Consider the following 230,686-nt stretch of genomic DNA (forward strand, 5'->3'; position numbering starts at 1 on the left):
ATATGGTGTTAATTTAATCTTAACATAGTCTAGAATCTTTTTTGTATTTATTAGTTGAACTTGTGCTGTTTATATTGCAAATGCTCAGTAAGTAGAAAAAGGTTGGAGAGACAAAGGGAACATTGCAACTTCTTCAAGTACTTTTGCTTTAAAATACCATATGCAAATGTGCTTAATATCTACCATGAAATAAGATTGAAGAGGTTTTTAGATGTGTGGTATAGAAGATGTATATTTCTGAATGCTAGAATAATTTAAAATTGCCTATTGTTATAGAGATTTTTGTTATTTTGGAAAAATAATATAAGAAGTTAATAGATTAAAGATGCAGAGGTTGGTTATTTTACTTTAATGAAACTTTACGATCTACTTAATAATACAGCCGCCGTTGAGGAGCAATATTGGCTGTTAAAAAAGACGCTTCAAGAGCATTTGGCAGTGGAACCAAGTGAGGAGATTGAGGATTGGTATAGAAGCTGGAAACAGATTAATACCATGTCTCAAGTAGATGCTTTTAATTAGTTAAAATTTTAAGGACTCTGCATGACGCAGAGTCCTTCTTTTAGTGTAATAAACCATCACGTTTAGCAGAGTTGTAATAGCTCAATGCGCTGTTCAAATTATTATAAGCACTTACGACTTCAAGCTGAGTTGCGTAATAATTGTTTACAATAGATTTCGCTTGTTCAATATAGTTATTTATATAGATCCAGTCATTTTGTGAAGTCCATTTTGAGTAATAAGGTACATCACTGCCATCTCCGTTGTACGATATTGACACAAGGTCATTATAGGCTGAAGTGATAAGGGACTCTAAATAAGATTTTTCGACATTATAACCACCATTTGTGCCATACTTATAAGCATTTTTATAAGTGCGAATAGCATTGTTTAAATTATTGATCGCGTTGGCAATATCAGTTTGAGTCGCATAATAATTATTGACAATTAACTGTGCAGACGAAACAGCAGCTTCGATGGCGTTTCTTTCCGTCTGAGTAGTCCAAGGCGAATTATAAGGGACATTTGAACCGTCCCATGAAACCGTAACATATTGAACAGAATTAATTAAAGATTGAAGGGAAGCTTTATCACCATAACCATATTTTGTACCACTCTTCTGAGCAGCTTGGTAGACTGCTAGTGCATTTTTATACTGATTGATGGCATTTTTCACCTGTTCTTGTGAGGCATTTGAATTATTTGCTATAGCTTTCGCACTTGCTACAGCAGAATCAAACACTGTACGGTCTGCTTGTGTTGTCCATTTGTCCGTATTTAAAACATCATAGCCGTTCACAGATACTTGTACATATGGTGGGGATGCGATAAGTGTATTAAGTTCCTTTTTATCAATGACAGGAAGCGTCACGGAGACACGACTATCGTCCACCTGTACATTGTTTACCAGATGTCCTGAATCTAAAGCTACTTTAGTACCGCCTTTTACAACAATTTGCTCAATTTTACCCTCACCATAAAGGTTAAAATCTTTCGCTACATCAATTGTAAGCTTTTCTATATTAGTCATTGCTTCAAAAGATTCCACTTTACCTACTACATCTACTTTGGCAAGAGTTTGGTCAGAAGATATATTGACTTTAGTACGTCCCAAATTGATGTTTGATGATTTCATATCGATTAGGTTGACGTATAGCCAACTTACCTTTTTCGTGACAATTGGTTTTAGTGTAATTGTTTCATCTACTACTACTTCATCGAGTGTAACGGCTTTTTTTACTCTGTTTGTAATGATAAGCTGTCCATCTACGCTAACATCTTGAACCTTTACATAGTCAGCGTTTACAGTAAGATCTCCCGAGATTAGTGCGTCACCTCCATCAAAATAGACAGTTTTTTTGCTAGTACCTGCTTTGTTTAATATTAATGAGGTAACGTCCGTAATTTGACCATTTTTCACTACAATGGTAGCTCGGGCATTGGTTAATGCAGCTTTATTTGAAGTATCAAATAGGGGCTTTAATGCCGATTGAATTCTAAATGTACCATTAGATGTTATCACAGTATCTTTTGTTATATTTTTGATCGTTACGGATTCACCTATTACTTTTTTGGCTGCTGCTACATGTGTCTCATATGAATTTGATTGTATTTGAGATGATGCGGCATTCGCAGTAGACATTGGTAATACTAGTGTCGCTGTAATAGCCGTGGCCATTAATGTTGATAGCGCTTTATTTTTCATGTAAGTCACTCCAATCATACTATTTAATAGTTAATATATCATATTTTTCTATAATTTAGAATTCAAAGAGGATGTTTTACTATGAATCTCAATTCAAATAAGTCATTAGTCATTCATATTGAAAAATAATTGATTAGCAAAGTATCGGTATTTTTCTCTATAATTCTGTAAATTTTCTACTTTATTCGCTAAATAATTTATTGTGATACAATCATCCATCTATTATTATTAGTATAAAAGTGGGGGTGTTAGTTATGAAAAAATCAAGAGGAATTGCCTTAAAACTTTCTTCCCTTATAATAGGATTATTTCTCATTTTATTTTTATCCTATACTGTCATAACGGGAATTATTATAAAAAAGCAAAGTGTTGAAGACGCAGAGCATGGAACATTGCAAACTGCTGAATCCTCTGCAGCTATTATGAGTGAAAGATTTAAGAAAGCCAATACGACATTACAAACAACAAAGCGTATCATAGAAAGCATGGAGAAGAATAATACGTTGTCTACCAAAGGTGTCATAGACATAATGGAAAAAAATTTAGCTAGCAATAATGACATTCTTGGAGTAGGAGCAATCTTTGAGCAAGAATCTATTATTTTAGAACCAACTGAGGCTTCTTTAGTAGATAGTAAAAATCGCTTTATCCCTTATTTAAGTAAGAACGGAAATGATATCTCGACTGCTCTAATCGAAGGTATTGATGATAAGAGTATTTCTGAATGGTATTGGGTACCAAAAGAAGAGAGACGTGCAGTTTTGACAGAGCCCTATGATTATAATGTCAACGGACAATCTGTATTAATGACAACGATTTCGGTGCCATTGATCAATGCTTCCGGATCATTTTTCGGTGTATTGACAGCCGATGTATCAATAGATTTTTTAAATGATTTAACAAAATCGAATGCCCCAGAGGGCGGTTATGCGGCAATTATTACGAATAAAGGTGTGCTAACAGCTAACAGTTTTGGTGATGAGCTAGTTGGGCGCAATATGCAAGAGGATCCTACTTGGACAAGTATTAGTAAGACAATGGAAAATGGTGAACTAACAAGTATGTACGTTGACTCTAATCAACTGAAGGAAAAGGCCTATAATGTTTTTGCTCCAATGATTTTAGAGGGTATTGACGAAACATGGACTGTTCAAGTCGTGTTAGCTGAATCAAAGATTCTAGAAACATATAATCATGTATTTGTATTTACGATTATTGCTTCCATTATTATGGTGGTTTTGATGACAGCTGCAAGTGTGTTATTCATCTATAAACAACTAAAACCACTTAAATTTTTACGTGCATCGATTGAAACTGCAGCCGAAGGGGATTTAACACAAAAGGTAGAAGAGCGATATATTAAGCCTGATGAAATTGGTGCAGTGGCTGTGGCTTATAATAATATGTTAGATAAAACCAATAGTGCGATTCAAACTGTACTAAATTCCACGAGGTTATTGAACCAATCTTCTAATCAGGTAAATGAGGCATTTAATGAGGTAGTTGCTTCTAGTCAAGAGGTTTCTGTAGCTATCAACGAGATTGCACAAGGAGCCTCGAAGCAATCAGAGGATACAGAAGAAACAAATTATCGAATGATGGATTTATCAGATCAGATTGATGCGATTACGGCTCTATCTAATGAAATGGATGAGCTATCTCATAAAACAGGTGTAACAACAGAAAAAGGATTGCATGAGGTTGAAAGTTTAAGAGAGCGTAATATGGAGACAAATGAAATGAATGGGCGTATTCAGCAGCAAATGGAATCATTAGCTTTCAATATTGCCAATATTAATCAGATTATTGCTTCGATCCAAAGTATTACCGAGCAGACTAATCTGCTAGCTTTAAATGCAAGTATCGAGGCTGCACGTGCTGGTGAACATGGTAAAGGATTTGCTGTAGTTGCAGAGGAAGTTAGAAAGCTAGCAGAACAATCTAAGAATGAAACAGAAATTATTAAGAGTACAGTAGAAAGCATTCTTGAAAATTCTCAGCAGACGGTTGCTGTGATTGCATCTAATGCAGATTTAATGCAATCTCAAAATGAGTCCGTACAAAGCACGCAACTAGCATTTAAAGATAGCAGTGACTTGTCAGGTTCAATTGCAAATTCTATTAGTGAATTAATGAATAAACTATCTAGCATGTTAGAGCATAAAAATCAAGCAATCATGGCTATCCAAAGTATTTCGGCTATTTCAGAGCAAACAGCAGCCTCTGCGGAACAAGTAAGTGCTTCTGCAATGGATCAACAAGTAGAATTACAAAAAGTAGCTGAGTCTATTCAAAATATGAACGATATTTCAAACGAGCTACAAGAAGTTGTAAACCGATTTAAGCTTGCTTAAAAAGAAAGGCTGCCTTCAATATAGAGGCAGTCTTCTTTATGGTGAAAGCCAGAGAAATTGACCTAGAAGGAATTCAACACTACTATTCACACTGGAAGGGGGACATTGAAATGATGTATCTCGGAATGATTTTCTTTCAAATTGTTGTACCTATTTTAGTGTTACTTGTAATAGGCGCTATACTACAAAAGAAATTTCGCTTTAATTTAAAAGCATTGTCTCAGCTTATTACATATTGCTTTATGCCAGCAGCTGTTTTTATAAATTTATATGAAACACATGTGGAGTTATCTGTACTGGCAGAGGTCGGATTATTTATTGTACTTTTTATCGGTAGTCAAATGTTGCTCAGTCATTTTATGGCAAAAGGGTTAGGTTTACCTAGAACAGAGGCAGCTGTCTTTAAAAATAGTGTGGTGCTTATTAACTCGGGCAATTACGGTATTCCAGTGGCTCAAATGATATTTGCCACGCAACCTATTGGGGTAGCCATTCAGGTCATGCTCGTAATCTTTCAAAATATGACTACGTATACATATGGTTTATACAATTTAATTTCTTCTACAAAGTCAGGTATGATAATCATTAAGGATTTTTTAAAAATGCCTATTATTCATGCGCTGATTATAGGTGCAGCTATGAATTATTTTGATATTGGTATTCCACAGTTTATCAAAATACCAGTAGAACATGTGGCAGATGGATTTATTGCTGTGGCCTTAATTACATTAGGCGCGCAATTATCACAACTAGAGATGAAATCAATGTTTAATAAAACCGTCTTTATCAGCTGTTTTACGCGATTAATTATTGGACCTTCTGTTGCATTAGCCATTATTTATATATTGGGATTAGATGGAGTCGTCGCACAATCACTGTTTATAGCTAGTGCCTTTCCAACATCTCGTAATAGTTCTAGTCTAGCATTGGAATATGATGTAGAATCAGCAACAGCCGCGCAAGCTGTTTTATTTTCAACCATTGTAAGCTGTATAACTGTAACCATTGTGATCTATTTTGCGGAAATATTATTTACCTAGTAAGATAAAAAATAACTTCCATCTCTTAGTATTATCTGCTACACTAGCATCAAACTAAATAGTATTAACTAGGGGAGTCTGATGAGTCAGGCTGAGAGGGAAACGCTACGAAGTTTCTTGACCCTTTGGACCTGATCTGGCTCATACCAGCGTGGGAAAGTTAAGAAGCTATTGCAGAGTATGCAATCAATAGACCTTTACATTCGTGGCCGGATCCAAATAATTATTTTGGATTCGGCCTTTATTTTTTGGATTGTTGGGTGAGCTAGATTCGGTCCTTGTATCAAAATATATTTAAGGGAGAGAAGTAGCTCATGTCAGCAATAAGTGAAAAGAATATTACCATTATGTCTAGCTTTGAAGGAAGCAAAAAAGTATATGTGGAAGGATCACGCCCAGATATTCTAGTACCTATGCGAGAAATTGCATTAAGTCCGACAACAGGCAGCTTTGGAAATGAAGAAAATGCTCCTATTCGAGTATATGATACAAGTGGGCCCTATACAGATCCAGCCTACCAAGTAGATATTACGAAAGGTTTACCTGCCTTACGAAATGCATGGATTCAAGAGCGAGGGGATGTAGAAGCATATGAGGGACGCTCCATTAAACCTGAGGATAATGGCTTTCGTCATGTTGATGACCCGCGTATTCAAGAAAATGTCTTTCCTGAGTTGGCGAGAAAGCCTTTGCGTGCTAAAAAAGGTAAAAATGTGACACAGCTTCACTATGCACGAAAGGGAATTATAACCCATGAAATGGAGTTTGTAGCGATTCGTGAAAATATGGATCCTGAATTTGTACGTTCAGAAATTGCAGCTGGGCGTGCTATAATGCCTTCTAATATTAATCACCCTGAGGCAGAGCCAATGATTATTGGGCGTAATTTTCATGTAAAGATCAATGCGAATATCGGGAATTCTGCTGTATCTTCTTCCATTGCAGAAGAAGTTGAGAAAATGACCTGGGCAACTCGATGGGGCGCAGATAATATTATGGATTTATCGACTGGTAAACATATTCATACAACGAGAGAATGGATTATTCGAAATGCTGCAGTACCAGTGGGAACAGTGCCAATTTATCAGGCTTTAGAAAAGGTAAATGGTGTAGCAGAGGATTTAACGTGGGAGGTTTATCGTGATACCCTCATCGAGCAAGCTGAGCAGGGTGTGGATTATTTCACTATTCATGCAGGTGTCCTTTTACGCTATGTACCGCTTACAGCAAATCGTGTAACAGGCATTGTATCACGAGGGGGCTCTATCATGGCTCAGTGGTGTTTATATCATCATCAAGAGAACTTCCTGTATACACACTTTGAGGAAATCTGTGAAATTATGAAAGCCTATGATGTTGCTTTTTCCTTAGGTGATGGTTTACGCCCAGGCTCAATTGCAGATGCCAATGATGAGGCACAATTTGCAGAGCTTGAAACACTAGGTGAGCTAACACAAATTGCTTGGCAGCATGATGTTCAGGTGATGGTTGAAGGACCAGGTCATGTACCAATGCATCTGATTAAAGAAAATATGGACAAGCAATTAGAGGCTTGTAAGGAAGCGCCCTTCTATACATTAGGACCACTCACAACAGATATTGCTCCAGGTTATGACCACATTACATCAGCCATTGGGGCAGCCATGATTGGCTGGTTTGGTACAGCGATGCTTTGTTATGTGACACCGAAAGAGCATCTTGGTTTACCGAATCGCGAGGACGTTCGTGTGGGCGTTATCACTTATAAAATTGCTGCACATGCTGCTGATTTAGCAAAAGGTCATCCAGGTGCACAACAACGAGACGATGCGCTGTCTAAAGCGCGCTTTGAGTTCCGTTGGCGTGATCAATTCAATCTGTCACTAGATCCCGAGCGTGCAGTGGAATATCATGATGAGACACTGCCAGCAGAGGGAGCAAAAACAGCACACTTTTGTTCTATGTGCGGGCCTAAATTCTGTAGCATGAGAATTTCACAGGATATTCGTAATTATGCGAAAGATAAGGATTTGAATACGACTGAAGCGATCCATCAAGGTATGAAAGAAAAGGCTGAGGAGTTTAAAAAAGCAGGCAGTCAAATTTATCAATAATGAAAGAAAAGGCTTATGTCAGAAAAATAGACATAGGCCTTTTCTTAATCAAAAAACTCCATGTGAATAGTGGATTCACATGGAGTAAAAGTTGGATTTGGATATCAATAATAACGTGGAATATTAAACGTTTGTTGGTTGTTTTACATATGGATTTGTAAGGTCCATACCTTCTAAGGAAAGACCCATCGCTTTAGCGACACCTTCACCATATGCTGGGTCAGCTAGATAGCAGTGAAGGATGTGACGGCGTTTGATGAATTCTTCAACAGAAGCCATATCGTTCGCGGTATTTTCAAATAAGCGTTGCTGCTCTTCCGAAGTCAATAGACGGAATAGTTTACCTGGTTGTTCAAAGTAATTATTATCGTCTTCACGGAAATCATGAATACCTGCATGACCATCAATACGTAATTCAGGCTCTTTATGGTCTAAATTATGCTCCCACTCACCATAGCTATTTGGTTCATAGCTTAATGTCGAACCAAGATTGCCATCAAAGCGCATTGCTCCATCGCGGTGGAAAGTACGGAATGGACATTTTGGTGCGTTGACAGGAAGCATATAGTGGTTTACACCAAGACGATAGCGTTGGGCATCCGCATATGCAAAGATACGACCTTGTAACATTTTATCTGGTGAGAAGCTGATGCCAGGAACAATGTTAGATGGTGCGAATGCAGCTTGTTCAACTTCTGCAAAGTAGTTGTCTGGATTTTTGTTTAACTCGAATTCACCTACAGGAATTAATGGGAAGTCTTTTTTATACCATACCTTTGTTAAATCAAATGGGTTGTATGGTAGCTCACGAGCTTGCTCCTCTGTCATTACCTGAATGTACATTTTCCATTTAGGGAAATCGCCTTTTTCAATTGCTTCATATAAATCACGTTGTGAAGATTCGCGGTCTTGACCAATAATCTCATTAGCCTCGGCACCAGTTAAATTCTTAATGCCTTGCTCTGTACGGAAGTGGAATTTAACCCAAACACGTTCATTATTAGCATTGATAAAGCTATACGTATGAGAACCAAATCCGTGCATATTACGGTAACCAGCTGGAATACCACGGTCAGACATAACAATTGTCACTTGGTGAAGTGCTTCAGGTAATGAAGTCCAGAAATCCCAGTTAGAGTTGGCATTTTTCATATTTGTACGTGGGTCACGTTTTACCACATGGTTTAAATCTGTAAAGTGTAAAGGATCGCGGAAGAAGAATACTGGTGTATTGTTCCCTACTAAATCCCAGTTTCCATCTTCTGTATAAAATTTAAGGGCGAAGCCACGAATATCTCGCTCTGCATCTGCTGCACCGCGCTCACCCGCTACTGTAGAGAAACGTGCGAACATTTCAGTTTTCTTGCCGATCTCTGAGAAGATTTTCGCTTTAGTATATTGTGAAATATCATGCGTTACAGTAAAAGTACCAAATGCACCTGAGCCCTTTGCGTGCATACGACGTTCCGGAATTACTTCACGATTGAAATTTGCTAGTTTTTCAACTAACCATACATCCTGAAGTAAAAGAGGGCCACGTGGACCTGCTGACATAGAGTCATGGTTACTTACTACTGGAGCGCCACCTGCTGTTGTAAAACGACGGCTACGATCATTTGCGTTTGTCATATTAGTTTACCTCCTGAAAAAAATGTGAGTCAAACTCTTCGTCTATAACTATAACAAATATAAAATAGAATTGCTAGTACATTATAATAATTATCGTTAAAGAATTTTTATATTTAAGTATAAACTATAAATATATGCGCTAGACATACGGAATATACATAGTTTTTAACTTTAATTTATTTTATCTAATCTCAATTTTATAGATAATTCTCACGTTAAGATTAGGATAATGACATCATGATAAGAGTCTTTATTGAAAATAAAATCAACTAATTGAAAACTATTTTAATCAATCTTTTATTTTTTTCTATATCGGTTAGGTGTAATACCAATTTGTTGCTTAAATAATTTTATAAAATAATTTGGATCATCAAAACCGTTTAAATGAGCAATTTCACTAATAGCAAAATCTGTTTCTAGCAGCATTTTTGTGGCATGATGAATTCTTACTTGCTGTAAATAGCGCTTAAATGGCAAGCCTTGTTTTCTTGAGAAAATCGTACTTAAATAATTGGGGCTTATTCCAAGCTTATGAGCAACAAAGGGAAGAGACAGTGCACTATCTTTAAATTGTTGATCAATTATTTCTATAGCTAGTTCAACATAATCAGCTCGTTTCTCTATTCGGGCTACCCTTGCTAACTCAATTAATGTCTGCGTGAAAGAAATAATCTCATTGAGTATCGTGTAAAATATAGGATGCTCAATGATTAAGTGAAATAGCTGACGGTAGTTTTGTTCGATAACCGCTTTTTCATGTAATTTATATTTCAGCATAAAGCGTCTAATTTGTGCTAAGACACTCGTCAGATGAATGCGTAAATCATCTTGCTCATAATATATGCCTTCATTAGAAAGCCGATATAAAAATGTTTTAACGGCCTCTAGGTTTCCATCTTCCAAACTACTTATTAGTAATTGTTGCTCTTCAGGTGTCAGTAAGGGATCAAAGGGCTGAGTTTCATATTGTTTGCTCGCATAAAAAATATGGCCAAAGCCCTCATAAAAACTTTGATGTAGTGCACGCTTTGTTAATGTATACATATTTTTAATGGTTGTAGGTGTTCCATCATATATGCCGATATTTAAAGAACTATTACTAATCAAACGCCATTCCTTCATAAGTGTACGTACATCTTTTTCCACAATCCTTATATCATTTGTTTGAAAAAGACATACGATTCTATTAGATAGAGGGTAGGTTTTCATATGAAAGTGAATCGGTGTTTGTTGAAGCCAATTGTAAAGCTTATTGAAGGTTTCAGTATGCTCGGGTTCAATCATTGTGAAATGTATCGTGGTCTCAATTGAACTAGATTTATTATCTAAAAATAATTGATTATAAAAGGAATCGTTTGTAGCCTCTTGAGCATCTTCTGTAATCTGGGGTGTGCGAAGAGAAATGGTTGTGAGTTTTTTCTTTAATAGCTCTAAATCAATAGGCTTCACAAAAAGATGAGCCACTTGTAAATCAATTGCCTTCAAAGCATTTTTAAATAATGGCTCTGTTGTCATTGCTAAAATGGCACCAGAAAGCTTCTGTAAATCGCGATAAAGACCTGCTAAGCGATTATTAGGAAATAAATCGATATTTAACAGTATGGCGTCTGGTTCAAATTGTCGAATAATTTGAGGCACTTCTGAAATACTTGTACACATTTCAATAACAACATCTCCAGGGAAGTATGTATGTAAAAACCACTTTATTCCTGCTAGGTCAGTAGGATCGCGATCAATTAATAACAGCTTCATACCATCAACCTTTCTTAAAAAAATACAGTTTCATATAAAAGTACGATTATATTAATAAAAATAACATAGGAATCTGAAAAAAGTCTTGTTTTCTCTATTAAAATTCTCTATATTCTGAAAAAGGTAGTTAGTACAATGTAAATAGAGTAATTGATCATCAGCAACAATCAACTTTGGATATAAAAACGCTTAGAAAGTTTGATACTGATGTTTTCGTATTACGAAAATATGAATGAAGATAATTTATTTACATAGCCATATAGGGAATAGGGGGATGTCATGTGAAGTCAATCATCGAGCTTGATGGCAATACATTAACAAGACAACAAATAGAGGAAATCGTGAAGGGGCAAGCAACAGTTGCACTTGCTACGGAGAGCTTAGAACGTATTCGTTTAAGTAGAGAGCGTATCGAAAAGCGTTTAGCTGAAGGCCAAACAATTTATGGTGTGAATACAGGGTTTGGTAAGCTCAGCCATATAAAAATTGAAGAAGAAGACATTGAGCTATTGCAGCTAAATTTATTACGATCAGATGCAACCGGTGTTGGTGAACCATTCCCAACAGATGTTGTACGTGCAATGATGGTGTTACGTGCCAATGCTTTGGCCAGAGGATTTTCTGGCATTCGTGAGGAAACTGTCCAACTATTGTTGGATTTTATTAATAAAGGTGTTCATCCAATTGTTCCGTCACAAGGTTCAGTAGGAGCAAGTGGTGATTTAGCGCCTTTATCACATTTGGCATTAGTGTTAGTGGGAGAAGGAAAGGCTGAGTTTAACGGAGAGATCATGAGTGGTAGTGACGCGCTAAAGCAAGCAGGATTAACCCCTGTTAGACTTCAAGCTAAAGAGGGGCTAGCGTTAGTTAACGGTACACAAGCTATGACGGGGATAGGTGTATTAACGGTCAATGAAGCTGAACGAATTGGTCTTGCAGCAGATATGGCTGCTAGCTTAACACTGGAAGCTTTAAAGGGCATTACCTCTGCATTTGATCCAGCACTTTTAGCAGTAAGACCACATCCTGAGTTAGAACTAGTGGGCGGGCGTATTCGTAAGTGGCTTGATGGTAGTAAACGTGTGACAAAGCAGGGTGAAATTCGCATGCAGGATGCTTATTCACTACGTTGTATACCACAAGTACATGGTGCTTCTTGGCAGTCATTTTTCTACGCGCAGGATCGTGTTCAAACTGAAATGAATGCAACAACTGATAATCCAATCGTTTTAGAAAGCGGGGAGGTTTTATCGGGTGGGCATTTCCATGGACAGCCAATAGCCTTGGCAATGGACTTTTTGAAAATAGGTGTATGTGAGTGGGCCAATATTTCAGAACGCCGTACAGAACGTATGGTAAATCCTCAGCTTAATGAAGGGCTTCCGCCGTTTCTAGCAACAAATCCTGGGATTGAATGTGGACTTATGATTGCTCAATATACAGCAGCCTCTATTGTCTCAGAAAATAAAGTTTTAGCACATCCTTCGAGTGTGGATTCTATTCCTACATCAGGTAACCAAGAGGATCATGTAAGTATGGGAACAACTTCGGCACGACAAGTACGTCAGATTGTTCACAACGCTGCTCGCGTTATAGCTATCGAATTGATTTGTGCATCACAGGCTATTCATTTAGACAAGGCAGAAGAGCAATTATCTCCTACTACAAGTAAATTCTTAAAGAAAGTGCGAGAATTTTGTCCACCATTACTAGCCGATCAACCAATTGGCGATGAAATTGAAGCATTGGCGAAATATTTACTATCAAGTAATGAATTAGTAAATGAATATGTGTAAATTAGATTAATTTAATATGAAAGAGCAAAGGCGTGGCTCGGTTATACACCGAGTAGCCTCTGCTTTGAAGATATTTATATGCAATTAAGTCTGAATATTCAGTTATTTTAGAGTTTTAGACAGCGTTATTTTTAATAGGAAAAGGAGCGTGTTTTTAATGGTATTTAAGACAGATATTCGTGCACCACGTGGAAATGAACTCACATGTAAGGGATGGACACAGGAAGCTGCAATGCGTATGTTAATGAATAATCTTGACCCAGAGGTGGCAGAGAATCCAGATGAACTGATTGTTTATGGGGGTATTGGTAAGGCTGCTCGTAACTGGGAAAGCTATGAGCAAATCATTGCCTCTTTGAAAGAATTAGAGAATGATGAGACTCTATTAATCCAATCTGGAAAGCCAGTAGCTGTATTCCGTACACATGAGCATTCCCCTCGAGTGTTGATTGCTAATTCAAACCTTGTACCAGCATGGGCAAATTGGGATCACTTTTATGAATTAGAAGAAAGAGATTTAATGATGTATGGTCAAATGACTGCTGGGAGCTGGATTTATATTGGTGCTCAAGGAATTTTACAAGGCACTTATCTGTCCTTTATAGAAGCAGGAAAAAAGGTATTTGGTACTGCTGATTTACGGGGTAAATTCATCCTTACAGGTGGTATGGGCGGTATGAGTGGTGCACAGCCATTAGCAGGGAAAATGGCTGGTGCTGTAATCTTAGTTGTTGAAGTTGAACGTGCTCGCATTGAACGTAAAATCAAAGAAGGCTACTGTGATTATATTGTAGAAACTGTAGATGAAGCAATTGCATTAGTTAATAAATTACGTGACCAAAATGAGCCAGCATCCATTGGCCTTGTTGGTAACTGTGCTGATGTTAATCGTGAGTTGTTGAATCGTGGAATTATTCCAGATTTTGTGACAGACCAAACATCTGCACATGATCCGATTAATGGTTATGTACCTAATGGCATGACCTTTGAAGAAGCGCTAAAACTTCGCAAAGAGGATGTAAAAACATATGAGCGTAAAGCAAAAGAAACAATGGCAGAGCATGTTCGTACAATGCTAGAGTTCCAAGAGGCAGGCGCAGAAGTATTTGATTATGGGAATAACATTCGTGCCTATGCCAAAGAAATGGGTGTGACAAATGCCTTTGATTTCCCAGGCTTTGTACCAGCGTATATTCGTCCGTTATTCTGTGAAGGAAAGGGCCCATTCCGTTGGGCGGCGCTTTCAGGAGACCCTGAGGATATATATAAAACAGATGCACTGGCAAAAGAGATGTTCGCTGAAGATGAGGGGCTAGTCAATTGGATTGATATGGCACAAAAAATGGTGAAATGGCAAGGGCTACCTGCACGCATTTGCTGGTTAGGCTATGGTGATCGTCATCGTTTTGCATTAAAGGTCAATGAAATGGTTGCAAATGGTGAATTATCAGCACCAATTGTCTTTGGTCGCGATCACTTAGATTCAGGTTCTGTAGCATCACCAAATCGTGAAACAGAAGGGATGCTAGATGGTTCGGATGCGGTATCGGATTGGCCAATTTTAAATGCTCTAGTTAATACTGCAAGTGGTGCAAGCTGGGTAAGCGTACACCATGGTGGTGGTGTAGGAATGGGTTATTCACAGCATGCAGGTCAAGTCTTAGTAGCAGATGGATCAGAGCTTGCCGCTGAAAAAATTGCACGTGTATTAGTTTCAGACCCTGGAATGGGCGTTGCTCGTCATGCTGATGCAGGCTACGATATTGCTATCGATACAGCAAAAAACAAAGGTGTCCATATACCAATGTTAAAGGGTGATGTGAAGTGACTATTCTAATAAAAAATGCAAATGAAGTAATTACCTTGAAAAGTAATGTACAAGGACCACGTACAAAAGAACAAATGCAGGAAATTGCAGTAATAGAATATGGCAGTGTTCTAATTGAAGAAGAGCGTATTGTAGCAGTAGGAGCGTATGAGCAACTAGAAGCTGACTTTCCAGAATTAATAAAGAAGGCAGAAACGATTGATGCTACTGGTAAGATTGTTATGCCTGGCTTAGTGGATTGTCATACACATTTAGTGCATGGTGGAACACGCGAGCAAGAGTTTAATATGAGATTAAATGGTTCTACCTATATGGAAATCATGAATGCAGGCGGTGGCATTCATGCTACAACAAAGCGTACACGAGAAACAAGCTTTGATGAATTATATGAAAAAACGATGCAGCATTTAGATGTATTTTTAAAGCATGGCGTAACAACAGTTGAAGCAAAATCAGGGTATGGCTTGGATTGGGAAACGGAAAAGAAACAGCTAGAGGTCGCAAAAGAATTACACGCTGCACATCATATTGATGTCATTAGCACGTTTATGGGAGCTCATGCAGTTCCTCGTGATTATAAGGGGCGTGAGGATGAATTTGTGGATGTGGTGGTCAATGAGATGCTGCCAAAAGTAGCAGAACTAGAGTTGGCTGAATTTAATGATGTATTTTGTGAAAAAGGCGTCTTTACACCCGAACAATCCCGACGCATTTTAGAGGCTGGAAAAGCACTAGGCTTAACCCCAAAAATACATGCGGATGAAATTGAACCTTATCAAGGCGCAGAGCTGGCTGCGGAAGTAGAGGCCATTTCTGCGGAGCATTTGTTAGTTGCTTCTGATAAGGGAATTAAAAAAATGGCTGAAGCGGGTACAATTGCTGTATTGCTGCCAGGTACTGCATTCTTTTTACGTGCACCCTTTGCAAGAGGGCGTCTAATGATTGACGAGGGAGTGCCTGTGGCGATATCAACAGACTTTAACCCTGGGTCATCCCCAACAATGAGCCTACCCTTCATTATGAATTTAGCTTGCATGCATATGGGTATGACATTGGAGGAAGTATTAACGGCAACAACAATTAATGCAGCATATGCCCTAAATCGAGGCGAGCAAATTGGTTCCCTTGAAGCACATAAAAAAGCTGACGTACTTATCCTTGATGTTGCGAATTACAAGCAACTGCAATATTTCTACGGCATGAATCATACACATACAGTAATCAAAAATGGGCAAGTTGTTGTAAAAAACGGAATTCTGCTGAAAGATCAATAATAATAATGGGCATAAATAAGGCGGAGTAGCTTTATTTATGCTTTTTTTTATAAATTAGTTGCAAATGCTTTGCTGAAAGATTATAATTCTAATAAATAGTAATTATAGAATTACAAATTACTTAAAGCTTGTAATTATAGAAGGGGTTATACAATGACAAAATTTCGTACTGAAGAAGAAGTGCTTGCACATTATGATTCCTCAAAATATCTAACACCTGATGGATATACCGCAGATATTGCTATTTTTACAATTGTCTCAGAAAAAAAAGAAGAAAAAGCACCGCCGAACATGACGCTAAAGATTATGCTCATTAAACGTGCTACTAAGGATGCTGAAGGAAATCCCAATATTGAAGGAGGAAAATGGGCACTTCCAGGGGGCTTTGTAGATGCAAATCAAAAAGAAACTGCCTTTATCGCAGCAAAGAGAGAATTAAAAGAAGAAACAAATGTAGAAGGTTTACATGTTCAACATTTTGGTGTTTATGATGAGATCGATCGAGATCCACGCGGTTGGATGATTTCAAATGCATTTTATGCCATTGTTCCTGAGACATATATTGAGCAACGACAAGCGAATGATGATGCAGATGATGTAGAACTGTTCGATATAGAAAGTGTATTTACGCTTCCATTAGCTTTCGATCATCGAAAAATCATTTCCGATGCGTTGCATTTTATTAAAAGGGATATGATACAAACAACTGTTGCCAAAAACTTTTTACCACAAGAGTTTACATTGTCCGAATTGCAACGAGTACTACTAACAGTTGGAGAAGATCCACGAATCTCTAACGATTCCGTATTCTTTACAAAAGCACCTAAATTACCATTTATCGAAAAAGCATTGGATGAAGAAGGAAAACCGAAGAAAACAAAAAGAAATTCGTTCCGGCCTTCCCAGCTCTATACATTTAATGATTTTGAAATGGTAGAGTCTATCTATCATTAGGAAAGATCCGTCTTTCCTGTTTATTTTAATAAATGTAATTTGTAATTTTAGTATTACTAATTAATTAAATGGAGTGATGAAATGATGAAAAAGCGTGCATTAATTAATATTGATTATACAGTGGATTTCGTTGCGACGGATGGGGCTCTTACTTGCGGAGAGCCTGGGCAATTGCTCGAACGTGCAAATGTTGATTTAACAAAGGAGTTTATTAAGAGGGGGGATTTTACAGTATTTGCGATAGATGTTCATGAAAAGGGAGATGTTTATCATCCAGAAACAAAGCTATTCCCACCTCATAATATTCGTCATACAGAAGGTAGAGAGTTATATGGTGCATTAAACGCATTATATGAAGAAAATAAAGATCAAGATTTCGTCTATTACATTGATAAAACGCGTTATTCTGCTTTTGCAGGGACAGATCTAGAATTGAAATTGCGTGAAAGAGGAATTACTGAGCTGCATTTAATCGGCGTTTGTACAGATATCTGTGTTCTTCATACAGCAGTAGATGCTTATAATAAAGGGTTCGATATCGTCATTCATAAAAATGCTGTCGCCTCCTTTAATCAAGCTGGACATGAGTGGGCGTTAAATCATTTCGAGCATACTCTAGGTGCAACTATTATTTGACATGAATGGAGGGGAAAATATGAAATATGTAGATGATAGTTTCATGTTACACACGGACCTATACCAAATTAATATGGTTCAAACTTATTGGCAAGATGGTGTTCATCAACGTAAAGCTGTTTTCGAACTATATTTTAGAAAGCTTCCATTTGGCAATGGCTATGGAGTTTTCGCTGGATTGAAAAAAGTGATTGAGTTTATTAATAACTTTGGTTTCTCTCAAAGCGATATTCAATATTTACGAGAAGAGGGGAAGTATCCCGAGGAATTTCTTGAATACCTAAAAGAACTTAAATTTACAGGGACAATTAAGGGGATGAGAGAGGGAGAATTGGTCTTTGCAAACGAGCCTATCCTGCGAATTGAAGCACCATTAGCAGAGGCTCAATTAATTGAAACGCCGTTGTTAAATATCGTTAATTACCAAACCCTGATTGCGACAAAAGCTTCACGTATCAAACAAGTGACGGGTGAGGATGTTGTAATGGAATTTGGAACCCGCCGCGCACATGAATTTGATGCTGCTATTTGGGGAACTCGTGCTGCTTATATAGGTGGATTCTCTGCAACAAGCAATGTAAGAGCAGGAAAATTATTCGGTATTCCTGTGTCAGGAACACATGCCCATGCGATGATTCAAACCTATCGAGATGAATATACTGCGTTTAAAAAATACGCAGCAGCCCATAAAGACTGTGTTTTCCTAGTAGATACTTATGACACACTACGTTCTGGTGTTCCTAATGCTATCCGCGTAGCGAAGGAGCTAGGGAATCAAATTAATTTTATTGGTATCCGTTTAGACAGTGGAGATTTAGCCTATCTCTCAAAACAGGCAAGGAAAATGCTAGATGATGCAGGATTTACAACAACTAAAATTATGGCTTCGAATGATTTGGATGAATATACAATTATGCATTTAAAGTCACAAGGGGCGCAAATTGATGCTTGGGGAATCGGAACTAAGTTGATTACAGCCTATGATCAAGCAGCTCTTGGTGGAGTATACAAATTAGTTTCGATAGAAGACGAAAGTGGAGAACTAGTTGATACCATTAAAATTTCAGCAAATCCTGAGAAAGTGACTACACCTGGACGTAAACGTGTTTACCGTATTATTAATGCAGAGAATGGTCATGCTGAAGGAGATTATATTGTGTTAGATAATGAAAACATACAGCAAGAAGAAAGATTGAAAATGTTCCACCCTATTCATACGTATATTAGTAAATTTGTTACAAATTTTACCGCGAAAGAGTTACATGAAAGTATTGTAGAAAATGGAAATGTTGTTTATGAGGAGCCAACTATTCAAGAAATACAAAAATATGTACAGGAAAACTTACATTTATTGTGGTGTGAGTATAAGCGAACAATGAATCCTGAAGAATATCCAGTCGATTTAAGTCAAGCTTGTTGGGACAATAAAATGGCAAGCATACAGGCAATAAAAGAAAAGGTTTCACAACGTATTTAAAAGTAACTGCTAGGAGGTAGAGACGATGGCGAGAATAGGTATTTATGGTTCATCATTTGATCCTATTACCAATGTCCATCTTTGGACAGCAAGCACTGTAGCACATCGATGTAAGTTAGATAAGGTTATTTTTTTGCCTTGCTCAAATAAACGCAAAGATAAAACCATCAAAACAGCTGATACACATCGTTGGAATATGCTTCAGTTAGCTATTGCTAAAGACGATCGTTTTATAGCAGATTCCTATGAGATGGATCAAGAAGGCTGGAATATCTACACATATGACACTATGAAATACTTTAGAGAGAAGAACCCAGAGGATGAGGTGCATTTTATTATGGGTGCTGATTTATTAGTGGATATTGGTGCGGGTTTATGGAAAAAGGGCGACGCATTAGTAGCGGAGAATAAATTTATTGTAATGGCACGACATGGCATTGATATGCTCTCAACCATTAGTCGTTCTCCGATTTTAAGAAATAATGATGATGGAAGATTTCATCTTATCGATAAAGGGCTAGCGATGGAAATTAGCTCTACCTATATTCGAGAAGAATTCGCAATGGGAGGAGAACCGAGATATCTCTTGCCTACTGCTTGTTACAACTATATTAAAGAACATCATCTTTACCAAAAATAAAATAGTGAAGCTATCATTAATAAGTGTGGATGACTACCACACTTATTTTAATTTTGAAAAGATGGTGAATTTTATCATATAGAGCTCAGGGTAAGCTATAATAAAAATAGTAATGAAGTACAATTTTTTGCTGTCAATTTTTTGTAATGATTAATGTTAGAAAGGAATTCATGAATGTGCAGCTTACATTAACATTTCTTATTTTAGGAGCAACGATTTTCGCATTTGTGACCAATAAAATACGAGCAGATCTTGTAGCAATTGTGTCACTATTAGCGTTTGTTATTATGGATATTTTGACGCCCGCGGAGGCATTAGCTGGTTTTTCAAACTCTGTAGTTTTAATGATTGCAGGGTTATTTGTCGTGGGTGCAGGGATTTTACGTACGGGCCTGGCAGGCATGGCGGGGCAACTCTTACTAAAATGGTCAGGCAATAGTGAGCTGAAGTTATTTGTGCTACTGCTTATTATTGTAGGGTCGGTTGGTGCATTTATGAGTAATACGGGTACTGTCGCCTTAATGATGCCAATCGTTGTAAGTATAGCAATAAGTATGAAAGTCAGCCCTTCTAAATTTCTACTACCACTCTCCTATGTAGCAAGTCTTTCTGGTCTGATGACACTGATTGCGTCCCCAACCAATTTAATTGTCAGTCAGTTATTGGTTGATCGAGGCTATAACAAACTTGGCTTTTTTGAAGTAACTCCTATTGGTATCGTGGGGATGATTGCTGGCATTTCCTATTTAGTACTTGTAAGAAATATTTTATTACCAAAGGATCAAAACCGTACACAGACTAATGAAGGCTATAAACTTTCGCCGAAAAAAATTATTAAGCAATATGATTTAAATAATCGTCTATTTAAAATCTCCGTTCCTGAGGAGTCACCTATTATTGAAACATCGTTAGCGGAATTAAAACTACCAGCTAAGTATATGCTTTGTATGATGAAAATTCATCGGAAATCACAGGAGGGCATTAATTTACTACCGATGACTTATCAAGAAATGGCAGGACCAACTAGTGTCATTCATGCCAAGGATGAGTTATATGTTCAAGGAGAAATAGAGGATATTCGGCGTTTTGTTGAGGATTATCATCTTGAGATGCAAGGATTAGTTGAAGGAGAAGCCGATGAATTGGTATCGAAGCATCTGGGTATTGCAGAGGTATTGCTTACCCCAAATTCGAGCTTTATCAATGAAACGGTTAGTTCCCTTGGGTTCCGGGAAAAATACAATCTAAATATCATTGGTATTAATCGTAAGGGTGGTTACAAGCTTCAGGATATGGTGTCTCACAAATTAAAATTTGGAGACGCAATATTAGTACAGGGAGCATGGGATGAAATTCTTTTGTTAGCAAGAGAAACGCAAGATGTCGTGGTTGTAGGACAGCCGAAAGAACACGCAAGTGTGGCAGCAGCTACAGGCAAAGCTGGAATTGCGGGGATTATTATGTTATTCATGATTATTTTGATGGCATTTGAAGTTTTCCCTGCTGTCATTTCTGTGATGATTGGTGCTGTACTTATGATTTTAACAGGCTGCTTGAGAAACATGGAAGATGCCTATAGCAATATGAATTTTGAAAGTATTGTGTTAGTGGCTGCGATGTTACCAATGGCGACAGCGTTAGAAAAAACAGGGGGCATGACCATTTTATCTGATGGTATTATTAATGCTTTAGGTGGTTTCGGACCATACGGTGTACTCATAGGAGTTTATATTTTGACAGCTATTTTCGGTCAATTTATTAGTAATACGGCAACTGCTGTATTGTTTGCACCCATTGCCATGAGTGCAGCCATTGCAATGGAGGTTAGTCCCACAACATTTATGATTGCAGTCGCAGTTGCAGCAAGTATGGCATTTGCGACGCCAATTGCTTCCCCTACGAATGCACTGGTAATGACGGCGGGGGGCTATAAATTTATGGATTTCGTAAGAATAGGGGTTCCGTTACAGCTTGTTATGTTTATTGTGATGATGATAGCCATCCCGTTCTTTTTCCCATTTTAAAAACTCGGTTTCTTTACCGAGTTTTTTGTTTTTTTAAAGATCTATTATTTTTTTGTAGGAAATTATGATAAAATTATTTTCTAGTTCATGGTCTAATATTGAACTAGCTTGTGAATAGATTTTATAGTTATTAATATAGGAAGTTTTACTTTGGTAATAAAAATAATAAAGTTTTTTATTAAAAAGTGTTGACCTTTTAAAAATAAGGGTGTAGTATTATACAAGTCGCCAGGGTGACACGCTAAAATAAAGCAAAACATGAACCTTGAAAACTGAACAAGCAAAACGTAATCAATAAAGTTTTAAGTAACTAGCTTCGGTTAGTGAACAAAACAAAAATTTTGGACATCAAACATGATGCCAGCAAAACAATTTGAGCTAATCAAATTTCTTTTATGGAGAGTTTGATCCTGGCTCAGGACGAACGCTGGCGGCGTGCCTAATACATGCAAGTCGAGCGAACAGAAAAGGAGCTTGCTCCTTTGACGTTAGCGGCGGACGGGTGAGTAACACGTGGGCAACCTACCCTATAGTTTGGGATAACTCCGGGAAACCGGGGCTAATACCGAATAATCTCTTTTACTTCATGGTGAAAGACTGAAAGACGGTTTCGGCTGTCGCTATAGGATGGGCCCGCGGCGCATTAGCTAGTTGGTGAGGTAACGGCTCACCAAGGCGACGATGCGTAGCCGACCTGAGAGGGTGATCGGCCACACTGGGACTGAGACACGGCCCAGACTCCTACGGGAGGCAGCAGTAGGGAATCTTCCACAATGGGCGAAAGCCTGATGGAGCAACGCCGCGTGAGTGAAGAAGGTTTTCGGATCGTAAAACTCTGTTGTAAGGGAAGAACAAGTACAGTAGTAACTGGCTGTACCTTGACGGTACCTTATTAGAAAGCCACGGCTAACTACGTGCCAGCAGCCGCGGTAATACGTAGGTGGCAAGCGTTGTCCGGAATTATTGGGCGTAAAGCGCGCGCAGGCGGTCCTTTAAGTCTGATGTGAAAGCCCACGGCTCAACCGTGGAGGGTCATTGGAAACTGGGGGACTTGAGTGCAGAAGAGGAAAGTGGAATTCCAAGTGTAGCGGTGAAATGCGTAGAGATTTGGAGGAACACCAGTGGCGAAGGCGACTTTCTGGTCTGTAACTGACGCTGAGGCGCGAAAGCGTGGGGAGCAAACAGGATTAGATACCCTGGTAGTCCACGCCGTAAACGATGAGTGCTAAGTGTTAGGGGGTTTCCGCCCCTTAGTGCTGCAGCTAACGCATTAAGCACTCCGCCTGGGGAGTACGGTCGCAAGACTGAAACTCAAAGGAATTGACGGGGGCCCGCACAAGCGGTGGAGCATGTGGTTTAATTCGAAGCAACGCGAAGAACCTTACCAGGTCTTGACATCCCGTTGACCACTGTAGAGATATAGTTTCCCCTTCGGGGGCAACGGTGACAGGTGGTGCATGGTTGTCGTCAGCTCGTGTCGTGAGATGTTGGGTTAAGTCCCGCAACGAGCGCAACCCTTGATCTTAGTTGCCATCATTTAGTTGGGCACTCTAAGGTGACTGCCGGTGACAAACCGGAGGAAGGTGGGGATGACGTCAAATCATCATGCCCCTTATGACCTGGGCTACACACGTGCTACAATGGACGATACAAACGGTTGCCAACTCGCGAGAGGGAGCTAATCCGATAAAGTCGTTCTCAGTTCGGATTGTAGGCTGCAACTCGCCTACATGAAGCCGGAATCGCTAGTAATCGCGGATCAGCATGCCGCGGTGAATACGTTCCCGGGCCTTGTACACACCGCCCGTCACACCACGAGAGTTTGTAACACCCGAAGTCGGTGAGGTAACCTTTTGGAGCCAGCCGCCGAAGGTGGGATAGATGATTGGGGTGAAGTCGTAACAAGGTAGCCGTATCGGAAGGTGCGGCTGGATCACCTCCTTTCTAAGGATTATTTCGGAATACAAACTTTTGGTTTGTAAGATTACGTTTTGCGTTCAGTTTTGAAGGTTCATTCTTCTGAATGAAACACTTCAAAACTTGTTCTTTGAAAACTGGATAAAACGACATTGAAATTGTAACAAACACATTTATTTTTTAAGTTTTTTATAGGCTTAATAACTTGGTTAAGTTATTAAGGGCGCACGGCGAATGCCTTGGCACTAGGAGCCGAAGAAGGACGGCACTAACACCGATATGCTTCGGGGAGCTGTAAGTGAGCTTTGATCCGGAGATTTCCGAATGGGGGAACCCACTACGTTTAATCGCGTAGTATCTTGACGTGAATACATAGCGTCTTGAAGGCAGACCCAGGGAACTGAAACATCTAAGTACCTGGAGGAAGAGAAAGAAAAATCGATTCCCTGAGTAGCGGCGAGCGAAACGGGAAGAGCCCAAACCAAGAGGCTTGCCTCTTGGGGTTGTAGGACACTCTATACGGAGTTACAAAAGAGCGAGTTAGATGAAGCGACTTGGAAAGGTCCGCCAGAGCAGGTAAAAGCCCTGTAGTCGAAAGTTCGTTCTCTCCTGAGTGGATCCTGAGTACGGCGGAACACGTGAAATTCCGTCGGAATCCGGGAGGACCATCTCCCAAGGCTAAATACTACCTAGTGACCGATAGTGAACCAGTACCGTGAGGGAAAGGTGAAAAGCACCCCGGAAGGGGAGTGAAAGAGATCCTGAAACCGTGTGCCTACAAGTAGTTAGAGCCCGTTAATGGGTGATAGCGTGCCTTTTGTAGAATGAACCGGCGAGTTACGATTACGTGCAAGGTTAAGCTTTAGAAGGCGGAGCCGCAGCGAAAGCGAGTCTGAATAGGGCGAAGTAGTACGTGGTCGTAGACCCGAAACCAGGTGATCTACCCATGTCCAGGGTGAAGGTGAGGTAACACTTACTGGAGGCCCGAACCCACGCACGTTGAAAAGTGCGGGGATGAGGTGTGGGTAGCGGAGAAATTCCAATCGAACTTGGAGATAGCTGGTTCTCTCCGAAATAGCTTTAGGGCTAGCCTCGTGATGAGAATACTGGAGGTAGAGCACTGTTTGGACTAGGGGGCCATCCCGGTTTACCGAATTCAGACAAACTCCGAATGCCAGATATTTATACACGGGAGTCAGACTGCGAGTGATAAGATCCGTAGTCAAAAGGGAAACAGCCCAGACCACCAGCTAAGGTCCCAAAGTAATCGTTAAGTGGAAAAGGATGTGGCGTTGCACAGACAACCAGGATGTTGGCTTAGAAGCAGCCATCATTTAAAGAGTGCGTAATAGCTCACTGGTCGAGTGACGCTGCGCCGAAAATGTATCGGGGCTAAACGATTCACCGAAGCTGTGGATTGACATCTACGATGTCAGTGGTAGGAGAGCGTTCTAAGTGCGTTGAAGTCAGATCGGAAGGACTGGTGGAGCGCTTAGAAGTGAGAATGCCGGTATGAGTAGCGAAAGACGGGTGAGAATCCCGTCCACCGTATGACTAAGGTTTCCTGAGGAAGGCTCGTCCGCTCAGGGTTAGTCGGGACCTAAGCCGAGGCCGATAGGCGTAGGCGATGGACAACAGGTTGATATTCCTGTACCACCTCCTCACCGTTTGAGAAATGGGGGGACGCAGTAGGATAGGGTAAGCGCGCCGTTGGTTGTGCGCGTCCAAGCAGTAAGGCGTGTGTGTAGGCAAATCCGCACACTGTAACGTTGAGCTGTGATGGCGAGTCCGTATGGACGAAGTTCCTGATTTCACACTGCCAAGAAAAGCCTCTATCGAGGTGAGAGGTGCCCGTACCGCAAACCGACACAGGTAGTCGAGGAGAGAATCCTAAGGTGTGCGAGAGAACTCTCGTTAAGGAACTCGGCAAAATGACCCCGTAACTTCGGGAGAAGGGGTGCTCTTGAGCGTGCAAGCGCATGAGAGCCGCAGTGAATAGGCCCAGGCGACTGTTTAGCAAAAACACAGGTCTCTGCAAAACCGTAAGGTGACGTATAGGGGCTGACGCCTGCCCGGTGCTGGAAGGTTAAGAGGAGTGGTTAGCGCAAGCGAAGCTGCGAATTGAAGCCCCAGTAAACGGCGGCCGTAACTATAACGGTCCTAAGGTAGCGAAATTCCTTGTCGGGTAAGTTCCGACCCGCACGAAAGGCGTAACGATCTGGGCACTGTCTCAACGAGAGACTCGGTGAAATTATAGTACCTGTGAAGATGCAGGTTACCCGCGACAGGACGGAAAGACCCCGTGGAGCTTTACTGTAGCCTGATATTGAATTTTGGTACAACTTGTACAGGATAGGTAGGAGCCAGAGATCTCGGAGCGCCAGCTTCGAAGGAGGCGTCGGTGGGATACTACCCTGGTTGTATTGAAATTCTAACCCATGCCCCTTAGCGGGGCAGGAGACAGTGTCAGGCGGACAGTTTGACTGGGGCGGTCGCCTCCTAAAAGGTAACGGAGGCGCCCAAAGGTTCCCTCAGAATGGTTGGAAATCATTCGTAGAGTGTAAAGGCACAAGGGAGCTTGACTGCGAGACCTACAAGTCGAGCAGGGTCGAAAGACGGGCTTAGTGATCCGGTGGTTCCGCATGGAAGGGCCATCGCTCAACGGATAAAAGCTACCCCGGGGATAACAGGCTTATCTCCCCCAAGAGTCCACATCGACGGGGAGGTTTGGCACCTCGATGTCGGCTCATCGCATCCTGGGGCTGTAGTCGGTCCCAAGGGTTGGGCTGTTCGCCCATTAAAGCGGTACGCGAGCTGGGTTCAGAACGTCGTGAGACAGTTCGGTCCCTATCCGTCGTGGGCGTAGGAAATTTGAGAGGAGCTGTCCTTAGTACGAGAGGACCGGGATGGACACACCGCTGGTGTACCAGTTGTCTTGCCAAAGGCATCGCTGGGTAGCTATGTGTGGACGGGATAAGTGCTGAAAGCATCTAAGCATGAAGCCCCCCTCAAGATGAGATTTCCCATTACGCAAGTAAGTAAGATCCCTCAAAGACGATGAGGTAGATAGGTTCGAGGTGGAAGTATGGTGACACATGGAGCTGACGAATACTAATCGATCGAGGACTTAACCAAAAACGTTTGAAGCATTCAATGTATCGTTTATCTAGTTTTGAAAGAACAAGTCTTTCAGCTGAATAAGTGAAGTGATGATGGCAAAGAGGTCACACCCGTTCCCATACCGAACACGGAAGTTAAGCTCTTTAGCGCCGATGGTAGTTGGGGGCTTCCCCCTGTGAGAGTAGGACGTCGCTTCGCTTATTTTTTGTGGAGGATTAGCTCAGCTGGGAGAGCACCTGCCTTACAAGCAGGGGGTCGGCGGTTCGAGCCCGTCATCCTCCACCATTTTGGTCCCGTGGTGTAGCGGTTAACATGCCTGCCTGTCACGCAGGAGATCGCCGGTTCGATCCCGGTCGGGACCGCCATTATTATTGCCGGTGTAGCTCAGTTGGTAGAGCAACTGACTTGTAATCAGTAGGTCGTGGGTTCGACTCCTATCGCCGGCACCATTCCCTTGGAGGGGTAGCGAAGTGGCTAAACGCGGCGGACTGTAAATCCGCTCCTTAGGGTTCGGCGGTTCGAATCCGTCCCCCTCCACCATTTTAGGGGCATAGTTCAACGGTAGAATAGAGGTCTCCAAAACCTTTGGTGTGGGTTCGATTCCTACTGCCCCTGCCAGGTATTGAGGTACTCGTTCATAATACAGCTAATATAATCTATATAGTGGCGATTGTGGCGAAGTGGTTAACGCATCGGATTGTGGTTCCGACATTCGTGGGTTCGATTCCCATCAGTCGCCCCATTTTAAAATTGGGGTATAGCCAAGCGGTAAGGCAACGGATTTTGATTCCGTCATGCCTAGGTTCGAATCCTAGTACCCCAGCCATTTTTAATTTCACGAGCCATTAGCTCAGTTGGTAGAGCATCTGACTTTTAATCAGAGGGTCGAAGGTTCGAGTCCTTCATGGCTCATCATTTTTTAATTAACATGCGCCCGTAGCTCAATTGGATAGAGCGTCTGACTACGGATCAGAAGGTTATGGGTTCGACTCCTGTCGGGCGCGCCAATAAAATCATGTTTACGGAATGTAGCTCAGCTTGGTAGAGCACTTGGTTTGGGACCAAGGGGTCGTAGGTTCGAATCCTGTCATTCCGACCATCTTTCATGTTAAATGGGGCCTTAGCTCAGCTGGGAGAGCGCCTGCCTTGCACGCAGGAGGTCAGCGGTTCGATCCCGCTAGGCTCCACCATTGTAATATTTTTGGAGGTATACCCAAGTCTGGCTGAAGGGATCGGTCTTGAAAACCGACAGGCGGGTAACACCGCGCGGGGGTTCGAATCCCTCTACCTCCTCCATTTTTCGGGTCAGTAGCTCAGTTGGTAGAGCATTAGATTGAAGCTCTAAGTGTCGGCGGTTCGATTCCGTCCTGACCCACCATTATTGCGGGTGTAGTTTAATGGTAAAACCTCAGCCTTCCAAGCTGATGTCGTGAGTTCGATTCTCATCACCCGCTCCAAAATGGGCCTATAGCTCAGCTGGTTAGAGCGCACGCCTGATAAGCGTGAGGTCGATGGTTCGAGTCCATTTAGGCCCATCATTATTCCGAAGTAGCTCAGTTGGTAGTAGCACCTGACTGTTAATCAGGTTGTCGCAGGTTCGAGTCCTGCCTTCGGAGCCACGGCCCGTTGGTCAAGTGGTTAAGACACCGCCCTTTCACGGCGGTAACACGGGTTCGAATCCCGTACGGGTCATCAAGCATGTAGCACAGATGTGTGTTACATGCTTTTTTCTATTCTCCTTTTTGTTAATCGATAAAAGATAATGCAATAGCAGAAAAAGACCTATTGGCAAGGTGAAGGACTAAATTTCATTCCCCTAGCATCTTTCTATGGGCTTCCAATAAACCGCTTTACTTACCACGTACACTTCATGGTCAACATTTTTGTGAAGGCGCTTGACTTCTCTAGTATAGCGATACAGGCGCAATCCTGCCCAGAGAATTAGTGAAACTGGTTCTGCTCTATGCGAAAGCGAAGTACTAGCAGCAAGTAAGTAGCTCAGAGCGATTAGTCTTTCCATCATTTATAAAAATTCTATTGATTTCTTTGTTCTGCAATCCCCTGAAAAAGGCTACATGACTACTGTAGCCTTTTTATAATAATTAAAATCTTTCTCCCTTACATTCTCTTACGAAAAAGAGTCTATAGAGTAAATTTGAACAAACTATTTCATATATAAAATATGTATGTTTTTTCGATTACTATTTTCATGGTGCTTGTTGTTTTGTTCCTCTAATATGAGGATAAGTGGAGGAATCGATATGAATATACAGGAGATACAGCAATTTTTAAATCTATATCAGACAGAACAAAATGAATCAGAACTTTGGTTAAAGAATAGATTACAGGCAGTTAAGGATGCAGGTGAATATCATCCAACAACAGAGGAGCTAGTTTTTGGTGCACGGGTGGCATGGCGAAATAGCAATAAGTGTATTGGACGTCTGTTTTGGCAGTCACTGCATGTGGTAGATGCACGTGATGTTTTAGATGAAAAGGCTATTTTTCAAAAATTACTAGAACATATTGATTATGCGACAAATCATGGGAAAATTCGTCCAACTATAACAGTGTTTGCTTCAGATAGAGTACGGATTTGGAATCATCAACTAATTCGTTATGCAGGCTATGAAACAGATGCAGGCATTATTGGAGATTCACAGTCCATTAAATTTACAAAAGTGTGTGAGTCGTTAGGATGGAGAGGTAAAGGAACTGATTTTGATGTACTACCACTCGTTATACAGGTGGATAATCGTGCTCCTCAAATGTTTGTAATTCCTGAAGAAAATATAGTAGAGGTCTCAATCCGCCATCCAGAGTCAATCGATGTGGAGAAATTAGGAATGAAGTGGTATGCTGTACCCATTATTTCGAGTATGCGTTTTCAAATGGCTGGAATTGATTTTCAAGCAGCTCCATTTAACGGCTGGTATATGGGAACAGAGATTGGTGCACGAAATTTAGCAGATCATGATCGTTATAATATGTTACCTGCCATTGCAGACATTTTTAATCTTGATACAACCAAACATGCGTCTCTTTGGCGTGATCGTGCTTTAGTAGAACTTAATATTGCTGTTCTTCACTCATTTAAAGAAGATGGTGTGAGCATTGTTGATCATCATACAGCAGCTCAGCAGTTTAAATTGTTTGAGGAGGCAGAAAAATCAACAGGAAGAGAAGTGACAGGCAACTGGACATGGTTAATCCCACCACTTTCCCCTGCCACAACGCATATATTCCATAAACCCTATGTAAATATTTATCATACACCAAATTATTTTTATCAAAAACCATGCTATTAGTGTAAAGGAATTGTTTACTTTCAATACTTTTGATGAGAGAGGGCGCTTACTATGTTAAATCAGCAAATTCCCAATATCCCATGGAGACAATTGACGACACCTTATGGTAGAGGTACAGCCATTCCTAAGCTGATAGAACAGGAGCAATACACACAACTAGCTGAATTAATTGAACATCAAGGTACACTGTGGCAGGTGACACCATGGGTTTTGCTTGTCCTGCTAAAAAAGCTTACTAGTAAAAAATTAGAGGTTGTCTCATTACAAGAGGTACAGTTATATTTAGCTGTGGCACATGCTATTACCAAGGATTATCTCGAGCCAGTCAATACTGTTAAAAATATGCAGGAGCTATTAGACGTCAACTATTTGTGGATAGAAAATGAGGATAATGATGAACAGGAGTGGGAGAAAGAAACGCCAAAGGGCTATGAGGAGCAAGCTTTTGTAGGCTATTACTATTATAGTTATAGGCTTTTACAAGAGGCTGTTCCTATTTTTTCTACTATAACAGCTCGTAATAATGAAGCATCAGAATGCCTTGCTGAATTGCTAACATTACTCCAGCAACCCGACAATTAAGTAATGTGTAAACACTATATAGAAATAGAGCAGATGGAGGAATCTAATCCACCTGCTTTATTTAATTTTAATGCACATATTCATCCTTAGAGGCTCTCATTGAGCAAAAGAAGAGTAACATTGCTACAACGACAAAGAGCCATCCCGCAATATTCCAGCCGCCAAATAAATCATGCAAGTAGCCAAAAAGAATAGGACCAATTGCGGCAAATAAATAACCCAAAGATTGTGCAAAGCCTGATAAATCTGCTGCTTCAAATGCAGTACGAGTACGGAGAGTGAAGAACATCATTGCTAGGGCAAATGAAGAACCACCTGCTAACCCTAGAAGAACCATCCACAGTACCCCAAGACTTGTCCATTCCATGACAACCCCAACAAAGCCTACTAAATAGAAGGATGTAAACATCAATACAAGTGGGCGTTGAGAAGTCATTTTACCGGCAATAATAGGCACTGCTAAGGCCATTGGTACTTGTGAGAATTGCATGATTGAAAACATCCAGCCAGCTTTATCAGGGGCTAAACCTTGAGCAATATAGATCTCAGGTATCCAAGCTGCTGTTGTGTAGAATAATAAAGATTGTAAACCCATTGCCCCTGTGACAGCCCAAGTAACAGGTGATTTCCATAAAGGTGTACTGGTCTTTTTAGATGTAGTAACTGGTTCCGGTTTATTTGACTTTAGTTGAGGTATCCAAATTAAGATTGTAATGAGAACGAGTATGAGTGCAATGGAAAGTGCACCTTGCCAGCCTAACCATGAATTAGCTATCGGATAGCTAATACCAGCACCAAGGCCTGCAGTAAAATTCATGGACATGGTGAAAAAGGCCATTAATAAACCCACATGATAGGGAAATTTCAATTTCAATAATCCTGGAATTAGTACATTTCCAAAAGAAATGGCTACGCCAATTAACACAGTACCCAATAGAAGTAATTCTGTAGTACCAAGTGAACGTAGGACAATTCCTAAGGCCAAGAGAAAAGTTGATAAAAATAATGTTAGCTCAAGCCCTAGTTTGCGTGCTACAACTGGTGCAAATGGAGATATAACAGCAAAAGCCAGCAATGGTATCGTTGTTAGAAAGCCTGCCAATACATTAGATATTCCAAGATCTTCACGGATAAAGGATATAATTGGGCCAACAACAGTTAGTGGCATTCGTAATGTAGAGGCTATAAAGATAACTCCAAAGACTAAAAGTAAGGTTGTTCCTTTCCAGCTAATTTTTTTACTTGGAAAACTAGTGGAATGATCATTTGTAGTCAAAATAAAATCCCCCCTAATAATAATCATTCTAATTGAACTACTATAACACTTTATCACACTATTAAAAATAGTAGAAGATTCATAAAATACAGAACATTTATGGTTGTATTGAAATGTCTATGGTCTTATGTTAGTATAATAAACATCATAAATTTAATAATTATATGCCTCATGTTTGTATTGAGGTAGAGGTCGCGATATTTATAAGTATGCTAATTGAAATGACAAGCATTGATGAAATTAGTTGAAAGGAAATATTGCCGAAGTGTGAGGGGACTTGAAAACCTCATGCTGGGGCTGTCTCCGAAAGGAACAGAACTGTCACGTTTGCACAACGTGTTGAGCTATCATGTAGGAAAAACTGAGGATTAATGTAGCCATCACAGTGTATATGTGATGGCATTTTTTTGCCTCATAAATAGGAAGGAAGCTATATCGTGAGTGAAATAAAAGTAAATCAGCTCGGACATAAAGCACCGAAGCTGAAAAAAGAATTAAAAAGCCGTCATATTACAATGATTTCTTTAGGCGGTACAATTGGTACGGGGCTATTTTTAGCCAGTGGAGGAGCAATTGCTCAGGCAGGACCTGGAGGAGCATTGCTTGCCTATGCTTTAATTGGTATTATGGTGTATTTTTTAATGACAAGTTTAGGGGAAATGGCTGCCTATATGCCATCATCAGGTTCATTTAGTACGTATGCAACGAAATTTGTAGATCCTGCTTTGGGCTTTGCATTAGGCTGGAACTATTGGTATAACTGGGCAATCACCATTGCTGCCGAAATTGCTGCTGTGTCATTAATTATGAAATATTGGTTCCCAGATAGTTCATCAGCACTTTGGACAGTATTATTTATTGCTGTTGTACTGACGTTTAATTTACTATCCGTAAAAAGTTATGGTGAAAGTGAATATTGGTTTGCCATGATTAAAGTAGCAACGGTTATTGTTTTTATTATCATTAGCTTACTAATGATTTTTGGTATTTTAGGTGGGCAGGCTCCTGTAGGTTTCACTAATTTCTTTGTTAGTGATGGGCCATTCCATGGTGGCTTCCTTGCTACATTTGGTATTTTCCTAGCTGCAGGATTTTCATTCCAAGGGACAGAATTACTAGGAATTACAGCTGGTGAAACAGATGATCCTGGTAAAAATATTCCGAAGGCTGTTAAATCTGTATTTTGGCGTATTCTTTTGTTTTATATTTTAGCGATTGGTGCAATTGGGATGTTAATTCCATTTACAGACGAACGTTTATTATCAGAAGATATCGCAGTATCACCGTTTACACTAGTGTTTGACCGCCTAGGTATCGCCTTTGCTGCTTCATTAATGAATGCCATTATTTTAACGGCTATGCTTTCAGCAGGAAATTCAGGACTATATGCATCTTCTCGTATGTTATGGCAATTAGCTATGGATGGACATGCACCTAAATTTTTTGCAAAGCTAAGTCGTAGAGGTATTCCGATTTATGCACTTATGGCAACATTAGCTGTAGGCTGTTTAGCATTTTTGGCATCCTTCTTTGGCGATGGAGTGGTTTATATCTGGTTATTAAATGCTTCTGGAATGTCTGGGTTTATTGCATGGCTAGGTATTGCGTTTAGTCATTATCGTTTCCGCCGAGCGTTTGATGCACAGGGCTTAGATCCAAAGTTATTACCTTATAAAGCCAAATTATTTCCGTTTGGACCATTATTTGCTTTTACAGTTTGTATGATTGTAGTCATTGGACAAAATTACACAGCCTTTACAGGCGATAAGATTGATTGGTACGGTATCCTTGTTTCGTATATTGGGATTCCATTATTTTTAGCATTATGGTTTGGCTATAAAATAAAGCACAAAACAAAAATGCTTCCACTTAAAGATTGTGATTTAAAAGTTGAAGATTAGATAATAGAGCTGTTCTATAAACCAAAGAGTGATGGTTTATGGAGCAGCTCTTTTTTCAACACTCATAAACAAATCACTAATCAAACATCATAAATATGGTAATGTAATATACATATGGAAATTGGGTTTTGATAGGAGAGGTGCATCATAGTGCAAAAGCATATTTTACTTGTAGAAGACGATGAAGCCATTCGTGAAATGGTTTCTAATTACTTAACGATGGAAGGTTTCCATGTCACAACAGTGACTAATGGCGAAGAGGCATTACAAAATTGTTTGCAAAAAACCTTTGACTTAGTCATCTTAGATATTATGATTCCTAAATTAAATGGATTGGAAGTATTAAAGATTATTAGAGAGCAGGCAGCACTTCCTATCATTATTATGTCTGCAAAAGACAGTGATGTTGATAAAGCATTGGGCTTAGGATTAGGGGCAGATGATTATATTGCTAAACCCTTTTCTATGCTGGAATTTTCAGCACGTGTAAAGGCTGTTATCAGAAGAGCTACGAAATACTCTAGTCAAGCTGAACAAAAGCAAGAAGTCCTAGAAATTGATAATTTAAAGATAGATATCGTTAATTTTTCAATAACAAAGAGCGGACAAGAGATAAAGCTGACATCAAAGGAATTTTCCATTTTAAAATTGTTTGTGACAAATCGCCACAGAGTTTTTACCAAAGAGCAAATTTATCAGACGATATGGAAAGATGCCTATTACGGAGATGAAAATATTATAAATGTACATATCAGAAGACTACGTGAAAAAATAGAAGATGATCCGTCACATCCTCAATATATTAAAACCCTATGGGGAATCGGCTATAAATTTGAAGGGTAAAACTATATGATATTTCTATTATTATTAATCATTGTATTGCTAATCGGCATTCTTATTTTTCAATGGAAAATCAAGAAGGAACAAGAACGTGCTATCCAATATATTCATCGAAAACTACACGTAATTGTGAATGAACAGACGTATGAAAAGATTCTAGTAACAACTACAAATTCAGAAATTCAACAGTTACTTATTACACTGAATACTTTGCTAGATCAACATCAAAAAATTCAGGCTACGCATCGTAAAATGGAAAATTCCATGAAAAAGATGTTGGCCTATATTTCACATGATCTTAAAACGCCTTTAACCGTTGTACTTGGCTATATTGAAATGCTTCAACTTCAAAATGGGATTAGTGACGAGGAACAGCAACGTTTACTTAAGGGTGTACATGCTAAAACATTAGAAGTATTAAAAATTATTCATACATTTTTTGACTTGGCAAAATTAGAGGCTGGGGACACAGATTATCCAATCACTAAAATCAATGTCAGTGAAATATGCCGAAAAAATGTTTTGTCTTTTTACGATTTGGTTACTTCACTGGGATTAGATATTAAAATTGATATCCCAGAAAGCTCCATATATGCACTTGGTAATGAAGAAGCATTAAATAGAGTGTTAAACAATCTACTGTCTAATGCTATTGCATATGGAGCAGATGGCAATGTAATTGGAATTACCATAAGAAATGACGAAGTCAATATTGATATTGATGTGTGGGATTGTGGCAGGGGCATTGATGAATATCATATCGATCGCGTTTTTGAAAGAATGTATACGCTTGAGGATTCTCGAAATAAATCTTTCCAAGGTAGCGGTTTGGGACTAACGATTACAAAGAGACTAGTAGAAATAATGAATGGCTCCATCCGTTTATCGAGTATTCCCTATGAAAGAACTATTTTTACGATTTCGTTAAAGCGAATGATGTATTAAATCGATTATGCTTGTAGAGCTTTAATGCTTTGCAGGCTTTTTTACTTAAGAAATATGTAAGAATGCAGTAATAAAATAGAGAGTTTCATTTTTTATAATGAAGCTAGTCACAATTGAGGGAGAGAATTACATGACATACATTGTAAAAACAAATCAGCTTACGAAAGTGTACGATGGAAAGGAAGTTGTTTCTGCTGTCAATATGAACGTTAAGAAGGGAGAAATTTATGGATTTTTAGGTCCAAATGGTGCGGGTAAAACGACTGTTATGAAGATGCTAACTAATCTTACGAAGCCTACAAGTGGGGATGTAGAAATTTTGGGGACGAAATTGACGGATAAATCCTATGAAATACTAAAAAGAATGGGGACAATTATTGAATATCCTATTTTTTATGAAAAATTAACGGCTAGTGAGACCCTGGAATTACATTGTGAATACATGGGTTATTATGATAAGAAAGAAATTGCACATGTTCTTAATTTAGTAAAGTTATCGAATACAGAGAATAAGCAGGTTAAAGATTTTTCTCTGGGAATGAAGCAGAGATTAGGTATCGCAAGGGCCATTATTACAAAGCCAGAGTTACTTATATTAGACGAACCAATTAATGGATTAGACCCAGTAGGGATAAAGGAGTTAAGAGAGCTTTTCAAGATGCTTTGTAAAGAGTACGGTATAACCATTATTATCTCTAGTCATATTCTGGCTGAAATAGAACAATTGGTCGATACAATAGGTGTTATTAAGAATGGAAGGCTCATCACGGAGGTAGCAATGGATACTATTAATCGTGATCAGGTCAATTATACCGAAGTGATTGTAAGTGATGGGAAAAAGGCAGCGTTTATTATTGAAAGCGAATTGAACATTACTAATTTTAAGCTAATGGATGATAAAACGATACGTATATACGACTCAACTGTATCCCAAAAAAGCCTATCTAGAGCATTAATTGAACATAACGTTGAGATTGAAGAGATTAGTAAAAAAACAAGTTCATTAGAGGATTATTTCTTAAAGCTAATCAATGGAGGTGTTGTCCATGCTTAATTTAATGCGTTTAGAAATGAAAAAATTTCATTTAGGTTCATATGTTAAAGGAGCCATTATCGCTAATTTTGTTATTCTTGGTTTCTTGTTTATGATTTTATTTATTTCTAAAGTTGAAGGAGACCCAGGGCTTGAAAATTATGAGGTTGCATTCAGTGTTATTGATTCATTTGTAAGAGCAGTTTTTATGATTTTTGCTTCTACGTTAATAGCTAAGTTAATCATCGGAGAATATAAATTTAAAACCATTACATTAGCCTTTATGTATCCTATAAGTAGAAAGAAATTAATGGTCGCAAAGCTTGCTATTGTCATGCTATTTACTTTCAGTATGATCATTATCTCCAATGCTCTTATTACAACCATTTTTTGTATCATAAGCGATCGATATGAATTAATTCCTGATGTACTATCAAGTTCTTTAATTATCCAGCAAATACCTTCTGTATTGATGAATGCGATTGCTGCCTCAGGTATAGCTTTAATCCCATTGTATTTCGGGATGAGAAAATACTCTATACCGACAACTATCATTTCATCTATTATAATTGTGTCTGTAACTTCATCAAATTCAGGTAACTTTACTTTAAACGATATTATTATTATTCCAATTACTTTAGCAATCGTGGGTCTTGGTATTGCTTATTTAGCCATTAGAAATATCGAAAAGGTGGACGTTTAATCAAAAAGATACCAGGTGCTCATTACTATAGAGTACCTGGCTTTTTGTTATCCAAAAATTGTTTCCCACAGTAAGTAAATATTTAACGTAACAACAATGACTACGACAAACCAACCTAAAACAGTTGTAATACGGTGATTAACTAAGCTTCCCATGATGTCTCGTTTACTTGTAAACATAACCAGAGGGACAAGTGCAAAGGCAATACCAAATGATAAAACAACCTGACTAAGAACGAGAGCATAGGTAGCATTCACACCAGAGGCAATGATTGCAAGTGGTGGCACCATGGTAATCGCTCTACGTAAATAAAGAGGTATTTTTCTTTGAATGAAGCCCTGCATGACAACATCACCTGCTAAAGTCCCTACAGAGGAGCTAGCAAGCCCTGCAATAAGTAAACCAAGACCAAAGGAAATGGCAGCCATTGGGCCGAGCGCCTCTTTTAAGCCATTGTAGGCAACATCTAAATCTTCAACTACAACGCCTTGGGTATGGAATACTGCTGCGGCAATTATGAGCATGCTCATATTGATGGCACCAGCAATAATCATAGCGATGATAATATCGATAAATTCAAATCGAAAAATGCGTCTTTTTTCTTCTTCATTACGACCAATAATACGGCTTTGTGTTAAAGAGGAATGTAAGTAAATAGCATGAGGCATAACGGTTGCACCTAAAATACCTGTTGCTAATAATAGTGAATCTACACCTTCAAAGTGTGGCGTGAACATGCCAATCGCTACATCACCCCATGCTGGCTGCGCTAAAAATGTTTGGAAGGCAAACGCCAATACAACAATTAAAACCATGCCAGAAATACCTGCTTCAAAGGCTCTAAATCCTCTTCTTTGCAACTCTAAAATAGCGAATGAACCCACTGCTGTAATCAATGCGGCGGGAAGCATTGGGATATTAAAAAGTAAATAAAGCCCTAGTGCTGCTCCGATAAATTCCGCGAGGTCTGTGGCAATGATGACCAATTCCGCCTGTATCCATAAAAAGATAGATGTTTTTTTAGAAAAATGCTCGCGTGCGACTTCAGGTAAATTTTTTCCTGTGGCAATCCCAAGTTTGGCAGACAGGGACTGAATTAACACGGCCATTAAATTAGAAAAGGCTATAACCCAAAGTAGCAGGTAGCCGTATTGAGAGCCTGCTGTAATATTTGTAGCAAAATTGCCAGGATCAATATAGGCGACTGCTGCAATGAAAGCAGGTCCTAAAAATGGCAAAAATCTTCGCCAACCTTTTATATCTCCATCTAAAACCGCCTCTGCAGACGATTTTGTGACTCGTTTGTAAACCATATTGTTCCCTCGTTTCAAAAAGTATCATTAGTGAAATAAAGTTTCCTATAGGAAAATAAGATATTAGTATTCTAACGCTAGGAATAAAAAAAGTGAAGTAGTTTGCTTTATCCTTCTAAAATAAGTATGCTCTTTTGGATGAAGTGAATGAGTAGAAAAATTAAATTGCAGGAAAAATTCGAAATTTATAGAACTAATGAAATGAAGAAGGGAGACAGGGTGATGGATATGGTATGGGTAAAATCAAAAGTAACAATTCCACGTACAGTGCCAAATGTATTAGAGAGGAAGAAATTATTTTCTATTTTATCTAACAATCGAATGAAGAAACTAACCATTATACGGTCAGCCGCAGGATACGGAAAGACGACTCTTTTAAGTCTGTGGTTGAAGCATATTGATGAATCGGTAGCATGGTTTACTATCGATCAGAATGACAATGATCCTGTGAAATTTTTAAAGTACTTAATACATACATTATCTTTTAGCATATTGAATGTAGAACAAAAGTTAAACAATATATTAGATGAAACACCACCTTTTGAAATAATTATAGATACAGTGTTAAACGATTTGAATACATATAAAGAAAATATTCATATTGTTTTTGATAATTTTCAAGAAATCCACAACCCTCAAATTCATCAAATTATCAATCGACTTATTGAATATTTACCAGCCAATGCACGGATCTATATAACCACACGAACTAATTTAGAACTTTCACTAGCAAAATGGCGTGTAAAAGGTTGGATACTAGAAATCGGGACGGGTCAATTATGTTTTGATTTAGAAGAGCTACAATCTTTCTTTAATTCTGTTACTAATGATGAACAGAAGGATGCGCTGAAGCCTTTATTAAAGACTACAGGGGGCTGGATAGCAGGTATCCAACTGATAAAGCTATCAACAGGTGGAATGATAGGTAATCTTAGTAGTGAAGAAATTTTAGGCAAAGCTAGTTCATATATACATGAGTACTTCATGCAAGAAATTCTTTTAATATTACCTCAAGAATTGCAAGATTTTCTACTAAGAACTTCCATTTTAAACTACTTAGATCCGAGTGTTTGTGCATCCATCACGAACGGATTAGATAGTTTAACTACATTCTCAGAGCTGGAGAAAAATTGTTTGTTTATCGAACAAGTACAAGCTCATCCACCCGTTTATCGTTACCAAACTTTATTTAGGCATGCCCTACAGGTAGAATTTCAAAGGCAATATTCCTATGAAATGATTACCTCTATTTATTACGAAGCAGCCACTAATTTATGCCAAGGAGAAGACTATGTAGCGGCAATTGAGCTTGCTTTAAATGGCGAATTATACAAGCTTGCACATGAATGGATTCAAAAATATTTAGTCGAAATATTTGCCGAGGGACATACTCTATTATTCGGGCAGTGGATACAGAAATTAAGGAATGCGCAGTTTCCAGTAGATATTAATATGCTTGTCTTATATATTACTACTCTGTTTTCAACCCATGAAATTGATCAGGCGAATAAAATCATAGAGGAACTACTTTTAAAACAAAATAAATTGAAATGGATGGATGGTTTTCAATTTATTGCTGTCTCAAAAATCTTTGAAATTTTGAATGCTTATATTGGTTATATGGAAGATGGGGATATTGAAAGGGCAAAAGTAGGCTTACAAACACGTGTAAATGTAAGAAAGAATAAGTCATCTTTATATGATATTTCATTAAAATATAATCAATTTGAACCTAGAATTTTACGTACTTTTATAGGTGCAAAAGGAAAATTCTTACCAGTAGAAAAAATGGATGAACTGATTAGCGTGTTGAATGAAAGTGAAATAAGGGAGCGAAATATTACAGGCGTTACCTATGGATTACTAGCTGAAATTTTGTATGAAATAAATGATTTAGATAGGGCAAGTAAAGAGTTAGAAATCGGTTTACAATATGGTTTGCATTTTCAAGATCCAGGATTATTTATACCAATGTACTTATTAAAGGCACGTATTTATATGACTAAAAAACAATTCGAAGAAGCACATCTGTTATTGATTGAAGCTATGAAGGAAACCGATAAACCTTATTGGATCGGAATGCTCTATATTATGAAAGCACAATCTTATTTATTGGAAGGAAATATTTCATATGCGCAACAGGAATTTTTTAGAGTGACGGATTTTATCAATTATAGAATTGCATCAAAAAATCCCTTTTATTTATTAGTTGAGGGTAAAATTCTGTATGCTAAAAACCAACTGGAGGAAGCATTGCAAATTGCTATTCGTTTAAAAGAAGGAGCAATTCAGGAAAAGCAAATCGTTACGCTTATTGAAGCGGGTCTGCTAGAAGCCATTTGTCATTTTTCACTTGGTAAAGAGGATTGGGCTTTAATAGTATTACACGATGCTCTTGAACATGGACTGTCATATGGGTATTACCGTACATTTATAGAAGAGGATTCTATCTGGCCATTACTTAATAAATACTGGCGTCTACGTCAGCATAGTAAGGGAGATACATTTATGTCAGTGCCGTTAGCCTATGTAAATAAACTATTACAGAATGACAGCAAAGAAGATGAGTTTTTCGCTAACTTTACTGCAAGAGAAAAAGATGTTCTACAATTACTTGCAGAAGGTGCTTCTAATAAGGAGATTGCACAACAATTGCAGTTGACAGAGGGAACTATTCGTATATATTTAACAGGAATTTACAGTAAACTAGGTGTGAAATCTCGCACGAAGGCCATATTATGGGCAAAAGAATGGCTAGGCTTTTAAAGTTGTTAAAGAGAAAGGAGGTTTACATGATGCCAAATATTTTAGTAGCCTCAAAAACAACAGTCCCTCAAACGGGCAAGCAAATTATAGAAAGAGAACGATTAAATGCTATTCTACATCAGTCAACAGCAAAACTTATAGTAGTACAAGCACCAGCAGGGTATGGTAAAACCACTTTTCTAAGTAGTTGGTTTCAGCAACTTGAGACGGCAGTTGCATGGTATACGGTGGACCAAACAGACAATGATCTAAACCGCTATTGGAAGTATTTAATTCATGCTATTGGTCACTCCTTACAGCCAGAAGCTGCCTCTCGGATTAATTCTATACTCCATGCTCAACCACAGTTACCATTAGAATTTTTAGTGGACTCTCTTTTAAATGAATTATCGCTATCTACTAAAAAGATTCATATAATGATTGATGATTATCATCATATTCATAATGTTACTATCCATCAAGCGATGATTCGACTAATTGATTTCTTACCTGAACATTGCTTTATTTATTTGACTAGTAGATCATCTATTTCATTACCGATTGCAAGGTGGAGATTAAACCATTGCTTGCTTGAAATTGGTTTAGAGCATCTACTTTTTACGTATGAAGAGACAAAAGAATTTTATAAAAATTTAAATAAAAAGCTGGATGTAAAGGTACTTCAAAAGGTTTTTGAGATAACAGAGGGCTGGCCAACAGGGTTGCAATTGACTAATTTAGCAGGTTTCCACAATGTAGACAAAGAGTTTAGAGAAAGTAATTTATATGTGTTCCAATATTTAATGAGTGAGGTTTTTTCCAAACTAGCACCACCCCTACAAATCTTTCTTCTTTATACTTCACTTTTAGAACAATTAACCGCTGATACGTGTAATGTCCTAACAAACCGTACCGATGCTCACCTAGTCTTATTAGAGCTTGATCAACAAGGTTTATTTATTAGCAGAGTAGAAGCAAAAGAACAGGTTTTTCGATATCACAATTTATTTAGAGAAGCATTGCGCCAAGAGTTGAGCAATCGTTTTACTCAGCAGGATATTATTTTTTTATATGAAAAGGCAGCTGTAGCTTTATATAATAATGGGAATTTTTTATCTGCTATAGAGCTTGCTTTAAGCGGCAACGTATTTATGTATGCTGAACAATGGATTCAGGAGCATCTTGTAACATTCCTTTCCTGTGGTCATTCCACATCCTATGTAAAATGGATTGATACATTTTTGTCTAATGGCTATGAGGTACACCCAGAGTTGATGGTAATGTATGCTTATACACTTGCAGCATTACACAATTTAGAAGATGCTTATCAGACGATACTAGAACTAGAACAAAAGCATAGGTCCAATCAATGGATGAATAAAAGTGAGTATGCATCCGCTGTCGATGATTTTCTAGGTGTGAAAGCCTATGTTTTTGTGATGAAAAATGGAGACCTTTCTCAAGCTGGGGAATACATTCGACAAAGACTGGAGAGAAATCCAGTCGGGTCCAAATGGGACGCAATATTTATCCAATATAATCAAACAGAGCCAATGTTGTTTAGAACAAATATTGGATCTCGAGGAAAGTTGCTTTCAGATGAACAGGCTATGTCTTTTTTTGCTAAGTTTAGAACAGGGAAATTTAAAAACTTAAGTATGACGGGCTATAGCTATGGCGTGCGTGCAGAAAAATTATATGAGTGGAACCAATTTGCTGAGCTATCAATAGAATTAGAGGAAGCTATACGTTCTGGACATCAATTTCAAGATGCAGGATTGTTAGTACCGATGTATATTCTTAAAAGTAAAATGGCTGTGTTAGAAGAGCAATATATAGTTGCTCAAGGCGTTTTGGATCATGCAATTGAAGCTGTCAATGAACGCCATTGGATTAATAGTATAAGAGTGATGAAGGCACTTTTATTTTTACGTGAAGACAATATTGTCCAAGCAGAACAGGAGTTAGCTAAGGTCAAAGAAAAAGTAGATAAGGATACGCCATTTTATTTGCTAGTAGAAGCACGTTATTTACTCATGAAAGGACATCCACTAGCAGCACAGCAATTGATTAGACAGGTACAATCGCAGGCACAACAACAAGAACAGCTATCCACTCGTATAGAAGCCACAATATTATTAGCCATATGTTTGGGTGAGCAAGGACAAGCAGATGAGGCGTTAGAAACGTTACACCAAGCATTGAAATTAGCTGAACCTTATAACTATATAAGAACTTTTTTAGATGAGAATAAAATTATTCCCCTTATGAGGGACTATATTGATGTTTGCCAGAAGCATGCTAAAGAAGACTGGGATGAAGTAATCATTAGCTATGTCTATCGATTACTGAATTATGTTCAAGAACTAATACCTGTATTAGAAGTTCTTTCTACTCGTGAACAAGAAATATTTTCACTACTTTCAGAAGGTGCTTCAAATAAGGAAATAGCAGAGCAACTATTTTTATCTGAAGGGACCATACGCGTGTATCTTTCAGGAATTTACAATAAGCTAGGAGTAAAAAATAGAGCCCAAGCATTGTTATTAAAACAATCCAAATAAAACAAACCGCTATCAATTTATTGATAGCGGTTTGTTTTTAATTAGTGAAAAATTAACATTCCTCAATAGTAGAAGTAAATTGATTTTTTTAAGATAAAGAAGAGTGTTTTTCTTTATAAGGATAAATGTATGGAAACAAAGGAAAGGGGCTATTTGAAGCTGAAAATTTACAGAAGGAGAGAGGATGAATGAAGAAAAACATTACCATTATGCTTATTGTATTACTGCTCTTTTTCCAATGGGGACAATCCCTGACCTATGCGAATGAACAAAATGACATAGAAGAAAAAGCTAAAGAAGCAGGGGGAAATGAAGTAGATAATAAGAGTGAGGTTGATGTTCATGAGCAAATAGATAACGATCGTGATTTAACCAATTCCAATACAAGCGAATTTGAGATACAACCAAATAGCGCAGGTGTAACGATTGTAAAATATTTAGGTGCGGGGGGATCAGTGGTTGTTCCTGAAACCATTGAAGGGAAACCCGTAACAATAATAGGAAATCTCGCGTTTTATGAATCTAACCTAACAGAAATAGTGATTCCTGAAAGCGTAATAACGATAGGCGATTGGGCTTTTGCCAAAACTCAACTAAGCACGATTGTGATTCCCGATAGTGTGGAGGATATAGGACGTTGGACATTCCAAAATAGTAAATTAACAAGCGTAACCATTTCAAAAAACCTCACCACCATAGGAGCTCAAGCATTTTATGGTAATCAGTTAGTACATGTGGACATCCCTGATGGTGTTACGGCTATAGATTATCAGGCTTTCTTTGGAAATCGATTAACAACTGTAAATATTCCTGATAGTGTAACAATAATAGGAGCCCAAGCTTTTACAAACAATCGGATAACAAATATAAAGATTCCAAATAGTGTAACAAGCATAGGAGATGAGGCTTTTGGCTATAATCAGTTAATTAATGTCGAACTTCCAAACAGTATAACAAGTATAGGAAATTATGTATTTGATAGTAATAGGTTAACAACTGTAAATATTCCCAATAGTGTTACTAGTATAGGGATAGGAGCATTCCAAGCTAATTACTTAACGAATGTAGAACTTTCAACTAGTCTTCTTAGTATAGGGAATCTCGCGTTTTTTGGTAATAAGTTAAAAACTATAGTCGTTCCTAATAATGTTATAAGTATAGGTGATTGGGGATTTGGTCAAAATCAACTAACATCTATACAACTTCCTAATAGTCTTCTTAGTATAGGAAATCTGGCATTTTATGATAATCAATTATCGACTGTATCGTTCCCAAACAGTTTAACGAGCATTGGGGATAGGGCATTTGAATATAATCGGTTACAATGGGTTCAATTTAATAGCCCATTAATGTTGGGAGTAAATGCATTTAACAGCCAAGGTAGTACTTTTGACGGTTGGTACCAAGATTTATCATGGGTAACAAAATGGGATGTAAATGTAACACAACCCTTGAGAATTTATGCCAAGGGGAATGTCCAACAGTACACAGTTACATTTGAAACAAATAGTGATGGTACTACCATAGAAGAACAGAAAGTATTGTCTGGGGAAAAGGTGGTAGAACCCGATGTTCCAGTGAAAGCAGGTTTTACATTTGATGGTTGGTATAAGGATGAAGAATTGAATAAACCCTGGAATTTTAATACAGATGTGATAACAGAAAATAAAATCTTGTATGCAAAATGGTTAAAGAATTCGCATACTGTCACATTTCACTCTGATACAGACATTACAACTGTCGAAGTACCAGAAGGAGCGCTACTCAGCAAACCGAGTATTCCAATAAAAGAAGGACATAAATTTATTGGCTGGTTTAATGAAGAACGTACTACAGAATGGAACTTCGACACATTTAGGGTAACGTTTGATATAGATTTATATGCTGTGTGGTTGAAAAATGTATATGGTGTCAGATTTGAAGCAGGAAATAGTACTACCCCTATAATAATTGTCGCAGAATATGGAGATAAGTTGGAAGAGCCAGAACCGCCAATCTTAGCAGGACAAATATTTGCGGGCTGGTATAAAAACCCTGCTTTAACTAAACTATGGGACTTCGCAACAGATGTGGTCACAGAGCACACAACTTTATATGCAAAATGGGATATAGTGCAACAACAGTATGTGGTTCAATTTGAGTCAAATGGTGGAAGTCCGTTACCTAGCCAAACTATAAATTCTTATATGACGGCTACTAAACCAGAAAATCCCGTAAAAGTTGGATATACATTTGCAGGCTGGTATAAGGATAAAAAATTCACAACCCTATGGGAATTTGAAATAGATAAAGTGACAGAAAATATAACCTTATATGCGAAATGGGATTTAGTACAGCAATATGAGCTTAAATTTGAGTCAAATGGTGGAAGTTCAGTTCCAAGTCAAACTTTTACTTCTCCTATGAAGGCTACTAAACCAATTAATCCAACAAAAACGGGGCATCTATTTGTAGATTGGTATAAAGACGCAGAACTCCATAGTCTATGGAATTTTGAGATAGATAGGGTGACGGAGGATACAACTTTATATGCAAAATGGGAAAAGGTCATCACACAATATACGGTGGATTTCGAAACAAATGGAGGTAGCACAGTAGTATCACAGAAGGTAACTGAAGACACCTTAGCAATAAAGCCAGCAGACCCAACAAAAGCTGGATATGAGTTTGCAGGTTGGTATACAGATGCTGTATTCAGTACACCATGGAATTTTACAACGGATAAGGTAACCGAAAATACAACTTTATATGCAAAATGGGAAAAGGTCATCACACAATATACGGTGGATTTCGAAACAAATGGAGGTAGCACAGTAGTATCACAGAAGGTAACTGAAGACACCTTAGCAATAAAGCCAGCAGACCCAACAAAAGCTGGATATGAGTTTGCAGGTTGGTATACAGATGCTGTATTCAGTACACCATGGAATTTTACAACGGATAAGGTAACCGAAAATACAACCTTATATGCTAAATGGAAAAAGGTAGTCGTACAGTATACGGTGAATTTTGAAACGAACGGCGGAAGTGCGATTCCGTCTCAAAAAGTTACTGACAAAGCTAAAGTGACTAAGCCAGCAGATACTACAAAGGCAGGTCATATATTGATAGGGTGGTATAAAGATAAAACGTTGAGTATCCCATGGGAATTTGATATAGACGTGGTAACCGAAAATACAACTTTATATGCAAAATGGGAAAAGGTCATCACACAATATACGGTGGTTTTCGAAACAAATGGAGGTAGCACAGTAGTATCACAGAAGGTAACTGAAGACACCTTAGCAATAAAGCCAGCAGACCCAACAAAAGCTGGATATGAGTTTGCAGGTTGGTATACAGATGCTGTATTCAGTACACCATGGAATTTTACAACGGATAAGGTAACCGAAAATACAACTTTATATGCAAAATGGGAAAAGGTCATCCCACAATATACGGTGGATTTCGAAACAAATGGAGGAAGTGCAGTAACATCACAGAAGGTGATTAAAGATACCTTAGCAACAAAGCCAGTAGATCCAACAAAGGCAGGTTATTTATTTACAGGCTGGTATAAGGATATTGAACTGACGATACCATGGAATTTTTCTAAAGATGTAGTGAAGTCCAATATCACATTATATGCTCATTGGGTAACAGACGGTTCATCGGGTGGTGGAGGAAGTATATCTCCGAATCCAACCCCGATACCAGAGCCAGCCATACCTGAAAAACAAGAACCTAGACCTGAAGAACCAATTGATCCACAACCAACAGAGACAACACCCCAACCAGAGCCAGATATCATCTTCTCAGATATTTCTAAAGGACATTGGGGCTGGGCGATGATTCAGGAGATGGCAAAGCAGGGCATTATTACAGGCTATCAAGATGGCACCTTCAAGCCAAATGCACCAATTCAGCGCCAGCATGCTGCCCTGATATTAACAAGAGCGTTAGCGCTAGAACCGAAAAAAGACGCACGAGAATTTGACGATATACCTAAAAACCATCTCTATTTTGGGGTAATCGATCAGGTGCAACAAGCAGGTCTGTTTGAAGGCATAGATGGGGATTTCCAGCCAACTACTAATATGACACGTGCCCAGATGGCAAAAGTATTAGTCCTTGCCTTTAATTTAACTTCATCGAATAAAGATACTTTCAAGGATGTGCCAAAAACACACTGGGCACATAACTTTATAGCTATACTCGCAGGAAATGGGATCACAATTGGAAATAATGGCAACTTTAGACCAAATGATCCTGTAACACGTGCGGAGTTTGTAGCATTTTTGTATAGAGCTTTGCATCAATAATTAAAAACCTCACCAATCGCTATCCATAAAGCTTTTGGTGAGATTTTTTTGTTCAAATTATTAACATTACTCAATAGTGCGTAAGGATGTAAATTATTATGCTAATAGAAAAGGAAGTGTTTCTATTGAAAATTGCTCGTCTTATCTTCTTCATATTATTCTTAAGTTTAGCTTTTGTATCGATTAAACTTTCAATCAAAACAGATGAAAGGAATTATGATTGGCGTAATAACTCTGATGGTACAGTGACCATTATTCATTACAATGGTCCACATATGGAATTTCCCTTTCCAAGCCGTTTAAATGGCAAAAAAGTTGCTAAAGTAAGCTCAGGGATTTTTCAGAAAAGGGATATATACAGCTTTTTACCAAATGTTTATTAGTTAAAGACATACTCTGTGTCAAAAAAAGAAATGTATTGTATTTCTCATCATTTTCTAATTAGACTTTCACCACTTGTATCGTATACGATGAAAAGAAAAGGCGAAGGACGGATTCGACATGACACATCGAATTTTAATTATAGAAGATGAAGAAAATATTGCGAGAGTGCTACAACTGGAGCTTCAATTTGAAGGATATGAGGCAGCGATGGCCCATACAGGAGCAGAAGGCTTACTACAATACCGTGAGCAGCAATGGGATTTAATTTTACTTGATATCATGCTACCTGAGATGAGTGGTATTGATGTGCTAAAGCGTATTCGTGCAACAGAATCCCAAACACCTGTTATCATGCTAACTGCCAAAAGTGAAGTAGAGGATAAGGTAAAGGGCTTGGATTTAGGAGCCAATGATTACGTGACAAAGCCTTTTGAAATTGAGGAGCTACTGGCACGAATTCGCAATGCATTACGGTTTTCGCAGAAGGTGAGTCCAAAGCAAGTTGCACTTACATTTGGCCATTTATCGATAAACGAGCAAACAAGGGAAGTTGTATATTTTGATAAGGAAATTCAGCTGACACCTCGTGAGTATGATTTGTTGTTCTATTTACTAAAGCATCCTAAACAAGTACTGACAAGGGAGCAAATATTAGAGGCTGTGTGGGGCTATGATTATTATGGGGATACAAATGTTGTGGATGTTTATATACGTTATGTCCGACAAAAGCTTGAGGCTGCTAATCCAACACCTCTTATTCAGACAATTCGAGGTGTTGGATATGTGCTAAAGGAACATCGTTATGAGACTTAAAACAAAAATTCATCTACTAACAACATTGCTTATGCTAGTTATTGTAGTGGCAACAAATAGTGGAATTTATTTGTTGTATGAGAAATTTGCCTATGATACGGAATATAATCAGCTCCAGTCACGGGCAAATGATTTAAGCTCTACACTGAGTCAGTTAAATGCACAAACCAACCTACAGCAAGTATTAAGAGCTTATATGCCCACAGAGGGTGCTGTTTATATTTATGATGGTGAACGCTTGAAAACAAAGGTTCAAGCTACCCTTGAAATGCAAGAAGTCCCTGCCATTACCTACACTATGCCTGCTATTTGGATCGACGGAACGGTAGTGGATATAACATTACAGCAATCTATGGAAGAAGTAGAACGGACATTAGATTTGTTAAAGGTCATCTTAGTTGTTGTATCTGTCGTGGCAACGATTCCAATTTTCCTAGCGAGCTTGGTACTTGGGCGACTTATTTTATTACCGCTAGAACGTTTAAATGAGACCATGCGCAAAAGTGCATCTACTGGGAAATATGAAAAAATAGATACTACAGAAAAAGGTGGCGACGAGTTAACAAACATTAACCGTACTTTTAATATGATGATGGAGAAGCTTGAACAACATTATCAAAAGCAACAAGAATTCGTATCAAATGCCTCCCATGAGTTAAAAACCCCTATAACTGTCATTGAAAGTTATGCAAAACTCCTCCTAAGAAGGGGTTTTGATAATCGGGAGGTTGCTCAGGAATCCTTACAAGCCATTGCCAATGAATCATCTCGTATGCATGAAATGGTGTTGCAATTGCTAGAACTAGCTAAAAACAAAGAGCAATTGGACGTTCATTTCGAACAACTAGAGCTTGCCCCTTTCTTAAATAAAGTAGCTTCACAAATGGAACAGGCTTATCATCGAACATTTAGAATTGATGCGCAGATTCCAAAATTTATTTATAGTGATGAAAAAATATTGAAGCAACTACTTTTTATTTTGCTGGATAATGCTAGGAAATATAGTAAGGATGAAGTACGTATTCAAGTCACCGAAACAACCAATCAAGTACGTATTACCATCCAAGATTTTGGTATGGGTATTCCAGTCGAGCATATTCCTCATTTGTTTGAGCGTTTTTATCGTGTAACAGAGGATCGTAATCGTAAAACAGGAGGTTCAGGGCTAGGGCTAGCAATAGCGCATGAACTGGCACAACAATTAGGTATAACGATAGATGTGAAAAGTAAGCTTGGGGAAGGCTCAAGCTTTACTTTATGTATACCAAAGGAGGAACAGCAATGAAAAAGTGGATGTTAGTAATTGTTGTTATTATCCTTTTTTGTAGTGGAGTAATTTGGTTTGTTCAACATCGTTATTTTTACGTTCAACCTCTTAGTGAAGCGCAGGCTATTCGGCATATTGAGACTATCTACAATGGTCATGTTACACAGGTTGAAAAACAAGGAAATACCTTTGAAATGCTTTTTACGCGTGACGATGTCAAGTATGCAGCTATACTCGATGTTACGACACAACAGGTGACTGATCTTATCCTGAAAGAAGGACATAGTAAATTACTATTAACAGAAAAGCAGATCAGACAAATGGTTAAAAAGGAGTATGGAGATGTAGAAAGCGTTATGCTTACAGACTCCATTTACACTGTACGTGTTGAAAATGAGGAAATTCAAAAGGATTTAACGTTTGATGGTTATACTGGCGAACTACTGGCTGAGAAAAAGGTTGAGCCACAAGAACAACCTATCGAAGAGCCTATTATAACTGAGCAACAGGCCATTCAAATAGCTCTTAAGCAATTAAAGGGTGAAGTGGATTCAGTTGATTTTGAAGAAACCTCAGAGGGTGGTTATTATTTAGTTGAGATTGAAACGCAGGAGGACGAAGCTACATTTCAAATTCATGCTGTTTCAGGAAAAGTACTGTCTGTAACATGGGATGACGATCATTAAATCATTCTCATGAAATTCTAATGTTCCTCTTATAGTTCTATCATCTTCACTTGGTAAGCTAAGTTTAGATAAAACAAAGGAGAGATGAACATGAAAAAAATGATCATGATTCCCGCACTAGTAATGACACTTGGAGTGGGTGCAGCGATTGGCTCGACGACTTTATTATCAGGAAATGCCCAAGAAAAAAAGGTCTTATCCATGCAGGAAATTGAGAAGAAAGCTCTAGCGGTAGTGGATGGTACAGTTGCCAATATCGAATTTGACCAAAATCAGTTTAGCTCTATTTATGAAGTAGAGGTGTATAAAGATACAGTAGAATATGATTTAAAATTTGATGCGTATAGTGGAAAATTACTCAAGCAGAAAAAGGAACGTCTAGATGACGATGAATGGGATGATATTCCTGCTACGACTGCTACAACAAAAATAATTACAAAAGAGCAGGCTATCAAGACAGCCCAAACAAAAGCAAAGGGTAAAGTGACAAAAGTTAAGCTTGATGATGGTGTATATGAAATTGAACTGAAAGACGGTCAATATGAATACGAAGTAGATGTGGATGCGGTCTCTGGGAACATTATCGACTTTGAACAAGGCTTTGATGACTAATTTAATGAGCTGTCTTAAAGGTAAAATATACCTTTAAGGCAGTTTTATTGTTTATATTGTGGGTATTGACTAGGTATTCAGGAAATTTTCTTTAAGAAGCGGTTATTTATATGTTCAAAAAAGCCTATGCTTTTACTCAAAAAAGAGAAAAATTTTCTTCTTTACTTTTTTAATTAGCAGGCGTAATATGACATCATTATAAAAGTTTCAAATTTCTAAATCGCTGAAGCAACTAAACGCGGGGGAACCAATTTTGATGGATGGCATAGCCATTCTTGGGGTGAATCTCTTCCTTGTGGAGGAGTAGGGCTACTCAGGCCCGAATCCGACAGCTAACCTCGTAAGCGTTAAGAGCAGAAAAGTGGAGCTTGGCAGACGGATGAGCGTCTACAAGTCTTATTTAGTGATGACTTGTAGGCGTTTTTTGATGTAATTTAGAAAGGCGAAACACATTCTATGAAACTAGAAGGTGTTTATCAATGAAGTCCTCATTCAAACGTTATGTAATCGGCAAACCATTAAGATCCGATGCGTTAGGGGAACAAAAGCTCAGTAAAACAAAGGCACTGGCCATATTATCGTCAGATGCATTGTCATCAGTAGCCTATGGACCAGAACAAATTTTAATTGTCCTAATGACGGTAGGTACAATGGCATTTTGGTATTCTTTACCTATTGCCGCTGGAGTGGTTATTCTACTCGTGGCACTGATTTTATCCTATCGTCAAGTTATCTTCGCCTATCCACATGGGGGAGGCGCCTATGTCGTATCACGAGAAAATTTAGGCGTGAATGCAGGTCTTGTTGCAGGGGGTTCTTTGCTTGTTGATTATATTTTAACGGTAGCAGTAAGTGTGTCGGCCGGGACAGATGCCATTACATCTGCATTTCCAAGTCTTCATGCTTATAATGTACCCATTGCTATTATATTTGTGATTTTCTTAACGATTTTAAACTTGCGAGGTGTAACAGAGTCAGCTTCTATCTTGGCGTACCCAGTTTATCTATTTGTAGGCGTTATGCTGTTGCTAATCGGGATTGGGCTCTATAATGTGGCAACTGGACAGGTGCCTGCAGAGCTACATCCAAAGATTGGCACACCAGTGGCAGGGATTAGCCTATTTATTTTATTAAAGGCATTTGCTTCAGGAAGCTCAGCGTTAACTGGAGTAGAGGCTATTTCTAACGCCATACCTAATTTTAGAAATCCTGCTCCAAATAATGCTGCTAAAACGCTTTTAGCAATGGGTGCCATTTTAGCCGTTTTATTCATCGGGATTGTTAGTCTAGCTTATTTTTATGGCGTTGCACCAACAGCAGAAGCAACAGTCGTTTCCCAACTAGCAGAAGCTAGTGTTGGTCGGAATTTCCTTTATTATATTGTACAGGGGACTACGGCAATGATTTTAGTACTTGCCGCAAACACAGGATACTCAGCTTTTCCCTTGCTTGCTGTGAATTTATCGAAGGATGGTTTTATCCCACGAATTTTCCAAATTCGTGGGGACCGTCTTGGCTATTCAAATGGTATTTTAATGCTAGGTATTGCAGCCATTTTTTTAATTATCCTTTTTGACGGGGCCACAGAGCATTTAATTCCGCTCTATGCAGTAGGCGTATTTATTCCCTTTACATTAGCGCAAACGGGAATGATGAGAAAATGGTGGCACGAAAAACCTAAAGGCTGGGTAGCAAGATTTACAATCAATACAATTGGGGCTGCTATCTCTTTCATCGTGGCAATGATGTTTTTTGTGACAAAAATGCCTCAAGTATGGCCAGTGTTTATCTTTTTACCAATTATTATTTTTGTATTCCATCGCATTAAGCAACATTATCAAGCTGTTGGAGAACAGTTAAGATTAAATCATGAGGAACTGGCTACTATTGAGGGGAATGTTTTCATTGTGCCAGTAGCTGGTATAACAAAGGTGGTTGAAAACTCCCTACATTATGCCAAATCACTTAAGGTTGATAAAGTGATAGCCTTTTACGTAGCTTTCGATCAAGCAGATGCAAAAGCTTTTGAAGAGAAGTGGAACGCCTGGCAACCTGATGTACGATTAGTTACCTACTATTCACCATATCGCAGCATTACACAGCCATTAATTAAATTTATTGATAAAGTAGAACATCAATGTACGAAGACAGGTCATAAAGTTACAGTTGTTATCCCTCAATTCTTACCGAAAAAAGGGTGGCATCATATGCTACACAACCAATCGAGTCTTCTCATTCGTACATCACTGTTATTTCACAGAAATGTCGTCATTATGACAGTACCGTTCCATTTATCAAAATAATGCTAGCAAGCTAGAAAATAGTCTGTTATAATCAGTACGTTGATTGAAAACACGAACGTTTACAATTAAAAAGTTCCAGAATGCCATTAAATTCCGAAAAATCAAACTTTTTTTGGTGAGAGATAGTAGCCCTTACCGAATAAAGTGATAAATTGGTTATTCTGATAGTTTCATACAAATCCACTCATATAATAGCGAGAATAGGGCTCGCAAGTTTCTACCGATTTACCGTAAATGAATCGACTATGGGTAGCAATGCTTTTAGAGAACTTCAATTTAATGATGTTTTCTATTCATTTCGACGTTTTTGCGCTGAATGCTTTGCTCCACTCGTAGCAGAATGGAATCAAAGTATTCAGCGTTTTTTTATAATTTTTTACGAAAGAAGGATATGAAAGAAATGAAGTTATTACAAGACAAAATTATGCAAGAGGGTAAAGTATTATCTTCATCCGTATTAAAGGTTGATTCATTTTTAAACCATCAAATTGATCCGATGCTAATGAAGGAAATTGGTCATGAATTTGCAAATCGTTTCTCTGATCAAGTGATTACAAAGATTTTAACAATAGAATCTTCAGGTATTGCCCCATCCGTGATGTTAGGCTTAGAAATTGGCGCGCCTGTCGTGTTTGCTCGTAAACGTAAATCATTAACTCTTTCAGATAACCTTTATTCTTCAAAGGTACATTCATTCACAAAAAATGAAACAAATGAGATCTCTGTCTCACGTAATTTCTTAAGCGAAGATGACAATATTTTAATCGTAGATGATTTCTTAGCTAATGGTGAGGCTGTCAAAGGCTTACTTGATATTGCTGCACAAGCGGGTGCGAATGTTGTAGGAGTTGGAATTGTTATTGAAAAGGGCTTCCAAGATGGCGGAAAACTATTGCGTGAGCAAGGTGTTCGCGTTGAGTCATTAGCAATAGTAGATTCTCTTGAAGATGGCAAAGTAACATTTGCTACGGAGGCTCGCGCGTAATGAATACCTTTAAATCGACTGCGCTAGCGATTCAACATTTACTTGCAATGTATGCTGGAGCCATCTTAGTGCCACTGATTATCGGTGGGGCAATTGGCTTCGATTCAACACAAATGACGTATTTAGTAGCGATTGATATTATGATGTGCGGGATCGCTACACTTTTACAGGTTTATTCAGGTAAATTCATTGGTATTGGCTTACCTGTAGTACTTGGCTGTACATTCACAGCGGTAAGTCCAATTATTGCGATTGGTACAAACCCAGAGCAGGGTATTACGGACATTTATGGTTCTATTATTGCCTCTGGTGTAATTGTAATGATAATTGCGGGCTTCTTCGGCAAGCTTGTGAAATTCTTCCCACCAGTCGTAACAGGGTCAGTTGTTTCAATTATCGGTATTTCCTTATTACCAGTAGCATTAAACAATATGGCAGGTGGACAAGGTGCTGAGGATTTTGCCTCTGCTTCTAATGTAGCCTTAGCCTTTATTACATTGGTTATCATTTTAGTCGTTTATCGCTTTTCTACAGGCTTTGTTCGCGCTATTTCTATTCTGATCGGATTAGTAGTAGGTACTGTTTTAGGTGCCTTCATGGACAAGGTGGATTTCACCCCAGTTGCAGATGCTAATGTATTTCACATGGTACAACCTTTCTACTTTGGCATGCCAACATTTGATGTAACGGCGATTATTACCATGACACTTGTAGCAATGGTATCTTTAGTAGAATCATCTGGTGTCTATTTTGCGCTAAGTGATATTTGTAATAAAAAATTAGATTCAAAAGATTTGGCTCGTGGCTACCGTTCAGAAGGTCTAGCTTCAGTAATCGGTGGTATTTTCAATGCCTTCCCATACACAACATTCTCACAAAACGTGGGACTAACTCGTATGTCAGGCGTTAAGGACCGTAAAGTCATTTACATCACAGGTGGTCTACTTGTAGCATTAGGCTTCCTACCAAAAATCGCAGCATTAACAACGATTATTCCAACATCTGTACTAGGTGCGGCAATGCTTGCGATGTTCGGTATGGTGATTACACAAGGTATGGGCATGCTTGTACCTGTTATGAATGAATCAGCAGAAAACGCAATGATTGCAGCGATTGCAGTAAGTTTAGGTGTCGGTGTATCCGTTGTTCCTGGCATTTTTGATGCACTGCCAACAAGCGTTTCAATCTTAACGTCAAATGGTATTGTTTGTGGTTCAGTCACAGCGATTATCCTAAATATTTTATTCAACATGATTGGGCCGAAGCATAAAAAAGACCCGATGCATGGGGAAGTTTAAAAAGATAATTAAATAACATTCATCTAAATATTTTACATATTTTGATGAAAAGAATAGTGTCATCTACTTTTATCTATTGATATAGATTTAAGGAGGTGGCATTTTTTTGTCGTAATAGATTAAACTATTGATTATGATTTTAGATTAAAATTTGTTCCGTTAAAATAACTTTAGACAGTCATCTTGAATGTTTAACATTAGACTAAAAGGGAATGTAAAATAGAGTTGTTGAAATCACATGTAACTCTCTCTTTCAACATATACTTATATAAAAACTACTCTCAGAAAGGTCTAGCATAAATGCAAAGTATTGTTTTAATTTTAATTCTACAATTAGTATATGTACCTTTTTTAACATTACGAACTATATTTTTAGTAAAGAATATCACGTTCCTTGCTGCGATATTTGGGATGCTGGAGATGTTGGTGTATGTATTTGGCCTTTCACTCGTTTTTAGTGGGAAGCAAAGTATGTTATCTATGGTTGTCTATGCAGTTGGGTTTGGATTAGGTATATTTTTAGGAGCAAAAATAGAACGAAAGCTAGCGATAGGCTATGTTTATACAACCATTAATACGCAAAATAAAAATGAAGAGCTTGTGAAATTTCTTCGCCACGAAGGGTTTGCAGTCACGATTTATATAGGAGAAGGGCGAGATAGTAACCGCTATAAATATGAGATCTTAACGAAGAGGAATCGTGAAGGAGAGCTCTTTCAAATAGTAGAGCAATTTGAGCCGAATGCGTTTATTATCTCGTATGAGCCTAAATCATTTAAGGGCGGCTTTTTACTTGCTCGTATGAAGGCCAAGCAAAAATAATAGTCAATATGAGAGGACCTTCGCTAAAAGCGAAGGTCCCTTTTTACATTTTTGTTTCAACCCAGTTTTTGAATAAGTCATAATCTGTATAGACGGTTTCTTTGTAACTCATTGCTTGTAAAATTGTATGTTCTATAAATACATTTCGTTCTTTACCGATCGCTTTTAAAATCTCCTCCTCGCTGTGATAGGTAAAAACATAAGAATAATCGATGTCAGCTCGTGCATGTATTTTAGCGGCGATTTTCCCCATAAGTGATGTTGTTGTAAAGTAATCCTCTACATCCTTATAGTTTTTAGGCTTAATCTTCTTTTTATAAGGAGAACGTTCTCGAATATAAAATTCCTGACCATTCATTGTAATAAAGGCTAAATGTGGATCCTCTAAGTGGTGCATGGCTTTTTGAGTTCCAACTACTCGTGCTCCTTGGTGCTCATAATGAGCCCAAAACAGATCCTGATAGGGAAGAAAGTAGGCAGGAATGGCTGTGCGTACTTCTTTCATTTCTAACACTAAATTTTCAACCCCTGATGCACCCTTTTCATCTTCCACTAAAATATAGTAACGTTTTAAACCGATAGAAGCTGTCCCAGAGCCATACTTATAAGCTATGTCCCTAATTTTATAAGTAGAAAGTGCGTTTGAAATGGCACTGTATTCCTCAACAGTGACTGGTTGAATTTCTTCACTCCATAAGAAAGCACGTTCGCCATCTTCATTGAGATACGTAATATCTTGTAAAAAGTAAGATCTTTGGCGTTTTTCAAGCTTTTTCAATAACCTCTTTGCGGGTCCCTTTGTATTATCTTTTGTGAAAATGAGTGTTAGAGGATCATCCTGTTTACGCTCAAATCGTTTTAGTTGATTGATATAACTATTAAGAAAATGTTGAATAGCCTTTTCTTGAGTTGTTTTATGTAAGTCTTGTTCTTCTAAATAAAGTGCAATACTAATACTCATACGAATAATATCGTATAAATAAGAACCGACATAGCCCTCATCGAAATCATTGACATCAAAAACAATGGAGCCTGCTTCATTTTGAAAAGCACCGAAGTTATCCATATGCATGTCACCTTGAATCCAAGTCGGTTTTCTATCAGGAGTATGGAAGATTGAAGCGGATTTTGTCATATCAAAATAAAAGAGATAGGCACTCCCACGGAAAAAGCGAAAAGGACTTTCAAGCATTTTACGGTATTTCTCCAAGCGCTGTACCTCTGTTAAGCGCATTCGTTGACCATCAAACTCTTCAAAGATTGTTTCCAATTGTTCTTGTCTTAAAAAAGTTCTAGTATGTTTAACTTGTTCCAATAATGCATGCTCCATATCATAATCCCCTTTGTTAATTTAAAATTTATCTGTATATACGGAAATAAATTGAATAAGTTTCGAAGAAATTTAGCAAATACACTCGATAAAAATGGCTAATCATCTAAGGTTATTTCATAACATGTTCAATAACCTATTTTCATACTATAAGACATGCATAGACACGGAGGGGGGTTGTATGTATTTCTTTACAAAAAGTCTAGTTATTATAATAGGAAGTATTTCATTGTCGTTAGGAATAAACTTATTTTTAACGCCCTATGAAATTTTAGATGGGGGAGTAGTAGGGTTAGCGCTAATATTACATTATTTATATAAGCTCCAAATTGGTTTAATGATTATTATCATTAGTATTCCAATTTTTATTATTGCGTGGTTTAAATATAAAACCTATTTTTACAATAGTATACATGGCTTACTAACGTCTTCCTTCATTATCGATTTTTTAAAGCCTGTCCGCAATCTTGTGCAAATTGATGCGCTCTATAGTGCCATTCTTGGAGGAATACTTGTAGGCTTTGGTATTGGTCTAATGCTGCGATTTCAGACAAGCACAGGGGGGACTGACTTGATAGCACAATTTATCTGTGATAAAACGGGTATCAATGTTGGGATATTAATATTTTTTATTGATTCCATCGTGATTGTTATAGGTGGCTTTCTCCTATCCACCTCGACCTTGCTATTATCTATAATTACAGTGCTAGTTGTGGGGATTACGACAAGCATTATTACTAGTCGAGTTTAATAAACATAAAAAAAGTTCCAGTATAAACTGAAACTATTTTGGGGTCTGATTATCGAGTGCTTTCATTAGCTTCTTTTTTGGATGTGCGGGTTTCACTTCGGCAATTAGTATAGCTAGTAAAATAAGGACAGCACCAACGACCATACGGTTTGTTAGCATTTCATGCAAGAAGATAACGGATAAAACCATGCCGAAAAAAGATTCCGTTGATAGTATAATCGCAGCCTTTGTGGCAGTTGTATATTGATTGGCCACATTTTGGAAAAGATAAGCTATTGTTGTAGAAAAAATCCCTAAATAAACAAGCGAGTAAATTGCCTCTTTTTCAAGTGACGTAGGAATTTCACCCTGACTAATGACAACGAGAACACCTATGAAGGATGCTGTGAGAAACTGAATAATAGTTAGAGCAATGGCATCTTCTTTTTGAACAAAAAGGTTTGTACAAAAGATATCAAAGGCAAAAGCAACAGCACAAGCTAATGATAGGGCATCACCTATATTCATTGTCAATGAGCCTTGTAATGATAAAAAGCCAATGCCCACAATTGCCATTATCGAACCAATGATTTCGTAGCCATCGATACGCCGTTTATAAACGGCATATGCTATTAAAGGAACAATAATGACATTAACTGCGGTTAAAAAGGCATTTTTAGATGGTGTTGTATATTGCAGTCCGACTGTTTGAAGGGCAAACGCTATATACAAAATCGTACCTAATAAAGCTCCCTTCCAAATTACTGATCTCGAAGCCTTTTTTAAGCGGGCGCCAAATAAAACGCTTAATATGATTGAAGCTAATAAAAATCTGCCAGCCATTACTTGATATGCTGTTAAATATTCTAGAGCAATGGCCGTTACAACAAATCCACTACCCCACACGATTGCAGTAACTAATAACATGCCATCAGCTATGTAAGTTTTCATGTGTTCTTCCTCCTAACTTCAATAGAATAGCATAAGAGAGAAGAAAAGAATTTGATTTTATTTCTAAATATTCAGGCGTTTTTTTGTACTTATTCCAAAGCGATTAGTCACTGGTCATTTTGCTATGTAATAAGTACAATTTAACGGCTGCAGCTAGGCGTTCATAAAAAACATAATCATTATCTATGGGGGCTACTAGCTGACGTATTTTAGCCATACGATAGCGAATTGTATTTGGATGACAGAATTGTGCTACAGCAACTTCCTTAATATTTCCTTTTTTAATGATATAAGTTATGGCAGTCTCCATTAAATCTGGATCAGCCTTATCATCAAATAGAGGGGCTAAAAAGGAGGTAACATAGTCCATAGCGAATGCTGCATCTTTACGGTATAACTCGATTAATAAACAATCAGACGCGAGATTCTTATAATGACAGCTAGGGAGCATATCGATTTCAGCGAAAATACTGGCAAAAAAGGCTTCGCGTAATGCCAATGGGAATCCTGTCTGGGCATCATTACAACTGCTATAGCCGAAAGTGATTGTATCAGTGGGTATGGCGTATAATGTTAGCCATTCATGTAAAACCCTTTCAAATTGGAATTGCTGAGATGGATGTGTCATGATGATAAATAGACTTTTTTTATAAGAACAAATCATACCCGATTTTAATAGTGGCTCCAACGAGTAAAAGGGCTGCATCCAGTTCGGATGGATTGTGTCACCAGCTCGTAGATTTGCTATAAATACATATTTTTCAAAGGGCTTATTGAGCTGTTGTAAAATGGATTTGATTTGCTCCTGTGTTACATCTTCCTCCACTAACCTTCGTAAAATCGTTTCTATAAAATAGGAATAATCCTGTGTCTTAGCATAAGCCATCGTTTCTAAAATGATTTTTTCAAAAAACTCATCCCCACCAAAGCGCAATATAGGGAAATTATGCTGCTCTGCATACGACAAAACTTCTTCAGGTAATTCCTTAAAAATAACAGGCTTATAAGCTAAAGCACTAGCCCCAAGCTCAATTAGATTTTTAACAGCATTGAATAAATACTCAGGCTTTTGCTTAGCAAATAATAAACTACTTAACACAACACTGTTGGGTGTAAAGATAGTATCTCTGACATGGTGGATGTCAGGTGAAAATTCAAAGTCTAATATTTCTACATTTTGAACAGCTTTATTTAAGCCGTTGTGACCCGCTATAACAGTGAAGTCTTTGGTAATAGGTAATTGTAAAAATTTCTCTACATTCATGAGTGGATCATTGCCTTTCCTGTAGTAAGCTTCTAGCTTCTATTATAAAATTACTTGTTCATAAAAAACCATTAGTATGAATGCTAACAGGTTTCCCCCATAAAAAAATCTGCTCATTCAGTGGTATACCGTGAAGTGAGCAGATTTCTAGTGCTTATCGTTTAGATATTAGCAAAAATATTTGGTTTTCTATTTCTCTGTGGATTTGCTTGCTCAACAGCATAGCCTACATTTAAAATGCGTCCTTCTTTAAAGGCTGGGCCAATAATTTGTAGACCTATTGGTAAGTTTCCTTTAAAGCCACAAGGAACCGAGAGGGCAGGTAAGCCTGTTAAGTTACTAGGGCCTGTAAAGCGGATAATATTATCAATTAAATCTACTTTTTGACCGTTTAACTCTGCAAAATCATCCCCAATTGTACTGGCTACAACAGGTAGGGTAGGGGAAATGAGCACATCTACCTTATTAAAAATCTCTGTAAACTCCTGCTTGATTTGACGACGTACCTGTTGAGCCTGCAAGTAATCGACTGCAGAAGGTAACTCACCAAGCTCAAATAGCAGACGAATATCGTCACCAAAATCTTGTGGTCTCTTTTGTAAATCTGAATGGTGTATAGCTGCTGCCTCTGAAAGAGACGTCACAAGCTCTGCCCATTCTGCATAATGTAGGGAAGGAATACGCACCACTTCTACTTTAGCGCCTGAATCCACTAAGCTTTGAATACTTGCTCTAACAGCCTTCTCTACATCAGCATCAACATTATTAAAGAAATATTCTTCATTGATACCAATCACTAGATCTTTGATATTGCCAGTAAGCTGCTTCTCATAGTTGTCTACTGGAACATTCACGCAAGTAGGGTCTCGATGATCAAAACCAGCAATGACTTCGAGCAAGCCCGCTGCATCCTTAACTGTCTTTGTCATCGGACCAATATGGTCTAAGCTCCATGCTAGCGGGTAGCAGCCGTATTTACTTACACGACCGTGTGTAGGTTTTAAACCTACAATGCCGCAAGCAGAAGATGGAATTCGAATAGAGCCTGCTGTATCTGTCCCTAGTGAAGCAACACTTGCTCCAGCTGCAACAGCCGCACCAGAGCCTCCACTTGAACCACCAGGAATTTTATCTAAGTCCCATGGGTTACGAACAGGGCCGTAATGAGGGTTGTTATTGGTAATTCCCCATGCATATTCATGCATACTTAATTTCCCAGTGAAAATAACACCAGCATCACGTAGCTTTTCAACCACTGTCGCATCATAATCAGAAACGAAGTCCTTATGAATTTTTGAGGACATCGTTGTTATTTTATCTTTAAAATACAAGTTGTCCTTTAAGGCCATAGGTATCCCATGATACATACCCTTATAATGACCTTGGAGAATCTCCTGTTCAACTTCTTTTGCCCTTGCTAAGGCTTCTTCCCGATAAAAAGCCATATAGGAATTAATTTTAGGCTGACTTTCCTCAGCAAAATCTAAAATAGCTTTCGTTAATTCCACGGGAGATAGCGACTTTGATGCAAGTAAAGGTGCCAACTCTTCAACAGATTTTAAATGTAAATCAGTTGTCAATGTGATCACCTCCAGGAATACTACGTACAGCGATGTCTGCATCATCAATCGCAATACCTTCTAAATTGCTGCGAAGTGACTGCATACCTTCCCAGCGTGTTTTTAATAGTTCAAGGTGTTCAGGTTTCGGTGTAATTCCTTTGTTCTCCAATAATTGTTGAATAGACAAGCTCATTAACAGGATCCTCCCTTGAATAATTTTTATCTAAATAGGTTTCCCTATTAAGACCAATACAGTAAAAACACAAAAAAATATAATAGGTAATATAAACCTATTATTACAATCATACACTAATATCATTTTATATCAAATAAATTATTTGTAATAGTTTTAATATTGTGAAATATTAACTAGAAAAGAGTTTTGTTAAAACCTATTGCTGGAGCTTGCTCTTTTTACATTCGATTCACAGTCTGTTTACAATCAAAGCGTACAATGAACCATAATAACCAATTGAAGAGGTGCAGGGATGGAGTCTGTAGTGGGACAAAGTATAAAAACAAGTAATATAGTTTCTTTTTTTAAATATTTATATGGTCAGCATCAAAGTAGTTCGTTATATATGAAACGTTTAAAGGCATTGAAACAAATTATTCAACATAACGATTTACATACATACTTTCAGCCTATTGTAGATTTACAGTCACAGCAAACAATAGGATTTGAAGCCTTAAATCGACCATTGCCCTCCACATTATTTAACAGTGTGGATCAGTTTTATGAGTTTGTAGGGCAAACAGATTGTGTTTTTTTATTTGAATGTTTTTGTAGAAATCTTTCCTTGCAACGTTTTAAGGAACGTTTACACAAAGACTTGGTGAATAAAAACTTTTTAGTGTTCCTTAATATACATCCCAATGTTTTATTAGATAAAAAATATCACAGTGGTGAAACGCTACAATTATTGAAGGAGCTTGGAATTAAACCTCAGCAAGTGGTTTTTGAATTAACTGAGCGGAGTGCAGTAATAGATTTTGTGGAGTTTGAACGTGTATTATCACATTATCGATCACAGGGCTATCGTATTGCCGTAGATGATGTAGGATCAGGCTATAATAGTTTAAAAACGCTCATCTATTTAAAGCCAGAATTTATTAAGCTAGACCGTTCGTTAATTCAATTCATAGACCAAAATAGTGAACAACAGCAACTCGTCACATTGTTAATGAAATATGCTGAACAAGCCAATACTAAAATCATCGCTGAAGGGATTGAACGACAAGAGGAGCTTGATTATCTCCATCGTATTGGCATTCATTATGCACAGGGCTATGCGATAGGAAAGCCTGCAAAGGAAATATATATGGGGAAAATAAGGGTGGGTGACCATGAAGATAGGGGAAGTCATTGAGAAAGTTCCATGTATTGATGAATTTGTGAAAAATAAAGAAGTAGATGTACTTTTTACAAGTAATCCATCGTTGCGTAGCGTTGTTGTTGTGCGTGATGAAAAACCAATTGGACATATTACACGCACACATTTCTATCAAAAAATCGGTACTCGGTATGGCTATCATTTATTAATGGAACGTCAAAATCAGCTGATGATAAAGAAAAACCCTTTAATCGTTGATCGTAATACACCGATCACAGAGGTTAGTACATTAGCCATGGCTAGACCTCCTGAGGATTTATATGATGATGTCATCGTCACGAAAAACAATCTTTATTATGGCATGGTTAGTATTCGAGAGTTATTGTTAAAGCTTGTTGATACACAAGTAGCCATTGCAAGCTTCCTGAATCCATTAAGTAGTCTTCCAGGCAATAAATTAATCGATGAAAAGTTAGAGGAAGCACTTCAGCTATCGCAATATAGTTTAATCTATTTTGATTTAGATCACTTTAAAACCTACAATGACACTTATGGCTTTAATAAAGGCGATAAAATTTTACGGTATTTAACAGAAATACTAAAAAGACATATCTGCGGCGTAGAGGATTTTTTAGGACATATTGGTGGAGATGATTTTGTAGCCATTCTACCTTATTACGAGGTAGAAAAGATGTGTCAAAAAATTATTGATGACTTTGATGCCAACATACTTAGTTTTTACGAGTTAGAGGATCTAGCATATGTTCAGGTGGCTAATAGATCTGGAGAACTGGAGCCTTTAACATGTACATCCTTATCCATTGCCATAATTACGAATGAATATCAGTATTTTGACTCTGTCGAACAATTATCCAATGCGGTAACACATGTAAAAAAGCAGTGTAAAAAAATAGCGGGTAGTTGTTACCTCATTAATAAACAACAAAAATATTTTGTTCATTAGCAAACTATGCTAGAATTATGGAACCGATATGTAAAATATATGAAAATTTAAATAAAATTGATAGATATTTTGGTTACAGGAGGTTTAGATGGATTCAAGAAGACTGCACATTTGGCAACCCGTCACTTGCTTAGAAAGAGCCCAAATCATTAATGCCACATTGAATTATACAGATCGAGGGCTCTGCTTAACATTAATAGATCGAAACAATACAGAAGTTGATATTATTTATGATAAGATGTCTCCTATTCAAGATTATGTTTGGTCTTTTCGCTATACTGGAGAAATCCCACGATCTGATTTAGTAGACATGGTCACTGAAGCCATGACCCAAGAACAATCTAAAAATTCTTCAGCAGAATGGTTTTATAAAATGAGCAATTCAGATTATATAGAATGGTTTGATCAACTTCCGTGGATTGGAAGCAAAGAAATTCCTACCGTAGAACATCATATCTATTGCTATAATGACGGTGTGTTTGACATCATTAGTGACTACGAACCAAGATTTGTAATTAGAAATAATGCTTAAAAGGCTGCCCCTGCACTGTTAAAAACTAACAGTATAGGGGCAGTTACTCATTTGTCACCAAATGTAGTGGCATTGATTAAACTAGCTATACATTTACAAACATTCTTTATGACTTTTCCATGATTAATCCTTTGCCAGAGGATGATTGTTACGCCATTTTTCGGGGTATAATTCTTAGCAAGAAAGCTTTTTGTTATAGGAATTTATTAATCTTAATAAAACATACTTGAATTATAGGGATTATGGGTATATAATTCGATTACATTATTATAAAACATCTTAGGAGGCATTCCATTGTCGAATTTACAAATCATTCTTAACGTAGCAGTGTTACTTGTGTTCGTTGGAATTTTATATGTTATGAATAAAAAGCACGTTAAGTTTTCTAATCGTGTTTTTGCCGGTTTAGGCTTAGGGATTGTACTTGGTCTTGGACTTCATTTTATTTATGGTCTCGATTCTGAAGTATTAGCCAAAACAACATCTTGGTACAATATTATCGGTACTGGGTATGTGAAACTGCTCCAAATGGTAGCAATGCCATTAGTGTTTATCTCCATTTTAATTGCATTTACTAAAATGAAGATTGGTAAAAATTTCGGAAAAATGGCAGCACTTATTTTAGCCATTTTAATCGGTACAACAGCCGTTTCGGCAGCTGTAGGTATTCTTTCTGCAACAGTCTTTGATTTAGATGCAACACAAATTTTACAAGGTGACGCAGAAACTGCACGTGGTCAATACCTTGAAGAAAAAACAACGGGCTTAGCAGCTCCTGATTTACCAACACAAATTATTGAGTTATTCCCAGCAAATCCGTTCCTTGATTTAACGGGTGCTCGTTCTACTTCAACGATTGCGGTTGTAATTTTCTCAGCATTCCTTGGTTTTGCTTATTTACGTGTGGCACGTAAGGATGAGGGAACAGCAGCTACAATTAAAAAAGGATTGGATGCCATCTATGCCCTTGTTATGGGTGTTGTAACAATTGTATTACGCTTAACGCCATATGGAATTCTAGCGATTATGGCTCGTACGGTAGCAACATCTGATTTTGGAGCTATCTATAATTTAGGTAAGTTTGTTATTGCTTCTTATGCAGCTCTATTTATTGTTCTAATCGTACACTTATTAATCATTACATTAAGTGGTTTAAATCCATTTACGTATTTGAAAAAATCGGCAGAAACATTATTATTCGCCTTTACATCTCGTTCTAGTGCTGGTACTTTACCGATGAATATTAAAACGCAAACAGGTCGTCTTGGGGTATCTGAGGGGATTGCAAACTTCTCAGGCTCATTTGGATTATCAATCGGTCAAAATGGTTGTGCAGGTGTATATCCTGCGATGTTAGCCATTATGATTGCACCGACAGTCGGCATTAATCCACTTGACCCTGTGTTCATTATTACAGTTATTGCAGTAGTAGCAGTTAGCTCATTTGGTGTAGCAGGTGTTGGTGGTGGTGCAACATTTGCAGCTATCCTTGTATTATCAGCACTTGATTTACCAATTGCTTTAGCAGGTGTATTAATCTCTGTTGAGCCTTTAATTGATATGGGTCGTACAGCGTTAAATGTAAGTGGTTCAATGACTGCTGGTGTTACAACAGCGCGTATTACTAAAGAATTAGATACAGAAATGTATAATAATAAAGAATTAGGTGCTCAAGTAGCAGACCTATAAGGTCAAAGAAGCCCCGTTAAAGGTAAAACTTTAACGGGGCTTCAGCTTTATACGATTTTTACATAAAAATCTTTACCGTTGATTAATTCAGATATCTCAATCTTATAATTTTGTTTATAGTAATCATAAATATTGTAGGCTAAACCGGAGTGTCCATTCAAATAGGTTCCCTTTTTAATCTCTTTACGTGGATTATGGAAATCAAAATATAAGCGTGAATCATGATTCATTGTATTTAAAATAGCAAGAAATTCTTGTTCTTCAATATGAATTCCCCGTGTATACCGACATTCTCTACGATACGTATCATGTGACACATTTACGGGAGAAGCTTCAAGAATCATTTCAATATGTTTATTCAAATGATGACAGCTCCTTTCAAATTATAGGTAAAAACCATAAGAACAATCAGCTTTTATTACTTCTAGTATATAATTGTCAGAAAATTATATCAATATTTTTCTACCAGTTTTGCTGTTGAATTTCTTCAGCTATTAATTGTAAGTCATAGGCAGTTACTGATAAAAGATTATAATCATGGGACTCCATATATTTTTCTGCAAGCCTTTTGATATATTTGGGTGAACCCTCATTTTCTTCATCATAAATTAATAAAAGTCCATCTGTATTTTGGATAATAAATTTGTCCTTCTCAATAAATTGCCAAGGAGCTTCATATGGTTTTTTGGTCACGCTTGTGACAAAATCAGCTTGGGCAATTAAAGCTTGATACTTTTCTTTTTTATGATCTTGCCAATTTTTCTCTTGCTCTAAAAAAGGTGTGATCACAGCGTATTTTAAAAATGGAAATTCTTTTTTTAACATTAAAACAACTTCAGCACTCCAAGTTTCTACGCCCTGCTGGCCGCTGATAATCACCCATTCGAGACCTTCATCAAGCAGTGTACGTAGTTGAGCTTCCAATGCTTTTTTTATGATGACAATACCGGGATGTTTATCATTAAAGATACCAAGCTCATGTGGTTTATAGCCAGTAATCATAATCCGATGTAACAACGAAATACCCCCTAGGCTGTATAGTTGTAATCCTAGTATACAGCAAGGAGGCAAATGAAATCGATATTGTCTATGAAAAGGCAAATAGTGTTAAAATTACTGCTACAGCTGCACAAATACCTAAAAACCACCATGAGTCTGTAAAGTCTTCTTTTGTGTCACTATTCATAAAAAATATTCCTTTCTAATTTGCTTGTTTGAGGGGTTTACTTTACTTGACCAGTCCAAGACCAATTTGTCCATATTCGTAAGATTGTTTCAAACGGACCACGTTTAAATTTCTTTAAATAGGCAAGGCTGAAAACACATTGCAGGCTATAAACAACGATTCCGAAAAGGATTCCGCCAAAGACCCCTAATTTGCCATATAAGCCAAGGCCATAGCCATAAAAAACAGTTGTACAAATGATGGTTTGTAGTAAATAATTGGTTAGTGATAGTTTGCCAACGCTCTCAAATGCAGGAGCTAGTAGTTGAACTGGACGGGTGTTATAAATGTATGCTGCGAGGCAAACATAGCCAATCGCTAATAACTGGGAGCCACCCATTAATAAGATAGAAGAAAATGCACTTTTACTTTCTATAAAACTTACACTTTTACATACGAGCCCTATGGGTACAAGGAGAGCACCTAGCTTATACCATTTCATTTCCTTGTTCATCTCCACGAAGGCCTGCTTCTTAGCAAGTGCCATCCCAAACAGGAATAGTGGTGCGTAGAACATAGGTGCAAAAATTAATATAATGAAAATAAATGAAGAATCCTCCATTCCTGGTACTTCGGCATTAGCTCTAAAATCAAAAATTTCTAAGTAGCTGCCGTTAGCGTAAACATCATCCGCTTGCTCGATGTATGTGTCTATTTCTTTTTGTTCTTTTTTAGACGTTTCCATAGAGCCGTATGTTAACGCTGTAGTTAGTACAAATAGGATACCAGCCCAAATAAATAAAGTTTTTGGTTTACGATTAATAAATGGGATTAAAAATAACATCATACAGCCATAAGAAAATAGAATATCGCCTTCCCACAATAAAATAGAATGTAATAAGCCAAGGGCAATTAATCCTGTTGCACGACGTAAAATAGACCAACGGCTTTTATTCTTTTTTCTGCGGATGGATTCAATTAATTTAATAAGTGAGAAGCCGAATAAAATAGTGAAGATGGGCATAAACGAGCCTTCAATCACAACTTTTACAAAATATAAAGCCCCGTTATCTAAGGTAGAAAGATTTTTTAATTCATCTTTGCCGTACATCCCGAATTGGAAGATTAGCAAATTTGCCATTAAGATGCCAAATAAACTAAATCCACGCATTGTATCAATGAAAGTAACACGATTAGTTGTCATTGCGTTTTATCTCCTTAATTGGTTATCTTATACATATAATAAATAGGGAAGCTTATGGTGAAATAATGACTACCTTAAAGTAATCTTAAAAGTAGGTGAGGAAATGCAGGAAGCATCAATTTTAGTGTTAGAGGATGAACGTGCCATTGCTGAAATGATTGAAATCATTTTAAGAAAAGAAGGAATTAACAATATTACCTTATGTAATACAATTGAAGAAGCGAAAGATGAAATGAATACTAAAACATTTGACTTTTATCTATTAGATATCATGTTACCAGATGGAAGTGGGCTGGATATTGCGAATAGTATTCGAGAAAAAACGGACGCTCCTATTTTTTATTTAACCGCAAAAAGTAGTGATGCAGATAAGCTTCGTGGTTTTATGAATGGTGCAGATGATTATATTACAAAACCATTTAACCCCTTAGAGCTTGTAGCACGAGTAAAGGTGCAGCTAGTCCGTTATATGAAGAAAAAAGGCGTATCAGAAAATCACATATTTACTTGCAGCCGTTTTACATTTGACATTGATGCAGCAGAAATTGAGGTAGACGGTGTAAAGGAAATAATCAGTGGTCGCTTGTTTCATTTATTAAAATATTTATGTGACAATGCAGGGCAAGTGTTATCAAAAGAGCAAATATACGAACGTGTATGGGGTGATTGTTTATTTGATGATAATACAGTGATGGTACATATTAGAAAGCTACGAGAAAAAATAGAAAAAAATCCTGGAAAACCGACATGCATTATCACTGTCAGAGGCATTGGCTATAAGCTTGTTGGGGACATTTCTTCATGAAGCCTGCTGGAAAATTAACACTCCGCTTTGTTTCGTATTTCATCATATTCTATCTATTGATCATTTCAGGTTTTATTATGAGTTTGGTGTTTTTTGCTATTTTTATCAATGACCGTGTTGGTGACAACATTCATGTGATGAGCTCCTTTGAAATCGAAGATGATGCAGTTGTAGAGCAAGGGAAGACAGTTAAAATTGCTGATTATTTAGTGAAGAGAGCTGAAGAAAATGTTGGACAGCTTTATTTATTTGATCCAACCATGACGATTGTTGATTATACAGGAGATACATGTGGTCTATGTGGAAAGTCAGATAGTGAAATATTGGCATTGCAGCAACCAGGCATGCATACATGGGAATTGCCGAATTACTACTTATTATTTCTTCCAACTACTCCTGTGCAACCACTTTTTGAGGATGCGCTTGAAAACTGGACAGCGACAGGGGACATTTCAGCTTTAACACAGCAACGTCTAAAAGAAAATAAAGCTAGTGTTGAAATTTATGACGAGCAATGGAATCGAATTGAGGTCATAGGCGAACGTTATGAGAAGCTAAATAAGCCACAATTACTAGAGGAAAAATACGATATTTTCGAGCATGCGGAGCTGAAGCAAAGTACAGCCTTAGCCAACGATAAGACATTTGTTGTAAGAATGCCTAATCCATCGTATAAGCCATTTGAAGAGCCTTTTAATAAGGCAATGGTACTGTTTGTTTCTATCTTCTTTGGGGGACATATTATTTTGCTGTTGGGGGTTATTTTCTTATCTATTAGTATTTCACGTCAATTCGTGCGACCACTTGTCTATGTGATATCGCGCATTGAGCGACTTACCCAATTCGATTACAGTGAGATTAGTGACAAAAAAATTCATCATAAAAAGACAGGGAAGTTGAAAAGAAAATTTAAACTGTTCCAACCTGTAGAAGAGTCACTCAATCACTTATCGGAGCGACTTGATTCAAATGAAAGGCAAATCAAGCATGCAGAGCAATTACGGGAGGAGTGGATAACCGGTTTATCGCATGATTTAAAGACCCCGTTAAGCTCAATTTACGGTTATTCAACGATGCTGGCATCGGAGGATTATGAGTGGACAAAGGAAGAGATGCGTATTTTTGCACAGACCATGCAGGAAAAGGCAACCTATATGGATGCACTTATTCAGGATTTGACGTATACGTATCAATTAAAAAATAAAGCCATACAGCTAGATAAAGTGGTACTGCCGCTAGCAACATGGCTACCACAATTTGCAGACGAACAGGTGTGTGTGAAGGTGGATGGTGATGTGTTGTTACAAGCGGATGAGCTTTTACTCAAGCGAATAATGGATAATTTAATTACCAATGCGAAAAAATATACCCCTGAAGGCACGAAGGTAATTGTGGAAGCACAACATACTGGTAAAGAAGTAATGCTTACCATTGCTGATCAAGGACCTGGTATTCCACAGGAGGAGCTCGATAATCTATTCGAACGCTATTATCGAGGTACGAATACAACAGACGATATAACAGGAACAGGGCTAGGACTAGCCATAACGAAGCAGCTCATTGATTTACACAATGGCACAATTAGTGTCCGTTCAGGTCAGGATGGGACAATCTTTGTGCTAAAATTTCAATGTCATTAAGGTGAATCTCTGAGCTTTCTTAAGACTGTACAAAGGTCTGTCATAGAACTTAATTTCATTCAACAGAGTAAAGAGGTATCAAAGTGTTCATTTGATACCTCTTTTTTTATTTATTTTTCGTACATCGTTCAGCGGGCTGTTCAATTTTTACGTAACGCCATAAGTTATTGGCGATGTCACGGGCTTCTGCGATATGTTCTGTGCCGACGAAGGCCTTACGGAAAGGTGTAAGAAGTGATTCGATGATAAAAAGCTTCGGTTTTTCTTTCTGCAATTCTTCTAATAAGAATTGTGCATACTCCGAACCTTCCATTGTTTCATTATTCGATAATCCCTTTGTAAATCCTTCTAGTTGTTCAATAACCATTTCTTTTGTAACGGTTTTATAGTTCACGACATTTTGAATGGTATTGATCATTTCAACACTTACGATAATCTCTTTCGACTCAAGCATAGTGGGTATAATTACGCTAATATTGCGCAATGCTACACGTACAATAGCTTCTCGATTGATATATTTATAATCGGCAATAAAGACAGCGCGTAGAGTGAGGTTAATCATTCCGAGTGTTTGAACAGCACATTCATAGCTAATAGGGCTAATCTCTTCTCCAAAGACTTGTACTAGACGATTGGCGAGCCATTCTAATTCTTGTAAATGGTAATTAATAATAATTTTTTTTAGTTCTTTATCTCTTGATTGGAAGATGGATTCGAATATCTGTACTAAATTATGTTCACGATTGACATACATGAGAACAGCGACTTGCTGCGTCAATACCTCTAAATCTGTAGGGTCCTTGCCATAAATGAGTTCATGGCGACGATTACTAGCTTCTTCGCGACCTTCATCTAAGATGGCGATTAAGCATTCATTTTTCGAAGTAAAATGATTATAAAATGTACCTTTAGAGATTTTAGCCGCATTGATGATGTCATTAATCGATGTATCTAGAAAGCCTTTTTCAATAAAAAGTTCGCGTGCTGCTGTTATAATTTGTCTTTTTCTTTTGTTCATAACCTCACCTTTTTTATAATATTATACTCTTATTCTACACTTGAAACGCTTTTATATCAACGTTTATAAAAAATATAAACTTATATGTTGAAAAAAGTAGACTACGAGTATAAAATAAGTTTTATCGTAAAACACAAGAAAGAATTGAGGGATATAAATGAATAGTGAGCAAACAATGAAAAAGCCCCCTTATGGCATGATAGCTATTCTATTTGTGGGTGCTTTTGTTGCTTTTCTAAATAACACATTGTTGAATGTGGCATTACCAACAATCATGAAAGATTTTGGGATCACCTATTCAAAAGTACAATGGTTAGCAACAGGGTATATGCTTGTGAGCGGTATTTTAGTGCCTGCTTCAGCATTCTTTGTGACACGCTTTAAAAACAGACATTTATTTATTACAGCGATGTCTATCTTTACAATTGGTACAATTATGGCAGGTTTCGCTCCTAATTTTGGCATGCTACTAGCAGGTCGAATGGTGCAAGCAGCCGGAGCTTCTAGTATGTCACCACTTTTAATGAACGTTATGCTAACAAGCTTCCCGAAAGAAAAGCGTGGGGCAGCAATGGGGATCTTTGGTTTAGTTATGATTATGGCGCCAGCAATTGGTCCTACATTATCAGGGTATATTGTGGAACATCATGATTGGCGTATGCTTTTCCAAATGATTATTCCATTTGCTTTAATTAGTTTATTATTTGGTGTTTGGAAACTAAGAAACGTGATGGAGACACGTGAAGTTCACTTAGATTTCCCTTCAGTACTTTTATCAACAGTTGCATTTGGTGGTATTTTATACGGCTTTAGTACAGCAGGAGATAAAGGTTGGTCAAGTCCATGGGTATATGGCACAATTACGATTGGCTTCATTGCTTTAATTATTTTCGTTGTTAAACAGCTGAAAATGGATGAGCCATTACTGGAATTACGTATTTATAAATATCCAATGTTTGCTTTAGGGTCTGTAATCTCAGTTATTATCTCTATGGCAATGTTCTCAGGGATGATTTTAACACCAGCATATGTACAGTCTATCCGCGGTATCGAACCATTTGAAGCTGGCTTGATGATGCTTCCAGGAGCTCTTGTCATGGGGATTATGTCACCAATCACTGGTAAGCTTTTCGATAAATTTGGTCCACGTGTGTTGGCTATTGTTGGATTAACGATTACAACAATCGCAACTTTCGGTTTAACAAAGTTAGAAATTGATTCAAGCTACACATATATCGTATCGATGTATACAATTCGTATGTTCGGTATGTCGATGGTCATGATGCCTATTATGACAAACGGTTTAAATCAACTACCACAAATGATGAATCCACATGGTACAGCCATTAATAATACATTACAGCAGGTATCAGGAGCAATCGGTAGTGCGATCCTTGTAACATTTATGAATAATCGTACAAAAGTTAAAGCGGAAGAATTAATTGCAGAAGCGAAAGCAAATGCTGCACAATCAGGAGCAGCGCCTACAGCAGAGCAAATGCAACAAATGCAAGATCAAATTATGCAAACTGCCTTATTAGATGGTATTACGCATTCCTTCTTAATTGCAGCTGGTATAACAGTGATTGCAGTGGTACTTGCCTTCTTCTTGAAACGCGTAAAAGTTGAAAGCGCAGCAGCGTCAATGGATTTAAAAAAACCAACTAAATAATCAAGAGTATCCCTAGCCAGTAAATAGTTACTAGCTAGGGATTTTTTATTGAGGACATATGAAAAAAAATTTTAGGATTGGTGTTATTTTTCATCATTTTATTTTATATGATAATACTAATTTACAGAAAATTTAGACATTTAATAGTGGGGTGCTTGCTTGGTAGATGCATATATGACTGGCTTAGTGAAAGAACGAAAAATTCCAGGTGCTGTATTAATTGTTCAACAGCAAGAAAGAAGGCTATTTTCAGGCAATTATGGAGCCTATACAGCTGAGGATGGCAGCGAGCAAGTTATTTTAAGTAATACGTTGTTTGATTTAGCCTCCTTAACAAAAGTTGTCGCAACACTCCCAGCTATTTTACTCCTGATGAGTCGAAATCAAGTTTATATAACAGATCCAGTTCAAACCTATTTGCCTGATTTTAAATATCCTCTTATTACAATCCAGCATTTATTGCAGCATTGCTCAGGATTGCCAGCAGATTTAACACCTGTAGTCAAGAGACAGCAGCATAAGCGTGACATCCTGCAGGAGGTACTGACAAGTGATGTAGTTTGGCAGCCAAATGAACAAGTGCAATATAGTGATTTAGGTATGATTATTCTAGGAAAGGTGATTGAGAAAGTTACTGGCATTTCATTAAAAAGTTTTGTAGAGCAAGAGATTTTTAAGCCATGGGGCATGCATCATACATGTTTTCAACTGCCTGTGCATAGAAGGATGCTTGCAGCATCTACAGAAATGGTGGCAGGTCAATTTGTGCAGGGAATAGTCCATGATGAGAAAGCTTTTTTACTAGATGGTATTGCTGGTAGCGCAGGTTTATTTTCATGTGTAGAGGATTTAGCAAAGTATGCGGAAATTTGGTTGGGGATCAAGCAACAAAGTGTAATTCCATATGAATGGTTAGAGCTTGCCTATACGAAAACTTTTAAAACGAGGGGACTTGGCTTTGAAGTATGGGGAGGAGATGAAGCATCATTTTGTTTTGGTAGGAGGTGGAGCAAGGGCTCATTTGGTCATACAGGATTTACAGGCACGAGTATTTGGATGGACCCTGTAAAAAAGGCATTTGTCATTTTACTAACGAATGCTGTGCATTATGGGAGAAATACAAACATGGGAAGGATTAGAGAGAAGCTTCATACGATGATTTATGAAAAATTACTGATATGAAGGGTGGATCTGCTGGTATGAGACAAAAGAGTAAATGGTTATTGCTGCTTCTTTTATTACTCATTGTGGGTTTAGTAGGCTGTAACAAGAATGAGAAAATAACGACCTCAACAACACCTGATAATGAAGAGAAACCGAAAACGGAAGAGGTCTCCCTAACAATAGGGAGTTGGCGCACAGAAGATGTTGCCAAGTATGAAAAAGTGATTGCTTTATTCAATGAACAACATCCTGAGATACATGTTTCATTTAATCCAACTAAAAATACTGAATATAATACAGTCCTCAATACGTCATTACAGGCTGGAGAGGGTCCAGATATTTTCCACTTACGTCCCTATGCAGCTGGATTGAAGCTTGCGGAGGCAGGTTATGTTGAGAAAATAAACGACTTAAATGGATTGAATGTATTTCCTGAAGAAGCATTAAAGGCTTCTCGCGATGACCAAGGGAATCAGTACGGTGTACCAATTAACTTAAGCTCTACACAATTTTTTTATAATAAGAAGATTTTTAAAGATAATAATCTTGAAATTCCTACTACATGGGATGAATTCATGGCATTAAATGACCAATTATTAGAAAAGGGTATTACACCAATTGCAATGGGTACAAAAGAAGGCTGGCTATTATCGTTGCTACATGGTATTGTCGGTCCTGCTGTTTATGAGGGCAATGACTTTTACACAGCAGTGCTCGCAGGAGAAAAGGATTTTACAGATCCGAAGTTTATTGAATCAATTCAAGTAATGAATGACTTGAAAAAGTATTTTCCTGTCAATTCAGAAGGCTTAGGAATGGATGATATCCGTACTTTGTTTGCACTAGAAGACGCGGCTATGTTCCCGTTAGGTAGCTGGGAAATTCCTGTTGTATTAGAAATGAACCCAGATTTAGATTTAGGTTATTTCCCTATTCCATCTAAAGAGGGTAATACAACGGTGACGACTTGGGTAGACGGCTCATTTGCGATCAATGCTAATTCGAAAAATAAAGAAGCGGCTAAAGTATTTTTAGAATTTTTAACAACTAAGGAGTTTGGTGAGTTGTTTGTAAAAGAGTTTTCGATGATCAGTGCTATTCCAGGTATTACCTCTGATGATGCATTGTTAAATGCTATTAGTCATTCGACTGCCAATGAAGCAACGCCATATATGTGGGTAACTAATTTTACTGGTGGGGACCCAACAACAAAGAGCTTGCTTGAAAGTGAGCTACAAGGCATGTATTTAGGTCAAGTTACGCCTGAAGAGGTTGCCAAAAAAATACAGGAAAACGCTAAAACTTGGTTTACGCCATTTCAAAAATAATGAAAGCATCAAGTCAGCAGACCCCTGAAGTGCTATAAGGAGTTTAGGGGTCTCGTTGTTTCATGATTAGTAAAAGGAGGCTACTCATGATAAGAGAATATACAGCTCCATCAGTAAGAAGGAGGAAATCGAGAGTAAGGTGGACTATCCATCTTTTCCCTATTCCAGCACTGATAATCTATGGGTTGTTTGTGCTTTATCCGATATTAGCGGCATTATCCTATAGTTTTTTTGAATGGAAAGGGATGGCTCGTGGTGATTTTATCGGTTTCCAAAATTTTGTGACGCTTTTTACGACAGAACCCTATGGCTCCATGTTTTGGAATGCCTTTAAACATAATGTCCTCTATTTTGTTGTGCAAATGATTGTGATGAATGGATTTGCCTTCTTTATTGCCTTTATTATTTATCAAAAAATTAAAGGTGCAGAGTTTTTTAAGGCTGCTTTCTTTCTACCGCGATTATTATCAGTGATTGTTGTAGGTTTCTTATGGAAGCTCATTCTAAATCCAAATTTCGGTACTTTAAATGTCATTTTGGAGAAATTAGGTCTTGAAACCTTGCAAAAGGCTTGGCTGGGTGATCCCAAAACGGCGTTAATCGCCATTATTTTAGTCAATTGTTGGTTTGGATTAGGTTTTGGTGTCTTAATTTTTCTTGCTGGCTTTCAAGGGATCCCAAGCGAGTTAGTCGAAGCTGCAAAGTTAGATGGCGCTAAGGGCTTTACTTTATTGCGTACGATTTACTTGCCTTTAATGGTGCCATCAATTATGATCATGGGCATTTTAACATTTATCCAATCGTTTGAAGCATTTGAATTAGTATATGCAATGCAGGGCTCCATGGGAGAGCCGTACTATTCTACAGATACGTTAGCCGTGTTTTTCTATCGCTTAGCATTTGGTAGCTCTACGGCTTCTGGCACAACAGCTATTGGGTTGGGTTCGGCGTTGGCTACAGTACTATTCTTATTTATATTAGTTTGTACGACGCTATTTTTACGCTTTGCCAATAAAAAGAATGTTCAAATGTAAGGGGTGAGTATAGTGAAGCAAGGCGCTATTTGGGTTCGACCATTTTATTATCTCGTGGTGTTTACAGTAGCGACCATTAGTTTATATCCAATTTTGTTAATGATTTTATCTTCATTTAAACAGAGCGTGGATATCTATAAAAATCCATTGGGTTTACCGACTAGCTTTAGCTTAGATACGTACCGTACATTATTAGCAAAAATTCCATTTACCACATACTTTCTAAACAGTCTATTTGTCAGTATTGTATCTGTGATACTAATAGTGGTTGTTTGTTCACTGGCTGCATTTTATATTGCTCGCTTTAAATTTTCTTGGAATCATGCATTGTTCTTTATTTTTTTATTAGGCATGATGATTCCTATAAAATTGGGGATTGTCCCGCTCTTTATATTAATGCGTGATTTAGGACTGATCAATTCCTTATGGTCTTTAATTTTGATGAACATGGCGACAGGTATTCCATTATCCATGCTGATCTTAACTGGCTTTTTTAAAACAATGCCTTATGAATTAGAGGAAGCAGCCCGTATAGATGGGGCGGGGAACTTAAGAGTTCTTTGGCATGTAATGTTACCGTTAATGAGACCTGCCCTTGGAACAGTGGTGATTATAAATTTTATTGCTTCATGGAATGATTTCTTTTTCCCACTTATTTTTATTACAGAAAAAATGAAACGGACGATACCTGTTGGAATGATGTCACTTTTTGGGGAGCATTCGGCAGATTGGGGCTCTCTTTTTGCAGGTTTAACATTAGCTTCATTACCAATGATCCTATTATTCTTTATTGCCTCAAAGCAATTTATGGAGGGGCTGACGGCTGGTGCCATTAAATAGGGAATACATTATTGGGGTCGATGGTGGTGGGACGAGAACTCGTGCAGTGATTGGGACAAGAAAAGGGGAAGTGCTGGCTTTTGTTGAAGGAGCTGGAACGAATATAAAATCAACGCCACCTGACGAGGTAAGGCTACATATTATCAAGCTCCTTGCCACGTTACTACAAAAGATAGATGCAACAAATAATGATATTGCTGCGGTGTTCTTATGTGTGGCAGGGGGCGATCGCCTGTTAGATAAAGAACGCTGGGAGCAATGGATTAGCTTCCTTTTCCCTGCTAGCTCCTGTAAGATAACCATCACCAATGATGCGGTAGCGGCACTTACTAGCGGCACATTTACACAGCAAGGGATCGTTGTGATAGCAGGGACGGGTTCCATCGTATATGCAGTTGGAAAAAATCATCAAGTTAGTCGTGTTGGAGGATGGGGTTATTTATTAGGAGATGAGGGCAGTGGCTACTATATAGGGCAAGAGGCATTGCGATTGATTACGCGACATTACGATGTTATTGGCGTGAATGAGGATCTGTTTACAGCGACTATTATGGAGCAGCTAGCATTAAAGAATCCTACTGAAATTATTACGCATGTTTATGAGCATCCACAGCCACGTGTACTCATAGCCTCCGTAGCTCGTGTGGTGTTGCGTTTAGCAGAGCAAAATAATGATAGGGCACAAAAAATTATTGAACACGCTGCTCATCATTTAACTCATTTCATCCAAATAATGTTGAAAAAAGAGCCTCAGCTAAAAGGTGACTCTATTGTCCTATGTGGAGGTTTATTCGAAAATTTTTATTTTGTTCAATGCTTTCGAGAAAAATTACAGCTTGCTAAAATACCTAATCAACTAATACAACCAGAGGTGCCACCTGTTATAGGAGCTTTCGTTAATGGACTTCTCAGTGAAGGAATTCCAATCACAGAGGCTTTACAACAAAAGGTAAAAGGAACTTGGATGAGTATCCATGAAAACTAGTGTGGAGGGATTTGATTTCAATGGAACGAATGACAAAACTGACGACTGAAGGCTATCATCCAGATACGACAAATCTAGATTTAATGTCCACTATTGAAATTATAAAGCTGATGAATGAAGAGGATAAAAAAGTACCATTAGCCATAGCAAAGGTTTTACCTGAAATCGAGCAGGCTGTCACAGCTGTTGTGGATGCACTAAAGAATGGCGGTAGATTATTTTATGTTGGTGCAGGAACAAGTGGGCGAATTGGTTTGCTAGATGCCGTAGAGTGTCCACCTACATTTAGTACATCACCAAAGCTTGTGCAGGCAATATTGGCTGGAGGAGCAGATGCAGTAATGATTGCCATAGAAGGTGCAGAAGATGATCTTTCATTAGGAGAGCTTGAACTACAGAAACAACAGCTAACAAACCGAGATGTAGTGATAGGGATTGCAGCAAGCGGTCGAACGCCTTTTGTCAAAGGAGCATTAAACTATGCTCAACAACTAGGGGCAAAAACAATCAGCTTAGTGAGCAACGCTCATTCTATTATTAGTAAGCATGCAGATATTGCAATAGAGGTGATTACAGGACCAGAAATTTTAACAGGTTCTACAAGACTAAAGGCTGCAACAGCTCATAAACAAATATTAAATATGATTACAACGACAACCATGATTAAACTTGGAAAGGTCTATAAAAATTTAATGGTGGACGTTCATGCTAGTAATTTTAAATTGCGAGAGAGAGCCAAACAAATCGTCTGTGAGGTAACGGGAGTTTCTTATAGTCAGGCTGAAAGTGTTCTGGAGCAAAACAATTATCAAGTAAAGCTCGCGATTGTGGTGCTACTGACGAATACAACGATTGAAGAGGCGACGGAATTACTTGCTCAATCAGAAGGGCATGTGCGGAGAGCGGTGGCACTAAAGAAATATTGATGAAGGAGGTACATGGATAACTTCCTTTTATCTAGAGATGGAGCTGGAAAAATGGAAAAAATAAATGCGGGTTTAATTATGCTTGCTGAAATGTGCGAAAAGCTTCCACTCTCCGAAAAAAAGGTGGCAAGCTATATATTAGCACACCCAACACAGGCTATAAAAATGACAGCGGTTGAACTAGGAGAGGCAAGTCAAACAAGTAGTGCCGCAGTTATTCGTCTATGTAAATCGTTAAATATTAGTGGTGTTCAAGAGCTGAAATTGCGCATTGCTGGTGATTTACAACATGCTAAAATTGAAGATCGAGATATTGAGGCGAATGAAGTGTTGCCATCGATTGTAGAGAAGGTAACGACGCAAAGTAGTGAAATTTTGACACAAACAGCTAATTTAATAAATATTGCTGAATTAGAGCGTGCCATAACGGCCTTATCACAAGCTGATAAAATTATATTTTTTGGAGTGGGTGCATCAGGTATAGCAGCAATGGATGCAGACCAAAAATTTTTACGAATCAATAAAAATAGTAGGGCATTTGTGGATTTGCATTTAGGCGCTACAGCCGTTGTTAATACACAGAAGGGGGATGTAGTAGTAGGTATCTCCTTCTCCGGAGAAACGCACGAAGTGGCTAAAATCCTTGAAATAGCTAGCCAAACACCAGCCACTACAATCAGTTTAACGCGCTACGGTAGTTCACTAGTGTCTAGCCTAGCAGACATTTGTTTATATGTCTCTCCAAATGTTGAAGCAACTTTTAGAAGTGGTGCCACTTCCTCACGTCTAGCGCAGTTACTTGTCGTTGATATTTTATTTATGGGGGTAGTGACGAGTGCCTATGAGCAAACAGTGGATCATTTAGATGAAACACGTTCAGTTATTCAGAGGTTGCATAAAAAAGTGGCTAAAAGAAAAAATAAAATAAAAACATATTAAAGTTTGTATGTTTAGACTGTAGACAAAAGCTATCGAGAAGTTTTCTCTCGATAGCTTTTGATATTTTTCTTTCCCGGAAATAAAACGAATTCTGGTTTGGAGGTAGATAGCTAGATGTAATGCCATTACCCACTTTTCTTAAATCTTTCTTATAAGCAAAAACATTGTAATGATATTGGATTAAATGGTAGGTGAGTTAGTCTGTTTGGGAAAAAATACATTTTTTAACCTAATTTTAACCTTGTTATTGTAATGTGCTAGGTAAAGCAATATTTTGTAAGGAGGTTTTAAGGATGGAACAATATGTCGGAGAAATTCGATTATTTGCTGGTGATTATGCCCCAGATGGCTGGGCTCTTTGTAATGGTCAACTATTATCTATTTCCGAAAATGAAATACTTTTTTCTTTGATTGGCACAACCTACGGGGGAAATGGTCAATCAACCTTTGCATTACCAAATTTTCAAGGCAGGGTTATAGTACATCAAGGACAGAATCCAACTACTGGTACTACCTTTGTCAATGGTCAAATGGGAGGGGCGGAAACCGTCACTTTAATCTCTTCACAGCTTCCCGCACATACACATCAGGTAAAAGCTTCTTCTCTTGATGGCACAACACCTAGTCCAGAAAATGCAGTTTGGGCAAAAAATATACAATATTCGACACAACCACCAAATGGCACAATGAATGCCGCCATTGTTTCAAGTGTGGGAGGAAACGCTCCTCATAACAATGTAATGCCGTTTTTAACAATTAGTTACATTATTGCCCTTTACGGTATGTATCCAACAGAATAGGAGGTATGAAGGATGAGTGAACAATATGTAGGTGAAATACGATTATTTAGCTTTGGGACAGTTCCAAGCGGATGGGCAAGATGCGATGGGCAAATATTGCAAATTAATACAAACCAAGCGCTGTATTCAATTTTAGGAGCAACTTATGGTGGAAATGGCTCTACGACATTTGCATTACCTGATTTAAGGGGAAGAGTCCCAGTTCATGTAAGCAGTAGCATCACACGTGGACAAAAAGCAGGAGAAGAAGCACATGTATTAACAACTAATGAGATGCCGACTCATACACATATTGTTAATGGTAGTTCAGAAAGTGCTACGTTGAAAGTGGCTGCTGGAAATGTATGGGGTACATCTGCTAATAATATTTATTCTGTCAATCAACCAAATACTATTATGAACATGCAAGCATTGTCAACATCAGGAAATTCGCAGTCACATCAAAATATGCAGCCATACAGTGTCGCTAATTACTGCATAGCTTTAGTAGGAATTTATCCATCAAGAAATTAGAAAAAAGGAGGTGGGCAAAGTGTCAGAAGCATATATTGGAGAAATTAGAATATTTGGCGGTAATTTTGCACCAAAAGACTGGGCTTTGTGTGATGGTCAGATAATAAACATTGCCTCGAATAGTGCATTATATGCTATTTTGGGTAACAGATATGGAGGAGATGGTAAAACAACCTTTGCATTACCAAATTTAAATGGTAGAGCAGCTATTCATCAAGGAACAGGTGTAGGTTTAACGCCTAGAATTATAGGGAGTAGTGGTGGTGCACCCTCTGTAACGCTGTTGGAAAATGAGATGCCTAGTCATAATCATCTAGCAAATTGTAACAATCTTCAAACCACTAATAATGATCCAACGGGTGCAATATGGACAGATCAGCAAGGGAAAGGAACTGTCCCAGTTTATACGTCACAAGTAAATAAACAAATGAATCTAATGACGGTTAATGCTGTTGGAGGAAGTCAACCACATAACAATATGCAGCCATATTTAGGACTGAACTTTATTATTTGTTTATATGGGGAATGGCCTCCTAAGAGTTAACGATTCATTAAATGAAGGGTGTGAAACCAAGAAGGAGAATATAGAATGGGAAAAAAGATATTAACCATAACCCTGTGTTTGGTGTTGGTCGCTTATAGTCAATTGATGGGATTAGGGTTCGTTTCACCTTTAAAAGTGGAGGCGGCTGCTTGCGATTCGCCAGATTTTCCAAGTTGTATACAGGATTTAACTCAAGCTTCGTGGAAAGATGACACAAATAATGGCTTTGTAGTAAGCGGTATTCCTGGTGATAATGGTATTAATTTATTCACATATAGCAATGGATCACAATTTCCAGCTGGTTATTATTTTGATGCAGATGAATATTCACCACCAAAATCAATTAGAATTTCTGCTGGGGAAAGCTTTGCAGGTGGGATCTTCGATTTAAAATCATTAAAAATTAATACGATTAATAAACATCTTGAAAACGATGCATTGTCCATAACAATTCAAGGGTATGATGGGGCAGGAAACCCAAAAGGAAATCCTGTAATTTTTAAGACAGTTGCAAATCATGAGCCTATTTATGATATTCCTATTAATATAGAAGGAATCAACTCATTTGTCATTACTGCGAGTGTAAATTTTATACCTACTGTACAGGCGGGACTATGGGATTTAACGTTTACCCAATTTACGATTGATATCCCAAATAATAGTCCACCAACAATTACAAATGGTGCTATAACTCCTTCAAATATTACTACCTCAGGCGTACAGTTGGACTGGGCTAAAGCATCTGATGATATAACAGCTCAAGAGGATTTAGAATATCAAGTCTATCAATCTAGTAGTAACAATATTGATACGGTTAGTACCATAGAATTGAATGGGACACCGTTAGGCGGTTATACCAAAGATAGTAACTCCTTTAATGTTACAGGTCTTGTAGCTAATACAACCTATTATTTTAATGTCATTGTCAAAGATATTGATGGCAATAAGAGTGCCTATATGATGCAGGAGGTAACAATCACTGCATTAAATAAACCACCGACATCCAGTAATGGAACCGAAAATGTAAACGAGGGTCAAGTGTATACATTTACTAGTACTTCTTTTGCTTTTTCTGATGAAGATGCTGGAGATACTTTGCAACAGATTCAAATCTCTACTATCCCAAATAGCGGACAGCTCTTTCTTGATAACAACAATAATCAGCAATTTGATGGTGGGGAAGCTATTACAAATGGTATGACAATTAGTAAGGCTAATTTAGATGCAGGTAATTTAAGATATATTACGGAAAATGGCACATCTTCATCTTTTACATTTAAGGTAAGTGATGGTATCGATTTTAGTACTGACTATACAATGGAGCTAGTCGTCAATGCACGTCCAGCAGTGATAATTATACCAAATGATTCTAGTCCAACAAATAGCAATTCAATTCTTATAACTTTGGTATTCAGTGAGTCAGTGACAGGCTTTATGATTGGGGATATCGAAGTTACAAATGGAAATGTGGCAATTCTGTCAGGGAGTGGTACCACATATACAGCTCTTATATCACCTATTGCTGATGGAGCTGTGAAAATCAAAATTCCTGAAAAGATAGTTGCAAATAGTGGAGGTGCATTGAATAAAGCATCAAATGAATTACAAATAATTTATGATGGTACACCACCTACCGAAATAGGTCTTAGTAATACTACTGTACAAGAAATGAAGCCTATTGGTACAACTGTTGGGACATTGACAGCAACAGATTCAGGAAGCTCGCAAACATTCACGTATTCATTACAGTCTGGGGATACAAGCTTCTTTACGATTGATGGAAATGTATTAAAGACAAATATGTCGTTTGAATATGATACGAAAAATAGTTATAAGATTACGATAAGAGTAACAGATGAGGCTGGCAATACGTTTGACAAGAAGTTTACAATCCAGATTACTAAAAATAATGCACCAACAGGCTCTATTATGATTAATAATGGGGAAGCATATACAAATTCTACTAATGTTAACTTAACAATGACGGCAACTGATTTAGAAGGAGAAGCGATAGAAATGCGCTTTTCGAATGATGGTACTACTTGGTCCAGTTGGGAGTCAAAAATATCTACGAAAAGTTGGACTTTATCCTATGGAGAAGGTAGTAAAACAGTTTATATGCAACTAAGGGATACTGCTGGCAATATATCAAATACATTTTCAGATACAATTGTTCTAGATACAACACCACCAGTCATAATAGGGGTTACAAATAACGGTGTTTATAACACGGATGTAACGATTAGTTTTAGTGAAGGAACTGCTACCCTGAATGGAGCAACCTTTTCAAGTGGAGCCACTGTAAGTACATCTGGAAATTATAATTTGGTAGTAACAGATAGTGCAAGGAATACCACAACCATTTCATTTGTGATTGATAAAGCTCTGCCAAAAGCTGTAGAGGTAAAGATCAAATCGAATAATCTGGATCCTACAAAGGCTAAAGTAGGAGATACGATCACCTTAACAATGAAAACAAATAAAGATATACAAGCACCTATAATTACCATTTTGGGGAAAGCTGCTATTGTAACAGGAGCATCCACAAACTGGCAGGCAACATATGTTATAGTCAATGGTGATTTAGAGGGAACAGCACCTATTACAATTAACTTTAAAGATCTGTTAGGTAATTCGGCAATAGAGGTAACGGACGTAACTGATGGAAGCTATGTCATTGTCGATAGCGTAAAGCCAACAGTAAAAAAGGTGACAATGGCTTCAAATAATGCTAATCCAACAGTTGCTAAGGTAGACGATGTAATCACAATCGACTTTGAGACAAGTGAGGACATTCAATCACCGAATGTATCAATCCTAGGACAAACAGCAAATGTAAATGATAAAGGTGATGGGGATGCTAAAACATGGCAAGCAAGCTATACGTTAAAGTCCATAGACTTAGAGGGACCTATCAGTTTTACAATTGATTTTCAAGATATTGCAGGGAATGAGGGCTTACAGGTAACCGAGATTTCATCAGGGACAATTGTGATATTTGATAAAATTTCTCCTGAAATAACAACCTATTTCCCAGCGCATCAGGCAATTGCTGTACAGCCTGCAGATAATCTTGTATTAACATTTGATGAAAGGGTCTTACCTGTAACTAGTAAAAATATTGTCATAAGAAATGCTACAGACAACCAAATTGTCGAAACAATTGCTGTTACACAAGCAAATGTTTCTGTTACTAATGAAACTGTGACAGTAAATCCTACATTGGATTTATCCCATAACACCACTTACAGCATTCAAATTGACGCAGGTGCATTTACGGATGTAGCAGGTAATGCGTATAAAGGTATTACTAATAATACTTCCTGGAATTTTACGACTAGTGCACTGCAAATATATACGGTTACGTATGACAGTAACGGGGCTGATGGGGGGATAGTACCAATAGATTCAAAGCAGTATAAACATCAGGACCCTATCACAATACTGGGTAATACAGGTAATTTAATAAAAGCAGGCTATACATTTGTCGGATGGAATACGAAGGCTGATGGAAAAGGTGCTACTTATAAAATTGGGCAAACGATTCAAATGGGGAAAGGGAATTTGATCTTGTATGCTTTGTGGTCTAAAAACAATGTACCAGGAGATGGAGGATCATCAACACCTGATCCTGTTGCAACGGTTACGTATGACAGTAACGGGGCTGATGGGGGGATAGTACCAACAGATTCAAAGGAGTATAAACATCAGGACCCTATCATAATACTGGGTAATACAGGTAATTTAATAAAAGCAGGCTATACATTTGTCGGATGGAATACGAAGGCTGATGGAAAAGGTGTTACTTATAAAATTGGGCAAACGATCCAAATGGGAAAAGGGAATTTGATCTTGTATGCTTTGTGGTCTAAAAACAATGTACCAGGAGATGGAGAATCATCAACACCTGATCCTGTTGCAACGGTTACGTATGACAGTAACGGGGCTGATGGGGGGATAGTACCAACAGATTCAAAGGAGTATAAACATCAGGACCCTATCATAATACTGGGTAATACAGGTAATTTAATAAAAGCAGGCTATACATTTGTCGGATGGAATACGAAGGCTGATGGAAAAGGTGTTACTTATAAAATTGGGCAAACGATTCAAATGGGGAAAGGGAATTTGATCTTGTATGCTTTGTGGTCTAAAAACAATGTACCAGGAGATGGAGGATCATCAACGCCTAGTCCTACACCAACACCTGATCCTGTTGCACCAAGTAATCAGTTAAAAATAAATGTTGTAGATCAAAGTATGCCAGATGATGTGCTCCTCCAAACCGTGTTAACACGTGTATTGAGTAACGGTAGCTTTCAAGATACAGTAAACTTTACAGTTGCAAATGCAAACGAATTTCTTCGGATCATAGGGAATAAGGAAGATAAAAGATCTCGACTTGTGATCCCTAATATGGAACCACCAGCAAGTGAAACAAAGGTGATACTTGATAGAGATGCTGCTAAACGACTAATAGAGGGCAAATCACATTTTAGTATAGCTATGGGAATGGTCAAAATAGATGTTCCTTTTACTTCAATGAATGATTTCAATGAAGATATTTTCTTCCGAATTGTACCGATTAGGGATGCATTGCGGCAAAAAGCTATCGAGGATCGGGCTAAACAAGCTGAACTAGTTTTACAACAGGGTAATGGCGCTAATGTAAAACTCGTTGGTCAGCCAATATCTATCGACACAAATCTACAAAACCGTCAAGTAACATTGCTACTACCATTACCAGCGAATCTCACATCAGCTCAACGAGAAAATATGATGGTCTATGTAGAACATAGTAATGGAACAGCTGAAATAATACGTGGGCGTTTTGCAGAATTTACGAGAGGGCAAACAGGTATAGTCTTTGATGTAGAGCACTTTTCTACATTTTCTCTCCTTTATGTAGAACAACCGCAGGAAGAAGTGCAACCAGAGAAAGAATCAATAGAGGTAGACAGCACATTTGCTTCCTATATTCATGGCTATACAGATGGCACTTTCCGTCCGAATACAAATGTCACTCGTGCCCAAATGGCAGCAATGTTGGCAAGAAACCTAAGTGGCAATCATGTACCTGAAGCGTCTAACCTATTTTATGCAGATACAGCTACTTCATGGGCAAAAAACGATATTGAATATATTCGTACAGAAGGAATTATGCAAGGACGTCATGATCGTTCATTCGGGCCGAATGAAATGATTACTAGAGCCGAAATGGCGGTTATTGCTGTGAGATGGATTGATAAGCAATGTGTAGAAGGGTCTACAGATACCCCGTATTGTGAAATAACCGCAAGTGGAGAAACATATCGTGATGTGGCGTTCTCGCATTGGGCAGCAAAAGAAATCAGTCGCATAAGTGCGATAGGTATAATGGTTGGCTCAGGCAATGGTGAATTTAGACCTGAAGAGAAACTAACACGTGCACAGGCAGTAAAGGTACTGAATCGAATCTTTAATCGTCCAATACCAACTGAGGACACAGAACAAATCTTCAAGGATATACCTAAAGAGCATTGGGCTTACTTTGAGATTCAAGCCGCAGCAAAATAAGATTAATAGAATAAGCACGCTAGGTGATAATGCCTAGCGTGCTTTTAATTCGTTTGAAGAAATCAATTAATTTTTTATTTAAATGTACCAGGTGTAAGTTTGAATATAAATTTGATTGCTATCAATGAGATATACAGCTGGCTTTCTCTTCTCGAACTCGTGGATTCGAAGCATGCATGCTTCAAAGACGTTCCTCTGTTTGAGGATCAAAGAAATGGATCTTTTCTTCCTTCATAAATAGGAAAACCTTGTCGGATGGATAAAAATTGTTATCAGCCTGTACTCGAGCTATAAAATTCTGATTTACTAAAGAACAATAGAGATAAGTTTCTGCTCCTAGTAATTCTGCAACATCAATTGTTGCAGTGAAAGTGTAAGGGGAAATAACATCAGTCATTTGTAAATCCTCAGGTCGTATACCCATAATAATCTCTTTCCCTAAATAATTTTTTTCCTTTAACAATGGTAAATGCATGGATGGGATAGGGAAGCTTTGCTCGCCTAAAAGAATCTCGGTATCTGTTAGACGACAGTGGAAAAGGTTCATGGATGGTGAGCCAATAAAGCCTGCTACAAACATGTTAAGTGGTGTATTATATACTTCTTTAGGTGTCCCAATTTGTTGTATAAGGCCATCCTTCATCACGACCAGACGGGTAGCCATCGTCATAGCCTCTGTTTGGTCATGTGTAACATAGATCGTTGTCGTTTGAATTCGTTGATGGAGCTTCTGGATTTCTGCTCGCATTTGTACACGTAATTTGGCATCCAAATTAGAAAGAGGCTCATCCATTAAAAATACCTTAGCATCTCTGACAATTGCTCTTCCCAGTGCTACACGCTGACGTTGTCCACCAGATAGAGCCTTTGGTTTTCTTTTTAAATAATCCTCTAATCCTAAAATCTTAGCAGCTTCTTTAACACGACGATCTATTTCCTTTTTATCGACCTTTCGTAGCTTTAAGCTAAATGCCATATTATCATAGACTGTCATATGTGGATATAAAGCATAGCTTTGAAATACCATTGCAATGCTACGATCTTTTGATTCCACATCATTCATGAAAACATCGTCAATGTATAGTTCTCCCTTTGATATATCCTCTAAGCCAGCAATCATACGTAAAGTTGTGGTCTTACCACAGCCAGAAGGGCCTACAAACACAATGAATTCTTTATCATGGATATGCAAATTAAAATCAGTTACGGCCTGGATATTTTTATCGTAAATCTTATAGATATGCTCTAACCGTAATTCCGCCATACATACTGCACCCCTTTACAAGTCATATTTTCATTGTAAATGACTTTAGAATAGAGTGATATGGAAAGCTTGCACAGTGTTGAAGGCATAATTTGTGCAGTTGGTCTTAAAGTGATTCTAAGAAAATAATTGCGAGATAAACTTCTAGTCGATGGGAAAATTGCCGAATATCCTTTTGCGTCATTTGTTGAAATTTTTCTAAGCGATTTTGTAAGGTATTACGGTGCATATACATCTTTTTAGATGCTAATGTAATGTTTCCATCGCATTCAATCAATTTCTTGATTGTATGGAGTAATTCTGGCTGAGAAGTGGCTCTTTTTAGGATAGAGGAGATAAAAATCTCTTTCTCTTGATAGGCTAGATGCTGCGTTACATATGGTACTAAAAGCTCTTGCTGTGTGAGTACATGCTTTGGTGTATAAGTCCAAATGGATGGTAGAAGGTGAACATACCAGCTAAATCGTTCCTTGGTCGTGGTGATGTTGTGTATAATATCAGAAACAAAAATCTTAAAATGAGTCTCTAAGTCTGCCATTAGGGGATTAACATAATGAGCCAAATCTAAAAGCTCATTGCAGTCGATACATTCGATTATGACAAATAATTGTGGTTGAAGCGATAGCAGTATAATATCCTTCCCAAGTAAAGCTTCAAAGACTGAACGCAATAATGTAGATGTGGTAAAGTCTTTATCAAAATGAAGAAATAACAAACGATGCATAGGAAGATTAGTTGGAGCAATATCTGTTTTATCTGTAAAATAATCAAGCCAAATCATATCATAGTTATCGTATAAGACAGTGGGGCCTGAGAATATTCGCAATAGCTCATATTCATTTTGTGTCATTGTGTGTATGGGAATTTCGTATAGCTGATTGTCGAAATTAAATACATAATTTTTATCAGTTTTACCTGAGAAGGGGCTTAATAATGGGAAACGTTGCTGTAATTTTTGTAGATCCATGCATGCCACTCCTTATTTAAATAGAATGTCATAAGGTTAATTTACTATAATTATATGATGAAATGCTTATAGTATTAATAGAAAAAACACGGACATGAGCATGTATGACAATCACACCTAGCTAATGTCCGTGTTATCTATTTAGGCATCTTTTTTAAATAACTTACCTGGCCAAAAAGCATATTTACCTAGTACTGTTGTGATGGCTGGTACAAGTAATGGTCTTACAATAAATGTATCGAGCAATACACCAATGGCTGTCACAACACCAAATTGAACAAGCACTTGAATCGGTAATGTTGCCAGCACCGCAAATGTACCTGCTAGGATGAGTCCAGCAGATGTAATAACGCTTCCTGTTCGGACAACACCTTCTTCTACAGCTGTTAAATGGTCAGTGGTTTTACGCTTTTTCCAAATTTCTGAGATCATAAAGATATTATAATCCTCTCCGAGAGCTACTAAGAACACGAAAGCATACAATGGAATTGCTCCAGAAATTGCTTCGGCCCCCATGATATGATGTAAGATTAACCATCCAGCACCTAATGCCCCAAAATAGGAAATAATAACAGTCGCTAATAGATAAACCGTTGCTGTAATAGAACGTAAATAGACAAATAATAATAACGCGATTAAGGCAATCATGGTTGGCATGATTACTGTTTCATCTCGCTTGGTTATTTGTTGTGTATCATATTGACTAGCTGTTTCTCCACCAAGCCAAACATGCTTCTCAGCGTTGTTGAGACCTTGTGCCTCTAGTATTTTAATAACCTCTTTTTGTAGTTCAGGAATATGAGCTAATGACTCCTGTGCATATGGGTTGGCATTGAAATTGAGTTCATACAAGTGTATGTTCTTATTTTTTTCGCCAATTTGTACATCTGCCACACTATCAATATAAGAGATAGCTTCAAGTTGTTGCTGGATATTAATATCAGTACCTTCTGTATCTATTACTAATTGAACAGGTGCTAACTCTCCAGGCGAAAAATTCTCTTCTATTAATGTAAATCCTTCTCTAGACGGCATATCTTTTGGGAAGGATGAAAGCAAATCAAATGTATATTGAATTCGTGGAACAAATGCGGCTAACCCTCCAAGTAAGATTACAGTTACAGCGATAACGACCCAAGGTTTATGGGTAACAAAATGACCAATTTTATGACTGATCTTATGTGAAGGCTTATGCTGTTTCTTGCCCTTTTTATTGGCCATTTCCTCCGTTCGAGGAGTGAAGGGGAAGAACGCTACTCGCCCAATTAGGACAAGAATTGCAGGTAGGACAACAAGTGCTGCGATCCCCATGACAAGCACACCAAAACTAAATGGTACGGCAAAGCGTTGAAATGCGCCATAATGGGCAAGACTAAGGGTCGCTAAACCTATAACCACTGTTAGGGCACTCATTAAAATAGCACCACCCGATTCTTTAACAGCTAGCTTCATTGCGACCGTCTTATCCTCAACATCAAAGAGTATTTCTCTATATTTTGAAATTAAAAATAAACAATAGTCAGTACCTGCACCAAAAAGTAAAACAGTCATAATGGAAACTGCCTGTGAATCTTTATCTATCCATCCCTGTTCAGCAAAAAAACCAAGTGTCGGGCTAATTACACCATAGGCAAGCCCTACAACAATTAAAGGAATAATAGCTAGCAATGGAGAACGATAAATAATAATAAGTAATACTAAAACGAGTAATACAGTTGCGATCAATAGCTTCACATCTGCTTGTGAAAATAAACTGACAGCATCAGTGGCAATACCCACTGGTCCAGAATAGCGCACATGGAGTGCATCGCTTGATAATTTATCATCTAATTGGACTTGATAGCCTTCCATAATTTTTGTCAGCTTATCTAAACTATCCTGTAGCATATCTGTTGCGACACCTTTTTCAAAAAACACAGGTGTAACAATTGTTGTACCATTTTCGGAAGCGGAAGCCATTAAAGCCTGAGGCGGCATTTGATTAAATGGTGGAACCATTGTTTGATGGGCTAAGGGCTTTGCTTGCAGCTCGTTGTATACACCTTGTATAGCCGAAAAATCATCAGGTGTTAAGCCATTTTCGCGATGCCACACCAACAATAGAGGTGTGCCAGCATCATTAGGAAATTGCTCTGCAATGATGGACGCAGCTTGCTCAGACATTTCCGTATCAGGTAAATTTTTGCCTGACTCACTTTCTATACTATTGATTTGTGGCCAAGCAAATGACAATACAACTACTAGTAGCACCCAAAAAGCTAGTGCTAATAATCTTCCCTTTTTACTTGCAACCATTGAGCCCCATTGCTCAAGTGGATGTTTTTTCATCAAAAGACCCCCATTTCATGTAAGTGATTTAATTATATATACTAGAAGGTTAATTAATCAATCCATAAATATTAATATGTTATAATATGCGTAAAAAGAATGCTTAATTAAGGAGGCGAACTTGTTGAAACAATCACCGCGTGTTCTCGGGAGACCTCGCCATGATGAAAATGCGAAACCTACAAAAGATATTGTCCTTGAAACAGCCACAGGACTTTTTATTAAAGAGGGCTACAAAAATATTTCAATGGAGGATGTAGCAAAGGCTTGTAACGTAACAAAGGCGACTGTCTATTACTACTACCCAACTAAAGGGGATTTATATACATCTGCTTTAATCGCTATGATGGATCGTATCAAACTATCTATTCTACAAATTTTAGAGCAGCCTAAACCATTTAAAGAACGACTTGAACAGCTCGTTGAGGTTCATTTATCAGCCACTATCGATATTGATATGAAAAATTTTATGAAAGAGGCTACCATCAATCTATCCGAATCGCAGCTGAGACAAGTTCAAGCATCCGAAAATGGTATGTATCAAACAATAGAGCATGCTATGCAGGAAGAGATGGAAAAGGGCACAATTCGAAAAGGAAATGCAAAGTTTTTCGCTCATAACTTTATGGCATTAATGACTGTAGGGTATTTTAAAGATGGCGATGGTAAAACTTTGCTAGGCTCAGTAGATGTGACGGCAAAGGAAGTAACAAATTTCTTCTGGCTTTCTGTTGAAAAACGTTAACACAAAATAGGTTTATAAAAGGAGTTATCTCATTCATTTGGGATACTTCTTTTTTAGTGATGCAAGTCACAGACAATCAGAGCGATTCTTCATTATAGTGGGGGTGTGGCCTAGAAAGTAGTGGAACATCGTAAATCAAAAAGAAACCTAAAACTATGGACAACAGTGTAATGGAGGAATGACAATGACAATTATACCAATCCAAGCAATGCTAGAAGAAAAGACAAAACATATTGGTAAATTAGGGAGTATCGCTGGTGCAGATATTTTAAACATTCAACTGCGTGCAGGTGAAAAAATTCCTGAGCATCATGCGGACAATGAAGTGCTAATTATTGTTCAATTTGGTGAAGTTCGCTTTCTTGTTGAAGGGGTGGAGGAAATTTTAACACAAGATACAATTTTAACTTTAAAACCATCTGAAAAGCACAGCTTAGAAGCAATTACAGACGTTCGTGTTATTATCATTAAATTAAAATAAAGAAAAGCTCCTGTATTCTAAAATCTGCTTTGTTAGCCAAGAGTGACACATTTTTATTGACACTAACAAAAAAGATTTAGCGTCCCTATTGAATACTACTAGAGAAATCGAAAGCCGTCGTTTATCTGCTTTCCAAAGAGAAAGGGATATAGAGATGATAGGAAAAAGAATGATCATTAAAAATTATGATGCGTTGGAAAATTTATTATGGCAAGACAGTTAATAGTTGATGAAATCAATGAATTTTGAAAAGATTGTCGAAATTGTGATATAGCTCATTGAAATAATGTACAAACAGTCTTATAATGAAGGTTGTAATGTCACCAAGACAAGATAAGGATGGTATTATGATGCGCTTTTTGCGATTTAAAGTAAACATTGTAATAACAAGTCATACGAATCGCTATCCAGCCCTTGTGACTGGTGATTGTGTAAGATATACGCTGTAACGACTGTTAAGTTTTACCTTAATGGTCTTTTTTACATGTAAGTAATAAAAAATAGTACTAGTGATGGCAAAGGAGAGTTCAAAATGTCAGAAACGAATAACCAAACACAGGCTGAACAAGTAACTGTGAGTAAAGAGCAATTAGATGTACTAGATCAATTATTAAAGCCTGAAGTTCAAGAATCACTTACAACTTTAGTTGAGCAATTACCGAAGTTAACTGAAATGATGACATTATTAACGAAATCATATGAGTTTGCTCAAGCTGTTGCAACAGACGAAGTGCTTAAAAACGATACTGTTGGAGCAGTAACAGAAATCGCTGGTCCTGTAGTTGGCTCTGCGAAAAACCTTGCAGCAACTGCAATTGAAGCGAAAGACCGTGCATCTGAAAGCCATGAAGTAATTGGTTTATTCGGTCTTGTGAAAATGTTAAAAGACCCTCAAGTTCAAAATGTTTTCCGTTTTGTTAATGCTTTCTTACAAGTAAGCTCAGAACGCAAAGCCAAATAAGACTCAAGGTAAATTCAATTCGTAAGGACGGAGGATTAATTAATCATGTCAAAAGAAATCGTCATCTTAGGTGCAGGTTACGCTGGCGTTTTAACTGCATTAACAGCACGTAAGTATCTATCAGCTGATGAAGCTAAAATTACTGTAGTAAACCAATTCCCAACACACCAAATTATCACTGAGCTTCACCGTTTAGCTGGTGGTACAATTGCAGAAGGTGCTGTTGCATTACCACTTAAAAAAATCTTTAAAGGTTTAGATATTGACCTGCACATTGCGAAAGTATCCAAATTCAATGTAGATACTAAAAAAGTTGATCTAGATAATGGTTATACATTAACGTACGACACACTTGTAGTATCTTTAGGTAGCCAAACTGGATTCTTTGGTATCCCAGGATTAGAAGAAAACTCTATGGTTCTTAAATCGGTAAATGATGCCAATAAAATCAACAAACATATTGAAGATCGCATTAAAGCATATGCACAATCTAAAAATGAAGCAGATGCAACAATCGTTATTGGTGGTGGCGGTTTAACAGGTGTTGAGCTTGTTGGTGAAATCGTGGACAACTTCCCGAAAATTGCTGCAAAACATGGTGTTAATTTTGCTGATCTTAAAATTAAACTTGTTGAAGCTGGTCCAAAAATCTTGCCAGTTCTTCCAGATACACTTATCCAACGCGCTACTGAAAGCTTAACTAAACGTGGCGTAGAATTTATTACAGGTACACCAGTAACAGGTGTTGACGGCAACGTTATTTCTTTAAAAGACCGTGAACCAATTGTTGCAAATACACTTGTTTGGACGGGTGGGGTAGCTCCACTTCCAATCGTAGGCGAATCAGGTCTAGCTGCTGATCGTGGAAAAGCAACGATTAATGAATTCTTACAATCTACATCTCACGAAGATGTTTTTGTTATTGGTGATGCATCTGTTGCACTACCAGCTGATGGAGGTCGTCCACTATACGCTCCAACAGCACAAGTTGCATGGCAAATGGGTGAATGTGCTGGTTATAATGTATTTGCACAATACAAAAACCAAGATATGAAAGCATTCTCAGCTGTAAACTCTGGCACACTTGCAAGCTTAGGTCGTAAAGATGCTGTTGCTACAATTGGTGCGAGCAACACAGAGCTTAAAGGCCTTCCTGCAACATTAATGAAAGAAGCTTCTAATATTCGTTACTTAACACATATTAAAGCTTTATTTGGTTTAGCCTATTAAAAAAACAAAACACTCCCTACTATCACGCTATGTCGTTGTTAGTAGGGAGTGTTTGTTTTTTTCTAAAGATGTATATTAATTACTTTAAATCCAGTAAAATAAATACATATTTAATATTCTATTTTCTGAGGTGATGGCTGTGTTAACAATGTTTCAATCAAAAAAAGTAGATTTAGAGCAATTTAAGGCTAAAATTGATGAACTGAATGCAAAGCTGGATAAGAAAGATCATGAATTTCAAATTTTTTTAAATGAGTTACATAAGGAAATCATTGAAACTATTGAACAACATAACAAGGTAAATGACCAGCATACTATTTTAGGAGAAATGGTCGCTGATATTGTAGGAGAGTTTAATAAAGTTGAGGATAGCACAATTCAATCCAATAAAATTTCTGAAAATGCCCTAGATAAAGGCAATTTATTAATCTCTTCCTCGGATCAAATGATGACATTATCGGTTGAAAGTAAGCAGGCTGTTCAGGAAGTAGAGCATTTAATTGATGCGTTGGGGGAGCAGTCTCAAAAAACGTCTTTAAGCATGAGTAATTTAAGTGAGCGCTCAAAGCAAATAGCAGAAATTGTAAATGTTATTGGTGAAATATCAAATCAAACCAATTTACTAGCTTTGAATGCGTCTATTGAGGCAGCAAGAGCAGGAGAGCATGGTAAAGGATTTTCGGTTGTTGCCGAGGAAGTTCGCAAATTAGCTGAAAATACGAAAACAAGCACAGAAGATATTGCTAATTTAACCAAGAAAATAGAAGAACAAATTGGACTTGCTTATGAGGATAATAAAAATAACATGCAGCTAGTAACGGAAGGCATTGATAAAAGTGCTAAAACATCAGTAAAAATTGATCAATTGCTGCACATTATGACAAATGTTCAAACAGGAATAAATGAGCTATTAGCATCAATTAAAGATCAAAAACTATCAAACGAAGATGTTATGCATAAATTTAATAGAACGACAGCCTTATTTGATGAAACAAATCGCGTTCTAACAAGCCATATTGATGAATCAGAAATTGTAACAAGAAAATTATTAGAGGCAGTTGATCAAGTAAAGCATTTCCCAACTGAAAGGTAGATAATCTACCTTAAATTCTATGGAAATTTAAAAAGCAAGAACCCTGCATAGCAGCAACTTTTCAACTTCTTAGTGACTACTACAGGGTTCATTTAATTATTTCAAGTCGCCAACCTTTTCTTTTAATGCGGCTAATTGATCTGGATAGTTTTTTTCAGTTATTTCATTCCACAATTCAGCATCTTTAATTCCACATCTTTCGGGAATAAAGACTGGGTCAAGCCCCAACTTCTTTTGCTCTTCATAATCTCTTAATGTAGCTATACCTGGCTTTGTTAATAAGATAATAGCAATTAGGTTTAACCATGCAAGTGTACCTACACCGATATCAGCAAGATTCCAAGCAGTTGATGAGGAACGAATCGTTCCAAAAAAGATAGAAATCACTAGTAGTACTTTTACGATAATAGCAATAGTAGCAAAGTTTTTATTGTTTCTAAATAAGTAAGCAACATTACTTTCCGTGTATACCCCAAAAGCAAGCATAGTAGTTATTGCAAAGAAAAATACTGCGATAGCAACAAAAGGACTTCCTAAACCAGGAATGAATGAGTTAATTGCTTCTTGTGCGAATGCAGTACCTGCTTCAACTCCTGGTAGATTCTCAACCAAAAATCCCCCATTAGGATGGGCAATATTGTAACTGCCTGTGGAGATGATCATAATGGCTGTAGCTGTACAAACAAGTAGTGTATCTACATATACCGAGAATGCTTGGACAAGCCCTTGTTTAGCAGGATGAGATACTTCTGCGGTACCAGCTGCCTGTGCTCCGGTACCTTGACCTGCTTCATTTGAATAAGCCCCTCTTTTTACTCCCCACATAATTGCATTTCCAAAAACAGCACCGAATGCAGCATTTAAATTAAAGGCAGAGCTGAAAATTAAAGCAAATATTGCAGGTACTTCTTTTATATTGATCAATAAAATAATGAATGCAAGAAGTATGTAAGCAGTTGCCATAAATGGTACTGCATATTCTGCAACTTTTCCAACCCTTTTAATACCGCCAAAAATAGCAAATCCAAATATTGCTGAAACAATAATACCTGTAATTATTGGTGAAATCCCGAAGGCATTTTTTGTAGAATCAGCAATATTAAAGGCTTGAACACCTGAGCCAGTGAAACCAGTTGCTATAATTGTAGCGATAGCAAATAATATAGCAAAAGGCTTATTTTTTAACCCTTTCTCAATATAGTATGCTGGCCCTCCACGATACTCTCCTGCGATTTCTTGTTTCCAAACCTGGGCTAACGAGGACTCAATATAGGCAGCACCAGCTCCTAAAAAGGCAATGACCCACATCCAAAAGATAGCACCTGGTCCTCCAAAATAAATTGCAGTAGCTACACCAGCGATATTCCCAATACCGACACGTCCACCCAATGCCATTGCAAAGCTTTGAAAAGATGAAACGCCATTTGCCGAAGTTTTTCTATTAAATAATTGTTTAATCATATCTTTGAAGAGACGCAACTGTGGAAACTTCATAATAAGCGAAAAGTAAACGCCAGCTCCTAAGCAAAGATAAACTAATGCATTACTCCAGATAATCCCTGCTATTTTACCTGTTAAAGCGGCAAAATCCATATAACAACCTCTTTCTATTTTGTACTGTGTCATCTTAGATTATTAGGTAACAATTCAAATGAAAGGATATGAAAGCTTCTTTGAATGAAGTTTCTTTTTACTTAAAATAAACTTTTAATCAATGTATCAATCATAATAGGCATCTCTTTAAACGCACTATCCACATGCAAACGTTCTGTTTTTTGATGGGCATCCTTACCAAATGGCCCGACATTTAAGACAGGACCTTGTAATGCTGCCATCTCTTTGAATGGAATATGGTACGTATCGCCCCATACAGGTGTGTTCCGTTCAAATGCTAGCCACTCATTGGATGCATCTGAATAGTTGACATAGCTTAAATCACAAATTCCGTTAAAGTAGTGGATCTGCTCCACCTCAATATCAAATGTTTGAGCTGTTTGCTTCATTAATTCAATCGACTGTTTCACTAACGGATGGTTGGATGAATTAATGGCTGGATAGTAAGGGGGTGCATATAACAGAACTGTGGCAGGTGCTAATTCCTGACAGCGAATCATGAGCTGATCCACAATGCGAATGGATTTCTCACGATCATCCCATGCACGATGCTGCTGAACCTGCTGCTTAATTGCTTGTACTTCCTCAGCTCCTAGCTTATGGATCGCATGCTCCAATAATGCCTCGTAGCGTAAGACCTTTACCTTGCCCACACCCTGAACATTTTCTCGTGTACAAATGTCCTGATAGTGCGCATTGCATGCAGCCATTGCCTGTAACGCAACTTCCTCAAAAATAGCCATCACCTCAGCCGCTGTACGTTTTAACAAAAAGACATTGTAAAGTGCCGCCGCACGGTATGGTGTTTGTGTAGAATACTCCATTTTTAAATCTTTTAATTGTAGAGAGACGGGTAGTGGTGTGCTTTCGCCTAAATCTGTTTCACGGAAAAGGGGATTCCACTCCATATGCTGTGTCATATAGGAAGCGATAAAGGGAGCCGTCATCCCTTTTAATGGCTCGCCGACATGTGTCTCTTTTCCATAGAACAAAGCAGCAGGCATGATTTTACCAATTGTACCTGAATAAATATATTCATTCGTATCCGATGGCCCTTGTGAAAACGATGGCTCACTATTTAAAAATAATTTATAGGTTAAGCCATGCTGTTCCCGCAGTCTCACCAGCTCCACAACAGCCGCTCTCATACCAGCAGAGTTGACTTCCTCATCAGGGACCGTTGTTAAAATCAAATTAATCGGCCATTGCTCAAAGCTTGCCTTTTCGATCAACTGCATGTGTAAGGCAAGACCCATTTTCATATCCATTGTGCCGCGTCCAAATAAATAATTTCCAGACGCCAAATCAATGCGAGCTGCCTCTGGTAAATCTTTTAGGTATTTAGGTTCCATTAGCTTTTTCGTTAGTTCTTCTGGAGAAAAGGCTAACGGCTCTAGTTCACCATATTCCTCCGTATGCACGGTATCAAAGTGACTGATTAACACAACAGTTTCAGTTGCCGTTGGATGCTTATAGAAGGCTGTCACTGCATTCCTGCCAAGTCCAGCATCATGTAATTCAATCAAGTCTGGGTGCTTTTCAAAATATGGAAGCGTTAACAATTTATCTTTTAAGCGAAAGGCAAATTTATTTTCGCCCTCCGTTAATGTTCGGCTTTCCCAGCTCACAAGCTCACATAATAGGGCACGTAGTTTTTCGGGTGTATCCCACATAAAAGTATTCATAATTTTTGCTCCTTTTTTATAGTAAAGTATTTTATTTTCAAGATGATACAAATAGATAATTAGAATAGAAATGCATTTTTACTATCATTTATATTCCGCTATGTGAAATTAAATCTACATAGTGGAATATAAATTCATCGTAAATGCAAAACAACAAATTGTCAATTTGAATTTTTGTGAATACTCGTAATTTTCTGCGCTAATTGAGTGGAACTATGTATATATTTCATGTAGCATCTATTTATATGCATAAAAATTAGTTAAAATAAAATGAAACTACATTTAAAAGCAGGGCTACATGTAAAAAATTGAAGGTACATAAAAATTTGATAATTTGCATGAATTTTAATTTCATAATGATCCTAGTTAAAGCTAAATGGATCTATAAAAACCTTAAGATAGTGATCATATGGGGAAATGAAAGGGAGTAATTGTAATGATTCAATCAATCGAAAGAGCTATGTTAGTTATAAATATACTGGCGAAGCATCCGAAGCGTTTTTTTACTGTGCAAGAAATTTTTAATGAAACAGACTTGCCTACTAGCACAATTTACAGATTATTATATACATTAGAAAGTTTTGATTTAGTAGAGAGAAATGAGAATAAAAAAGAATTTCGATTAGGGTATACATGGCTCCAACTTGGAATGAAAATGTATCATGAGACGGATATTAGAGAAAAAGCACATCCTTTATTAGAAAACCTTGCATATAATGTGCGCGAAACAATCTACTTAAGTATTGCTAAACAGTTTGCATCCATTATTATTGATCGAATTGATAGTCCTAAAAATGTCCGTATTATTGATATGATTGGTGAAAAAATTGCATATCCTATAGGAGCTCCAAATAAAGTATTACTTGCGTTTTCTAAAAGCGATGTACAGCAACAATTTTTCCAACAACTTGAGGAGCCTGAGAAAGAAAAATTGATAGAGAGCCTCAATGATGTAAGAGAAAAAGGCTTTGCCATAAGCGTTGGAGAAAAAACAAAGGGGACAGTATCCATAGCAGCACCTATATTTGATTCAAATAAACAAATAATTGCAGCCATTAGTGCAGAGTGCTTTGAATATGATACAGATGCTGGAAAATTAGAAAGTATAACACAGGAAGTTATTAAAACTGCACAGCAGCTATCTTTTGAATTAGGGTATATATAAGATTGCTTATTACGATAAAAACCATCTGATGTCAGTAATTAGTAGACATTAGATGGTTAATTTTTATATGAAAAGTGAGATTACTGTTGCTTGCTACTTATCAACCTTTTATAATAGTGGCTTTTCGAAGGTTTTATATTTAGCCATAGTAGAATGACAGCTACAAATGCCATCATAAAGGATGCGCTAACGACAACTGAGCGGATGGTTATCCATTCAGCAAAAATCCCAAAAATAGCAGTAAAAATAATAATAAAAAGAGCTTCAAAGAATCCATAAATACTTCCTATTCTACCCATGCTCTCAGAAGGAATATTATTTTGATAAAATGTATAAAATCCTGTATTCGCAAAGGCAGTAGCAAAGGATAATACAAAGCAACCTAAAGCGGCTATAAGAAAGGAAAAGGATGATGTAAATATTAAATAGCCCAATGCTGTTACGAGAGACCCCATACCTATTAACCAAGAAGTTGGTATTTTTTCAACAATAACAGAGTTGGTTAGCGAGCCAATTAAAACACCTACCCCTGCGATACTGACTAAAATACCATATTCTCCTTCGGATAAAGCTAATATTTGTGTTGCAAAGGCAGCCTCCAAAGAATCAGTAGCTGTCATCAAGATGATGATAGCACTAAACAACAAATAGACTACCATCACATAGGAATTTTTTAAGCTAAAGCGTATGACCATTTGCCAATCCTGAAGCAATACGCGATAAAGAGATGTTTTTTCTGTGTGATTAATAAATTTTTCAAGCGCTTCAATATTCGGCATTTTGAACGTTATACAGGCTGATAGAAATAAAGCAATCGCGTTTAAATATATGGCCATATAGGGTGTTCCGACTGTGAACAAGAAACCTGCGATTGCTGGCCCAGTTAGAAATGCACCAGAGTCGAGTAAACTGCGTAATGCATTAAAACGTTTCCTTTGTTCGATAGGAATTAACTTAGTGATATAAGTCATAGATGTCGGCTGATACATAGAGCTAGCTACTGTAATGAGAAAAACAAGGACATACATCCACAAGAGGCTTGAAAAGCAGGGGAGTATGACAATGAGTATAGATTGAAACATATTTAGAATAATCATTAGCTTTTTCTTATTAAAACGATCGATTAGGCTGCCTGACCAAAAATTAGTGAACAAGGAAGAGATCGCTCTTACAATATACAATCCAGAGACAGCCAGAGCAGATTCTGTGAGGTTTAACACAATTAAATTTAAGGCGATAAAATAAATCCATTCGCCAACACTGGAAACACCAATACTACATAATAGGATGGCAGGATAGCGCCAACTTTCCAAAGCTTTTCTCATATAAATTCCTCCTTAAGCAAAGTGACGATTTGCAAAATAAAAAACCCCACCCCCAAGACGATTAGTCTTAGGGACGAGGTTGTAGAATTTATATACTCACGTGGTGCCACCCTAGTTTACTATTATGTCACCATAATAGCCTTTTCAGTACGGCATAGAGCCTATGCTTATACTGTAACTCTATAACGGGAGTTCCCGTCGCACCATCATTCAAACAAAATCCAATGCGCTACTCCGAGGCTTGTTTCAATAATTCGTTCTTACTCGTTTTCAGCAATCCGAGCTCTCTGGGAAGAACTTCATTATTTACTCTTCTCTTCAATGTATTTTCGCTAGTGTAGCATATGTACATCATTTTGGTAAATAGTACTATAAAAAAATAACTAATTATTTTGTAGAAAGCTTTTTAATTGTGTTATAAGCGACTGGCAAAGCTGTATGGATAAAACAGCATTCAAAGGAATTTCAAGTGAATGATTAAGGTCCTCCAAAACTGCAAGCTGAAGGGTAGCAAGTTGCGCTAGCTTTTCCTGTGAATAGTGAGGGTCCGCTGTACCAATTGCCAAAAATGCATGTTTGTCTAATAGATTTGTCATTGTATGTTGAAGAGAAAGTAATGGGGTGAAAAGTACATAACGAGCAGGAATAGAAGGAGTCTGCTGCATATAATAATCGACAATCGGCATAGTACCTAAAGATTTTCCTAGATAAACGACTTCTCGATAAGGCTTTGATTGCAAGCTATTTTCTACTATAGGGTTGGCAACACGATAGACCATTTTTGATATGGCTTGGGAGTCCTGTTCGAATTGCTGTTGCTCAAATGTATAATTGATTTGGACGACATCATAGCCAAGTTCTAGCATTAATGCCGTAGAATAATAAAGTACAGGTTTATCATAGGTATATCCCGTACCAGAGAGCATAAAACATATTTTATCGCTTTTTCTGTCAAAAAAGTTATAGGATATACCATTGTACATGGAATGCTTAGGTTTGATTTTCATGAAGATTCCTCCATTTATAGTAATAATAGTTTATAATTGTACTATAACAAAGGGGGAGAAATTTATGAAGGCTATTATTATCAATGAGTTTGGAGCACCTAATGTTTTAACATCTATTGATTGTCCAAAACCGACTATTTCTGAGGGTGAAGTCTTAATACGGACAACCTATACAAGCGTGAACTTCGCAGATATTAAAAACCGTACAGGTAATAAAGCTAAAGCAAATTTTCCGATGGTTCTTGGTTTAGATGTTGCAGGGGTGATTGAAGAAGTTTTTAATGATAACAGTGGTTTTCAAAAGGGTGACCAAGTTATCGCATTCCCGAAAAACGGTGCTTATGCAGAATTTGTTGTAGCAAAGGAACAACTAGTTTTTAAAATTCCTAGGGGTGTATCAATAGAGAAGGTAGCAGCTGTACCGACAGTTTTATTTTTATCGTATATGTTAACACATCAAATAGCGGCCATTGGTCAGCAGGATGCTGTCTTAATTCATGCTGCTTCTGGTGGGGTAGGGACAATGCTTGTCCAAATGGTAAAAAGGCTCGGAGCTAAGCAGATTATAGGTACGGTAAGTAATTTAGAAAAAGCCCCAATCGTTTATCAGCTTGGTGCAGATCATGTACTTACATATGATCAATTTAGTACAAATGTCAATGAACTTACAAAGGGTCGGGGTGTTGATATTGTATACGATTCTATTGCAGGAGCTATCACCGAGGAGAGTTTAACTTGTTTAGCCCCTTACGGCACTCTTGTCCAATTCGGGAATAGTGGAGGCAGAGCAGGAAATATAAAAACAGCAGATTTACACAGTAGCTGCCGCAATATAAAAGGATTTAGCTTAGGTACGACAAGAGCTTTGAAGCCAGAACTGTTACAACAGGTAGCACAGGATATTTTCTCTTTAGTAAACGAAGACAGTTTTCAGGTGCCAATTGCTAAAATATTCCCACTAGAGGAAATGAAAGAGGCTCATGAATTTATGGAAAGTCGTCAGCATCAAGGAAAAATACTAATTAAAATATAAAAGCACAAAAAAGATGACACTCCAAATATGGGTGTCATCTTTTGTCCATCAACCATCTAGTTCAGTAAGTTTTTCATAAATACGTCTTTTACGATAAAGCATAATACCAGTTTCGGCTACATCCTGAATCATGCCTTTATTAGCATAGGCTCCAAAAACCATCCCTGCAATAGGGATCATTTGAAACAGCTTTTTCCAGCCTAGCTGATCACGATATGTGTAAAATACTTCCTGCCATCCTTGAAGCTGAGAAATCATGTTATCTGAAGCCTTTTTTGAGCTATTCATAGTAGAAAGCTCCTGTAAGATTGCTTCTTTACCAACAATATCAGCAGAGGTAAATTGTAAACATTTCACAATAAAAATACGTTCCATTTTATCGTTCGGATCATAGCCATGTATAATTGCTATTTCTTGCAAAGTTTTTAGTGCAGTCCCTAAAATCATAGGAATATCAATGGCTAAAGTAAAGATGCCACCAAAGCCAGTAGAGGCTCCTTGTACAGTAGCAAATTTCACACGTTCATTTTGTAATTTGTCACTGAGGGAGATCATGTCCTCTAAAGGAATCTGACCAATATCAGCTATAGTTATAATATGCTGTGTGGAAGAAAGGTCACGAATTTTTTGTATCATGGCTTGTTCATTGATTAAATACTTTCCACCTGACTGAATATAATTGCCTAGTTCATCTACCAATAAAGCAATTTTATTTTGAAGAAAGGTAGGTGTCATTTTATCTAATAATTTAAATGGTATTCTTCCTAATTTCTCCCAAAACCATAAATCTTTTTGATCTTTTTCCCACACTTGAATTTCTTGTAAATGCTGCTCTAATAACTCTCGATTCTCCATTATTGTCTTATCCCCTTATGTGTCCATTTAACTTTAAATACGAAAAAAAATATATAAAGTTTCGCTTTATTTAAATGAGATTTCAACAAACTAATGAATCACATGCTATTGCCAAACGGACGCAAGAAGTGCAATTCCTTCCTTTATTTGCTGAAGCGTCAATCCACCATACCCAATAATGATCATTGCTTCATTTGTTCCATTCTGATAGGAGGTAGAGCATGGATAGACTTGAACCCCTACCTCTTGAGCAAGATGGATCGCTCTACTCTCGGAGAGATGTTGTGGTAGCTTGATGACTATATGAAGCCCGGATTTTTCACCGATTACTTGAAATTCATTAGAAAAATGTGTAGAGATGGCAGTCAATAATGCTTGCTGCTTTTTACGATAGATTGTTCGCATTTTTGCCAAATGCTTATCGAATAGACCTTGTGCAAGAAAGTCTGCTAAGACAAGCTGGTCTACTTTGGAGACAACCGATTTTTGCTCAGAATGAAAAGTCATAAACGGCATAACTAGAGACTTTGGAAGGATCATATAACTAATGCGTAATGATGGAAGCAATGTTTTCGAAAATGTTCCGAAATAAATGACACGCTCAAGCTGATCCATTTTTGCTAAAGAAGGGATTGGTAGCCCCTTATAACGAAATTCAGAATCATAATCATCTTCAATAATAAGAGCCGCGTTCGAGTTAGCCCATTGTAACAATGCTACTCTTCTTTCTATGGTCATAATCATGCCTAATGGAAATTGATGAGCAGGTGTTGTGTATAACATGTGAACTGGTGTTGAAGGGAGTGTAATCCCTGAATAGTCCACAGGAATCGCCTTTGTGGACAATCCACATTGCTGTAAAACGGCACACACTCTTTTAAATCCTGGCTCCTCTAACCCAACGCGTGTCGCAGACCCAAGAAAATGACAAAGAGCCTGAAGCTGGCTTTGTGTACCACTATAAATAAATACCTGTGAAGCCTCACAGCTAACCCCACGAGAACGCTCTACATAGCGGGCAATCTCTGTGCGTAAAGTTGTCTCTCCCTCCCAAGGGCTTGTTGATAAGTTGTTACTATTAAAATGCTTTTTAATAAGCTTGTGCCAAGCAGTATAGGGAAAAGCCTCGTTGTCCACATGTCCATTTGTAAAATCAAATTGAATATTGTTAGGGATATTGATACTTGGAACAGATACATGCCGGGGTACTTGCTGTAGCCAATCCAATTCAAAGGGCGCAATAAAATAACCAGAACGCTCTTTACTATAAATATAGCCTTCTGCAAGTAACTGCTCATAGGCTTCCTTTATGGTGTGCACACTCACATTCAATGTTAGGGCGAGAGCTCGCTTAGAAGGCAGTTGTTCATGAGCAAGTAATTTTTTAGTGATAATAGCACGCTTTATTTCTTCATAGATCTGAATGTATTTTGCTTGATTGCCTGTAAATATAATGGAGAGCTCCACAAAATTGCCTCCCTTCTCTGGTATGGTTGATTTTTTAGTAATTGGTTATATATATCATATCAATTTTACCGTTAAATAAGTAAAAAAGGAGTGAAGTGTAATGGAGTTTATAACATTAGAAAATAAAGTAGTTAAACTAAAGCCTTTAGAATTAAGCGATTTACCAGGGATTTTAGAGACAGGAAGTTATCCAGAAATTTGGTCACATATGTCCATAACGATAGAAAAAAAGGAGGATGTGAATAAATTTGTGGAAAACGCCTTAAAGGCAAAAAACGAAAAAACAGAATTTCCATTTGTGATTGTGGATATACAATCAGGGGACATTATCGGGTCTACACGTTTTATGGATATTGATGACAAGCATAAGCGATTAGAAATTGGCTATACTTGGCTAACACCCACATACTGGCGTACAGCTATTAATACTAATTGTAAGTATTTGCTATTACGATACTCATTTGAGCATCTTCAATTACAACGTGTACAAATAAAAACGGATCATGATAATATCCGTTCTCAAAAGGCAATTGAGCGGATCGGTGCTACAAAAGAGGGAATATTGCGTAACCATATGATTCGTAAGGATGGGACGACTAGGCATACCGTTATGTATAGCATCACAATAGAAGAATGGCCACAGGTGAAAGAGCATTTAGAAAAGCTATTAGTTCCATTAGAATAGCCATAGGTATAAAAAGGAATTTGAATAATCCATAAAACCCTTTTTTCTTATAAAAAGTGTCAAAAAATAAAGGGGAGGGTAGAGTAGAGTACTGAAAAATTGAAAGAGGGTAATCTACTTGAAACCTAAATACACGTTAAGACAAATTTATGGTGATAATGCTGTGTATACACCAAGAACACCGTATAGTGATAATCCGTGGATGATGGATGATCCTCATAAGCTAGATGCTTTAACCTCAAGAGAAGTTGCTATTGCTGATATTCCCGTGCTAGTACATCGAGCAACACAAACAGAAAAGGCGCAAGAGCTTCATCAATTAGCAGGATTACCATGGGTCGAACAGCCTTATAGTTATGAGACTCAAGAGGAATATCTTTCACAGATCCAAACTTGGTGTAAGGAAGGGAAGACCATTGTATGCCAATATATACATGACCTGGAGCATATGGATCGTCAATGTTATTGGATGGATGCTGAGAAATTTAATGAGTTGAATACAAAAGCTTATATTGATCATTTAATCGATAGTAAATATGTGCCAAGTCGTCTTAATGTGGAGACGTATAGACTTTCAGATGCCATTAAAAATTGGCAGCCTCCTGTAGTATTAAAGCCTGGTGATGATTCGCCAACCTCGGGAGGATATGGCGTTACCATTTGTCATAATAAAGATGAATTGACGGAAGGTTTACGACAATTTCGCATGACGGGAACTGAAAGTATAATTATTGAGGAGCTTTTACAGACAAAGGACAACTATAGCTGTCAATTTGTTTACTCAGAGGAGCTAGGTATTCAATACTTGGGAGCTTCCCAGCAAATTACGGATGATAACGGCATTTACGAAGGGAATATCATTGTAGATAAAGTACCCGAAAAAGTAATTGAAGTAGGAAAGCATATTATGGAACGTGGCGTTGAGGAAGGCTTTGTAGGTGTGGCAGGCTTTGATTTAATTGTCACGGAAGCTGGTGATGTTCAAGCAATAGACTTAAATTTCCGCCAAAATGGTTCAACCTCAATGCTGATGTTTCATGATGCTTTAGGAAAGCCCATCAATAAATTTAGCTCCTATTCATCACAAAGCCCACAACAGAATGATCACTTCTATCAAACAATTAAGAAATATATAGAAAAAGGTATGTTATTTCCTTTATCTTTCTATGATGGTGATTATTTCGAGGAGTCCGTCCCTTCAAGATTTGTCGGTGTATGGTATGCAGATACGCTAGATGAAATTGAAAAACGGGAGAAGGAATTATTACCTGAAGAAAAGAATGGTCTTTAATCGACCATTCTTTTTTTATAGATAATTGCTGCGAAAATCCAAGAAAGAAGAGACCATACAATTATCGTAATCATAGGAATGAGAACATCTGCCATAGAATACTTACCTTCTAACGCCTCTGCTAAAAGTAATAACTGTGAGCTTGGTAGCCATTCAGCTAATTTTAAGATTGGGTAGGCCGAAGATAGAGCTAAGGCCAGAGGACCAAATGAGAAGATAACCATTACAGGCAACACAATAATAGATGCTTCCATAATAGATTTAGCAAATAAACCACATATTGTACCTAGAGCAATATAAAACACAGCAGAAAGCAATAATGCAATTGCTAAGATAAAAAGGTTTGCAGGTTCGTAGCCAACTAGAAAAATAGCCATTGTTACAGATACAATTGTAATAATTAGAACAAACAGGCTTTTACCAATTAAAATATCTCCAAGTGTGGCAGGGGAGAGCATAAGACTGCGAAGCGTGTTTTTTTCTTTTTCTTCTGCAATTAAACTACATTGTACGTAAGTAGTCACTATGGAAAATGTCATGTTAATTGGTAGAAAATACATGCTAATAGTATTTGCACCTAATTGATTATATAAAAACGCCATTATAAGTGGTAGTAATACCATAGATGATACGGCATAGTTACGTGAGAATTCCTTATAATCCTTCATCAATATAGCTTGAATACGTGCCATTGAAATGTTCATATTAAATCACTCCCTGTTATTTGCATAAAAATATCACCTAGTGTTGGCTCGTTTGTATAGATACGTGTAACTTGATCGGATTGCATCCATTGAAATAACTTCTCTGCATCTTGAGAACCATTTTCTATAATATCCTGTTCACCATTTTTAAGCTCTACTGTAATAGTGTCAGAGCCAAATTCTTTTTTTAGATCTTTTGGAGCGCCGATTGCTCGGATTTTTCCCCTATGAAGGAATGCTACACGGTCACAAAGTATCTCTGCTTCGCTCATATCATGCGTAGTTAAAAATATCGTTGTACCCAAGTCATTTAATCTTCGTAAGCCGTTATATATATGCTGTGTATTTACTGGGTCCAAAGCAGAAGTAGGCTCATCTAAAAATAACAATTCGGGCTTGTGCATAATGGCACGTGCAAGTGTAACACGTTGAATCATTCCTTTGGAAAGCTGACTGATCTTCTTTTTACGTTCAGCATATAAATTGACAAAGTCCAAAGCTTCTTTTACAGCAGATTGAGATAGCTGATATAAATTACTATAAAGTATTAAATTTTCTTCAATTGATAGTCTCGTATACAAGCCACTATTATCTGTTAAAATACCAAAACGTTTACGATTTTGACTTTGCTTCATTTCAGATGCATGCTGCCCAAATAATAGAACATTACCAGCCGATTTATCTGTTTGTGCTGTTAATATTTTAATTGTAGTAGTTTTACCAGAACCACTTGGGCCAAGAAAGCCGAATATTTCCCCTTTTTTAATGGTAAAGGAAACATCCTGTAATGCTGTTTCATTATTAAATGTTTTTTTCAAGTTTTGTACTTCAATCACTGCATTCATGTATAAACCTCCTGTTTGTTGTTGATGTCTACACTATAAACAACAAGTAAAAGGGGTACAGTAAAAATGGGGTGAATGGCAGAAAAAAAAGCATGGGAAGAACATTATTGAAGGTGACAGGAGTCGATTATTTCCTGGGAAATCTACTAAATTCCGAGTATTTCCTTTAAAGTTGCCAATTTATTTTTCGACAGTGGAACAACTGTCTTTTCTGTACTGTTGAGTGCTAAGCTATAGCTATTGCGTGTCCAAGTAATAATCTCTCGAACCTTTTGTAGGTTCACAATATAAGAACGATGGCTTCTAAAAAAGCCGAATGGTGTCAATTTTTGCTCTAACTCATTTAGCGATAGAGTACATGGATAAGCTTCACCTGCTACATAAATAGATACTTCTCCTTCAACACTTTCAATATAATCAATTTCGGGTGGATTAAATAAAATAATCTTTTCATTTTTCTTTGTTGGGATTTTATCTAGTCGAATGGGTGCATCTTCAAGAGGCTTTGGAGCTTGCTCAAGGCTACCCTCTTTTACGTCTAAAGGATGTAAGTCTGCCCCATCTAATCGATGTATAGTTGTACTTGCAACCATTAAGTCTTCTAGATTATTTGATAACAAAATGATAATTTTATGCTCTTTTGCGAGATTTTTTAGTAACTGTTGGATAGTTTGCTTTGAAAATTCATCTATATTTTGAAACGGTTCTTCTAAAATTTGAATAGATGCCGGATGTAGGTACATATTCAATAGTTTTAATCGCTGTTTTTCACTATTAGAAAGCTTACTAATTCTATTGTTTTTTTGTTCAGTAAGTTTAAAAAGCTTCAATATGTTCTCTGTTTCATTAGTTGGGCGGTTAAAAAGCTTTAAAATGAACTGGATATACTCGCGCGCTGTGAGTCGCTCATATAACGAGCTTTCACGAAAAGAAGTACACGTATCATCTCGTTTCATAAACCATTGCATTAATGTATGTATTTTGGAAACATCTGTATAGATGCCTATAATCGTGCCAGGTTGTAGAGAAAGATGGAAGCTTGGATAAATAACATTACCTGCTTCAATATATGGATCAACCTGAATATCAATATTTTGTTCCATGTTTATTCCTCCTATAGCTTGCTAGCTTGTAAAAAGTATTGAATATCGTTGAGTGCTTGCGAGTGGCTCAACTGACAGTAGTTTGAGTTAGAGGCATCCATAAAGCCATGTAAGCCTTGAAATTGTTTGATTTGAACATTCGGTATGCTTACAAGAGTATCCTTCAATGATTGAATATCAAAGCTATCTTCATGGCTAGGTAAGACAACCAAAGTTGGACAAGATGGAATGTTATCAAGGTATTGGCGGATCCGTGAGCCATATACACAAATGACACGGTGTAGGGGGAGTGTAGTTAATCTCCAGGCTAAAGTTGCACCTACACTATATCCAATTAATATTACCTCGTTGTAGTTATCACAAGCCTCCAATATTTTTGGTGAAAGCAACTCAAGAGGAGCATCAAAGCCAACTGTCTGTAAGAAAAAGTCATAGGCTTGTTTTTCCTGGTCATATGGAAATGAAAGCCCTTTTGGATAAAGTGAAATAAGGGAAACGGCAGTGTCCTCATCACTGTATATTTGTATTTGTTCTTCAATAAAAGGATTAACTCCATAGATTTCATGTAATATAAAAATTTTTCTTTTCATTGTGCCCTCGATCTTTTTTCCAATAGTGTATCAAAAAGTAAGTAAAACGTATAATCTGCTTTTAGAATGAATAGTGCAAAAGCATAATGATGAAAATTTTTATGGACAAATACATAAATTTAATATCATGATTTGTTATAATTTTATTTGATAATGATTATCATTATCGTATAATGGGATTAAGGAGGATTTTCCAAAGCAATATTTACATTTAGACATTTACGATTGAGCTGTATGCAGTTGAGCTAGTCCAATTGTTGAGATAGTAATGACCAAATGAAAGGTGTGTTAGGAATTGTTAGAACAAGAATTGTATGATGTAACCATTATTGGTGGTGGGCCAGCGGGTTTATATTCAAGCTTTTATTGTGGTTTACGTGAAATGAAAACCAAGCTAATTGAATCACAACCACAGCTAGGCGGTAAAATTCATGTTTATCCAGAGAAAATGATTTGGGATGTGGGAGGTGTAACGCCTATATCAGGGGGGCTACTTATTAAACAATTAGTTGAGCAAGCCTTAACCTTTAATCCTTCTATTTATACAAATGAAAAAGTGCTGACCATTGCTAAAAATGAAGATGGTATATTTGTCATCGCAGCAGAGTCAGGGAACATTCATTATTCCAAAACAGTTATCGTTGCTATTGGTGGTGGCATCCTAAATCCTCAAAAAATTGAAATTGAGGGGGCTGAACGCTTTGAAGTATCTAATTTAAATTACACAATTAAATCCTATGAAAAATTTAAAGATAAGGCAGTTATTATTTCTGGTGGTGGTAACACAGCGGTAGACTGGGCATTAGAATTAACGGAGGTAGCATCCAAGGTCTATTTAACTTATCGAAAAGATACATTGTCTGCACATGAGGCTCAAATTACAGAGCTTGCAAATAGTTCGATCGAATGCCATTTCAATTCTGAAATTACTAGGCTGATTGCAGACGATCAAGCAGGAATGATTAAAGCTATTGCTTTAACAAATCATGAAACTGGGACTGTAACAGAAATTCCTATTGATGAAGTTGTTATTAGTCATGGGTATGTGCGTGATAAAGAATTGTTAGATAATAGTCCATTAGCCATTGAGCGCAAAAATGATTATTTTATCGCTGGTACGATTAATAGTGAATCATCGATCCCAGGCCTTTATGCTGCGGGTGATATTTTGAGCCATGATGGTAAAATTCATTTAATTGCAGCAGCCTTTCATGATGCACTTCATGCAGTGAATAGTGCGAAGAAGTATATTCAACCTGATGCTTCTGAGGGAGGTATTGTTTCCTCACATAATGACATTTTCAAACATCGTAATCGTAAGCTATTACAGGAAAGTTTAAAATAATCGACTTTAGGAGCACTAATATATCGTTGGTGTTCCTTTCTTTTTGTCTTGATGTATATTTTAGAGGAAATACTTCTGGTGGACTATCAATATAACGCTGATTATAGAGTATATTTAAGAAAACTATACAAAGAATATGATTGTCATGGATATCGCGAAACATTTTAATAAAGAACCTATCTATTTGAGAAAAAAATGAGTGTTCGACAAATACTTATCTCGCGGATGTGTTGTATTTAAAAATCTAAAATGTACCTGACAAACTTTCATTTATCATTAAAGAATTTGCTGAAAAATCTCCAAGACAATTCCGTAAATAGATGAATTAACAAATACCTAATGAAAAAATAACTTTCATTAGGTGTTTTTCATCTAGAAAGAACATAGCTTTTCCTTTTTGGGACACCCTAAACTAGAAAAAATGACATGGGGTGATGATCATGAAAATAGAAAGGTCGTCCGAGTGGGAAGAGGGCTTTATCGATCGATTAAATCATCTTGAAAAATGGGATAGCTGGACATTGTACAAGATGAACTATGATATTGTGAAAATGAAACTAATTCCTGATTTTACAGGATTGCAGGCTACAAAGTATTTACCTAATTTACAACCTTTGAAACACCAGTTAGAAGCAGCCGAAACAGTGATTGAACGTATGAATGGGAAAGCTATTTTAGCTGATGAGGTGGGGCTAGGTAAAACAATTGAAGCGGGCTTAATCTTAAAGGAATACCTTATTCGAGGGCTTGTGAAAAGAGCTTTAATTTTAGCACCTGCTTCTTTAATTAATCAGTGGATTGAAGAGTTAAATATAAAATTTCATATTCCTGCCGTCGCATATAAAAAAAATTGCCCGATAGAGCGCTATGATGTCCTCATTATGAGTATGGATACGGCAAAAAAGAGTCCACATAGAGAGCGCATTTATGAGCAGGATTATGACATGATAATTATTGATGAGGCACATAAATTAAAAAATAATAAAACACAAATTTACGAGTTTGTACAAGGCTTAAAGAAAAAATTCTGCTTATTATTAACTGCCACACCTATTCAAAATGATATCTTTGAATTGTATTATTTAATCTCCTTATTAAAGCCTGGGCATCTTGGTAACTATGATGCCTTCCAATCGGCTTTCTCTGCTAGCAAGCATGATTTAGAACATGATGATTATTTAAAAGAGTTGGTTAATCAGGTAATGGTAAGAAATCGTAGGGAAGATACGGGGATTGATTGGACAAATCGTCGTGTTCAAATTGTACCGATTACATTTACGGACGAAGAAAGAGAAGTTTACGAAATGCTTGGCAACCTTCAAAACACAGGGTCATTTTCATTAATTACCTTGCAAAAAGAAATGTGTAGTAGCAAGGAAGCTACGGCATTAACATTAACGAATATGCTAGATGATCATGTACAACCACAAGAAATTGAAGCGATTATTACTAAATTAATGACCTTGGAAGTGAATTCAAAGGCGGAAAAGACATTGGAAATTGTTAAACAAGCAAATGACAAGGTTATTATTTTTACAGAATATCGTGCTACGCAAATTTATTTGCAATGGTACTTACATTCTAATGGCATATCAAGTGTGTTGTTTAATGGTAAATTTAATAAAAGTAAACGAGATTATATGAAGCACCTATTTAAAGAAAGAGCCCAGGTGCTCATCGCTACTGAGGCAGGAGGAGAGGGGATAAACCTTCAATTTTGTCATCATGTGATCAACTATGATCTACCTTGGAATCCAATGAAGCTAGAGCAACGTATTGGTCGTGTCCATCGTTTGGGGCAGGAGCATGATGTCCATATTTATAATCTCGCCATTGAACATACAATTGAAGAGAAAATCTTGGAATTGCTTCATACAAAAATTGATGTGTTTGAGAAGGTGGTTGGCGATTTAGATGCCATATTAACAAACTTTAAAGAATCTGTATAAGGTAGGGAGGTGCAGCTATGTATCCACAGCAAGTTCACCACTATTTAAAGGAATTTTTTATGGAGAATAACTGTGCAATTATAGGAGAAGAGAATCATTATCTAACCGTTCAATTAACGATAGACATCGATAAAAGAATTATGAATAGGCCATTTTATTGGCAATATGTTGAAGCAACGAATAGTGAACCAAACCCAGCGCAAGTAACCTTTATTACAAATCAAACAGCAATGGCTGGTAATTTATTTGGAGAAGCTATTCATTACGGCTCTCCACGTTTAAATCAGATATTTTTAGCTACAAGGGAACTAGGAGCTTATGTTCAGTTGTTTGAAAAAGTGGATCGTGAGATGGGGCAGGTTATTTTAACGCCCTGGTTAGGTGTTAACTTTAAAGTTTCGTATTGCTGTGATCGTACAAAAGAAATGCTTTACTCATTTGGCATTAATTTATTGACGGGCGTCATCAAGGAGGGTTTTCATGAAAGGATTTGTTCTTCGGACTTTAACATAGAACCTGAAGAAAATGTATTTCATGTGCAATATATTATTAAGCCTGCCAGAGCACTGGAAAGATTGAAAGCTACAATTGAGTCAATTATTGAGCAGGATGACCATTCCTGGGCAACGGAAGCACAAAAACGATGGCAACGTGATCAACGTGTATTAGATTATTTTTATGAGGATATAGATGATAAACCAGAGTGTTATGAAATTGAAAGAAAAGCATTAGAGGAGCAATATGAAGCAAAAATTAAAATAGAAGTCATTAATGGGGGATTATTTTATCTCTTTTAAATGAGGAGCTGTCTGACAAAAAGACAGCTCTTTTTCTGCTTTAATGATCTTCAACCATGCTTTGAAGCTGAGCCAATTTATTATCCCAAAATAAATGAAAGTATTGGAGCCAATCTTCAATCTCCTTTAAACGCTCACTATGCAAGGTATAGATTTTTTCACGACCTTTTTTTTGAGCAGAGATTAGCTCCGCCTGTTCCAATATTTTTAAATGCTTTACGACAGCCGTTCGACTAATCGTAAAATGCTCAGTAATATTGGAAATAGGTCTGTCGCTTGCTGCAAGGAGCTGTAAAACACTTCTTCTTGTGGGATCAGCGATTGCTTGAAAAATATCATACTTTACGGCTGCTTCAGTCATTAGAATTCAGCAGCCTCTTTTAATTTATGATTAATAATCATTGTCCATCCGTTATCCATATTAGTACGTACGGCTTCAGTAGCAGTGTTTGCTTTCGGAATAATATGTGAAGCTTCCTTCCAGCCACCATGTGTTAAAGTAAATTCAGTATGCTCGCCTACTTCTTTTAACTCAAAAGTTACGAACCAGCCATCTTGATCCCAAGCAAATCGTAGAAAGTGCGGTGCATCTACACGTTCTACTTTACAGGGTGATGGGCCGAACGGTGATTGAATAGTGAATTCGTATCCTTCGATAGGTTGAAAATCATTTGGCATAAACCAAGAAGCTATTTTGTCAGCTGTTGCCACAGTCTCCCAAACTTTTTCGATAGGGGCATTTAATGTAATTGTTTTGACAATATCCTGTAATTTTTCAGTCATGTTCTATTACTCCTTTTTCAACGTTATTAAGTCCACTAGCAGAGGAATCTGTATAAAATATAACCATAAGGTGTTATGAATATATAACACCCTACGGTTATATGTCAACGGAAAAATTTTGTATCTTTCTGTTGGTCTTGGCGTATGTTACAATTACTTTTATAATTTTCTGACAGAAAGGGTGGGCGTAATATGGTCAATATATCTGTATTCTTAGTTATGTGCATTTTACTTATTATTTTACCTGGCCCTGATACAGCGATTGCAACAAAAAACACACTGACTGTAAGTAGAAAGGGTGGTTTACAAACAATCATAGGTTCTTGTTGCGGTTTATTAATTCATACTTGTGCGGCTGTTATAGGACTTTCGGCGATTATTGTAAAATCTGCCTATATATTTGCTGTTTTAAAATATGTTGGTGCGGTTTATTTATGTTATTTAGGAATCAAGACCTTGTGGACACTTCGAACAATTCGAACACAATCTCCAGTTGTAGACGATGAAGGAAGTATAGAACACAAATATTCTCACCAATCTTGCTTTAAACAAGGGTTTCTCACAAATGTGACAAATCCAAAGGTCGCCGTATTTTTCCTAACATTTCTCCCTCAATTTGTAGATGGAAATAGTGGAACATTTTTTCCTTTTTTAATAATGGGTCTAATTTACACAGCATTAACAATGCTATGGTTTATCTTCTACGTGTACCTTTTAGATCGAATTAGTGCATTTATGAAAAAGCCATCAACTAAGGCAGTAATTGAAGGATTAACAGGTGCAATATTAATTGCATTTGGTATTAAATTAGCATTAGAAAAAGCACACTAAAAAATACACCACCTTATTAGATTATTTTTTACTATAGGGTGGTGTATTTTTTGTTGGCACTTATTAAGATAGAGTCATTCCTCACAGTTCTTTAATTCATAAACATGTTGCTTAATGTAAGACCTAAATAATGCCTATTAACTATTCGATTTTCAAGCAATTGCTTCAACATCTGTTACATCTCCAATCTTTGATAAATTATGACAATATTTATAAATGATTGTAGGTCATATCACTCTTAAAAAACTCTCCAAAAGTCGAAAAGACACGTATAATGGCAGGGGTGAAAATATCTAAAATTTATAGTTCAACACATTGCAAAGGATTAAAAAGAAAGGATGGAGAATTTATTGCTAAAGGGCAGTAATTGAAGATGCTTTTATAACAAATACGAATAAATGGAGAAGATAGTGATGGAATTAAGAGATTTAAAAGCCTTTATGGCTGTTGTTGAGCATAGGAGTTTTACTAAGGCTGCACATGATTCCTTTGTATCTCAGCCTTCATTAAGCAAAAGTATCAAAAAATTAGAAGCATCATTACAAGTTGAATTGTTGAACAGATCAACGCGTAATGTAGAACTTACTGATGCAGGTAGTATTGTTTATCATCAAGGACAAAAAATAATGCAGGCTGTCCAAGAACTACATATTTTGCTAGACGATTTATTAAATATTAAGACAGGTGCTATCAAATTAGGGATTCCACCTTTAATTGGAACTTTATTTTTCCCTGAAATCGCTAGGAGATTTCATCAACTATATCCTGAAGTGCATTTAGCGCTTATCGAACGTGGTGCAAAAATGGTAGAAATGCTAGTTGAAAATGGTGATGTTGATATGGGCATCGTTGTATTACCAGTAGACGAAAGGAAGTTTGCTGTTCAACCCTTTATAGAAGACCAGTTTTATGTCTTTATGAATGAATCTCACCCCTATGCACACCAGGAATCCATAGCTTTAAAAGATTTAGAAAATGAAACGTTCATTATCTTTGCAGAGGAGTTCACGCTTCACGACTATATAATTAAATCCTGTGAAAGTGTTGGTTTTACACCTACAATCGGCTATAAAAGTTCACAGTGGGACTTGATTGTAGAGTTAGTATCCTCCAATTTAGGGGTTACATTGTTACCCCATTCCATTGCAGCTAAGCAAACAAATACCAATGTGAAAATAATTCCATTAGATGATTTTGAAATGCCGTGGCGTTTAGGGATTATTACGAAGAAAAATGCCTACCAATCTTATGCATTAAAACAGTTACTTGAAATGATAGGTAAGAATGGGGAAAATAGATTTATTCCATATAGGAATAAATAGTATTCTAATTAATTCCTTTACTTGTAAAATAGCAATGATGTAGAATTTTTCTTAATAAACGAGCAATTCAGGGAGGTTTCGAGATGGGTAATGGGAAGGTATGGAGTTCGTTTGAAGAGGTGATTGCGGATATTAAGGATGGAGATACATTAGCTGTAGGTGGCTTTGGGCTATGTGGTATACCCGAAAAATCAATCGCAGCATTAGTGCAAAAGGGAACAAAGGATTTAACGGTTGTCAGTAATAACTGTGGTGTAGATGACTGGGGATTGGGTTTACTATTAGCAAACAAGCAAATAAAAAAAATGGTTGCTTCATATGTAGGAGAAAATAAGATTTTTGAACAACAATTTTTAAGTGGTGAGCTAGAAGTAGAGTTGACACCGCAAGGAACTCTTGCAGAACGTTTGCGTGCAGGTGGAGCGGGTATTCCTGGTTTTTACACAGCTACAGGGGTTGGAACGCCAATTGCTGAAGGAAAAGAAGTGAAGGTTTTTGATGGCAAAGAATATATTTTGGAAGAAGGTATTGTTGCTGACTTTGCGCTGGTCAAAGCATGGAAAGCCGATAAGCTAGGAAATTTAGTTTACAGAAAAACATCACGCAATTTTAATCCATTAGCTGCTATGTCAGGGAAAATTACAATAGCTGAAGTGGAGGAAATTGTAGAAGTAGGTGAGCTAGATCCTGATCATATTCATACACCAGGGGTTTTTGTACAACGTGTAGTATTAGGTGAAAATTATGAGAAGCGTATTGAGCGTTTAACGGTGAAGAAGGGGGAAGCATAATGGATACAAGACAAAAAATTGTTAACCGAGCAGTAAAAGAAATAGCCAACGGTATGAATGTCAATTTAGGCATAGGTATTCCAACACTTGTTGCGAACGCAATCCCAATCGATTATGACGTACTCTTACAATCCGAAAACGGACTTCTCGGTATTGGTCCTTATCCAGTAGAAGATGCAGTAGATCCGGATTTAATCAATGCAGGTAAAGAAACAGTTACGGCAGTTCCGGGGGCATCCTTCTTTGACAGTGCAGAATCATTTGCGATGATTCGAGGTGGACATATTGACCTTGCCATCTTAGGAGGGATGGAGGTATCTGAAACAGGAGACCTTGCTAACTGGATGATTCCGGGGAAAATGGTAAAGGGCATGGGTGGCGCAATGGACCTCGTCGTTGGTGCAAAGAGAGTGATTGTCGTCATGGAGCATGTGAATAAAAATGGTGAATCTAAAATTAAAAAACAATGTGAACTGCCACTAACGGGTAAAGGTGTCGTACATCGATTAATTACAGATTTGGCTGTATTTGATTTTACAAAAGATGGTATGCAACTAATAGAATTAGCAGATGGTGTTTCTTTAGAGGAAGTAAAAGAGAAAACAGCTGCTTCTTTTAGCGTTGCTCTTATACAATAACTTCAGACCTAGGACTGTTTCCAGCGTTATGGTCTCATTTTACAATAGTCTAAAAGGGGATTTCATAACAATGGAACAGCAATGGACAAATGAATTAGCAGTCGCACAGGTGCGTGTGGCAAGACCAACCGATCAGCTAAAGGAAGTAGAACGATTTTACTGTGAAGGTGTCGGATTAAAGAAAATTGGTTCGTTTACAGAACATCGTGGCTACAATGGTTTAATGATTGGTCTTCCAGATGTAGGTTATCACTTAGAATTTACTGAGCATAGTGACGGTAGCCCTTGTCCAGCACCAAGTAAGGACAATCTTCTCGTACTTTATATCCCAAACAGAGATACGATTCGTCATATTGCCGAACGTCTTGCGCTCATGGGATATCCCGAAGTTGAGCCTGAAAATCCATATTGGGCTGAGAAAGGGGTAACCATTGCAGACCCTGATGGCTGGCGTCTAGTATTCATGAATACGGAAGGCATTTAAATAGAAAATTTTAAGCACGAGCACGTAAGTAGTCTCGTGTTTTTTTGTAACCTAAAATACCCCTTGTAGTATATAATCTGTTTAGGGGGTTACTAAATGCAACGAATAAAGACATTAAACAAATGGTGCGAGGTTTTAGAGCAATCGAAGTTCAAACCTTGTCTTGTGTTAAAAATTAGCATGACATGTATAAGTAGTATTTCAGCATTAAAGGAATATAAAGAATTACAAACGGAATTGCCTAAATATCTTGTCATTGTACAAATGGATCGGGTAATTTCAAATGCTATTGCCTGTGATCTTCAAGTGAAACACGAATCTCCTCAACTAATAATCCTGCAGGGTGGGAAAGGAATTTGGCAAGCAACTCACTACAAAATAAAGCACGCTCTTTTAGAAAACGCTATAGAACAATATGTAAAAAAAGATACGCCACAATAGGCTGTGGGGTATCTTTATGTGATTAATCTTCTAAAGCCTCATCTTCATGATAATTTGTAGCGCTAGACTCGATATCGACCTGTAGATAATTGGCCCAGTCTATTTTGTGAAAATCCTCTTCACTAAAATAAATATTCAAAACCTCGGTCATTGTTTTGTCCCCATCAGGTTCAGTGAGAGGAGCATACCAAGTAATAGCTGGTGTCTTCACATTTTTTAATTTGGACAAATCAGCGAAAATTTTAGTAGAATCCTTTAGCATCTGGCTTTTCGATCCTTCTGTTACATCTGTATCTTGAATGGAAATTGTGACAACACCGTCTTTTGATTCATCCACAGAGAATTCATTTTTCACAATCGCGCCTACAATATCTTCAACATTCGTATTTTGATCGACTGCTACTTCCTTTGGCTCGGCGTTCTTTCCACAAGCTACTAATAGTAGTGAAGTAAAAACCAATAGATAAATTAATTTCTTCAATGTCATAACCTCCCTTGTTACTCCATCTATGTGCAAAATGGGAGGGAATTATACAAAATACAAGAAGGTTGTCCTTACTTTTTATGAATGGTTAGGAAGTGATTGAATAAGGAGAAGAGGAGAATAAGTTGAATATAAAAAGCACCTTAACCTAAATAGCTAAGGTGCTGTATCAATCATGTATAAAAAGCCGCGTATGCCGTAGTTATTATAGAAAGTTTTAAACCACCACTCCTCAAAGTGGGTGTTCGCAGAAGTTTTCCTGCTTATCCTCATGCACCGTAGTGTGAGGCCCGTCATTCCAACTCCAATAATAAAACTCCCTTTTACAGCTTAAAGGTTAAAACTTAATATTATACGAACAATGCAGCCTTTATGGATATAATAAAGCATGATCGATAAACATGCAAGTAAGATGATAATGGCAAATTAGTCAATGGGCAAGTGTTCCAAATAGCGTTATAAACATCTTGCACTACCTTCAAAAAGATGCTGATGTTTCATATTTTTTTCACAAATGCGAACGAAAAATACGAACAACCTTTGCTAATTAAGGTTGACTATGTAAAGATAGGAGCATAAAGAGGATTTTCCTAGTAAAAATGTAAAAGGAGGAAGCAGAAATGGCAGCTTATCCAAATTGTCCAAAATGTCATTCAGAATATACATACGAGGATGGAGCAAACTATGTATGTCCAGAATGTGCGCATGAATGGAGCATGGACGCAACTGAACAGGAATCAGATGCACTTATTGTAAAAGATGCAAATGGTAATCTGTTAGCTGACGGCGATTCAGTTACTGTTATTAAGGATTTAAAGGTGAAGGGCAGTTCTTCCACTTTAAAAATTGGTACAAAGGTTAAAAGTATAAGACTAGTGGAAGGCGATCATAACATCGACTGTAAAATTGATGGCTTTGGTGCCATGAAATTAAAATCAGAATTTGTCAAAAAGGCCTAACAAACAAAAAAAGCACCTCAACTTTGGTAAAAAAGTTCAAGGTGCTTTTTTGTTTATTGAAAAATCCTACGTAATAGAATGGCAAAAGCTGCGCCAATTAAGGCGAAAATGGTATGTAAAAGTGCGATGTAGCCAGCTCCAATCGCAAGCGTTCCTATTTCTGTTAAAGAAAAGGTTGTAATATAGAGCTCATTATTAAGATTATTAATGATAGCCCAAACGAATACAGGCACAGAGCTTATGATAAAAACAATCCAGATGTTTTTATAGAAAAGGTAAGAAAGACAGCCGAAAAGAGCATATGAGATGACAAAGCCCTTTTGATTGCCGAGTAAGGACGAGTTAATAGCAAACATAAAGGATAATACAATAAATATGATATGAAAAAAGGATACTGTTCTTTTCATGGGTAAGTATGCGTTCTGAGTCGATGAATAGGCTACAAGCTGCTGACATTGCTGACAAGTTGTTAGATGCCGTTCGACAAATTCTATTGTTGATGGTTGAAGCAGTTGTTTTTTATAAAGAGGTATTAAATCTTCTATAATAGAGCATTCCTGTGACAATACTTTCCCTCCATTCAATCTCTCCTTATTATACGACTTTTTGTGGAAAATAAAAAAAGCCTTCCGTGAATTTTTCAATCGGAAAACTTGTACATGCACCCTATTAGTTTGATGTTAATACTTCATTTGTTAATGCTTGAATATCGATATGTGTTTTTTCCTTTACTGCATCCTTTAAAATTTCTGTGCGGAAATATTGGACGGTCGCTTCAAGCGGAATAGCCAAGAGTTTTGAAAGGGCTGATTGGTACATATAGACAAATTCTTTGTCAGTATTACCACGCTTTAATTCTGCGAAAGCCTCATAAAACTGATCGAGTTTATCCGCAAATTCAAGTAGCCGACCCTCTAAAGTATGATCCTTACCTTCTTTCATCCGTTCAAAGAAAATAGCCTGAAATTCTTGTGGAATTTCATTGATAATGAATTTTTCCATCATCTTTTCTTCCACGTGTGCTAGCATTTGCTTTAACTCTGGGCTAGCATGTTTTACTGGTGTCTTAATGTCACCAATAAACACTTCCGCAAAGTCATGATTGATTGTCTTTTCATATAAAGACTTCCAATCAACTGTCGCACCGTGCATTTCTTCTAACGTTGCGAAAAACATGGCATATTGTGACACTTTCCAAGAATGGGCTGCCACATTGTGCTCTTCAAATTTGAAGCGACCAGGGCAACGAATAATACGCTCTAAATCATTAAGGCTTGTGAAAAATTGATGAATTCCTATAAAAATCACTCCTTTTTGTTCTATAAGTGCATGTTACTATAAACAATACCCTCTTTATACGGTTTTCAAACAATTTAACAATGATTCAAGCTATGTTTACAAAGGATTCACAATTGCTGATAAAGTCAATTCAGCTTGAATGCTATAATGAAGGGGACTGATGAAAAGGGGAGTACAGAGCATGTTTTCCATTTATACACTTCTTCTTTATATACATATTTTAAGTGCTATTCTTTCGATTGGGCCTTTGTTCGTTGTGCTAACCATTGTAAAAAAAATGCACACAGCTTCAATGGATGACATGCCACCATATATAGAAGCCTTTAAGGGGGCCATTACGCTCGTCAAACATTCAGGGCATGTACTAGTAGCTTCGGGTATTTTGTTAATGTGGCATGCGGGCTATCAATGGAATACCTCATGGATTGTATTAACTTTCCTCGTGATGTTTGCATCAATCGTATTTCTCGCAAGAGCGTTTAAACCGACGTTGCGTACTTTTAATACACCAGCATTTAATCAGCAACAATTTGTTTCACTTTTGCATCGTAAAACATGGATGTATATAGTATTATTGCTTATTATGCTATGGCTGATGGTAGCAAAGCCCGTTCTTTGGTAAAAAAGATAATGTCATCCGCAGAAAAAGGCTTTTTCACAAGGCGAGAGATTGGTTCCGCCAGTGTCCTTTCCAGAGGGCGTCCAATAAGCCGCTAAATCCCCTAGGAGTGACGCTGGCTCCTCTCAAAATCAACCATTCTGCAGAAGTGTCTTTTCCTTATCAGCAGTAACGATCAAATAATCCATTATTTGAATTGGGCGTTTATTTTCAATGTAGAGAAGTGATGGTTGATGACACTCCTCACTAAAATGAGTAGTTAACACCTTCACTTTATTTGGGAAACTTTGCTAAAAGGAAACATTTTCACCTTTCATATGTTTCAACACTATGAAAAAATCGCACCCCTTAAGGAGTGCGATTTTTTAGCTTACTAAGCGTTTAAAATAACTTTTTCGAATTAATACATAGCTAATGAGGAAAAGCACAAAGAAACAACAAGAGCTAGCTATGGAAACTTGTAAAAATGCTGTAGAAACCATTGTTCGCATAGCTAAAAGTGTAATTAGCAAGAGTGTAATAGCTATGGTGAACGGTACAAAAATAAGAATTGCCAATTCTTTAGTGATAATAGTAGCTAATTCATTTCTAGAAAGTCCTAGCTTACGGATACCAATATACTTTTCCTTCTCTTGTTGTAAAGTTGTTTGTAAATAGAAGTACAATATACTCATGGCTGCACTTAAGAAAATGAGACTTAGCATGGAGCCGATAAAGAACATCACACTCTTAACAAACATCTCTGTGTTATATAAATCAATTTTGGATGTTACATAACGTTCTCCAGGTAAAGAGGGTAAGTTACTTGTAATAGCTTTTGCCAAATCTGTATGGGCTGTCCAATCTTCCAGTTCATAAATATATGTTTTATAAACAGGGTAGTCAATAGTTTTGTAAATGTCATCAGGTACAATGAAATAACTTTGCTGGAAGCCAGTAGATAGCAGATTTTGCTCATGGGTGCTGGCTAGTTTGAAAGACTTTATATACAAATCGCTGGCATTATTTGTTGTAGGTGCTACATCACGACTGCCAGCGACGGCAATAAATTCATCTTTACTTAGCTTGTTGTCCTGATGCTGGATCTGGTTATAATCCGATAAAGACATATAGCCAATGCGTTGATCTTCATTTGATTTAAATTCAATAAAATACTTGTGAGCTTGAACCGTTGATAAAGTATTTTCAAGATAATCAAGATCAGTCTTTACCATATTGTCATCAGCTTTTGGATCAGCAATATATTGAAAGCTATATGGATAATTTTCTTCACTAGCCTTTTTTACATTGTAATAAGAGCTAAATAAAATACTTGTACATAGAAAGACACCGCTTAATAGGATAGTAATTAGAAACAGCATATTTGCATGTGATTTCATTTTTGCATTTAAATTGGATGCCAAAAGCATATTGGTTTTTTGAAGATAGGCAGGAGACTTTTCATATATTTTCAAAAACAAACGAAATCCTTGTGTAATAACTAAATAAATCGTACTAAGAATGCTAATAAAAAATAACAGATAATAAAGAACACTTAAAGTGTCTACAATGGAATGCTCGATTTTTAGTAAGTAAACTAAAGTGGCTGATATCAAAATACTTAGTATTAATAAGACATAATGAGGCTTAATAGATTTCTCGATAACTGTATCACTTTTTAAGAGTTGGATAGACGTTTCTTTATTAATGAACCTCGTAACGACTGTAGATATCACAACAAATAAAATCAGAAATAATCCTATGGTTATGCTGATTGCTTGAAGAGGTAGGTACATGCCAAATGTTTCTGCCTCTAAAATAACTCTTGCACCCATTAAGAAAAGAGGTGTAATAACAAGTCCGAGAACGATAGCTGCCAGAATAGCTAAAACGCCAATCAACAGATTTTCTCGGAAGACCAGTTTACGAATTTGCTTCATGGAAGCCCCAGTAATCATAAATATTCCTAAGGTCTTGGTCTTTTTACGTAAAAATGCTGTGATTGAATAGGTAATGTAGATAAAAGAGAATAAATAAACGAGCATACTAGCTAACATTAAAGAAATTCCAAGTGTAGAGTCTGGATCTAGGCTTTTCAGATTTGGATGAAAGACGATAACAGAAAAGAGAAAGAAAATTATAATAGAAAACATACTACTCAAGAAGTAAGAAACATACGTCCATTTGTCACGTAAGATATTTTGGATCACAATATGATTAAAGCTCATGCTGTCCACCACCTAGAAAAGCAAGCGTGTCCATAATTTCCTGATAAAATTGCTTGCGGTTGTTGCCTCGATGTATTTCGTTATATAATTTCCCATCTTTAATAAAAATAATGCGATTGGCAAAGCTTGCTACATAAGGATCATGTGTCACCATGAGAATAGCTGTATTAAGCTTTTGATTAATCGAGGAAAATAAGTTCATGACATCATTGACAGCCTTGGAATCCAAGTTTCCTGTAGGCTCGTCTGCTAACAATAAACTTGGCGCATGAATAACGGCACGAGCGATGGCTACTCGTTGTTTTTGTCCTCCTGAAATTTCATAAATACGTTTAGGCAACAGTTCCTCGATACCAAGAAATTGAGCGACATCCTTTAAACGCTGAAGCATTTTTGAAGCAGGTATGCTATCTAATGTTAATGGTAATAAAATATTTTCTTTCACTGTTAATGTATGCACAAGATTAAAATCCTGAAATACAAAGCCTAGTTCAGAGCGTCTAAATTTGGCGAGCTCCTCATCATTTAATGCGTAAGGATTATGATTGTTTATGAGGATATCGCCAGCGGTAGGACGATCAATAGTGGATACACTATTTAAAAATGTTGTTTTCCCACTACCTGAAGGTCCCATGACAGCTACAAATTCCTGTTGCTGTAGCTGAAAATCGATACCGTTTAACGCTTTATAGGTGATCTCACCGATGTATTCCTTGTGCAAATTGGTTACTTGTAGTATTGCGTTACCCAATTTAAAACAACTCCTTTATGCTCATTAGATAACTTTAGTATAGAAAAGGAGCGGCACATAACCTATTTCTCTTGATGACGTGAAGATGACAATTTTGTCATCTTCATTTTTTAAGACTGTTTGAAAAATTAATGGAAAAAGTAGTGACATGCTCAGAAGATTGTAAAGTGAAGGGGTGCTCTAGTGTAGTTAAAATCTTTTTCACTAAATATAAGCCTATACCTGTTGCTTCACCACTCGTTCGCCCCTTCAAACCTGTATAAAATAAATCAAAGACTCGTGTTATTTCATTAGAAGGGATCGTCTCACCAAGATTTTTTATGTGCAAAGCCGTGTTGTCATAATGGATATGAATGGTGCTTGCCATTTCACTATATTTAATGGCGTTATTTAATACTTGATAAAGTACAATTTTTAACCACTTTCGATCTGAATAAATGATTTGGTCTTCAGCGAACGTCAGCTTTGGAAAAACTTCTCTTATGATAAAGAAATCCTTCAAATCATTGATGACTTCTTGCACGAGTCCTTTTAAAATAATAGGTTCAATTTTTAAATCAGCTACTAAATGAGATGTGCGCTCATACGTTAATAACTGATTGAGGGTAAATGTCAATTTATTGCACTCTTTATTGATGGTATACCATTGCTGCAATTCATCAGTGGTCTTGTTGGGTGTAGCTTGAACGATTAATTGAATAACAGATAAAGGTGTCTTCATTTGATGTGCAAAATGTGATAGAACTAGTTGCTTCTCATGTGCTTGTTCTTCCAATCTTTGCTGTTGGGTTAAAAATAAATACTGTATTTGCCTTAGTTTTTCACTATAGTATTGCTCAATAGCTGCATGTGGTTCAAATAAATGAAGATCATCCTGCGTTTTGATATTTTTTTGTAAATGATGATAAAACTTTCTTCTTCGATAATAACGACCAAGTAGCCATAGAATAAATAGAAAGCTGACAAGAAAAATAAAGTAGGCATAGTGTGAGGATAGGTCATCTAATACATGAATTATCCAAGGTAATAGGAGGAAGCTTATGCAATAGAGAATAATGATACTAAGATGATCTCGAAAGAATAGCTTCATTCACTTTCCTCCACCAATTGATATCCAAGACCACGGATCGTTTTAATCTCAAGTTTAGAGTGTACGGCTTCCAATTTTCTACGTAATCGACCAATATTCACAGACAAAGTATTTTCCTCAACAAAGGTTTCATCATCCCAAATAGCACTTAAAAGCTTTTGACGCGGCACTACATTAGGGTAAGCTTCGAATAATAACTTACTAAGCTGCATTTCTTTTAGCGTTAACAGGCTCTCTTTGGCTTTTGTTTGAAGACGAACTGTATCTGGATTTAATGTAGTATTGGCTATAGTTATGGTTGTTGTCTCGGCTAAAGCATATTCACCATAGGTACGCCGAAGTAGTCCATTTACTTTTGCCATGAGGACATCCAATGAAAAGGGCTTTGTGATAAAATCATCGGCACCATTTTCAATTCCATATACTTGATCAATATCATTTACTCTGGCAGAGACAATGATGATGGGACATGTTGAGAGTTGACGGATTTTCCGTGACCAAAAATAGCCATCGTAAGTCGGGAGATTGATATCCATAATGACCAGGTGTGGTTGTATAGTATTAAATTCTTCAATAATGTGTGGAAATTGTTGTACAGTAAAGCATTCAAACTGATATTTAGCTAAATGCTCGACAATCAGTGAAGCTATATTTGCATCGTCTTCTATTATGTATATTTTGTACATACCTATCGATCCTTCCTTTATTCTATATGTATACTGTACCCTCATTTCGAAAAATCTATATGTAATTGGAAACTTGAGAAAAGAGTCACTACAAAAATGGCGTTGTAATGACTCCGGTTTTTAATCTTTAGGTATATGGAAAGTAACATTTGTACCTTGGTTTATAGTACTTTGAATTTGTAATTGTTGGCCATAAATTCTTTTAAGTCGTAGATTTGTATTTCTTATCCCTATACCAGAGCTTGTCCCTTTGTAATCTTCTTGCAATTCCTTTAATAGAGTGGGGCTAATTCCCACACCATCATCTATTACGCTAATGGATACATAAGTTGTGAAATCTTTAATACGAATACAAACAGTACCGCCTTCTTCTTTCTTTAATATACCGTGCCGAATGGCATTTTCAACTAACGTTTGTAAAGAAATTGGAGGAATTTCAATTTGTATCGTTTCATCAATATCCCATTCAATCTGAATTAATTCTCCAAATCGCTGCTGTTTAATGTAAAGATACGAACGAACTAAATCGAGCTCATGCTGTAGTGGTACTACTCTTTGAAGATTTCTGACATCGAAGCTGGCATGTAAATATTCACCAAAGTAATGCATTAAATCGATCATTCTATCTGTATCAATAGTACTAAGTGAGGCAATGGTATTAAGTGTATTAAATAAGAAGTGTGGTTGGATTTGAGATTGCAGCCAAGCACTTTCTAAATGTAGACGTTGTTGAATACTATATTTTAAATCAATTAAAGCTCGACTTCTTACTTTTAGCTCTAATGCATTAATAGGTTTTGTTACATAATCATTAGCACCATAGGCAAAGCCTGTATAAACATCTTCAGGGTGCTTTCTTATCGTCAATAATAAGATAGGTAATTCCAGCAATGAGTATTGTTTTCGTATTTTTTGAATTACAGCATAGCCTGAAATATACGGAAGCATTGCATCAACAATTACTAAATCCCATGATTCTTGCTGAATCAGAGCTAGAGCTTTCTCACTGGTTGTAACAGTAGTAATTTCGTATTCAGAGATCGAAAATATACTTTTCATCGTTGCTAAATTCATAGGGTCATCATCAATCATTAAGATCCTGAAATGCTTATCTGACACCATGGATAACTCTTGTTCATTTGTGGATAGCTGAGTTTTAGCTTGTGCATTAAAGGTTGCGTATTCCTTATTTTGTCTACCTTCATCTGCAAGAGGTAATGTAAAATAAACATTCGATCCTTTGTTAGGAATAGATTGTATATTTAATGTACCTCCATGTAATTCAATCAGTTTTTTTGAAATAAGTAGGCCAATACCAATGCCTTCATCATATTCTTGGCCCTGTTCATAGGGCGAATACAAAAGACTTTGTACAAAATTGTCCATGCCTTGTCCAGTATCACGAATGTGGATAATAGCCATATGCTGTTCTTCACGAGCAATAATTTCTATAGAGCCTTCACCTGTATACTTTAGGGCATTATGCAAAATGTTAAATAGGATTTGAATAAGGCGATTTTCGTCGGCTAATACATTTGGGAAACTTGGAGGTACTAAAGATACCATATGTATTTGTTTACCATTTGCAATAAAGCGGAGGATATCGAAAACTCCATAAACAGCACCTTGAAGATTTACACTTTGTGTATGGAGATGTAAATCTCCTTCTTTTAAACGAGTAAAATCCAGTATGTTGTTTAACGTAAAGGACATACTTCTACCTATATCGATAAGGTGTTTAAGATTTTTTTCATCTTCAGTAACAAGTTTGTTATGTGGGTTGTCATAAATGGATTGACCTAGGGTAATCATCCTATTCATTGGACTCCAAAGTTTTTCTGCATTACTTGTAAGGAATTCATCTTTTAAAGCATCCTCGTGTTGTAGTTTAGTCACTAATTTTTGAATTTGCTGAGAGTTCTCATGAAAACGTTTGAACCAATAGCTAGAAAAACCAAGCATGATAAATAAATAATCGAATGGATAAACAGGAATATCGAATACGTAAACAGATTTAATGAAACCCCATATAATACCATTTGTGGTGCCGATAGCTGTTAGTGCAATAAAAGCAGAGCTCCTTTTTTGGTTTTCTAAATACTCTCTAAGAGCCAGTACCACTACGTAAAGAAAGGATACTAGATAAAGTACGAAGAAAATATTCTTCGTAGGTATCAGCCATGTCATTGGTAAAACAATCGTGAGTATTGCATTTAAAACATAACAAGCAAAAATCCATTGAAAGGTTTTAGTGTTGTGATATTTGACTAAGAGGACTCTCATAAACTGAACAAAGAAAAAGGAGGCTCCTAGAAAAATAATAGAAGAAAGCTTATAGGACCATACATAATTCAGATGCAACCAATCTAGTAGGGAGCGATCAAACGTAATTAATTCATCTGCTAAAGGCAAAAGAAAGCCAAATGTGAAAAGTAAAACAATAGATTTTCGATAGATGAACAAATATACAAGTATGCTAAAAAGAGAGAATATGATTAGCATAACTACAATAGTTGAAAGAGATAGCCCTACAATTAATTGATGATGCGTCATCGCTGACGCAGTGCCAAATAAAATCCTTTTATTAATAATAGGACTTGTGAGTGTATCAAAATTAGATACATGAAGTATGAGATTAATTTCAGACTGTGTATTAGTAAAATAAACAGTATAAGGTGCAGCTTGACCTTCATGGTCTTCTGCATTATCTGCTACTTTGCCTGATTTTCCTACTAGCTTTCCATTTATATATAAGGTTGATGCAGTTGAAATAGCAGGTATACGAATGGCATATCGATCATTATCTAAAGTGTTTGGTAGCAGAATTTTTAACTGATAAGTGCCATAGGGTTGAGTCGTTGGCTCATTTTTTAACGCAGGAATATTTTGGGTATTATAGGTATTGCTATGACTCTCTTTGTTACCCCCCTTATTTTCAAAATTCACAAATTGTCCAGGATAATAGATCCATCCTCCATCCAAGGAAATAACTTCTTTTTCCGATGTAGCCAAATTGTTTATGTGGACCACACCATCTTTGGCACTAGGTTGATGTGTAGAGGGGAGGAAATAGTTTAACCATAATAACCTTAGAAAAGTAAGGACTATAAAAATGGCAATTATAATAAGTAGATGTTGGGTAGAAGCTTTTCTCAACACAGCAATTTTTCCCTCCTAATGAATCTCTATCTACCATGCCACGAAATTGGAAAAAAGGAAATATAATGGATAATAAAAGAATGATTTAAGCCTATAAGAATAGACCAATTTGGAGTTAGTAGTACTATCGATTTTTTCCTTTTAAATTGAAGGAGGAAAAAATTATTAGTGTTTAAGTTTTCTTTAAGAGGTTTGACGTATGATGATTGAATAAGTATATCAAAATTTAAACATAGATAAGATTAACGAAAAAACATCTCAATGGGAGAAATGATCTATTGTGGGTAAATTCAAGTTAAAGTTATCGTTTCTTATTATTAGTATGACAACTATTGTTGTCCTCATGACATCTAGTATTAGTATTTGGAGTAGCTATCGTAATTTCAATGAAATTTTGAAGGAACATAAAACAAATATACAAGAAACTTATGTAATGGAAGTCTCGACAATTACGGAAAGCTATTTACAAGATGCTAAGACAGATGACCATTCATTAAAGCTGTATACGCAACAAATGGTTGATACTTTACTTGATGAAAGAATAGTGTCCTTCAATTTGTTTTTTAAAAAAGTCCTAGGCCCAATCATAATAGTTATAGCGACTATAATGGGATTTGCTATTTGGTTTGCTATTAAAATTACACAGCCTCTCAAAGAGCTATCGAAAAGAATTGAAGTAGATGAAGGAGCACAAGGGATTGAGGAAATTGCTGATTGGTATGATGAGGTGAAATTATTAAAAAAGAATATTCAAAATATGATGATCTGTTCGGAAAGTAAAATCCATGACTTAACAGAGCAGTTGAACTTAGATTCATTAACAGGGATTCTTAATCGCAGAAGAATGGATCAAATTTTACACAAATTAATTATTGATAAGGTTCCTCATGCCATTATCTTAATAGATCTAGATGATTTTAAAAGTATAAATGATACATATGGTCATACTGTAGGAGATGAAGTTTTAAAAGCCTTTGCGATTACTATGCAGAGCAGAGTTGGGGAACAGGGGTTATGCTTTAGATTTGGCGGCGAAGAATTTATGGTCATCTTACCTTCGATGAATATAGAGGATGCAGTCCAATTAGCGGAAAGTCTCCGAATTAAACAAGCTTTACAAGAAACTGTGTGTGGAAGACCTGTGACAATGTCTGCTGGAATTACGGCTTTTACACCAAATGTCCAAAGTCCCAATCAACTGATAGAAATTGCAGATCATGCTTTGTATAAGGCTAAAAAATCTGGAAGAAACTGTTTATGTGTTGTAAGTAATATGAGACAAATGATTGTTAAATAATTAAACTATATAAGCATGCTAGCACTGGACGCTAGCATGTTTTTTCATGTCCTTAGGGGTAAACGCTTGTTTCATGCTCTTTTTCATGTGCATGTAAGACGTTTTGAAAAAGTTCTGTGGTTTCCTGAGATGGTGACACATTTAATTCTGTTAATAGAAGGCTATTAAAAGAATGGTATATTTTTATAGCTTCTGCACGATTTCCAATTTCAGTATAATGTTGGATTAATTGTTGCACGATTTTGTCGGAATACGGATTAAACTCTAAAGCAAATAACAATGAACGCTCTCTGTTTTTAAGGTTCTTATTTTTAGAGTAATAAAGTATCAATTCATCAAGTAGTTGACTAAATTGTTTATTCATCAAATTTGCTTTACTAGTAGTCCATGCATAGTCCATTGTTGCCATAAATTCATCATGGTAATTTTGGATGAGCTCCTCAGCTTTTTCAATATTTAATCGTCCTGTTTCAGCTTTGGTATTTAAGATATCCTCCAAATCAAAGGCATCACATTGAAAATCGTTTAGTTTCAAAATATAGCAGCCATTTGCATATTCAATGACATCCGTGTAGCCATAAAATGAAAGAGTTGTACGTAAGTAGGAGACAGTAGTATGCAATTGTACTCTGGCTTTTTTTACATCCGTATCACTCCAAAGTGAATCTAAAATGTTATCACGAGGTACGGGCATATGAAGCTGTAAAAATAGAAAGGCAAACAATTCTTTGCTTTTAATTGTTCTCCAATGAATTACTTTATCATCAAAAGAAACGACAAACTCTCCAAAGCATCTGATTTGAAGCATAGGCTTTTGATGCGTTCGAGTTTTCTCCGATGATAGATTTTTTTGGAATAGCTTTTGTATTCTGTTAATGGTTATCTCTAAACGAGATTTTGAAACTGGCTTTAATAAATAATCAAGTGATTGTACATCAAATGCCTGAACAGCATAGTCTCGATAGGCAGTTACAAAAATGATACAGATATTTTTATCCCATGTTTTTAACAGTTGTGCTACTTCTAATCCGCTCATACCTGGCATTTCAACGTCTAAAAATGCTACTTGAAAGTCTAAGGTAGGTCCTTCTTTCAATACATCCTTTGCAGTAGTAAAAGTTCGAATGACCTCTATGTTATCAAATTCATTTAAATGTTTTTTCATACTAACCAGAGCTAATGGCTCATCGTCCACGATAATTACCCGAATCACATAAGGAACCTCCTTTCGATAAATATGGCTGTATGATCAGATTGAGATATCTATTATGGATCCTTTATATGGGTGAGTAGGAGCTGTTTGTTGCTGAGGTAGTTCATTCAGTAATTCAATTGCAGTAGTTGTGTTTAAATTAAGAGCATTTTGCATGACACTCATCTGTACTGTTTGTTGGAGTTCCATCAGCTGGGATGACATAAGTGAATTAACTTCCATTTTTATTCCCTCCTTTTCTTTTTTTTATCGGCTAAATATAGCAAATATCTAATATAAAAAAGTCCTAAACAGACCTACTAAATTATAGTTTATAAGCAATAAATTGATTAAATTACTAAAAAATTAATTGAAATTGTATATTTTTCCGTTTTTATAGTAATAATTCCTAATATCAGGCAGCTAGTCCTGAGTTATTAATTTGCAAACTTATGGTTGCTTACATAATAGAGCTTTTAACTCTAGTGTGCTAGCAACAGATTTGCAACAAATAATAAAATGATGGAGGTATTACTAAACATGAAGAAAAGAGCATTAGCTTTAGCGGTAGTATTGACATTTGGTGTGAGTCTCTATGCTAGTCCTTCCTTTGCTAAGGACAAATCGCCAGGCAATATACTATGGGCACTCCCGCAAATTTATAATTTAACAGTAGGTGAGTTCCAGCAATTAAATGAAAAGGATTCATTATGGTTTTACCCAGAGCAAGACTTAGTGAAAGACACGTCAAAAGCAGAAGAACCATTGGGGGATGAATATGTCATCAAAGGTGGGGATACTTTATTTTCAATAGCTCGTATTAATAATGTAACTGTAGATGATTTGAAGAAATGGAATCACCTTGCGTCAGATTTGATTTTAGCTGGTGAATCGATAGCTATTAAAGCTTCAGCTGCAAAACCAAAACCAAAAACTTCCGAGGGGATTGCAACAGCTACTAAGCCTGCTGCACCAGCCAAAACAAAACCAGCAAGTGCTCCAGCAACTGTCTCTGGTAAAACATTAACAATGCGTGCTACTGCCTATACAGCCTATTGTGAAGGCTGTTCAGGAATTACAGCAAATGGAACAGATATAAGGTCTAATCCTAATTTAAAGGTAATCGCTGTAGATCCACGGGTTATTCCACTCGGTACGAAGGTTTGGGTGGAAGGTTATGGCGAAGCAATTGCTGCTGATACAGGGGGAGCTATTAAAGGAAATAAAATCGATGTATTTATTCCTACTGAAGGACAAGCACTTCAGTGGGGTGTCAAAACAGTAACGGTAAAAATCTTAAATTAATTATGGAAGGGGTTTCTCGACCTTTGAGAAATCCCTTTTATTTTGTTGAGTTTCCTATTCAAGCTCAAATGAAATAGGAGCCATTATAGAATCGTAAATGATTAATTGTGCATAAGTACTGAAGAAATTGGAAATCATCAGAAAGAGAGGAGGTATTTTTATGAAAAAAATAAGCTTAATGAGTCTTTCTTTACTAATTTTTGTTGCGGGTTGCAGTTTTTTTGATAAGAAAGAGGAGAAAGTAGCTGTCAATGCATCTACCCCTTTAACAGCTACTGCAAAAGTAATTGGTGCAAATAATGAAAGCTATGGCAATGCATATCTTCAAGAGGAAGATAATGGGGTTATGATGACGCTCGCATTAACAGGCTTACCACCAGGCACACATGGTATCCATATTCATGAAGTAGGCAAGTGTGAACCACCTAAATTTGAATCAGCTGGTGCCCACTTTAATCCAACAAACAAGGAACATGGTAAATTAAATCCTAATGGTTATCATTTAGGGGACTTACCAAATTTGGAAATTGGTGAAGATGGCAATGTGGATCTTAATTTTTTAGCTGAGGGGTTAACTTTACAAAAAGATCAACCAAATTCGCTATTAGATAGTGATGGAAGTGCTATTGTCATTCATGAATCAGCGGATGATTATAAAACAGATCCTGCTGGTAATTCAGGAGCTAGAATAGCCTGTGGAGCCATTCAATAGAATAAAATGCATGACTGTATCTGTTTATTTCAGATGCAGTTTTTTTATATTCTATTCATTATTTATACAGTTAGAATGTTTAGTTTATTTTTTTTAGAAAAGTAAATTAGGAGTTTATTTCAAATATAAAAGGGGTAATTAAATAAAGCTATAGTAATGTAAATTAATGGATTTAAAGTGGTTTTGTATAATTATAAAAGTCTGAATTTACTATAAACTAATTGACATTATTATACTAAGTTTGATAATTTTAAATAGATTCTTAAAAATAACCAAAGGGGGAAGGTTACTATGAGGAAGAAACAATTTAATTTATTAATGCTATTAAGTATCCTTGCGCTTATGATTTTAGCTGCATGTGGATCAGATAGTGGAAGTGGTTCGAAGGACACTGGAGATGACTCCGAATCAACTGAAAAACCTAAGTTTTTAAGTTTACTAACAGGTGGCACACAAGGTACTTACTATGCTCTTGGAGGTACATTCGCTGATTTAATAACTACTGATACAGGCATTAAAACAACTGCTGAAGTATCTCAGGCATCTGCTGCCAATATGACTGCTTTACAAGAAGGAAAAGGTGAAATTGCATTTGTTCAAACAGATATTGCTTATTATGCTACTGAAGGTAAGCTGATGTTTGATGGCAATAAAATTGATACAATTTCAGCTTTAGGTGCGCTTTATCCAGAAACAGTTCAACTCGTTACAACTGAAGCTTCGGGTATTAAAACGTATGCAGATTTAAAAGGTAAAAAAGTATCAGTGGGTGCTCCAGGCTCGGGTACTTACGCAAATGCTGAACAATTACTTGAAATCAATGGCTTAACGATGGATGATATCAAGGCACAAAACCTTGATTTTGGTGAATCAACAGATGGTCTTCAATCAGGTCAAATTGATGCAGCATTTATTACAGCAGGTACGCCAACAGCTGCTGTTGAAGCATTAAATGCTACAACGAAAGTGAATATTATCGGTTTAGATGCGGGTAAAGCAGATGAAATAATTGCTAAATACCCTTACTATGCAAAAGACACAGTAAAAGCTGGTACTTATGGTATTGCAAACGATGTGGAGACAATTTCAGTTCTAGCTATGCTAGCGGTGAAAAAGGATCTTCCGGAAGATGTTGTTTATTCAATGACAAAAGCTATTTATGATAACACGGGTAAAATTTCCCATCCAAAAGGGGAATTCATAAAAGCAGAAACAGGTTTAGATGGTATTAGTATTGACGTTCATCCAGGTGCACAAAAATACTTTAATGAAAAGAAATAGTGTGAATAGTGCTTGAAACTTTCTAAAAAATACGAAGGGGCTCGTTGCATAAAGCTTCGAGTCTCTTTCTTACTGTAGGATATAGGTTTAGGCGAATAGCTTTTAAAGTGGGGGAATAGGTCGAATGCAACAGAGAAAATTCATCATAACAGTTCTTTTAAGTATCTGTATATGTATTGTCATATTTCTTCCTCTTCAAAAGGTGTTCACCTTTACAGAGACGCGTATAGCCCATCCTAAAGTGCACTACATACCCATTTCAGTTGAGCAAACCTTTCAAATAAGATACACCCACTCCATACATAAGTCAGATGTATTGGAATCCTATCAATATATAAAAGGTAATCGTATTGAAATGCTTGAAATGGAATATGAAGATTTAGCTATTGGCATGCCAAGCTATGCAGAGGAACATCAAACACTTATTCAACGGAACGGTAAATATGTTCTCCAATTTAACAATAGTGCCATACTTGATAATTTTACGATCTATATAGGTGATTTAGATTTAGATTTGGTATTCAATTATGCAGATGAAGAATATGATTTAAAAAAAGATTTACAGAGGGGTAAATCCTATTTATTTGAAATTAAGCGATTGTCACTTTACGAACAGTGGAAAGGAGTAAGGATGAAATGACAACACAGGAAAAATCAAGGAAAGAAGAAAAAGTAGAAGAATTTGAGCAAATCTCTGCTGAAGAGCAACAAGCCATACTTGAAAAATATGATATAGAATCCAATGTAAGAACAATCTCAGGTGTAATGAAGCATGTTATTTTCTTTGGCCTTTTAGCATTTTCGCTATTCCAACTTTACACAGCTATTTTTGGGCAATTTCCTGCTCAAATTCAACGTACCATCCACTTAGGCTTTGGTTTAACATTAATTTTCTTATTATTCCCAGCAAGAAAAAAAGCACCCAAGCATAAAATAGCCTGGTTCGATTATATTTTAGCATTACTAGCTATTGCAGTAGGTTCATATTGGTCTATGAACTATACAGAACTTGTGAATCGCAATGGCTCCATTACGCAGTTAGACTTTATTGTTGGGCTAATAGCTGTTGTACTAGTACTTGAGGCTGCTCGACGTGCTGTAGGGTTGCCTATTACAATTATTGCAATCGCTTTCTTGATTTACGCTTACTATGGTCCGTATTTCCCGGCATTTATGGCACATAGAGGACAGGATTTGGAGAGTATCGTCAACCTCATGTACTTTACAACTGATGGGATATTCGGCACACCAATTAGTGTATCAGCCACATTTATTTTTGTATTTTTACTATTCGGGGCATTTCTTGTGAAAACAGGGGTTGGCCAGTATTTTAACGATCTAGCAGTTGCACTAGCTGGAAAATTAATTGGCGGTCCTGCGAAGGTAGCTGTATTCTCAAGTGCACTTCAAGGTACAATTTCTGGAAGCTCTGTAGCTAACGTAGTAACGTCCGGCTCTTATACAATTCCAATGATGAAAAAACTAGGCTATCGAAAAGAGTTTGCTGGTGCAGTGGAAGCAGCTGCATCGACAGGTGGTCAACTTATGCCACCGATTATGGGTGCTGCTGCCTTCCTAATGGTTGAATTTATTGGTCGAGGAATTACGTATTGGGATATAGCAAAAGCGGCAGCTATCCCTGCTCTTTTATATTTTACAGGTATTTGGATTATGACACATTTCGAAGCAAAAAGAGTTGGTCTAAAAGGTCTGCGAGACGATCAAATGCCAAATCGTCAAGAGGTATTTAAGAAGATTTACCTTCTCTTACCGATTGTGGCGATTATCATATTAATGCTAACAGGTACACCAGTTATGCATGCGGCATTATATGGAATTATTATATCAATTGGTGTGGCTATGTTTAATAAAGAAACGCGTCTTAAACCAAAAGATGTGATTGATGCATTGGTGGAAGGTGCTCGAACTGCATTAGGTGTAGTTGCAGCTACTGCTTGTGCTGGGATTATTGTGGGTGTCGTTGTAAAAACAGGATTAGGTTTAAGTTTAGCAAATAGCTTAGTAGCTTTAGCTGGTGGTAGTATTATTTTGACACTTATTTTTGTTATGATAGCTTCGCTTATTCTTGGAATGGGTGCACCAACAACAGCAAACTATGTGATAACATCGACAATTGCTGCACCAGCAATTGTGGCTTTATTATCTCCAAATACACCACAAGAATTAGTGCCAGTAGTTGTATTACTATCTGCTCATTTCTTTGTGTTCTATTTCGGTATTATTGCTGATATTACACCACCTGTAGCACTGGCGGCGTTTGCGGCATCAGGTATTTCTGGTGGTGACCCTATCAAAACGGGTGTGAATTCAGCAAAACTTGCGATTGCGGCATTTATTATACCGTATATGATTGTTTTCTCTCCAGCATTATTAATGATTGATACAACCATTCCGCAAATTATTTGGGTAGTATTCACTGCTATCACTGGAATGGTGGCAATTGGTGCTGGTGTGATCGGCTACTGGTATCGTAAACTTTTCTGGTATGAAAGAATTATTATGATTGCTGCGGGGCTATTACTTATCTATCCTGAAAAATTCTCGGATTGGACTGGTTTAGGAATATTTATTGTGATGTTTGTGATCCAATTTTTGTCCCATAAAAAAGGAAATCATCACGATAATACGAAGGACAAAATGGGAGCTTCAGTATCTTAAATACTTGACTTGCATATAAATCTGCTCAATTAATAACTGGCTAAATATTAGTACAGATGTTAATGAGCAGCTTTTTGTTTTTTAAAGGTAAAATTTTTTAGTAATCATAAGAATCAATGGTATTTTTAATCTGATTTTGAGATAGGTTTTATAGTTATAATGCATAATGTATATAATTTATTGCAATTTACTAAAAATCTATTGTATAATTCTTTTATCAGAAAATTCAATTAATAAGGAGTGGTACAATGGGGAAGTTGTTAAATTCAAAGTTTGAAACGTATTTAATGGATCAAGAATTCGATTTACGTGAAGAAGAAGAGAAAAATGAGGAGCAAATGGTGAATATTCAGTATGAAGAGTATCCAGAAGGGTTTTTTACAAGTTTATAATGAAAATTTGATGGGCTATGTTGAAAGTATACTAACTTTTAGCATAGCCCATTGTATATTATACCTCTATTGATAAATGGCTTTTCCAGTGCATATGAATGTAATATAGGATTAAAATAAGTGTATTAGGTCTGAAGACATATGTACTTTTGTGAAAAAGATTCATGTATAATGGGAAACAAAAATGCGTATAGAGGTGTAGTTATGTCGAAAGCTTTAACAGTAGAAGAAACGATTTATCAATGGTTTGATCATTTTCATCAATATCCCGAAGTAAGTTGGAAAGAGTTTGAGACTACTAAAAAAATTGCTTCCATACTGGATGAATTGCATGTTAGTTATCGTTTATTAGGTGATATACCAGGATTAATAGCTGAAATTGGGACTGGTAATGAAATTGTTGCAGTACGTGCTGATATTGATGCCTTATGGCAGGAAGTTGATGGGAAGTGGCAAGCAAATCATTCGTGTGGACATGATGCGAATATCTCCATGGTTCTTGGTGCATTATTACTACTGAAAGATCGCACCTTACAACATCGTATTCGTTTCATCTTCCAACCTGCTGAAGAACTAGGAAATGGCGCATGTGCAACGTTTGATAGAGGCGCGGTTGATGGAGTATCACATTTATTTGGTGTTCATTTAAGACCAATAGAAGAATTACCACTTGGCAAAGTTTCGCCTGCGATTCATCATGGCGCTGCTTATTTTTTAGAGGGATCTATTCAAGGAATAGATGCACATGGTGCTAGACCACATCAAGGTAAAAATGCCATCGATGTTATTATGGCCGTGCAACAAATGCTACACAGCATTCATTTATCACCATTTGAACCACATTCGGCTAAGTTAACAAAAATCATTGCGGATGGTGGTAGTACCAATATTATTCCAGGTAATGCTAGTTTCTCAATGGATGTTCGCGCACAGCATAATCAACAACTTGAATTGCTGCGCAGTAAAATTGAATCTGGCCTGAAATCAATACAGCAACAATTTGAAATTGATATGAGTTGGAAGTGGATAGATTTCACACCAGGTGCTGAAGTTTCCCCAACTGCTGCGAACATGGCAAAGAATGCCATCATTGAGGCTTTGGGAGAAGGGCATTTAGCAGATGAAATAACTACACCAGGTAGTGATGATTTCCATTTCTATACAGTTAAAAAGCCGGAATTAAAAGCGGCAATGATTGGAATTGGTGCGAATTTAACACCAGGATTACACCACCCTAAAATGACATTTGATCGCAGTGCCTTAATTGATGCTGCGAAAGTACTTGCATGTGTATTAGAAAAAAAGCCTGAATAAAAAAATATTAAAAGCTATATGAAAAAATGTAACTTTTTTTTCATATAGCTTTTTTGCATGAACATTTTTAATGATGCATGGATATTCAAGGGTTTGCATTGTTTTTTATTGCTACTTGAAAGCGTTTTATTACGCTAAAATAAAGGGATTTGCTAGGGAAGCATAAATTTTTTGCGTTGACTTTTAATTTTTTGAATATTAAGCTAAAAAACGTAAAAAATTATTTGCGTCTTGAAAAAACCGAAAAGGGATTTGGTGCAAAAAAAGGGGATGGAAAAATGAAAAAGGATATTAATGCGGGCTGGGCACTACTAACTTTTGCAATTATGATTATTACTATGTTGATTACAGTAGTTGTTTTAGAGCAAAGTCCTCACGTACCTCTTCTTGTTGGCACAACTGTAGCAGCAATTGTTGCCAAAATGCATGGATATAAATGGGCAGAAATTGAAGAGATGATGTATAAAGGGATACGTCTGGCATTACCTGCCATTGTTATAATTATTTTAGTAGGTTTGACAATTGGGGCATGGATTGGCGGCGGTGTCGTAGCAACAATGATTTTCTACGGTCTAAAGTTAATTTCTCCAGCGTGGTTCCTTGTGACAATCATGTTGTTATGTTCAATTGTGTCATTAGCTATTGGTAGTTCATGGTCTACAATGGCTACAATTGGTGTCGCGGGTATGGGTATTGGTTTAAGTATGGGTATTCCAGCGGCTATGATTGCTGGTGCTGTTATTTCGGGTTCATACTTTGGAGATAAGATGTCACCATTATCAGATACAACAAATCTAGCAGCAGGATTAACAGGGACTAATTTATTTGATCATATAAAGCATATGCTTTATACAACAATTCCAGCTTTGATTATTTCTCTTGTTGTTTTTGGATTTTTGGGTAGAAAATTTGCAGAAGTTTCAATGCAATCTGAGGAAATTTTAACAACTTTAAAAGTGATGGAAGAAAGCTTTGTTATTTCTCCTTTATTATTACTAGTTCCAGTGGGAGTTATTGTATTAGTAGCTAAGAAAGTACCAGCAATTCCAGCTTTAATTATAGGAATTGTTTCAGGTTTCTTACTACAGATTTTTGTACAAGGTGGTTCAGCTGCAAGTGCTGTACAAGCATTACAAGCAGGCTTTGAAATCTCAACAGGTAATCACATGGTGGATGATTTATTTAACCGTGGTGGTCTAGACTCGATGATGAATACGGTTTCAATGACGATTGTAGCGATGACATTTGGTGGTATTTTAGAGTATTCAGGAATGTTAAAGGCATTGATGAATGTAATTGTGAAGTTTGCTAAATCTACAGGAAGTCTTATTGCTTCAACGATTGCAGCTTGTGTAACAACCAACGCAACATGTTCTGAGCAATATATCTCAATTGTTGTTCCTTCACGTATGTTCGCGGGTGTCTATCAACAACGTGGTTTACATTCTAAAAACCTCTCTCGTGCATTAGAGGATGGGGGAACCTTAACATCTGTTTTCTTCCCTTGGAATACTTGTGGTGTGTTTATTTTAGCAACTTTAGGTGTAAGTGCAATGGAGTATGCACCATATGCAATTCTTAACTTCGCTGTACCAATTATTTCTATTATTTATGGATATATTGGATTTGCTATTGTTAAATTAACGCCAGAAGAAATAGCAGAAGCTGAGAAGCGTAAAAAGGCGATAGAAGCAGAAAATGCGGATAATATGGTAATGGCTGACTAAAATAAAAATTCTCGTAGATCCACGTGTATCTACGAGAATTCTTTTATAGAGCAGTTTAGTAAGTTGCAAAATTCAATTGGTAAATTTTGCGAGGACGTCCTTGCTGATGGGTCATTTCTTCACCAACAATATTTACATAACCATTATCAACTAATTTTTTGATAATACGCTCTGTAGTACGTCGTGTTACTTGGAGGTATTCAGAAAGATTTTGAGATGTAAATTGAGCTGACTGTCGTTCGTTACTGAAATTGATTATTTTGGAAATATTTAATGGACTTAAACTTGTAAGCTTAGCCATTTGCAAAACATAAGGATCATCGGTTTTTAAAGAAATTTTACCTTCTGTATTAGGGAAAGGCCCTAATAAGTTTTTATGTTCATCAAGAATATAAATCTCAAAAGGTTTAGTAAATGTTAAAGCATGCTGAGCATTTTGTGTGGCCTCCAAAATGGAATAGCCATAGCCAAATGCTAGCTTAAATGGTTGTTCAACTTGCTGTATGAGCTGCTCTAAGTTTTCCTTTTCTAGAGCATTTTGAAGATGTCCAGCAGTTGTGTATAGCTCAAAGGAATGCGTTGAAATTTGCTTAAAAGTTGAAAAGGTAGCTTTCGCAATTTGACTTAAAACAGTTGATTCAATGGCAGAATTTTTAGGGATTTCTAAGAGACCCACTACAGCCTTGAAAGCTTCTGACTTGGTTAATAGTGATTTTGATTTTGTTTCTTCAAGGCATTGAATAATAGATTTGGTAGCATCTAACATACGCATTGACGGTATTTGTAGTGCTTGTAATTCATCAAATACACTATGAATACTGGTAATGACAAAATCAATACTTTTTGAATTCCACAGGGCGATATGGCGTTTTAAAATATTCTCAGTTGGTTCAGTAATCGAAATATGCTGAACATGTGGCTTTTGACCATGAAATTCTATTTCTGCTAAAACATTATCAACGAATGCAGGGTTCATTACATCAATGGATATCCTGTCGATAGCTACAGCATGTTTGGCTACTAATGATAATAATGTTGTAGAAATGGTTGTTTCATCTTGCTTAATATAATTCCAAGGTATTGGAACTTCTGAAAGTAATGATTGAGTGTGTAGATAAGGTAACGTTCCTCCGAATAATATTGCATCACACGGTTTTATTTGCTTCATTAAGGTAGGTGCTTCAGAAGGGTGGCTGTAAAGATAAAATTCTAATTGAATATCGGTTATGTTTTGTGCGATACTAATAATACGTTTCATAAATGCTTTTGAACATATAATCGCTATTTTGGTAGACATGGACATCACTCCTTTTCTATTTTTTTAAACATTTAGCGACGTATTAGCGACAACTTTAACGACAGAGGAGACTGATTACGATGAAAATTAAACAAGTAGAAATTTTTGCTATACATTTACCGCTAATTGATCCATTCATTATTAGTTATGCTACATATGATACAATGCCTTCCATTATTTTAAAAGTAACTACCGATACAGGTGTGGTAGGGTATGGTGAAGCTGTTCCTGATGAACATGTAACAGGTGAATCATGGGAAAGTACATATGCTGTGCTAAAACATCAGCTTGTCCCAGCAATTATTGGGGAAAGTCCAATGGCCTTTGAAAAGCTTCACGATAAAATGAATAAAGTTGTGAAAGATGTACCAGCAGCAAAAGCAGCGATCGATATTGCTTGCTTCGATATTGCTGGGAAAGCCTTAGGGGTGCCAGTATACCAACTTTTAGGTGGACGTTATCATGAAAAATTCCCAATCACACATGTACTAAGTATTGGAACACCTGAAGCAATGGCAGAAGAGGCAGCTAATCGAGTAGAAATGGGCTATCGCTCTTTTAAAATGAAGGTAGGTACAGAGGTACTTCGTGATGTAGCCCGTATTAAAGCGGTACGAGAACGAGTAGGCGAAGACATTGCTATTCGAGTGGATGTAAATCAAGGTTGGGGTAATGCAGCCACTACATTACAGGGTTTACGTGCTATGAAAGATTTAAATATCGATTGGCTAGAGCAACCTGTCGATAGCGAAGACATTGATGGAATGGTAGAAATTAAATCAAAGTCTGATGTGACATTAATGATTGATGAAGGACTACGAGGCGTACGTGAAATGCGTGAAATTATAGCCAAGCGTGCAGCAGATAAAGTAAATATTAAATTAATGAAGTGTGGAGGCATCTATCCTGCTATGAAGCTTGCTGTTATGGCGGAAATGGTAGGAATTGAATGTCAAGTTGGTTCCATGGTAGAGTCGTCAGTTGGTTCTGCTGCAGGCTTCCATGTAGCATTTTCTAAGAAGATTATGACGAGTGTAGAACTAACGGGTCCATTAAAATTCTCAAAGGATGTTGGGAACTTACATTATGATGTACCATTTATTTGCTTAAATGAAAAACCAGGATTAGGTGTAGATGTAGATGAAGCTGTCATCCAGGAATTATGTAAGTTTTCAACTGTTGTCACAGCCTAAGGAGGCGTAATATGGAAATTATCTATGATGGTATGCTTGGTGAGACACCATTTTTTGTTATAAAATTAACGCTCCAACATTTACAACAAATTGAAGAGCTACAAGTTGAGGTTTATGAAGCCTTAGCAGATCAAAGTATCCTCCAACCCTTAAGCACAGAGGAATTTGAGTATATTTTAAATGGTCATGGAATGATGATAGGTGCTTATGTAGGGGAAGCGTTGATTGCCTTTCGTGCACTGTTAAATCCTCCTATTGATGATGAGCATCTTGGGTATGATTGTGGAATTGCAGAAAACGAATTTCAACGTGTTTTATATCAGGAAATATCGAATGTTTCACCAAAATATCGAGGTTACGGATTACAGAGAACATTAGCTACAGTAGTGATGGAAAATATCGATTTAGAAAAATACGATTATGTTTGCTCCACTGTAAAGCCATATAATATTCCGAGCTTAAAGGATAAATTCTCGCAAGACCTCGTTATTAAAGGATTGAAAATTAAATATGTAGATAAGCTTCGTTATATTTTTTATAAAGACCTAAGACAAGCAATGTCACCGAACTTTACTGAAAAGCAAGTGATATCGATGGGAGACACAACTGGGCAACAGCAACTTTTAAAACAAGGTTTCCTTGGCACGTCTATGTTTGAAGAAAACAACGATTGGTTTGTAGTATACGAAAAATAAAGCACAAAGCCTTACCTTTCACATAAGATTGTGGAGGGTAAGGCTTTTTTATTTTTTAAACGGCTCTATTATTTTTTCATTGGGCAAAAACCACAAGCCATTAAACCTGGGATATCTTTTGAAAAACAGCATGATTTTCTTACAGGAACGTTGACTAAATTAGTCGGGCTCAGACCACCTGTATATTGTGCCCACCAAGATTTATTGGAGAAGCGAGCCCATGTTTTTGGGTTCTCTAAAGCCTCAATATCCTCCATGGCTTGATCGGCTAGGCCAGGGTTCGATAATAATATATGATAATGCCATAGCAAATAGCCAAAGAAATTTTCCCAAATGGTAAGAGGGGAGATGGAGGTTACTTTACGAAGCTGCTGGACAATGACGTGTCCATCGTAAAGAATTTTCTCAATAACAGCTTGGCGTTCATCTTCATCAACGTAGCGCCAATCATTTGGATTGGCAAACATGGCAACAGTAAAGCTATTAAATTCTTTTGCAGCATCAAAACGCAATTCAAGTGGCTTACCATCCCATACTTCGTCATAAGCGGCAAGCATATATAATTGCATAGCAAAAAACATACCATAGCGGCGTGCAAAGTGAGAAATAGCTGCTGTTTCTGTTGCTGCATCTGTTATACCCATCATAAGGTTTAAAAAATCAGGATGATAAAAGTCTTTATGTATATCAGCTAAAGTAAATAAAGTCCGCTTAGGTTCAGTTGTATAAATACTGTACGAATTTAATTGTTGAACTTGATCCATTGTTAAAGCTGGCATAGTTATCCTCTTTTCCTTTGAACATCTGTTAACTTCATTATAAAGTAATCATTTTTGCTTCACAAATGGAATATCATGTAGTAAAATACATTAAACATATAAGAAAGGTGGGTTTTTTGATGTCGCACCTTCATACAATTCCAAGACCACTAGTTAGACTGAACCAGTGGACTATTCTTTTGAGTGTCATTTTATCATGGATAACAGGAATTACCTGGATATTAGTAATTCCACTAGCTGCAAATTTACTAGGTATTTTATGCAACTATAACCCGATACTTCGTGTAGGGAAGCTCTTTTTAACAAAGGCTCCATCTACATATATACCAGAGGATGCTCAGCAGCAAAAATTTAATTCAAGTATTGCTAGCCTTTGTTTATCAGCTGGTTTATTAGGTTATCTGTTACATTGGCAGGTTGTTGGTCATATCTTTACTGGCCTGGTTGCAATTGCATCATCCATTGCAATAGCAGGCTTTTGTATAGGCTGTTTTTTACATTTTCAGTTGAAGCAATGGCAGTACCGACGCTCATTAAAAAAATCTTTTTGAAAAGGTAAAAAAATTATAAGATTATGATTGACATTTTAATTGATAATGATTATCATTATCGTATAAAGATTATTCCTCGTCTACAATACAGTGTAGAGAGGATGAACTTTAGCTACTTTTCTCCAGAAGTTTGCTAGTTCATGATTACGCTCCTAAAACCCCCCTCATTTTTTGGGAACGTGAAAATCTCAGACGACTTATTCTAAATTTAGAATAGAGTCGTCTTTTTTTGTAAAAAACAGCCCATAAAATGGACTGCTAGGAAGTTGTGTTTTGTTGCACAGCATTCTTTTTCCCGATAATCATTGTATAGTAACTATGTAATAGCATACCAACAATGATGACTCCGAGACCTGCAAGTGCAAGAGGGCTAGGGAAGGCAATTCCTAATAGTAATACCTCACCTATAATAACAAAAAGAATTTCTGTTGACTGAGTTGCTTCCACAGCGGCTAGCTTGCCTTGATGGTCTCTTACGCGATCCGTTGCTATGAAAAATAAAACTGTTGCTATAACGCCTGAGCTAATTCCAACAAGCAATGATTGAAACATTTGACTTGCTGAGGGAAGTCCTACTGTAAGAATGGCATAAATAGCCATGATAATCCATGCTGGCATCGAAGCAATGGTCATTCCTAACACCCGCTGAAAAGTATCGATTCGGCCCCCGCAAACTTCCATCATTTTACGATTGCCGAGGGGGTAAGCAAAAGCTGCAACGATGACAGGTAAAATACCAAGCATTAAACTTCTAAGCGATACTGATTGTGCATGAGGTATTTGTATAAGCAAAATACCTACTAAAATGACACATGAAATAAGCAAGGATATGAAAGGTATTTTTTGTCGCACTGTTTTACCAGCAATGATCGATACAAAAAGAGGAGCTAATAATACACCAGCAACGATTGTAAACTGCCATGTACCTGAAACCAACCAACCTGGACCAAAAGCAGCAGCAAATGTTAATGGCGCGTAAAATAAAACAAATCCAACAAAGCTCCAAAGTAGCCATGCTATAGGCTGTGCTTTTATTTCACCAGAAAGCTGTGAAAAGCCCTTACGATAAAAGACAATGATAAGCAAGAAAGGGAGCATAAAAAAATAGCGTAATGATGCACTCCATAGCCAACTACCACCTTGCATTTCCATGGCGTGATTTAAAATAAATGTCACGGCAAAGAAAAGGGAAGCTAAAATACCTAATGCAATTTCTTTCATAAACATCACCTCAATTTGAGTTTATAACCTCAAACCCTTTATGTAATTTGAAAATTCAGTAATTATGGCTGAAAAAATTACGAAGAGAGGAAAAACCCCTCTTCGTAGCTATGAAAATTTTTCATGATTTCTTAGGTAAATGCGTATAGAAATAAGTTCATTCAAAATTAAAACTATTATTTTGCTTGCTGTTCAAAAAGCTGAACGATTTCTATGATAACTTGAGTTGCTTTTTCCATTGTTTCAGCGGATACATATTCGAATTTACCATGCATGTTTTCGCCACCAGCGAAAATATTTGGTGTTGGTAGGCCCATATAGGATAATTGTGAGCCATCTGTACCACCACGAATTGGCAGGGTATTCGGTGTAATATCTAATTTTTCCATTGCAGTACGTGCAATGTCAACAATTTCTTTTACAGGCTCAATTTTTTCACCCATATTGTAGTATTGATCTTCAATGGTAATGCTCAGTGCATGCTCACCAAATTGTGCTTGAATTTTAGCTGCAGCATCACGCATTAATTGTTTTTTCTCTTCAAACTTTTGGCGATCATGGTCGCGCACGATATAAGATAGCTCAGTATGCTCAAGAGCCCCTTTAAAGCTCATTAAATGAATGAAACCTTCATAACCTTCTGTCTTTTCAGGAACTGCGTCAGCAGGCATTTCATTTTGGAAGGCAATGGCCATTGTAATAGCATTCACCATTTTATTTTTTGCTGAACCAGGATGGACGCTAGTGCCTTTTGTAATTACTTTAACGCCAGCGGCATTGAAGCTCTCGAATTGTAGTTCGCCAAGTGGTCCGCCATCCATCGTATAGGCATAGTCTGCGCCGAAAGTAGCTACATCAAATTTATGTGGCCCACGACCAATTTCTTCATCTGGCGTGAAGGCTACACGAATTTTACCATGCTTGATAGTAGGATTTTTAATGAGGTACTCCATTGCCGTCATAATTTCAGCAATCCCTGCCTTATCGTCAGCGCCTAATAATGTAGTACCATCTGTTGTGATAAGTGTTTGGCCTACATAGTTTTTAAGCTCTGGGAAGTCAGTCGGAGACATAACCAAGTTTTCGTTTAGCTGAATATCTCCACCATCATAATTATCTACACGCTGTGGCTTCACATTTGTACCTGTATAGTCAGTAGCGGTATCAACATGGGCTAAAAAGCCGATAGTTGGTACTTCTTTATCTGTATTAGCTTCTAATGAGGCAAATAAATAGCCATTTTCATCTAATGTAATGTCTGTTAAACCAATTTCAGCAAGTTCGTCTTTTAAAACATGTAATAGGTCAAATTGTTTTTGTGTAGAAGGAGTTGTTTCGCTTGTGAAGTCTGATTGTGTATCAATTTTTGCATAGCGTATTAATCGCTCAATTACTTGTTCTTTCATAAGTATGGCCTCCTAATGTGTATATGTTAAAATTCTTTGTGCATTCACAAAGCCGATTCCAGACGTAATTATGCCTTGACATAATTGATATTATTGTAACACTTTACTTCGGATTTCGGAATATTGAAGGATACTTAAAGCAATAAGTAATTGGGCGCTATAATAAGTCAGCATGATAATTTCATGAGAAAATGCTAGTGGCATGACAAATTTGTTAATAGCTAAATAAGAATCAGATGCAATAAATAATATTGCACCAATTGTTGCCAGAGTAGATCCAGTTTTAATAGCTGTCCATCCCATTGTGAGTATCACAGAAATGTAGGCGATTACGGCAATACCAAGTATGGTTTCACCTGTTTTAAAGACAGATCCCGCAATCCATATAGCCATACTTGTTCCATAGAGTAATAAAAGTATCTTTGCCCAAGTTGGTACATGCCGCTCATTTGCAGTAGAGAAAGCAAAAATATAAAAGATATGCCCGATAAGAAAGCTAGTTAGACCGATTAAAAACCACTGCAATGTATAGTCTCCAATCATGCAGAATACAAGCCCAGCAATAATCAAAAGTTGGTATTTTTTAATATGTAATGGCTTCTGAATCGCAGCTAAAATAATGATGAGCAACATAGGAATCACTTTAAAGATGAGTTTTAAACTTTCAGCAATATGGGAAAAGAGAAAAATATAATAAAGACCCAATAAAATAATGACACTGATTAATAATTTTTTTAACAAATTTTTCAGCTCCTTTCCTTTTGAAATTCAATATTTATGGTAGAATTCCTTTCTGTACAACGTATGTATGAAACTTTTTTAGTATGTAACCGTAAAGTAAGTAGTGAGAAAGAAGAAGAGAGGATGAACCAAATGACTAAGCTACTGATAGCTTCTGCAGTCATTGCATTGATCGCAAGTGTGTTAGTGACACCGCTTATTACGAAGAAGCGAGAAGATGGACAATCGAAAAAAGTAATAGGATATTTTTTTATAGGAGTCTTTATACTAGGGTTTTTAGCCACAGGGATTACGTTATATGTAACAAAAATTGATGTAAATTGGCTTGTTTTTTGGCCGGCTATTATTTTATTAACGTTAGCGGGTGCTCTGCTAGCAAGTGGTATCGAACGGAAAATAAAAGGTGTTTTATTTTTAGCAAGTTTAGGGGTAGCTGTGTATGTTTTATCAGCACCCTTATGGAATGCTAATGAAAAATTTAAGTCATCCGAAATGAAGGAAGAAGTTGAAATAAAACCATTCGATGAGACACAAACACCTGCAAGTGTACCACCGAAATTTGCTCGTAATAAAATGAAAAAGGCTTTCGGACAAGTGCCAAATACGAGCTACTATGAATTAGGACGCTTACAAATTCAAAAGGTGAAGGGCGAATATGTTTATATTGCACCAGTTGAATTTTCTGGATTCTTTAAATGGATGAACGGTGGTACAACACCTGGTTACTTCATAATGAGTGCTACAGATTCTGCGGATAATCCTAAATTTATTAAAGAGGAAATGAAATATGTGCCTTCTGCATATTTAAATGCTAATTTAGAACGTCATATTCGTTTACAACATCCATTCCTAATTTTTTACGGTGACGTACAGCTGGAAGTAGATGATGAAGGAAAGCCATACTATATTCGCTCATATGGGGAATTTATTTCTGCGCGTAATGGCTTTGATGTAAAAGGAATTGTCTTGGTTGATGCGCTGACGGGGAAATCAGAGGTCATTAAACTGGATCAAATACCTGAATTTATTGATGGTGCTGTATCACCAGAGACAGTAAGTTTACAAAACAGTTATTTCGGTAATTATGTACATGGTTTTTGGAATAGTATGTTTGGTAAAAAGGATGTAAAGATTCCTTCTGATGAAGGAACAGAATCGAATGTTAGCCCGATTTTCGATGAGAAGGGTGATATGTATTACTTTACAGATTTTACAAGTCCTAAAGAAGGTGTAGATTCAATGTTAGGCTATTCACTAACTAACGCACGAACAGGGGATGCAACATACTATACAGGGAATCAAGACTCAAGTTATATGGATTCACAAGGTAATTTACAAATAATAGAGAAGAAATTTATCGAGAAAAAATGGAGTGGCGAAATGCCAGTGTTGTATAACTTTTATGGAGAAGCGAGCTGGCTGACAGCGGTGCTAGATTCCAATGGTTTCTTACAAAACTATTTTATTGTTTCTGCAGCCAATCCTGAAATTTCCGTTTACGCTACTACTCCTAAGGAGGCATTGAAATTATATAAAACAGCCTTAAGTCGAGGAGGAAATACTGTAGATGGTAGCTCAAGTGCTGAGGAAAAACAAATAAGTGGTAAGGTATTACGTGTATATAAAGAACGTCTAGGCGATTTTACAACTGTATCTTTCTTATTAAACAATGGTGAAAATTATTTAGTGAGTGCCGAAACAGAACCTTTAGCAATTTATTTACAGGAGGGTGATGAGGTAATACTCACTTATGGAGATACAGGAGAGCAGTTCCTACCAGTTCGCTCTCTTATAATTAGAGGACTACAATAAAAGAACAAAAGACGATCTTGATATTACGAAGATCGTCTTTTTTATGTAGCTTGCCCTTGAACATAGGTAAGCATCTTTTCTCTATGGTTCATAAATAGTCTTTTTGCATGATCATTTAGTGTAAAGATTTCTTGTATATACCCCTGTAACAATTTATCTTCATATTCAAAAGCATGGCTTTGAGTGTTTTCTAAAATATAGGATAATAAAAGAGCATGCAAGACAACTACTTCTAAATTCTGTGTATTCGTAACGAATTTTAAATTGAGTATAGTAGTGTGAGAAACGAACTGATTGACATAATCAATGGGTTTTTTATATACATTCAAATCAATATGTGGCTCCAGTCTTTTTCTTAATTGGGTGCATTCATTATTTAAGTCTTCAATTTTTAAGAATAAACCTCTTACACTTCTCTTATGCTGTTGTTCTAAGGTGCGAGCAAGATGTTTATTGATATTGGACATTGTTTCTATAACTCCTTTCTTTAATAGGTATCATTTATTAATATGAATGGAATAGCTGGAAAAGGAAAGAGTCTTTTCGTTTAATTTAAGGTTAGATTTATAGAAGTAATTGTGGCAATATCCCTAGATTGAATATATATGGGTAATATTTTTATGTAAAAAATGGAATTATTATCATACGATAGTAACTCCATTTTCGTTCGTTTATTTCCAATTAAACCCTTTAGTTGCTAAAAACTCTTTGATATGTGGACGTCGTTGTTCAATTAAAAAATCAGCCATCTGTTTTGTCCAGTTATCAATTTTTCTGTTAGACGAGCGGCTGTTATAATATATTTCCATTTCCTCGTTGTAGGCTGGTAAGAGTTCTTCATATTTTTCAACATTGTATTCATTTTCATGTAATACAGCAGATACAGGTAAACGAGGTTTTACCTCATTGCGACGTGCAGGAACGCCGATTGTTAGCCCGAATAATGGGAAAACGTGATCAGGCAGATTAAATAATTCACTGATTTCAGAAGGTTTATTGCGTACACCTCCAATATAGCAAATGCCATAACCCATTGATTCAGCCGCAATAACAAAATTCTGTGCAAACAATGATACATCTGCTACCCCAACAAGGACATTTTCAGCAGAATCAGCTACAATATCCACTCCCTCTAGTTTCCCAGCCATTTGAAGTCGCTTGAAATCTACGCAAAAAACAAATGCCCCACCTGAAGTTTCATATTGACGTGGATTACCAGAGAGTAAGCCTAATTTTTCCTTTTTATCTGCATCTGTTACCCATATTACACTATAGGCTTGCACAAAATGTGATGTTGCAGCCATTTGTGCTGTTCCAATTAAATCTTCAATGATTTCTTTTGAAATCGGTTCTCCATCATAGATGCGTACCGAGGAATGGCTACGTAATAGTTCTTTAACCATTAAAAACTCTCTCCTTTGTGTCTGTTCTATACCTTGAGCATAGCATGCTTTTCTAGCAAAATCGAATAATGAGGAACAAAAAGTTATTTATAAATAATTTATAAATGTCGAAATTATCTCGTAAAGTAAAATATTTCATTTGATATAGATTAAATATTCTAAATAGTATAAAATTATAGAAGCGACTGTTTATTTGGTTGTGCTACCAAAAATTACATGATCTTTATTCACAAATGTTTAGACAGCATTAGCTATTAGGTGATGAGATCCTCCTGGAATAAAGATACACTCTCTGACGGATGTCACAGATTTACTGGAACCAAATATGCAAGTTGAACAAAAATAAAGTGGAATGGAGGAATAGGGAATGGAAGAAAAGTTAGCGAAAAAGCTTCGTCATGAACAATTACGAAGCAAGGTTGTAACAGCAGAAGAAGCAGCTTCTTGGATTAAGGATGGCATGGTATTAGGGATGAGCGGATTCACACGTGCTGGCGATGTTAAGGTTGTACCTCTTGCACTTGTAGAAAAAGCAAAAAAAGAGGATTTTCAAGTAGATGTCTTTACAGGTGCATCACTTGGACCTGAGGTAGACCAATATTTAGCGGAAGCAGGGGTCATTCGTAAGCGCGGTCCTTTCCAAGCAGATTCTGGTATTCGTAATAAAATCAATAGTGGTGATATCACATTTGTCGATGCCCATCTTTCCCATAATGCTGAGCTTGTTCGTCAAGGTATTATTGGACCAATTGATTTTGCGATCATTGAAGCTGCTGCTATTACAGAAGAAGGCTTATTAATTCCTACAACATCAGTTGGTAACTCTCCTATTTTTGTGCAAGAAGCAGACCAAGTCATCATTGAATTAAACGTAGCACAGCTTGATGCATTAGAGGGTATACATGATATTTATGTACCTGCACAACAAGGAAAACGTGATCCAATTCCTTTACAGAATGTTTCTGATCGTCTTGGTATAATTGGAATTCCACTAGATTTAGATAAAGTAAAAGGCATCGTCATTTCGGATATATTAGATGCGCCATCAACAATTGTCCCTGCGGATGAAGAGACAGATGTTATGGCTAATCACTTATTAAATTTCCTACGTGAAGAGATTAAAGTAGGTCGCTTAACTACAAGTTTGCGACCAATTCAATCTGGTGTAGGTTCAGTAGCAAATGCTGTATTGCTAGGCTTTAAAGACTCTGAGTTTGAGAACTTAGAAGTTTATTCTGAAGTTCTCCAGGATGCAGTATTTGAATTAATGGATGCAGGGAAAGTGAATTTTGCATCTGCAACTTCTATTACCCTTTCTGAGCAAGTAGGAAACCGTGTTTATGGGAATTTTGAAAAATATGCTGATAAATTGGTGCTGCGCCCTCAAGAAATTTCAAATCAGCCTGAAATTATTCGTCGACTCGGATTAATTTCAGTGAATACGGCATTGGAATTAGATATTTACGGCAATGTGAATTCCACACACGTTTCTGGTACAAAGATGATGAATGGTATCGGAGGGTCTGGTGACTTTGCTCGTAATGCACGTTTAGGAATTTTCGTGACAAAGTCTTATGCTAAGGGTGGAGATATTTCGAGTATTGTCCCAATGGTCTCACATGTGGATCATACGGAGCATGATGTTGATGTCATTGTAACTGAACAGGGCGTAGCAGATTTACGAGGACTTGCTCCAAAAGAACGAGTGGGACTTATCATTGATAATTGTGCACATCCTGATTACAAGGAGCAACTGTGGCAGTACTTTAATGATGCCAATGAGGCAACGGGTGGACATCACACTCCACATGACCTAGAAAAAGCACTATCATGGCACGTTAATTATGCGAAAAACGGTACGATGAAGGACCCTGCTTTTACGAAACAATAGTATTAAATTAAAAGCCTTGAAGGACAGATAGTCTGTTTCTTCAAGGCTTTTACGTTTTAATTTAATGAAAGTCTTATAATAATCCAATCCATTTCCAATAAGTTGCAGAGAACAAAAGTATGAGAAGGAAACCGATAATGGTTAATGGAATCCCAGATTTCAAGAAATCCTTTGTTGTAAAGGAACCTGTACCATAGGCAAGCATGTTTTGTGGTGCACTAATTGGTAATAGGAAGCCAAAGCTTATGACGAATTGTTGCACAATAACAAAACCAACTTGATCAACATTAGCTGTTAATGTGGAGGCTAAAACGATAAACACAGGTATAAGTGCTGAGGCTAAGCTAGTTGCGCTTGCAAAGCCTAAATGAATCAAAATGTTAAATAAAGTTACGAGTGCAATGGTTGCTAGTAAAGGCATAGTATCTAGCCCAAGTGAACCGAAAACTTTATCTGATAACCATGCAGCACCTTGCGTATTCAGTAAAATGGTTCCTAACATAATACCTACCGCAAAGACGATAATTGTCCCCCATGGAATATGGGGCTCAACTTCCTTCCATGAATACACACCGATTTTGGGCATTAATAGAATAGCGATAGCAATAATTGTGACTGTTGTCGTATCGAATGGATGTAGCTTTCCTTCAGTTGCCCAGAAAAATAGTAAAACTACGGATGTAATGATTAAACGAATTTCAGGAGCCTTTAATGGGCCCAGCTCTGCAAGCTGTTTTTTGATGACCTCTTTACCACCTTCGATATTGCTAGTCTCAGGTTTAATTAAAGCAATCATAATGAAAAATAAAAAGATAGACATAATAATTGAGAAGGGGGCGGCATAAAGTAGCCAAGCACCCCATGAAATATCCACGTTAAATTGCTCTTGGATAAAGTTTAAGGCCACCATATTTTGAGCTGCTGCAGTCTTAATACCGATATTCCAAATGGAAACGGCTTGTACCGAAGTAATAACTAACAAGGCAGCAAGCCGACTATCACGTGGTAAACCAAACGCTGCAACCATTCCAAGCAATATCGGTACTACCGCGCCAGCTCGTGCTGTAGCAGAGGGTACAAAAAATGCGAGGACGATAGAGACTAAAATAGCGCCAAATACGATAGCTTTTGTTTTCGTTCCCACCAGTGAAAGAATCCAAAGAGCAAGTCGTTTATGTAGATTAGTAATTTGCATTGCTGCCGCTAGAAAAAGAGCTGCTGCTACTAAAGCAACGGCAGAATTACTAAAGCCACTTAAAGATAATTTTAATGCGCTAGCTGTTCCTAGCTCTGTAGTTGGATCATCCATTGACGGAGCGAGTCCTAGTAATACAGTTACTAGTGCAATGATCATGGCCGAGCTTACAGGATATGAAACGGCCTCTGTAACCCAAAGGATGACTGCAAAAGCTAAAATGGCTAAAGCTCGTTGTCCAGCTATAGGTAAATCACCATTATTAGGTAAAAAGGTAATAATGATAAGTAACGCGAATGCCAAGCCAATCCATAGTGGCTTTAAATTAAGTTTTGTAGCTGCTTGCTTTGGTGAAGACATATTTCCTCATCCTTTCTACGATAAAAATGACGATTATTATCCATAACATCGGCCTGTATAATGTTTTATTAAGATAAGAATATATGTATTTTATTGTAGATAAAAATCTATGTGAAAATGGTGTTTTTTACAGCAATATGAGTAGATAAAGAGAAAATACATGGTCACAAAAAATACAAAAATATCCATAAAATATTATTTCTTTTTCTTAAAGGCAGAAGTTACTTTAGGCTCTGTGCCATTGACTAATCGTTTAATATTTTCAAGATGCAGGATGATGGCTATGCCAAAAAGAAAAAGAGCTATAATGGTTGGACCAATGCCAGGAATCCATAAATAAGTTGCTGTACAAAACACGAGATAAAATTCTAGCACACCAACAATTAAATAATTTGTTGCAAAGGATAAAATAACAAATAAAATAAGTGCAAATAAACCAATCTTCCAATCAACGGCAAGTAAAATACCAATGATGGAGGCCGTTCCTTTCCCGCCGTTGAAGCCCATGTAGAATGGGAAATTATGACCTAAAATAACCCCAGCAGCCATAATATAAGTAAGCAGCCAAATCTGTTCTTCTGTTAAATGAATGGCGTCCGCTAGATAAAAATGTGCACCTATAATAGCCACAACGCCTTTCCCTATATCGATGAGGGCTACTAAAACGCCATATTTCCAGCCGAGGGAAAGAGTAGCATTAGAGGCACCAGCATTACCGTGGCCAGCCTTTTTTAAATCAACCCCCGATAAAAATTGGGCTACTTTAGAGCCGTGAATACAGCCTATTAAATAGCCAATCATAAGAAAAATGATCACGGCTTTTACCATAAAAATACTCCTCTCAAAATTTTTTCTAAAATAGTGTATGCGTTCATATTACGTATAAGAGCAGACAGAAGTTTCGGAAAAAATAAAATTTACATGTTGACAGAAAAAAACTCTATGTTTATACTGTGTAACAACGATGGAAATTGAATCTCATACTCTTATCAAGAGCGGCGGAGGGATAGGCCCTATGATGCCCGGCAACCAGTAAGCAATGAGCTTACTAAGGTGCTAATTCCTACAGATTCTTACTTGGATCTGGCAGATAAGGGGAGGAAAACTTGCAACCGCAACCCTCTTCTTAGCTGAAGAGGGTTTTTGTTTTCTACAGAAAAATCCTCCTCATCTCCGGTACCATCGTAAAAAAATAACCATTTGGAGGTACACAATGACAAATTTTAAACCAGAAACATTGCTGTTGCATGGTGGTCAAGAGCCAGACCCAGTGACGGGTTCTCGCACAGTTCCAGTCTATCGCTCAACTGCTTTTGTATTTAAAGACACTGCTCATGCGCAACGTCTTTTTGCCTTAGAGGAAGCAGGGAACATTTACACACGAATTACCAATCCAACAGTTGATGTGTTTGAAAAACGTGTGGCTTTATTGGAAGGTGGAACAGCAGCAGTAGCACTTTCATCTGGTGCAGCAGCTATCGCATTTTCCATTTTAAATCTAGCTGGAGCTGGTGATGAGATAGTAGCAGCTAGTTCTTTATATGGTGGTACGTATAATTTATTTGCTAACACATTACCAAACTATGGTATTAAAACGATTTTTGTAGATGAAACAAACCCAGAGAATTTTAATGCGGCGATTACTGATAAAACAAAAGCTGTCTTTGCAGAGGTTTATGGTAATCCAAGCTTAAAGGTTTTAGATATTGAAGCAGTAGCTAAAATTGCACATGATAATGGTCTACCATTAATTATTGACAGCACGTTCGCTTCTCCTTACGGTTCTACACCTATTGAATACGGTGCAGATGTTGTGGTTCATTCAGCAACTAAATGGATAGGAGGTCATGGCACAACTTTAGGGGGCGTTGTTGTAGACGCTGGTAAGTTTGATTGGACTAGCGGTCGATTCCCTGGTTTTACTGAACCAGATGCCTCTTACCATGGTCTACGTTATGGAATTGATACAGCTTCTGCTGCCTTTGCTACAAAGCTACGTGTACAATTATTACGTGATTTTGGTCCAACATTAAGTGCTGATGCTGCCTTTAATTTATTGCAAGGGTTAGAAACGCTTCATCTGCGTATCCCTAAACACAATGAAAATGCATTGGCAGTGGCTGAGTATTTACAAAACCACCCATCTGTGGAGTATGTAAATTATAATGGCCTAGAAGATTTTCCGACACATGGGTTAGCAAAAAAATATTTAAGAAATGGCTTCGGTTCAGTGCTTACATTTGGCATAAAGGGTGGACGAGAAGCTGGGCGAAAGCTTATTGATAGCGTGAAATTATTCTCACATGTAGCAAATGTAGGTGATGCAAAGTCATTAATTATTCATCCAGCTTCCACTACTCATCAGCAACTATCAGCAGACGAATTAGTTCAAGCTGGTGTAACCGAGTCGCTCATTCGCTTATCCATCGGTTTAGAGGCAGTAGAGGATATTATTGCTGATTTAGATCAAGCCATTACACAGGCAACAACAGCTGAACAAACAGTAGAAGCTTAAAATTTAAAACAAATGGTAGAATGTTGTGGCGTTTACGTATTTTCTCATTCGATTAGCCTCATTTGGTAATGCGTTAAACGCTGCTACATCAACCTATTACTGCACCCGTTAATTATCAGAACCTTATAAAAAATAATACCAAGTAATTATATATGTATTGTTGACTTATTTAAATCCATGTTCTATACTAGGAAATAAGTTAATGGTACGAAAATTCTTTTTAAAAAAGGTAAATGTTTTCATAAGTGCTCCCCCACTTTTGAATATATAGAAGGGTAGTTGCCTAGCCAGTGACTACTCTTCCCAAAAACTGATGATAAAGGAGTGTTTAAAATGGGTAACATCTATAGTGCGCAAAACATTGTATCCTATCTAATATATGAGCTAAATGAAGGGCATGTATTTGTCAACAATAAATCCATTCAACACCTTCTTACATCAGTCGAAAGAAAATGGCAGGAAGTTTTTGGTCATACAGCATTTCAAGAACATGTTTTTACAGAAGAAAACTTTACTGTTAAGGAAGTATTTGAGACTTATGAACAGTACGGTGTGAGCCATATCTCACTTCCTGCGACAGAGTTTTACTTGAAGTATGGTACATTTCAATTAGTGGAACGTACGTATGCAATACCAAATTTTACAGAAGAAGAGATTAGTCTTGTTCAACAAGCTTTAGCACAATATCGTTATCAATTGCTTTCAAAAGCAAGTTAAAACCCCCTCATATTTTTAAGCTCATTCTCTGCTGCTACAGGGAATGAGTTTTTTCTTTAAAAGGATTGTTATGAGTGTCTGAGCATACATATATATAATAGAAGAAAGACATTCATATATTGAAATGTAAATAGTCAATATTTGTTCAAATCTTATAGATTGATTAATAAAACGTATAATAAAGGGAATGAAACCGATTTCTTTTGCACATCTAGAGAAAACAAATGTCCTTCCTAGAAAGATTTTTCTTGTGCAAAGTGTGTATTTGCGTTACAATTTTCTTTAAGTTAAATTTTGAATTATTTGAATTTGTATGTGTCCTAACACATATAGAAATAGCGAAACTCATACAAAGAGAGTTGTTGGCTAAAGGCTGCGGTGGGTGTCAAATTGTTATGACACAACCCCATAGAGAGTTAGCTTTAATGAAACTGCGGAATGTAAGTTGGAGGGAATAATAAGAATGGCAACTATAAAGGCAGCGATTTTAGGATTTGGAACGGTAGGTCAGGGGATTTACCATATTTTAAATGAAAAACGAGAAGAGCTAAAAAATAAATTAGGTATTGAATTAGAGGTAGCGAAGATTTTAGTGACAGATGCTAGTCGTGAACGTGTCCCAGGCACAGCACATTTAATGACAACAAGTATGGATGAAGTCTTAGCAGAGCCAGGTATGCAGGTTGTGTTTGAAGCAATTGTGAACGAAGAACCTGCATACAGTTATTTAAAGCGAGCGGTGGAACATAAGTGTCATGTTATTACTGCCAATAAAGTGATGTTTGCCAAACGAGGTTTGGAGTTGCAGGATCTTGCAAAAGCTAATGGCGTTTTTGTAGGCTATGAGGCTACTACTGCTGGTGGCGTACCTGTTATAAAAACAATGAAAAATATCTTACTTGTAAATGATGTAAGTCGTATTCAAGGTGTCTTAAACGGCACATGTAATTATATTTTAACAAAAATGCGTGCACAGGGCTGGTCGTTCGAAACAGCTTTAAAAGAGGCACAAGGCTTAGGTTATGCCGAAGCAGATCCATATAATGATATATCTGGACAGGATGCATTTAAAAAATTAATGATATTAAGTGCCTTAGCTTTTGGTGAGCAGCCTGACTGGTCAGATGTAGAGGTAATTGGGATCGATAGTATCTCTGCAGAACAAGTTCATGAAGCATGTGAAAAGGGTCTACGTTACCGCCATGTAGCTGAAGTGGAAAAACTAGCTGACGGTAAGATTATTGCAAAAGTAGGCCCTCAACTAGTTGATAAAGAGCATCCACTTTATCCAGTCGATGATGTGTTCAATGCGGTGGCATTAGAGACTAACTATATTGGTACATTAACATTAATCGGTCCTGGAGCAGGAATGTATCCAACAGCGAGTGTCATGGTAGAAGATTATGCTGAAATCATTGGGAAAAGAGCAGGATTTGTTGTGACAATCTAATAAAAGCTTTAAAAAAGGCCCGCCATTCAACAATGTTCAATTGTATGAATGGTGGGCTTTTAGTCTTCATCTTTGACGTCTATGTCCTCTGGAATAGGGGTAGCACGCCAAATTTCAATTTCCTCTTTTATACGTTCCAATTGTTTAAAATAAGTGCTGAATTGTCCACTATTGATTAAAATTTGTTGGCCATCGTAAACAGAACGGATGCGTCCTTCGTAAACTAGACGCATTACTTGATCCTCAGGCATACCAAGATCAATAGCTGTCTCTTCAATTGATTTGTACATACGATTCGCTCCTTTTACTGTTTTTATTATAACGTCCAATCATGAGAAAACATACTATTGGAATTAAAAGAAAAGTAAAAATGATAATTGTTTGATTTTGGATAAATATGTATGATTAGTATGGATAAAGATGTGGAGTGGGGATGAGTTGATAAATGTTAAATTCATTGTTTGTATTACTAGCAGCTATTCTATGGGGAATGACAGGTACTGCCCAAACCTATTTGGATCAAGGGGTATCTCCAATAGCAGTGGCCATGATTCGTTCTGCAATTGGTGGCAGTTTATTATTAGCTATTACGATTATAATGAGGAAAATTAATTTTTTAAGGTGGTCATGGAAATGGACAATTTTAGCTGCGGCTAGTATTGCACTTTTCCAAGGTCTTTTCTTCTCATCCATTCGTCTAACAGGTATAGCCATTGGAACTGTTGCTACTATTGGTAGTGCACCAGTGTTTTCTGGTGTTTTGGAGTGGCTAGTATGGAAAACACGTCCCACAGCGGTATGGGGACTTGCGACATTAATGGCCATTGTCGGATGTCTTTTATTGTTTATGAATAATGGAGAGGAGTCTGTTCACGTTGGCGGATTCACATTAGCGCTTTGTGCAGGTTTATCCTTTGCATTTTACACAAACATAAGTAAAAAATTAATGGCACAAGAAGAGGCATTACCCGCAGTTGCTATGACTTTCTCCATTTGCGCTTTGTTTTTACTGCCGTTTTCTTTACAAGGTGGATTTTCCTGGTTAGTAAATGTACACAACTTATGGACAATGTTATTTATGGGGATTATGTGTACAAGCGTAGCGTATTTCCTGTTTTTAAGTGGACTACAAAAAATTAGTTCATCCTCAGCTGTAACACTTTCATTAGCAGAACCATTGACTGCTGCAATTCTTGGTGTGTTTTTAATTGGAGAACACTTAAGTATAGTTTCCTGGCTTGGAGTAGCGATGCTTTTAGGTGGCATTGTTGTTTTAACATTGGGTGGGAGAAAAAAGCTAAAACCTTAAGAAATTCTTCATTTTTATAATAGCTGGTTTTTAAGATTTAGAAGATACACTTATATTTGAGAGCGAGGTGTATATCATGACGAAATTAACAGTTCTTGTTACAGATGACGATCAAGATATTCGTGATGGTATTGAAATCTATTTAAAAAATGAAGGCTATCATGTCATTAAAGCAGCAGATGGCTTAGACGCATTAAAAAAGCTAGAGAACAATGAAGTACATTTAATCATTTTAGATATCATGATGCCAAATATGGATGGAATTACAGCAACCTTTAAAATTAGAGAAGAGCGCAATATTCCCATTATCATGCTAAGTGCTAAGGCGGAGGATGGCGATAAGATTCATGGATTATCAGTTGGAGCAGATGATTATGTGACAAAGCCATTCCATCCATTAGAGCTATTGGCACGTGTAAAATCTCAGCTGCGCCGTTATGTTCAGCTAGGAACATATAGTGAGGGAGCTACAAAGGTGGAAATAGACGGACTTGTACTTGATGAAGAGGCAAAAGAGGTTGTACTAGAAGGAGAACCAGTTCGACTAACCCCGATAGAATATAAAATTACAGAACTATTAATGAAAAATGCAGGGCGTGTGTTTTCGATTCGTGAAATTTATGAACGTGTTTGGAATGAGGAAGCTTATAATGCTGAAAATATTGTAGCTGTTCACATTCGGAAAATACGTGAAAAAATTGAAGCTGATCCGAAAAATCCGCGCTATCTAAAGGTGGTATGGGGCGTTGGTTATAAAATGGAAAAATAAACTAGAGAAGTATATGACAATTGCAGGGTTTGTTGCAGGCGTTGTTGGACTCATTTATTTTGGTGTTTATGCCTACCAAATTGTCAATTCTCGCTCCTCAGAGGTTTTACAATTGTTAGAAAGAATTTTTTAGAGGAGTGTAAAAAGGGATGGTAAAAAAGTGGAAATCTCTTCTCGTATTAATGTGTTTAATTTGGACAATTTTCGGTGTCTTTACTTTTTATAATGTGGGCTATCAGTATATTGGTAAATCATATTTTGATTCGGAAAATTTCCAACATGAAATCGATAATTTCACGGCAGAACTAGGACCGTTAGTAATTAATGTACCAAATGCAGAGGAATTGAAAAATAAAATTGAGATTACTCAAACTGAAATAGAAGATCATCGTAATTATTATGGTACATTAGGACAGCAAATCGATAATATTAAGGCACAATACGAACAACGTATTCAGGAAGCTATAGATGCCAATGCTACAGAATTAAAGACAAAGCTAGTGTCTGAACGTGATAATAAAATTAAAGATATTACAGCAAATTTTGAAGATGATGAGCATGTAAGAAAAAAGATTCTTGCTGAAAAGGAAGCCCTCATTGATAAATATATTAAAGCCGCAAAAGGTGAATCCAAAAACTTTGGAAAAAACTATGACTATTGGTCTTATGAGTTGACCAATACAGAAACTGGTAAAACGTACCGTGCAGGTGATGTTACCGAAAGTAGTGCCTATAAAATTAAGTATACTGATCGAAAACCGCTATATGCATGGAATATCAGTGAGAATTTAAGAGATATTTTTTACAATACCGAAACATACGTGAATGTAGATGATCTTTACGAAACAGCTGAATATACAGGTGTAATAGCTATTTCAAAAAAAGCAGCTATGTCAGAAGATGTTATACGGGGAGGATATCAACAATTTCAACAGTTTCAACGCAATCAATATACTCATTACTTTATTTGGCTCACAAGTATTTTAATGGCCGTCTTTGTATGGAGGGGGCGTAAAGACTTATTACAGATAGTTACGAGTATGAAGGAAAAAGATCTTTTAACAAAGTATAAAATCGATGTACAAATTATTCTTTTGTTAATAACGAGCCTTATGTATTTCATTTCAGCCCAGGTTGTTTTTGAATCTATTGAATATAATTCTGTTTATAATTATAATTATGTCCGTTTTATACTCGATATTGGCTTTAAAATAGTTGTTTTAATGGTAATTGGTAGTGTTTTCTTCGTGCAATTAATTTGGTTGTATACAAGAGTAAATACTTTGAATAAGCTAGAGGAAAATGTGAAATCGAGCTATTTATGGTCACTTGGGGATTCGTTGACTGACTTATTTATTAATCGTTCGATCGCATTACATTCAATTGTAATGCTAGCCGCAGCCTTCTTTGGAGGTGGTAGCCTTGTTGCTACCATGATAGGAGGCGGAGCTTTTCCAGTCCTTGTACTTGGCATTTGTATGTTTATAGGATTTCCTGCTATGATTGTTTTCCTATCAAGAATGGGTTATTTAAACCGTATTATGAAAGATACGAAGGACATGGCTGAAGGACGTTTAAATCGTGATGTAAAGGTAAAAGGTAAATCTCCGCTTGCAGGTCATGCAGAAAACCTCAATCATTTACGAGAAGGTGTGCGTACGTCCATGCATGAGCAGGCGAAAAGTGAGCGGTTAAAAACAGAGCTGATTACAAATGTGAGTCATGATTTACGTACTCCTTTAACCTCTATAATTACGTATACCGATTTACTGAAGAAGCCAAATATTACAGAGGAAGAACGGAAACAATACATCCATATACTGGATAAAAAATCTGAACGTTTAAAAGTGCTGATTGAAGACCTTTTTGAAGTATCGAAAATGGCTAGTGGTAATATTGAACTTCACCGCAGTCGAGTAGATTTAACACAGCTTATCCAACAAGCTGTAGGGGAGCATAAAGAGGATTTAACACAGTCACAACTAGATTTACGAATGACCATGCCTCATGATCCAATCTTTGCATATGTGGATGGTCAAAAATGGTGGAGACTTATTGATAATTTAATTGTCAATGTGTTGAAGTATGCGCTAGAGGGAACGCGTGTTTATGTGACATTTAAGCGTACGGCAGATGGCGATGCTGAATTTACGGTGAAAAATGTAGCAAAGTATGAAATTAGTGAAGATGCTGAGGAGTTATTTGAACGCTTTAAACGTGCAGATGCCTCACGTCATACAGAGGGCTCAGGGCTTGGATTAGCCATTGCACAATCCATTGTCGATTTACATGGAGCAAGAATGAGCATTGATGTAGATGGCGATTTATTTAAAGTAATCGTTCGAATTCCAGCAGTTTAATGGTAAAAGGGCGGCAAACTTCTGCCGCCTTTTTTATTATAGGCCTAAATTTTTGGCGATAATAACCTTCATGACTTCATTAGTACCAGCATAGATCGACATAACAGGTATATCTCTATATCTTCTAGCAATCTTATATTCCTCCATATAGCCATAGCCACCATGCAATTGCATACATTGCGTAGCGAGGTCACGTGCATTTTCGGTAATCCAGTATTTTGCCATAGAAACTTTTGTCACAACATCATTGCCTGCAATATGCTCTTCAATCAATGATTCCAAAAATGATTTACCAAGCTCGATTTTAGTAGCCATTTCAGCTATTTTAAATTGTGTATTTTGGAAGTCACCAATTGTTTTGCCAAAAGCCTGACGTGATTTCACATAGTCTAGTGTTAGCGTAAGCATATCCTCAGCGGCTGTTTGTGCGGCAATCGCTACTGCTAATCGCTCTTGCTGCAGTTTTTCCATCATATAATGAAAGCCCTTGCCTTCTTCGCCAAGTAGGTTTTGAACAGGTACTCGACAATCTTCAAAATAGAGTTCAGCTGTATCTTGGGCATGCATACCAACTTTTTCGAGCTGTCTTCCTTTTGTAAAGCCAGGTGTGCCTTCTTCAATAACAAGTAGGCTAATACCACGATGTTTTTTCTCAGCCTGAGGATTTGTTTTTACTGCGACAACTGCTAAGTTTGTATGGATGCCATTTGTTATAAAGGTTTTTTGACCATTTACAATATAATGGTCCCCATCACGAATGGCTGACGTTTTGATATTTGCCAAGTCTGATCCTGTACCTGGCTCCGTCATTGCAATAGCTGTTATATAGTCGCCTGTAACACATTTTGGCAGCCAACGAGATTTTTGTTCGTGTGTACCATATGCTTCGATATACGGGACAACAATATCATTATGCAGGCCAACCCCGATAAGACTTGAGCCTATACGTTCAAGTTCTTCTTGTATGATGACGCCAAAGCTGAAATCCAAGCCTAGTCCGCCATATTGTTCTTCTACTTGTGGACAAAGATAACCCATATCACCAAGCTTACGCCAAAAAGAAAGCGGAATAAGATGATCCTTTTCCCACTGTGCATAATGCGGTTCAGCTTCTTCAGCTAAAAACTTACGAAAGGTTTTGCGAAATAGCTCATGCTCTGTTGTTTCAAATTTATATCGTGTCATTTGAAATAGCACCCCTTTTTCTTCGTAAATACGCGAATTTGCTCGTTCACCTACTATGTTACTGGAAGAAATGAGAAAATAAAAGTGGCGTTTAGTATGTAAATGACGAAAATGTCATCTATATACAGTGTAATGTCATGTAAAACGAGAGTAACGAATGAAATGAAAAGGTAAACTTAAATTTGTCATAGAATAAATGGACAAGTTCCCACTTTCTCTAGAAGATTATTCAAGTGCTATAAGCAATATGATTGATAAGTATAATGGTATAATCAATTAAATTATAGAAAGAAAGTAGAGGACTTGGTTATGCCAAAAGTAATCGGCGCTGTTCTTTTAATTAGTATTTATAGTGCTTTGACTTTCTATTTAGGGTGGGGAGTAAAGCAGTGGCTTGTAGCAATGGGGTGGTTTCGTTTTCCAGTATTATTTTGGATATTGCTGTATATTGTTGCTTTTAGTATTATAATCGGAAGATTACACGAGTCATTACGAGTGTTTTCTGTAATCAGTAATTATTGGATGTTTATCTTTGAATATGGCTTATTGCTATGTTTAGTTGCACAATTCATTATTTGGCTCACGCCTTTTAAAAATGTGCAAATAATAGGTAGTATAGCAGTAGCAATCCTATTCTTGTTAAGTATCATTGGCTCCTATTTAGCCTACTCTCCAGTCGTTCGTCATTTAGAAATAACTGTTGATAAACAAGATAGTGAGTTAAACACACTAAGAGCTGTTGTAGCATCTGATTTTCACTTAGGTGTTTTATCACATAAACGACATTTACAACGTTTTGTAAGTTTAGCTAATGAAGCACAACCAGATATCGTGTTGTTAGCTGGGGATATTGTGGACGATGACCCTAAATGGTTTGTTCAAGAGGGTATGGCAGATGTCATGAAGCAATTAACATCTACATATGGAACATATGGTATAGTAGGTAACCATGAATATTATGGCAAAAAAATTCCTGAATTTATTAAGGAAATGGAAAATGCCAATGTGAAAATGCTCCTAGATGAAACAATTTTTATAGAAGATGCGTTTATATTAACAGGGCAAGAGGACAGAACGAATAAAGAAAGAAAACCACTTGAGGTACTAAAGCCTTCTGCTAATTTACCATGGCTTGTAATGAATCATACACCTGACGACTTGATCACGCCTTCTGAAATGGGCGTTGATTTACATATGTCTGGTCATACACACAAGGGACAACTGTGGCCGAATCAATTTATAACAGCTCGTGTATTTGAACTGGATTATGGTTATAAGTTGAAGGAACAGATGCATACACTTGTTTCATCAGGCTATGGCTTCTGGGGCCCACCGATGCGAATTGGCAGTAGATCAGAGCTTTGGGTAGTAGATATAACATTTAAATAGTATGTGATAATCTAACAATCGGCTTCTTAGGTGAAATGGCAGTAGTATATAAAAACGTAGTATTTTATAATAAGTGGGTATTTGATTAAAAAAGGTAAGGTGACATGGTGGAAATTATAGAGTTATTAAAAGCATTAATATTAGGCTTTGTCGAGGGTATGACAGAATTTGCACCAGTATCTTCTACGGGGCATATGATTATCGTGGATGATATGTGGTTAAAGACTGAGGAGTTTTTAGGGAAATATCCTGCCAACACATTTAAAATTGTTGTACAACTTGGTTCCATATTAGCGGTTATTGTAGTTATGTGGAAACGTATGTTAAGCTTAGTTGGTTTATATAAAATTGAAGGTCAAGCTAAGTCCATAAATGGCCGCTTTAACTTATTGCATGTTATTGTTGGTATGCTACCAGCAGTTGTCTTAGGTTTTGCATTCAAGGATTTTATTGACGACCATCTTTTTAAAGTAGAGCATGTTGTTTATGCACTCGTGGCAGGAGCAATTCTCATGATTGCTGCAGATAAGTTGGCACCGAGAAAACCAAAAGTAGATTCTTTAGATAAGATTTCTTATGGTTTAGCATTTAAGGTAGGACTTGTACAATGCCTATCTCTATGGCCAGGTTTTTCTCGTTCAGGTGCAACGATTTCAGGTGGGGTACTATTTGGTATGAGTCACCGTGTTGCAGCCGATTTTACATTCATTATGGCTGTGCCAATCATGGCAGGAGCTAGCCTCGTATCCGTTTTGAAAAACTGGGATACTTTATCAATGGACTATTTTGGCTTTTATGCTGTAGGATTTATTAGTTCGTTCGTATTTGCATTACTGTCCATTAAGTTTTTCTTAGCGCTTATTTCAAAGGTAAAATTAATGCCTTTTGCCATTTATCGTTTAGTTTTAGCCGCAGTTCTTTGCGTTATCATTTTCATGTAAACAATAAGTCACGCTTCTTCTTCAAGAAGCAGTGGCTTTTTTTGCGTTAAAATTATTGAATCATCCATCCGTTTTTTCAATAAAGTGAGAAATAATGAGTATAAAGAATCATGTTGCGGCATAAATTAATAGCAAATTATAATAATATTAGACAACATTTACCTACATATTGTTCATTTAGATGTTTTGAGATTATAATTGATACATAAAGTGTCTAATTATTTGTTGTTTTTTTATAAAAAGTAGGAATATAGACTTAGTAAGGTATATGATTAAATATATGAGGTGGAGAAAATGTTTCAACTTATCAATAGATCTAAGAAAAGTACAATTGAAATAAGCAATGAAACAACAATCGGTATTTTTATAGAAGATCCAGACCGTTTACTACAATTAAATCTTGTAGGGTTAAGTGTGCATGATCTTCAGCTGATTAATAGTTTAAAACCATATGTAGAAAGAAATGTAGTAGAAGTGGTAGTGGCATTTTATCATGCAATAGAAAGTGTTCCTACCTTACAAAAGGTCATTCAATCACATAGCTCCAGCGAACGTTTACGTCAGACATTACGTCATCATATTATTGAAATGTTTGAGGGGCGAATAGATGAAGCCTTTTTAGAGAAGCGAAGACGTGTGGCAAAAATGCATGTAAAGATTAATTTATATCCGAAATGGTATTTAGCTGCATTTCAAATACTTGAGAAATCACTTCGCAAAATAGTCTATGAACTACGATTACCAAAGGGCGAAGAAGAGAAGTTTTGTGATGCTATCAGTAAAATATGTAATTTTGAACAACAAATCGTTTTAGAAGAATATGATAGCTATGCAAGTATACTAATTGAAACACAACGCAATAATGTTAGGGACCATGTAAAGGATGTTATAGGCGGAATTTCTACACAATTAGAGGTTCAATCACAAACTACGACTGAAACAGTAACAGAACTTGTATATAGCGCAAAGCGTGTCAACGTTTCTTTGAAGGAAAGTATGTATGAAGCAGAATCAATGCAAAAAGTGTCTAGTGAAGGTTATACTAAAATAATATCTATTAATGAGCAAACAGGGAAGATTCATCATAAGACCGTAGAAATGGCAAATATGGTGGAGCAATTAGATGCATCCTCTTCGAAAATAAATGCCGTTGTAGAAATTGTGAAAAGTATTTCTGGGCAAACAAATTTACTTGCGTTAAACTCTGCAATTGAGGCGGCACGTGCTGGTGAGCATGGTAAAGGCTTTGCAGTTGTTGCAAACGAAGTACGCAAACTTGCGGATCAAACGAAAAGTTCTGTTGAACAGATTGCTGAGTTAATCATGACGTCAAATGGTATCACAACACAAGTTGTACAAGCTATTCAGGACATACAGGAGCTTGTAAATAGTAGTATCGAACGTAATGCTGAATCTCTAAAAGCTTTTGATGCGATTTCTGGCTCTGTAGAAAATTCAATCTCAAATTTCCAAAAAGTCGATAATCAAGTATCTGAATTAGCTACTATCATTGAATCGATTGGTGAATCTTCGGAAGAATTAGCGGGGGTGGCTAATCGCTTAAATACAACAATAAGAGAGTTTTAAAAGAAACATAGCTATGCATACTATCTATGCATAGTTTTTTAGTATGTGAATTAGGATAAAAGGTCTTATTTTATGGATAAATCAACTAATAGGCTGATGAATTAGCTAATAACAAATTTTATAGAAAGAGGAAGATTACAAAACCCCTAGAAAATGCTTGTTTTAAGTGTTACGCTATAGGCGAATTAGGGAATTGAGTAGAGGGGTGTTTGGAGCATGAAAAAGAAATTATTTATAACACGTAAGTTTCCTACACATATTGTTGAACTGCTACAGGAGTTTTATGAAATCTCACAATGGGATGAGGAAGAAATTGTGATTCCACGTGAAAAATTGCTCACAGCTGTCGCTGACTGTGAGGTACTGTGGGTAACGATAGCTGACCAAGTAGATGAAGAATTACTTTCGCATGCCCCCAACTTAAAATTAGTGACGAATTTAGCAGTTGGATATAATAATATCGATGTGAAGGCTTTAAAAAAACGAGGCATTATGGCGACAAATACGCCTGGAGTTCTAACTAATACAACTGCGGATTTAGTATTTGGCTTACTGCTTGCAACTGCTCGTAGAATTCCAGAAAGTGAAAGATATTTACGTGAGGGCAAATGGAAAAGCTGGTATCCAATGCAACTGGTTGGCAAGGATGTTTCAGGAGCCACAATTGGCATTATTGGCATGGGAAGAATTGGCCAAGCTGTTGCTAGAAGAGCAAAAGGGTTTGATATGAAAATTTTGTATAATAATCGCAGACGTCGTCATGAAGCAGAAGAAATGTATGGCTTTCAGTATGTTTCGCTGGAGGATCTATTAAAGCAATCTGATTTTGTTGTGATTATGACACCTTATAATAGTGATACGGAAGGGCTCATTGGTGCAAAGGAACTTGCTTTGATGAAAGAAGATGCGGTATTAATTAATGCCTCACGGGGTGGAATTATTGATGAGGATGCGCTGTACGATGTTCTTAAAAATGGGAAGCTTTGGGCTGCAGGACTAGATGTGTTTGAACAAGAGCCAATTGCGATGGATCATCCTTTATTAACACTTCCAAATGTAGTAGCTCTGCCACATATCGGTAGCGCGTCATTAGAAACGAGAACGGCTATGCTCATGTTAAATGTAAAAGCTTTGACTGCTTATGGACAAGGAAAGGCAATATCCAATCGAATTGATTAAAAAGAGGAGCATATCGGTGAAAGATATGCTCCATTTTTTTATCTATTGAATAAATCGAATAAGCCACCGATACCGCCTTCACCTTTAGATTGACCGCCGCCACCTTGCGAAATAGGTGCAGCTGCAAAGACACGACTGGCTAAACGGCTAAATGGTAATGATTGTACCCACACTGTTCCAGGACCACGTAATGTAGCAAAGAAGATTCCTTCGCCTCCAAACAGGGCTGTTTTTACGCCTCCAACCATTTCAATATCGTAATCTACATTGGATGTCATTGCTACAAGACATCCTGTATCCACACGTAAAACTTCACCTGGTTGTAATGTTTTTTCATGAATGGCTCCTCCTGCATGAACAAACGCCATGCCGTCACCTTCTAGCTTTTGCATAATGAAGCCTTCACCACCGAAGAAGCCTACTCCAATTTTTTTCTGAAATTCAACGCCTACAGAGACCCCTTTAGCAGCAGCTAAGAATGCATCTTTTTGACAGATAATTTTACCATTTAATTGGCTTAAATCCATCGGAATAATCTTCCCAGGGTATGGTGATGCGAAATAAACATGCTTCTTACCTGAGCCAACGTTTGTGAATGTTGTCATGAATAAGCTCTCGCCTGTTATTAGGCGTTTTCCGGCACCTAATAATTTACCCATTAGACCACTTTGTGAGCCACCTCGTGAGCCGTCACCAAAAATAGTTTCCATATGGATCGAATCATCCATCATCATTAACGCTCCTGCTTCTGCAACAACTGTTTCCTGAGGGTCAAGCTCAACTTGCACATATTGCATGTCGTCACCAAATAACTTGTAGTCAATTTCATGATTATTCATAAAGGGATTCCTCCAAAAATAAATTTAATGATATTGTATACGATTATAAGCTACATTGGTTTCAATAGAAAATTAAATATTTTAGAAAAAAAGGGAATTAGTTAGAAAATGTCGAATATAAAAAACTAGAATGTGTATTATTTATTTTCATTTAACTAAGGGTATTGTGAATATACATAACCTTAAGAGGCTTCTAAATTCAGAAGTCATCCTCTATATTGAGGTAAGGAAGTTAAGTGGAAATAAAGCCTCTGGCAGTTGTCACCGATTATTATTGAAATGCTAGTATTACAAGGTGTGGTGTATATTGAAAATTCGGAATTTTGACATATTTTATCTCCGTTCATCCAAGATTCCTAATGAGATATTTATTGTTTTGGTGGGGATCACCTATTGATTGTATGGAGATAAAGCCACTGGTAGCTGTCACGAATAGTGAAACGTGCAAGCACACTCCACTACTCGGACACAATTATCCTAAGGCGAAAAGGATTCTGGTTAAATTCATAGACTTATACCTATGGAATACGACTGGTACAACAGCTGAGGCATCATAGAGTATTTCAGGGGGTGTATGTAGTGGAGATTAAAAACTATATCGGTGGTAAATGGATCACACATTCACATTTACAAAGTATAGCAGTGACGAACCCTGCAAACGGTGAGCAGCTTGCTACCATTCCGCGCTCTACTTCGAACGAGGTAGGTGAGGCTGTAGCTGTTGCTAAACAAGCACAAAAGAGCTGGGCACTTATACCAGCACCAAAACGTGCAGATTATTTATATGCCATCGGTCAAAAAATGAAAGAGAAAAAAGAACATTTGGCGACCGTTTTAACAAAAGAGATGGGCAAGGTCATTGAAGAGGCTAGAGGAGAAGTTCAAGAAGGAATTGATATGGCATACTATATGGCTGGTGAAGGACGTAGATTGTTTGGTGAAACAACACCGTCTGAGCTTGCCAATAAATTTGCTATGAGTGTAAGGGCACCTATAGGCGTTGTAGCACTCATTACACCTTGGAATTTCCCTGTTGCTATCGCCACGTGGAAGTCATTTCCTGCCATTGTTGCAGGGAATACATTCATTTGGAAACCGTCTAATGAGACTCCAATGATGGCCTATGAAATGGGTAAAATCTTTGAGGAAGTAGGCTTACCAGATGGTGTCGCTAATATCGTATTTGGTACAGGACCTACAGTAGGCACAGCATTAATTGAACATCCTGACGTCAAGGTTATTTCGTTTACGGGTTCTACAACAACAGGCAGTAAAGTAGCTGAGCTTGGCGGGAAGCATTTGAAAAAGGTTTCTTTAGAGATGGGTGGAAAAAATGCTGTTATTGTCATGAATGATGCTGATTTACAGCTAGCTACAGAAGGGATTTTATGGAGCGCATTTGGTACTGCTGGGCAAAGGTGTACAGCATGTAGCCGAGTCATTGTGCATAAAGATGTAAAAGAACAATTAGAGAAACGTCTCTTAGATGAAATGCAAAAGCTCACAATTGGGGATGGTCTAGATGAGGGAGTAAAAATCGGGCCAGTGATTAATAAAGCAGCATTGGAAAAAATTAATCACTATGTACAGATAGGTAAACAAGAGGGTGCTACATTATTAGCAGGTGGCAGGATACTAAATGAACCACCTTATGATAAGGGGTTCTATTATGAGCCAACATTGTTTACAAATGTGAAGCCTGACATGATTATTGCTCAAGAAGAAATCTTTGGTCCAGTCGTATCTCTAATTGAAGTGGCAAGTTTGGAAGAAGCAATTGAAGTAAATAATGGTGTGAAATTTGGCTTATCTAGCTCAATATTCTCACAAGATGTCAATACAATTTTTCGCGCACAACGTGATTTAGATACAGGTATTGTTTATGTAAATGCTGGCACAACAGGTGCTGAAATTCATTTGCCATTCGGAGGTACTAAAGGGACAGGAAATGGACACCGTGATTCAGGTGTAGCAGCCCTAGATGTATACACAGAGTGGAAGAGTATTTATGTAGACTACAGCGGTAAATTACAAAGAGCACAAATCGATACAGAGTAACAGATCAACGAAAGGGGATGTTCTTGATGAAAGTTGTTGTATTAGGTGCAGGTTTAATGGGGAAAGAGGTAGCTCGTGATTTAATAAAAAACGATAAAGTGGAGCGCGTGTATTTAGGTGATATCGATGTAAAAGTTGCACAGGACTTTGTAGATACGCTAGATACAGATAAGGTAGAAGTGGTAGAACTACACGCAGAACGTGACGATTCATTAATGAACGTTATTTCGAAGGGGGATGTTGCCGTCAATGCATTGTTTTATTCGTTCAATGAACGAGTAGCAAGAGCAGCTATTGAGGCAGGCGTTCATTCCGTTGATTTAGGTGGTCATATCGGTGGCGTTACAGAGAAGATATTAGATTTACATGAGGAAGCAAAGGCAAAAGGTGTTACAATCATTCCTGACCTAGGTGTTGCTCCTGGCATGATCAATATTCTAGCGGGCTATGGTGCTTCAAAATTAGACGAAGTAGAATCTATTAAACTATTTGTTGGTGGTATTCCAACTGAGCCAAAGCCTCCGCTTCATTATACACGCGTATTTTCTTTAGATGGCGTTTTCGATCATTATACTGAGCCTTCAAAAACGATACAGAAGGGCAAGCTTGAAGAAGTTCCATCCCTATCAGGCGTTGAACCTATTTATTTTGATGATTTCGGTGTGCTTGAGGCATTTTATACATCTGGTGGTATCTCCACATTGTATAAGACATTCCCAAATGTCCGCACATTAGAATATAAAACCATCCGTTATAAAGGCCATGCTGAGAAATTTAAACTTTTAGCAGACTTGGGCTTCCTTGATTCTGCGAATAAGGTAGAAGTGGATAATCAAGAAGTGCCTGTTCGTGCAGTCGTACGAGAGGCTCTCAAAAAGAAGCTTGAATTGGGCTCAAAACCTGATGCTGTATTGTTACGTGTTATTGTAGCAGGTGAAAAGGCCCAACAGCAGGTGACATATGAATATGAAATGGTTGTACGTAAAGATATGACTATTAATGAAACAGCTATGGCACGTGCTACGGCAAATACGATTTCAGTTGTTGCTCAGATGATTGGTGCCGGTGCTATTACAGAGCATGGTGTATTCCCGCCTGAAGCAATCGTGCCAGGTGATACGTATATTGAAGAGATGGCTAAACGAGGTGTGGTCATTAAAGAGACATCACATAAGTCTGCTATGATTGTGAAATGGTAGGTGCTGACCATGAACTTTGAAATGTCCACTGAACAGGAAATGCTAAGAAAAACAGTAAGACAGTTTGTTGATGAGGAAATCATTCCCTATATTGCAAAATGGGATGCTGAAGGTGGCTTTGATGCTAAAATTTGGTCCAGACTTGCTGAGCTTGGCTTAATGGGGGTTTGTGTTCCTGAACAATACGGAGGTAGTGGCATGGATTATAATGCACTTGCTATCGTATGTGAGGAGCTTGAACGGGGAGATACGGCATTTCGTACAGCCGTATCTGTCCATACAGGTTTAAATAGCATGACCTTAATGCAGTGGGGGACTGAAGAGCAAAAGCAGCGATACCTTGTTCCGCAAGCTAAAGGTGTACGGATTGGAGCTTTTGGTCTCACAGAACCTGGGGCTGGGTCTGATGTAGCTGCTATGTCAACAACTGCTGTCCGTGATGGAGATCATTATATCCTCAATGGGCAAAAAACGTGGATCTCCTTATGTGATATTGCAGACAACTTTATCGTATTTGCCTATACAGACAAATCGAAGAAACATCATGGAATTAGTGCGTTTATTGTAGAACGTTCCATGGCTGGTTTTACATCTAAAGCGATTAAAGGAAAATATGGTATTCGTGCTGGTAATACAGGTGAGCTCTTTTTTGAAGATTTACGCGTGCCAATTGAAAACCGACTTGGTGAAGAGGGCGAGGGTTTCAAAATTGCCATGTCTGCGCTAGATAATGGTCGATTTACAGTAGCAGCAGGTGCTGTTGGTTTGATCCAAGCTTGCATAGAGGCTAGTGTGAAATACTGCCATGAACGGGAGACATTTGGTAAACCTATTGGTGAGCATCAGCTTGTTGGACAAATGATTGCTAATATGGAAGCAGGCTATCAAATGAGTCGTCTCCTTGTCTATCGAGTTGGAGAATTGAAAAATAAAGGTGTTCGAAATACTCGAGAGACATCATTGGCAAAATGGCAGTCTTGTGATTTTGCGAATAAGGCTGCGGATGATGCGGTACAGATTCATGGAGCCTATGGCTATTCAGACGAGTATCCAGTTGCCCGTTATTTAAGAAACTCCAAAGCACCAGTCATTTATGAAGGGACTCGCGAAATTCATACTATTATGCAAGCAGATTATGTATTGGGAAGACGACAAGATAAGCCATTAAAAAATATGTTGCCTAAATGGCCATTTGAAGAATAAACGAGAGGGAAGTGTTTCCCTCTCGTTTTTTTGGTAGTGCCTTAACTTGAAAATTTCAGAAAAATGTAACTTTCCTCTTTTTTACTAGTCTAATTAATAAACAAGTATATGAAGGAGAGGAAAAATGATGAAAAGTAAATGGTTCGCAATTATGCTGATAATCGTTCTAGCTATCGTGCCTGGAATTTTTACATGGATAGTGAATACAGATGTGACGGCAAAGGCGGCTAGCGCAAGTATGGCAACACAAAACTGGCAAGCATCTTTTTCAGTTGCTTTAAAGAAAAACAAAATAACTGAGGAATATGTCTATATCACTACGGAAAAAGGACGCAAAGTACCTGCAACGATTGAATTGTTGGAAGATCAAAAAACGATAGTGGTCAATAAGTTAGCACCAGGTAATTATCAATTGCATGTAAAAAAGGAGGCCTTTGCACAAGGCGGACTGAATGTAGCTTCGCAGACAATCCCGTTTACAATTATCGAGACATTAACAGCCGTTAAATCGGAGAAAGAGTTACAGCAGTATTTTAAAAAGTTGTTAACAACTCAAAGAGTAGAAGTTAGAGAAGAAGAGAGCTTACAAAGTACAGCAAGTGAAGATAAAGCAACCGCTAATAATGAGTCTACAACTAATAATCAAGTAGAAGGGGTAGAAGAGGGAGACATTGTAGTTGTCAAAGATGGCTTTATTTACACTGCAAAAGATCAGAGCATTACAGTTGTGAATGCTAAAGATCCTAAGAATTTAAAGGTGGCTACAAGTATCAAATTAAAAGATTCCCAATATATTTCTAAGCTTGCCCTATATGACAATCTATTAATTGCTATCGGGGATCAATATATTGAAAAAGCTGGCACAGCTATGGTAACAGCCTCAATTTATGATATTTCAAATCCAAGCAATCCAAAGCATGTACGTGATGTTGGGCAAGAAGGCTTCTTGCAGGATATTCGCATAACGAATGATACATTATATTTAATCGGAAATATGTATCCAAATTACTGGATGCTACAAGAAAACAATAAAACCGATTTAAAGCCTAAAACATTTGATAGTATGGCAGGGCCAGAGTACAAAAGTCTGCCTTTAGAAAAAATCTCAATCTTACCAAATACGATGGATGGTACCTATAGTTTAATTACAGCTGTCGATTTAAAAAATGGAGCTAAGACAACGGCCAATACGAAAGGGTATTTAGGTGGAAGTAGTGGTCTTTATATGTCAGAGAACGCCCTGTATTTAACGACACCAATGTATGAAAGTAATATTGATGTTTCATCTGAAAAGCGCGTCATGGATATGATTTGGTTACCGAGGTCAGCCGACACTCAAATTTTCAAGTGGAATGTAGATGGAACGACTTTGAACTTTGTCGGAAGTACGGAAGTAAAGGGAACTGTGTTAAATCAGTATTCAATGGATGAATATAAGGGGAACTTCCGAATCTTTACAACAGAAGGTAATACGTGGAATGAGAAAAGTACTTCCTATAACCATCTCTTTATTTTGGATGAACATTTAAAACCGCTTGGTTCAGTAAAAGATATGGCGCCTGGAGAAAAGATATATTCAGCTAGATTTATGGGAGAAAAAGCATATGTGGTGACATTTAAACAAGTGGATCCACTATTTGTCATTGATGTAGCGAATCCGAAAAAGCCTGCAGTACTAGGGGAATTGAAGATTCCTGGCTTCAGTAATTACCTACATCCATTAGATGATAAGCATTTAATTGGTATTGGTTATGATACGGAGCAACGCTATGATTCGTATACAAAACGTAATTTTACTGTGACAACCAATATGAAGATGTCCCTATTTGATGTATCAGATTTCCGAAATCCGAAAGAGCAATCAACCGTAAAAATTGGTGGAAAAGGTTCTTCCTCTGAAGTGCAATACAATCCTAAAGCGCTATTCCGCAATAAGGAATTCAACTATTTTGGCTTCCCTGTAGTACTGTATGAGGCAGGTAAGGGAGACGAGGTTGTCTATCAAGGTCATGGTGCTCAAATTTATGAGATTACTGCAGAGAAAGGGATTGTATTGAAAGGAAATATAATCAATCGTAATAATAATGAGGCCTATGAAAATTGGGAGCAGGTTGTACAACGTGTTGTCTATATAGATGATACGCTGTATACAATAGCGCGTAACGAAGTGAAGAGCTATCAGTTAAATGACTTCAAGCCTTTAGATACTTTAACAATAAAATAATTGCAAAAGTCCAATGAATATCGAAATTCATTGGACTTTTTCTTTGTAAATACTATTGGCGATATGGCAGTATCTCGGACACAGTCACAAATTCATAGCCCTGCTCTTGTAAATAGGCAAGAACAGCATCAAGTCCGTCTGCAGTGGATTGATGAATATCATGCATTAAGACAATGGCATTATTGTGTAAATTATTTTTTACGTGTGGCAATAGCTGCTGTGCATTTCGATGTTTCCAATCCAATGTGTCAATTGTCCATAGCACAACAGGGATAGGAATCTCAGCATTAATTGTGTCATTAGTTGCACCGTATGGTGGTCTAAAAACTGTAGCACCTTGATTGATTGCCTTCTCAATTTCAGTGGCAGTAGTGTTATATTCTTTCATCACTTGTTCCTGCGTAAGCTTTGTTAAGACAGGGTGGTTCCACGAATGGTTTCCAATTTCATGACCGCGCGCAAGAACATCTTTTACGATGTCAGGATAGTATTGTACACGACTACCGAGCATGAAGAAAGTAGCCTTTGCGTGATACTTATCGAGAATATTTAAAATTTGCTCCGTCACTTTTGGATGTGGACCATCATCAAATGTTAAAGCAATACGTTTTTTATTCGGATCACCAGTTGGTGGTGGATTAATTGGTTTTACATTTTCCATTGCGATCTGAAATTCAGAGGCTAACAATGGGTTAATAAGCGAAAGGGGTAGTTTCACTATTGGGGTACCTGCTGCTCCACTAGCAATCTCATATTCATCGAAATAGATTTGTAATGAATCGTCAACAATAGCAAAGCGATTGAAGTTAGACCATTTGGGTTCTGTAGCTTTTAATAGTTCATCGTTGAAAAGCTCATCCTTTAATTGGAGGTTTTTTTGCAAATCCTTTCGAACATTTACAGCCAACGTAGATAAGTTATTCTCATCATTTTGTAAGAGCGTTTGAATCGTAATTTGTTCGCCCGTTTCGTTGTTAATGAAGTATGTTTTTGTGGAGACTTCGTGATTGGCTCCACCTACATATAGCATTTTTGTAAGCACAAAGGAATAGTAATGCTCTCGGTATGGAAAAGTTTCAAGACTAATATTTAATTCACCCATAGCTTCTTTATCTTTATTTTTCTTCATCGATGTTAGATAGTTTTCTTTTGAATCCGATATGTATTGTAATACGGCATCATTAAAAACCTCGTTATCTGTTTGCGGGTAATGAATAGCAAATGGTGTTCGTTTGTCATTTGAAACGTCCGTAACAATACGTATGCCTGGAAACGCAGAACTTTCGGTCGATAAATGACTATTCACCGATTCCGTCTCGGATTCTTTTGAAGCACTAATCTTTTGAAACTTAAAGTCATCCTTTGAAAGGATAATAAAAAGTATAATAGTTGTTAAGGTCACAATAAGGCTAAGTAATAAGAAATCAATTATTGGACCGCGTCTTTTTCTGCGTTCCTGCATGGTTTTGGATACGCTCCCCTCTTTTTTTATTTTCTATACAATCAGACGTGCCAGTCATTAAAAAAGTTATACAAATCTAGAATCTTTTTATGTAATTTTATGGAAATTTATTAAGGTCACTTTTTCTTCAAGAATCAGCGAATTAATTGTAGTTGTACTTCTATTTAAGAGGTTGTAAAATACCTACTAAAATAGAAAAAACACATGCGTAATATTAGTGTAACTGTAAAAATAAATTGAAAGATAATCCATTGCTTATGAAAAATTTTCAGTTGAGTTTTTATTGGCAGTTCGTTAATATTGGCAAGGAACCTTTTTGAAGGAGGCAGATAGCTGCAATGGTCTTACAAGATGCGGATAATGAACTTACGATTGACTGTTTGTTGCTTGCAGGACGCATTATGATTGAAAGTGGTGCAGAAACATACCGCGTAGAGGATACGATGCTACGTATGGCACATTCTCAAAATATGCCGAATGCTCAATGTTATGCCACACCAACTGGCATCATTTTTTCGTTAGGCAAGACACAGCCAACAAGAATTACATCAATTCCCAGTAGGGTTACAGATTTGCAAAAAATCGCCTTGGTAAATTCAGTATCTCGTAGACTCACATCTCAAATCATAACATTAGAAGAAGCTTATGACGAGTTAAAGTCGATACAAAAAACAAATTATTTTTTACCAACTTATTTGCAAGTTTTGGCAGCTGCGCTTGCTAGTGGTTGTTTCCTTATTATGTTTAAGGGTGGATGGTCAGATTTTCCGGTAGCTTTTTTAGCAGGTGGGCTAGGTTTCCTAGTACTTATAATCATTAATCATTTAACAAGGGTAAAGTTTTTTTCTGAATTTACAGCATCACTCGTCCTCGGCTTTGTTGCCTTCTTTGCAGTAAAGTATGGTTATGGTACTGAACTTGATAAAATTATTATTAGTTCCGTCATGCCACTCGTACCAGGTATTTTGATTACAAATGCTGTTCGTGATTTAATGGCAGGTCATTTTATGTCAGGGATGGCAAAGGGAGCAGAGGCCTTTTTAACAGCCTTTGCTATTGGTGCAGCAATTGCCGTCACACTAGGATTTTAGGAGGCGGACAATATGCATATGATGGATATTATTATACAATTAATAGTTAGTTTTTTTGCGACAGCGGGGATTGCCATTATTTTTAATGTTCCTAGAAAAACACTACTTCATTGCGGACTCGTTGGGGTAATTGGCTGGATTATATACTACGTTCTAACAGAGCAAGGCATGGATGTTGTCAAAGCTTCTTTCTTTGGCTCATTTGTCATTGCCATTGTGGCTCATTTATATGCCAGACGTTTTAAAATACCCATGATTATTTTCATTGTTGGGGGAATTATACCATTAGTGCCAGGGGGCATGGCCTATAATGCAATGAGAAATGTGGTAGAGGATGATTACTTACAAGGCTTGCAATATGGCTTAAAGGCATTTTTAATTACAGGTGCTATTGTTATTGGACTAGTTTTTGCAGAAGTAATTATTCAACTCATATTCCGCTCAGTTCGTTCAAGTAAAGTAAAATTACAAAAGGTTTATAAAAAATAGAAGGAGGCTGCGTGCAAAATGGACGCAGTCTCCTTCTTCTTTAATTATTGTTTAGTCAATAATAGTTCAATCTCTTCAGGTGTAACAGGCTTGCTAATATAATAGCCCTGAATGGCATCACAGCCATAAGTAATTAATAGATCTGCTTGTTCAGCTGTTTCTACACCTTCAGCGACCACTTTCAATTCCATGGATTTACCTAGTTGAACCATACCATTCATAAGCTTTTGGCTCTTTTCGGATTTCAAGAGTGAATTTGTAAACGTTTGATCGATTTTTAATGTACTTATTGGTAAAATTTGCATATACCTAAATGAGCCGTAGCCAGTACCGAAATCATCTAATACAAAGGAAATGCCTTCGTTTTCAAGCTTACGCATTTGCTGTGCAATAGACGTTGCGGCTTCAGCTTCTAAAGCAAATTTTTCAGTAATCTCAATTTGTAATAGGTTCGCTGGACAACCTGTTTTTGTAATCATTTCAAGTATAGATTTTGCCATATTCTTATCACGGAATTCGCGTACAGAAGAGTTAATAGATACTTTTAAATCATAGCCAGCCTTTTTCCAAAGTAATGCTTGTTCACAAGCCCTTTCCAGCATGAAGGACCCAATATTATTAATTAGACCTGTTTCTTCAGCGATAGGAATTAACTCATCAGGCGTTACGACACCTATTACCTCATCTTCCCAACGTACCAGTGCTTCCACAGCAGTAACTTTTCCAGCATACACATCGATTTGTGGCTGATAGAGTACCTTCAAGTTTTTTTGGTCAAGTGCTTGGAGTAAGCGCTTTTCAATTAATGCTTTACGATTTAAAGCTTTATGTGTTGCTGTTGATAAAGAAACAATTTTATCTCCGCCAGCCTCACGGACTGTTGAAATAGTAGCAATGGATGCCTTCATAAGCTGAGAGAATGTTGTTTGATCCTCAGGATATCTAGTTATGCCGCCACTTATAGAAATTGGTACAGCAATATTGCCGCTGTAAATCGGATGTTGTTGTAAGTAAGATAAAAAGCCTTGAATAAACCATTCACTTAAAGGCGTGATGACAACAAAATCATTTTCATTTATACGAGCCATCGTGCTATCTTGGAAATACATTTTTATACGATTTGTAAATTCAACAATCAGGCTTTGATCGATTTGTTGATCATGTAATTCTTTAAGTGTATAAAATTTATCAATACTTAGATAAACAAATGAAAAGTGTCTCTCATCGTCAATCATATTGGTGATTACTTTTTCAAGTCGATGTGCATTCATCAAACCAGTTTCTGTATCGATGTAAGCAATTTTTTCGAGTTGGTGTTGAATCGTTTTTGATTTTGTTACATCCTTTTCAATTAGGATAAATTGTTGTTCATTTGTTTCAAGATTAAAGAGAGGGATAGCCGTTAGTAGCACCCAATAGGATTGCCCCGTTTTTGTGATTTTTTCAACTTCTCCCTGCCATGTATGACCATTATTTAAATTACGCCAGATCGTATGTGTTATTTTTTCACTCACTTCATTATCAGGGAACAGTTGCCAAAAGGTTTTGCCGATAACACGCTTTGGTGTCCATTGGCTTGTTTTTAGAAATTCATTATTACATTCCAAGATAAATCCATCGTGATCGAGTGTAACAGTCATAAAGGTCGCATCTAAACCTTGCTTAAGATTTACAAAGGTATTGCATTGAGAGATAGCCTGCGTCATTAATTCTGGTAGCATAAAAATCAATAGAATAAAACGCTCTCCCTCATCTGTAAAAGGTTTAGCTAGCAGAGCTGTTGTTATTTCTGCATTTGAAGTTGTGTGTACTTGAATTTTTTCTAGATACGTACTGTCCTCATTTTGTAAAATAGATTGAAATGTTTCAACAGGAAGCTGACGCAGTAGATTTTCGTGTATAGATGGAGTAGTATTTCCTTTAATATCATTAGCTGATAAGCCAATCAGATGTTCAGCACTCTTTCCCCAGACTGTTGCTTGTCCATCTTGATTAATGATAATTGCAGGAAAAGGAAGTGAATTTAAATAATGTTCATCAATCGTAAATGATTTATGCATATGACTCATGATTATTCGATCTCCTTGGGTAATCAATATATACTAATATTATAGATAATAATCGGGAATTAGTCATTATGAATATATTTGTAAATATTTGATAGTAAAAAATAATAGGACTTTTCTAGTGAAGTACAAGAAATGTTTTGAAGAAAAGTAACAATTTTTAGTACGTATATAGGAAGCAGGATTGGTATGAAACGTTTAAAAGGAATAATATTTATCGTCTCAGGTGCTATGTTATGGGGAGCAACTGGCCCTTTAATGGAGTGGTTGCTGAATCATACACCTTTGACTGTATCCTTTATGTTAACAATCCGTTTATCGGTTGCAGGTATATTACTACTTACATATTTATTGTTAACAGGAAAAAATATTTTTGGAATTTGGCAGCACAAGCTATGGGGGAGGCAACTCATAGTTTTTGGTATTGCAGGTATGCTTGGTGTCCAATTTACATTTGTTGCTGCAATTAATGAAAGTAATGCTGTGCTTGCTACCTTACTACAGTTTTTAGCGCCAATATTTGTTGTCGCGTATGTCTCTCTTAGTTTAAAGAAATGGCCACCAAAATATCAAGTGTTAGGTATTATTGGTACCCTTATAGGGTTATTTCTGTTACTAACGAATGCATCATTTGAAAGTTTACTTATTAGTCCAAAAGCCTTGTTGTGGGGAGTAGGAGTAGGCTTAACATTTGCATTTTACACCTTGTATCCTGCACGCTTAATGAAGGAGTGGAGTGTGCTTTTAGTAGTGGGCTGGGGGATGTTGGTGGGTGGCTTCACTTTAGGCTTAGTAAGCCGTGTTTGGCAGCAGTCCAGTCAATGGGTTGTTCTAGTAGATTTTAAAATTTTAATGTTATTAGTTACTTTAATATTTTTTGGAACAGTAGCTTTTATATTGTTTTTAAGTAGTATGAAATACATCACAGCAGTTGAAACGAGCATTCTTTCTAGTATTGAGCCATTAACTGCGATGGTTATTTCTGTTATTGTTTTTGGTACTTCATTAGGTTTTTGGCAATTAATAGGAGTATTCGTTATGCTTGTTTGTGTAACGTGGCTTTCAATAGCGGGAGAGAAAGCATAAATATACTATAGTGTTAGTAGTTTTTGACTGCCTTTAAATTTTATCTACCAACAAGGGGGAAAGAATATGAAAGAGGTTTTTTCCTATGTAAAGCCATATAAATGGACAGCTATTTTTGCTTTATGTTTAATGCTTTTAGAGTTATTTGTTGAGCTTGTGCAGCCACTCATTATGGCAAAAATAATCGACGAGGGAGTAAGGGCACAAGATCAAGGAATGGTTTTGCAATGGGGGGCTGTTTTACTTGGGCTATCTTTCGTTGCCTTTCTGGCGGGCGTTATTAATTCTTATTTTTCTTCACATACAGCTCAAAGCTTTTCGTATGATCTTCGAAATGCCATGTTTGATAGGATTCAATCCTTTACGCTAGCAACCTATCAAAAATTCTCCACTGCATCGCTTATTACTCGATTAACAAATGATGTCACACAAGTACAAACTGTGCTGTTTATGAGCTTGCGTATTATGCTTCGAGCGCCACTTGCTGTGATAGGAAGCATTATTATGGCTTTTGTCGTAAATCCGAAATTAGCTTTATTTTTAGTTATTGGTGCACCGATCATTTTTATTTTTCTTATTTTTATGGTGGCAAAAGGTGTGACTTATTTTGGGCGTGTACAAAAGAGGGTGGATCGTTTAAACAGAGTTTTACAGGAGAATTTACAGGCGATACGGTTAGTAAAGGCTTACTTAAGAGGGGCATATGAGGCTACACGCTTTGATGAAGTTGCAGTACGGTTAAAGGTTGATACTGTGAAGGCATTACGCATAATGGAATATATTATGCCGGTTCTTTTGTTTATTATGAATATGAGTCTGCTCGCAGTTTTATGGTTTGGTACAAAACAAATTGCTACAGGAACAACGCCACTTGGTGATATTGTGGCTATTGTGAATTATGCAATGCGTATGACAGGCTCATTTTCAATGTTCGCTTTTATTATTATCTTCTACGCACGTGCGAAGGCATCTGCAGAACGTATGGCAGAAATCCTTTCCATTGAAAATGAGGTTGAAGATACGTCCCTTTTAGAAGAAGTAGGTCATGCAACACAGTATGGAGAATTAACCTTTGACCATGTTAGTTTTACTTATCCAGGAGGGGATGTTCCTGTTCTGTCAGATGTGAGCTTTCAAGTTAAGTCTGGCGAGAAACTAGCGATTATGGGGGCAACTGGTGCAGGGAAATCAACATTATTACAACTCATTCCCCGGTTCTATGAAGTAACGCAAGGCAGAATACTTGTGGAAGGTCAGGATGTTCAACATTGGGATTTACAAGAGTTGCGGGAAGTGATTGGCTATGTCCCTCAGCAGTCATTGTTATTTACAGGAAGTATTGCAGATAATGTGCGTTGGGGAGATACACAGGCTGAAATGGATGCTGTATTACAGGCTACAATGCAGGCGCAAATTCATGCATCTGTTGAAGATTTTCCAAATGGTTATGATACCAAGGTTGGGCAAAAAGGTGTTAATTTATCGGGGGGGCAAAAGCAGAGGTTATCTATAGCTAGAGCCCTTTTGAGAAAAGGACATATTTTAATGCTTGATGATAGTACAAGTGCTTTAGATGTTAAAACTGAACAGTCTTTGTGGGCGGCACTGAGTGAAGAAAAAGCAACGATGCTTGTTGTTACGCAAAAAATACGTACAGCTAAAGGTGCAGATCGCATTTTACTGATTGATGCTGGAAAAGTAGTTGCTTATGGCACACATGAAGAGCTTTTAGAGACTTCCTCGCTTTATAAAAAAATAGCTATCTCTCAACAGGAGGTGGAGGATTAATGGGATTTTTCCAGAAACCTTTTGGCTATGAACCGCTTTTGACAAAAGATGATCTCAAACAGGTTGTGAAGAAAAAGAAGGGGCCACGTGCAGCTGATTGGCGAAGCACATTGCTGCGGTTATGGAAAATTGTCGACGAACAACGTGCACTGCTCATTGTCGTGCTCTTATTAGTGATGATTAGCTCCATATTAGCTTTGGTTGGTCCTTATGTAATCGGTCAAATGATTGATCACTATGTTATGCATGGCGAGCTTTCAGGCTTAGGTAAGGGGATTGGCTTATTAATTGGTATTTATGTGTTATTAGCCGTTTCACTTTTCCTACAAAACTATTGGATGATTGGCATCGCCCAGCAAACGATCTATAGATTAAGGACAAGTGTATTTACTCATTTTCAACGACTGCCAGTGGCATTCTTTGATCGTCGTCAGCATGGCGAATTGATGAGTAGAATGACGAATGATATTGAAGCTGTCAGCTCAACATTGAACAGTTCCTTTATTCAGGTATTTTCAAGTGTACTTACGCTTGGAGGAACCGTCATTATTATGCTCAGTTTAAGCCCATTGCTGACAGTTCTGACGATGATCATTATTCCACTGATGTTTTGGGCGATGCGATGGATTACACGTCGTACAGCACCACTGTTTAAAGAACAGCAGGTAGCTATTGGCGCCTTAAATGGGATGATAGAAGAAACCATTTCAGGACAGCGGATTGTAAAGGCATTTTCACAAGAGGAGCGAATGAAAGCAGAATTTCGTGAAAAAAGTTTGCGCTTAAAAAGAACTGGTTTTTGGGCACAGACATATTCAGGTTATATTCCTAAGGTTATGAACTTCTTAAATAACATAAGCTTTACCATTGTAGCAGGCGTAGGAGGAGTCCTTGCGTTATATGGACATGTATCGATAGGGGTAATTGTTATATTCACTGAATATGCACGACAATTTACACGTCCTTTAAATGATTTAGCAAACCAGTTTAATACGGTACTGTCAGCCATTGCTGGTGCAGAACGTGTATTTGCCTTACTTGATGAACAACCAGAGGCAGAAAATGTGTCAGCACAAAAGCATCAGCTGTTGGGACATGTATCGTTTAAGCAGGTGTACTTTAAATATGAACTAGAAGAAGAAGGATACACACTAAAAAATGTAGACTTTAAAGTGGAACCTGGTCAAACGGTAGCGCTTGTTGGTGCAACTGGGGCTGGTAAAACGACAATCCTTCAACTTATTGCAAGATTTTATGAGGTCTCAAAGGGAGAGGTATTATTTGATGGTATAAATGTACAGCAAATTGATCGACAATCCCTTCGTTCACAGATGGCTTTTGTTTTACAGGATCCATTTTTGTTTGAGGCTTCTGTTCGCGAGAATATCCGATATGGTAGACTGGATGCGAGTGATGCAGAGATTGAAGAGGCGGCCAAGCAAGCTAATGCACATGATTTCATAATGAAACTAAAGGATGGATATGATACTATTCTTGCTGCGGATGGACGCGAGATTTCCCAAGGCCAAAAGCAATTACTTTCTATAGCAAGGGCTCTTATTGCTGATCCAAAAATTTTACTATTGGATGAAGCAACAAGCAGTATCGATACTGTGACAGAGCTGGCGATACAAGAGGCTCTCGATACGTTAATGCAAGGGCGCACCAGCTTTGTGATCGCACATCGTTTAAATACTGTCCATAATGCCGATATAGTCTTAGTTATGCATAAAGGGGAATTAGTGGAGGCTGGACCTCAGCAAAAGCTAATCGAATCAGGCGGTCTTTATGCACAAATGCTGCATTCATCCTCACACCATCTTGAGGAATAGATGGAAAAAGAGCAATTTCATTTGAAGTTGCTCTTTTTATCGAATTAAAAATGTTCTTAATTTGAATAAATGGTACAATTATTATAAAAAAATACTAAAATAGGAAGCGATATATAGTTTAAAAGTAATAGTTTGTAACAGAATAAATATCTCTATTTTTGGAAAATTAGTATATTATATTATAGCTATTATTTCTAGTAAATTTCAGTCATTTTACTGACTTTTTATAGTATAAATCCTTTTATTTTTCTATTATTTGAAGTAAAATTTTGATTAATAGCAGGTAATAATATATTTTGTTGCCAGCTTATTTTCATTCTTGCTACAATAGGGCAATAGTCTGTTACAGGAACGGAGTAAATGATGAATATTTCAGTGATGACAGTGTCTTTTCCATTAGATGGAGAAACATTGAAAGAAGTAAAGTTATTATGTGAAGAAGCAACAGTTCAAGATTATCGAGTATATGAAACCATTATGAACGTACCAATGGCAGGATCTTTCGAGAATAAAGGCTTTATGGTACTAGCGTATGAGGATGATAAGGATTTACTAGTTGGTGCTGCTAGTGCTATCGACTTAATGGGGCTTCATACATATGAGTGGTCATTAGTGGTGACACCTGCATATCGACAAAAGGGTATTGGAACTGCGTTAGTTGATGGTATACAAGTTGGGCTAAAAGAAAGAGGGGCAGAGGGTCAATTAGCTGTAGTAATTGATGGTTCTCCTTATGGGCATACATTTATTGAAAACAAAGGTTTTACCTATAGTTTTTCAGAAACGACTTTAGAAACAAAAGCAGAGCCTGTTACGTTACGAGGTGATATAAATATACAAGCCTATAACGGAGAGCAAGCTGAATTGATTACTATTTATTGTGAGGCTTTTGGAGATCTACCCGAAGAATCAGAAGAGCTTATTGCTTTTAATACATCAACAAATGGAAGAGAGCTTTGGGTTGCTTACAGAGATGGTGCAGTTGTTGGCACAGTGACTACAGCGAAGGAAAATGAAATCCAGTGGGTCACAGCACTTGCTGTACATCCAAATTGTGAAGGACAAGGTATTGGGACAGCCCTTCTTTCCTTTTCAAAGGATTATGCGAGTAAGGTTGGTGCAGCATTTGTCATGCTAGATGTAGAAGTAGACAATAAAAAAGCACTTTCTGTCTATGAAAAAGCAGGCTTTATGAAAGCACAGCAAATTGATTATTATGTAAAACAATAGAAAAAAGGGTGATGAGAGGTATTTAATATTAACTCATCACCCTTTTTTATCATAATCACCTACTATCTTCATATAATATTAATAAGCTTTAAGAAAGGAGTCGTGATCATGCGCATGCCAGCATTGCCAAAGAAGAAGTCTCCTCCGAAGGAAGCCCCTAGTTCATGGTGGAAAGTTGTGAAAGCTTATTTATCCAAAGGGAAGTTTTATAAATTACCCCCAAGAAATTAACGATGCAAAGAAAAAAGTCGCCTTTTAGCGACTTTTTAATTTTCTAATAAAAATGTCTTTTTGGATGGCCCGATTAAGTATAGCTCGTGCATAGCTCGTGTAAGAGCTACATAAAGTAGCTTTCGATCAATTGGTGTATCGTAAAATGGTGTATCGTAGGCAGCTACAATGACGGCATCAAATTCAAGTCCCTTAGCTAAGTGACTTGGGACAACAAGTAACATTTCTTGATTAATAGATTCATTTTCTGTTAGTAGTTGTGAAGCAATGTCATTATCTTTTAATGCCTGTTGCATAGTAATGGCTTCTGCAGTAGTTTTGCAAATTAAAGCGATGGATCGGTGACCATTTTGACGAATGGCTTCAAAGATCTCTTTAATTTTGAAGGCATCGAATTGCTCCTCTTGAATAAAACTTGGTACGTTACCGTGACGCACAACGGGTTCTACTAAAGGTAGCTGTTCATTCATTTGCGCTAGAATTTGATTCGCGACTTCCATAATTTCAATTGTTGTTCGATAGCTTTTTTGCAAAGTGCGGAAGCTTGCACGAGGAAATAAGCTTTGGACAGGCTCCCAGGCTGTTAATGAGCGATAGCTATGGATACCTTGTGCTAAATCACCGACCATAGTAAACATATCTGTATCAAGACCTGCTTTTAAAGCAGCAAGCTGAAATAAACTGTAATCTTGGACCTCATCGATAAAGACAACACGCATCTTCCATTCATCTGCAATGCCTTTTAAACGTGCTTGTAAATAGTATAGTGCAGCTAAATCTTCGAGTGCCCATTGTTCTTTACGATGTGCCTGCAAAAATTGTTGCTGTTCAAGGTAATGCCATTCAGGGGCGAGTTCTGCTAATAGTTCTGCATCGGTGAGAAGGGTACGATAGAGTGTTTTAATATTATGTTTGGGAAAGCGACGCATATAAGCTGATGCCGTTGTCTTCGTTTCTTTTTCAATGGCAGGAATTCGTTCATCACGCTCATCAATGAATTTTGTGACAACACGTCGCCGTTTTTCATCATCTCGAATTCCATTTAAGGCTTTACCCAATGCTTCATCATACTTTTTATGGAGTGTAGCTAAAACAGCCTGTTTTTTTTGACGTACATGGCTTGCTAAGACCTTTTTAATATGTTCAAGTCGCTTTTCGATAGGCATATATGAGAATTCATATAAAAACAGCTTCTTCAGGTGGGAAGCACGCATGATACAGTATTTTTCAATATAGACATCTTCGAATTGCTCTGCGATCCTTTGTTCCAGCTTTTGTACGTAGCGTTCGATGACATCACGATAGTAAAGTGAGCCTTTCATTTCAGCAATCCAGTCAGTAGGCTGACTTCCTCCAGCAACGAGCAATTCTAATTGCTCATTTGGATTTTGAAGCTTAAGCTTTAATTTAGTGGCAGAAAGAACGTAGTCTGTAAAAGTAGTTTGGCATATTTTATCGACGCCAAGCTCTGGTAAAACATCGCCTATATAATCAATAAATAATTTATTCGGTGCTAAAATCATGAGCTGCTCAGGATTAAAATGTTCACCCATTGTATAAAGGAAATAGGATATTCTGTGTAGAGCAATGGTTGTTTTTCCACTACCAGCAGCACCTTGTACAATAATTGGTTGACGAAGATGTGCTCGAATAATTTCATTTTGTTCCTTTTGAATTGTTGAAACAATTTCAGTTAGACGGACATCAGCTTTTCCAGCTAATGCTTCTTGTAGTAGTTCATCATTTGTTGTTAGATCAATATCTCGTATATCGAGTAATTCGCCATTTTCGATCTTGTATTGCCTTTTAGCAAAGAGATGTCCTTTATGAACTTCACCACGGACATCGTATTCCATGTCACCAAGACGTCCATCATAATAAACATTAGCTACGGGTGAGCGCCAGTCAACAATAATGGGCTCATGGGTTTCACGATGAAATAGTGATGTTTTCCCAATATAAAGGAATTCTTCTGGGTCACCGGTTTTTTGGAAATGGATTCTAGCGAAATAGGGCTTCTTGCGAACGGCCTCTAGACCTTCTTTTTGATTACGTGCCATTTCAAAAAATCTGGCATTTGTTAAGATATTTAAATAACTTAAACTCGAATCTAAGTAATCAAGATCTGCCATAGATTTGCGGATATTTTCTTGAGCAGATTTTAAATCTCGTTGTGATTCGTCTAATATTTGTTGCATATAGCCTTGGGTATACGCTAACCGCTCTACTTCAGCCTGAAAATCTGGATGTTGTACAGTCATTTTTTAGCACCTCCTAGGTACTTACAATTTCAAAGTAGATTATCATACTACTATATATAATATTTACCAGCAAGTGAAAGCTAAAAAGTCAATTATGCTATTATTACATGGGGCTGGAAGGTTTTTCTTTGAATAATAATAGAGGAGGTTATTGAATTTGGACATATTTGCACATAGAGGCGTTTCGATAAACTATCCAGAAAATACGATGGCTGCCTTTCAAGCAGCATCAAAGCTTCCTATAGCAGGGGTAGAGCTAGACGTTCATTTAACCGCAGATAAAGAGGTAGTGGTGATTCATGATGAGACCATTGATCGTACCTCCAATGGCTCAGGCTATGTAAAAGATTTTACATTACAGCAATTACGTACTTTTGATTTTGGCTCCTGGTTTTCACGGGAGTTCGGAGATGAAGTAATTCCTACGCTAGGGGAAGTGTTGGAGTTATTTGCAGGTACCAATCACCGTATCAACATTGAACTGAAAACAGACATTATTGCATATGAAGGAATCGAAGCGCTCGTGCTCAAAGAAGTAGCAGCACAGCAAATGACAGAGCGGGTGATCATTTCATCTTTCAATCATGAATCATTGCAAACAATATCAAAAATAGCGCCTTATATAGAAAGTGCAGCATTGTTTGCAGAGGTGCTGGTGGATTTCCCAACTTACATTGCTCTTATACCAGCTAAGGCGTTGCATGTAAGTTTACCAACTTCCTTCCGTAAATCAGTTAAACTAGCTCTCGCTGAAGGTGCAACTGTACGTGTGTATACCGTCAATGAACAACGAGATGCTCGAAGTTTACAACAGCTCGGTGTACAGGCGATATTTACAGATGATCCAGAAAAAATATTAAGAGCCCTTAGTTAGAGCAAAAGTGGACAGTTAGGAGACAAAAGCTTCCGTGGAATCATTTGCATTTTCAAAATACCCACGGAAAGCAACGTCTTCTAGAGGATTTTTACCATTTTGCACGATGTTCCTCAATACATCCGAGCATTTGTTGAATAACCAGTGTTTCACCATTGTCGAGTAAAATAGAACCGTCGTAATAGCCAAATAGTTGATGTACCTCTGATTTAACTAGTTTGGCATTCGTTTGGGCTATACGTTCAAAAAAGGGTGAAAAGGTTAAGGAGACCTGATTAGAAAATTTTGTTTTTACTTTCCAACGCTGCATATAATCTTCGGAATCATATTGAAATAATAAATCCTCATGTATTTTTGTCATTTTACCATCAACAAAAACAGCATTTTCGGTCATGCCTGTGCCATCTGTCCATTTACCTCCTAAATTAAGTCCGATGCGTCGTCCACGTACTCGTTGAGAGGCCATTCCCCAGTTCCATAATGCTTCACGTGGCCATACACCTCGTCCATAATCCAACACAGCAAAATTCTCCTCAGCTGAGAAATTAAAACGTCGAGTACCAATTGTGACAACACCTGATGTTGGCAATATGTGATGCTTGCCTGTGAACTGAAATGTTTTGCGATTCCAAGGAATGACTACATTTAGGGTTTCGTCCGCTGGTGGGTGCTGAATGATAAGCTTCGCTCGTAAAACATCTCCGTCAAAGTTTGGTATGGAAACAGATAGATGTGTTTCATTTTGTATATATAATAAATCAATCATCATTTCACTATTTTTAAATGAAACAGATTCTAAAACCTGTGAAGGCATTTTTAGTTTACCACCGAAGGGGATTGTGATCGTTTTTTCAAAATAGCGCTGTGTTTCATATTCAAGGAAATAAACGAAGCAGACTGCTGCGTAATCTAGATGACTAATCGTAGCTGAAAACAAGATTTCATCACCGTAGACACACCAATAGTTCCATTTCTTTTTGCGCATGAGATGGCCGCTTAAATTGCTATTAATAAGTGGTTTGCGTGCAAATCCGATGGCTGCTGGATTTAAATTACCTTTTTTATCGCATAAAAGAGTTGGCTGTAAAATCTCTTTTTCAGCATGCTGCCTCACATTCAACATCCCTTCTGGTCATAAAATAAAATTGACATATCTTTAATCCTTATTGTAGCAAAAATGTTCTTGAAATTGGAAAGGAACATGCTGAATATAATGGATTTCAATAAGAATTATGAGGAAGGACCTAACTAATAGAAATGCTTAAATAGACATATGATGGCATGAGGAGGTTATGTATGGCAAAAATGTATAATAGGCAGGCTGCAGTTCAATATGCTAATTTGTGGTGGAACAGACGCAATCCTGCTTTTCCAAATTTTGATGTAGATTGCACGAACTATATATCTCAGTGTTTACTTGCAGGAGGTGCACCGATGCGAGGTGCACCAAGTAGAGAGAAAGGCTGGTGGATTCAGCAAGGGAATTGGAGCTTTAGCTGGTCTGTTGCCCATTCATTACGATGGTATTTAGAAGGATCTACAACAGGATTGAAGGGTAGACGTGTTCAATATGCAGAGGAACTAGAGCTTGGAGATGTCATTTTTTATGATTTTCAAGGGAATGGTAGAATTGACCACTCCGTTATTGTTACAAGTATTCAAAATGGTATTCCTTATGTGAATGCCCACACCTCAGATAGTCTTAATCGACCTTATTTTTACGAGGATTCCACCGCCTATACGCCAAGCATGACCTACTTTTTCTATCATATAGATGACAGCTTTGCTTAGGAACAGGTAGTTTTAAAGCATACAAATATATGATAATGTGAAAGATAGAAGAGATAAACTCTAATATGTTGTCTTATGGTAGAAGGAGAATTGATATATGAGCGAACAAATTTTATCTGTTAGAGATGCAATTATTCAACGTCGTTCCATTAAAAAGTTTAATGGCCAGCCTGTAGAGCGTGAGGATTTAATGGCTATTATTGACGATGCAGTATGGGCTCCCAATCATGGTAATCGTGAGCCGTGGCAATTAGTTGTTGCCTGTGGAAAGGAATTAACAAATCTTCACCAGCTATTACGTGACTTAACAATTCCTAAATGGCAGGAGCTTTCAAGCGAAGATTTAGCGAAGCAGATGTTGAAATTTACATTACCAGGTGGCTATGCCTTTGTTATCGTTCCAGAGGATGCGCGTCAAAAAGAACGTTTAGAAGATTATGCAGCAGCAAGTACATTTATTCAAAACATGCAGTTACTGGCATGGGATAGAGGCATAGGCTCTTGCTGGAAAACACCAGGCTTCCTAGATAATCCAAAATTCCGTGAAGCTTTAAAGGTACAGCCAGGTGAACGTGTCATTGCTATGCTACAAGTTGGTTATTTTGATGAAGTGCCAAAAGGCAAAGAGCGCAAACAAGCAGCTGATATCGTTACGATTTTTGGTGAGTAATCAAATAAAAAAATCCCTTCACTTTGACAGTGAGGGGATTTTTTAATTAATCGATATTTACTTTTGTAATCCTGAAACCTCATATAAATAATCACTAAGAACACGCAAGCCTTTATCAAAGTTTTCTAAATGGAAGTGTTCATTTGGTGCATGGAAGTTTTCACTTGATAGACCGAAGCCCATTAGCACTACAGGTAAATCTAAAATTTCATCAAACGCAGCGACGATAGGGATGGATCCACCGCCACGTGTGTATGCTGTTGGTACATTATACACTTTTTCATAGGAGCGTCCAGCAGCCTGAATAAATGGATGATCGAAAGGCGTTAGGAATGGACGGCCTTTATCAAATTCAGAAATGTTGATTTCCACACCAGCAGGTTTGTGCTTTTCAACATGTGCTTTTAAAAGTGCTACAATTTCATCGGGCTCTTGATTTGGTACAAGACGACATGTGATTTTAGCGCCAGCTTCAGCGGGCAGCACTGTTTTGATGCCTTCACCTGAGAAACCACCAAATACACCGTTAACCTCTAGGGTTGGGCGGGCCCAAGTACGTTCTAAATAAGAATACCCTTGTTCACCGAATAATTCTTTTACGCCAACTTCCTGTTTAACAGACTCTTCATCGAAGCCAAGCGCAAGATAAGCCTCACGTTCCTCTTCTGTTAATGGCAACACTTTGTCGTAGAAACCTTCAACTTGAATCGTACCATGCTCATCACGGAAGGATGCTAAAATTTCAGCTAATGCGTGAATAGCATTTTGTACGCCACCACCATAAAGACCGGAGTGTAAATCTCCCTTAGCTCCACGCACATCAATTTGAATGCCCGTTAAGCCCCGTAAACCATAGCATACCGCAGGCTTCCCAGGACCATAAAGACCTGTATCGGAAATTAAAATTAAATCTGCCGCTAGTTTTTCTTTATATTGTTCAACATAGGCAGGTAGATGTGGACTACCAATTTCTTCTTCACCTTCATAAATGAACTTAACATTGACAGGTAATGTCCCTGTTGTAGCAAACAATGCCTCAATCATTTTTAAGTGCATAAAGACTTGTCCTTTATCATCACTCGCACCACGAGCAAATAATTTATTGTCTCGAATTGTAGGATTAAAAGGCTCACTGTCCCATAAATTTAATGGATCAACAGGTTGAACATCATAATGACCATAAAATAAAATAGTTGGTTTACCCTCTGCATGTAGCCAGTCTGCATAAACAACAGGGTGCCCAGCTGTTTGTGTAATGGAGATATTTTCAAGATTTAGTTTTTCAAACGCACTGGCTAGCCACTCAGCTGCATGTTGAATATCCTCTTTATGCTCGGATAAAGAACTGATACTTGGAATTCGTAAAAATTCATTCAATTCATTTAAATGTGCCTCACGGTGTTCTGCAAAATAAGCATCAATTTGCTGTAAATTAGTCATTAAGCATCCCTCTTTCTACTATTTCGATAATAGAAATAGTATAGCACAATTTGCTTTTAGGAATCTTAAATTGTCTTGAAAGATTACACATAGCACCTACAAAATAAACCACAAGAGCTAAATAGCAATTGTGGTTGAGTCTTACTTGAGTGGATTATAAATTTGTCATTTTTCAGTGAAGGGTTCAGATACAACAGCCAGATCGCTTCACACTTTTAACGGCTAGAATGGCATCATTAAATGCACTAGCTTTCAGGCAAGTCTATTCAAAGCCCCATTAGTGAGCAGTATAACCACCATCAACAAGAAGCGTTGTACCATTAACAAAGCTTGCGTCATCGCTTGCTAAGAAGAGAACAGCTTTAGCGATTTCTTCTGGTTTACCAAGTCGACCTTGTGGGTGAAGGGATGCTAAATATTCTTTCTTCTGAGCATCGACCTCAGCTAATAGAGGAGTGTCGATATAGCCAGGACACACCGCATTTACACGAATACCCTGTTTAGCGTAAGCAGTACATAGGTTTTGTGTTAATAATTTAACGCCACCTTTTGCAGATGAGTAGGCTGTAGGGTTTGGTAAGGCAACGAAGCTATGAATTGAACCAGCGTTAACAATGACACCACCTGTCCCTTGAGCAAGGAATTGTTCAATGGCATATTTATCCGAAAGAAATACACCTGATAAATTAATATCAATTGTTCTTTTCCATTTTTCAAAAGAAAGCTCGTGTGCTGGTGCATCGTCAGCTACACCTGCATTTGCATACATAATATCAAGTTTACCGTATTTAGCAACGGTCTCCTTTATCATGTTTTGAATGTCCGTTTCATTAGTTACGTCTGTTTTTACGAAGAGTGTATCAAAACCATTGTTATTTAATTCTTCAGAAACGCTTTGTCCACGATCAGAAAAATCGGCAATAACGACTTTAGCGCCTTCTTCTACAAAGAGACGAACTGTGGCTTCACCGATACCACTAGCCCCACCTGTAACAATTGCTACTTTATCTTTTAGTTTCATATAAATGACCACCTTTAATGTTATTTTGCGGTTGCTCCGCCATCAATAACGAATTCTGCACCTGTTGAAAAGGAAGATTCATCAGAAGCTAAAAACAATACAGTTTGCGCTACTTCCTTTACAGAGCCTAAACGTCCTAATGGGAATAAGTTTTTGCCTAATTCATCTTTTGAGCTTCCTGTTGTTGCTGATGCATAGTCTGCCATACCTGTATCAATGTAGCCAGGATGAATGGAGTTGACACGTACGCCGTATGGAGCATACTCCATAGCAGCATCTTTTGTCATAATGCGAACAGCCCCTTTACTAGCGCCGTATAATACGTGACCAGCAGCACCTGTTAAGCCTGCAATAGAGGAAGCATTAATAACAGAACCATTATGTTGTTTAGCCATAAGCGGCATAATATGTTTCATGCCTAAGAACACACCTGTCACATTGATGGACATTAAGCGGTTCCAGTCAGAAAGCTCGATTTCTGCAAGGGGTTTTATGATATAGATACCTGCATTATTGAAAAGAATATCCACTTTCTTAAATGTTTTTATTGATTCATCTGCAACCTTTTTCCAGTCTTCTTCATTACTAACATCGTGGCGGATAAATACTGCCTCACCGCCGATAGTTTGAATATCACGGACTGTATCGTTCCCAGATTGTTCATTTATATCAGTAATAACTATTTTTGCTCCCTCTTTAGCAAATAATAGTGCAGTTTCTTTCCCGATTCCTGTACCTCCACCTGTAATAATGGCCACTTTGTTTTCTAATCTCATTTCAAGCACGCACCTTTCATTATTTCTGGTTATATGGTTGCCTTAGGATTCAAAAGTATTCGCATTGTTTAGCGATACCTTCATCTTACTCCTTTCAATTTGAAATACTATCCTATAAGATGCTGTATAATATAGTGAGTGAATATCCTCCATTTATAGGGGTATTTTTAGTGTGAAGGAGAAGAATTTCCTATGACGCATCCATTTCAATCAATTGAAGAAGTAACACTTCAAGAGTTTGTGTTGTTTATTAAAATCCATCATCAGCAAATTGAAGAGAATACAATTATTTACCTTAATCTAGAACCTTCTATAACTGGGGCAGATCGAAATAGAACAGCAATGCTATTAGATTCATTTTTGCGTTTAATGACACATGCAAATATCGAGGAATTAAATAATGATGATAAGTATTTTTTTAACACATGGGTTCAATCACAGTTGTCCATTATTGATAGGAAGAGCTTTAATTTATTCCAATTAATTTTCGAGAAATCATTGATTACTTTTATGATTCAACAGAAGAGTAGTCGAACGAATGCCATCTTCATGTATGTATTATCGACATTTACGTTACTTGTAGAGCTTTATTATTATGACTGTGAGGGAGATAACCAAACTAGTAACATCGCTAGCGAAAATCAGAAAATTAGGCATCTACAGCTATTAGATAGGCTTGATAAATTGCTTATTAGTTCCTCAGGTTATCAGGATTTAGCGCTGATTTTAAAAAAATGTGAAGAGTATTTTAGTTATAAAAGATGTGTATTTTACGCATATGTCCCATGGTCCAATCAATTTTATGGAGTTATTGGCGCAGAGCTTCCTAAGGTGCAAAGCATGAAAGGGGAGTTGACTGGGGAAAACATAATACTTAGTTCAAGAAAACCCATTTATTTAAAAAATCCTAAAAATTACTTGAAAGACGAGCATATCCAATTATTTAATTTATCCTCGATTATTTTTATTCCCATTTTGCGTCAAGATCAATTATTTGGATGGTTAACATTTGATCAGCTAGGGGAGGAGTTTGATTGTACAAAGGAAGAATTAACACTCCTTGAGGAAGTAGGGAAGCGTTTAGGTTTATTTTTATCACGTAAGGGCGAGAAGGTAGAAAAGAATACAGTGCTTCATTTAACTGAAAGGGAATCGATGATACTTGGCCTGCTTGCCGAAGGATATGATAATAAAAAAATTGCTGGTTTATTATTTTTAAGTGAGCATACTGTCAGGGATTATGTAAGCAGTCTTATGACAAAGCTCAAAGCAAAGAATCGAACACAGGTCGTTGCCTCAGCCTTTCGTCTAGGACTGTTAAGCTAAAACACCCAATGCACTTCTATTAGGAGTGCATTTTTTGTTTCTTCAAATGCTAATTAATATTCTGACAATAAATACTATTGAAAATATAGTTTAATTAATAGGTAACTATTGTCATCAAAAGCTTTTTTGGAGGGAAAGCAGTATAGTAGTAAAACAATTTTTACGAATATTACAAGTGAAAGCGATTAAGCTTACACGATTGTAATGAAATTGAAAGCCAATGCGATAGAGTGTAATACATTATTTTGCGAGAATGTGTATAGAAGCAAGAACAAGAAGCGGAGGCATACACAATGAATGAAAAATTAGAAGGCGTATACGAGGAATACAATCGTTATATATATCATTTATGTTTAAAACTAACTCGCAATAATATAGAAGCTGAAGATTTAATGCAAGAAGTTTGGGTTAAGGTTGTACGCTATGAAGATAGCGTGGCCGAAGTAGAGCATATTAAAGCTTGGCTGACAACTATTACAATGAATACATTTAGAGATCGCTATCGTAAAAAAGTACGACGTAGCAAATATATGATGAACCAACCTGAAACATTAGACGTACCGATTTTAGATTTGGTTCCCAATAACGATATTTCTACAGAAGAAAAAATTGAAAAGGACATTGTAACAAAACTAGTCCAGGATAAAATGGAGCAATTAGATGCGATTTATAGAAAGACTTTATGGTATTTCTACATAGACCAATACTCACTTGCAGAAATCTCTACAATTATGAAAGTTTCCATTGGTACTGTGAAATCTCGTTTATTCCGTGCAAAGGCTCGATTAAAAGAAATGCTCATGTCAGATACAGCTATTGTGGAATCTGTGCTACCAGCGTAATAAAGCAGATTGGTCGCACATCACAGTACTTAGACGGAAGTATTTGGTCGACTAATCAAAAAAGATGCATTCGCAAATAGTTGCAAATGCATCTTTTTATTGTGCTTTAATCTGGTCGATTTGTCTCCACATCCAATAAACATTTAGAAAAAATAGATCGTAAGGTTTGCAGTTCCTCCGCTGTTAGCATACCAAACATATTATTAATGATTTCACTCACTTGTTGACGAGATTCTTTTAATATGTTTTCACCGTCAGCCGTAATGACTAGTTGAGAAGCACGGCGGTCTGTGGCATGCTGTGTTTTTTCAATAAAGCCACCATTTATCAGCTTGGTTGTTAAAACGGTGACACCACCAGTAGTTACTTTTAACCGCTCAGCAATAGCAGAAGGGCGTTTTGGGCCCTCCTGCGATAAGTAGTCTAAAATTAAAATATGGGATTTTGAAAAGCCGAGTACATTATGATTATTCCACTCGTTTGCCCACTTACGCTCAATAGATGAAACGACTTCAAACAACGAGGTAATGGCTTTTTGTTTTTCTTGGTCCATAGAAGGTCATCTCCAAAACTGTTTTAACTTTCTTGTGCCAATCTTGTCATCGCATTTAATTCATAAGCACGTACTTTACGTGGGATAAAACGACGGATGTCCATCTCATTGTAACCAACTTGAATACGTTTTTCATCTATTATAATAGGACTACGCAACATTCTTGGATGTGCCTGAATAATAGCAAATAGCTCTTGAATAGAAAGTTGGTCGATGTCGATATTTAAATTTTTAAAGTCATTTGAGTTTGTTGCGATGATTTCATCCGTGCCATCTTCAGTCATACTTAAAATTTCTTTGAATTCTGCAAGTGTAAGTGGGTGAGATGTAATACGTTTTTCTTTATATTCTATGTTGTGATCTTTTAACCATTTAAGTGCTTTTCTGGATGAAGAACAGCTCGCTTGTGAGTAAATTGTAACTGTCATTCTTCATTCCTCGCTTTCTTTTTTAGATTATATTTTACAAATAGCTTATTAGTAAGTTAATAGTTTATATATATATATCTTACTAGTAAGCTATATATAAATCAATAGTTAATTGAAAAAATTTCTCAATCGAATTATTATTTTTTCAGTTATATTAAAATATACGAAGATAAGCGTAAAAAGTTTCGTTTATTCAGCTTACAATGATGTAAGTTTATGTTAACTCTATAGAAAATGTCTTTTTAAGCTATAAAATCGATGTTGAATGAATAGGGACTACTAGAATTCTATGTTGTCTCGTAGGAGAGAGTTAGTTGGAAGTAGGAGTAAAATTGTTAGTCCACTGATTATAGTATGTTTAAATGAGGCTATTTATACATAGAAGTTAAAAAAATTTAAAAGAGCAGCCCCATAACATGTTGGAGCTGCCCTTGAAATAATTAGTCTTGGCCTTGTTGTCCAGAAGTAAACCAATCTTGAACATTCCAGACTTTTGTTACGAGTCCTTCATAGAAATCAGGTTCGTGACTTACTAGCACAATGGTACCTTTAAATTCTTTCATGGCACGTTTTAATTCATTTTTTGCATCTACATCTAAATGGTTTGTCGGTTCGTCGAAGAGAAGCCAGTTAGCTTCCTCCATCATTAATTTACATAAACGCACTTTAGCTTGCTCGCCACCAGATAATGAATTAAGCGGACGTGTAATATGGTCAGTTTTTAGGCCTGCTCTTGCTAAAGCTGCACGTACTTGGGCTTGTTCCATAGAAGGGAATGCATTCCAAACATCATCAATTGGCGTGATTTTCTCAGCTTTTACTTCCTGTTCAAAATAGGAAGGATATAGGTAGTCACCACGGACTACTTTCCCACCAAGCGCATTAATTTTACCTAACATTGTTTTTAATAATGTGGATTTACCAACACCATTCATACCGACTAAAGCAATTTTTTCTCCTCGTTCAATCGCAAAAGAAAGTGGAGGAAGTAATGGCTTGTCTTTATCGTAACCAATCACTAAGTTCTCAGCCTCTACAACATAGCGGCTAGATGAACGGGCTTCTTTAAAACCGAATTCTGGTTTTACAGCTGTTTCTGGGCGATCAATTCGCTCTAAACGATCAAGTTGCTTAGCGCGTGATTTTGCACGACCAGTAGTGGAGTAACGAGCCTTGTTTTTGGCTATAAAATCTTCTTGCTTCTTGATGAACTCCTGTTGCTTTTCATAGGCTTCAATATGCTGACGTTTATTGATTTCAGCAAGTTCAAGGAATTTTTCGTATGTTGCAGTATAACGAGTTAATTTAGAAAATTCCAATTGGAAGATGACATCCACTGTTTCGTTCATAAATTCTGTATCATGTGAGATTAGAAGGAAAGCATATGGATAGTTCTTTAAATAAATTTTCAACCAAGTAATATGTTCCTCATCAAGATAGTTCGTCGGCTCATCTAATAAAAGTACTTTTGGCTTTTCTAATAAAAGCTTAGCGAGGAGTACCTTTGTACGTTGTCCACCAGAAAGGGCAGCTACATCACGCTCTAAGCCAATGGCATCAAGTCCAAGTCCACGTGCCACCTCTTCAATTTTCATATCTAATGAATAAAAATCTCCTGCATCTAATGCATCTTGTACTTCTGCCATTTGTTCTAAAAGTACTTCTAATTCTTCAGGCGTTGCGTCTGCCATCTTGCCTGTAATTTCATTCAGATCTTCTTCTTTTTTATATAATGGTAAAAAGGCATCGCGTAACACTTCACGCATTGTTCTACCAGCCGTTAGTACGGTATGTTGGTCTAGATAACCATAGTGTGTACCAGGCAGCCACTCAACTTTTCCTGTATCGTGGATCGTTTGACCTGTAATGATACCCATTAATGTAGACTTACCGACACCATTAGCCCCTACAAGTCCAATATGATCACCTTCCACTAAGCGAAACGATACATCTTTAAAGAGTGTACGATCACCGAAAGAATGACCTAAATTTTCTACTGTTAATATTGCCATATCTGTTCCTCCAACTATCTTTCTTGTTTACATTTTATAGTTCTGCAAGCTGCTTGTTAAGTTCTGCTAATTGAGCTTCCATATTCGCAAGACGTTGCTCTGCCTTAGCTACCTGATCGTTGTGTCCAGTAGACTCCAACTTTTCTATATCACCTTGTAAATTCATATAGTCCATTTTTAACTCTCTAATTTGGTATTCAATATCACTTTTTGTTGGCATGAAGACTACTCCTTTTGAGAATATTTTTATAGTGAATGCGTGTAAAAGCGATGGAGGTTTTAAGAATCCCCCACCGCTTATTCTTTAAAATCAATCGGGTACTTGTTGAATTTACTTATGTCCCAACTACTGTAAGAGCTGTTGGAGTGAAAAATTCTTATATATTGTATCATAATCATCTTCGAAGTAGCACTAAGTAGAAGCGATATTATGACGATCGTAAGCAAAATCTAAGAGTAAAGCTTGAAGTGTTTCATTATTACCAGCAAGATTGAGTTGTCGCTGTTTTCTCACTGCTCGTTCACTGCGAGCTTCGTGTAAAAGAAATTCCATGACAGCATTTTGGATTTGTGATTGCTTCATTTTACGACCAAGTCCTAGATGGATAAAGCCATTATGCTCACGAGGAAAAGCATGTAAAAGCTCAGCTTCAGTTTGCGCAAGTGTAATGCATGGCACGCCATAAGAGGCAATTTTATAAGGTGTATAGTTAGCATTACAAATAATGACATCTGCTTTAGGTAGTAGTTTGAGGAGTGCATCTTTATCTCGAAGAATAGCAGTATTGCGACGACTAAGTACCATCATTTGCAAGTCATCCGTTGCATGGCGATAGCTGTCGTCAATCATAACTGTAATTTGTAGTGGTATTTGTAGCTGAGTTAGGTGTCGAAGTGTTCGATACGTTAAATTATGCTCGTCCCCATCCTCGAAAGCAACAACGATATGAGGCGGATTTTCAGGTGTTTTACTATCAGGTATATTATCGAAATGCTGATATGCATCTGGCAGGGCAAAAACAAAGCTTCCACCAATATAATGCGCTGGTAAATAATCTTTCACTTCTTGATAGAGTGCTAGTAGTACACAATCACAGGCTTGGCCACCTTCACCAAAATCATCAAAATGAATAATTGTTTTGCAGAATGGTCGTAATTCCTCTACTTGCCAGCCTTCAGAATTTCGCCCATCTCTAACAATTAAATCAGGTTGAAGTCCTTTGATTTGCTTAGGTAATTCGTTAAAGTGATCAAATAGAATAGGCGTAACTCCTTCATTCATTAAAATTTGAATTCCGTCATTTGAAGGAGTCTTTACAAAGATAAAAACCTTCTCATTCGAAAGTAGTTTAGCTAATGTTGAAACCCGTTCAAAAGGATACAGCCCTTTATCAATACAGCTTTCAATAATGAAAACAATCGTTTTTTTTGGTTCAATTGCGTGTGTTTCGTTTTGCAAATGTATCCCATCCTTTCCTCTGTCTCTTTAAATTATGGCGAAGAAAGGGCAAGTATGTGTAAAATTTAGGATTTGATCATGATTGTCTCTAGCGGAATCTTCTAAAATAGCTATCTTTAATCAGTTTTAATCATCAAAAAAATGGTCGATATATATAGTAAGGCGAATTGTAGGAATATACATAACAATTGGAAGTTCTTTATCTTGGTTCGAAAAATCCCTCTACAAATGGAGATGATGGGATGCTTTGTTTAACTCCGATGTGTCAAGATAAGCGTAATTGATATACTATCAATAAGTAGAAGGACGGGAGAAAAAATGAGTATGCGTGCAGCGATTGTTGTAGGGGCGACTGGTTTAACCGGCTCCGCTCTAGTTGAACAATTATGTGAAAATGATGAGTATATTTCAGTAACAGTTATTGCACGAAGAAAGCTAACTTATACGCATCCAAAGTTAGAAGTGAAAATTCGTGATTTTGATAGAATAGAAGAAAACGATATAGGATTTGCTCATGAATTGTATTGTTGCTTAGGTACAACCATTAAAAAGGCAGGCTCTCGTGAAATGTTTGAAAAGGTAGATTTTGAATACCCGTTAGCAATTGCCTCTTTAGCAAAAAAACGGGGAATCCCTCATTTTCTTGTGATTACGGCAATGGGAGCTAATGAAAATTCTCCATTTTACTATAATCGAGTTAAAGGTAAACTTGAGCGTGATTTAGAGGAACTAGGTTTACAAAGGCTTTCCATTATTCGCCCATCACTCTTAGTAGGGAACCGTGATGAATTTCGATTAGGAGAAAAGGCAGGAGAAAAATTATTAAAGCTTGCACAGCCTTTATTGATTGGACCTTTAAAACGTTCTAGAGCAATTGAAGCTACACAAGTGGCAAAGGCTATGATTATCATTGCCTTATATGGTAAACAACAGCCAGTCACTATTTATCCTTCAGATGAGTTAGCTACATTAGAGTATCCGGAAATACCAGAAGAGGACATTTCAAGAGAGACATTATTTAATTGGGATAAGCTGAATGAAGGCGAGAAAGTTAATCGTGAGGTTGTCATTAATCGAGATAAATATAAGCTTGAGGAAACGGTCATTGATAAGGAAGTCCATTTCCGACAACGTGATCAGGATAATTAATTTTAGGATTAAATTCGTCGTTCCGTCTAAAGACTGAATTTATATCAATTGTCATGACAATCCTTTCCGAGCCACTTTTCATTTGTTACAATATTATTGTAGAAGATGAATGTGGAGGCAAAGTAAAGATGAAAATTTTACTCGTAGATGGCACGATGTTTGGTCGTAAAACTAGTGCTATTTTAGAGCAAGTGGAGCAATATATTAAAGAATTAGATGCTAGTTTCGAGTTAGAAATGATGCATTTTAGTCAATATAAGCATCAAATTGTGGATGGTTCTCCATTAAATGATGATATGAAAAAAATGATTCAACAATTTGAAGAGGCAGACGCTTACATTATTGCAACGCCTATTTTCCAAGCATCCATTCCAGGTGTTTTGAAAAATGCCTTTGATTTCTTACACCCTAAAACAATGCGCTATAAGCCCGTATCTATTGTTGCAAATGGAGGCACATACCAGCATCACCTTGTAGTCGAAAATCAGCTAAAACCTATTTTAGACTACTTCCGAGCGCTTGTTACGCCAAACTATGTGTATACACATACATCACATTTCGATGCAAATAATACTATTGTAGATGAAGACGTTCATAGTCGTTTACGTGAATTAGCTCGAGTATTTGTTCAATACTGTGAAATGAGCAAGAACTTGCCGAAGGAAACAATTGACCAACATTAAGATAGCCCTTGTACGGTGGTAAGAAATCACTGTGCAGGGGATTTTTCTTTGTAAGTATTGTTTTAGGATGTGATAAAATAAAACTTTAGTGACACAGGAAGGAGGGCTGCTCATGCAGGACATCGCTTTACTAGAAAAACAACGCTGTAATCTTATTTTGACCAATAAGGCGAAGGAAGCGGTAGAGGAATGCTCAGCAAACGAGCATGCCTTTTTTGCGTTACAAAGATCTTTTACTGTCTATATTGAAAAACGAAAAGCAAAAACAGTTGGTGAAACCTTTTTATCCATCTATTTTAATGCGGAGGACAATGAAAAATTAAGCGATATTCTTACTGAGAAAACGGTTATTATGGATTGTGTGCTAAAGGTGGAAGGATTGCTGGCAACCAATATTCGATTTGTCCATATGCGTGGACCTATTAACACAAATCGTCGCTTAGCAGCCGCATTACAATTTGTGACGAAGCCTAATAATGGAGCAGGTATTCCACTTGAGCTTCACACCAAAATAAGACAGCTACCGATTGCAGAGGAACGTACAGAGTATGTAAAAAAACGTATAGCCAGCTGGGAAGGCTATTTAAAAATACAAGAACGAGATGCAACCATTGATGATATTCATACAGAATTTAAACAAAGCTATTTCAATGAAGACTTTACACGCTTAACCATTGTATGTCCCTACATAAAGAGTAAAGAATGGAAAAAGCTAGAGGGGTTAAGTGTTAGCATTCAAGGAATTCGAGGCGAGATAGGACAGGTTATTAAGGCTAATGCAGGAAAGCAAACGGTAGAAATTGATGTAAAGCCTTTTATACAGGATTTGGCTCGCAAGGACCAGCTGAATCTTCGTTCCAAAAAAGCGAGCTTTAGTAATTTTGCAACATTAAGCCAAATTCGACGACTACGTAATGGTTTTACAAAGCTAGAAAAGGGTGAGGCAGTAAACCCTAATTTAGAAACCATACTGTTTGAGCGGCGTCCTGTAGTTCGGGCATCTAAGCTACGCGAAGATATTGAGTTTCATAATAATTTAAATGAATATCAACGACGAGCCGTTTTAGGTGCACTATCTGTTGAGGATTTGTATGTCATTCAGGGTCCACCTGGTACGGGGAAAACAACTGTCATTTCAGAGATTTGTCAGCAAAATGTTAAAGCAGGCTTAAAAACACTTGTTGCCTCACAGTCTAATTTAGCTGTAGATAATGCATTAGGACGCTTACTGTCCAATCAAGAAATTCGAATTTTACGCTATGGTAGAACGGAAAGTATTGAGGAAGAGGGTAAAAAATTCATTGAGGAAAATGTTGCGCTTCAATGGCGTGAGCAGACACTTGCTGCGATTGAAGAAGCAATTACAATATTTCCAGAACGTCAGCAAGAGCTAGAAGCAAACCTTGTAAAAGCAAAAGATGAGCTAGAGAAATTAGAGCAATGGCTAGAGCAATTAACACAGGAAATTGCTGCAAAAGAGCAGGCAGCTATGGAAGAACCCATTTTACAGCAAGAGATTCAAGCATTAAAAAAAGAATTGAAGGCTGCTAAAACAGAGCAACAAACATGTGAGACTCAAAAAGAGCATTATGAAAAACAGCTCGCACAAATTGAGCCAATTGTACAGCAGCTTGAACAGACCCTTGCTGATTACCCTTCAGTCGAGCAACTACAGGGAACGATTCAGGAAACTACTGAAAAAGTGAATCATCTAGAGGCTGCTGCTCAATATAAAGAACTACAAGAACAAAAGCACCAGTTAACACAGCAATTTGAAGAGATACAGCAGAAATATGAAATCGAAAGTAATCGTCTAGTAATCATGAAGGAAGCGCAAAAATATATATACACCTTAACCTCATTTGAGCTTATCCAGCGTTTTTTACAGCATTATCAAATTCGCCCTTCTCATGTACTTTCGCAACAAATTGATCGCTTGCAGCATTTAGAGGATGCGAAAGATTTAGAGGCATGGTCAACGATTAATGCGCGTTTACAAAAAGCAATTGTGAAGCTTGAGGCTTTGGTTACGCATGAAGGCAAGGAGCGTGCCCTTGCTAAAAGTAGACTACAACCGGTACAATCGTTTTCTTTGCAAAACCTTACTGGTGTATTCGCACAATTAAACACGGCTTTTCAAGATGGTCAAGCACCAGCAAGTGATGTTATTGAAAGTTATTTGCTCGGGCTATATATGCGTCGTGATTTTGTTTGGCAAAAGGGTATAGCACTAAAGCAACAGCAAGAGCATAAAGATCAGGAATACGAAACTTTTCGTAAAAATCTTGGAACTTTAATTCATCAGGAATGTGCAATAACTAGCTTTGATGTGCAAAGTTACCAGCGGCAGCTCCAACCATTTATCCAGCATACTGAGCGGTTACAACAATTAGCAAACGCCTTTCAAATTACTGAAGAACCAGAAGAATCTGTAGACTATTTAAAAATTCTTGCCTCACAAGCTAGAGAGTCTCTTCTACAAGCAAAGCAGCAACTGGAGGCAGTGGAACAGGCTAAAGTACAACTCGTTCCTAAACAAGCCTCTTTACAGACTGTCCAAACAAACTTGCAGGAAGTAGAACAGCAGCTAACGCTTATAGAAGAACAAATAAAAGATATTAATATAGCAGGATTGAAGAAAGAAAAGCAACTAGCTACCTATACAAAGCTTTTACAATCTATGCCAGAACGAACGGCTGAAGAGGTGAAGGAAGCTATTCAAACTGCAAAGCAAGCAATCGAAGCATTCCAACATCAGGAAAAACAGCTACCTCTTCACAAAAAACTACAAGAACAATGGCGTGAAAAATTACAAAACGCAACAGAGTATGATTTAGATGAAATTCGAAAATTGTATGTGCGTCATGCGAACGTTATTGGTACAACATGCGTAGCTTCTGCCAGTAAGGAGTTTATGGAAAATTATCCGACCTTTGATGTGGTTATTATTGATGAAGTTTCAAAGGCAACACCACCAGAATTGCTCTTACCAATGCTAAAGGGGAAGAAAGTAATTTTAGTAGGTGATCATCATCAGCTACCACCATTACTTGGGGATGATACGCTGGAGGAAACATTAAAGGCAATGCTAGAAGAAAATCCAAACTTTGAAGGCGCACAGGAATTAAAAAATCTGTTGCGTGAATCATTATTTGAGCGTTTATTTAATAATTTGCCACCAACACATAAGCAAATGCTAGCATTGCAATACCGCATGCATGAGAAAATCATGCAAAGTATCACACCGTTTTATGCGGAAGAAGAAAATGGCTTGCAATGTGGCTTACCAGATTCAGATGCAGCAAGAGATCATGGCTTAGAAGGGCAGTTTATAAAACGTGATGACCATTTACTGTGGATTGATATTCCAACAGAAAAACCTTATTTAGAGGAGCAAGTAAAAGGGGGAACGAGTCGTTTTAATGAAGGAGAATTGCTCACAATTAGACGTATTTTACTAGATCTCAATGAAGCTGTGAAGGCAGCAAAAGAAGCAGGGCGTATGCCGCAGGATGCTCAAAAAAGCGTTGGTGTCATCAGTTTCTACGGTGAGCAGGTAAAGAAAATTAATCGTCTTCTTCAGCAAGAATTACAGCTACCACATCTGCAATTTAGAACAGGGACTGTTGATAAATTCCAAGGGATGGAAATGGATGTCATTTTAGTGAGCATGGTTCGTAATACACCTAAAGGCGGGGATATTGGCTTTGCCAGAGATTATCGTCGATTAAATGTCGCGCTATCTCGTGCCCGTGAGTTACTACTGCTTGTTGGAAGTGCAGAAATGTTTGCAAAACGTGCAAAACATCAAGAGACAAGAGAGATGTATGCGAATTTGTTAAAAACAGTAAAATCCTACGATGGCTTGCGTAATCATGAAGGATTGGTGATGTAGATTGTCAAAATTACAACAACGACTAATGCGTGAGCTTCAGCAGAATCGTAATATTAAAATTGTCAAAACGGCTGAATGGTGTATTCCCATTCGAACAGTTGATGTGACCTATGAGCCTGTTCGTCGTTCAACAATGGATGTCTTAATGACAATGCTTCTGCTTAGTATCCAAGAGGCGGATTTTAGCAACGCACAGGAATTGAGCGAGTTATTGCTTGTAGACCCGTTATTTATTGAAGACTTGGTTTCTTTAATGATTCGAGTAAACCTTGTGAGGAATGAAGATGATTTCTATAGGCTAACTGAAAAAGGTCAGAGGCAGCTAGAACGAGGTATTTTTGAAGAAGAACTAGAGGAAGAAACCTCCACGCTTTACTTTAGTCCTTGCCATCAATCGTTTCTCACTATTGATACAAGTAATGATGAATATGATGAATTGCCAGAGCTTTATCGTTATATTGACAAAGAGGCAGAACAACAGGAACAATTTGAGGAGTCCATGGTGATTGCAGCTTTACAGGAAGCGGATGAAGAAGAGGAAGGTAGCTCTCAGAAAGTCATCGCAAAAATTGTTCAAACAGAGGCGCAACAAATTAATGATAGCCCATGTTTAGAGTTTGTTCTTTATGATAAGGAACAGGATATCGTATTTGTACGAGTATGGAATACATTACTCAATCAATGGGATCATCATTTAGAGCAACAGCTTACAGAAGAAGAACAATTAACATGGCGTGAGCAATATTTATCTTGATTCAATAGGATTTCAATTGCTAAAAAAACGAACGTAAATCGCGTTCGTTTTTTTGTTTTACATTATAAATTTACAAAGTTAGGTGATAATCGAAAAATTTTTTCGATAAAATACTGCATTAGCATAAATTAAACCATTGCTAAGGAGGGGACAGATGTTAACGATTAGTTTATGTATGATTGTTAGAAATGCACAATGTACGATTGAAAGATGCTTAGATTCTGTTCAGCACCTCGTGGATGAGATTAATATTATTGATACTGGCTCAACTGATCGTACAAAAGAGATTGTACAAAATTTTACCTCTCGAATTTATGACTTTTCCTGGTGTAATCATTTTGCCAAAGCACGAAATTTTTCCTTTCAGCAGGCAACAAAAGACTATATTTTATGGCTTGATGCAGATGATGTTATGACAAAGGAAAATCAGCACAAATTCAGCCAGCTAAAGCAAACGTTATTTCCTTCTATTGATGCTGTAACAATGGATTATTATTTGACGCTTGATTGTGATGGGGAAGTGGAGTGTAGTGAACGAAAGTTTCGTTTAGTAAAAAGGGCGAATCATTTTCAATGGGAGGGTGCTGTTCATGAGAATTTAAGGGTGTCAGGGCAGCTCTATCATAGTGATATCGCTGTCACACATTTACCGTTAACGAAAGATATTCATCGCAATATAAATATTTATGAGGCATTAGTAAAGAATGGACATTCTCTTTCAGCAATTGAGACATTTCATTATGCGAATGAACTAAAATTACATCACCGTTATCTAGAAGCTATTAATCAATACAATCTATTTTTGGATAGCAACTTAGGCACTACAGATAATCGCATTGAGGCTTGTTTACAAGTAGGGGAATGCTATCGATGTTTACATGATGATCAACAAGCACAGCAAGCTGTTTTGCAATCTTTCCTATATGATCGACCAAAGCCAGAAGCATGTTGCCGAATGGGCCAATTTTTTATGGAGCAATTAAAACATAAAGAGGCTATTTACTGGTACTCTCAAGCCTTGCAACAAGCTCCTGCCGATACAATGACTATCCAAAAGCATGCTTATTCAACATGGATTCCTCATTTACAATTAAGCCTTTTATACAGGGGGTTACGGTTATTTGAAAATGCCTATCAGCATAATCTAGAGGCACAAAAATGGAAACCGAATCATCAGGAAATAATCAATAATGGGAAATATTTACTTAGTCAATTAAAGATATAAATCTTTCTTATGGAAAAGGTACATCAATAAACAAGACATAAATAGCTTGGCCAATTAACACAGAGACACCTACAACAACCGTCATAAAAATTACATTACGTGGCCTAAAATCTTTTGCTTCCATTAAAAACCTCCCTCGATATAGAATATTCAGTCAATTCAAGATATGTTTAGAAGGGATGAGTATGCATAATAAAAGAGCAAATTCACATATAGAGTGAATTTGCTCTTTTTAATTAATCGAACTTTAACCCCTTCAATGCTTCAGCAAGTGCATTGTTCACAGGCTCCTCGTTGTTTTGCTGCTTTAAGTACTTTTGTACGGAGCGCTTGTCGACCTTGCCTCCGCCTTCTTTTTTGCGTCTTGCTTCAAAGGCTGATAATTTTTCGCGATAGCCACATTTACAAACGAAAATTTGACCATCGCCTTCTCCACGAAGCTCTAATTTTTTATGACATTGTGGACAACGTGCATTTGTGGTACGTGAGACATTTTTACGATGACCACATTCGCGATCTTGACAGACAAGCATTTTTCCTTTCTTGCCATTCACTTCAAGCATCGGTTTACCGCAATCAGGACAGGATTTGGTAGAGATATTATCATGCTTATACTTTTTGTCACTACCCTTAATCTCTGTAACAATTTCCTTTGTGTAATTTTTCATCTCGCTAATAAATACATCTTTTTTTAGCTTACCCTTTGCAATAAGCTCAAGCTTTTGCTCCCATTCTGCTGTCAGGGCAGGGGATTTCAATTCCTCTGGCACTAGGTCGAGTAGTTGACGACCTTTAGAGGTAATGTAAATATCTTTGCCACCACGCTTTTCTATTAAGAAGGAATTGAAAAGCTTTTCAATAATATCTGCACGTGTTGCGACTGTGCCAAGACCACCCGTAGATTTTAATGTGTCGGCTAATTTTTTATTATTCGTTGCCATGTATTTTGTTGGGTTTTCCATGGCTGATAAAAGTGTAGCTTCGTTAAATCGAGCAGGTGGCTTTGTTTGACCAGAAGTTTGGGCAAGAAGCTTTACTTTTAACATATCGCCCTTCTCAATGCGTGGTAGTATTTGTTCCTTTACGTCATCTGCTGTGTCCTCATCATCAAAGCGATGCTCATAAACTTCCTTCCAGCCAGATGATAAAATCGTTTTTCCACGAGCAATAAAGCTTTCATCGCCAATTTTTGCACGAAGTGTTAGTTGCTCATATTCAAAAGCAGGGAGTAGAACAGCTAGGAAACGCTTTACAACAAGATCATAAATTTTACGTTCCTTATCTGTGAAAGCTGAATAATTTACATAGCCCTCTGTTGGAATAATTGCATGATGATCTGATACTTTACTATCGTCGACAAAGGCCTTTGTTGGCTTGATTGGTTTAGTAAGCAGTTTATTGGCGATGGAGCGATATTCACCAATACCACAGGCCTTTAAGCGTTCTGGTAGTGTGGCAACGATATCCTGTGAAATAAAGCGAGAATCCGTACGTGGATAAGTTAACACTTTATGTTGCTCATAGAGTTTTTGCATGAGATTCAATGTTTCTTTCGCTGAGTAGCCGAAGATTTTATTGGCATCCCGCTGCAATTCAGTTAAATCATAAAGTCCAGGTGCAAATGATTTTTTAGGTTTCTTTTCAATGTCCGCAACAATAGCATTGCTATTTCCTATTTTTTTCACCAGTGTATCGATTTTATCTTTATCAAAGCTACGACTATTACCATTTTGGTCTTGCCATGTGAGCTTTAAGTTGTCAGTTGTTTGCGCTTCAATACCATAATAAGTTTGTGCCTTAAAGTTTTTAATTTCATCTTCACGTGCAGCAATTATTGCTACTGTTGGTGTTTGTACACGTCCGCAATTCAACTGTGCGTTAAAGCGGGTAGTTAGAGCACGAGTAGCATTAAGCCCGATATACCAATCTGCCTCTGAGCGAGCTACAGCAGAGGCATATAGATTATCATATGCATTACCTGGCTTTAGATTGGCAAACCCATCTTTAATTGCCTTATCTGTAACAGAGGAAATCCATAAGCGTTTCAAAGGCTTTTTAATTTTCACTTTATCCAGTATCCAGCGTGCTACTAATTCACCTTCACGTCCAGCATCTGTAGCAATGATAATTTCATTAACATCATTACGTGAAAGCTGACTTTTGACTGCATTAAATTGCTTTCCAGTTTGCTTTATAACCGTTAATTTTAAACGTTCTGGTAGCATGGGTAGATCTTCTAGATTCCATGTTTTATATTTCACATCATAGCTTTCAGGGTCAGCCAGAGTTACAAGATGTCCAAGCGCCCAAGTAACAATATATTTATCTCCCTCAAGGAAACCATTTCCTTTTTTATTACACTTCAGTACACGTGCGATATCACGTGCTACAGAAGGTTTTTCAGCAATTACTACGCTCTTTGCCATTGTTAACACCCTTTCATAGTTCCATGGTTTTAAATATAGCATAGGTTGAGTGGGTTCGCAGTTTTACTGCAATGTAAAATGCATTTAGTAAACAAAGAAAAGAAAGGGAAGAAAATTTGTCATGAAAAGCAAAGAAGCTTCATATGGTGTATATGTGATTTTAGCTTTTTAATTTCTGTTCTATGTAAAATTTTTGCTCGTAATTTTGCGAAAAATCTATTTTGTTGCTAGACACCAAATTTTGAGAATGCTATATTTATGTTGTCATAGTATTTTTATAATTAGGAAAAAATAGAATACTTTATGGGTTTGAATGATTTTTCCTGATTATAAGGAGTGATGAAGTATAGAGCTAGATGAAGGATGATAGGGCCTATGGTAAAGAAAACGTTAAAACAAAGAATTGTAGACGCTTCAGTTGAATTGTTTCAACAAGATGGTTATCACAATGTAACAGTGGATCGTATTGTGGAATACATTGGGGCATCAAAGGGTGGATTTTATCATAATTTTAAATCAAAAGATGAACTGTTGTATGAAATTCATGATGTCTTTATTTCATATGTCATTCAACAATCGCAAGCTGCATATGACAAATTCGATACACCCATCACACGTTTGTGTGCCATGCTGCAAACACTGACACAAGTATTTGATATGTATCAAGCACATATTACGATTTTTTATGAAGAAAGTCGTTCACTCTCAGATGAATATAGTGACATCATCCATAAAAAGCGAGATCACTATCGTGATATTTTACAAAGAGTGATAGCAGAGGGTCAGGAAGCAAAGGTTTTTCGTACCGAATTACCTTGTACAATTGTGACAATGGCAATTGTCGGGATGATTAACTGGACATACAAATGGTTTAAGCAATCAGGACCATTAACGATGGAGCAAATCACAGATGTTTTTACCGATATGGTATTACGGGCAATTGTGACAGAACAAGCCATGGAAGAAGCGAAGCAATTTATAATAAAGGGGTAGCCAGTAGGAAACACTGGTTTTATTATTTGTTTTTACAAACCGACTAGTCGGTATTAACTGTAAGCAATTGTTCTTAAGCTACATTACTATGGCAAATTCGACATTAGGGGGATTAGGGATGAATTTTGAATTAACAAAAGAGCAAGAGATGATTCGAGACATGGTGCGTGATTTTGCTGAGAAGGAGATTAAACCGTATGCTCGTGAGGTTGATGAGACATCAACAATGAGAATAGAGAGCTTTAAGAAGATGGCAGAACTAGGCTTATTGGGTATCCCGTTTCCTGAGGAATATGGTGGATCAGGTGGTGATACGGTGTCCTACGCTTTAGCTGTAGAGGAGATTGGTCGAGCATGTGGGGGCACAGGGTTAAGCTATGCAGCTGCTGTTAGCTTAGGAGCCTCTCCAATTTACAACTTCGGCACAGAGGAACAAAAGCAAGAGTGGCTAGTTCCATTAGCTAAGGGTGAGACATTAGGATCATTCGGTTTAACAGAGCCAAATGCAGGTTCAGATGCAGGGGGCACACGTACTACAGCTGTTATCGATGGTGATGACTACATTATTAACGGAGAGAAATGCTGGATCACCAATGCAGGATATGCTCGACAAATTATTGTAACGGCGGTAACAGGTAAACGTGAAGATGGTAAAAAGATTATTTCTTCTATTATTGTGCCAACAAACACACCAGGCGTAACAATCAACTGTAATTATGACAAAATGGGTGTACGTGGCTCCAATACATGTGAAATTGTGTTAGAAAATGTCCGTGTCCCAAGAACGAATCTATTAGGGGATGAAAAACGTGGCTTTAGCCAGTTTTTAAATACATTGGATGGTGGTCGTATTTCCATCGCTGCTCTTTCTGTTGGAATTGCCCAGGCTGCTTATGAAAAGGCACTAAAATTCGCGAAGGAACGTGAGCAATTTGGTGCACCTATTTCGAAGCTACAGGCGATCCAATTTAAGTTAGCTGATATGGCAATGGAAATAGAGCTTGCTCGTACGTTAGTACATAAAGCAGCATGGTTAAAAGATCAAAAGAAACCATTTGGCAAAGAAGCTGCGATGGCTAAACTATTTGCTTCTGAAATGGGCTTCCGTACATGTAATCAGGCAATCCAAATTCATGGTGGTTCTGGATATATGAAAGAATACGATGTAGAACGTCATTTACGTGATATTAAATTAATGGAAATCGGTGAAGGAACATCTGAAATTCAACGTCTTGTTATTTCTCGTCTAATTGGCTGTTAATCATCATCAGTTAAATTAAATAGCATAAATAAGGGGGATCTTCATGGCAGAACTTGTGTATCAAACAATTGGTCAATTGCTAGATGAACAATCAAAAAAGTACCCGCAGAATGAAGCATTGGTCTATGCTGACAGAAATTTACGCATGACTTATGAGCAGCTAAATCGTCAAGCTCGATACGTAGCAAGAGGTTTAATGGCTCTTGGAATTGAAAAGGGAGACCATATCGCAGTATGGACGACAAATGTTCCAGAGTGGGTACAGCTTCAATTTGGTACAGGGAAGATGGGTGCTCCAATTGTAACGGTAAATACGAATTACCGTGCAAGTGAGTTGGAGTACTTATTGAAGCAATCTGATGCTAAAACGATTTTTTTAATTGAAAATTATCGAGACCATTCTTTTATTAATACACTGCAAGAGTTATGTCCAGAGCTTGAACATTGTGAACCAGGTAATTTGCAATCAAAGCGACTACCTTTATTAAAAAATGTTATTTTAATCGGTGAAACCAAATACCCCGGCGTACTTAATTGGTCAGACGTTTTAACTGCTGCCGAGCAAGTAACAGAAGAACAGCTAGATCGAAGAGAGCAATCTCTCCATTATGATGATGTCATTAATATTCAATATACTTCTGGTACAACAGGCTTTCCTAAGGGAGTAATGCTAACGCACTTTAACTTGGTCAATAATGCTGTCAATATTGCTGAATGTATGCGTTTAACGGCAGAGGATCGTCTATGTATCCCAGTCCCATTCTTCCATTGCTTTGGTTGTGTCATAGGAACATTAGCCATTACAACGAGTGGTGGAACCATGGTACCAGTACAGGAGTTCTCACCTGAAGAGGTACTAAGAACCGTTCAACAAGAGAAATGCACTGCATTACATGGCGTGCCAACGATGTTCATTAGTGAACTGAATTTATCGAATTTTGCATCTTTCGATCTTTCAACTTTACGTACAGGAGTCATGGCAGGATCAAACTGTCCAATTGAAGTTATGAAAGCGGTCATTGAGAAGATGGGCATGAAAGATATAACAATATGCTACGGTCAAACAGAATCATCACCTGTTATTACACAGACAAGAACGGATGACCCGCTAGTGTTAAAGGTGGAGACAGTTGGCCGCGCTTTACCTAACCTAGAAGTAAAGATTGTTGTTCCAGGAACTACCGAGGAAGCTCCGACAAATGAACAGGGAGAGCTATGTACGAGGGGCTATCATGTGATGAAGGGCTATTATAAAAACCAGGAGGAAACAGATCTTGCGATTGACGAGGATGGTTGGTTGCACACAGGTGATTTAGCAACAATGGATGAAGCAGGTTATGTCCGTGTAACAGGTCGTTTAAAGGATATGATTATCCGTGGTGGCGAAAACCTATATCCTCGTGAAATTGAGGAGTTCCTTTATACACATCCGAAAATTTCAGATGTTCAGGTTGCAGGTGTCCCTGACCCTGTTTATGGCGAGGAGGCGGCAGCTTGGATTGTTTTAAAAGAAGGGGAGCAGGCTACAGCGGATGAAATCCGAGATTATTGTCGGGATAAAATTTCTAGACATAAAATTCCGCGACATATTTTCTTTATTGATAACTATCCAATGACTGCATCTGGAAAAGTTCAAAAATATAAATTACGAGAAGATTTCGTTATGACCGTAAAGTAAGGAGGGGCAGTGACTATGTTCAATAAGGTATTAATTGCAAATCGTGGGGAGATTGCTAGACGAGTGATCAGAACATGCAAGCGCCTAAATATTCATACGGTTGCAATCTATTCAGAGGCAGATGCTAAAAGCTTACATGTGAAAGATGCAGATGAGGCTTTCTGTGTTGGGAAGCCACCGGTTGCACAGAGCTATTTAAATATCGACCGCATTCTTGAAATTGCACTAGAAAGTGGTGCAGAGGCTGTTCATCCTGGCTATGGTTTACTATCAGAGAATGCAAATTTTGCAAAACGTTGTACAGAGGCAGGTTTAGTGTTTATCGGGCCAAGTGCTGATGTGATAGCTTCAATGGGCAGTAAATTAGAGGCACGTAAAACAATGAAAGCTGCTGGTGTACCGATTGTAGAGGGTGTAGAAGCGCCTGTGAAGGATGTAGAAGAAGCCACTGACATAGCGGAACGTTTAGGCTATCCGATTATGTTAAAGGCATCAGCAGGTGGTGGCGGTATCGGTATGCAACTAGTTGAAAATGCCAAGGAACTAGCTAAAGCTTTTGAGGGAAATCAAAAGCGTGCACAATCATTCTTTGGTGATGGCACGATGTATATGGAGCGATTCATTGCTAACCCTCACCATGTCGAGGTGCAAATTATTGCTGATCATCAAGGTAATGTCGTTCCATTATTTGAACGAGAATGCTCTATTCAACGAAGAAATCAAAAAGTAGTAGAAGAAGCACCATCACCGTTTATCTCACAAGAGACAAGAGAAAAAATGCTAGAAGCGTCAGTTAAGGCGGCGAAGCATATTGGTTATGTCAATGCTGGAACAATCGAATACTTGGTTGATGAAGATCAAAACTTTTATTTTTTAGAAATGAATACAAGACTACAGGTAGAGCATCCCGTTACGGAGGAAATTACGAAGCTTGATTTAGTAGAGGAGCAATTAAAAATTGCTGCAAAACAACCTCTTACGTTCACTAGAGAAAGTATGACTAAAGAAGGGCACGCGATTGAAGTGCGCATATACGCTGAAAATCCTTCGACGTTTTTCCCGTCTCCAGGTACCATTACGACTCTTGAATTACCGACAGGTGAAGGAATTCGACATGAGTGTGGTGTAGAGTCTGGTTCAGTGGTAACACCATTCTATGATCCAATGATTAGTAAATTGGTGGTGTGGGGGGAAACAAGAGAAATTGCCTGTGAAAGATTAGCACAAGCGCTAAAGACGTATAAAGTGGAGGGGATTCAAACGAATATCCCGATGCTGTTAAAAACCGTCACACATGAACAATTTTTAAAAGGCTATACGACAACAAAATTTGTAGAGCAATATTATTTACCGCAATTAGCAGAAACAAAATAACAATTATCATGTATTCGTGCTTCCATAGAGGGACGAATACATGATTAAAAAATTAGGAGTGAATGATTATGGCAACAGTAAAAGCAAGCATGGCAGGAACAGTATGGAAAATCGTCGTAACAGAGGGCGAGAAAGTGACAGCAGGTCAAGATGTAGCCATTTTAGAATCGATGAAAATGGAAATTCCAATTGCAGCAGAAGAGGATGGCGTAGTGACGAAAATCATTGCCAATGAGGGAGACTTTATTAACGTTGATGATGATATTTTAGAAATTGAATAAGAGGAGGCTTGTTTATGCAGCTACCTAAGCAAGTCGCAATCAAAGAAGTTGGTCCCCGTGATGGCTTACAAAATGAAAAAACGCATATTTCAACAGCTGATAAAGTGCAATTAGTAAATTTATTAGGTCAAACAGGATTAAATTATATTGAAGTGACATCTTTTGTGCATCCCAAATGGATTCCTCAATTGGCAGATGCAGTTGAGGTTCTGCAAGCCATTAAAAGACATAAGGATATTACCTATGCGGCACTTGTACCCAATATGCGGGGCTTAGAACGTGCATTGCAGGCTGAAGTAGATGAAGTAAGTATTTTTATGTCTGCTAGTGAAAGCCATAACCAAAGTAATATTAATAAAACCATAGAAGATACATTTCCCATATTAGAGGAAGTTGTAGTAGGAGCTCAGGCTGTAAAGAAACAGGTTCGAGGTTATATCTCAACGGTTATTGGTTGTCCTTATGAGGGATATATACACCCTGACAAGGTATTACGAGTAACGGAAAAATTATTGGAGATGGGTGTGACGGAAATATCGCTTGGTGACACAATTGGTGTTGGTGTACCGACACAGGTTGAGTTTCTTTTAGAGGAATTGCTAAAAAGGTATCCTGCTAAAAAATTTGCCATGCATTTTCATGATACACGTGGGACAGCATTAGCCAATATTATGAAATCCTTAGAGATGGGTATTACCAAGTTTGATAGTGCGCTTGGTGGGCTAGGGGGCTGCCCATATGCAAAGGGTGCCTCAGGTAATGTAGCCACAGAAGATTTATTGTATTTATTCGATGAGATGGGCATTGAAACAGGCGTAGATCGACAAAAGGTGCTAGAGGCAGCACTCTTTATTGAAGAGAAGTTAGGCAAAGCGGTTGCATCAAAGCAAATGGCTATTGTCCGCAATGAAAGGAGTGCAAATCAAGGATGACACAACTCGTTCGATTTGAATTACTAGAGGGTAGTATTGGACTTATTACTCTTTCAAGACCAGAAGCTGCTAACGCTATGTCGGTTCAATTACTGCATGAGCTGTCTGACACACTTGATCAAATCAATGGAGATCCAGCAGTGCGTGTAGTCCTTCTAACAGGTGCAGGAGAAAAGGCATTTTGTGCAGGTGCTGATTTAAAGGAACGTAAAGGAATGTCTGATCGACAAGTGAAGCAGATCGTGCAGCTGATTGGTGCCACTGTGGCAAAAGTTGAAACGCTTGCACAGCCTGTCATTGCTGTCCTAAATGGTGTAGCCTTTGGTGGGGGCTTAGAGCTGGCACTAGCTTGTGATTTACGAATTGCGGCTACACATGTAAAGCTTGGCTTAACAGAAACATCGCTCGGAATTATTCCAGGAGCTGGGGGAACACAGCGGCTTCCACGTCTAATTGGTCTTGGTAAAGCAAAGGAATTAATTTATACAGCACGTAGGCTGAATGCCGAAGAAGCTGAAAATTATGGCATTATTGAGTATGTTTATGAAGGACATGAGGTATTAGATAAGGCACAACAGCTTGCACTGGAAATGGCAAAAAATGCACCACTCTCTTTAGTGCAAGCCAAAGTTGCGATCAATCAAGGTGTTGAGGTAGATTTAGCTACCGGGTTAAAAATTGAATCACTTGCATATAGTGCATTGATCCCAACAGAAGACCGGTTAGAGGGCTTACTTGCCTTCCAAGAGAAGCGAGCGCCACAATATTCAGGGAAATAAAACGCAAAGAAATAACTTTGGTGTAATCGATTGGGCAAAGGGAGGAAATAAACATGAGCAATATCTCGACAGAAAATACACCACCTACAATGAAAGATAAAATTTTAGCAGGTGGATTACCAAAATATCATGACAAAAATGCACAGCAAGGCAAGCTATTTGTACGTGAGCGTCTTGAACTATTACTCGATGATGGTCTTCAATCAGAGGATGGGCTCTATGCGAACTGTTTAGCAGGGGATTTACCAGCAGATGGCGTCATCACTGGTATTGGCAAAATCCATGGTCGTACGGTTTGTGTGCTAGCTAACGATTCAACGATTAAAGCTGGTTCTTGGGGAAAACGTACAGTTGAAAAAATGATTCGCATTCAAGAAACCGCTGAAAAGTTGAATTGTCCATTACTTTATTTAGTGGATTCAGCGGGTGCGCGTATTACAGATCAGCTTGAAATGTTCCCAGGACGCCGAGGCGCAGGACGCATTTTCTACAATCAAGTCAAACTGTCAGGAAAAGTTCCGCAAATTTGTTTATTATTTGGTCCTTCCGCAGCGGGTGGTGCCTATATTCCTGCATTTTGCGATATCGTGGTGATGGTAGAAGGGAATGCTTCTATGTATTTAGGTTCTCCTCGTATGGCTGAAATGGTTATCGGTGAGAAAGTAGATTTAGAAACAATGGGTGGCGCAAAAATGCACTGTTCCGTTTCGGGTTGTGGAGATGTGCTTGTTAAATCCGAACAGGAGGCTATTACTTATGCGCGCAAATATTTAGGATACTTCCCGAATAATTATGCAGAGCGTAGCGAGGTAGAGGCTCCTAAACCACCAGCTTCATTTGATAAATCTATTGAAGAATTAATTCCTCAAAATCAAAATGTACCATTTGATATGTATAAGCTAATTGATCGTATTATTGATGAAGATTCGTTTTGTGAGGTGAAGAAATTATTTGCACCAGAATTAATTACAGGCCTTGCACGAATTAATGGACAATCCGTTGGGATTATCGCTAACCAACCACGCGTTAAGGGAGGCGTGCTATTCCATGATTCTGCTGATAAAGCGGCGAAATTTATTTCACTTTGTGATGCATTCAATATCCCACTGTTATTCCTAGCAGACGTTCCAGGCTTTATGATTGGTACTCAGGTAGAAAAAGCAGGAATCATCCGTCATGGTGCTAAAATGATTTTTGCCATGAGTGAGGCCACTGTTCCTAAGCTAACGGTCATTGTGCGTAAAGCGTATGGTGCAGGATTATATGCAATGGCTGGCCCTGCGTTTGAACCAGACTGCTGTATTGCTTTATCAAATGCACAAATTGCCGTAATGGGACCAGAGGCTGCTGTCAATGCCGTCTATGCCAATAAAATTGCAGAACTTCCAAAGGAAGAGCAAGCAAGCTTCATTGCTGAGAAACGTAAAGAATATCAAGAGGAAATTGATGTGTATCGCTTAGCTTCAGAGCTTATCATTGATGATGTGATTGAGCCTAATGAGCTGCGTAAGGTACTAGAAAATCGCTTAGAACTTTATATGTCAAAATACTTATTATTCTCACAACGTAAGCATGGGGTAAATCCAGTTTAAACATACTTATTAGAAGGCTGTCTCTGCTGGTAGGAGACAGCCTTTTTGGATGATAATTTTTTCAGCTACTTGCAAGCTATAGTTGAGCATATTAAAATATGGGAAGGAATAAAAGGGAAGTGGGTGTTAAGCTTGTCTAAAAACAACATAGCGGATGTTCAAAATAATGCCAAGCTCCCATTACCATATCGGGATGTCATTGATACATATTATTTACCGCTAAAGGTTGCAGGTTGGATTTTATTTAGTATCTATTCATTTATGGCTTTTTATAAATTGGTTATTGATCGCTTAGTAGATGTAGTCGTCATTTTATTTAAGGGAGATTACTCTATAGGTGACTTAGGATTGTTTGATTATAGTAGCTGGCGATTAACTACTAATTTTATTCCCTTCGAAACGATTCTCCGTTATATAAACTACTCTCAATATTTTAATTGGGAAATTATAATCGTTAACTTACTTGGCAACTTATTAATTTTTACTCCAATGGGCTTTTTACTGCCATTACTATCGAAGAAATTCCGAAAAGCGTGGGTTATTATTTGTTTAGGCTTTATTTCTAGTCTTGCTGTCGAAACCGTAC

The 230,686-nt window shown here is 37.3% G+C and carries 190 protein-coding genes, 17 tRNA genes, 3 rRNA genes, 1 other RNA gene, 5 riboswitches and 1 other annotated feature (1 of these 217 only partly in view); of the genes, 146 read left to right on the plus strand and 65 right to left on the minus strand.

The genetic code is table 11. The features are described 5' to 3' along the window. Positions 1-351 precede the first annotated feature (351 nt). On the plus strand, positions 352-522 hold the full coding sequence (locus L6W14_RS01105) for a bacterial transcriptional activator domain-containing protein (protein WP_237899095.1): 171 nt from the start codon (positions 352-354) through the stop codon (positions 520-522). 40 nt (positions 523-562) lie between these two features. On the opposite strand, the gene L6W14_RS01110 is transcribed toward L6W14_RS01105, so the two are convergent. Further along, complete coding sequence (locus tag L6W14_RS01110; RefSeq protein WP_131522195.1) at positions 563-2,206, minus strand: S-layer protein; 1,644 nt, start codon at positions 2,204-2,206, stop codon at positions 563-565. 254 nt (positions 2,207-2,460) lie between these two features. Here L6W14_RS01110 and L6W14_RS01115 point away from each other — a divergent pair, with 254 nt between their 5' ends. The 3 genes from L6W14_RS01115 to thiC all read left to right on the plus strand — a co-directional run bounded on the left by L6W14_RS01115 (position 2,461) and on the right by thiC (position 7,693). Further along, on the plus strand, positions 2,461-4,560 hold the full coding sequence (locus tag L6W14_RS01115; protein ID WP_237899098.1) for a methyl-accepting chemotaxis protein: 2,100 nt from the start codon (positions 2,461-2,463) through the stop codon (positions 4,558-4,560). A 110-nt stretch (positions 4,561-4,670) separates the two neighbouring features. Further along, a complete protein-coding gene (locus L6W14_RS01120; protein ID WP_237899100.1) occupies positions 4,671-5,600 on the plus strand; it encodes an AEC family transporter in 930 nt (309 codons plus the stop codon). Positions 5,601-5,660: 60 nt separating this feature from the next. Then, positions 5,661-5,775: riboswitch (TPP riboswitch) on the plus strand. Positions 5,776-5,914: 139 nt separating this feature from the next. Further along, on the plus strand, positions 5,915-7,693 hold the full coding sequence (gene thiC / locus L6W14_RS01125; protein ID WP_237899102.1) for a phosphomethylpyrimidine synthase ThiC: 1,779 nt from the start codon (positions 5,915-5,917) through the stop codon (positions 7,691-7,693). Between the two features lie 123 nt (positions 7,694-7,816). Here thiC and L6W14_RS01130 read toward each other — a convergent pair whose 3' ends face one another. Both L6W14_RS01130 and L6W14_RS01135 read right to left on the minus strand, forming a co-directional pair. After that, positions 7,817-9,322 (minus strand): catalase, encoded by a 1,506-nt coding sequence (locus L6W14_RS01130; protein ID WP_048390717.1) that lies wholly within the window; start codon positions 9,320-9,322, stop codon positions 7,817-7,819. 297 nt (positions 9,323-9,619) lie between these two features. Further along, entirely contained in the window at positions 9,620-11,074 is a 1,455-nt protein-coding gene (locus tag L6W14_RS01135; protein WP_131522199.1) for a helix-turn-helix domain-containing protein, read from the minus strand. A 290-nt stretch (positions 11,075-11,364) separates the two neighbouring features. Between L6W14_RS01135 and hutH the strand changes: the two genes are divergently transcribed. The 30 genes from hutH to L6W14_RS01285 all read left to right on the plus strand — a co-directional run bounded on the left by hutH (position 11,365) and on the right by L6W14_RS01285 (position 30,630). Further along, positions 11,365-12,870 (plus strand): histidine ammonia-lyase, encoded by a 1,506-nt coding sequence (hutH, locus tag L6W14_RS01140; RefSeq protein ID WP_193767424.1) that lies wholly within the window; start codon positions 11,365-11,367, stop codon positions 12,868-12,870. Between the two features lie 157 nt (positions 12,871-13,027). Beyond that, positions 13,028-14,698 (plus strand): urocanate hydratase, encoded by a 1,671-nt coding sequence (gene hutU / locus L6W14_RS01145; RefSeq protein ID WP_237899104.1) that lies wholly within the window; start codon positions 13,028-13,030, stop codon positions 14,696-14,698. Then, positions 14,695-15,972 carry an imidazolonepropionase gene (gene hutI, locus L6W14_RS01150; RefSeq protein ID WP_131522202.1) on the plus strand — a complete coding sequence of 426 codons (1,278 nt, stop codon included), beginning with the start codon at positions 14,695-14,697 and terminating at the stop codon, positions 15,970-15,972. Before hutU ends, hutI begins: the two co-directional genes overlap by 4 nt. A 153-nt stretch (positions 15,973-16,125) precedes the next feature. Then, entirely contained in the window at positions 16,126-16,926 is an 801-nt protein-coding gene (locus L6W14_RS01155) for an NUDIX domain-containing protein (protein ID WP_131522203.1), read from the plus strand. Between the two features lie 81 nt (positions 16,927-17,007). Further along, complete coding sequence (locus L6W14_RS01160) at positions 17,008-17,562, plus strand: cysteine hydrolase family protein (RefSeq protein WP_131522204.1); 555 nt, start codon at positions 17,008-17,010, stop codon at positions 17,560-17,562. A 19-nt stretch (positions 17,563-17,581) separates the two neighbouring features. Next, the gene (locus L6W14_RS01165) at positions 17,582-19,039 is read left to right on the plus strand and encodes a nicotinate phosphoribosyltransferase (RefSeq protein ID WP_237899106.1); all 1,458 of its coding nucleotides are present in this window, start codon (positions 17,582-17,584) and stop codon (positions 19,037-19,039) included. 25 nt (positions 19,040-19,064) lie between these two features. After that, a complete protein-coding gene (gene nadD, locus L6W14_RS01170; RefSeq protein WP_048390705.1) occupies positions 19,065-19,679 on the plus strand; it encodes a nicotinate-nucleotide adenylyltransferase in 615 nt (204 codons plus the stop codon). A 170-nt stretch (positions 19,680-19,849) separates the two neighbouring features. Further along, complete coding sequence (locus L6W14_RS01175) at positions 19,850-21,703, plus strand: SLC13 family permease (RefSeq protein ID WP_048390703.1); 1,854 nt, start codon at positions 19,850-19,852, stop codon at positions 21,701-21,703. Positions 21,704-22,095: 392 nt separating this feature from the next. Then, a 16S ribosomal RNA gene (locus L6W14_RS01180) occupies positions 22,096-23,647 on the plus strand. Positions 23,648-23,827: 180 nt separating this feature from the next. Next, positions 23,828-26,755 (plus strand): 23S ribosomal RNA (locus tag L6W14_RS01185). 67 nt (positions 26,756-26,822) lie between these two features. Then, a 5S ribosomal RNA gene (gene rrf, locus L6W14_RS01190) occupies positions 26,823-26,938 on the plus strand. The 16S, 23S and 5S rRNA genes sit together here with 17 tRNA genes alongside, the layout of an rRNA operon. Positions 26,939-26,949: 11 nt before the next feature. Next, positions 26,950-27,025, plus strand: a tRNA-Val gene (locus L6W14_RS01195). Between the two features lie 4 nt (positions 27,026-27,029). Beyond that, a tRNA-Asp gene (locus L6W14_RS01200) sits at positions 27,030-27,105 on the plus strand. Between the two features lie 8 nt (positions 27,106-27,113). Continuing rightward, positions 27,114-27,189 (plus strand) — tRNA-Thr (locus tag L6W14_RS01205). A gap of 7 nt (positions 27,190-27,196) precedes the next feature. Then, positions 27,197-27,280: transfer RNA gene (locus tag L6W14_RS01210), tRNA-Tyr, on the plus strand. 4 nt (positions 27,281-27,284) lie between these two features. Next, positions 27,285-27,358, plus strand: a tRNA-Trp gene (locus L6W14_RS01215). A gap of 48 nt (positions 27,359-27,406) precedes the next feature. Beyond that, positions 27,407-27,482: transfer RNA gene (locus L6W14_RS01220), tRNA-His, on the plus strand. Positions 27,483-27,491: 9 nt separating this feature from the next. Continuing rightward, a tRNA-Gln gene (locus L6W14_RS01225) sits at positions 27,492-27,566 on the plus strand. A 13-nt stretch (positions 27,567-27,579) separates the two neighbouring features. Next, a tRNA-Lys gene (locus tag L6W14_RS01230) sits at positions 27,580-27,652 on the plus strand. Positions 27,653-27,670: 18 nt separating this feature from the next. Continuing rightward, positions 27,671-27,747, plus strand: a tRNA-Arg gene (locus L6W14_RS01235). 15 nt (positions 27,748-27,762) lie between these two features. Then, positions 27,763-27,839, plus strand: a tRNA-Pro gene (locus L6W14_RS01240). Positions 27,840-27,854: 15 nt separating this feature from the next. Next, positions 27,855-27,930 (plus strand) — tRNA-Ala (locus L6W14_RS01245). A 13-nt stretch (positions 27,931-27,943) separates the two neighbouring features. Continuing rightward, positions 27,944-28,036 (plus strand) — tRNA-Ser (locus tag L6W14_RS01250). A 6-nt stretch (positions 28,037-28,042) separates the two neighbouring features. Beyond that, positions 28,043-28,118: transfer RNA gene (locus L6W14_RS01255), tRNA-Phe, on the plus strand. 5 nt (positions 28,119-28,123) lie between these two features. Continuing rightward, positions 28,124-28,197: transfer RNA gene (locus L6W14_RS01260), tRNA-Gly, on the plus strand. Positions 28,198-28,201: 4 nt separating this feature from the next. Then, positions 28,202-28,275, plus strand: a tRNA-Ile gene (locus tag L6W14_RS01265). Positions 28,276-28,282: 7 nt separating this feature from the next. Continuing rightward, positions 28,283-28,359: transfer RNA gene (locus L6W14_RS01270), tRNA-Asn, on the plus strand. 1 nt (position 28,360) lies between these two features. Then, positions 28,361-28,432: transfer RNA gene (locus L6W14_RS01275), tRNA-Glu, on the plus strand. Between the two features lie 569 nt (positions 28,433-29,001). Continuing rightward, complete coding sequence (locus L6W14_RS01280; protein WP_131522377.1) at positions 29,002-30,048, plus strand: nitric oxide synthase oxygenase; 1,047 nt, start codon at positions 29,002-29,004, stop codon at positions 30,046-30,048. Between the two features lie 51 nt (positions 30,049-30,099). Beyond that, complete coding sequence (locus tag L6W14_RS01285) at positions 30,100-30,630, plus strand: hypothetical protein (RefSeq protein WP_131522378.1); 531 nt, start codon at positions 30,100-30,102, stop codon at positions 30,628-30,630. A gap of 67 nt (positions 30,631-30,697) precedes the next feature. Here the strand turns inward: L6W14_RS01285 and L6W14_RS01290 are convergent, their stop codons facing one another. Further along, positions 30,698-31,906: a CynX/NimT family MFS transporter gene (locus L6W14_RS01290; protein ID WP_131522379.1), complete on the minus strand. Its 1,209-nt coding sequence runs from the start codon at positions 31,904-31,906 to the stop codon at positions 30,698-30,700. A gap of 178 nt (positions 31,907-32,084) precedes the next feature. Further along, a riboswitch (Lysine riboswitch) is annotated at positions 32,085-32,261 on the plus strand. Between the two features lie 82 nt (positions 32,262-32,343). On the opposite strand from L6W14_RS01290, the gene L6W14_RS01295 reads away from it, so the two are divergent. From L6W14_RS01295 to L6W14_RS01315, 5 genes are all read left to right on the plus strand, one after another. Further along, on the plus strand, positions 32,344-33,807 hold the full coding sequence (locus L6W14_RS01295; protein WP_131522380.1) for an amino acid permease: 1,464 nt from the start codon (positions 32,344-32,346) through the stop codon (positions 33,805-33,807). Between the two features lie 150 nt (positions 33,808-33,957). After that, positions 33,958-34,650: a response regulator transcription factor gene (locus L6W14_RS01300; protein ID WP_131522381.1), complete on the plus strand. Its 693-nt coding sequence runs from the start codon at positions 33,958-33,960 to the stop codon at positions 34,648-34,650. A 6-nt stretch (positions 34,651-34,656) separates the two neighbouring features. After that, positions 34,657-35,592: a sensor histidine kinase gene (locus tag L6W14_RS01305; RefSeq protein ID WP_237899108.1), complete on the plus strand. Its 936-nt coding sequence runs from the start codon at positions 34,657-34,659 to the stop codon at positions 35,590-35,592. 130 nt (positions 35,593-35,722) lie between these two features. After that, positions 35,723-36,646, plus strand: a complete 924-nt coding sequence (locus L6W14_RS01310) for an ABC transporter ATP-binding protein (RefSeq protein ID WP_237899110.1) — start codon at positions 35,723-35,725, stop codon at positions 36,644-36,646. Beyond that, the gene (locus L6W14_RS01315; protein ID WP_048391929.1) at positions 36,639-37,328 is read left to right on the plus strand and encodes an ABC transporter permease; all 690 of its coding nucleotides are present in this window, start codon (positions 36,639-36,641) and stop codon (positions 37,326-37,328) included. The genes L6W14_RS01310 and L6W14_RS01315 overlap by 8 nt, the downstream gene beginning before the upstream one ends. 47 nt (positions 37,329-37,375) lie before the next feature. On the opposite strand, the gene L6W14_RS01320 is transcribed toward L6W14_RS01315, so the two are convergent. Beyond that, positions 37,376-38,641 (minus strand): Nramp family divalent metal transporter, encoded by a 1,266-nt coding sequence (locus tag L6W14_RS01320; protein WP_131522384.1) that lies wholly within the window; start codon positions 38,639-38,641, stop codon positions 37,376-37,378. A 222-nt stretch (positions 38,642-38,863) separates the two neighbouring features. Here L6W14_RS01320 and L6W14_RS01325 point away from each other — a divergent pair, with 222 nt between their 5' ends. The 12 genes from L6W14_RS01325 (at position 38,864) to L6W14_RS01380 (ending at position 57,421) form a co-directional block, all read left to right on the plus strand. Further along, positions 38,864-41,407 carry a winged helix-turn-helix domain-containing protein gene (locus tag L6W14_RS01325; RefSeq protein WP_237899112.1) on the plus strand — a complete coding sequence of 848 codons (2,544 nt, stop codon included), beginning with the start codon at positions 38,864-38,866 and terminating at the stop codon, positions 41,405-41,407. 29 nt (positions 41,408-41,436) lie between these two features. Beyond that, a complete protein-coding gene (locus tag L6W14_RS01330; RefSeq protein ID WP_237899114.1) occupies positions 41,437-43,950 on the plus strand; it encodes a winged helix-turn-helix domain-containing protein in 2,514 nt (837 codons plus the stop codon). A gap of 188 nt (positions 43,951-44,138) precedes the next feature. Beyond that, positions 44,139-48,251: an InlB B-repeat-containing protein gene (locus L6W14_RS01335; RefSeq protein WP_237899116.1), complete on the plus strand. Its 4,113-nt coding sequence runs from the start codon at positions 44,139-44,141 to the stop codon at positions 48,249-48,251. A 98-nt stretch (positions 48,252-48,349) separates the two neighbouring features. Continuing rightward, positions 48,350-48,634, plus strand: a complete 285-nt coding sequence (locus L6W14_RS01340; RefSeq protein WP_237899117.1) for a hypothetical protein — start codon at positions 48,350-48,352, stop codon at positions 48,632-48,634. Positions 48,635-48,752: 118 nt separating this feature from the next. After that, a complete protein-coding gene (locus tag L6W14_RS01345; RefSeq protein WP_131522389.1) occupies positions 48,753-49,448 on the plus strand; it encodes a response regulator transcription factor in 696 nt (231 codons plus the stop codon). After that, the gene (locus L6W14_RS01350; protein WP_237899118.1) at positions 49,438-50,733 is read left to right on the plus strand and encodes a HAMP domain-containing sensor histidine kinase; all 1,296 of its coding nucleotides are present in this window, start codon (positions 49,438-49,440) and stop codon (positions 50,731-50,733) included. The genes L6W14_RS01345 and L6W14_RS01350 overlap by 11 nt, the downstream gene beginning before the upstream one ends. Beyond that, positions 50,730-51,401, plus strand: coding sequence for a PepSY domain-containing protein (locus L6W14_RS01355; protein ID WP_131522391.1), 672 nt, complete (start codon positions 50,730-50,732; stop codon positions 51,399-51,401). The genes L6W14_RS01350 and L6W14_RS01355 overlap by 4 nt, the downstream gene beginning before the upstream one ends. Before the next feature lie 90 nt (positions 51,402-51,491). Beyond that, the gene (locus L6W14_RS01360) at positions 51,492-52,013 is read left to right on the plus strand and encodes a PepSY domain-containing protein (RefSeq protein WP_237899124.1); all 522 of its coding nucleotides are present in this window, start codon (positions 51,492-51,494) and stop codon (positions 52,011-52,013) included. A gap of 211 nt (positions 52,014-52,224) precedes the next feature. After that, a riboswitch (cyclic di-AMP (ydaO/yuaA leader) is annotated at positions 52,225-52,374 on the plus strand. Between the two features lie 118 nt (positions 52,375-52,492). Beyond that, a complete protein-coding gene (locus L6W14_RS01365) occupies positions 52,493-54,316 on the plus strand; it encodes an APC family permease (protein ID WP_237899126.1) in 1,824 nt (607 codons plus the stop codon). Between the two features lie 164 nt (positions 54,317-54,480). Further along, a riboswitch (purine riboswitch) is annotated at positions 54,481-54,582 on the plus strand. Between the two features lie 134 nt (positions 54,583-54,716). Next, positions 54,717-55,301 carry a xanthine phosphoribosyltransferase gene (locus tag L6W14_RS01370; RefSeq protein ID WP_048391917.1) on the plus strand — a complete coding sequence of 195 codons (585 nt, stop codon included), beginning with the start codon at positions 54,717-54,719 and terminating at the stop codon, positions 55,299-55,301. Beyond that, positions 55,301-56,599, plus strand: a complete 1,299-nt coding sequence (locus tag L6W14_RS01375; protein WP_036075370.1) for a nucleobase:cation symporter-2 family protein — start codon at positions 55,301-55,303, stop codon at positions 56,597-56,599. The genes L6W14_RS01370 and L6W14_RS01375 overlap by 1 nt, the downstream gene beginning before the upstream one ends. A gap of 300 nt (positions 56,600-56,899) precedes the next feature. After that, positions 56,900-57,421 carry a DUF2179 domain-containing protein gene (locus tag L6W14_RS01380; protein ID WP_048391915.1) on the plus strand — a complete coding sequence of 174 codons (522 nt, stop codon included), beginning with the start codon at positions 56,900-56,902 and terminating at the stop codon, positions 57,419-57,421. Positions 57,422-57,464: 43 nt separating this feature from the next. On the opposite strand, the gene L6W14_RS01385 is transcribed toward L6W14_RS01380, so the two are convergent. After that, the gene (locus L6W14_RS01385) at positions 57,465-58,751 is read right to left on the minus strand and encodes a DUF2252 domain-containing protein (RefSeq protein ID WP_237899128.1); all 1,287 of its coding nucleotides are present in this window, start codon (positions 58,749-58,751) and stop codon (positions 57,465-57,467) included. A 181-nt stretch (positions 58,752-58,932) separates the two neighbouring features. Here L6W14_RS01385 and L6W14_RS01390 point away from each other — a divergent pair, with 181 nt between their 5' ends. Then, positions 58,933-59,502, plus strand: a complete 570-nt coding sequence (locus L6W14_RS01390) for a YitT family protein (RefSeq protein WP_048391911.1) — start codon at positions 58,933-58,935, stop codon at positions 59,500-59,502. 33 nt (positions 59,503-59,535) lie between these two features. Here L6W14_RS01390 and L6W14_RS01395 read toward each other — a convergent pair whose 3' ends face one another. The 4 genes from L6W14_RS01395 to L6W14_RS01410 all read right to left on the minus strand — a co-directional run bounded on the left by L6W14_RS01395 (position 59,536) and on the right by L6W14_RS01410 (position 63,451). Next, positions 59,536-60,432: a DMT family transporter gene (locus L6W14_RS01395; RefSeq protein WP_237899131.1), complete on the minus strand. Its 897-nt coding sequence runs from the start codon at positions 60,430-60,432 to the stop codon at positions 59,536-59,538. 103 nt (positions 60,433-60,535) lie between these two features. Further along, on the minus strand, positions 60,536-61,696 hold the full coding sequence (locus L6W14_RS01400) for a PucR family transcriptional regulator (protein ID WP_237899132.1): 1,161 nt from the start codon (positions 61,694-61,696) through the stop codon (positions 60,536-60,538). A 161-nt stretch (positions 61,697-61,857) separates the two neighbouring features. Further along, the gene (locus L6W14_RS01405; protein ID WP_237899133.1) at positions 61,858-63,276 is read right to left on the minus strand and encodes an amidase; all 1,419 of its coding nucleotides are present in this window, start codon (positions 63,274-63,276) and stop codon (positions 61,858-61,860) included. Beyond that, complete coding sequence (locus tag L6W14_RS01410; RefSeq protein ID WP_009373346.1) at positions 63,266-63,451, minus strand: hypothetical protein; 186 nt, start codon at positions 63,449-63,451, stop codon at positions 63,266-63,268. Before L6W14_RS01410 ends, L6W14_RS01405 begins: the two co-directional genes overlap by 11 nt. A 295-nt stretch (positions 63,452-63,746) precedes the next feature. Here L6W14_RS01410 and L6W14_RS01415 point away from each other — a divergent pair, with 295 nt between their 5' ends. The 4 genes from L6W14_RS01415 (at position 63,747) to L6W14_RS01430 (ending at position 67,777) form a co-directional block, all read left to right on the plus strand. Then, positions 63,747-64,628, plus strand: coding sequence for an EAL domain-containing protein (locus L6W14_RS01415; protein ID WP_131522398.1), 882 nt, complete (start codon positions 63,747-63,749; stop codon positions 64,626-64,628). After that, positions 64,606-65,556, plus strand: coding sequence for a GGDEF domain-containing protein (locus L6W14_RS01420; protein ID WP_131522399.1), 951 nt, complete (start codon positions 64,606-64,608; stop codon positions 65,554-65,556). Before L6W14_RS01415 ends, L6W14_RS01420 begins: the two co-directional genes overlap by 23 nt. Positions 65,557-65,644: 88 nt before the next feature. Further along, positions 65,645-66,088 carry a hypothetical protein gene (locus L6W14_RS01425; RefSeq protein ID WP_131522400.1) on the plus strand — a complete coding sequence of 148 codons (444 nt, stop codon included), beginning with the start codon at positions 65,645-65,647 and terminating at the stop codon, positions 66,086-66,088. Between the two features lie 294 nt (positions 66,089-66,382). Then, complete coding sequence (locus tag L6W14_RS01430; protein ID WP_131522401.1) at positions 66,383-67,777, plus strand: L-cystine transporter; 1,395 nt, start codon at positions 66,383-66,385, stop codon at positions 67,775-67,777. Between the two features lie 47 nt (positions 67,778-67,824). On the opposite strand, the gene L6W14_RS01435 is transcribed toward L6W14_RS01430, so the two are convergent. From L6W14_RS01435 to L6W14_RS01445, 3 genes are all read right to left on the minus strand, one after another. Further along, positions 67,825-68,139 carry a hypothetical protein gene (locus L6W14_RS01435; protein ID WP_131522402.1) on the minus strand — a complete coding sequence of 105 codons (315 nt, stop codon included), beginning with the start codon at positions 68,137-68,139 and terminating at the stop codon, positions 67,825-67,827. A gap of 100 nt (positions 68,140-68,239) precedes the next feature. After that, on the minus strand, positions 68,240-68,779 hold the full coding sequence (locus L6W14_RS01440) for an SLOG family protein (RefSeq protein WP_371824166.1): 540 nt from the start codon (positions 68,777-68,779) through the stop codon (positions 68,240-68,242). A 221-nt stretch (positions 68,780-69,000) separates the two neighbouring features. Beyond that, on the minus strand, positions 69,001-70,146 hold the full coding sequence (locus L6W14_RS01445) for a DUF418 domain-containing protein (protein ID WP_237899135.1): 1,146 nt from the start codon (positions 70,144-70,146) through the stop codon (positions 69,001-69,003). 103 nt (positions 70,147-70,249) lie between these two features. On the opposite strand from L6W14_RS01445, the gene L6W14_RS01450 reads away from it, so the two are divergent. Both L6W14_RS01450 and L6W14_RS01455 read left to right on the plus strand, forming a co-directional pair. After that, positions 70,250-70,951, plus strand: coding sequence for a response regulator transcription factor (locus L6W14_RS01450; protein ID WP_131522405.1), 702 nt, complete (start codon positions 70,250-70,252; stop codon positions 70,949-70,951). Next, positions 70,948-72,591 (plus strand): sensor histidine kinase, encoded by a 1,644-nt coding sequence (locus tag L6W14_RS01455; protein WP_131522406.1) that lies wholly within the window; start codon positions 70,948-70,950, stop codon positions 72,589-72,591. The genes L6W14_RS01450 and L6W14_RS01455 overlap by 4 nt, the downstream gene beginning before the upstream one ends. A 106-nt stretch (positions 72,592-72,697) precedes the next feature. Here L6W14_RS01455 and L6W14_RS01460 read toward each other — a convergent pair whose 3' ends face one another. Then, positions 72,698-73,609, minus strand: a complete 912-nt coding sequence (locus L6W14_RS01460; protein WP_131522407.1) for a TetR/AcrR family transcriptional regulator — start codon at positions 73,607-73,609, stop codon at positions 72,698-72,700. A 157-nt stretch (positions 73,610-73,766) separates the two neighbouring features. On the opposite strand from L6W14_RS01460, the gene L6W14_RS01465 reads away from it, so the two are divergent. From L6W14_RS01465 to L6W14_RS01520, 12 genes are all read left to right on the plus strand, one after another. Next, entirely contained in the window at positions 73,767-75,281 is a 1,515-nt protein-coding gene (locus tag L6W14_RS01465) for a DHA2 family efflux MFS transporter permease subunit (protein WP_131522408.1), read from the plus strand. Between the two features lie 159 nt (positions 75,282-75,440). Beyond that, a complete protein-coding gene (locus tag L6W14_RS01470; protein ID WP_237899137.1) occupies positions 75,441-76,463 on the plus strand; it encodes a serine hydrolase domain-containing protein in 1,023 nt (340 codons plus the stop codon). Positions 76,464-76,480: 17 nt separating this feature from the next. Then, on the plus strand, positions 76,481-77,773 hold the full coding sequence (locus L6W14_RS01475) for an ABC transporter substrate-binding protein (protein WP_131522410.1): 1,293 nt from the start codon (positions 76,481-76,483) through the stop codon (positions 77,771-77,773). 86 nt (positions 77,774-77,859) lie between these two features. Next, positions 77,860-78,807 carry a carbohydrate ABC transporter permease gene (locus L6W14_RS01480; protein ID WP_237899138.1) on the plus strand — a complete coding sequence of 316 codons (948 nt, stop codon included), beginning with the start codon at positions 77,860-77,862 and terminating at the stop codon, positions 78,805-78,807. A gap of 12 nt (positions 78,808-78,819) precedes the next feature. Beyond that, positions 78,820-79,647 carry a carbohydrate ABC transporter permease gene (locus L6W14_RS01485; RefSeq protein WP_131522425.1) on the plus strand — a complete coding sequence of 276 codons (828 nt, stop codon included), beginning with the start codon at positions 78,820-78,822 and terminating at the stop codon, positions 79,645-79,647. Further along, positions 79,634-80,632: an N-acetylglucosamine kinase gene (locus tag L6W14_RS01490; protein WP_131522412.1), complete on the plus strand. Its 999-nt coding sequence runs from the start codon at positions 79,634-79,636 to the stop codon at positions 80,630-80,632. Before L6W14_RS01485 ends, L6W14_RS01490 begins: the two co-directional genes overlap by 14 nt. Positions 80,633-80,652: 20 nt before the next feature. After that, the gene (gene murQ, locus L6W14_RS01495) at positions 80,653-81,558 is read left to right on the plus strand and encodes an N-acetylmuramic acid 6-phosphate etherase (protein ID WP_131522413.1); all 906 of its coding nucleotides are present in this window, start codon (positions 80,653-80,655) and stop codon (positions 81,556-81,558) included. A gap of 51 nt (positions 81,559-81,609) precedes the next feature. Further along, positions 81,610-82,497: a MurR/RpiR family transcriptional regulator gene (locus L6W14_RS01500; RefSeq protein ID WP_193767444.1), complete on the plus strand. Its 888-nt coding sequence runs from the start codon at positions 81,610-81,612 to the stop codon at positions 82,495-82,497. Positions 82,498-82,790: 293 nt separating this feature from the next. Next, positions 82,791-83,297 carry a phage tail protein gene (locus tag L6W14_RS01505; protein WP_131522415.1) on the plus strand — a complete coding sequence of 169 codons (507 nt, stop codon included), beginning with the start codon at positions 82,791-82,793 and terminating at the stop codon, positions 83,295-83,297. Between the two features lie 12 nt (positions 83,298-83,309). After that, entirely contained in the window at positions 83,310-83,810 is a 501-nt protein-coding gene (locus tag L6W14_RS01510; protein ID WP_131522416.1) for a phage tail protein, read from the plus strand. Positions 83,811-83,829: 19 nt separating this feature from the next. Then, positions 83,830-84,354 carry a phage tail protein gene (locus L6W14_RS01515; RefSeq protein WP_066038390.1) on the plus strand — a complete coding sequence of 175 codons (525 nt, stop codon included), beginning with the start codon at positions 83,830-83,832 and terminating at the stop codon, positions 84,352-84,354. A 45-nt stretch (positions 84,355-84,399) separates the two neighbouring features. Next, on the plus strand, positions 84,400-89,910 hold the full coding sequence (locus tag L6W14_RS01520) for an InlB B-repeat-containing protein (protein WP_237899141.1): 5,511 nt from the start codon (positions 84,400-84,402) through the stop codon (positions 89,908-89,910). 181 nt (positions 89,911-90,091) lie between these two features. Here L6W14_RS01520 and L6W14_RS01525 read toward each other — a convergent pair whose 3' ends face one another. From L6W14_RS01525 to L6W14_RS01535, 3 genes are all read right to left on the minus strand, one after another. Beyond that, positions 90,092-91,174, minus strand: a complete 1,083-nt coding sequence (locus L6W14_RS01525; protein WP_131522417.1) for an ABC transporter ATP-binding protein — start codon at positions 91,172-91,174, stop codon at positions 90,092-90,094. 106 nt (positions 91,175-91,280) lie between these two features. Next, positions 91,281-92,141 (minus strand): PucR family transcriptional regulator, encoded by an 861-nt coding sequence (locus tag L6W14_RS01530; protein WP_237899142.1) that lies wholly within the window; start codon positions 92,139-92,141, stop codon positions 91,281-91,283. A gap of 141 nt (positions 92,142-92,282) precedes the next feature. Further along, positions 92,283-94,469: an MMPL family transporter gene (locus L6W14_RS01535; RefSeq protein WP_237899146.1), complete on the minus strand. Its 2,187-nt coding sequence runs from the start codon at positions 94,467-94,469 to the stop codon at positions 92,283-92,285. Between the two features lie 124 nt (positions 94,470-94,593). Here L6W14_RS01535 and L6W14_RS01540 point away from each other — a divergent pair, with 124 nt between their 5' ends. From L6W14_RS01540 to L6W14_RS01565, 7 genes are all read left to right on the plus strand, one after another. Next, positions 94,594-95,214, plus strand: a complete 621-nt coding sequence (locus L6W14_RS01540) for a TetR/AcrR family transcriptional regulator (protein WP_131522420.1) — start codon at positions 94,594-94,596, stop codon at positions 95,212-95,214. A gap of 184 nt (positions 95,215-95,398) precedes the next feature. Next, on the plus strand, positions 95,399-95,695 hold the full coding sequence (locus L6W14_RS01545) for an AraC family ligand binding domain-containing protein (protein ID WP_237899150.1): 297 nt from the start codon (positions 95,399-95,401) through the stop codon (positions 95,693-95,695). Between the two features lie 55 nt (positions 95,696-95,750). Beyond that, positions 95,751-95,918, plus strand: a complete 168-nt coding sequence (locus L6W14_RS01550; protein WP_256451371.1) for a helix-turn-helix domain-containing protein — start codon at positions 95,751-95,753, stop codon at positions 95,916-95,918. Between the two features lie 94 nt (positions 95,919-96,012). After that, positions 96,013-96,144 carry a hypothetical protein gene (locus L6W14_RS23005; RefSeq protein ID WP_255349861.1) on the plus strand — a complete coding sequence of 44 codons (132 nt, stop codon included), beginning with the start codon at positions 96,013-96,015 and terminating at the stop codon, positions 96,142-96,144. 83 nt (positions 96,145-96,227) lie between these two features. Further along, positions 96,228-96,656, plus strand: a complete 429-nt coding sequence (locus tag L6W14_RS01555) for a helical membrane plugin domain-containing protein (RefSeq protein ID WP_004227758.1) — start codon at positions 96,228-96,230, stop codon at positions 96,654-96,656. A gap of 45 nt (positions 96,657-96,701) precedes the next feature. Then, positions 96,702-97,886: an NAD(P)/FAD-dependent oxidoreductase gene (locus tag L6W14_RS01560; protein WP_131522422.1), complete on the plus strand. Its 1,185-nt coding sequence runs from the start codon at positions 96,702-96,704 to the stop codon at positions 97,884-97,886. A 133-nt stretch (positions 97,887-98,019) separates the two neighbouring features. Beyond that, the gene (locus L6W14_RS01565; RefSeq protein WP_237899154.1) at positions 98,020-98,979 is read left to right on the plus strand and encodes a methyl-accepting chemotaxis protein; all 960 of its coding nucleotides are present in this window, start codon (positions 98,020-98,022) and stop codon (positions 98,977-98,979) included. 96 nt (positions 98,980-99,075) lie between these two features. Here the strand turns inward: L6W14_RS01565 and L6W14_RS01570 are convergent, their stop codons facing one another. Together L6W14_RS01570 and L6W14_RS01575 are read right to left on the minus strand one after the other, a co-directional pair. Next, positions 99,076-100,572: an alanine/glycine:cation symporter family protein gene (locus L6W14_RS01570; protein ID WP_237899155.1), complete on the minus strand. Its 1,497-nt coding sequence runs from the start codon at positions 100,570-100,572 to the stop codon at positions 99,076-99,078. A gap of 101 nt (positions 100,573-100,673) precedes the next feature. Then, positions 100,674-102,278: a M20/M25/M40 family metallo-hydrolase gene (locus L6W14_RS01575; protein WP_237899157.1), complete on the minus strand. Its 1,605-nt coding sequence runs from the start codon at positions 102,276-102,278 to the stop codon at positions 100,674-100,676. A 436-nt stretch (positions 102,279-102,714) separates the two neighbouring features. On the opposite strand from L6W14_RS01575, the gene L6W14_RS01580 reads away from it, so the two are divergent. After that, positions 102,715-103,443, plus strand: coding sequence for an IclR family transcriptional regulator (locus tag L6W14_RS01580; protein ID WP_237899158.1), 729 nt, complete (start codon positions 102,715-102,717; stop codon positions 103,441-103,443). A gap of 80 nt (positions 103,444-103,523) precedes the next feature. Here L6W14_RS01580 and L6W14_RS01585 read toward each other — a convergent pair whose 3' ends face one another. Both L6W14_RS01585 and L6W14_RS01590 read right to left on the minus strand, forming a co-directional pair. Next, positions 103,524-104,768, minus strand: coding sequence for an MFS transporter (locus L6W14_RS01585; RefSeq protein ID WP_131522468.1), 1,245 nt, complete (start codon positions 104,766-104,768; stop codon positions 103,524-103,526). Between the two features lie 66 nt (positions 104,769-104,834). Then, positions 104,835-105,099, minus strand: a binding site (T-box leader). A 52-nt stretch (positions 105,100-105,151) separates the two neighbouring features. Further along, the gene (locus L6W14_RS01590) at positions 105,152-105,775 is read right to left on the minus strand and encodes a hypothetical protein (protein WP_131522469.1); all 624 of its coding nucleotides are present in this window, start codon (positions 105,773-105,775) and stop codon (positions 105,152-105,154) included. A 64-nt stretch (positions 105,776-105,839) separates the two neighbouring features. Between L6W14_RS01590 and L6W14_RS01595 the strand changes: the two genes are divergently transcribed. After that, on the plus strand, positions 105,840-106,808 hold the full coding sequence (locus L6W14_RS01595; RefSeq protein WP_131522470.1) for a quinone oxidoreductase family protein: 969 nt from the start codon (positions 105,840-105,842) through the stop codon (positions 106,806-106,808). A 48-nt stretch (positions 106,809-106,856) separates the two neighbouring features. On the opposite strand, the gene L6W14_RS01600 is transcribed toward L6W14_RS01595, so the two are convergent. Together L6W14_RS01600 and L6W14_RS01605 are read right to left on the minus strand one after the other, a co-directional pair. After that, positions 106,857-107,663 (minus strand): EcsC family protein, encoded by an 807-nt coding sequence (locus L6W14_RS01600; protein ID WP_131522471.1) that lies wholly within the window; start codon positions 107,661-107,663, stop codon positions 106,857-106,859. A gap of 105 nt (positions 107,664-107,768) precedes the next feature. After that, positions 107,769-109,130 carry a MocR-like pyridoxine biosynthesis transcription factor PdxR gene (locus tag L6W14_RS01605; RefSeq protein ID WP_131522472.1) on the minus strand — a complete coding sequence of 454 codons (1,362 nt, stop codon included), beginning with the start codon at positions 109,128-109,130 and terminating at the stop codon, positions 107,769-107,771. A gap of 100 nt (positions 109,131-109,230) precedes the next feature. Here L6W14_RS01605 and L6W14_RS01610 point away from each other — a divergent pair, with 100 nt between their 5' ends. Together L6W14_RS01610 and L6W14_RS01615 are read left to right on the plus strand one after the other, a co-directional pair. Continuing rightward, the gene (locus tag L6W14_RS01610; RefSeq protein ID WP_131522473.1) at positions 109,231-109,815 is read left to right on the plus strand and encodes a GNAT family N-acetyltransferase; all 585 of its coding nucleotides are present in this window, start codon (positions 109,231-109,233) and stop codon (positions 109,813-109,815) included. Positions 109,816-109,933: 118 nt separating this feature from the next. After that, positions 109,934-111,106, plus strand: coding sequence for an L-aspartate--L-methionine ligase LdmS (locus tag L6W14_RS01615; RefSeq protein WP_131522474.1), 1,173 nt, complete (start codon positions 109,934-109,936; stop codon positions 111,104-111,106). On the opposite strand, the gene L6W14_RS01620 is transcribed toward L6W14_RS01615, so the two are convergent. From L6W14_RS01620 to L6W14_RS01635, 4 genes are all read right to left on the minus strand, one after another. Further along, positions 111,103-111,810 carry an ABC transporter permease gene (locus tag L6W14_RS01620; protein ID WP_131522475.1) on the minus strand — a complete coding sequence of 236 codons (708 nt, stop codon included), beginning with the start codon at positions 111,808-111,810 and terminating at the stop codon, positions 111,103-111,105. The genes L6W14_RS01615 and L6W14_RS01620 overlap by 4 nt on opposite strands. Then, positions 111,807-112,655: an ABC transporter ATP-binding protein gene (locus tag L6W14_RS01625; protein WP_131522476.1), complete on the minus strand. Its 849-nt coding sequence runs from the start codon at positions 112,653-112,655 to the stop codon at positions 111,807-111,809. Before L6W14_RS01625 ends, L6W14_RS01620 begins: the two co-directional genes overlap by 4 nt. A gap of 146 nt (positions 112,656-112,801) precedes the next feature. Further along, positions 112,802-113,758 carry a LytTR family transcriptional regulator DNA-binding domain-containing protein gene (locus L6W14_RS01630; protein WP_131522477.1) on the minus strand — a complete coding sequence of 319 codons (957 nt, stop codon included), beginning with the start codon at positions 113,756-113,758 and terminating at the stop codon, positions 112,802-112,804. Between the two features lie 11 nt (positions 113,759-113,769). Continuing rightward, complete coding sequence (locus L6W14_RS01635) at positions 113,770-114,348, minus strand: dienelactone hydrolase family protein (RefSeq protein ID WP_131522478.1); 579 nt, start codon at positions 114,346-114,348, stop codon at positions 113,770-113,772. A 295-nt stretch (positions 114,349-114,643) separates the two neighbouring features. Between L6W14_RS01635 and L6W14_RS01640 the strand changes: the two genes are divergently transcribed. The 3 genes from L6W14_RS01640 (at position 114,644) to L6W14_RS01650 (ending at position 118,439) form a co-directional block, all read left to right on the plus strand. After that, the gene (locus tag L6W14_RS01640) at positions 114,644-115,693 is read left to right on the plus strand and encodes an NAD(P)/FAD-dependent oxidoreductase (protein WP_131522479.1); all 1,050 of its coding nucleotides are present in this window, start codon (positions 114,644-114,646) and stop codon (positions 115,691-115,693) included. A 434-nt stretch (positions 115,694-116,127) separates the two neighbouring features. After that, the gene (locus L6W14_RS01645) at positions 116,128-117,642 is read left to right on the plus strand and encodes a DEAD/DEAH box helicase (protein WP_048393198.1); all 1,515 of its coding nucleotides are present in this window, start codon (positions 116,128-116,130) and stop codon (positions 117,640-117,642) included. 17 nt (positions 117,643-117,659) lie between these two features. Next, complete coding sequence (locus L6W14_RS01650; RefSeq protein WP_131522480.1) at positions 117,660-118,439, plus strand: YqhG family protein; 780 nt, start codon at positions 117,660-117,662, stop codon at positions 118,437-118,439. 40 nt (positions 118,440-118,479) lie between these two features. Here the strand turns inward: L6W14_RS01650 and L6W14_RS01655 are convergent, their stop codons facing one another. Next, complete coding sequence (locus L6W14_RS01655; protein WP_131522481.1) at positions 118,480-118,800, minus strand: ArsR/SmtB family transcription factor; 321 nt, start codon at positions 118,798-118,800, stop codon at positions 118,480-118,482. Beyond that, the gene (locus L6W14_RS01660; RefSeq protein ID WP_131522482.1) at positions 118,800-119,222 is read right to left on the minus strand and encodes an SRPBCC family protein; all 423 of its coding nucleotides are present in this window, start codon (positions 119,220-119,222) and stop codon (positions 118,800-118,802) included. The genes L6W14_RS01655 and L6W14_RS01660 overlap by 1 nt, the downstream gene beginning before the upstream one ends. A 192-nt stretch (positions 119,223-119,414) precedes the next feature. Here L6W14_RS01660 and L6W14_RS01665 point away from each other — a divergent pair, with 192 nt between their 5' ends. The 6 genes from L6W14_RS01665 to ytxJ all read left to right on the plus strand — a co-directional run bounded on the left by L6W14_RS01665 (position 119,415) and on the right by ytxJ (position 123,729). Continuing rightward, positions 119,415-120,053: a LysE family translocator gene (locus L6W14_RS01665; protein ID WP_131522483.1), complete on the plus strand. Its 639-nt coding sequence runs from the start codon at positions 119,415-119,417 to the stop codon at positions 120,051-120,053. 413 nt (positions 120,054-120,466) lie between these two features. Next, a complete protein-coding gene (locus L6W14_RS01670; protein ID WP_131522484.1) occupies positions 120,467-121,375 on the plus strand; it encodes a LysR family transcriptional regulator in 909 nt (302 codons plus the stop codon). A gap of 83 nt (positions 121,376-121,458) precedes the next feature. Then, complete coding sequence (locus L6W14_RS01675; protein ID WP_131522485.1) at positions 121,459-122,166, plus strand: CoA transferase subunit A; 708 nt, start codon at positions 121,459-121,461, stop codon at positions 122,164-122,166. Beyond that, positions 122,166-122,804, plus strand: a complete 639-nt coding sequence (locus L6W14_RS01680; RefSeq protein WP_131522486.1) for a 3-oxoacid CoA-transferase subunit B — start codon at positions 122,166-122,168, stop codon at positions 122,802-122,804. The genes L6W14_RS01675 and L6W14_RS01680 overlap by 1 nt, the downstream gene beginning before the upstream one ends. Before the next feature lie 70 nt (positions 122,805-122,874). Next, the gene (locus tag L6W14_RS01685; protein ID WP_131522487.1) at positions 122,875-123,288 is read left to right on the plus strand and encodes a VOC family protein; all 414 of its coding nucleotides are present in this window, start codon (positions 122,875-122,877) and stop codon (positions 123,286-123,288) included. Between the two features lie 96 nt (positions 123,289-123,384). Then, positions 123,385-123,729: a bacillithiol system redox-active protein YtxJ gene (ytxJ, locus tag L6W14_RS01690; RefSeq protein WP_131522488.1), complete on the plus strand. Its 345-nt coding sequence runs from the start codon at positions 123,385-123,387 to the stop codon at positions 123,727-123,729. Between the two features lie 22 nt (positions 123,730-123,751). Here the strand turns inward: ytxJ and L6W14_RS01695 are convergent, their stop codons facing one another. Then, positions 123,752-124,216 carry a hypothetical protein gene (locus L6W14_RS01695; protein WP_227745007.1) on the minus strand — a complete coding sequence of 155 codons (465 nt, stop codon included), beginning with the start codon at positions 124,214-124,216 and terminating at the stop codon, positions 123,752-123,754. Between the two features lie 177 nt (positions 124,217-124,393). Beyond that, positions 124,394-124,586, minus strand: a non-coding RNA gene (gene ssrS, locus L6W14_RS01700) — 6S RNA. A gap of 247 nt (positions 124,587-124,833) precedes the next feature. On the opposite strand from ssrS, the gene L6W14_RS01705 reads away from it, so the two are divergent. Continuing rightward, a complete protein-coding gene (locus L6W14_RS01705; protein WP_048393229.1) occupies positions 124,834-125,172 on the plus strand; it encodes a zinc ribbon domain-containing protein YjdM in 339 nt (112 codons plus the stop codon). A gap of 53 nt (positions 125,173-125,225) precedes the next feature. On the opposite strand, the gene L6W14_RS01710 is transcribed toward L6W14_RS01705, so the two are convergent. Beyond that, positions 125,226-125,738, minus strand: coding sequence for a zf-HC2 domain-containing protein (locus tag L6W14_RS01710; RefSeq protein WP_131520663.1), 513 nt, complete (start codon positions 125,736-125,738; stop codon positions 125,226-125,228). Between the two features lie 103 nt (positions 125,739-125,841). Next, entirely contained in the window at positions 125,842-126,480 is a 639-nt protein-coding gene (locus tag L6W14_RS01715) for a YfbR-like 5'-deoxynucleotidase (RefSeq protein WP_237899159.1), read from the minus strand. 172 nt (positions 126,481-126,652) lie between these two features. On the opposite strand from L6W14_RS01715, the gene L6W14_RS01720 reads away from it, so the two are divergent. After that, the gene (locus L6W14_RS01720) at positions 126,653-127,093 is read left to right on the plus strand and encodes a hypothetical protein (RefSeq protein ID WP_131520665.1); all 441 of its coding nucleotides are present in this window, start codon (positions 126,653-126,655) and stop codon (positions 127,091-127,093) included. 362 nt (positions 127,094-127,455) lie between these two features. Here L6W14_RS01720 and L6W14_RS01725 read toward each other — a convergent pair whose 3' ends face one another. From L6W14_RS01725 to L6W14_RS01745, 5 genes are all read right to left on the minus strand, one after another. Further along, on the minus strand, positions 127,456-129,297 hold the full coding sequence (locus L6W14_RS01725; RefSeq protein ID WP_237899160.1) for an FtsX-like permease family protein: 1,842 nt from the start codon (positions 129,295-129,297) through the stop codon (positions 127,456-127,458). Beyond that, complete coding sequence (locus L6W14_RS01730; RefSeq protein ID WP_131520667.1) at positions 129,287-130,048, minus strand: ABC transporter ATP-binding protein; 762 nt, start codon at positions 130,046-130,048, stop codon at positions 129,287-129,289. The genes L6W14_RS01725 and L6W14_RS01730 overlap by 11 nt, the downstream gene beginning before the upstream one ends. Before the next feature lie 103 nt (positions 130,049-130,151). Then, positions 130,152-131,138 (minus strand): sensor histidine kinase, encoded by a 987-nt coding sequence (locus tag L6W14_RS01735; protein WP_237899162.1) that lies wholly within the window; start codon positions 131,136-131,138, stop codon positions 130,152-130,154. Continuing rightward, positions 131,135-131,824, minus strand: coding sequence for a response regulator transcription factor (locus L6W14_RS01740; protein WP_131520669.1), 690 nt, complete (start codon positions 131,822-131,824; stop codon positions 131,135-131,137). The genes L6W14_RS01735 and L6W14_RS01740 overlap by 4 nt, the downstream gene beginning before the upstream one ends. 120 nt (positions 131,825-131,944) lie before the next feature. After that, a complete protein-coding gene (locus tag L6W14_RS01745) occupies positions 131,945-134,806 on the minus strand; it encodes a hybrid sensor histidine kinase/response regulator (protein WP_237899167.1) in 2,862 nt (953 codons plus the stop codon). Between the two features lie 457 nt (positions 134,807-135,263). Here L6W14_RS01745 and L6W14_RS01750 point away from each other — a divergent pair, with 457 nt between their 5' ends. Beyond that, positions 135,264-136,280 carry a GGDEF domain-containing protein gene (locus L6W14_RS01750; RefSeq protein WP_131520671.1) on the plus strand — a complete coding sequence of 339 codons (1,017 nt, stop codon included), beginning with the start codon at positions 135,264-135,266 and terminating at the stop codon, positions 136,278-136,280. 52 nt (positions 136,281-136,332) lie between these two features. Here L6W14_RS01750 and L6W14_RS01755 read toward each other — a convergent pair whose 3' ends face one another. Together L6W14_RS01755 and L6W14_RS01760 are read right to left on the minus strand one after the other, a co-directional pair. Continuing rightward, positions 136,333-137,493, minus strand: coding sequence for a response regulator (locus L6W14_RS01755; protein WP_131520672.1), 1,161 nt, complete (start codon positions 137,491-137,493; stop codon positions 136,333-136,335). 36 nt (positions 137,494-137,529) lie between these two features. Continuing rightward, the gene (locus L6W14_RS01760; RefSeq protein WP_237899171.1) at positions 137,530-137,715 is read right to left on the minus strand and encodes a putative motility protein; all 186 of its coding nucleotides are present in this window, start codon (positions 137,713-137,715) and stop codon (positions 137,530-137,532) included. Positions 137,716-138,012: 297 nt separating this feature from the next. Between L6W14_RS01760 and L6W14_RS01765 the strand changes: the two genes are divergently transcribed. The 8 genes from L6W14_RS01765 to nhaC all read left to right on the plus strand — a co-directional run bounded on the left by L6W14_RS01765 (position 138,013) and on the right by nhaC (position 146,882). Then, the gene (locus tag L6W14_RS01765) at positions 138,013-138,777 is read left to right on the plus strand and encodes a 3D domain-containing protein (protein ID WP_048393249.1); all 765 of its coding nucleotides are present in this window, start codon (positions 138,013-138,015) and stop codon (positions 138,775-138,777) included. A gap of 160 nt (positions 138,778-138,937) precedes the next feature. Beyond that, positions 138,938-139,489 (plus strand): superoxide dismutase family protein, encoded by a 552-nt coding sequence (locus L6W14_RS01770; protein ID WP_054549059.1) that lies wholly within the window; start codon positions 138,938-138,940, stop codon positions 139,487-139,489. A gap of 291 nt (positions 139,490-139,780) precedes the next feature. Then, a complete protein-coding gene (locus L6W14_RS01775) occupies positions 139,781-140,770 on the plus strand; it encodes a TAXI family TRAP transporter solute-binding subunit (RefSeq protein ID WP_131520674.1) in 990 nt (329 codons plus the stop codon). 124 nt (positions 140,771-140,894) lie between these two features. After that, positions 140,895-141,410 carry a DUF1850 domain-containing protein gene (locus tag L6W14_RS01780; protein ID WP_131520675.1) on the plus strand — a complete coding sequence of 172 codons (516 nt, stop codon included), beginning with the start codon at positions 140,895-140,897 and terminating at the stop codon, positions 141,408-141,410. Next, a complete protein-coding gene (locus tag L6W14_RS01785) occupies positions 141,407-143,449 on the plus strand; it encodes a TRAP transporter permease (protein WP_237899173.1) in 2,043 nt (680 codons plus the stop codon). Before L6W14_RS01780 ends, L6W14_RS01785 begins: the two co-directional genes overlap by 4 nt. A 248-nt stretch (positions 143,450-143,697) precedes the next feature. Beyond that, on the plus strand, positions 143,698-143,841 hold the full coding sequence (locus L6W14_RS01790; RefSeq protein WP_167444843.1) for a hypothetical protein: 144 nt from the start codon (positions 143,698-143,700) through the stop codon (positions 143,839-143,841). Between the two features lie 204 nt (positions 143,842-144,045). Further along, entirely contained in the window at positions 144,046-145,155 is a 1,110-nt protein-coding gene (locus L6W14_RS01795) for an amidohydrolase (RefSeq protein WP_054549062.1), read from the plus strand. A 278-nt stretch (positions 145,156-145,433) separates the two neighbouring features. Beyond that, positions 145,434-146,882 carry a Na+/H+ antiporter NhaC gene (nhaC, locus tag L6W14_RS01800; RefSeq protein ID WP_131520676.1) on the plus strand — a complete coding sequence of 483 codons (1,449 nt, stop codon included), beginning with the start codon at positions 145,434-145,436 and terminating at the stop codon, positions 146,880-146,882. 55 nt (positions 146,883-146,937) lie between these two features. On the opposite strand, the gene L6W14_RS01805 is transcribed toward nhaC, so the two are convergent. Continuing rightward, positions 146,938-148,179, minus strand: a complete 1,242-nt coding sequence (locus L6W14_RS01805) for a helix-turn-helix domain-containing protein (protein ID WP_131520677.1) — start codon at positions 148,177-148,179, stop codon at positions 146,938-146,940. A gap of 80 nt (positions 148,180-148,259) precedes the next feature. Here L6W14_RS01805 and L6W14_RS01810 point away from each other — a divergent pair, with 80 nt between their 5' ends. Beyond that, positions 148,260-149,372: a mandelate racemase/muconate lactonizing enzyme family protein gene (locus L6W14_RS01810; RefSeq protein ID WP_237899174.1), complete on the plus strand. Its 1,113-nt coding sequence runs from the start codon at positions 148,260-148,262 to the stop codon at positions 149,370-149,372. An 11-nt stretch (positions 149,373-149,383) separates the two neighbouring features. Then, positions 149,384-150,067 (plus strand): GNAT family N-acetyltransferase, encoded by a 684-nt coding sequence (locus tag L6W14_RS01815; protein ID WP_131520678.1) that lies wholly within the window; start codon positions 149,384-149,386, stop codon positions 150,065-150,067. Positions 150,068-150,135: 68 nt separating this feature from the next. Here L6W14_RS01815 and L6W14_RS01820 read toward each other — a convergent pair whose 3' ends face one another. Continuing rightward, on the minus strand, positions 150,136-150,846 hold the full coding sequence (locus tag L6W14_RS01820) for a Fe-S oxidoreductase (protein WP_131520679.1): 711 nt from the start codon (positions 150,844-150,846) through the stop codon (positions 150,136-150,138). Positions 150,847-150,965: 119 nt separating this feature from the next. On the opposite strand from L6W14_RS01820, the gene L6W14_RS01825 reads away from it, so the two are divergent. Next, complete coding sequence (locus L6W14_RS01825; RefSeq protein WP_131520680.1) at positions 150,966-151,397, plus strand: DUF4395 domain-containing protein; 432 nt, start codon at positions 150,966-150,968, stop codon at positions 151,395-151,397. Between the two features lie 258 nt (positions 151,398-151,655). Here the strand turns inward: L6W14_RS01825 and L6W14_RS01830 are convergent, their stop codons facing one another. From L6W14_RS01830 to L6W14_RS01840, 3 genes are all read right to left on the minus strand, one after another. Then, positions 151,656-152,618: a DMT family transporter gene (locus tag L6W14_RS01830; RefSeq protein ID WP_131520681.1), complete on the minus strand. Its 963-nt coding sequence runs from the start codon at positions 152,616-152,618 to the stop codon at positions 151,656-151,658. 176 nt (positions 152,619-152,794) lie between these two features. Further along, the gene (gene pepT, locus L6W14_RS01835; RefSeq protein ID WP_131520682.1) at positions 152,795-154,024 is read right to left on the minus strand and encodes a peptidase T; all 1,230 of its coding nucleotides are present in this window, start codon (positions 154,022-154,024) and stop codon (positions 152,795-152,797) included. A 90-nt stretch (positions 154,025-154,114) separates the two neighbouring features. Continuing rightward, a complete protein-coding gene (locus tag L6W14_RS01840; RefSeq protein WP_131520683.1) occupies positions 154,115-154,765 on the minus strand; it encodes a lysoplasmalogenase in 651 nt (216 codons plus the stop codon). A 132-nt stretch (positions 154,766-154,897) separates the two neighbouring features. On the opposite strand from L6W14_RS01840, the gene L6W14_RS01845 reads away from it, so the two are divergent. Further along, positions 154,898-156,577 (plus strand): hypothetical protein, encoded by a 1,680-nt coding sequence (locus tag L6W14_RS01845; protein ID WP_237899175.1) that lies wholly within the window; start codon positions 154,898-154,900, stop codon positions 156,575-156,577. A 41-nt stretch (positions 156,578-156,618) separates the two neighbouring features. Here the strand turns inward: L6W14_RS01845 and L6W14_RS01850 are convergent, their stop codons facing one another. Next, positions 156,619-157,044, minus strand: a complete 426-nt coding sequence (locus L6W14_RS01850; RefSeq protein WP_054549068.1) for a hypothetical protein — start codon at positions 157,042-157,044, stop codon at positions 156,619-156,621. Between the two features lie 204 nt (positions 157,045-157,248). After that, positions 157,249-157,980: a class II chromate reductase ChrR gene (chrR, locus tag L6W14_RS01855; RefSeq protein WP_048393273.1), complete on the minus strand. Its 732-nt coding sequence runs from the start codon at positions 157,978-157,980 to the stop codon at positions 157,249-157,251. A gap of 367 nt (positions 157,981-158,347) precedes the next feature. Between chrR and L6W14_RS01860 the strand changes: the two genes are divergently transcribed. After that, positions 158,348-159,871, plus strand: a complete 1,524-nt coding sequence (locus L6W14_RS01860) for a succinyl-CoA:acetate CoA-transferase ScpC (RefSeq protein WP_131520684.1) — start codon at positions 158,348-158,350, stop codon at positions 159,869-159,871. A gap of 73 nt (positions 159,872-159,944) precedes the next feature. Here L6W14_RS01860 and L6W14_RS01865 read toward each other — a convergent pair whose 3' ends face one another. After that, positions 159,945-161,426 carry a DASS family sodium-coupled anion symporter gene (locus tag L6W14_RS01865; protein WP_131520685.1) on the minus strand — a complete coding sequence of 494 codons (1,482 nt, stop codon included), beginning with the start codon at positions 161,424-161,426 and terminating at the stop codon, positions 159,945-159,947. Between the two features lie 195 nt (positions 161,427-161,621). Continuing rightward, positions 161,622-162,254: a glycerol-3-phosphate acyltransferase gene (locus tag L6W14_RS01870; RefSeq protein WP_131520686.1), complete on the minus strand. Its 633-nt coding sequence runs from the start codon at positions 162,252-162,254 to the stop codon at positions 161,622-161,624. A 155-nt stretch (positions 162,255-162,409) separates the two neighbouring features. Further along, positions 162,410-162,523: riboswitch (SAM riboswitch) on the plus strand. Positions 162,524-162,639: 116 nt separating this feature from the next. Here L6W14_RS01870 and L6W14_RS01875 point away from each other — a divergent pair. The 3 genes from L6W14_RS01875 (at position 162,640) to L6W14_RS01885 (ending at position 166,108) form a co-directional block, all read left to right on the plus strand. Beyond that, on the plus strand, positions 162,640-163,941 hold the full coding sequence (locus tag L6W14_RS01875) for an O-acetylhomoserine aminocarboxypropyltransferase/cysteine synthase family protein (RefSeq protein WP_131520687.1): 1,302 nt from the start codon (positions 162,640-162,642) through the stop codon (positions 163,939-163,941). Positions 163,942-164,274: 333 nt separating this feature from the next. Further along, positions 164,275-164,658, plus strand: a complete 384-nt coding sequence (locus L6W14_RS01880) for a hypothetical protein (RefSeq protein ID WP_131520688.1) — start codon at positions 164,275-164,277, stop codon at positions 164,656-164,658. Positions 164,659-165,121: 463 nt separating this feature from the next. After that, positions 165,122-166,108 carry a homoserine dehydrogenase gene (locus L6W14_RS01885; RefSeq protein ID WP_066038433.1) on the plus strand — a complete coding sequence of 329 codons (987 nt, stop codon included), beginning with the start codon at positions 165,122-165,124 and terminating at the stop codon, positions 166,106-166,108. 59 nt (positions 166,109-166,167) lie between these two features. Here L6W14_RS01885 and L6W14_RS01890 read toward each other — a convergent pair whose 3' ends face one another. Next, the gene (locus L6W14_RS01890) at positions 166,168-166,398 is read right to left on the minus strand and encodes a MerR family transcriptional regulator (RefSeq protein WP_131520689.1); all 231 of its coding nucleotides are present in this window, start codon (positions 166,396-166,398) and stop codon (positions 166,168-166,170) included. Positions 166,399-166,553: 155 nt separating this feature from the next. Between L6W14_RS01890 and L6W14_RS01895 the strand changes: the two genes are divergently transcribed. From L6W14_RS01895 to L6W14_RS01910, 4 genes are all read left to right on the plus strand, one after another. After that, entirely contained in the window at positions 166,554-167,417 is an 864-nt protein-coding gene (locus tag L6W14_RS01895) for a DMT family transporter (RefSeq protein ID WP_131520690.1), read from the plus strand. Positions 167,418-167,493: 76 nt separating this feature from the next. Continuing rightward, positions 167,494-168,186 (plus strand): response regulator transcription factor, encoded by a 693-nt coding sequence (locus L6W14_RS01900; protein ID WP_004229740.1) that lies wholly within the window; start codon positions 167,494-167,496, stop codon positions 168,184-168,186. Further along, positions 168,164-168,319 (plus strand): hypothetical protein, encoded by a 156-nt coding sequence (locus L6W14_RS01905; protein WP_193767359.1) that lies wholly within the window; start codon positions 168,164-168,166, stop codon positions 168,317-168,319. The genes L6W14_RS01900 and L6W14_RS01905 overlap by 23 nt, the downstream gene beginning before the upstream one ends. A gap of 16 nt (positions 168,320-168,335) precedes the next feature. Then, positions 168,336-170,546, plus strand: coding sequence for a sensor histidine kinase (locus L6W14_RS01910; protein WP_237899176.1), 2,211 nt, complete (start codon positions 168,336-168,338; stop codon positions 170,544-170,546). 36 nt (positions 170,547-170,582) lie between these two features. Here L6W14_RS01910 and L6W14_RS01915 read toward each other — a convergent pair whose 3' ends face one another. Beyond that, complete coding sequence (locus L6W14_RS01915; protein WP_004229727.1) at positions 170,583-171,731, minus strand: acyl-CoA dehydrogenase family protein; 1,149 nt, start codon at positions 171,729-171,731, stop codon at positions 170,583-170,585. 309 nt (positions 171,732-172,040) lie between these two features. On the opposite strand from L6W14_RS01915, the gene L6W14_RS01920 reads away from it, so the two are divergent. The 4 genes from L6W14_RS01920 to L6W14_RS01935 all read left to right on the plus strand — a co-directional run bounded on the left by L6W14_RS01920 (position 172,041) and on the right by L6W14_RS01935 (position 176,827). Then, the gene (locus tag L6W14_RS01920) at positions 172,041-173,120 is read left to right on the plus strand and encodes a metallophosphoesterase (protein ID WP_237899177.1); all 1,080 of its coding nucleotides are present in this window, start codon (positions 172,041-172,043) and stop codon (positions 173,118-173,120) included. 104 nt (positions 173,121-173,224) lie between these two features. Continuing rightward, a complete protein-coding gene (locus L6W14_RS01925; RefSeq protein ID WP_175400802.1) occupies positions 173,225-174,061 on the plus strand; it encodes an undecaprenyl-diphosphate phosphatase in 837 nt (278 codons plus the stop codon). Between the two features lie 294 nt (positions 174,062-174,355). Next, positions 174,356-175,648 carry a globin-coupled sensor protein gene (locus tag L6W14_RS01930; protein ID WP_131520693.1) on the plus strand — a complete coding sequence of 431 codons (1,293 nt, stop codon included), beginning with the start codon at positions 174,356-174,358 and terminating at the stop codon, positions 175,646-175,648. Between the two features lie 216 nt (positions 175,649-175,864). Continuing rightward, entirely contained in the window at positions 175,865-176,827 is a 963-nt protein-coding gene (locus L6W14_RS01935) for a 2-hydroxyacid dehydrogenase (protein WP_131520694.1), read from the plus strand. A gap of 38 nt (positions 176,828-176,865) precedes the next feature. Here L6W14_RS01935 and L6W14_RS01940 read toward each other — a convergent pair whose 3' ends face one another. Further along, a complete protein-coding gene (locus L6W14_RS01940; RefSeq protein ID WP_004229711.1) occupies positions 176,866-177,666 on the minus strand; it encodes a TIGR00266 family protein in 801 nt (266 codons plus the stop codon). 579 nt (positions 177,667-178,245) lie between these two features. On the opposite strand from L6W14_RS01940, the gene L6W14_RS01945 reads away from it, so the two are divergent. The 4 genes from L6W14_RS01945 to L6W14_RS01960 all read left to right on the plus strand — a co-directional run bounded on the left by L6W14_RS01945 (position 178,246) and on the right by L6W14_RS01960 (position 184,350). Beyond that, positions 178,246-179,724 carry an aldehyde dehydrogenase family protein gene (locus tag L6W14_RS01945; protein WP_004229708.1) on the plus strand — a complete coding sequence of 493 codons (1,479 nt, stop codon included), beginning with the start codon at positions 178,246-178,248 and terminating at the stop codon, positions 179,722-179,724. 26 nt (positions 179,725-179,750) lie between these two features. Then, complete coding sequence (locus tag L6W14_RS01950; RefSeq protein WP_131520695.1) at positions 179,751-180,923, plus strand: saccharopine dehydrogenase family protein; 1,173 nt, start codon at positions 179,751-179,753, stop codon at positions 180,921-180,923. A gap of 9 nt (positions 180,924-180,932) precedes the next feature. Then, positions 180,933-182,126 carry an acyl-CoA dehydrogenase family protein gene (locus L6W14_RS01955; protein WP_237899183.1) on the plus strand — a complete coding sequence of 398 codons (1,194 nt, stop codon included), beginning with the start codon at positions 180,933-180,935 and terminating at the stop codon, positions 182,124-182,126. 124 nt (positions 182,127-182,250) lie between these two features. Continuing rightward, positions 182,251-184,350, plus strand: coding sequence for a beta-propeller domain-containing protein (locus L6W14_RS01960; protein WP_237899185.1), 2,100 nt, complete (start codon positions 182,251-182,253; stop codon positions 184,348-184,350). Positions 184,351-184,402: 52 nt separating this feature from the next. Here L6W14_RS01960 and L6W14_RS01965 read toward each other — a convergent pair whose 3' ends face one another. Further along, positions 184,403-185,812: a polysaccharide deacetylase family protein gene (locus L6W14_RS01965; RefSeq protein WP_131520697.1), complete on the minus strand. Its 1,410-nt coding sequence runs from the start codon at positions 185,810-185,812 to the stop codon at positions 184,403-184,405. A gap of 338 nt (positions 185,813-186,150) precedes the next feature. Between L6W14_RS01965 and L6W14_RS01970 the strand changes: the two genes are divergently transcribed. Both L6W14_RS01970 and L6W14_RS01975 read left to right on the plus strand, forming a co-directional pair. Beyond that, positions 186,151-186,903: a threonine/serine exporter family protein gene (locus L6W14_RS01970; RefSeq protein WP_131520698.1), complete on the plus strand. Its 753-nt coding sequence runs from the start codon at positions 186,151-186,153 to the stop codon at positions 186,901-186,903. 12 nt (positions 186,904-186,915) lie between these two features. After that, positions 186,916-187,392 (plus strand): threonine/serine exporter family protein, encoded by a 477-nt coding sequence (locus tag L6W14_RS01975; protein WP_131520699.1) that lies wholly within the window; start codon positions 186,916-186,918, stop codon positions 187,390-187,392. 44 nt (positions 187,393-187,436) lie between these two features. On the opposite strand, the gene L6W14_RS01980 is transcribed toward L6W14_RS01975, so the two are convergent. After that, a complete protein-coding gene (locus L6W14_RS01980; protein WP_131520700.1) occupies positions 187,437-189,461 on the minus strand; it encodes an EAL domain-containing protein in 2,025 nt (674 codons plus the stop codon). Positions 189,462-189,647: 186 nt separating this feature from the next. Here L6W14_RS01980 and L6W14_RS01985 point away from each other — a divergent pair, with 186 nt between their 5' ends. The 4 genes from L6W14_RS01985 (at position 189,648) to L6W14_RS02000 (ending at position 195,394) form a co-directional block, all read left to right on the plus strand. Further along, positions 189,648-190,544: a DMT family transporter gene (locus L6W14_RS01985; RefSeq protein ID WP_131520701.1), complete on the plus strand. Its 897-nt coding sequence runs from the start codon at positions 189,648-189,650 to the stop codon at positions 190,542-190,544. A 66-nt stretch (positions 190,545-190,610) separates the two neighbouring features. Then, positions 190,611-192,332: an ABC transporter ATP-binding protein gene (locus L6W14_RS01990; RefSeq protein WP_131520702.1), complete on the plus strand. Its 1,722-nt coding sequence runs from the start codon at positions 190,611-190,613 to the stop codon at positions 192,330-192,332. Beyond that, positions 192,332-194,164, plus strand: a complete 1,833-nt coding sequence (locus L6W14_RS01995; RefSeq protein WP_131520703.1) for an ABC transporter ATP-binding protein — start codon at positions 192,332-192,334, stop codon at positions 194,162-194,164. The genes L6W14_RS01990 and L6W14_RS01995 overlap by 1 nt, the downstream gene beginning before the upstream one ends. 360 nt (positions 194,165-194,524) lie before the next feature. Next, a complete protein-coding gene (locus L6W14_RS02000; RefSeq protein ID WP_237899187.1) occupies positions 194,525-195,394 on the plus strand; it encodes a GNAT family N-acetyltransferase in 870 nt (289 codons plus the stop codon). 266 nt (positions 195,395-195,660) lie between these two features. Here the strand turns inward: L6W14_RS02000 and helD are convergent, their stop codons facing one another. Then, entirely contained in the window at positions 195,661-197,886 is a 2,226-nt protein-coding gene (gene helD / locus L6W14_RS02005; protein WP_131520704.1) for an RNA polymerase recycling motor HelD, read from the minus strand. Positions 197,887-198,043: 157 nt separating this feature from the next. Between helD and L6W14_RS02010 the strand changes: the two genes are divergently transcribed. Continuing rightward, positions 198,044-198,760, plus strand: coding sequence for a glycerophosphodiester phosphodiesterase (locus tag L6W14_RS02010; RefSeq protein ID WP_048393311.1), 717 nt, complete (start codon positions 198,044-198,046; stop codon positions 198,758-198,760). A gap of 91 nt (positions 198,761-198,851) precedes the next feature. On the opposite strand, the gene L6W14_RS02015 is transcribed toward L6W14_RS02010, so the two are convergent. Then, entirely contained in the window at positions 198,852-199,874 is a 1,023-nt protein-coding gene (locus L6W14_RS02015) for a DUF2804 domain-containing protein (protein WP_131520705.1), read from the minus strand. Positions 199,875-200,056: 182 nt separating this feature from the next. Here L6W14_RS02015 and L6W14_RS02020 point away from each other — a divergent pair, with 182 nt between their 5' ends. Then, positions 200,057-200,551, plus strand: a complete 495-nt coding sequence (locus L6W14_RS02020) for an amidase domain-containing protein (protein ID WP_131520706.1) — start codon at positions 200,057-200,059, stop codon at positions 200,549-200,551. A 97-nt stretch (positions 200,552-200,648) separates the two neighbouring features. Then, the gene (locus L6W14_RS02025; RefSeq protein ID WP_237899189.1) at positions 200,649-201,221 is read left to right on the plus strand and encodes a nitroreductase family protein; all 573 of its coding nucleotides are present in this window, start codon (positions 200,649-200,651) and stop codon (positions 201,219-201,221) included. 57 nt (positions 201,222-201,278) lie between these two features. Here the strand turns inward: L6W14_RS02025 and L6W14_RS02030 are convergent, their stop codons facing one another. From L6W14_RS02030 to L6W14_RS02040, 3 genes are all read right to left on the minus strand, one after another. Beyond that, positions 201,279-202,661, minus strand: a complete 1,383-nt coding sequence (locus L6W14_RS02030) for a dipeptidase (protein WP_054549083.1) — start codon at positions 202,659-202,661, stop codon at positions 201,279-201,281. Positions 202,662-202,938: 277 nt separating this feature from the next. Continuing rightward, complete coding sequence (locus L6W14_RS02035; protein WP_131520708.1) at positions 202,939-203,682, minus strand: SDR family NAD(P)-dependent oxidoreductase; 744 nt, start codon at positions 203,680-203,682, stop codon at positions 202,939-202,941. A gap of 20 nt (positions 203,683-203,702) precedes the next feature. Then, positions 203,703-204,458: an SDR family NAD(P)-dependent oxidoreductase gene (locus tag L6W14_RS02040; protein WP_048393320.1), complete on the minus strand. Its 756-nt coding sequence runs from the start codon at positions 204,456-204,458 to the stop codon at positions 203,703-203,705. Between the two features lie 192 nt (positions 204,459-204,650). Here L6W14_RS02040 and L6W14_RS02045 point away from each other — a divergent pair, with 192 nt between their 5' ends. Beyond that, positions 204,651-205,784 carry a LuxR C-terminal-related transcriptional regulator gene (locus tag L6W14_RS02045; RefSeq protein ID WP_237899191.1) on the plus strand — a complete coding sequence of 378 codons (1,134 nt, stop codon included), beginning with the start codon at positions 204,651-204,653 and terminating at the stop codon, positions 205,782-205,784. 293 nt (positions 205,785-206,077) lie between these two features. Continuing rightward, positions 206,078-206,626 (plus strand): RNA polymerase sigma factor, encoded by a 549-nt coding sequence (locus L6W14_RS02050; protein ID WP_036078118.1) that lies wholly within the window; start codon positions 206,078-206,080, stop codon positions 206,624-206,626. Positions 206,627-206,732: 106 nt separating this feature from the next. Here L6W14_RS02050 and L6W14_RS02055 read toward each other — a convergent pair whose 3' ends face one another. The 5 genes from L6W14_RS02055 to L6W14_RS02075 form a co-directional block, all read right to left on the minus strand. Beyond that, positions 206,733-207,179: a MarR family winged helix-turn-helix transcriptional regulator gene (locus L6W14_RS02055; protein WP_131520710.1), complete on the minus strand. Its 447-nt coding sequence runs from the start codon at positions 207,177-207,179 to the stop codon at positions 206,733-206,735. 23 nt (positions 207,180-207,202) lie between these two features. Further along, positions 207,203-207,607, minus strand: a complete 405-nt coding sequence (gene spx / locus L6W14_RS02060) for a transcriptional regulator Spx (protein ID WP_004225558.1) — start codon at positions 207,605-207,607, stop codon at positions 207,203-207,205. Positions 207,608-208,047: 440 nt separating this feature from the next. Continuing rightward, complete coding sequence (locus L6W14_RS02065) at positions 208,048-209,619, minus strand: ABC-F family ATP-binding cassette domain-containing protein (protein ID WP_237899193.1); 1,572 nt, start codon at positions 209,617-209,619, stop codon at positions 208,048-208,050. Between the two features lie 34 nt (positions 209,620-209,653). Then, positions 209,654-209,839 (minus strand): SE1832 family protein, encoded by a 186-nt coding sequence (locus L6W14_RS02070; RefSeq protein WP_004225556.1) that lies wholly within the window; start codon positions 209,837-209,839, stop codon positions 209,654-209,656. A gap of 192 nt (positions 209,840-210,031) precedes the next feature. Next, on the minus strand, positions 210,032-211,078 hold the full coding sequence (locus tag L6W14_RS02075; protein ID WP_054549087.1) for a PseG/SpsG family protein: 1,047 nt from the start codon (positions 211,076-211,078) through the stop codon (positions 210,032-210,034). A gap of 318 nt (positions 211,079-211,396) precedes the next feature. On the opposite strand from L6W14_RS02075, the gene L6W14_RS02080 reads away from it, so the two are divergent. From L6W14_RS02080 to L6W14_RS02100, 5 genes are all read left to right on the plus strand, one after another. Then, entirely contained in the window at positions 211,397-212,227 is an 831-nt protein-coding gene (locus tag L6W14_RS02080; RefSeq protein WP_237899195.1) for an oxidoreductase, read from the plus strand. A gap of 128 nt (positions 212,228-212,355) precedes the next feature. Further along, entirely contained in the window at positions 212,356-212,910 is a 555-nt protein-coding gene (locus L6W14_RS02085) for an NADPH-dependent FMN reductase (RefSeq protein ID WP_237899197.1), read from the plus strand. A gap of 112 nt (positions 212,911-213,022) precedes the next feature. Beyond that, positions 213,023-216,805, plus strand: a complete 3,783-nt coding sequence (locus L6W14_RS02090; protein WP_131520714.1) for a DEAD/DEAH box helicase — start codon at positions 213,023-213,025, stop codon at positions 216,803-216,805. Position 216,806: 1 nt separating this feature from the next. Continuing rightward, entirely contained in the window at positions 216,807-217,559 is a 753-nt protein-coding gene (locus L6W14_RS02095; protein ID WP_131520715.1) for a hypothetical protein, read from the plus strand. A 154-nt stretch (positions 217,560-217,713) separates the two neighbouring features. Continuing rightward, positions 217,714-218,784 (plus strand): glycosyltransferase family 2 protein, encoded by a 1,071-nt coding sequence (locus L6W14_RS02100; RefSeq protein WP_131520716.1) that lies wholly within the window; start codon positions 217,714-217,716, stop codon positions 218,782-218,784. A gap of 236 nt (positions 218,785-219,020) precedes the next feature. Here L6W14_RS02100 and L6W14_RS02105 read toward each other — a convergent pair whose 3' ends face one another. Next, a complete protein-coding gene (locus L6W14_RS02105) occupies positions 219,021-221,210 on the minus strand; it encodes a DNA topoisomerase III (RefSeq protein ID WP_237899198.1) in 2,190 nt (729 codons plus the stop codon). Between the two features lie 375 nt (positions 221,211-221,585). On the opposite strand from L6W14_RS02105, the gene L6W14_RS02110 reads away from it, so the two are divergent. From L6W14_RS02110 to L6W14_RS02150, 9 genes are all read left to right on the plus strand, one after another. Further along, the gene (locus tag L6W14_RS02110; protein ID WP_131520718.1) at positions 221,586-222,203 is read left to right on the plus strand and encodes a TetR/AcrR family transcriptional regulator; all 618 of its coding nucleotides are present in this window, start codon (positions 221,586-221,588) and stop codon (positions 222,201-222,203) included. 118 nt (positions 222,204-222,321) lie between these two features. Then, positions 222,322-223,464 carry an acyl-CoA dehydrogenase gene (locus L6W14_RS02115; RefSeq protein ID WP_036078132.1) on the plus strand — a complete coding sequence of 381 codons (1,143 nt, stop codon included), beginning with the start codon at positions 222,322-222,324 and terminating at the stop codon, positions 223,462-223,464. A 43-nt stretch (positions 223,465-223,507) separates the two neighbouring features. Then, on the plus strand, positions 223,508-225,142 hold the full coding sequence (locus tag L6W14_RS02120) for an AMP-binding protein (protein WP_237899199.1): 1,635 nt from the start codon (positions 223,508-223,510) through the stop codon (positions 225,140-225,142). A gap of 15 nt (positions 225,143-225,157) precedes the next feature. Beyond that, entirely contained in the window at positions 225,158-226,516 is a 1,359-nt protein-coding gene (locus L6W14_RS02125; protein WP_237899201.1) for an acetyl-CoA carboxylase biotin carboxylase subunit, read from the plus strand. A 68-nt stretch (positions 226,517-226,584) separates the two neighbouring features. Next, positions 226,585-226,797 carry an acetyl-CoA carboxylase biotin carboxyl carrier protein subunit gene (locus L6W14_RS02130; protein WP_004225532.1) on the plus strand — a complete coding sequence of 71 codons (213 nt, stop codon included), beginning with the start codon at positions 226,585-226,587 and terminating at the stop codon, positions 226,795-226,797. 14 nt (positions 226,798-226,811) lie between these two features. Next, entirely contained in the window at positions 226,812-227,729 is a 918-nt protein-coding gene (locus tag L6W14_RS02135) for a hydroxymethylglutaryl-CoA lyase (protein WP_237899202.1), read from the plus strand. Next, complete coding sequence (locus L6W14_RS02140) at positions 227,726-228,508, plus strand: enoyl-CoA hydratase (RefSeq protein ID WP_054549095.1); 783 nt, start codon at positions 227,726-227,728, stop codon at positions 228,506-228,508. The genes L6W14_RS02135 and L6W14_RS02140 overlap by 4 nt, the downstream gene beginning before the upstream one ends. Positions 228,509-228,561: 53 nt before the next feature. Next, the gene (locus L6W14_RS02145) at positions 228,562-230,100 is read left to right on the plus strand and encodes an acyl-CoA carboxylase subunit beta (protein WP_237899203.1); all 1,539 of its coding nucleotides are present in this window, start codon (positions 228,562-228,564) and stop codon (positions 230,098-230,100) included. Between the two features lie 45 nt (positions 230,101-230,145). Further along, positions 230,146-230,686: the 5' portion of a VanZ family protein gene (locus L6W14_RS02150; protein WP_131520724.1), read on the plus strand. The gene runs 113 nt beyond the window's last position; only the first 541 of its 654 coding nucleotides appear in the window; the start codon lies at positions 230,146-230,148; its stop codon lies beyond the right edge, outside the window.

The organism is Lysinibacillus sp. ACHW1.5 (assembly GCF_022014815.1).
Lineage (GTDB): Bacteria > Bacillota > Bacilli > Bacillales_A > Planococcaceae > Lysinibacillus > Lysinibacillus capsici.

Bases quoted from the DNA above. Each gene is read 5' to 3' on its own strand.
- L6W14_RS01105 (WP_237899095.1), top strand. From the start codon at position 352: ATGAAACTTTACGATCTACTTAATAATACAGCCGCCGTTGAGGAGCAA.
- L6W14_RS01110 (WP_131522195.1), bottom strand. From the start codon at position 2,206: ATGAAAAATAAAGCGCTATCAACATTAATGGCCACGGCTATTACAGCG.
- L6W14_RS01115 (WP_237899098.1), top strand. From the start codon at position 2,461: ATGAAAAAATCAAGAGGAATTGCCTTAAAACTTTCTTCCCTTATAATA.
- L6W14_RS01120 (WP_237899100.1), top strand. From the start codon at position 4,671: ATGATGTATCTCGGAATGATTTTCTTTCAAATTGTTGTACCTATTTTA.
- thiC (WP_237899102.1), top strand. From the start codon at position 5,915: ATGTCAGCAATAAGTGAAAAGAATATTACCATTATGTCTAGCTTTGAA.
- L6W14_RS01130 (WP_048390717.1), bottom strand. From the start codon at position 9,322: ATGACAAACGCAAATGATCGTAGCCGTCGTTTTACAACAGCAGGTGGC.
- L6W14_RS01135 (WP_131522199.1), bottom strand. From the start codon at position 11,074: ATGAAGCTGTTATTAATTGATCGCGATCCTACTGACCTAGCAGGAATA.
- hutU (WP_237899104.1), top strand. From the start codon at position 13,028: ATGGTATTTAAGACAGATATTCGTGCACCACGTGGAAATGAACTCACA.
- L6W14_RS01155 (WP_131522203.1), top strand. From the start codon at position 16,126: ATGACAAAATTTCGTACTGAAGAAGAAGTGCTTGCACATTATGATTCC.
- L6W14_RS01160 (WP_131522204.1), top strand. From the start codon at position 17,008: ATGATGAAAAAGCGTGCATTAATTAATATTGATTATACAGTGGATTTC.
- L6W14_RS01165 (WP_237899106.1), top strand. From the start codon at position 17,582: ATGAAATATGTAGATGATAGTTTCATGTTACACACGGACCTATACCAA.
- nadD (WP_048390705.1), top strand. From the start codon at position 19,065: ATGGCGAGAATAGGTATTTATGGTTCATCATTTGATCCTATTACCAAT.
- L6W14_RS01175 (WP_048390703.1), top strand. From the start codon at position 19,850: ATGAATGTGCAGCTTACATTAACATTTCTTATTTTAGGAGCAACGATT.
- L6W14_RS01280 (WP_131522377.1), top strand. From the start codon at position 29,002: ATGAATATACAGGAGATACAGCAATTTTTAAATCTATATCAGACAGAA.
- L6W14_RS01285 (WP_131522378.1), top strand. From the start codon at position 30,100: ATGTTAAATCAGCAAATTCCCAATATCCCATGGAGACAATTGACGACA.
- L6W14_RS01305 (WP_237899108.1), top strand. From the start codon at position 34,657: ATGATATTTCTATTATTATTAATCATTGTATTGCTAATCGGCATTCTT.
- L6W14_RS01310 (WP_237899110.1), top strand. From the start codon at position 35,723: ATGACATACATTGTAAAAACAAATCAGCTTACGAAAGTGTACGATGGA.
- L6W14_RS01315 (WP_048391929.1), top strand. From the start codon at position 36,639: ATGCTTAATTTAATGCGTTTAGAAATGAAAAAATTTCATTTAGGTTCA.
- L6W14_RS01320 (WP_131522384.1), bottom strand. From the start codon at position 38,641: ATGGTTTACAAACGAGTCACAAAATCGTCTGCAGAGGCGGTTTTAGAT.
- L6W14_RS01325 (WP_237899112.1), top strand. From the start codon at position 38,864: ATGGATATGGTATGGGTAAAATCAAAAGTAACAATTCCACGTACAGTG.
- L6W14_RS01330 (WP_237899114.1), top strand. From the start codon at position 41,437: ATGCCAAATATTTTAGTAGCCTCAAAAACAACAGTCCCTCAAACGGGC.
- L6W14_RS01335 (WP_237899116.1), top strand. From the start codon at position 44,139: ATGAAGAAAAACATTACCATTATGCTTATTGTATTACTGCTCTTTTTC.
- L6W14_RS01340 (WP_237899117.1), top strand. From the start codon at position 48,350: ATGCTAATAGAAAAGGAAGTGTTTCTATTGAAAATTGCTCGTCTTATC.
- L6W14_RS01345 (WP_131522389.1), top strand. From the start codon at position 48,753: ATGACACATCGAATTTTAATTATAGAAGATGAAGAAAATATTGCGAGA.
- L6W14_RS01350 (WP_237899118.1), top strand. From the start codon at position 49,438: ATGAGACTTAAAACAAAAATTCATCTACTAACAACATTGCTTATGCTA.
- L6W14_RS01355 (WP_131522391.1), top strand. From the start codon at position 50,730: ATGAAAAAGTGGATGTTAGTAATTGTTGTTATTATCCTTTTTTGTAGT.
- L6W14_RS01360 (WP_237899124.1), top strand. From the start codon at position 51,492: ATGAAAAAAATGATCATGATTCCCGCACTAGTAATGACACTTGGAGTG.
- L6W14_RS01365 (WP_237899126.1), top strand. From the start codon at position 52,493: ATGAAGTCCTCATTCAAACGTTATGTAATCGGCAAACCATTAAGATCC.
- L6W14_RS01370 (WP_048391917.1), top strand. From the start codon at position 54,717: ATGAAGTTATTACAAGACAAAATTATGCAAGAGGGTAAAGTATTATCT.
- L6W14_RS01375 (WP_036075370.1), top strand. From the start codon at position 55,301: ATGAATACCTTTAAATCGACTGCGCTAGCGATTCAACATTTACTTGCA.
- L6W14_RS01380 (WP_048391915.1), top strand. From the start codon at position 56,900: ATGCAAAGTATTGTTTTAATTTTAATTCTACAATTAGTATATGTACCT.
- L6W14_RS01385 (WP_237899128.1), bottom strand. From the start codon at position 58,751: ATGGAGCATGCATTATTGGAACAAGTTAAACATACTAGAACTTTTTTA.
- L6W14_RS01390 (WP_048391911.1), top strand. From the start codon at position 58,933: ATGTATTTCTTTACAAAAAGTCTAGTTATTATAATAGGAAGTATTTCA.
- L6W14_RS01395 (WP_237899131.1), bottom strand. From the start codon at position 60,432: ATGAAAACTTACATAGCTGATGGCATGTTATTAGTTACTGCAATCGTG.
- L6W14_RS01400 (WP_237899132.1), bottom strand. From the start codon at position 61,696: ATGAATGTAGAGAAATTTTTACAATTACCTATTACCAAAGACTTCACT.
- L6W14_RS01410 (WP_009373346.1), bottom strand. From the start codon at position 63,451: ATGAGCTTGTCTATTCAACAATTATTGGAGAACAAAGGAATTACACCG.
- L6W14_RS01415 (WP_131522398.1), top strand. From the start codon at position 63,747: ATGGAGTCTGTAGTGGGACAAAGTATAAAAACAAGTAATATAGTTTCT.
- L6W14_RS01420 (WP_131522399.1), top strand. From the start codon at position 64,606: ATGAAGATAGGGGAAGTCATTGAGAAAGTTCCATGTATTGATGAATTT.
- L6W14_RS01425 (WP_131522400.1), top strand. From the start codon at position 65,645: ATGGATTCAAGAAGACTGCACATTTGGCAACCCGTCACTTGCTTAGAA.
- L6W14_RS01440 (WP_371824166.1), bottom strand. From the start codon at position 68,779: ATGATTACTGGCTATAAACCACATGAGCTTGGTATCTTTAATGATAAA.
- L6W14_RS01445 (WP_237899135.1), bottom strand. From the start codon at position 70,146: ATGACAACTAATCGTGTTACTTTCATTGATACAATGCGTGGATTTAGT.
- L6W14_RS01450 (WP_131522405.1), top strand. From the start codon at position 70,250: ATGCAGGAAGCATCAATTTTAGTGTTAGAGGATGAACGTGCCATTGCT.
- L6W14_RS01455 (WP_131522406.1), top strand. From the start codon at position 70,948: ATGAAGCCTGCTGGAAAATTAACACTCCGCTTTGTTTCGTATTTCATC.
- L6W14_RS01460 (WP_131522407.1), bottom strand. From the start codon at position 73,609: ATGAACAAAAGAAAAAGACAAATTATAACAGCAGCACGCGAACTTTTT.
- L6W14_RS01465 (WP_131522408.1), top strand. From the start codon at position 73,767: ATGAATAGTGAGCAAACAATGAAAAAGCCCCCTTATGGCATGATAGCT.
- L6W14_RS01475 (WP_131522410.1), top strand. From the start codon at position 76,481: ATGAGACAAAAGAGTAAATGGTTATTGCTGCTTCTTTTATTACTCATT.
- L6W14_RS01480 (WP_237899138.1), top strand. From the start codon at position 77,860: ATGATAAGAGAATATACAGCTCCATCAGTAAGAAGGAGGAAATCGAGA.
- murQ (WP_131522413.1), top strand. From the start codon at position 80,653: ATGGAACGAATGACAAAACTGACGACTGAAGGCTATCATCCAGATACG.
- L6W14_RS01500 (WP_193767444.1), top strand. From the start codon at position 81,610: ATGGAAAAAATAAATGCGGGTTTAATTATGCTTGCTGAAATGTGCGAA.
- L6W14_RS01505 (WP_131522415.1), top strand. From the start codon at position 82,791: ATGGAACAATATGTCGGAGAAATTCGATTATTTGCTGGTGATTATGCC.
- L6W14_RS01510 (WP_131522416.1), top strand. From the start codon at position 83,310: ATGAGTGAACAATATGTAGGTGAAATACGATTATTTAGCTTTGGGACA.
- L6W14_RS01520 (WP_237899141.1), top strand. From the start codon at position 84,400: ATGGGAAAAAAGATATTAACCATAACCCTGTGTTTGGTGTTGGTCGCT.
- L6W14_RS01525 (WP_131522417.1), bottom strand. From the start codon at position 91,174: ATGGCGGAATTACGGTTAGAGCATATCTATAAGATTTACGATAAAAAT.
- L6W14_RS01530 (WP_237899142.1), bottom strand. From the start codon at position 92,141: ATGGATCTACAAAAATTACAGCAACGTTTCCCATTATTAAGCCCCTTC.
- L6W14_RS01535 (WP_237899146.1), bottom strand. From the start codon at position 94,469: ATGAAAAAACATCCACTTGAGCAATGGGGCTCAATGGTTGCAAGTAAA.
- L6W14_RS01545 (WP_237899150.1), top strand. From the start codon at position 95,399: ATGACAATTATACCAATCCAAGCAATGCTAGAAGAAAAGACAAAACAT.
- L6W14_RS23005 (WP_255349861.1), top strand. From the start codon at position 96,013: ATGTCACCAAGACAAGATAAGGATGGTATTATGATGCGCTTTTTGCGA.
- L6W14_RS01555 (WP_004227758.1), top strand. From the start codon at position 96,228: ATGTCAGAAACGAATAACCAAACACAGGCTGAACAAGTAACTGTGAGT.
- L6W14_RS01560 (WP_131522422.1), top strand. From the start codon at position 96,702: ATGTCAAAAGAAATCGTCATCTTAGGTGCAGGTTACGCTGGCGTTTTA.
- L6W14_RS01565 (WP_237899154.1), top strand. From the start codon at position 98,020: ATGGCTGTGTTAACAATGTTTCAATCAAAAAAAGTAGATTTAGAGCAA.
- L6W14_RS01570 (WP_237899155.1), bottom strand. From the start codon at position 100,572: ATGGATTTTGCCGCTTTAACAGGTAAAATAGCAGGGATTATCTGGAGT.
- L6W14_RS01575 (WP_237899157.1), bottom strand. From the start codon at position 102,278: ATGAATACTTTTATGTGGGATACACCCGAAAAACTACGTGCCCTATTA.
- L6W14_RS01580 (WP_237899158.1), top strand. From the start codon at position 102,715: ATGATTCAATCAATCGAAAGAGCTATGTTAGTTATAAATATACTGGCG.
- L6W14_RS01585 (WP_131522468.1), bottom strand. From the start codon at position 104,768: ATGAGAAAAGCTTTGGAAAGTTGGCGCTATCCTGCCATCCTATTATGT.
- L6W14_RS01590 (WP_131522469.1), bottom strand. From the start codon at position 105,775: ATGAAAATCAAACCTAAGCATTCCATGTACAATGGTATATCCTATAAC.
- L6W14_RS01595 (WP_131522470.1), top strand. From the start codon at position 105,840: ATGAAGGCTATTATTATCAATGAGTTTGGAGCACCTAATGTTTTAACA.
- L6W14_RS01600 (WP_131522471.1), bottom strand. From the start codon at position 107,663: ATGGAGAATCGAGAGTTATTAGAGCAGCATTTACAAGAAATTCAAGTG.
- L6W14_RS01610 (WP_131522473.1), top strand. From the start codon at position 109,231: ATGGAGTTTATAACATTAGAAAATAAAGTAGTTAAACTAAAGCCTTTA.
- L6W14_RS01620 (WP_131522475.1), bottom strand. From the start codon at position 111,810: ATGAACATTTCAATGGCACGTATTCAAGCTATATTGATGAAGGATTAT.
- L6W14_RS01625 (WP_131522476.1), bottom strand. From the start codon at position 112,655: ATGAATGCAGTGATTGAAGTACAAAACTTGAAAAAAACATTTAATAAT.
- L6W14_RS01630 (WP_131522477.1), bottom strand. From the start codon at position 113,758: ATGGAACAAAATATTGATATTCAGGTTGATCCATATATTGAAGCAGGT.
- L6W14_RS01635 (WP_131522478.1), bottom strand. From the start codon at position 114,348: ATGAAAAGAAAAATTTTTATATTACATGAAATCTATGGAGTTAATCCT.
- L6W14_RS01645 (WP_048393198.1), top strand. From the start codon at position 116,128: ATGATCATGAAAATAGAAAGGTCGTCCGAGTGGGAAGAGGGCTTTATC.
- L6W14_RS01650 (WP_131522480.1), top strand. From the start codon at position 117,660: ATGTATCCACAGCAAGTTCACCACTATTTAAAGGAATTTTTTATGGAG.
- L6W14_RS01655 (WP_131522481.1), bottom strand. From the start codon at position 118,800: ATGACTGAAGCAGCCGTAAAGTATGATATTTTTCAAGCAATCGCTGAT.
- L6W14_RS01660 (WP_131522482.1), bottom strand. From the start codon at position 119,222: ATGACTGAAAAATTACAGGATATTGTCAAAACAATTACATTAAATGCC.
- L6W14_RS01665 (WP_131522483.1), top strand. From the start codon at position 119,415: ATGGTCAATATATCTGTATTCTTAGTTATGTGCATTTTACTTATTATT.
- L6W14_RS01670 (WP_131522484.1), top strand. From the start codon at position 120,467: ATGGAATTAAGAGATTTAAAAGCCTTTATGGCTGTTGTTGAGCATAGG.
- L6W14_RS01675 (WP_131522485.1), top strand. From the start codon at position 121,459: ATGGGTAATGGGAAGGTATGGAGTTCGTTTGAAGAGGTGATTGCGGAT.
- L6W14_RS01680 (WP_131522486.1), top strand. From the start codon at position 122,166: ATGGATACAAGACAAAAAATTGTTAACCGAGCAGTAAAAGAAATAGCC.
- L6W14_RS01685 (WP_131522487.1), top strand. From the start codon at position 122,875: ATGGAACAGCAATGGACAAATGAATTAGCAGTCGCACAGGTGCGTGTG.
- ytxJ (WP_131522488.1), top strand. From the start codon at position 123,385: ATGCAACGAATAAAGACATTAAACAAATGGTGCGAGGTTTTAGAGCAA.
- L6W14_RS01695 (WP_227745007.1), bottom strand. From the start codon at position 124,216: ATGACATTGAAGAAATTAATTTATCTATTGGTTTTTACTTCACTACTA.
- L6W14_RS01705 (WP_048393229.1), top strand. From the start codon at position 124,834: ATGGCAGCTTATCCAAATTGTCCAAAATGTCATTCAGAATATACATAC.
- L6W14_RS01720 (WP_131520665.1), top strand. From the start codon at position 126,653: ATGTTTTCCATTTATACACTTCTTCTTTATATACATATTTTAAGTGCT.
- L6W14_RS01725 (WP_237899160.1), bottom strand. From the start codon at position 129,297: ATGAGCTTTAATCATATTGTGATCCAAAATATCTTACGTGACAAATGG.
- L6W14_RS01735 (WP_237899162.1), bottom strand. From the start codon at position 131,138: ATGAAGCTATTCTTTCGAGATCATCTTAGTATCATTATTCTCTATTGC.
- L6W14_RS01740 (WP_131520669.1), bottom strand. From the start codon at position 131,824: ATGTACAAAATATACATAATAGAAGACGATGCAAATATAGCTTCACTG.
- L6W14_RS01760 (WP_237899171.1), bottom strand. From the start codon at position 137,715: ATGGAAGTTAATTCACTTATGTCATCCCAGCTGATGGAACTCCAACAA.
- L6W14_RS01765 (WP_048393249.1), top strand. From the start codon at position 138,013: ATGAAGAAAAGAGCATTAGCTTTAGCGGTAGTATTGACATTTGGTGTG.
- L6W14_RS01770 (WP_054549059.1), top strand. From the start codon at position 138,938: ATGAAAAAAATAAGCTTAATGAGTCTTTCTTTACTAATTTTTGTTGCG.
- L6W14_RS01775 (WP_131520674.1), top strand. From the start codon at position 139,781: ATGAGGAAGAAACAATTTAATTTATTAATGCTATTAAGTATCCTTGCG.
- L6W14_RS01780 (WP_131520675.1), top strand. From the start codon at position 140,895: ATGCAACAGAGAAAATTCATCATAACAGTTCTTTTAAGTATCTGTATA.
- L6W14_RS01785 (WP_237899173.1), top strand. From the start codon at position 141,407: ATGACAACACAGGAAAAATCAAGGAAAGAAGAAAAAGTAGAAGAATTT.
- L6W14_RS01790 (WP_167444843.1), top strand. From the start codon at position 143,698: ATGGGGAAGTTGTTAAATTCAAAGTTTGAAACGTATTTAATGGATCAA.
- L6W14_RS01795 (WP_054549062.1), top strand. From the start codon at position 144,046: ATGTCGAAAGCTTTAACAGTAGAAGAAACGATTTATCAATGGTTTGAT.
- nhaC (WP_131520676.1), top strand. From the start codon at position 145,434: ATGAAAAAGGATATTAATGCGGGCTGGGCACTACTAACTTTTGCAATT.
- L6W14_RS01805 (WP_131520677.1), bottom strand. From the start codon at position 148,179: ATGTCTACCAAAATAGCGATTATATGTTCAAAAGCATTTATGAAACGT.
- L6W14_RS01810 (WP_237899174.1), top strand. From the start codon at position 148,260: ATGAAAATTAAACAAGTAGAAATTTTTGCTATACATTTACCGCTAATT.
- L6W14_RS01815 (WP_131520678.1), top strand. From the start codon at position 149,384: ATGGAAATTATCTATGATGGTATGCTTGGTGAGACACCATTTTTTGTT.
- L6W14_RS01820 (WP_131520679.1), bottom strand. From the start codon at position 150,846: ATGCCAGCTTTAACAATGGATCAAGTTCAACAATTAAATTCGTACAGT.
- L6W14_RS01825 (WP_131520680.1), top strand. From the start codon at position 150,966: ATGTCGCACCTTCATACAATTCCAAGACCACTAGTTAGACTGAACCAG.
- L6W14_RS01830 (WP_131520681.1), bottom strand. From the start codon at position 152,618: ATGAAAGAAATTGCATTAGGTATTTTAGCTTCCCTTTTCTTTGCCGTG.
- pepT (WP_131520682.1), bottom strand. From the start codon at position 154,024: ATGAAAGAACAAGTAATTGAGCGATTAATACGCTATGCAAAAATTGAT.
- L6W14_RS01845 (WP_237899175.1), top strand. From the start codon at position 154,898: ATGACTAAGCTACTGATAGCTTCTGCAGTCATTGCATTGATCGCAAGT.
- L6W14_RS01850 (WP_054549068.1), bottom strand. From the start codon at position 157,044: ATGTCCAATATCAATAAACATCTTGCTCGCACCTTAGAACAACAGCAT.
- chrR (WP_048393273.1), bottom strand. From the start codon at position 157,980: ATGGTTAAAGAACTATTACGTAGCCATTCCTCGGTACGCATCTATGAT.
- L6W14_RS01860 (WP_131520684.1), top strand. From the start codon at position 158,348: ATGGAAGAAAAGTTAGCGAAAAAGCTTCGTCATGAACAATTACGAAGC.
- L6W14_RS01865 (WP_131520685.1), bottom strand. From the start codon at position 161,426: ATGTCTTCACCAAAGCAAGCAGCTACAAAACTTAATTTAAAGCCACTA.
- L6W14_RS01870 (WP_131520686.1), bottom strand. From the start codon at position 162,254: ATGGTAAAAGCCGTGATCATTTTTCTTATGATTGGCTATTTAATAGGC.
- L6W14_RS01875 (WP_131520687.1), top strand. From the start codon at position 162,640: ATGACAAATTTTAAACCAGAAACATTGCTGTTGCATGGTGGTCAAGAG.
- L6W14_RS01880 (WP_131520688.1), top strand. From the start codon at position 164,275: ATGGGTAACATCTATAGTGCGCAAAACATTGTATCCTATCTAATATAT.
- L6W14_RS01885 (WP_066038433.1), top strand. From the start codon at position 165,122: ATGGCAACTATAAAGGCAGCGATTTTAGGATTTGGAACGGTAGGTCAG.
- L6W14_RS01890 (WP_131520689.1), bottom strand. From the start codon at position 166,398: ATGTACAAATCAATTGAAGAGACAGCTATTGATCTTGGTATGCCTGAG.
- L6W14_RS01895 (WP_131520690.1), top strand. From the start codon at position 166,554: ATGTTAAATTCATTGTTTGTATTACTAGCAGCTATTCTATGGGGAATG.
- L6W14_RS01900 (WP_004229740.1), top strand. From the start codon at position 167,494: ATGACGAAATTAACAGTTCTTGTTACAGATGACGATCAAGATATTCGT.
- L6W14_RS01910 (WP_237899176.1), top strand. From the start codon at position 168,336: ATGGTAAAAAAGTGGAAATCTCTTCTCGTATTAATGTGTTTAATTTGG.
- L6W14_RS01915 (WP_004229727.1), bottom strand. From the start codon at position 171,731: ATGACACGATATAAATTTGAAACAACAGAGCATGAGCTATTTCGCAAA.
- L6W14_RS01920 (WP_237899177.1), top strand. From the start codon at position 172,041: ATGCCAAAAGTAATCGGCGCTGTTCTTTTAATTAGTATTTATAGTGCT.
- L6W14_RS01925 (WP_175400802.1), top strand. From the start codon at position 173,225: ATGGTGGAAATTATAGAGTTATTAAAAGCATTAATATTAGGCTTTGTC.
- L6W14_RS01930 (WP_131520693.1), top strand. From the start codon at position 174,356: ATGTTTCAACTTATCAATAGATCTAAGAAAAGTACAATTGAAATAAGC.
- L6W14_RS01935 (WP_131520694.1), top strand. From the start codon at position 175,865: ATGAAAAAGAAATTATTTATAACACGTAAGTTTCCTACACATATTGTT.
- L6W14_RS01940 (WP_004229711.1), bottom strand. From the start codon at position 177,666: ATGAATAATCATGAAATTGACTACAAGTTATTTGGTGACGACATGCAA.
- L6W14_RS01950 (WP_131520695.1), top strand. From the start codon at position 179,751: ATGAAAGTTGTTGTATTAGGTGCAGGTTTAATGGGGAAAGAGGTAGCT.
- L6W14_RS01955 (WP_237899183.1), top strand. From the start codon at position 180,933: ATGAACTTTGAAATGTCCACTGAACAGGAAATGCTAAGAAAAACAGTA.
- L6W14_RS01960 (WP_237899185.1), top strand. From the start codon at position 182,251: ATGATGAAAAGTAAATGGTTCGCAATTATGCTGATAATCGTTCTAGCT.
- L6W14_RS01965 (WP_131520697.1), bottom strand. From the start codon at position 185,812: ATGCAGGAACGCAGAAAAAGACGCGGTCCAATAATTGATTTCTTATTA.
- L6W14_RS01970 (WP_131520698.1), top strand. From the start codon at position 186,151: ATGGTCTTACAAGATGCGGATAATGAACTTACGATTGACTGTTTGTTG.
- L6W14_RS01975 (WP_131520699.1), top strand. From the start codon at position 186,916: ATGCATATGATGGATATTATTATACAATTAATAGTTAGTTTTTTTGCG.
- L6W14_RS01980 (WP_131520700.1), bottom strand. From the start codon at position 189,461: ATGAGTCATATGCATAAATCATTTACGATTGATGAACATTATTTAAAT.
- L6W14_RS01985 (WP_131520701.1), top strand. From the start codon at position 189,648: ATGAAACGTTTAAAAGGAATAATATTTATCGTCTCAGGTGCTATGTTA.
- L6W14_RS01990 (WP_131520702.1), top strand. From the start codon at position 190,611: ATGAAAGAGGTTTTTTCCTATGTAAAGCCATATAAATGGACAGCTATT.
- L6W14_RS01995 (WP_131520703.1), top strand. From the start codon at position 192,332: ATGGGATTTTTCCAGAAACCTTTTGGCTATGAACCGCTTTTGACAAAA.
- L6W14_RS02000 (WP_237899187.1), top strand. From the start codon at position 194,525: ATGATGAATATTTCAGTGATGACAGTGTCTTTTCCATTAGATGGAGAA.
- helD (WP_131520704.1), bottom strand. From the start codon at position 197,886: ATGACTGTACAACATCCAGATTTTCAGGCTGAAGTAGAGCGGTTAGCG.
- L6W14_RS02020 (WP_131520706.1), top strand. From the start codon at position 200,057: ATGGCAAAAATGTATAATAGGCAGGCTGCAGTTCAATATGCTAATTTG.
- L6W14_RS02025 (WP_237899189.1), top strand. From the start codon at position 200,649: ATGAGCGAACAAATTTTATCTGTTAGAGATGCAATTATTCAACGTCGT.
- L6W14_RS02030 (WP_054549083.1), bottom strand. From the start codon at position 202,661: ATGACTAATTTACAGCAAATTGATGCTTATTTTGCAGAACACCGTGAG.
- L6W14_RS02035 (WP_131520708.1), bottom strand. From the start codon at position 203,682: ATGAAACTAAAAGATAAAGTAGCAATTGTTACAGGTGGGGCTAGTGGT.
- L6W14_RS02040 (WP_048393320.1), bottom strand. From the start codon at position 204,458: ATGAGATTAGAAAACAAAGTGGCCATTATTACAGGTGGAGGTACAGGA.
- L6W14_RS02045 (WP_237899191.1), top strand. From the start codon at position 204,651: ATGACGCATCCATTTCAATCAATTGAAGAAGTAACACTTCAAGAGTTT.
- L6W14_RS02050 (WP_036078118.1), top strand. From the start codon at position 206,078: ATGAATGAAAAATTAGAAGGCGTATACGAGGAATACAATCGTTATATA.
- L6W14_RS02055 (WP_131520710.1), bottom strand. From the start codon at position 207,179: ATGGACCAAGAAAAACAAAAAGCCATTACCTCGTTGTTTGAAGTCGTT.
- spx (WP_004225558.1), bottom strand. From the start codon at position 207,607: ATGACAGTTACAATTTACTCACAAGCGAGCTGTTCTTCATCCAGAAAA.
- L6W14_RS02065 (WP_237899193.1), bottom strand. From the start codon at position 209,619: ATGGCAATATTAACAGTAGAAAATTTAGGTCATTCTTTCGGTGATCGT.
- L6W14_RS02070 (WP_004225556.1), bottom strand. From the start codon at position 209,839: ATGCCAACAAAAAGTGATATTGAATACCAAATTAGAGAGTTAAAAATG.
- L6W14_RS02080 (WP_237899195.1), top strand. From the start codon at position 211,397: ATGAGTATGCGTGCAGCGATTGTTGTAGGGGCGACTGGTTTAACCGGC.
- L6W14_RS02085 (WP_237899197.1), top strand. From the start codon at position 212,356: ATGAAAATTTTACTCGTAGATGGCACGATGTTTGGTCGTAAAACTAGT.
- L6W14_RS02090 (WP_131520714.1), top strand. From the start codon at position 213,023: ATGCAGGACATCGCTTTACTAGAAAAACAACGCTGTAATCTTATTTTG.
- L6W14_RS02100 (WP_131520716.1), top strand. From the start codon at position 217,714: ATGTTAACGATTAGTTTATGTATGATTGTTAGAAATGCACAATGTACG.
- L6W14_RS02105 (WP_237899198.1), bottom strand. From the start codon at position 221,210: ATGGCAAAGAGCGTAGTAATTGCTGAAAAACCTTCTGTAGCACGTGAT.
- L6W14_RS02110 (WP_131520718.1), top strand. From the start codon at position 221,586: ATGGTAAAGAAAACGTTAAAACAAAGAATTGTAGACGCTTCAGTTGAA.
- L6W14_RS02115 (WP_036078132.1), top strand. From the start codon at position 222,322: ATGAATTTTGAATTAACAAAAGAGCAAGAGATGATTCGAGACATGGTG.
- L6W14_RS02120 (WP_237899199.1), top strand. From the start codon at position 223,508: ATGGCAGAACTTGTGTATCAAACAATTGGTCAATTGCTAGATGAACAA.
- L6W14_RS02125 (WP_237899201.1), top strand. From the start codon at position 225,158: ATGTTCAATAAGGTATTAATTGCAAATCGTGGGGAGATTGCTAGACGA.
- L6W14_RS02130 (WP_004225532.1), top strand. From the start codon at position 226,585: ATGGCAACAGTAAAAGCAAGCATGGCAGGAACAGTATGGAAAATCGTC.
- L6W14_RS02135 (WP_237899202.1), top strand. From the start codon at position 226,812: ATGCAGCTACCTAAGCAAGTCGCAATCAAAGAAGTTGGTCCCCGTGAT.
- L6W14_RS02140 (WP_054549095.1), top strand. From the start codon at position 227,726: ATGACACAACTCGTTCGATTTGAATTACTAGAGGGTAGTATTGGACTT.
- L6W14_RS02145 (WP_237899203.1), top strand. From the start codon at position 228,562: ATGAGCAATATCTCGACAGAAAATACACCACCTACAATGAAAGATAAA.